This is a genomic window from Chryseobacterium artocarpi (assembly GCF_001684975.1).
Taxonomy (GTDB): Bacteria; Bacteroidota; Bacteroidia; order Flavobacteriales; family Weeksellaceae; genus Chryseobacterium; species Chryseobacterium artocarpi.
This window is the reverse complement of the sequence record NZ_MAYH01000001.1, coordinates 576,714-807,399: the sequence shown is the minus strand read 5'-3', so window position 1 is coordinate 807,399 and position 230,686 is coordinate 576,714. Positions and strand designations below refer to the sequence as shown.

The 230,686-nt window shown below is 34.4% G+C and carries 215 protein-coding genes, 8 tRNA genes and 1 CRISPR repeat array (1 of these 224 running past the window's edge); of the genes, 75 read left to right on the top strand and 148 right to left on the bottom strand.

From position 1 onward, the window contains the following. The first annotated feature begins 120 nt into the window (after nucleotides 1-120). Nucleotides 121-567 (top strand): KTSC domain-containing protein, encoded by a 447-nt coding sequence (locus BBI01_RS03555; protein WP_065393285.1) that lies wholly within the window; start codon nucleotides 121-123, stop codon nucleotides 565-567. 290 nt (nucleotides 568-857) lie between these two features. Here BBI01_RS03555 and BBI01_RS03550 read toward each other — a convergent pair whose 3' ends face one another. From BBI01_RS03550 to BBI01_RS03530, 5 genes are all read right to left on the bottom strand, one after another. Next, on the bottom strand, nucleotides 858-4,043 hold the full coding sequence (locus BBI01_RS03550) for an efflux RND transporter permease subunit (protein WP_065393284.1): 3,186 nt from the start codon (nucleotides 4,041-4,043) through the stop codon (nucleotides 858-860). Nucleotides 4,044-4,050: 7 nt separating this feature from the next. Then, nucleotides 4,051-5,112 (bottom strand): efflux RND transporter periplasmic adaptor subunit, encoded by a 1,062-nt coding sequence (locus BBI01_RS03545; RefSeq protein WP_065393283.1) that lies wholly within the window; start codon nucleotides 5,110-5,112, stop codon nucleotides 4,051-4,053. A gap of 6 nt (nucleotides 5,113-5,118) precedes the next feature. Further along, nucleotides 5,119-6,471, bottom strand: coding sequence for a TolC family protein (locus BBI01_RS03540; protein ID WP_065393282.1), 1,353 nt, complete (start codon nucleotides 6,469-6,471; stop codon nucleotides 5,119-5,121). Between the two features lie 89 nt (nucleotides 6,472-6,560). Then, a complete protein-coding gene (locus BBI01_RS03535; RefSeq protein ID WP_065393281.1) occupies nucleotides 6,561-7,154 on the bottom strand; it encodes a TetR/AcrR family transcriptional regulator in 594 nt (197 codons plus the stop codon). A 234-nt stretch (nucleotides 7,155-7,388) separates the two neighbouring features. Then, on the bottom strand, nucleotides 7,389-8,216 hold the full coding sequence (locus tag BBI01_RS03530; RefSeq protein WP_065393280.1) for a CvfB family protein: 828 nt from the start codon (nucleotides 8,214-8,216) through the stop codon (nucleotides 7,389-7,391). A gap of 130 nt (nucleotides 8,217-8,346) precedes the next feature. On the opposite strand from BBI01_RS03530, the gene BBI01_RS03525 reads away from it, so the two are divergent. Further along, entirely contained in the window at nucleotides 8,347-8,793 is a 447-nt protein-coding gene (locus BBI01_RS03525) for a hypothetical protein (protein ID WP_065393279.1), read from the top strand. A gap of 146 nt (nucleotides 8,794-8,939) precedes the next feature. Here BBI01_RS03525 and BBI01_RS03520 read toward each other — a convergent pair whose 3' ends face one another. The 5 genes from BBI01_RS03520 to recQ all read right to left on the bottom strand — a co-directional run bounded on the left by BBI01_RS03520 (nucleotide 8,940) and on the right by recQ (nucleotide 15,617). Beyond that, complete coding sequence (locus BBI01_RS03520; RefSeq protein WP_065393358.1) at nucleotides 8,940-9,779, bottom strand: proline and serine-rich protein 1 family protein; 840 nt, start codon at nucleotides 9,777-9,779, stop codon at nucleotides 8,940-8,942. Between the two features lie 204 nt (nucleotides 9,780-9,983). Continuing rightward, entirely contained in the window at nucleotides 9,984-11,387 is a 1,404-nt protein-coding gene (gene lpdA, locus BBI01_RS03515; RefSeq protein ID WP_065393278.1) for a dihydrolipoyl dehydrogenase, read from the bottom strand. Nucleotides 11,388-11,514: 127 nt separating this feature from the next. Next, entirely contained in the window at nucleotides 11,515-11,862 is a 348-nt protein-coding gene (locus BBI01_RS03510; RefSeq protein ID WP_065393277.1) for a hypothetical protein, read from the bottom strand. Between the two features lie 64 nt (nucleotides 11,863-11,926). Continuing rightward, nucleotides 11,927-13,006 carry a glycosyltransferase gene (locus BBI01_RS03505; protein ID WP_065393276.1) on the bottom strand — a complete coding sequence of 360 codons (1,080 nt, stop codon included), beginning with the start codon at nucleotides 13,004-13,006 and terminating at the stop codon, nucleotides 11,927-11,929. A gap of 406 nt (nucleotides 13,007-13,412) precedes the next feature. Further along, nucleotides 13,413-15,617, bottom strand: coding sequence for a DNA helicase RecQ (gene recQ, locus BBI01_RS03500; protein WP_065393275.1), 2,205 nt, complete (start codon nucleotides 15,615-15,617; stop codon nucleotides 13,413-13,415). Nucleotides 15,618-15,775: 158 nt separating this feature from the next. On the opposite strand from recQ, the gene BBI01_RS03495 reads away from it, so the two are divergent. From BBI01_RS03495 to BBI01_RS03465, 7 genes are all read left to right on the top strand, one after another. Further along, entirely contained in the window at nucleotides 15,776-16,735 is a 960-nt protein-coding gene (locus BBI01_RS03495) for a KpsF/GutQ family sugar-phosphate isomerase (RefSeq protein WP_065393274.1), read from the top strand. 11 nt (nucleotides 16,736-16,746) lie between these two features. Next, the gene (locus tag BBI01_RS03490) at nucleotides 16,747-17,310 is read left to right on the top strand and encodes a Crp/Fnr family transcriptional regulator (protein WP_065393273.1); all 564 of its coding nucleotides are present in this window, start codon (nucleotides 16,747-16,749) and stop codon (nucleotides 17,308-17,310) included. Between the two features lie 97 nt (nucleotides 17,311-17,407). Then, entirely contained in the window at nucleotides 17,408-18,094 is a 687-nt protein-coding gene (locus BBI01_RS03485) for a type 1 glutamine amidotransferase domain-containing protein (protein ID WP_065393272.1), read from the top strand. A 218-nt stretch (nucleotides 18,095-18,312) separates the two neighbouring features. Beyond that, nucleotides 18,313-19,140: a twin-arginine translocase subunit TatC gene (gene tatC, locus BBI01_RS03480; RefSeq protein ID WP_065393271.1), complete on the top strand. Its 828-nt coding sequence runs from the start codon at nucleotides 18,313-18,315 to the stop codon at nucleotides 19,138-19,140. 226 nt (nucleotides 19,141-19,366) lie between these two features. After that, on the top strand, nucleotides 19,367-22,318 hold the full coding sequence (locus BBI01_RS03475; protein ID WP_065393270.1) for a reprolysin-like metallopeptidase: 2,952 nt from the start codon (nucleotides 19,367-19,369) through the stop codon (nucleotides 22,316-22,318). A gap of 165 nt (nucleotides 22,319-22,483) precedes the next feature. After that, nucleotides 22,484-24,115, top strand: coding sequence for a M1 family metallopeptidase (locus BBI01_RS03470; RefSeq protein ID WP_065393269.1), 1,632 nt, complete (start codon nucleotides 22,484-22,486; stop codon nucleotides 24,113-24,115). A 133-nt stretch (nucleotides 24,116-24,248) separates the two neighbouring features. Continuing rightward, nucleotides 24,249-26,105 (top strand): M61 family metallopeptidase, encoded by a 1,857-nt coding sequence (locus BBI01_RS03465; RefSeq protein WP_065393268.1) that lies wholly within the window; start codon nucleotides 24,249-24,251, stop codon nucleotides 26,103-26,105. A 136-nt stretch (nucleotides 26,106-26,241) separates the two neighbouring features. Here BBI01_RS03465 and BBI01_RS03460 read toward each other — a convergent pair whose 3' ends face one another. The 4 genes from BBI01_RS03460 to pepE all read right to left on the bottom strand — a co-directional run bounded on the left by BBI01_RS03460 (nucleotide 26,242) and on the right by pepE (nucleotide 30,423). After that, nucleotides 26,242-27,414: a sensor histidine kinase gene (locus BBI01_RS03460; RefSeq protein ID WP_065393267.1), complete on the bottom strand. Its 1,173-nt coding sequence runs from the start codon at nucleotides 27,412-27,414 to the stop codon at nucleotides 26,242-26,244. A gap of 6 nt (nucleotides 27,415-27,420) precedes the next feature. Then, on the bottom strand, nucleotides 27,421-28,794 hold the full coding sequence (dacB, locus tag BBI01_RS03455) for a D-alanyl-D-alanine carboxypeptidase/D-alanyl-D-alanine endopeptidase (RefSeq protein ID WP_065393266.1): 1,374 nt from the start codon (nucleotides 28,792-28,794) through the stop codon (nucleotides 27,421-27,423). Nucleotides 28,795-28,879: 85 nt separating this feature from the next. Then, a complete protein-coding gene (locus BBI01_RS03450) occupies nucleotides 28,880-29,731 on the bottom strand; it encodes a hypothetical protein (RefSeq protein WP_065393265.1) in 852 nt (283 codons plus the stop codon). After that, complete coding sequence (pepE, locus tag BBI01_RS03445) at nucleotides 29,731-30,423, bottom strand: dipeptidase PepE (protein WP_065393264.1); 693 nt, start codon at nucleotides 30,421-30,423, stop codon at nucleotides 29,731-29,733. Before pepE ends, BBI01_RS03450 begins: the two co-directional genes overlap by 1 nt. Nucleotides 30,424-30,607: 184 nt before the next feature. Here pepE and BBI01_RS03440 point away from each other — a divergent pair, with 184 nt between their 5' ends. After that, the gene (locus BBI01_RS03440; protein WP_065393263.1) at nucleotides 30,608-31,165 is read left to right on the top strand and encodes a tetratricopeptide repeat protein; all 558 of its coding nucleotides are present in this window, start codon (nucleotides 30,608-30,610) and stop codon (nucleotides 31,163-31,165) included. Between the two features lie 37 nt (nucleotides 31,166-31,202). Here BBI01_RS03440 and BBI01_RS03435 read toward each other — a convergent pair whose 3' ends face one another. After that, the gene (locus BBI01_RS03435; protein WP_065393262.1) at nucleotides 31,203-31,706 is read right to left on the bottom strand and encodes a YdeI/OmpD-associated family protein; all 504 of its coding nucleotides are present in this window, start codon (nucleotides 31,704-31,706) and stop codon (nucleotides 31,203-31,205) included. A 256-nt stretch (nucleotides 31,707-31,962) separates the two neighbouring features. On the opposite strand from BBI01_RS03435, the gene fsa reads away from it, so the two are divergent. After that, complete coding sequence (gene fsa, locus BBI01_RS03430; protein WP_065393261.1) at nucleotides 31,963-32,616, top strand: fructose-6-phosphate aldolase; 654 nt, start codon at nucleotides 31,963-31,965, stop codon at nucleotides 32,614-32,616. A 72-nt stretch (nucleotides 32,617-32,688) separates the two neighbouring features. Here the strand turns inward: fsa and BBI01_RS03425 are convergent, their stop codons facing one another. From BBI01_RS03425 to BBI01_RS03405, 5 genes are all read right to left on the bottom strand, one after another. Further along, entirely contained in the window at nucleotides 32,689-33,549 is an 861-nt protein-coding gene (locus BBI01_RS03425) for a GLPGLI family protein (RefSeq protein WP_065393260.1), read from the bottom strand. Between the two features lie 19 nt (nucleotides 33,550-33,568). After that, the gene (locus BBI01_RS03420) at nucleotides 33,569-34,135 is read right to left on the bottom strand and encodes a sugar O-acetyltransferase (RefSeq protein WP_065393259.1); all 567 of its coding nucleotides are present in this window, start codon (nucleotides 34,133-34,135) and stop codon (nucleotides 33,569-33,571) included. 141 nt (nucleotides 34,136-34,276) lie between these two features. Continuing rightward, complete coding sequence (locus BBI01_RS03415) at nucleotides 34,277-35,182, bottom strand: GLPGLI family protein (protein ID WP_065393258.1); 906 nt, start codon at nucleotides 35,180-35,182, stop codon at nucleotides 34,277-34,279. Between the two features lie 54 nt (nucleotides 35,183-35,236). Further along, entirely contained in the window at nucleotides 35,237-36,985 is a 1,749-nt protein-coding gene (locus BBI01_RS03410; protein ID WP_065393257.1) for a M56 family metallopeptidase, read from the bottom strand. Nucleotides 36,986-36,990: 5 nt separating this feature from the next. Beyond that, a complete protein-coding gene (locus BBI01_RS03405; RefSeq protein WP_065393256.1) occupies nucleotides 36,991-37,356 on the bottom strand; it encodes a BlaI/MecI/CopY family transcriptional regulator in 366 nt (121 codons plus the stop codon). Between the two features lie 335 nt (nucleotides 37,357-37,691). On the opposite strand from BBI01_RS03405, the gene BBI01_RS03400 reads away from it, so the two are divergent. Then, nucleotides 37,692-38,273, top strand: coding sequence for a hypothetical protein (locus BBI01_RS03400; RefSeq protein ID WP_065393255.1), 582 nt, complete (start codon nucleotides 37,692-37,694; stop codon nucleotides 38,271-38,273). Between the two features lie 432 nt (nucleotides 38,274-38,705). Here the strand turns inward: BBI01_RS03400 and BBI01_RS03395 are convergent, their stop codons facing one another. Beyond that, entirely contained in the window at nucleotides 38,706-39,155 is a 450-nt protein-coding gene (locus tag BBI01_RS03395; protein ID WP_065393254.1) for a GNAT family N-acetyltransferase, read from the bottom strand. A 235-nt stretch (nucleotides 39,156-39,390) separates the two neighbouring features. Here BBI01_RS03395 and BBI01_RS03390 point away from each other — a divergent pair, with 235 nt between their 5' ends. From BBI01_RS03390 to BBI01_RS03355, 7 genes are all read left to right on the top strand, one after another. Continuing rightward, on the top strand, nucleotides 39,391-40,104 hold the full coding sequence (locus BBI01_RS03390; protein WP_065393253.1) for a 2OG-Fe(II) oxygenase: 714 nt from the start codon (nucleotides 39,391-39,393) through the stop codon (nucleotides 40,102-40,104). A gap of 12 nt (nucleotides 40,105-40,116) precedes the next feature. Next, complete coding sequence (locus BBI01_RS03385; RefSeq protein ID WP_065393252.1) at nucleotides 40,117-40,368, top strand: Ada metal-binding domain-containing protein; 252 nt, start codon at nucleotides 40,117-40,119, stop codon at nucleotides 40,366-40,368. Between the two features lie 98 nt (nucleotides 40,369-40,466). After that, on the top strand, nucleotides 40,467-41,273 hold the full coding sequence (locus BBI01_RS03380; protein ID WP_065393251.1) for a class I SAM-dependent methyltransferase: 807 nt from the start codon (nucleotides 40,467-40,469) through the stop codon (nucleotides 41,271-41,273). A 628-nt stretch (nucleotides 41,274-41,901) separates the two neighbouring features. Then, nucleotides 41,902-42,096, top strand: coding sequence for a bacteriocin-like protein (locus BBI01_RS03370; RefSeq protein ID WP_065393249.1), 195 nt, complete (start codon nucleotides 41,902-41,904; stop codon nucleotides 42,094-42,096). Between the two features lie 69 nt (nucleotides 42,097-42,165). After that, nucleotides 42,166-42,987: a GLPGLI family protein gene (locus BBI01_RS03365; protein ID WP_065393248.1), complete on the top strand. Its 822-nt coding sequence runs from the start codon at nucleotides 42,166-42,168 to the stop codon at nucleotides 42,985-42,987. 56 nt (nucleotides 42,988-43,043) lie between these two features. Continuing rightward, the gene (locus tag BBI01_RS03360; protein ID WP_065393247.1) at nucleotides 43,044-43,328 is read left to right on the top strand and encodes a hypothetical protein; all 285 of its coding nucleotides are present in this window, start codon (nucleotides 43,044-43,046) and stop codon (nucleotides 43,326-43,328) included. Then, entirely contained in the window at nucleotides 43,328-43,726 is a 399-nt protein-coding gene (locus BBI01_RS03355) for a hypothetical protein (RefSeq protein WP_065393246.1), read from the top strand. The genes BBI01_RS03360 and BBI01_RS03355 overlap by 1 nt, the downstream gene beginning before the upstream one ends. A 454-nt stretch (nucleotides 43,727-44,180) precedes the next feature. Here the strand turns inward: BBI01_RS03355 and BBI01_RS03350 are convergent. The 7 genes from BBI01_RS03350 to BBI01_RS03320 all read right to left on the bottom strand — a co-directional run bounded on the left by BBI01_RS03350 (nucleotide 44,181) and on the right by BBI01_RS03320 (nucleotide 44,919). Beyond that, nucleotides 44,181-44,253, bottom strand: a tRNA-Met gene (locus BBI01_RS03350). A gap of 38 nt (nucleotides 44,254-44,291) precedes the next feature. Next, a tRNA-Met gene (locus BBI01_RS03345) sits at nucleotides 44,292-44,364 on the bottom strand. A gap of 38 nt (nucleotides 44,365-44,402) precedes the next feature. After that, a tRNA-Met gene (locus tag BBI01_RS03340) sits at nucleotides 44,403-44,475 on the bottom strand. A gap of 38 nt (nucleotides 44,476-44,513) precedes the next feature. Continuing rightward, nucleotides 44,514-44,586: transfer RNA gene (locus tag BBI01_RS03335), tRNA-Met, on the bottom strand. A gap of 38 nt (nucleotides 44,587-44,624) precedes the next feature. Then, nucleotides 44,625-44,697 (bottom strand) — tRNA-Met (locus BBI01_RS03330). A 38-nt stretch (nucleotides 44,698-44,735) separates the two neighbouring features. Continuing rightward, a tRNA-Met gene (locus BBI01_RS03325) sits at nucleotides 44,736-44,808 on the bottom strand. A 38-nt stretch (nucleotides 44,809-44,846) separates the two neighbouring features. Continuing rightward, a tRNA-Met gene (locus tag BBI01_RS03320) sits at nucleotides 44,847-44,919 on the bottom strand. Nucleotides 44,920-45,020: 101 nt separating this feature from the next. Here BBI01_RS03320 and BBI01_RS03315 point away from each other — a divergent pair. Genes BBI01_RS03315 through BBI01_RS03290 form a run of 6 tightly spaced genes read left to right on the top strand, consistent with a single transcriptional unit; the run spans nucleotide 45,021 to nucleotide 50,215 of the window. Next, the gene (locus tag BBI01_RS03315) at nucleotides 45,021-45,632 is read left to right on the top strand and encodes an L-threonylcarbamoyladenylate synthase (RefSeq protein ID WP_065393245.1); all 612 of its coding nucleotides are present in this window, start codon (nucleotides 45,021-45,023) and stop codon (nucleotides 45,630-45,632) included. Nucleotides 45,633-45,648: 16 nt separating this feature from the next. Further along, nucleotides 45,649-46,359, top strand: coding sequence for a CPBP family intramembrane glutamic endopeptidase (locus BBI01_RS03310; RefSeq protein WP_123862071.1), 711 nt, complete (start codon nucleotides 45,649-45,651; stop codon nucleotides 46,357-46,359). Between the two features lie 4 nt (nucleotides 46,360-46,363). Beyond that, nucleotides 46,364-47,122, top strand: coding sequence for a peroxide stress protein YaaA (gene yaaA, locus BBI01_RS03305; RefSeq protein ID WP_065393357.1), 759 nt, complete (start codon nucleotides 46,364-46,366; stop codon nucleotides 47,120-47,122). After that, entirely contained in the window at nucleotides 47,123-48,964 is a 1,842-nt protein-coding gene (locus BBI01_RS03300; protein WP_065393243.1) for a hypothetical protein, read from the top strand. It abuts the gene before it with no gap. A gap of 5 nt (nucleotides 48,965-48,969) precedes the next feature. Beyond that, a complete protein-coding gene (prmC, locus tag BBI01_RS03295; protein ID WP_065393242.1) occupies nucleotides 48,970-49,827 on the top strand; it encodes a peptide chain release factor N(5)-glutamine methyltransferase in 858 nt (285 codons plus the stop codon). Nucleotides 49,828-49,858: 31 nt separating this feature from the next. Then, nucleotides 49,859-50,215: a DUF4180 domain-containing protein gene (locus BBI01_RS03290; RefSeq protein WP_065393241.1), complete on the top strand. Its 357-nt coding sequence runs from the start codon at nucleotides 49,859-49,861 to the stop codon at nucleotides 50,213-50,215. A 117-nt stretch (nucleotides 50,216-50,332) separates the two neighbouring features. Here BBI01_RS03290 and BBI01_RS03285 read toward each other — a convergent pair whose 3' ends face one another. The 8 genes from BBI01_RS03285 to BBI01_RS03250 form a co-directional block, all read right to left on the bottom strand. After that, nucleotides 50,333-51,304, bottom strand: coding sequence for an NAD-dependent epimerase/dehydratase family protein (locus BBI01_RS03285; RefSeq protein ID WP_065393240.1), 972 nt, complete (start codon nucleotides 51,302-51,304; stop codon nucleotides 50,333-50,335). Next, nucleotides 51,301-52,086, bottom strand: coding sequence for an SDR family NAD(P)-dependent oxidoreductase (locus BBI01_RS03280; protein WP_065393239.1), 786 nt, complete (start codon nucleotides 52,084-52,086; stop codon nucleotides 51,301-51,303). The genes BBI01_RS03285 and BBI01_RS03280 overlap by 4 nt, the downstream gene beginning before the upstream one ends. Before the next feature lie 148 nt (nucleotides 52,087-52,234). Continuing rightward, on the bottom strand, nucleotides 52,235-53,320 hold the full coding sequence (locus BBI01_RS03275; RefSeq protein WP_065393238.1) for a helix-turn-helix domain-containing protein: 1,086 nt from the start codon (nucleotides 53,318-53,320) through the stop codon (nucleotides 52,235-52,237). A 32-nt stretch (nucleotides 53,321-53,352) separates the two neighbouring features. Beyond that, nucleotides 53,353-53,994, bottom strand: a complete 642-nt coding sequence (locus BBI01_RS03270) for a rhomboid family intramembrane serine protease (RefSeq protein ID WP_065393237.1) — start codon at nucleotides 53,992-53,994, stop codon at nucleotides 53,353-53,355. A gap of 11 nt (nucleotides 53,995-54,005) precedes the next feature. Continuing rightward, nucleotides 54,006-54,560 carry a hypothetical protein gene (locus tag BBI01_RS03265; protein WP_065393236.1) on the bottom strand — a complete coding sequence of 185 codons (555 nt, stop codon included), beginning with the start codon at nucleotides 54,558-54,560 and terminating at the stop codon, nucleotides 54,006-54,008. A 10-nt stretch (nucleotides 54,561-54,570) separates the two neighbouring features. Beyond that, a complete protein-coding gene (locus BBI01_RS03260) occupies nucleotides 54,571-57,162 on the bottom strand; it encodes a DNA gyrase/topoisomerase IV subunit A (protein ID WP_065393235.1) in 2,592 nt (863 codons plus the stop codon). Between the two features lie 6 nt (nucleotides 57,163-57,168). Next, complete coding sequence (locus BBI01_RS03255; protein ID WP_065393234.1) at nucleotides 57,169-57,645, bottom strand: hypothetical protein; 477 nt, start codon at nucleotides 57,643-57,645, stop codon at nucleotides 57,169-57,171. 117 nt (nucleotides 57,646-57,762) lie between these two features. Further along, the gene (locus BBI01_RS03250; RefSeq protein WP_065393233.1) at nucleotides 57,763-59,649 is read right to left on the bottom strand and encodes a DNA topoisomerase IV subunit B; all 1,887 of its coding nucleotides are present in this window, start codon (nucleotides 59,647-59,649) and stop codon (nucleotides 57,763-57,765) included. Between the two features lie 420 nt (nucleotides 59,650-60,069). Here BBI01_RS03250 and BBI01_RS03240 point away from each other — a divergent pair, with 420 nt between their 5' ends. The 4 genes from BBI01_RS03240 to BBI01_RS03230 all read left to right on the top strand — a co-directional run bounded on the left by BBI01_RS03240 (nucleotide 60,070) and on the right by BBI01_RS03230 (nucleotide 62,022). Beyond that, nucleotides 60,070-61,221, top strand: coding sequence for a methionine aminotransferase (locus tag BBI01_RS03240; RefSeq protein ID WP_065393231.1), 1,152 nt, complete (start codon nucleotides 60,070-60,072; stop codon nucleotides 61,219-61,221). Nucleotides 61,222-61,384: 163 nt separating this feature from the next. Further along, complete coding sequence (locus BBI01_RS22460; protein WP_123862070.1) at nucleotides 61,385-61,555, top strand: bacteriocin; 171 nt, start codon at nucleotides 61,385-61,387, stop codon at nucleotides 61,553-61,555. A gap of 37 nt (nucleotides 61,556-61,592) precedes the next feature. Beyond that, the gene (locus BBI01_RS03235; protein ID WP_065393230.1) at nucleotides 61,593-61,787 is read left to right on the top strand and encodes a hypothetical protein; all 195 of its coding nucleotides are present in this window, start codon (nucleotides 61,593-61,595) and stop codon (nucleotides 61,785-61,787) included. A gap of 31 nt (nucleotides 61,788-61,818) precedes the next feature. Further along, nucleotides 61,819-62,022, top strand: coding sequence for a hypothetical protein (locus BBI01_RS03230; protein WP_065393229.1), 204 nt, complete (start codon nucleotides 61,819-61,821; stop codon nucleotides 62,020-62,022). A gap of 71 nt (nucleotides 62,023-62,093) precedes the next feature. Here the strand turns inward: BBI01_RS03230 and BBI01_RS03225 are convergent, their stop codons facing one another. Together BBI01_RS03225 and BBI01_RS03220 are read right to left on the bottom strand one after the other, a co-directional pair. Continuing rightward, nucleotides 62,094-62,858 (bottom strand): SDR family NAD(P)-dependent oxidoreductase, encoded by a 765-nt coding sequence (locus tag BBI01_RS03225; protein WP_065393228.1) that lies wholly within the window; start codon nucleotides 62,856-62,858, stop codon nucleotides 62,094-62,096. A gap of 86 nt (nucleotides 62,859-62,944) precedes the next feature. After that, entirely contained in the window at nucleotides 62,945-63,883 is a 939-nt protein-coding gene (locus tag BBI01_RS03220) for a helix-turn-helix domain-containing protein (protein WP_065393227.1), read from the bottom strand. A gap of 444 nt (nucleotides 63,884-64,327) precedes the next feature. On the opposite strand from BBI01_RS03220, the gene BBI01_RS03210 reads away from it, so the two are divergent. The 4 genes from BBI01_RS03210 (at nucleotide 64,328) to BBI01_RS22450 (ending at nucleotide 65,383) form a co-directional block, all read left to right on the top strand. Further along, the gene (locus BBI01_RS03210) at nucleotides 64,328-64,540 is read left to right on the top strand and encodes a hypothetical protein (protein WP_065393225.1); all 213 of its coding nucleotides are present in this window, start codon (nucleotides 64,328-64,330) and stop codon (nucleotides 64,538-64,540) included. A gap of 217 nt (nucleotides 64,541-64,757) precedes the next feature. Beyond that, nucleotides 64,758-64,949, top strand: a complete 192-nt coding sequence (locus tag BBI01_RS03205; RefSeq protein ID WP_065393224.1) for a hypothetical protein — start codon at nucleotides 64,758-64,760, stop codon at nucleotides 64,947-64,949. Nucleotides 64,950-64,982: 33 nt separating this feature from the next. Continuing rightward, nucleotides 64,983-65,156: a bacteriocin gene (locus tag BBI01_RS22455; protein WP_123862069.1), complete on the top strand. Its 174-nt coding sequence runs from the start codon at nucleotides 64,983-64,985 to the stop codon at nucleotides 65,154-65,156. A 50-nt stretch (nucleotides 65,157-65,206) separates the two neighbouring features. After that, the gene (locus tag BBI01_RS22450) at nucleotides 65,207-65,383 is read left to right on the top strand and encodes a ComC/BlpC family leader-containing pheromone/bacteriocin (protein WP_123862068.1); all 177 of its coding nucleotides are present in this window, start codon (nucleotides 65,207-65,209) and stop codon (nucleotides 65,381-65,383) included. Nucleotides 65,384-65,517: 134 nt separating this feature from the next. Here the strand turns inward: BBI01_RS22450 and ychF are convergent, their stop codons facing one another. The 5 genes from ychF to BBI01_RS03180 form a co-directional block, all read right to left on the bottom strand. Beyond that, nucleotides 65,518-66,609 carry a redox-regulated ATPase YchF gene (gene ychF, locus BBI01_RS03200; RefSeq protein WP_065393223.1) on the bottom strand — a complete coding sequence of 364 codons (1,092 nt, stop codon included), beginning with the start codon at nucleotides 66,607-66,609 and terminating at the stop codon, nucleotides 65,518-65,520. Nucleotides 66,610-66,791: 182 nt separating this feature from the next. Then, nucleotides 66,792-67,343 carry a ferritin gene (locus BBI01_RS03195; RefSeq protein ID WP_065393222.1) on the bottom strand — a complete coding sequence of 184 codons (552 nt, stop codon included), beginning with the start codon at nucleotides 67,341-67,343 and terminating at the stop codon, nucleotides 66,792-66,794. A gap of 409 nt (nucleotides 67,344-67,752) precedes the next feature. Continuing rightward, nucleotides 67,753-69,363: a glycoside hydrolase family 10-like protein gene (locus tag BBI01_RS03190; protein WP_065393221.1), complete on the bottom strand. Its 1,611-nt coding sequence runs from the start codon at nucleotides 69,361-69,363 to the stop codon at nucleotides 67,753-67,755. 140 nt (nucleotides 69,364-69,503) lie between these two features. Then, nucleotides 69,504-71,309, bottom strand: coding sequence for a translational GTPase TypA (gene typA / locus BBI01_RS03185; protein WP_065393220.1), 1,806 nt, complete (start codon nucleotides 71,307-71,309; stop codon nucleotides 69,504-69,506). Nucleotides 71,310-71,452: 143 nt separating this feature from the next. Then, nucleotides 71,453-71,725 carry a DUF1294 domain-containing protein gene (locus BBI01_RS03180; RefSeq protein WP_228393928.1) on the bottom strand — a complete coding sequence of 91 codons (273 nt, stop codon included), beginning with the start codon at nucleotides 71,723-71,725 and terminating at the stop codon, nucleotides 71,453-71,455. Between the two features lie 114 nt (nucleotides 71,726-71,839). Here BBI01_RS03180 and BBI01_RS03175 point away from each other — a divergent pair, with 114 nt between their 5' ends. Next, nucleotides 71,840-72,196 carry a hypothetical protein gene (locus BBI01_RS03175; protein WP_065393218.1) on the top strand — a complete coding sequence of 119 codons (357 nt, stop codon included), beginning with the start codon at nucleotides 71,840-71,842 and terminating at the stop codon, nucleotides 72,194-72,196. 287 nt (nucleotides 72,197-72,483) lie between these two features. Here BBI01_RS03175 and BBI01_RS03170 read toward each other — a convergent pair whose 3' ends face one another. The 12 genes from BBI01_RS03170 to BBI01_RS03110 form a co-directional block, all read right to left on the bottom strand. Next, a complete protein-coding gene (locus BBI01_RS03170) occupies nucleotides 72,484-73,038 on the bottom strand; it encodes an integrase core domain-containing protein (RefSeq protein ID WP_165602214.1) in 555 nt (184 codons plus the stop codon). 262 nt (nucleotides 73,039-73,300) lie between these two features. Continuing rightward, nucleotides 73,301-73,567: a transposase gene (locus BBI01_RS03165; RefSeq protein WP_065393217.1), complete on the bottom strand. Its 267-nt coding sequence runs from the start codon at nucleotides 73,565-73,567 to the stop codon at nucleotides 73,301-73,303. 177 nt (nucleotides 73,568-73,744) lie between these two features. Beyond that, the gene (locus BBI01_RS03160) at nucleotides 73,745-74,392 is read right to left on the bottom strand and encodes a hypothetical protein (RefSeq protein WP_123862066.1); all 648 of its coding nucleotides are present in this window, start codon (nucleotides 74,390-74,392) and stop codon (nucleotides 73,745-73,747) included. Between the two features lie 94 nt (nucleotides 74,393-74,486). Continuing rightward, nucleotides 74,487-75,485 carry a hypothetical protein gene (locus tag BBI01_RS03155; RefSeq protein ID WP_065393215.1) on the bottom strand — a complete coding sequence of 333 codons (999 nt, stop codon included), beginning with the start codon at nucleotides 75,483-75,485 and terminating at the stop codon, nucleotides 74,487-74,489. Between the two features lie 254 nt (nucleotides 75,486-75,739). Next, nucleotides 75,740-76,633 (bottom strand): hypothetical protein, encoded by an 894-nt coding sequence (locus tag BBI01_RS22305; RefSeq protein ID WP_123862065.1) that lies wholly within the window; start codon nucleotides 76,631-76,633, stop codon nucleotides 75,740-75,742. A 45-nt stretch (nucleotides 76,634-76,678) separates the two neighbouring features. After that, the gene (locus tag BBI01_RS03140) at nucleotides 76,679-77,581 is read right to left on the bottom strand and encodes a hypothetical protein (protein WP_123862064.1); all 903 of its coding nucleotides are present in this window, start codon (nucleotides 77,579-77,581) and stop codon (nucleotides 76,679-76,681) included. Further along, nucleotides 77,568-80,324: a peptidoglycan-binding domain-containing protein gene (locus BBI01_RS03135; protein ID WP_065393212.1), complete on the bottom strand. Its 2,757-nt coding sequence runs from the start codon at nucleotides 80,322-80,324 to the stop codon at nucleotides 77,568-77,570. Before BBI01_RS03135 ends, BBI01_RS03140 begins: the two co-directional genes overlap by 14 nt. 23 nt (nucleotides 80,325-80,347) lie before the next feature. Beyond that, entirely contained in the window at nucleotides 80,348-80,851 is a 504-nt protein-coding gene (locus BBI01_RS03130; RefSeq protein ID WP_065393211.1) for a DUF4280 domain-containing protein, read from the bottom strand. A 32-nt stretch (nucleotides 80,852-80,883) separates the two neighbouring features. Then, on the bottom strand, nucleotides 80,884-82,014 hold the full coding sequence (locus tag BBI01_RS03125; RefSeq protein ID WP_065393210.1) for a hypothetical protein: 1,131 nt from the start codon (nucleotides 82,012-82,014) through the stop codon (nucleotides 80,884-80,886). A 294-nt stretch (nucleotides 82,015-82,308) separates the two neighbouring features. Then, a complete protein-coding gene (locus BBI01_RS03120) occupies nucleotides 82,309-82,950 on the bottom strand; it encodes a DUF6266 family protein (RefSeq protein ID WP_065393209.1) in 642 nt (213 codons plus the stop codon). Nucleotides 82,951-83,208: 258 nt separating this feature from the next. Further along, on the bottom strand, nucleotides 83,209-83,472 hold the full coding sequence (locus tag BBI01_RS03115) for a helix-turn-helix domain-containing protein (protein WP_065393355.1): 264 nt from the start codon (nucleotides 83,470-83,472) through the stop codon (nucleotides 83,209-83,211). Nucleotides 83,473-84,167: 695 nt separating this feature from the next. Further along, the gene (locus BBI01_RS03110; protein WP_065393354.1) at nucleotides 84,168-84,842 is read right to left on the bottom strand and encodes a YceI family protein; all 675 of its coding nucleotides are present in this window, start codon (nucleotides 84,840-84,842) and stop codon (nucleotides 84,168-84,170) included. 236 nt (nucleotides 84,843-85,078) lie between these two features. Between BBI01_RS03110 and BBI01_RS03105 the strand changes: the two genes are divergently transcribed. Then, nucleotides 85,079-85,465 (top strand): hypothetical protein, encoded by a 387-nt coding sequence (locus BBI01_RS03105; RefSeq protein WP_065393208.1) that lies wholly within the window; start codon nucleotides 85,079-85,081, stop codon nucleotides 85,463-85,465. A gap of 42 nt (nucleotides 85,466-85,507) precedes the next feature. On the opposite strand, the gene BBI01_RS03100 is transcribed toward BBI01_RS03105, so the two are convergent. The 4 genes from BBI01_RS03100 to cas9 all read right to left on the bottom strand — a co-directional run bounded on the left by BBI01_RS03100 (nucleotide 85,508) and on the right by cas9 (nucleotide 95,532). Continuing rightward, nucleotides 85,508-86,539, bottom strand: a complete 1,032-nt coding sequence (locus tag BBI01_RS03100; RefSeq protein WP_065393207.1) for an alpha/beta fold hydrolase — start codon at nucleotides 86,537-86,539, stop codon at nucleotides 85,508-85,510. 360 nt (nucleotides 86,540-86,899) lie between these two features. Beyond that, nucleotides 86,900-89,177: a CRISPR direct-repeat array (repeat unit 47 nt; unit sequence GTTGTGAATTGCTTTCAAAAATTATTATCTTCGTGATTAGTCACAGC). A 57-nt stretch (nucleotides 89,178-89,234) separates the two neighbouring features. Beyond that, complete coding sequence (gene cas2 / locus BBI01_RS03095; RefSeq protein WP_065393206.1) at nucleotides 89,235-89,573, bottom strand: CRISPR-associated endonuclease Cas2; 339 nt, start codon at nucleotides 89,571-89,573, stop codon at nucleotides 89,235-89,237. Continuing rightward, the gene (cas1, locus tag BBI01_RS03090; RefSeq protein WP_065393205.1) at nucleotides 89,570-90,463 is read right to left on the bottom strand and encodes a type II CRISPR-associated endonuclease Cas1; all 894 of its coding nucleotides are present in this window, start codon (nucleotides 90,461-90,463) and stop codon (nucleotides 89,570-89,572) included. The genes cas2 and cas1 overlap by 4 nt, the downstream gene beginning before the upstream one ends. A gap of 2 nt (nucleotides 90,464-90,465) precedes the next feature. After that, nucleotides 90,466-95,532, bottom strand: a complete 5,067-nt coding sequence (cas9, locus tag BBI01_RS03085) for a type II CRISPR RNA-guided endonuclease Cas9 (RefSeq protein ID WP_165602213.1) — start codon at nucleotides 95,530-95,532, stop codon at nucleotides 90,466-90,468. Nucleotides 95,533-95,749: 217 nt separating this feature from the next. Between cas9 and BBI01_RS03080 the strand changes: the two genes are divergently transcribed. From BBI01_RS03080 to BBI01_RS03070, 3 genes are read left to right on the top strand one after another with little or no spacing between them, the layout of a single operon-like run. Then, a complete protein-coding gene (locus tag BBI01_RS03080; RefSeq protein WP_065393203.1) occupies nucleotides 95,750-97,873 on the top strand; it encodes a Tex family protein in 2,124 nt (707 codons plus the stop codon). Between the two features lie 3 nt (nucleotides 97,874-97,876). Then, nucleotides 97,877-99,142: a PDDEXK-like family protein gene (locus BBI01_RS03075; RefSeq protein WP_065393202.1), complete on the top strand. Its 1,266-nt coding sequence runs from the start codon at nucleotides 97,877-97,879 to the stop codon at nucleotides 99,140-99,142. A gap of 26 nt (nucleotides 99,143-99,168) precedes the next feature. Then, nucleotides 99,169-99,801: an HAD family hydrolase gene (locus BBI01_RS03070; RefSeq protein ID WP_065393201.1), complete on the top strand. Its 633-nt coding sequence runs from the start codon at nucleotides 99,169-99,171 to the stop codon at nucleotides 99,799-99,801. 68 nt (nucleotides 99,802-99,869) lie between these two features. On the opposite strand, the gene BBI01_RS03065 is transcribed toward BBI01_RS03070, so the two are convergent. From BBI01_RS03065 to BBI01_RS03015, 11 genes are all read right to left on the bottom strand, one after another. Next, nucleotides 99,870-100,439: a hypothetical protein gene (locus BBI01_RS03065; RefSeq protein ID WP_065393200.1), complete on the bottom strand. Its 570-nt coding sequence runs from the start codon at nucleotides 100,437-100,439 to the stop codon at nucleotides 99,870-99,872. After that, nucleotides 100,436-101,122, bottom strand: a complete 687-nt coding sequence (locus BBI01_RS03060; protein ID WP_065393199.1) for an XAC2610-related protein — start codon at nucleotides 101,120-101,122, stop codon at nucleotides 100,436-100,438. The genes BBI01_RS03065 and BBI01_RS03060 overlap by 4 nt, the downstream gene beginning before the upstream one ends. A gap of 99 nt (nucleotides 101,123-101,221) precedes the next feature. Next, entirely contained in the window at nucleotides 101,222-101,728 is a 507-nt protein-coding gene (locus BBI01_RS03055; RefSeq protein ID WP_065393198.1) for a hypothetical protein, read from the bottom strand. Continuing rightward, the gene (locus BBI01_RS03050) at nucleotides 101,725-102,507 is read right to left on the bottom strand and encodes a hypothetical protein (protein ID WP_065393197.1); all 783 of its coding nucleotides are present in this window, start codon (nucleotides 102,505-102,507) and stop codon (nucleotides 101,725-101,727) included. Before BBI01_RS03050 ends, BBI01_RS03055 begins: the two co-directional genes overlap by 4 nt. A 76-nt stretch (nucleotides 102,508-102,583) precedes the next feature. Further along, on the bottom strand, nucleotides 102,584-103,150 hold the full coding sequence (locus tag BBI01_RS03045; protein ID WP_065393196.1) for a hypothetical protein: 567 nt from the start codon (nucleotides 103,148-103,150) through the stop codon (nucleotides 102,584-102,586). Nucleotides 103,151-103,153: 3 nt separating this feature from the next. Next, complete coding sequence (locus BBI01_RS03040; RefSeq protein ID WP_065393195.1) at nucleotides 103,154-105,697, bottom strand: peptidoglycan DD-metalloendopeptidase family protein; 2,544 nt, start codon at nucleotides 105,695-105,697, stop codon at nucleotides 103,154-103,156. A gap of 21 nt (nucleotides 105,698-105,718) precedes the next feature. After that, on the bottom strand, nucleotides 105,719-106,222 hold the full coding sequence (locus tag BBI01_RS03035; protein ID WP_065393194.1) for a DUF4280 domain-containing protein: 504 nt from the start codon (nucleotides 106,220-106,222) through the stop codon (nucleotides 105,719-105,721). A 31-nt stretch (nucleotides 106,223-106,253) separates the two neighbouring features. Beyond that, nucleotides 106,254-107,378: a hypothetical protein gene (locus BBI01_RS03030; protein WP_065393193.1), complete on the bottom strand. Its 1,125-nt coding sequence runs from the start codon at nucleotides 107,376-107,378 to the stop codon at nucleotides 106,254-106,256. A 202-nt stretch (nucleotides 107,379-107,580) separates the two neighbouring features. Beyond that, the gene (locus BBI01_RS03025; protein ID WP_065393192.1) at nucleotides 107,581-109,152 is read right to left on the bottom strand and encodes a M20/M25/M40 family metallo-hydrolase; all 1,572 of its coding nucleotides are present in this window, start codon (nucleotides 109,150-109,152) and stop codon (nucleotides 107,581-107,583) included. Between the two features lie 132 nt (nucleotides 109,153-109,284). Continuing rightward, the gene (locus tag BBI01_RS03020; RefSeq protein ID WP_123862063.1) at nucleotides 109,285-110,487 is read right to left on the bottom strand and encodes a hypothetical protein; all 1,203 of its coding nucleotides are present in this window, start codon (nucleotides 110,485-110,487) and stop codon (nucleotides 109,285-109,287) included. Between the two features lie 312 nt (nucleotides 110,488-110,799). Continuing rightward, nucleotides 110,800-110,976, bottom strand: a complete 177-nt coding sequence (locus BBI01_RS03015; protein ID WP_027373301.1) for a BF3379 family histone-like protein — start codon at nucleotides 110,974-110,976, stop codon at nucleotides 110,800-110,802. Nucleotides 110,977-111,227: 251 nt separating this feature from the next. Here BBI01_RS03015 and BBI01_RS03010 point away from each other — a divergent pair, with 251 nt between their 5' ends. Then, nucleotides 111,228-112,709: a M1 family aminopeptidase gene (locus BBI01_RS03010; protein WP_065393190.1), complete on the top strand. Its 1,482-nt coding sequence runs from the start codon at nucleotides 111,228-111,230 to the stop codon at nucleotides 112,707-112,709. Between the two features lie 7 nt (nucleotides 112,710-112,716). On the opposite strand, the gene BBI01_RS03005 is transcribed toward BBI01_RS03010, so the two are convergent. Then, nucleotides 112,717-114,132 carry an aminotransferase-like domain-containing protein gene (locus BBI01_RS03005; protein WP_065393189.1) on the bottom strand — a complete coding sequence of 472 codons (1,416 nt, stop codon included), beginning with the start codon at nucleotides 114,130-114,132 and terminating at the stop codon, nucleotides 112,717-112,719. Between the two features lie 114 nt (nucleotides 114,133-114,246). Here BBI01_RS03005 and BBI01_RS03000 point away from each other — a divergent pair, with 114 nt between their 5' ends. The 3 genes from BBI01_RS03000 to BBI01_RS02990 all read left to right on the top strand — a co-directional run bounded on the left by BBI01_RS03000 (nucleotide 114,247) and on the right by BBI01_RS02990 (nucleotide 117,053). Next, nucleotides 114,247-114,759, top strand: a complete 513-nt coding sequence (locus tag BBI01_RS03000; protein ID WP_065393188.1) for a hypothetical protein — start codon at nucleotides 114,247-114,249, stop codon at nucleotides 114,757-114,759. 87 nt (nucleotides 114,760-114,846) lie between these two features. Next, complete coding sequence (locus BBI01_RS02995; protein WP_065393187.1) at nucleotides 114,847-115,758, top strand: helix-turn-helix domain-containing protein; 912 nt, start codon at nucleotides 114,847-114,849, stop codon at nucleotides 115,756-115,758. An 89-nt stretch (nucleotides 115,759-115,847) separates the two neighbouring features. Further along, nucleotides 115,848-117,053 carry an MFS transporter gene (locus tag BBI01_RS02990; protein ID WP_065393186.1) on the top strand — a complete coding sequence of 402 codons (1,206 nt, stop codon included), beginning with the start codon at nucleotides 115,848-115,850 and terminating at the stop codon, nucleotides 117,051-117,053. 201 nt (nucleotides 117,054-117,254) lie between these two features. On the opposite strand, the gene BBI01_RS02985 is transcribed toward BBI01_RS02990, so the two are convergent. After that, a complete protein-coding gene (locus tag BBI01_RS02985) occupies nucleotides 117,255-118,376 on the bottom strand; it encodes a lactonase family protein (protein ID WP_317040718.1) in 1,122 nt (373 codons plus the stop codon). Nucleotides 118,377-118,856: 480 nt separating this feature from the next. On the opposite strand from BBI01_RS02985, the gene BBI01_RS02980 reads away from it, so the two are divergent. Genes BBI01_RS02980 through BBI01_RS02965 form a run of 4 tightly spaced genes read left to right on the top strand, consistent with a single transcriptional unit; the run spans nucleotide 118,857 to nucleotide 124,388 of the window. After that, on the top strand, nucleotides 118,857-119,300 hold the full coding sequence (locus tag BBI01_RS02980; RefSeq protein WP_123862062.1) for a hypothetical protein: 444 nt from the start codon (nucleotides 118,857-118,859) through the stop codon (nucleotides 119,298-119,300). Continuing rightward, nucleotides 119,297-121,384, top strand: coding sequence for a GMC oxidoreductase (locus tag BBI01_RS02975; RefSeq protein WP_065393184.1), 2,088 nt, complete (start codon nucleotides 119,297-119,299; stop codon nucleotides 121,382-121,384). The genes BBI01_RS02980 and BBI01_RS02975 overlap by 4 nt, the downstream gene beginning before the upstream one ends. A gap of 4 nt (nucleotides 121,385-121,388) precedes the next feature. Beyond that, nucleotides 121,389-122,843: a ferritin-like domain-containing protein gene (locus tag BBI01_RS02970; RefSeq protein ID WP_123862061.1), complete on the top strand. Its 1,455-nt coding sequence runs from the start codon at nucleotides 121,389-121,391 to the stop codon at nucleotides 122,841-122,843. Nucleotides 122,844-122,861: 18 nt separating this feature from the next. Further along, entirely contained in the window at nucleotides 122,862-124,388 is a 1,527-nt protein-coding gene (locus BBI01_RS02965) for a peroxidase, FMP-type (RefSeq protein WP_065393182.1), read from the top strand. 81 nt (nucleotides 124,389-124,469) lie between these two features. On the opposite strand, the gene BBI01_RS02960 is transcribed toward BBI01_RS02965, so the two are convergent. Continuing rightward, nucleotides 124,470-125,108 carry a TetR/AcrR family transcriptional regulator gene (locus tag BBI01_RS02960; RefSeq protein ID WP_065393181.1) on the bottom strand — a complete coding sequence of 213 codons (639 nt, stop codon included), beginning with the start codon at nucleotides 125,106-125,108 and terminating at the stop codon, nucleotides 124,470-124,472. A 257-nt stretch (nucleotides 125,109-125,365) separates the two neighbouring features. Continuing rightward, a complete protein-coding gene (locus BBI01_RS02955) occupies nucleotides 125,366-126,031 on the bottom strand; it encodes a TetR/AcrR family transcriptional regulator (RefSeq protein WP_065393180.1) in 666 nt (221 codons plus the stop codon). A 488-nt stretch (nucleotides 126,032-126,519) separates the two neighbouring features. On the opposite strand from BBI01_RS02955, the gene BBI01_RS02950 reads away from it, so the two are divergent. Beyond that, nucleotides 126,520-126,783, top strand: a complete 264-nt coding sequence (locus BBI01_RS02950) for a hypothetical protein (RefSeq protein WP_065393179.1) — start codon at nucleotides 126,520-126,522, stop codon at nucleotides 126,781-126,783. 410 nt (nucleotides 126,784-127,193) lie between these two features. Further along, nucleotides 127,194-127,553: a prevent-host-death protein gene (locus tag BBI01_RS02945; protein ID WP_065393178.1), complete on the top strand. Its 360-nt coding sequence runs from the start codon at nucleotides 127,194-127,196 to the stop codon at nucleotides 127,551-127,553. A 217-nt stretch (nucleotides 127,554-127,770) separates the two neighbouring features. Here BBI01_RS02945 and BBI01_RS02940 read toward each other — a convergent pair whose 3' ends face one another. Both BBI01_RS02940 and BBI01_RS22690 read right to left on the bottom strand, forming a co-directional pair. Next, complete coding sequence (locus BBI01_RS02940) at nucleotides 127,771-128,598, bottom strand: heparin lyase I family protein (protein WP_165602212.1); 828 nt, start codon at nucleotides 128,596-128,598, stop codon at nucleotides 127,771-127,773. Nucleotides 128,599-128,835: 237 nt separating this feature from the next. After that, complete coding sequence (locus tag BBI01_RS22690) at nucleotides 128,836-128,988, bottom strand: hypothetical protein (RefSeq protein ID WP_165602211.1); 153 nt, start codon at nucleotides 128,986-128,988, stop codon at nucleotides 128,836-128,838. A gap of 1,066 nt (nucleotides 128,989-130,054) precedes the next feature. Between BBI01_RS22690 and BBI01_RS02925 the strand changes: the two genes are divergently transcribed. From BBI01_RS02925 to BBI01_RS02910, 5 genes are all read left to right on the top strand, one after another. Beyond that, nucleotides 130,055-130,438: a hypothetical protein gene (locus BBI01_RS02925; protein WP_065393174.1), complete on the top strand. Its 384-nt coding sequence runs from the start codon at nucleotides 130,055-130,057 to the stop codon at nucleotides 130,436-130,438. Nucleotides 130,439-130,868: 430 nt separating this feature from the next. Continuing rightward, nucleotides 130,869-131,084, top strand: coding sequence for a hypothetical protein (locus BBI01_RS02920; protein WP_065393173.1), 216 nt, complete (start codon nucleotides 130,869-130,871; stop codon nucleotides 131,082-131,084). Nucleotides 131,085-131,107: 23 nt separating this feature from the next. Further along, entirely contained in the window at nucleotides 131,108-131,512 is a 405-nt protein-coding gene (locus tag BBI01_RS02915; RefSeq protein WP_065393172.1) for a surface-adhesin E family protein, read from the top strand. A 105-nt stretch (nucleotides 131,513-131,617) separates the two neighbouring features. Continuing rightward, on the top strand, nucleotides 131,618-131,791 hold the full coding sequence (locus tag BBI01_RS22685) for a hypothetical protein (RefSeq protein ID WP_165602210.1): 174 nt from the start codon (nucleotides 131,618-131,620) through the stop codon (nucleotides 131,789-131,791). A 202-nt stretch (nucleotides 131,792-131,993) separates the two neighbouring features. After that, complete coding sequence (locus tag BBI01_RS02910) at nucleotides 131,994-132,527, top strand: hypothetical protein (RefSeq protein ID WP_123862059.1); 534 nt, start codon at nucleotides 131,994-131,996, stop codon at nucleotides 132,525-132,527. Nucleotides 132,528-132,719: 192 nt separating this feature from the next. On the opposite strand, the gene BBI01_RS02905 is transcribed toward BBI01_RS02910, so the two are convergent. From BBI01_RS02905 to BBI01_RS02890, 4 genes are all read right to left on the bottom strand, one after another. Then, nucleotides 132,720-132,791: transfer RNA gene (locus tag BBI01_RS02905), tRNA-Arg, on the bottom strand. 75 nt (nucleotides 132,792-132,866) lie between these two features. Then, nucleotides 132,867-134,633 carry a TonB-dependent receptor gene (locus tag BBI01_RS02900; RefSeq protein ID WP_065393170.1) on the bottom strand — a complete coding sequence of 589 codons (1,767 nt, stop codon included), beginning with the start codon at nucleotides 134,631-134,633 and terminating at the stop codon, nucleotides 132,867-132,869. A gap of 30 nt (nucleotides 134,634-134,663) precedes the next feature. Continuing rightward, complete coding sequence (locus BBI01_RS02895) at nucleotides 134,664-135,149, bottom strand: hypothetical protein (RefSeq protein ID WP_065393169.1); 486 nt, start codon at nucleotides 135,147-135,149, stop codon at nucleotides 134,664-134,666. Nucleotides 135,150-135,158: 9 nt separating this feature from the next. Continuing rightward, the gene (locus BBI01_RS02890) at nucleotides 135,159-138,122 is read right to left on the bottom strand and encodes a tetratricopeptide repeat protein (protein WP_065393168.1); all 2,964 of its coding nucleotides are present in this window, start codon (nucleotides 138,120-138,122) and stop codon (nucleotides 135,159-135,161) included. A 176-nt stretch (nucleotides 138,123-138,298) separates the two neighbouring features. On the opposite strand from BBI01_RS02890, the gene BBI01_RS02885 reads away from it, so the two are divergent. After that, entirely contained in the window at nucleotides 138,299-139,981 is a 1,683-nt protein-coding gene (locus BBI01_RS02885) for an APC family permease (protein WP_065393167.1), read from the top strand. Between the two features lie 150 nt (nucleotides 139,982-140,131). After that, the gene (locus tag BBI01_RS02880) at nucleotides 140,132-140,470 is read left to right on the top strand and encodes an Mpo1-like protein (protein ID WP_065393166.1); all 339 of its coding nucleotides are present in this window, start codon (nucleotides 140,132-140,134) and stop codon (nucleotides 140,468-140,470) included. 175 nt (nucleotides 140,471-140,645) lie between these two features. Here BBI01_RS02880 and BBI01_RS02875 read toward each other — a convergent pair whose 3' ends face one another. Both BBI01_RS02875 and BBI01_RS02870 read right to left on the bottom strand, forming a co-directional pair. Then, nucleotides 140,646-141,098, bottom strand: a complete 453-nt coding sequence (locus tag BBI01_RS02875; protein ID WP_228393927.1) for a lipocalin-like domain-containing protein — start codon at nucleotides 141,096-141,098, stop codon at nucleotides 140,646-140,648. Continuing rightward, the gene (locus tag BBI01_RS02870) at nucleotides 141,098-141,898 is read right to left on the bottom strand and encodes a hypothetical protein (RefSeq protein WP_065393164.1); all 801 of its coding nucleotides are present in this window, start codon (nucleotides 141,896-141,898) and stop codon (nucleotides 141,098-141,100) included. Before BBI01_RS02870 ends, BBI01_RS02875 begins: the two co-directional genes overlap by 1 nt. A gap of 295 nt (nucleotides 141,899-142,193) precedes the next feature. Here BBI01_RS02870 and BBI01_RS23035 point away from each other — a divergent pair, with 295 nt between their 5' ends. Further along, nucleotides 142,194-142,808 (top strand): DUF4377 domain-containing protein, encoded by a 615-nt coding sequence (locus tag BBI01_RS23035; protein WP_228393926.1) that lies wholly within the window; start codon nucleotides 142,194-142,196, stop codon nucleotides 142,806-142,808. A gap of 204 nt (nucleotides 142,809-143,012) precedes the next feature. On the opposite strand, the gene BBI01_RS02860 is transcribed toward BBI01_RS23035, so the two are convergent. The 4 genes from BBI01_RS02860 to BBI01_RS02840 all read right to left on the bottom strand — a co-directional run bounded on the left by BBI01_RS02860 (nucleotide 143,013) and on the right by BBI01_RS02840 (nucleotide 147,490). Next, nucleotides 143,013-143,951 carry an SPFH domain-containing protein gene (locus tag BBI01_RS02860; RefSeq protein ID WP_065393163.1) on the bottom strand — a complete coding sequence of 313 codons (939 nt, stop codon included), beginning with the start codon at nucleotides 143,949-143,951 and terminating at the stop codon, nucleotides 143,013-143,015. Between the two features lie 272 nt (nucleotides 143,952-144,223). Continuing rightward, entirely contained in the window at nucleotides 144,224-145,579 is a 1,356-nt protein-coding gene (locus BBI01_RS02850; protein ID WP_065393352.1) for a deoxyguanosinetriphosphate triphosphohydrolase, read from the bottom strand. A gap of 112 nt (nucleotides 145,580-145,691) precedes the next feature. Beyond that, on the bottom strand, nucleotides 145,692-146,414 hold the full coding sequence (locus BBI01_RS02845) for a LytR/AlgR family response regulator transcription factor (protein ID WP_065393161.1): 723 nt from the start codon (nucleotides 146,412-146,414) through the stop codon (nucleotides 145,692-145,694). After that, complete coding sequence (locus tag BBI01_RS02840) at nucleotides 146,414-147,490, bottom strand: sensor histidine kinase (protein ID WP_065393160.1); 1,077 nt, start codon at nucleotides 147,488-147,490, stop codon at nucleotides 146,414-146,416. Before BBI01_RS02840 ends, BBI01_RS02845 begins: the two co-directional genes overlap by 1 nt. A gap of 189 nt (nucleotides 147,491-147,679) precedes the next feature. Between BBI01_RS02840 and BBI01_RS02835 the strand changes: the two genes are divergently transcribed. Then, the gene (locus BBI01_RS02835; RefSeq protein ID WP_065393159.1) at nucleotides 147,680-148,108 is read left to right on the top strand and encodes a hypothetical protein; all 429 of its coding nucleotides are present in this window, start codon (nucleotides 147,680-147,682) and stop codon (nucleotides 148,106-148,108) included. Nucleotides 148,109-148,127: 19 nt separating this feature from the next. On the opposite strand, the gene BBI01_RS02830 is transcribed toward BBI01_RS02835, so the two are convergent. Then, nucleotides 148,128-148,463: a DMT family transporter gene (locus BBI01_RS02830; RefSeq protein ID WP_065393351.1), complete on the bottom strand. Its 336-nt coding sequence runs from the start codon at nucleotides 148,461-148,463 to the stop codon at nucleotides 148,128-148,130. 1,009 nt (nucleotides 148,464-149,472) lie between these two features. Between BBI01_RS02830 and BBI01_RS02825 the strand changes: the two genes are divergently transcribed. From BBI01_RS02825 to BBI01_RS02815, 3 genes are all read left to right on the top strand, one after another. Beyond that, nucleotides 149,473-150,189 (top strand): AAA family ATPase, encoded by a 717-nt coding sequence (locus tag BBI01_RS02825; RefSeq protein ID WP_065393158.1) that lies wholly within the window; start codon nucleotides 149,473-149,475, stop codon nucleotides 150,187-150,189. Beyond that, nucleotides 150,189-150,920, top strand: coding sequence for a YggS family pyridoxal phosphate-dependent enzyme (locus BBI01_RS02820; RefSeq protein ID WP_065393157.1), 732 nt, complete (start codon nucleotides 150,189-150,191; stop codon nucleotides 150,918-150,920). The genes BBI01_RS02825 and BBI01_RS02820 overlap by 1 nt, the downstream gene beginning before the upstream one ends. A 579-nt stretch (nucleotides 150,921-151,499) precedes the next feature. Beyond that, a complete protein-coding gene (locus tag BBI01_RS02815) occupies nucleotides 151,500-152,963 on the top strand; it encodes a S41 family peptidase (RefSeq protein ID WP_065393156.1) in 1,464 nt (487 codons plus the stop codon). A 91-nt stretch (nucleotides 152,964-153,054) separates the two neighbouring features. Here the strand turns inward: BBI01_RS02815 and gcvP are convergent, their stop codons facing one another. From gcvP to BBI01_RS02715, 20 genes are all read right to left on the bottom strand, one after another. Beyond that, a complete protein-coding gene (gcvP, locus tag BBI01_RS02810; RefSeq protein WP_065393155.1) occupies nucleotides 153,055-155,913 on the bottom strand; it encodes an aminomethyl-transferring glycine dehydrogenase in 2,859 nt (952 codons plus the stop codon). A 590-nt stretch (nucleotides 155,914-156,503) separates the two neighbouring features. Beyond that, a complete protein-coding gene (locus BBI01_RS02805) occupies nucleotides 156,504-157,151 on the bottom strand; it encodes a J domain-containing protein (RefSeq protein WP_065393154.1) in 648 nt (215 codons plus the stop codon). 284 nt (nucleotides 157,152-157,435) lie between these two features. Continuing rightward, the gene (locus BBI01_RS02800; protein ID WP_083189993.1) at nucleotides 157,436-158,083 is read right to left on the bottom strand and encodes an alpha/beta hydrolase family protein; all 648 of its coding nucleotides are present in this window, start codon (nucleotides 158,081-158,083) and stop codon (nucleotides 157,436-157,438) included. A 168-nt stretch (nucleotides 158,084-158,251) separates the two neighbouring features. Then, nucleotides 158,252-158,509 (bottom strand): hypothetical protein, encoded by a 258-nt coding sequence (locus tag BBI01_RS02795; RefSeq protein ID WP_065393152.1) that lies wholly within the window; start codon nucleotides 158,507-158,509, stop codon nucleotides 158,252-158,254. A 91-nt stretch (nucleotides 158,510-158,600) separates the two neighbouring features. Next, nucleotides 158,601-158,933 carry a hypothetical protein gene (locus BBI01_RS02790; RefSeq protein WP_065393151.1) on the bottom strand — a complete coding sequence of 111 codons (333 nt, stop codon included), beginning with the start codon at nucleotides 158,931-158,933 and terminating at the stop codon, nucleotides 158,601-158,603. An 11-nt stretch (nucleotides 158,934-158,944) separates the two neighbouring features. Next, complete coding sequence (locus tag BBI01_RS02785; protein WP_228393925.1) at nucleotides 158,945-159,499, bottom strand: RNA polymerase sigma factor; 555 nt, start codon at nucleotides 159,497-159,499, stop codon at nucleotides 158,945-158,947. A 531-nt stretch (nucleotides 159,500-160,030) separates the two neighbouring features. Next, entirely contained in the window at nucleotides 160,031-162,037 is a 2,007-nt protein-coding gene (locus BBI01_RS02780; protein WP_065393149.1) for a S9 family peptidase, read from the bottom strand. A 157-nt stretch (nucleotides 162,038-162,194) separates the two neighbouring features. Continuing rightward, the gene (locus BBI01_RS02775; protein ID WP_065393148.1) at nucleotides 162,195-162,653 is read right to left on the bottom strand and encodes a DoxX family protein; all 459 of its coding nucleotides are present in this window, start codon (nucleotides 162,651-162,653) and stop codon (nucleotides 162,195-162,197) included. A gap of 30 nt (nucleotides 162,654-162,683) precedes the next feature. Then, nucleotides 162,684-163,142, bottom strand: coding sequence for an SRPBCC family protein (locus BBI01_RS02770; RefSeq protein ID WP_065393147.1), 459 nt, complete (start codon nucleotides 163,140-163,142; stop codon nucleotides 162,684-162,686). A 45-nt stretch (nucleotides 163,143-163,187) separates the two neighbouring features. Continuing rightward, a complete protein-coding gene (locus tag BBI01_RS02765; protein WP_065393146.1) occupies nucleotides 163,188-163,616 on the bottom strand; it encodes an SRPBCC family protein in 429 nt (142 codons plus the stop codon). Between the two features lie 20 nt (nucleotides 163,617-163,636). Then, entirely contained in the window at nucleotides 163,637-164,503 is an 867-nt protein-coding gene (locus BBI01_RS02760; RefSeq protein WP_065393350.1) for a VOC family protein, read from the bottom strand. Nucleotides 164,504-164,719: 216 nt separating this feature from the next. Next, on the bottom strand, nucleotides 164,720-164,977 hold the full coding sequence (locus tag BBI01_RS02755; RefSeq protein ID WP_065393145.1) for a DNA-directed RNA polymerase subunit alpha C-terminal domain-containing protein: 258 nt from the start codon (nucleotides 164,975-164,977) through the stop codon (nucleotides 164,720-164,722). 17 nt (nucleotides 164,978-164,994) lie between these two features. After that, nucleotides 164,995-165,408, bottom strand: a complete 414-nt coding sequence (locus tag BBI01_RS02750; protein ID WP_065393144.1) for an SRPBCC family protein — start codon at nucleotides 165,406-165,408, stop codon at nucleotides 164,995-164,997. A 78-nt stretch (nucleotides 165,409-165,486) separates the two neighbouring features. Beyond that, entirely contained in the window at nucleotides 165,487-165,918 is a 432-nt protein-coding gene (locus BBI01_RS02745; RefSeq protein ID WP_065393349.1) for a VOC family protein, read from the bottom strand. Between the two features lie 99 nt (nucleotides 165,919-166,017). Further along, complete coding sequence (locus tag BBI01_RS02740) at nucleotides 166,018-166,800, bottom strand: alpha/beta fold hydrolase (RefSeq protein WP_065393143.1); 783 nt, start codon at nucleotides 166,798-166,800, stop codon at nucleotides 166,018-166,020. 2 nt (nucleotides 166,801-166,802) lie between these two features. Beyond that, complete coding sequence (locus BBI01_RS02735; protein ID WP_065393142.1) at nucleotides 166,803-167,327, bottom strand: DinB family protein; 525 nt, start codon at nucleotides 167,325-167,327, stop codon at nucleotides 166,803-166,805. Nucleotides 167,328-167,489: 162 nt separating this feature from the next. Beyond that, nucleotides 167,490-167,951: a hypothetical protein gene (locus BBI01_RS02730; RefSeq protein ID WP_065393141.1), complete on the bottom strand. Its 462-nt coding sequence runs from the start codon at nucleotides 167,949-167,951 to the stop codon at nucleotides 167,490-167,492. Between the two features lie 37 nt (nucleotides 167,952-167,988). Then, a complete protein-coding gene (locus BBI01_RS02725) occupies nucleotides 167,989-168,399 on the bottom strand; it encodes a VOC family protein (RefSeq protein WP_065393140.1) in 411 nt (136 codons plus the stop codon). Between the two features lie 78 nt (nucleotides 168,400-168,477). Next, the gene (locus BBI01_RS02720; RefSeq protein ID WP_065393139.1) at nucleotides 168,478-169,068 is read right to left on the bottom strand and encodes a Crp/Fnr family transcriptional regulator; all 591 of its coding nucleotides are present in this window, start codon (nucleotides 169,066-169,068) and stop codon (nucleotides 168,478-168,480) included. A gap of 250 nt (nucleotides 169,069-169,318) precedes the next feature. Further along, nucleotides 169,319-170,530, bottom strand: a complete 1,212-nt coding sequence (locus BBI01_RS02715) for a DUF763 domain-containing protein (protein ID WP_065393138.1) — start codon at nucleotides 170,528-170,530, stop codon at nucleotides 169,319-169,321. A gap of 209 nt (nucleotides 170,531-170,739) precedes the next feature. Between BBI01_RS02715 and BBI01_RS02710 the strand changes: the two genes are divergently transcribed. Then, nucleotides 170,740-171,252, top strand: coding sequence for a TlpA family protein disulfide reductase (locus BBI01_RS02710; RefSeq protein ID WP_123862058.1), 513 nt, complete (start codon nucleotides 170,740-170,742; stop codon nucleotides 171,250-171,252). Between the two features lie 13 nt (nucleotides 171,253-171,265). On the opposite strand, the gene BBI01_RS02705 is transcribed toward BBI01_RS02710, so the two are convergent. From BBI01_RS02705 to tpx (BBI01_RS02685), 5 genes are all read right to left on the bottom strand, one after another. Then, nucleotides 171,266-171,670 (bottom strand): glyoxalase superfamily protein, encoded by a 405-nt coding sequence (locus tag BBI01_RS02705; RefSeq protein ID WP_065393136.1) that lies wholly within the window; start codon nucleotides 171,668-171,670, stop codon nucleotides 171,266-171,268. A gap of 101 nt (nucleotides 171,671-171,771) precedes the next feature. Then, the gene (locus BBI01_RS02700; RefSeq protein ID WP_065393135.1) at nucleotides 171,772-172,119 is read right to left on the bottom strand and encodes a VOC family protein; all 348 of its coding nucleotides are present in this window, start codon (nucleotides 172,117-172,119) and stop codon (nucleotides 171,772-171,774) included. Nucleotides 172,120-172,203: 84 nt separating this feature from the next. After that, entirely contained in the window at nucleotides 172,204-172,893 is a 690-nt protein-coding gene (locus BBI01_RS02695; protein ID WP_065393134.1) for an alpha/beta hydrolase, read from the bottom strand. Nucleotides 172,894-172,964: 71 nt separating this feature from the next. Continuing rightward, on the bottom strand, nucleotides 172,965-173,540 hold the full coding sequence (locus BBI01_RS02690) for a Crp/Fnr family transcriptional regulator (protein WP_065393133.1): 576 nt from the start codon (nucleotides 173,538-173,540) through the stop codon (nucleotides 172,965-172,967). Nucleotides 173,541-173,615: 75 nt separating this feature from the next. Further along, nucleotides 173,616-174,119, bottom strand: a complete 504-nt coding sequence (tpx, locus tag BBI01_RS02685; protein ID WP_065393132.1) for a thiol peroxidase — start codon at nucleotides 174,117-174,119, stop codon at nucleotides 173,616-173,618. A gap of 291 nt (nucleotides 174,120-174,410) precedes the next feature. Between tpx (BBI01_RS02685) and BBI01_RS02680 the strand changes: the two genes are divergently transcribed. Together BBI01_RS02680 and BBI01_RS02675 are read left to right on the top strand one after the other, a co-directional pair. Further along, nucleotides 174,411-176,627, top strand: a complete 2,217-nt coding sequence (locus BBI01_RS02680) for an NADP-dependent isocitrate dehydrogenase (RefSeq protein WP_065393131.1) — start codon at nucleotides 174,411-174,413, stop codon at nucleotides 176,625-176,627. Between the two features lie 121 nt (nucleotides 176,628-176,748). Next, complete coding sequence (locus BBI01_RS02675) at nucleotides 176,749-177,243, top strand: DUF6265 family protein (RefSeq protein ID WP_065393130.1); 495 nt, start codon at nucleotides 176,749-176,751, stop codon at nucleotides 177,241-177,243. A gap of 458 nt (nucleotides 177,244-177,701) precedes the next feature. Here BBI01_RS02675 and BBI01_RS02670 read toward each other — a convergent pair whose 3' ends face one another. The 4 genes from BBI01_RS02670 to BBI01_RS02655 all read right to left on the bottom strand — a co-directional run bounded on the left by BBI01_RS02670 (nucleotide 177,702) and on the right by BBI01_RS02655 (nucleotide 181,439). Beyond that, a complete protein-coding gene (locus BBI01_RS02670; protein WP_065393129.1) occupies nucleotides 177,702-178,694 on the bottom strand; it encodes an MBL fold metallo-hydrolase in 993 nt (330 codons plus the stop codon). 79 nt (nucleotides 178,695-178,773) lie between these two features. Continuing rightward, nucleotides 178,774-179,775: an aldo/keto reductase gene (locus BBI01_RS02665; protein WP_065393128.1), complete on the bottom strand. Its 1,002-nt coding sequence runs from the start codon at nucleotides 179,773-179,775 to the stop codon at nucleotides 178,774-178,776. Nucleotides 179,776-179,863: 88 nt separating this feature from the next. Next, entirely contained in the window at nucleotides 179,864-180,769 is a 906-nt protein-coding gene (locus BBI01_RS02660) for a helix-turn-helix domain-containing protein (protein WP_065393127.1), read from the bottom strand. A 211-nt stretch (nucleotides 180,770-180,980) separates the two neighbouring features. Further along, nucleotides 180,981-181,439 (bottom strand): hypothetical protein, encoded by a 459-nt coding sequence (locus BBI01_RS02655; protein ID WP_065393126.1) that lies wholly within the window; start codon nucleotides 181,437-181,439, stop codon nucleotides 180,981-180,983. Nucleotides 181,440-181,871: 432 nt separating this feature from the next. On the opposite strand from BBI01_RS02655, the gene BBI01_RS02650 reads away from it, so the two are divergent. Next, complete coding sequence (locus tag BBI01_RS02650) at nucleotides 181,872-182,159, top strand: GNAT family N-acetyltransferase (protein WP_065393348.1); 288 nt, start codon at nucleotides 181,872-181,874, stop codon at nucleotides 182,157-182,159. Here the strand turns inward: BBI01_RS02650 and BBI01_RS02645 are convergent, their stop codons facing one another. Beyond that, nucleotides 182,160-183,254 (bottom strand): MBL fold metallo-hydrolase, encoded by a 1,095-nt coding sequence (locus BBI01_RS02645; RefSeq protein ID WP_228393924.1) that lies wholly within the window; start codon nucleotides 183,252-183,254, stop codon nucleotides 182,160-182,162. Between the two features lie 200 nt (nucleotides 183,255-183,454). Between BBI01_RS02645 and BBI01_RS02640 the strand changes: the two genes are divergently transcribed. Then, on the top strand, nucleotides 183,455-184,960 hold the full coding sequence (locus BBI01_RS02640) for a S41 family peptidase (protein ID WP_228393923.1): 1,506 nt from the start codon (nucleotides 183,455-183,457) through the stop codon (nucleotides 184,958-184,960). Nucleotides 184,961-185,016: 56 nt separating this feature from the next. Here BBI01_RS02640 and BBI01_RS02635 read toward each other — a convergent pair whose 3' ends face one another. The 5 genes from BBI01_RS02635 to BBI01_RS02615 all read right to left on the bottom strand — a co-directional run bounded on the left by BBI01_RS02635 (nucleotide 185,017) and on the right by BBI01_RS02615 (nucleotide 189,498). After that, the gene (locus BBI01_RS02635) at nucleotides 185,017-185,607 is read right to left on the bottom strand and encodes a hypothetical protein (protein WP_065393123.1); all 591 of its coding nucleotides are present in this window, start codon (nucleotides 185,605-185,607) and stop codon (nucleotides 185,017-185,019) included. A 21-nt stretch (nucleotides 185,608-185,628) separates the two neighbouring features. Next, nucleotides 185,629-186,126 (bottom strand): RNA polymerase sigma factor, encoded by a 498-nt coding sequence (locus BBI01_RS02630; RefSeq protein ID WP_065393122.1) that lies wholly within the window; start codon nucleotides 186,124-186,126, stop codon nucleotides 185,629-185,631. Nucleotides 186,127-186,373: 247 nt separating this feature from the next. Beyond that, nucleotides 186,374-187,189, bottom strand: a complete 816-nt coding sequence (locus BBI01_RS02625) for a hypothetical protein (RefSeq protein WP_065393347.1) — start codon at nucleotides 187,187-187,189, stop codon at nucleotides 186,374-186,376. A gap of 11 nt (nucleotides 187,190-187,200) precedes the next feature. Continuing rightward, nucleotides 187,201-187,710 carry an RNA polymerase sigma factor gene (locus BBI01_RS02620; RefSeq protein WP_065393121.1) on the bottom strand — a complete coding sequence of 170 codons (510 nt, stop codon included), beginning with the start codon at nucleotides 187,708-187,710 and terminating at the stop codon, nucleotides 187,201-187,203. A gap of 159 nt (nucleotides 187,711-187,869) precedes the next feature. Then, nucleotides 187,870-189,498, bottom strand: a complete 1,629-nt coding sequence (locus tag BBI01_RS02615) for an NADP-dependent glyceraldehyde-3-phosphate dehydrogenase (protein WP_065393346.1) — start codon at nucleotides 189,496-189,498, stop codon at nucleotides 187,870-187,872. 169 nt (nucleotides 189,499-189,667) lie between these two features. Between BBI01_RS02615 and tpx (BBI01_RS02610) the strand changes: the two genes are divergently transcribed. After that, on the top strand, nucleotides 189,668-190,240 hold the full coding sequence (gene tpx / locus BBI01_RS02610; RefSeq protein WP_083189992.1) for a thiol peroxidase: 573 nt from the start codon (nucleotides 189,668-189,670) through the stop codon (nucleotides 190,238-190,240). A 136-nt stretch (nucleotides 190,241-190,376) separates the two neighbouring features. Here the strand turns inward: tpx (BBI01_RS02610) and BBI01_RS02605 are convergent, their stop codons facing one another. The 7 genes from BBI01_RS02605 to BBI01_RS02575 form a co-directional block, all read right to left on the bottom strand. Beyond that, complete coding sequence (locus tag BBI01_RS02605; RefSeq protein ID WP_065393120.1) at nucleotides 190,377-190,928, bottom strand: hypothetical protein; 552 nt, start codon at nucleotides 190,926-190,928, stop codon at nucleotides 190,377-190,379. Between the two features lie 276 nt (nucleotides 190,929-191,204). Next, nucleotides 191,205-192,128 carry a tetratricopeptide repeat protein gene (locus BBI01_RS02600; protein ID WP_065393119.1) on the bottom strand — a complete coding sequence of 308 codons (924 nt, stop codon included), beginning with the start codon at nucleotides 192,126-192,128 and terminating at the stop codon, nucleotides 191,205-191,207. Nucleotides 192,129-192,680: 552 nt separating this feature from the next. Beyond that, complete coding sequence (gene hutU, locus BBI01_RS02595) at nucleotides 192,681-194,666, bottom strand: urocanate hydratase (protein ID WP_065393118.1); 1,986 nt, start codon at nucleotides 194,664-194,666, stop codon at nucleotides 192,681-192,683. A 296-nt stretch (nucleotides 194,667-194,962) separates the two neighbouring features. Then, on the bottom strand, nucleotides 194,963-195,256 hold the full coding sequence (locus BBI01_RS02590; protein ID WP_065393117.1) for a hypothetical protein: 294 nt from the start codon (nucleotides 195,254-195,256) through the stop codon (nucleotides 194,963-194,965). A 52-nt stretch (nucleotides 195,257-195,308) separates the two neighbouring features. Further along, nucleotides 195,309-196,292 (bottom strand): 2-hydroxyacid dehydrogenase, encoded by a 984-nt coding sequence (locus tag BBI01_RS02585; RefSeq protein WP_065393116.1) that lies wholly within the window; start codon nucleotides 196,290-196,292, stop codon nucleotides 195,309-195,311. A gap of 70 nt (nucleotides 196,293-196,362) precedes the next feature. Then, nucleotides 196,363-196,626: a prevent-host-death protein gene (locus tag BBI01_RS02580; protein ID WP_065393344.1), complete on the bottom strand. Its 264-nt coding sequence runs from the start codon at nucleotides 196,624-196,626 to the stop codon at nucleotides 196,363-196,365. A gap of 236 nt (nucleotides 196,627-196,862) precedes the next feature. Then, nucleotides 196,863-197,513, bottom strand: coding sequence for a protein-L-isoaspartate(D-aspartate) O-methyltransferase (locus BBI01_RS02575; RefSeq protein ID WP_065393115.1), 651 nt, complete (start codon nucleotides 197,511-197,513; stop codon nucleotides 196,863-196,865). Nucleotides 197,514-197,638: 125 nt separating this feature from the next. On the opposite strand from BBI01_RS02575, the gene BBI01_RS02570 reads away from it, so the two are divergent. From BBI01_RS02570 to BBI01_RS02540, 7 genes are all read left to right on the top strand, one after another. Next, a complete protein-coding gene (locus tag BBI01_RS02570) occupies nucleotides 197,639-198,601 on the top strand; it encodes a Gfo/Idh/MocA family protein (protein ID WP_065393114.1) in 963 nt (320 codons plus the stop codon). 169 nt (nucleotides 198,602-198,770) lie between these two features. Further along, complete coding sequence (locus BBI01_RS02565; RefSeq protein WP_065393113.1) at nucleotides 198,771-199,040, top strand: hypothetical protein; 270 nt, start codon at nucleotides 198,771-198,773, stop codon at nucleotides 199,038-199,040. 224 nt (nucleotides 199,041-199,264) lie between these two features. Next, on the top strand, nucleotides 199,265-200,995 hold the full coding sequence (locus BBI01_RS02560) for a cellulase family glycosylhydrolase (protein ID WP_065393112.1): 1,731 nt from the start codon (nucleotides 199,265-199,267) through the stop codon (nucleotides 200,993-200,995). A 240-nt stretch (nucleotides 200,996-201,235) separates the two neighbouring features. Further along, nucleotides 201,236-201,646: a hypothetical protein gene (locus BBI01_RS02555; RefSeq protein ID WP_065393111.1), complete on the top strand. Its 411-nt coding sequence runs from the start codon at nucleotides 201,236-201,238 to the stop codon at nucleotides 201,644-201,646. A gap of 10 nt (nucleotides 201,647-201,656) precedes the next feature. Then, complete coding sequence (locus BBI01_RS02550; RefSeq protein ID WP_185114339.1) at nucleotides 201,657-202,547, top strand: 3-hydroxybutyryl-CoA dehydrogenase; 891 nt, start codon at nucleotides 201,657-201,659, stop codon at nucleotides 202,545-202,547. Between the two features lie 81 nt (nucleotides 202,548-202,628). Beyond that, nucleotides 202,629-203,945 (top strand): hypothetical protein, encoded by a 1,317-nt coding sequence (locus BBI01_RS02545; RefSeq protein ID WP_065393109.1) that lies wholly within the window; start codon nucleotides 202,629-202,631, stop codon nucleotides 203,943-203,945. A gap of 38 nt (nucleotides 203,946-203,983) precedes the next feature. Continuing rightward, nucleotides 203,984-204,223 carry a DUF8828 family protein gene (locus tag BBI01_RS02540; RefSeq protein WP_002977986.1) on the top strand — a complete coding sequence of 80 codons (240 nt, stop codon included), beginning with the start codon at nucleotides 203,984-203,986 and terminating at the stop codon, nucleotides 204,221-204,223. 49 nt (nucleotides 204,224-204,272) lie between these two features. On the opposite strand, the gene BBI01_RS02535 is transcribed toward BBI01_RS02540, so the two are convergent. From BBI01_RS02535 to dnaN, 5 genes are all read right to left on the bottom strand, one after another. Beyond that, nucleotides 204,273-204,683: an META domain-containing protein gene (locus tag BBI01_RS02535; RefSeq protein ID WP_065393108.1), complete on the bottom strand. Its 411-nt coding sequence runs from the start codon at nucleotides 204,681-204,683 to the stop codon at nucleotides 204,273-204,275. Between the two features lie 954 nt (nucleotides 204,684-205,637). After that, on the bottom strand, nucleotides 205,638-208,040 hold the full coding sequence (gene pheT, locus BBI01_RS02530; RefSeq protein ID WP_065393107.1) for a phenylalanine--tRNA ligase subunit beta: 2,403 nt from the start codon (nucleotides 208,038-208,040) through the stop codon (nucleotides 205,638-205,640). A gap of 248 nt (nucleotides 208,041-208,288) precedes the next feature. Beyond that, nucleotides 208,289-208,912 (bottom strand): DUF417 family protein, encoded by a 624-nt coding sequence (locus BBI01_RS02525; RefSeq protein WP_065393106.1) that lies wholly within the window; start codon nucleotides 208,910-208,912, stop codon nucleotides 208,289-208,291. A gap of 64 nt (nucleotides 208,913-208,976) precedes the next feature. Then, nucleotides 208,977-209,807, bottom strand: a complete 831-nt coding sequence (locus BBI01_RS02520) for an AraC family transcriptional regulator (protein WP_065393105.1) — start codon at nucleotides 209,805-209,807, stop codon at nucleotides 208,977-208,979. Between the two features lie 228 nt (nucleotides 209,808-210,035). Beyond that, nucleotides 210,036-211,166 (bottom strand): DNA polymerase III subunit beta, encoded by a 1,131-nt coding sequence (gene dnaN, locus BBI01_RS02515; RefSeq protein ID WP_065393104.1) that lies wholly within the window; start codon nucleotides 211,164-211,166, stop codon nucleotides 210,036-210,038. Nucleotides 211,167-211,427: 261 nt separating this feature from the next. Here dnaN and BBI01_RS02510 point away from each other — a divergent pair, with 261 nt between their 5' ends. Together BBI01_RS02510 and BBI01_RS02505 are read left to right on the top strand one after the other, a co-directional pair. Beyond that, nucleotides 211,428-211,784, top strand: coding sequence for a diacylglycerol kinase family protein (locus BBI01_RS02510; protein WP_065393103.1), 357 nt, complete (start codon nucleotides 211,428-211,430; stop codon nucleotides 211,782-211,784). Between the two features lie 85 nt (nucleotides 211,785-211,869). Next, nucleotides 211,870-212,331 carry a lipocalin family protein gene (locus BBI01_RS02505; RefSeq protein ID WP_065393102.1) on the top strand — a complete coding sequence of 154 codons (462 nt, stop codon included), beginning with the start codon at nucleotides 211,870-211,872 and terminating at the stop codon, nucleotides 212,329-212,331. A gap of 76 nt (nucleotides 212,332-212,407) precedes the next feature. Here BBI01_RS02505 and BBI01_RS02500 read toward each other — a convergent pair whose 3' ends face one another. From BBI01_RS02500 to BBI01_RS02435, 14 genes are all read right to left on the bottom strand, one after another. Next, nucleotides 212,408-212,866, bottom strand: a complete 459-nt coding sequence (locus BBI01_RS02500) for a GyrI-like domain-containing protein (RefSeq protein WP_065393101.1) — start codon at nucleotides 212,864-212,866, stop codon at nucleotides 212,408-212,410. Between the two features lie 228 nt (nucleotides 212,867-213,094). Then, nucleotides 213,095-213,283 carry a bacteriocin-like protein gene (locus BBI01_RS02495; protein ID WP_065393100.1) on the bottom strand — a complete coding sequence of 63 codons (189 nt, stop codon included), beginning with the start codon at nucleotides 213,281-213,283 and terminating at the stop codon, nucleotides 213,095-213,097. Nucleotides 213,284-213,352: 69 nt separating this feature from the next. Further along, complete coding sequence (locus BBI01_RS02490; protein WP_065393099.1) at nucleotides 213,353-213,685, bottom strand: gamma-glutamylcyclotransferase family protein; 333 nt, start codon at nucleotides 213,683-213,685, stop codon at nucleotides 213,353-213,355. Continuing rightward, nucleotides 213,685-214,314 carry an SGNH/GDSL hydrolase family protein gene (locus BBI01_RS02485; protein WP_083189991.1) on the bottom strand — a complete coding sequence of 210 codons (630 nt, stop codon included), beginning with the start codon at nucleotides 214,312-214,314 and terminating at the stop codon, nucleotides 213,685-213,687. The genes BBI01_RS02490 and BBI01_RS02485 overlap by 1 nt, the downstream gene beginning before the upstream one ends. Nucleotides 214,315-214,733: 419 nt before the next feature. Next, nucleotides 214,734-215,147 carry a barstar family protein gene (locus tag BBI01_RS02480; RefSeq protein ID WP_083189990.1) on the bottom strand — a complete coding sequence of 138 codons (414 nt, stop codon included), beginning with the start codon at nucleotides 215,145-215,147 and terminating at the stop codon, nucleotides 214,734-214,736. Then, nucleotides 215,128-218,823 carry a phosphoribosylformylglycinamidine synthase gene (locus tag BBI01_RS02475; protein ID WP_065393098.1) on the bottom strand — a complete coding sequence of 1,232 codons (3,696 nt, stop codon included), beginning with the start codon at nucleotides 218,821-218,823 and terminating at the stop codon, nucleotides 215,128-215,130. The genes BBI01_RS02480 and BBI01_RS02475 overlap by 20 nt, the downstream gene beginning before the upstream one ends. A 288-nt stretch (nucleotides 218,824-219,111) precedes the next feature. Next, nucleotides 219,112-220,539, bottom strand: a complete 1,428-nt coding sequence (locus tag BBI01_RS02470; protein WP_065393097.1) for a serine hydrolase — start codon at nucleotides 220,537-220,539, stop codon at nucleotides 219,112-219,114. 5 nt (nucleotides 220,540-220,544) lie between these two features. Continuing rightward, nucleotides 220,545-221,531, bottom strand: a complete 987-nt coding sequence (locus BBI01_RS02465) for a WG repeat-containing protein (protein ID WP_065393096.1) — start codon at nucleotides 221,529-221,531, stop codon at nucleotides 220,545-220,547. Between the two features lie 46 nt (nucleotides 221,532-221,577). Further along, complete coding sequence (gene purB, locus BBI01_RS02460; RefSeq protein WP_065393095.1) at nucleotides 221,578-223,005, bottom strand: adenylosuccinate lyase; 1,428 nt, start codon at nucleotides 223,003-223,005, stop codon at nucleotides 221,578-221,580. Nucleotides 223,006-223,211: 206 nt separating this feature from the next. Next, the gene (locus BBI01_RS02455; protein ID WP_083189989.1) at nucleotides 223,212-225,161 is read right to left on the bottom strand and encodes a right-handed parallel beta-helix repeat-containing protein; all 1,950 of its coding nucleotides are present in this window, start codon (nucleotides 225,159-225,161) and stop codon (nucleotides 223,212-223,214) included. Between the two features lie 408 nt (nucleotides 225,162-225,569). Continuing rightward, a complete protein-coding gene (locus BBI01_RS02450; RefSeq protein WP_065393093.1) occupies nucleotides 225,570-225,959 on the bottom strand; it encodes a hypothetical protein in 390 nt (129 codons plus the stop codon). A gap of 93 nt (nucleotides 225,960-226,052) precedes the next feature. Further along, complete coding sequence (gene bglX, locus BBI01_RS02445) at nucleotides 226,053-228,380, bottom strand: beta-glucosidase BglX (RefSeq protein ID WP_065393092.1); 2,328 nt, start codon at nucleotides 228,378-228,380, stop codon at nucleotides 226,053-226,055. A gap of 230 nt (nucleotides 228,381-228,610) precedes the next feature. Further along, complete coding sequence (locus BBI01_RS02440) at nucleotides 228,611-229,312, bottom strand: carboxylesterase family protein (RefSeq protein ID WP_065393091.1); 702 nt, start codon at nucleotides 229,310-229,312, stop codon at nucleotides 228,611-228,613. Nucleotides 229,313-229,502: 190 nt separating this feature from the next. After that, a protein-coding gene (locus tag BBI01_RS02435) for a glucoamylase family protein (RefSeq protein ID WP_065393090.1) crosses the window boundary here: on the bottom strand, nucleotides 229,503-230,686 show its 3' portion. It continues 208 nt past the right edge of the window; the window shows 1,184 of its 1,392 coding nt (coding positions 209-1,392); its start codon lies beyond the right edge, outside the window; it ends in the stop codon at nucleotides 229,503-229,505.

Here is a 230,686-nt window from a genome sequence, read left to right as displayed (position 1 = left end):
ATTCAACTTTTTAACAAAAATCCAGTTCAAAAAGTGTATCAAATAAATTAATAATGAATAAGTTACATTTTTTCGGATTTATTTCCTTAATTTTGCACCCCGAAAATAAGAATTCAAGTTATGAAACGAATTGGTGAGCACAGAACCCTTCTTGGAGTAGATAAGAATGTGACTTTAAAAGAGTTAAAAACAATTTACAGGAATGTAATGAAGGATACACACCCTGATAAATTTATCAATGACGAAGCTGGGCAGTTGGCTGCAGAGGAAAAAAGTAAATCTGTTATTGAAGCTTACCACTTCTTAGTAAGCATCAACCCTGAAACTCAGGAAAAATATAAAGAAGAATATACTGAAACTATTACACAGTCTAATATTCAGGATTTTTATCTTGAGAAATCGATTTTAACGGTTCAGCATTTGAATGGAAAAAGCTATGAATACATGGGTGTTCCAAGAAATACTTATATCAAAATGGTGAATGCAGATTCTCCAAGCCGTTTTGCAAGAAGACACATCTACGGAAACTTTGTCTTCAGAAAGGCTGGCGAGGCTATGGCAGACTAATTTTTTTCAATTATAATATACTAAGGCTTTCAGTTTATTCTGGAAGCCTTTTTTATTGTTTTTTAGCCACTAATGCACGAATAATTATATTTACACTACAATCCGTTTTTATATATTTTGAACCACATAGAGAAACAGAAGGTAGTGTAGTGCTTTATGCAGAGATAAGTTCTAAGGAAGATCAAGAATCTCATATAGAAGCATCAAAAAAATTCGTGCATTAGTGGCAAAACAAAAAAGCGCCTCAGAAAATCTGAGGCGCTTTCGATTAATTAAAGGTATATTTTATTTTATTTGTCTAAATGCTTAGGAGTAAATCCGTCTTCATTTAATTCTCTGTGTACATAATCAGCCTTCATTTCAGCTTCGTAGTCTACTTTAGTATCTTTACCCATTCTTCTTAAGATAGAGTCAAATAGAGAGTATACTACTGGTACAATGATCAAGGTAAGGAATAGAGACGATGTCAAACCACCGATTACTACCCATGCAAGACCTTTGTTCATCTCTGCTCCGGCACCTGTTGCCAATGCGATTGGTAACATACCAAAGATCATCGCAATTGTTGTCATCAGGATCGGACGAAGACGAGCGTGGTTCGCCTGAATCAATGCATCGTGAGTTGTTGCTCCTGCTGCTTTTCTTGCATTGGTAAAGTCAACGATCATAATCGCGTTCTTCGCAACAAGACCAATCAACATGATCATACCAAGCATTGTGAAAATGTTCAATGAATTAGCTGTCAAGGCTAGGATTACCATTACCCCGATCATCGCTAACGGAATAGAGAACAATACCACGAAAGGATATACGAAACTGTCATATAGTGACACCATTACTAAGTATACCAATACGATAGCCGCTAATAATGCAATCCCTAAGGTACCAAAACCTTCCTGCTGGTTTTCCATATCACCGCTCCAGATGTAATCTACACCGATAGGCTTTTTCTCGTTCATGAATTTAGCAGCCCATTCGTTTGCAACGTCTCCAACTGGTCTACCTACTGCTTTAGCTCTTACTTTTACAGAAGGTGATTTGTCTCTACGTTCAAGCAAACTTGGTCCTGAACCCATTTTTACTTCAGCGAACTGGCTCAAACGAACCTGTTGTCCCTGAGGGTTTGTAAACATTAGGTTTTTAACATCATCAATGGATTGTCTGTTCAGGTCTCCAAAACGGATGTTGATATCATATTCGTACTCTCCTGCTCTGAATTTTCCATCGGTGTTACCGTTAAATGCTGTCTGCATCGTTTGTCCAACACTTGAAAGATTTAAGCCTAGAGCCGCCATTTTATCTCTGTCAATATTCACCTGTACTTCAGGATTCCCTGAATCTGTAGATAATTCTGCGTCTACTGCTCCCGGAACTTTTTTCAATAATTCAAGGATTCTTGTTGCTTCTTTTACTGCTGTTGCATTATCCGGAGCTGTGACTACCATTTCGATCGGAGCATTTTCCGCACCCATGATACCAATTGGAGCTGTTTTAAATTCTACTCCTGTAAATTTCTCTTCTAATGCTCTCTTTACTTTTGCAGCTTTGATGTTGGTACTTTCAGAACGTTCAGATTTATCTGTAAGGTTTACCTGAACTTCAGATTGGTATGTTGTTGCCTGAGCTCCACCAAAACCTGTTGACTGCTGTCCGACTGTTGTAATCAAGTCTACAACGTCTTTATCATTTCTTAAATACTTTTCAACTTCAAGCGTTAATTGGTTTGTTTTCTCAACAGTAGCATCTTTTGAAAGCTCCATTTGTACCAGGAACTGACCACGATCAATCGGTGGGAAGAATTCACCTCCAATGAATCCAAAGATTACTAATGAGAATGAACTGATCAAAATAATAAACGTGATGATCACTGTAGAAACTCTTCTTAACGTTGTTTTCAGACACCATTCAAGAATATCAGTTACCCAATGAGTGAACCCGTCAATTAATCCTTCAAACCAAAGAATGAATTTTTCAAACCAGTTTTTACCTGTTAAATGCTCTAGTTTACCAAATCTTGATGATAGCCAAGGGATGATGGTAAATGAAGCTAATAATGATAGCATTGTCGCAATAACTACCGTGACGCAGAACTGAGCCAGGATGTTTGCCACAAGACCTGAGCTCATCGCAATCGGTAAGAATACCACCACAATTACCAATGTAATCGCAGCAACGGTAAATCCGATCTCAGAAGCTCCGTCGTATGCTGCTCTGATTTTACTTTTACCCATCTCCATGTGACGGTAAATGTTCTCCAATACCACAATCGCGTCATCCACAAGGATACCTACCACAAGCGATAGTCCAAGTAAACTCATTAGGTTTAGAGTATATCCCATCAGGTTCATCCCAATGAACGCTGCCACCAATGAAGCTGGGATAGAAACCATTACAATAAATGCGTTTCTGATACTGTGAAGGAACAATAGCATTACAATTGCCACAAGAATAATCGCCAGGAATAAGTCGAAAATTACGTGGTTTGCAGATTCAAGGGTAAATTCTGTAGTATCGTTTACGATTTTTACTTTTACTCCCTGAACTTTATAGGCTGCTTCTACAGTTTTAATCGTTTCCTGAACACTTTCAGATACAGCCACCGCGTTGGCATCAGACTGCTTTTTCACCTGCATTAAGATCGTCGGAAACTGGTTGAATCTTGCTACTTTTTCAACATCTTTCTGAGAGTCAAAAACGGTTGCAATATCAGACAAACGTACCTGAGCTCCATTTTTATTGGAAACTACAAGGTTGTTCATTTCTTCTGTTGACTTATACTTTCCTGATAATCTGATCGTAGATTTCGTAGTTCTCGTTTTCAGGCTACCCGTAGGGAAATCTAAGTTTGAAGAAAGAATTGCCTGCTGAACATCTCCGATTGAAAGTCCATATCCCTGCAATTTCTTCTCATCAAGATTCACCTGAATTTCTCTCTCCTGTCCACCTACAAGATCAACCTGAGCTACTCCATTTACACGGGAGAAGATAGGTTCAATCTTTTTATCTAATAAGTCATAAAGATCCTTACTGTTCAGTTTATCCGATGAAATACTCATCGTGATAATTGGTAAATCATCTAGGGAGAATTTGTTCAGTGACGGTGCTTTTACGTCATCCGGAAGATCTGCTAAAATTGCGTTTACCTTTCTCTGAGCATCATTCAATGCAAAGTCTACATCGGCACCATCGTTCAGCTGAACCATGATTACGGATAAACTTTCATATGAAGAAGATTCTACTTTTTTTACGTTCTCCAAGGAACCTACGGCATCTTCAATCTTTCGGGTGACGGAGGTCTCCACCTCTGCAGGTGAAGCTCCCGGGTACACCGTGGAGATGGTTACCATGTTGGTTTCAAACTTCGGAATCAATTCGTATCCCATGAGCGTATAACTCAGGATACCTCCCAGCGTCAGAATTGTAAATAATACAATTACCAGCGAGGGTCTTTTAATCGATATTTCTGCTAACTTCATAAATCGTCTACTTTATAATGTTCACTTTAGATCCGTTGTCCAGGTTGATCTGTCCGCTGGTTACTACTTGCTCACCATCGTTCAGCCCGCTTAACACCTGTACTTTATCTCCGTAAACTTTTCCGATAGTTACTTTGATCAGTTTAGCAACTCCATTCTGAACAACGAATAGCTGTCCTGAACTTACACCGTTTACAAACGCTTCTGCAGGAACTGTAAGCATATTCTGAGTTTCTGCTCCGTTGTTGGTTTTAAAGGTAGCCGTTGCATACATACCAGCTTTTAAGTTTCCTCTGTTCTGAACTTCAATTTCAACCGGGAAATTCAATGAAGCATCACTCTTAGGAGCAATAAATGTAATTCTACCCACGAAAGAATCTTCAGGTAAAACGTTTACTTTAATTGGAACTTCCTGACCCAACTGGATTTTTCCGATCTGGCTTTCATCTACTAACACAGAAAGCTTTAAGCTATTGATATTAACGATTTCAAACATCGCTGTCCCAGGAGAAACTACTGTTCCTGGTTCAACCATTTTTTTGTTGATTGTACCACTGATTCCTGCACGAATGCTTGTATCGTTTACTTTTACACCTTGAGCTCTAACTGCTGCCTGCATGTTTTTCAGCTGTAATCTTGAATTATCAAGCTGTTGTTTTGTAACTCCACCTGTTTTGTATGCGTTTTCGTAACGTTGGTTATCAATAATCGCGTTTTGTAAGTTATTCTGAGCTTGTGTAACATCTACCTCGATAGCATCTCTTTTAATTGTTGCTAAAACCTGTCCTGCCCCTACTCTTGAACCTTCTTTTACCAAAACATTTACGATACGTCCTGAAATTTCAGAAGACTGATTCATTTCCTGCTTTGGAAGGAATGTTCCGTTTGCTGAATAATCAGTATCTATATTTTCTCTGGAAACGGTTACGACATTTACGTTGATTTTATCAACCTGCTTAGCAACCTCCTTTACTTCCTGAGTCTGTTTCTCTTTGTTACCGGCAATCTTATACGCTGCTAACCCTACAAGTACAGCGGCTACGATGATATATATTAAAGTTTTTTTCATTGTTTATTATGGGTTTTGTAATGTGTTTAACTCTCCTTTTGCTTTCATCAACTGAATTTCAGCCTGCTTATAATCTAATAAAGCATTAGCATAATTTTGTTTTGCTTCAGTTAAAGAATTATCTGTATCTAATAGATCTGTAAGGGTTGCTAATCCATATTGATAGTTAGATTGTGTATTTGCCTGTACTTTTTCTGCCAATGCCACATTATCCTTCATACTCTGAATATTGATTAAAGCATTTTCCATATTGGTCGTAGCATTCTTATAATCTAAATTCAAGGTTAGCTGTGTATTTTCAATATCCTGATTCAGATCCTGAATATCGATTTCAGCTTGTTGGATCTTAGATTTTGTAGCTCCACCCGTGAAGATTGGAATGTTTACATTTAATCCTACAGATGCCGCATCACTCCAGTTTACACCATTACTGATTCCGTTGAACCAAGGGAATTTTGTCCCCATTCCGTACCATCCGTAGTTTGCCTGAAGACTTACTGTAGGATAAAGGAATGCTTCTGTCGCCTTTTTATTAAACTGTAGAAGCTCCATTTGCTTTCTTAGAACTTTCACTTCAGATCTGTTATCTAAATTGATTTGTCCAGCGATAAGCTCCGGTTTTGGCTCTATAGTCTTTTCTTCCAATTCAATAGAAGAGTCCATTGGCACTCCCATATAGAATTTAAGAGAGTTTTTAGCAAGTTCTACCCCATTTACTAGCTTTTGCTTATTGGAAGCGATATTGGTAAGCTGAACATTTGTTCTGTCCAGATCAATAGGTTTTGCTAAACCATTATCTACAAGACTTTTGATAACATTTCTTACTTTTTCAGTATTCTTATAGCTTGTTTCCAGTGTTTTCAGGTTTTCTTCCTGTACAAATACATTGTAATAAGCAGTTGCTACGTTTACAATGATCTGCTCATTAGTCAGCTGAGAGTTTAATACATAAAATTCTCTTGTGGATTTTGCAGCTTTTAGACCGATGAAAACTCTCTGATCAAACAACGCCTGATTTAAAGTTGCAGAAATGTTTGAGTTCCATGGCTGTCCCATTTTGAAAATGTTTCGCTGTCCCATGATCTCTACTACCGTTTCCTGAATAATCGGGTTATAAGAAACACCTCCCGCTACACTGATCTGTGGAAGAGCTCCGGCTTTAGCCTCATCAATCTTATATTCGGCTTTTTTAACCTGTAAGGCTGCTTTTTTAGCTTCAGCCTTATTCTGGAGTGCCTGTTTAATGGCTTCCTGCAGAGTAACCTGCTGCTGGGCAGACACCGATGAAAAACCGAAAATCATAAATGCTGCAGCTATCCCAATCTTTAGCTTTTTAGCAGTTATACGTTTTCTATTCATAATTTTATACTTCGTTTATTTCTTATACTGTTTTTTGCTATTATTTCATTTTCAATGACGAATCATTTTCAGAAATACTTTAGATCTTTCTAGTTTTTAAATAACATATTGATAATGATTTCTTTTCTCTCTGAAATAATCTTATCATACTCTTCATCACTGATCATCAGATTTTCCATAAAAAGCGGTCGTATTGCACTTGGGAATACTAATAAGGAAACCATATTCAGAATAAACTGAACCGGGCTTGTTTTCTCGATATTTCCCAATTCCATTTCTTTTTCGATATCATTGTACATTTGCTGTAAGATATCTTCTTCAATTTCTCTTTGATGACAAGTTCCTTTATTGATCTGAGAAACGATATAAGTTTCCAAATACGGATATTGAAGGCTTGTAGAAAGGCTGCTTTCTATAAATTGACTGATCTTCTCCTTAAACGGAAGATCCGCATTCTGAATAATCTTTGATTTCTCCTGCTCTACTTTCTGAGCTTCATCAAAAATGATTTGGATCAGTTTGTCTCTTGATCGGAAATAATAATTAATAAGGGTTCTATTTACTCCAGCTTCATCTGCAATCTCCTGCGTAGTAGCATCAAATTTTCCTTTCACAAAGAATAATTTCTTCGCTGTCTCCTTGATCAATTCCTGTGTTTGGTCTTTTTTTGCTTGATTTGACATTTTTGTTAAACAAATTTGTGCAAATTTAAACCGAATTTTATTTTTGACAAAATTGTTAAACAAAAAAATTAAACAAAATTGTTATGATTTACATCATGTTTTGAAATAAAGTATAGAATTTTTACGCGTAAATCGTTAAAAGAAATTATATAAACTCCTTTATTTAGATATTCAAATAATAGGCAGCAAGTGTAGATAAAGCAAAAGAGCAGAAAAAATTCTGCTCTTTTATTTTTATAATAATTTGATTTTGTCGTCTGAAATATCGATGATTTTATCTTTATAAAGTCCACCAATGGCTTTTTTGAAGTTTTTCTTGCTCATTTGAAGTTCATCTTTGATCTCCTCAGGGGAAGACTTATCCGATACATAAAGAATACCATAATTTTCTTCAAGTTTATCAAGGATTTTTTGCTTGAATTCATCAATATTTTCAAATCCTTCCGGCTGAAGGGAAATATCAATTTTCCCATCTTCACGAATTGCTTTAATATATCCTTTCTCTTCTGACAATGGATATAATTTTTTGAAAACATCAGAAGCATACACCAAGCCGATATATTTTTTATTAATCACCACATTCCATCCCAGTTCACTTTCATTCATCATGATAAGATCTACTTTATCTCCTTTTTGGAACGGAAGATCTTCATATTGTGGATTTCTCTTGAATTTTGTAGTTCCTGTAATCAGCTCCATATCTTCATCTACATAGATATAAACAAGATATCTTTTCCCTTCAATGATTTTTGTTTTCTGCTGTTTATAAGGAATAAACAAATCTTTAATGATTCCCCAATCCATAAACGCCCCACTTGGAAGACTCTGTACACAGCTCATGACAGCAAATTCACCTACTTCTGCCAAAGGAATTTCAGTAGTTGCTTTTAATTTATCATCATCCTGATATACGAAAACTTCAACATACTCACCTACTTCCTGTTCATCACGAATGAAGATTTTAGGAAGAAAAGCTTTTTCACTGGATTCTTCATCTTTTAAGATCCATCCTGAGTTAATTTTTTCTGCGATTTGTAGTGCCTGAGTTTTTCCGAGTTGCATTAATGATAAAATTAGCTGACAAAGGTACGGAAATTTGAAGATTTTAACCTATTTAATACATCCAAGAATCATTTTATCTTTCATACAGCTTTTAAAACCAGTACATTTGAATAAAAAAATACCTAAAATCATGAAAAAATATTTAATCTTATTCTCTTTTCTATTCATTTTTACCTCAAATGCACAAATATTAGAAAGGACAGCTCTAAATGTTTCCTATCGTTATACCGGGAGAAATGTTCTTCAAGCCGGATTGCAATTCAAACTTGGGGATTCAAGTAATAAATCATTGATTTTGGGACCTTCAATACTTTACACACGCATCAATGAAACTAATAAATTTATTCCAGAAGCTAATGTTTATTTTATCAATAACGGACAGCTATATGGTGCTTCCTTCAATCAATATGCTATAGAGCCAAGAATTGGAATATCCATATTCAATATGTTCTTTCTGAACACTGGATATGCATTCCCAATACATAAGGACAAATATTTTAAAGGGATTACTTTCGGGATACAGTTTAATATCGCTCCTAAAAAAAGCAGTTTCTATGATAATCTGAAGATGATGTAACTTTATTCTAAAAGTATAATTTCAACCACATAGATTAATAAAACCACTTAGAAATTCATTACTGCATTCATAGCAATTATAAAAATTTTATATCATTAAATTTTCAACACAAAAAAAAAGAGAAGTTCATCACTTCTCTCTGTATATTATAATCTGGAAATATAATTCATCAGCTCACGTTTGCTGCTTTCAAAATCAAAAGCATCATATACTACAAAATATCTGTCTTTATCTAAACAATTTCGATACATAGATTTTGCCAGTGATAGTTTGTTTTTATCAAAACTTAACGATTTTACCAGATCGCGTATTTGTGTTGCAGTAAACATTGAGTTTTTCATCTGCTGATTAATTAAAGCAATCTTACCATCATCAAAGCTTTCATTTTTCTTCATCATATCAAAAAAACGACGGAATGTATTATTATCCATTACATTGCCTTGGCTTCCCCAATTTCCAGGGTTATTTCCGTAAGGATTATTCCATATATCATTCCAGTCATTAAACCCATATTGCCCTTGAACAGGATATGAATCTAAAAGATACAAGCCTTCATTGGTAAAAAAGTCTAATACCATTCTGCTATTATTACGCAGCATTAATGAGCTTCTATAAATTAAAAATCCGTTTTCATAGATTGAAACAGGTACCCTTCCTGATTGAAGATCAAAAAAACGAAATTTCCCGGAGCCGTTAGCAATCATCTGATCTCCAACTTCAACGGTAAAGAACCCTTGTTCAGGAACTCGTAGAAAGACTTCGGCATATCCATAATTTCTATTCCATTGATAGCTAGGATTTTTAATTCTGTTATTTTGATTTCCTGAATTTCGTTCAAAGGTTTTATTTCTAAAACCGGAAGAATTTTGCGACTGCATTTCAGAGGTTGACGCCTCATTTCTCAGCAACTCTCCTGCTTTTCCTGCTTCTTGTGCAAATGAACTGATACCTGCTAAAATCATCAAACCTATAAATATTTTTCTCATACTTATTTTTTCAGAATCAGTTTCCATTTTTATGCCAAAAAATCAGTATTGAAGAAATTTACTTTGTAAAAAACATTTTTCTTTTTTGCCACTAATGCACGAATGAAATTAGTTAATCTTCATATAACTTTATAAAACAAAAGAGGCTGACTCAAAAATGAGTCAGTCTCTTTATTATTTCAATGATTAAATTTTAATCAAATATTACATATGGATAGATCTTTTTGCCGTAGCATCTAATGCAGCTTCTTTAATAGCTTCTGCATATGTTGGGTGAGCGTGAGAACTTCTTGCAATATCTTCAGCGCTTGCACGGAATTCCATAGCAATTACTCCTTCAGCAATAAGGTCAGCAGCTCTTGCTCCAATGATGTGCATTCCTAAGATCTCGTCAGTTTTCTCGTCAGCAATAATCTTCACAAGTCCGTCTGTATCTCCACTTGCACGGCTTCTTCCTAATGCTCTCATTGGGAAAGAACCTACTTTGTAAGCTACTCCTTCTTCTTTCAATTGCTCTTCAGTTTTACCTACACCCGCAACTTCTGGCCAAGTATATACAACACCAGGAATTAAGTTGTAGTTGATGTGAGGTTTTTGACCTGCTAAGATTTCAGCAACAAGAACTCCTTCTTCTTCAGCTTTGTGAGCAAGCATAGCACCTTTAATAACATCACCGATTGCATAAATGTTTGCAACGTTAGTCTGTAAATGGTCATTTGTTTTTACTCTTCCTCTTTCGTCAAGCTCTACACCAGCTTTTTCAAGACCAAGACCATCTGTGTAAGGTTTTCTACCTACAGAAACTAAACAATAATCTCCTTCTACTACGACTTCTTCTCCTTTTTTATCTTTAGCTGTGATTTTTACAGTATCTCCATTTCTTTCCACTGCAGAAACTGCTGTAGAAAGCATAAACTTCATACCTTGTTTTTTAAGAACTTTAGTTAACTCTTTACTTAAAGCTCCATCCATTCCAGGGATGATTTTATCCATGAACTCAACTACCGTTACCTGAGCTCCTAATCTTAGGTATACAGAACCTAATTCAAGACCAATTACACCACCACCAATTACTACTAAGTGCTTAGGAACCTCTTTAAGGTTTAATGCTTCAGTAGAAGTGATTACTCTTTCTTTATCAAGAGTGATAAAAGGAAGTGAAGACGGTTTAGAACCCGTTGCAATAATGGTATATTTAGATTCGATCGTTTCAGAAGAACCGTCTTTTTTAGTGATTTTAATCTGAGTAGCAGATTCAAAGCTTCCTAATCCTTCAAAAACAGTGATTTTGTTTTTGTCCATTAAGAAATTGATTCCTTTAGTTGTTTGATCTACAACTTCATTTTTACGCTCAATGATTCTTGCAATATCTACTTGTGGCTCATTGATGATAATTCCGTGACCTGCAAAATTGTGTTTTGCATTTTCAAAATGCTCAGAGCTGTCAAGAAGTGCTTTTGACGGAATACATCCAACGTTAAGACAAGTTCCGCCTAAAGTTGAATATTTTTCAATAATTGCTGTTTTGAAACCTAACTGTGCTGCACGGATAGCAGCTACATAACCACCAGGACCAGAACCTATTACGGTAACATCGAATTGACTCATGTTATTTTATGAATTTGTTTATTATTATCTATCTTAAGTCTCACAAATTTACATATAAATTACCAAGCACCAAAGTGAGTTTTATCAATTTTGAGATCAAAAAATTTTAAATACCTTAAGGCGGTTATTAATCTACCTTTACCTTCCCGCTTCCTATTTCACCTGTACTTTCAAAAAACGAGCCTCCATACACATACCATTCAATACTTTCAAGATATTCAATAGCGTTTTCCGGAGTTATATTTGGGCGGTCTTTTTTTGAAACAATTCCCTTGAACCATCTTCCTGATTTGGAATAGTGCTCATATTCAACAAAATAATGAATCCATATTCTTTGGCATAATTTACATTGTTGAATGCTTACTTCTCCATGTCTTCCGTTAGTATGATCTATACCTAATTCTGAACTTCTGTATTCAGTATAATTCGAATCAGGTTTTTCACATGCGCATCCTATTTTGGGGATTTTATTCATTGATCTTTATTTTATCGGGTCCAAATCTAAGAAAATAAAGCCCCATAAGACAAATCTGACAATTCTACTTCACTAAATCCAGTAAAACTTTCTCGTATTTGTCTAATATAATATTCTTTGAAAATCTTGATTTAATAGAATTTCTTATAGCATCACGATTATAATTCTGCTGCATGACAGTGATTATTTTCTGTGCGAAATCCTCATAATTCTCAATATTACCAATTTCACCATTCACATTATTCTGAATGATCTCATTAATTCCGCCGGGGCAATTATTGGCTAAAGAATAAGTCCCACAGGCTCCTGCCTCCAGTAAAACATTAGGAAAGCCTTCGTATCTTGAAGAAAGAATAAAAAGATCAGCATATTTTAAAAACTGATAAGGGTTTTCCTGTCTTCCATGGAAAATGACATTTTTTAACCCCAAAAATTCCTTCATCTGAAGCAAAACTTCTTTGTCTTTCCCGTCACCCAGAATGTGAAGCATAATATTTTTGTTCTTAAGTCTTGAAAATACTTTCAACAGGTTATCGAATCCTTTTCTGGCAGAAAGATTCCCGATGGCTACTACATTTTTATAATTATATTTAAAACCCTCTGGCTTTACAGCTATACTCAGCTTTTCATCTATAAAATCAAAGTCAACCGGATTATTGATCTTGGTAATTTTTTTCTTTTTGATATTAAAATTACTTACCAGATCTTTCATCATATCATCACTCTGTGCAATGATTTTCTGATAGTTATTGTAAAAATTATAGAAAAACCTGATTTCCTTCCGGGTAACATGCTGGCTGACAACATTTGTTTCTCGGGCAATAAATTTCGTCCTTGGAAAAAGCTTGATAAATAATGATAAATAAGCATTCACTTCTCCAAAACCTGAAAATACAATATCAGGTCTTCTTCTATAGATTTCTCTTAAAATAGGTTTTAATGAATGTCTGATTCTTTCAGTATTGATGTCTATAATTTCTACATCTTTTTTCAGGAAATTAAGATATCCGCCCTGTTTACGCAACAACAAAATCTTAGGCTCAAAACGATCCCTGGAAAGATGATTTGCAATGGTGGTAACTATTCTTTCTGCACCTCCGGTTTCTAGGTCCGGCAGAATAAATATGACAGATATTTTTTTCATCAGTTAAAGTTACTAAAAAGTTTCATTATCTTTCAAATATTGGAGTATTGAAGATTTTCTATTTCTAAGTATCTTACAACAGATTTGTCATTGTGTAATCTTAAGGTAGAGACATAATTTTAAAAGGTTTGTGAACGCTAAGACACAAAAGCAAAAAGGCATAAGGATTTTATATCCGATAAAATTTCATACTGCTAAAACATGCTTTTAATAGCCACGAATTCACGAATAATTATATTATGCATAAATTTAAGTAACTTCTTTTTTCATAAAACCACTTAAAGCAAGGTGGCTCTTACAACATTAGTGGTAAAAAAAATGCTATATATTCATCTCAAATATTACATTAAAAAAAGAAGCTCTTCCGTGGAAAAACTTCTTTTTGTTTATTGTATAATATTGTTAATTAGTTCGCAACATCGCTGATAAATTTGATTCTCAGCATTCTCACTTCCTCATCAGACAATTCATCTCCGAATTCATCCAATAAAATCTTCATACTGTCACTCTCAGATTCGTTCATGAACTCCATGAAGCCGTCTACAATATCTTCATCAAAATTATCTTCAATATAATAATCTATGTTCAATTTTGTACCCTGATAAACGATTCTTTCCATTTCTTTCAGAAGTTCGTCCATAGAAAGGTTTTTAGCTCTTGCAATGTCTTCAAGATCAATCTTTTTATCAGTACTTTGGATAATGAAAACCTTATGGCTGGATTTATTTGCCACCTGTTTCAAGACCATATCTTGGGTACGTTCTATATTATTATCCTCAACATAAGTTTTGATGTAATCAGCGAACTCTTTACCATATTTCTTAGCTTTTCCTTCACCTACACCATAAATTTTGTTGATTTCATCTACTGTAATTGGATACTGAACCGTCATATCCTCTAAACTCGGATCCATAAACACTGTATATGGTGGAATCCCATGCTTTTTGGCTACTTTTTTCCTTAATTCCTTTAGAAGATTAAACAGTTTTTGGTCTAACCCTCCACCGGATTGCTGCTGCAGCTGATCACTATCTGCCTTAGCCTGTGTAAGATCAAATTCTCTGTCTTCAGCAATTAAGAAAGCTTCCTGAGTTTTACCGGCAAGTACTTCTTTTGCTTTTTCTGTTATTTTTAAAACTCCATAAGTTTCAATATCTTTTTGTAAGAAGTTCTGAACTGTTGCCTGTCTTAAAATCGTCTTCCAATAATTATCTTTTTCTTCTTTTCCAAAACCAAAATGAGGGTTCTGCTCCAGCTTGTAAGATTTTGTAACGGCGGTTTCTTTTCCAACAATCACAGAGATCAGATCTTTTGCTTTGAACTTTTCTCCTGTATCGTTGATTAAATCAAGAACTTTTCGTAAGTCTGCAGTGGCATCTTTTAATTTTGGAGGATTAGATGAGTTATCACACATTTTTGCTCCGTCTCCGTTTACAGGATCAAAGTTTTCTCCAAAATAATACAGAATATATTGTCTTCGGCTCATTGAAGTTTCGGCATACCCTACTACTTCGTTTAAAAGCTGTAATCCGATTTCTCTTTCAGATACCGGTTTTTGAGCAAGGAATTTTTCAAGCTTTTCAATGTCTTTAGGATCATAAAATGCAAGGCAATGACCTTCACCACCATCTCTTCCTGCTCTTCCTGTTTCCTGATAGTAACTTTCCAGTGATTTTGGGAAGTCATAGTGAATAACAAAACGTACGTCCGGTTTATCAATTCCCATTCCGAATGCAATAGTTGCTACAATAACATCTACTTCTTCCATCAGGAATTTATCCTGATTTGCCACTCTTACTTTTTGATCAAGACCGGCATGGTAAGGAAGTGCATTGATTCCGTTTACCTGCAGAAGTTGGGCAAATTCTTCCACCTTTCTTCTGCTCAGGCAATATACAATTCCTGATTTTCCTTTATGCTGATTGATAAATTTAACAATTTCCTTATCTATATTAATTTTAGGAGTTACCTCATAATATAGATTGGGACGGTTAAAACTTTCCTTAAAGACCAAAGCATTCGTCATTCCCAAAGTTTTCTGGATATCATCCTGTACTTTTGGCGTTGCAGTTGCCGTAAGTGCGATCACCGGTACATTGGCAATCTTATCGATAATCTGTTTAAGATTCCTGTATTCTGGTCTGAAATCATGTCCCCACTCTGAAATACAGTGTGCTTCATCAATCGCAAAGAAAGAGATCTTAACTTCTTTCAAAAAGTCCAGATAATCATCTTTAATCAATGATTCAGGAGCTACATACAAAAGCTTGGTCTTTCCGCTTTTAATATCGTCGAAAACCTGTTTTGTCTGTGTCTTGTTTAATGATGAATTTAATACATGCGCTACCCCATCCTCAGAAGACAGCCCGTTTACGGCATCTACCTGATTCTTCATTAACGCTATTAAAGGTGAAACAACTATTGCCGTACCTTCGGAAATAAGTGCCGGAAGCTGATAACATAATGATTTACCACCACCTGTAGGCATCAAAACAAATATATCCTTCCCATTCAGTAGGTTTTCTATAATCTGTTCCTGTTGTCCCTTAAATGTAGAAAACCCAAAATACTTTTTCAATTCGCCTGATAAATTGGCTTTTTTTGCGCTCATCTAATTTTCTATTGCTAAATTTGCATCTAACCCAAAGTTATAAAAATTCTGCTTAAAATAAAAGCGAACGAATTTATAAAAAATAAAACTTATATTAAATATTGTTTTTAAAATATAACGTTTTTTAGAAACTTTTTTGTATACCTTATTTTCATAAAATGGATAGAACCAACATAATATCAATTGCTAAAAGTACTTTAGAAATTGAAATTTCAGAATTAGAAAAATTAAAAAACAGAATTGATGACCAGTTTGCCCAGGCTGTAGAGATTATTCACTCAGCAAAAGGAAAACTCATTGTAGTAGGAATAGGAAAATCTGCCCATGTAGGTAATAAAATAGTTGCAACACTGAATTCTACGGGAACTCCGTCTCAATTTTTACATGCTTCGGAAGCCATTCATGGGGATCTTGGAGTGATTCAAAAGCAAGATGTGGTACTTTGTATCTCCAATTCCGGAAACTCTCCTGAAATAGCGAACCTTGTTCCTTATTTAAAGGATTATTCTTCTGCTTTGATCGGAATGACTGGAAATAAAAGCAGTAAACTTGCTGAATTTTCTGAAATTATCCTGGATACTCATGTAGATGTGGAAGCTTGCCCAAATAAACTGGCTCCTACAAGTTCTACAACCATTCAGATGGCATTGGGTGATGCTCTTGCTGTTTCTTTAATGGAACTTAATGATTTCAAGGCTAATGATTTTGCAAAATTCCATCCCGGAGGAAGCTTAGGAAAAAATCTTACTTCCAGAGTTGAGCAGTTTCTTTCTTCTCAAAAGCCACAGGTTTCTGAAGATGCTTCTATCAGAGATGTGATTATTTCTATCAGTGCATCAAGCCACGGAATTACTGTAGTAACGAATAATGAGCAGATTATCGGAGTGATTACAGACGGTGATTTGAGAAGGATGCTGATGAAAGGTGAAGATATCAGTAAGGTTATGGCGAAAGATATCATGTCTGCAAATCCAAGAACTATTGAAAAGGAGGCACTTGCCAAAGAGGCAATGAAAATTTTAAAGGAGAACAATATCGGACAGCTTGTAGTGACTGAGAGCGGAAAGTATTTCGGGATTATTGATCTGCATAAATTGCTGGATGAAGGAATAAATTAATACGCTTTAATATGAGCCATTTTCTAAAAGCACATATTCAGGAGATCATCAATCCTACAGATGAGGAGTTTGAAGTTATCCAAAATTTCTTTACCAAGAAAAGATTCAGGAAAAAACAATTTTTGGTGCAGGAACATCAACATGTGAGTGAGATTTTCCTTATAGAAAAAGGCATTCTTAAAAGCAGTATTATAGACAATACAGGAAAGGAACATATTCTTCAGTTTGCAGCATCCAATTGGTGGATTTCAGATTTTGCAGGTTTTTTCAAGCAGGAAACATCATCATTAGCTGTTGATTGCATTGAAGATTCTGAGGTTTATGCTATATCTTATGATGATTTAAATACACTTTGTGCAAAAATTCCAATGATGGAACATTTTTTCAGAGTAAAATCTAATTTTGGATATGTGGCTCTACAACAAAGGATTCTTTCACTCATGAGTAAGTCTGCGAAGGAACGGTATGAAGATTTTATAAAACAATATCCCGGCTTTATTGATCATATTCCCAAACAGCTTATTGCGAGTTATCTGGGTGTTTCAAGAGAAACATTAAGTCGATTATACAATTAAGATGTGACCTAGGTCACATCTTTTTTTTGCGGTATGTCCTTATAATAATTAGTTCAAAACACCAATCTTTGTACTATAATATTAAACAATAATCACAATGAAAAAGAAAGCATTAATTGTAGTAACAAGTGTGGAAAAATATCCTAATATGGAAAGAGCAACAGGTTTATGGCTGGGTGAGGCGGTTCACTTTTATGAAAAACTGGAGAAGAAAGGTTATGAAATTGACTTTGTGAGTCCAAAAGGTGGTTATACTCCGCTCGATCCGATTTCTTTACAGATGTTTGTACAGCCTGTTGACTGGAAATATTACGCTGATGAAACATTCCGAAATAAACTTGGTAATACGTTAAAACCTGAAGATATTAATCCTAAAGATTATGGTATAATCTATTATGCAGGTGGGCACGGTGTAGTCTGGGACTTCCCTGATAATACTGATTTACAGGAAATTGCACGCAACATCTATGAAGATGGAGGAATTGTATCATCTGTCTGCCATGGAGCGGTAGGACTTTTTAATATAAAACTTTCTGATGGAGAGCTTCTGATCAAAGGAAAAACGGTAACTGGGTTTTCAAATTCAGAGGAAATTGCTGCCGAACTGGCTGATCATATGCCTTATCTTACAGAAGATGTACTGAAAAGCCAAGGAGCTCATTATGTAAAAGCAGATCAGGACTTTGTCCCTTTTGCTGTTTCTGATGGCAATCTGGTAACAGGACAAAATCCACAATCCGGAGGTGCTGTAGCGGAAAAAGTACTGGAGATTCTGGAAAAATAATTCATCAATAATAAATTATTGAAAGCTGGCACCCTGAAAACATTAGGATTGTCAGCTTTTCTTTTTTTAGCACCTTAAGGATATATCAGTCACTAGCTACATAAACTTAAATAAAATCATGGCTAATAAATTCTAAATACTGATTATTATTTCATAATTTCGCAGACTTAAACTGTTTACCTCTCAAAGGTGACATTTTGATAGATTCTACTATTTATATGGACAATAACAAAGACATGTCCTTTCTTGGGCATATTGGAGAATTAAGAGGGCATTTGGTTCGTTCAATTATTGCTATTATAGTTGCCGCTTTTGTGGTTGGCTTCAATATCAATTGGATTATGGACCATATTTTTTTCGGACCTACAAGAAACGATTTTCCTACATTCAGAATTGTTAATCATTTTTCAAGAATGATTTTAGGTGAAGACAGTATTCATCTTCCCAAAGATTTCCCTGTACGTGTACAAAGGTTATATCAGCAGTTCAATGTAATGATGGCTGTTTCTGTTTTCGGAGGAATGGTAGCTGCATTTCCTTATATTGTATGGGAACTATGGCGTTTTATTGGTCCTGCGTTGCATCCTAGGGAGAAAAAGAATTCCATTTATATTATCAATGCGGTCTGGATTCTTTTCATGACAGGTGTTTTATGCGGATACTTTTTAATTCTTCCTTTTGCTGTAAATTTTGGAGTTATCTTTAAAATTTCAGACATTATTGTTCCTCTTTATGACCTGAGTGACTATACCACATTATTTTTACAGGTAGTTTTGGGTATGGGAGTTATTTTCCTTTTTCCTATCCTTATTTATTTCCTTACAACCATTGGAATTCTTACCCCTGTATTTATGAAAACTTATCGTCGTCATGCGATCGTACTGATTATGGTAGTTGCTGCAATCATTACTCCTGCTGATGTTTTAAGTATGCTGATGGCTGCTTTCCCCTTACTTATTTTATATGAATTCAGTATTATGATGTGTACTTTCACTTACAAAAAGGTACAAAAAAGAAGTGATAGCCTTCCTGCTGTACAGAAGTAATTAAAGCAATGAATTAAATTTCATACATAATAACTCAAAATAAGCGTCAATTTTCTGATAGAAAATTGACGCTTATTTTTTTCAATTGTAATTTCCTCATAATGCATTTAAATATTAAATTTAAATACAAACCCACAAAAACAGTTAATTATTTAAAACAAATATAAACAAAACGTAAAATATTTATTATATTTACACCCAATAACTATTTTTATTAAAAAGTAATATGAAAAAGAAAATTATACTTGTTTGCGCTTTAGCTTTAGGCTTAACTGGTCTACAAGCTCAACGTTGGGAACCGGTATCCGGTAAAATCAATCCTATAAGAAAGGAAGTTAAAGTGGAATATGCTTATAAAATGGACCTTTCTGTATTAAGAGATCTTTTGAAAAATGCACCTGAAGCTGGGACCGGCGGTTCTCCTGTTATTGTTTCTATACCTACGACTAATGGAAAAGTTGAAAGATTTTCAGTTTACAGTTCTCCTGTCGTAGTAAAATCTATGGCAGACAGATATCAACTAGGCGCCTATTCAGGTGTTGGAATTGATAATCCTAGTAAGCAAATCAGGTTCAGTACATCTCCGGATGATTTCCAATCTATTTTATTTGATGCTACTACGGGAAAATATGAATTTATAGAGGCTGTTAACAAGGAAAAAGATGTATTCGGAGTATTCTTTAAGTCTAATAAATCACACGAAGATCCTTTTGAATGTACAACTTCTGAGTCTGAGACATCAAAAAAGGAAATGAATAAATTATTAAACAGTAGAAATAACTCAAATAATATAGGAGGGGCTACCAATAGAAACAATGATCAAAAGTATAAAACCTACCGACTTGCAATCTCTGTAAATGGTGAATACACCCAGCTTGCAGGTGGTGTTCCACAGGCTGCTGCACGTATTCAGGCTACGATCAACAGAGTAAATGCTGTATTTGAAAAAGATTTTGGGATTCGTCTGATCGTTCAGGATGTACCACAGCTTATTTTTACAGATCCTGTTACTGACCCTTATTCAAACGTTATTGTTAACACTAATGGTTCTTTTAGTGCACCCAGCGCATGGAATCTACAGGTTCAGAGAGCAATCACTGCAGCTATCGGCAACAATGCTTATGACATAGGACATTTCTTCGGTCACCGTGGTGGCGGTGGTAGTGCAGGACGCGTAGGAAATGTTTGTATAAACCCAGCAAGTGATAATGACGCTACATCAAAAGGAGCTGGAATTACTTCCCCTGCTACACCAGATCAACCTTTCGGAGATAATTATGATATCGACTTTGTAGCACACGAGATTGGTCATCAGTTTGGTGGTGCTCACACAATGTCTCTTGCCCTTCACGGCGCTCATATGGAACCGGGATCAGGTTCTACGATCATGGGATATGCAGGGATTACAAATGCGAATGTTCAGATGCACTCTGATGCTTATTTCCATACTAAAAACATTGAAGAAGTACAGGCATATACTAATTCCAAGAGCTGTGGAATTAGTACACCTATCACTAATACGCCTCCAGTAATACAACCGTTTACGGATAAGGCTATTCCAAAGGGAACTGCCTTTGTATTAACAGCTTCTGCAAATGATCCTGAAAATGATCCGATGACGTATACATGGGAGCAATATGATCTTGCATCAATTACTTTCGGGCCTGTAAGTCCAAATAGTAATAATGGTGCGAATTTCAGATCTCTGCCTCCAACATCTTCTCCTACCCGTTACTTCCCTGCTCTTGCAAGTGTTCTGGGTGGAAATTTAACTAATGTTGCAGGTTGGGAAACAGTATCGAATGTTCCGAGAACAATGAAATTTAAAGTTACTGCAAGAGATAATCATCCGATTGTGACCGATCAGCAGACTCAGAGCTCATTGATTCGCTTGAAAGTAATGAACGATGGTCCTTTTAAAATAACGTCCACTACCGTTTACAACAATACTCCTGGTGCTATTACCTGGGATGTTGTCAATACAAACAGTGCCCCATATAACGTTCAAAATGTTAAAATAGACTATACAACAGACAATGGCGCAACATGGAATGTGATTAGCCCATCAACTCCAAATGACGGTTCTGAGCCATTCAACTTCTCTTCTCTTGCTACGGGAGCGAATGTAAAGATCAGAATAAGTGCTATTGATAATGTATTTTATGCTATAGGAAATGCTACAGTAGCAGCCTTAGCAAATGAATGTACTTCAACTGCTCCAACAGGAATAACTGTTTCAGGGGTTACAATGAATTCAGCTAACATAAACTGGCCTATAGTACAAGGAGCAACCTATTCTGTAATGTACAGAAAAGCAGGAGCTGCATGGGTAACAGTTCCTGTATCTACAAACGCCTATTATTTATCCGGATTAGAAGAAGGCACTCAATATGAGTTCCAAGTGGCTAACAGTTGTGGTTCTACAATAGGTAATTATACTCTCGGTAACTTTACAACGCTTGCATACTCAGTTTGCCCTGCAACGGGAACAAACTCTGATGATGAGTTTATCTCTAATGTTACTGTTACTCCTGCGGGAATGAATCCTATTTCAAATCCAAGTACAGGAACACCTTATTCAAACTACGTAAATGATCCTACCAAACTAATTACCTTAAAGTCAGGAAGTACTGGAAATTCACTGAGTGTTTCAAAACAGTGGACGGCTACCTCTTACAATGAAGGAGTTTCAGCTTGGATAGACTTTAACAGAGATGGAATTTTCTCTGAGTCTGAAATGATCTTTACCAGCATACCTAACAAAGTAACTCCTGTATCCGGAACTTTCTCTGTTCCTGCAGATGCATACACTGGAAAAAATGTGATTATGAGAGTTATTATGGCATATGGCGCTCAGCCAATAGACGGATGTAACAGTCAGGGATATGGCGAGATTGAAGATTATCCGGTAAGCATTGAACAACAGCTGAGCACTCATGATGTAACAAAGGATAAGAGTTCAATTCAGGTATACCCTAACCCTGCAAGTGATGTCTTAAACATTACTCAGGTATCTGCTAAAGCACAATATTCTATTACGAACATGGCTGGACAGATAGTAATGAGCGGACAAATCAATGACAACAAAGTTCAGGTATCTAAATTAAGTACAGGAGCTTACGTGATTTCTATTGAAGATAAAGGAACCACTTCAAATGTGAAATTTATTAAAAAATAAAAATTAGCAATAATATTTTATATACAGCCCGGCAGATGTCGGGCTTTTTCTATATAAATAACCGTATTTCACTTCTTTTTCTTCAATTCTTTATTTTTTACCTTCTTATCACTTCGCTGTTAATTTAATTTTATACTTTTGAAAAGATTATTAATTTAATTTCACATGAAAAAGCTGTCATACACACTGTTATTAATTTCCGGAATTGCTTTTGGGCAACTCTTCGAAAAAGATAAAGTTTACACAAAACAAGATACATTAAAAGGCTCCAATACTCCTTTCAGAGATTTCTGGGATGTCAAAAAATATGACTTTTCCGTAGAACCTGATTTTGAACAGAAAAGCCTCAGAGGAACTAATAAGATCAGCTTTGAAATTATAAAAAATGTAACGAATCCTGTATTTCAGATTGATCTTCAACAGCCAATGAAAGCTGGAAAAGTAGTAGCCAATTTTCCTATCGCCAGCTATAAACAGGACGGAGATTTTATCTTTGTGACAGCTAATAAAAAATTCAAGAAAGGAGAAAAATATACCATTGATGTGGATTATTCCGGAAACCCTCAGATTGCTAAAAATGCACCCTGGGACGGTGGATGGGTTTTTACAAAAGATGAAAATGGCAATCCATGGATGAGCCCTGCCGTACAAGGTATAGGCTCTTCTATCTGGCTTCCTACCAAAGATATCTGGAGCGATGAACCTGATAACGGAATCATCATGAAAATCATTACCCCAAATGATCTCGTAGGAGTCGGAAACGGAAGATTAATTGATAAAAAGACTAATGGCAATAAAACGACCTATACCTGGGAAGTGAAAAACCCTATCAATGACTACTCTATCATACCTAATATTGGAAAGTACGTCAATTTTAAAGATACTTTTGATGGGGAAAAAGGAAAGTTAGATCTTGATTACTGGGTTCTTGATTATAACCTTGAAAAAGCGAAGAAACAATTCCAACAGGTAAAACCTATGCTTTCCGCACTAGAATACTGGTTTGGTCCTTACCCTTTCTATGAAGACTCTTATAAATTGGTAGACTCTCCGTATTTAGGGATGGAACACCAAAGTAATGTCGCTTATGGAAATGGATATCAGAACGGATACCTTGGAAGAGATCTTTCAGGAACCGGAGTCGGATTAAAGTGGGATTATATCATTGTTCATGAAAGTGGTCATGAGTGGTTTGCCAATAATATTACAGCAAAGGATGAAGCAGATATGTGGATTCATGAGAGCTTTACCATGTACTCTGAAGTACTTTTCACAGAAAAATATCTGGATAAAAAATCTGCTGATATTTACATGATCGGTCTCAGAGGAAGAATAGCGAATGACATTCCTATTATCGGTAAATATGGAGTAAGAAACGAAGGTAGTGGTGATATGTATCCTAAAGGAGCCAATATGCTTCATACTATAAGACAGGTCATCAATAATGATGAAAAATTCCGCCAGATTTTAAGAGGTTTAAGTAAGGATTTCTATCATCAGACCGTTACCACAAAACAAATTGAAAATTATATATCCTCAAAAGCAGGAATTGATTTTTCAACTGTTTTCGATCAATATTTAAGAACCATTAAAATACCTACACTTGAATATTCTCAAAACGGAGATACCTTGAAATTCAGATATACAAACATTGTGAAAAACCTGAAACTTCCAATCATTATCAATGGAGATCAAACCATAAATCCTACGGAAGAATGGCAAACTGTAAAACTTAAAAAAAGTACTCCGGTTGATTTCAACAAGAATTATTATATTAATTACCTGAGTGTTCAATAAATATTAAAGGCAGATTCGCAGATCGTGAATCTGCCTTTCTTTTTTTTATTAAAAAATTTTAAGAAAAGTTTAATACTCTGTTTCGTAACAAAATGAAAAAAACAGCAACTACTTAACTATAAATTTAAACCTAATGAGAAAAACAGCAATTAGTTTAGGCTTATTTGCCGCTTTTTTAGCGAATGCACAGTCTATCAAAACCACTATTGACCTCGTTAATGTAAAGGATGATAAAGTAGCCGTTACGATGGAATTCCCGAAAATGAAATCGGGAGATATTAAGTTTCATTTTCCAAAAACAGTTCCCGGAACTTATTCTGTAGATGATTACGGAAGGTTTATTGAGGGAATTAAATTTTATGATAATAAAGGTAAAGAACTTGCCTTTACTCAAGTGAATGACAATAGTTATTCATTGAAAAATGCGCAAAACCTCAGCAAGATCTCTTATCTTGTGAACGACAGCTTTGATGAAGAAATGGATACTTCAAAGCATAAAGCCGTATTTTCTCCTTCTGGGACGGATATTGAGCAAGGAAAAGTTTATATGATCAATACCCATGGTTTCATAGGATATATTGAGAATATGCAGGATGTTCCTTATCAGTTGTTAATTCAAAAACCTACGGATTTCTACGGTACAACAGCCTTGGTTGATCAGGATAAATCTGAATCTACAGACACATTTACATTAGCAAACTATGCTAAAGTCACTGACTCCCCATTAATGTACACCAAACCAGATTATATTACCTTCAACGCAGGAGGGATGGAACTTGTATTAGGCGTTTATTCTCCAACAGGAAAGTATAAAGCGGCAGACTTCAAGGATAATCTTGAAAAAATGGTGATTGCCCAAAAGAAATTCCTTGGAGACATGAATACCAATAAAAAGTATGCGATCATGCTTTATTTATCTGGTGGCGACGGTCCTAAAATCAAAGGCTTCGGAGCTCTGGAACATCATGAATCTACAAGTGTTGTACTTCCTGAAGCAATGCCAAAAGATGCAATTGACCAAACCATTACCGATGTGGTTTCCCATGAATTCTTCCATACGGTAAATCCTTTAAAAACTCACTCTGAAGAAATTCACTACTTCGATTATGCAGACCCTAAAATGTCTCAGCATTTATGGATGTACGAAGGAGGAACTGAATATTTTGCCAATTTATTCCAGATCCAGGAAGGATTGATCACCAAAGATGAATTCCTTCACAGAATGGGAGAAAAGATTGCCAACTCTAAAAATTATAATGACACCATGCCGTTCACGGTAATGAGCAAAAATGTATTACAGGATCAGTATAAAGATCAGTACAGAAATGTATACGAAAAAGGAGCTCTTCTGGCAATGTGTATGGATATTGAACTGAGAAAGACTTCAAACGGTGAAATGGGATACCGTGATATGATCAGAAAGTTATCTCAAAGATTCGGGGAAAATAAGCCGTTCAAAGATGATAAACTTATTGACGAATTGGTAGCCGTTACAGGATATCCTCAGGTAAAAGAGTTTTATAATAAATATATTGCAGGAAGCCAGCCTACACCTTATGCAGAATACCTGAATATGGTGGGTGTAGAGATACACAAGCAAGAAAGCGCACCTATTTTCTGGTTTATTAAAGACCCGAACCAAACAGGATATGATGATAAGACCAAAGCTTTTGCATTTGACGAAAACTCTGCCTTATCTCCATTTGCTAAGAGCATCGGATTTAAAATAACAGACCAGGTTCTTGCTTTAGATGGAAAAACTGTTGACATCCAAAAAGTTCAGGATTTTATCGGGTATACTAAAACCATTAAAGACGGACAGGCTGTCACGGTAACTATTTTAAGAGACAATGGCGGTAAGAAAGAAAAAATGGAGCTTAAAGGAAAAGCTATCCTGGATAAAATGACCATGGAAACGCCTCAATTTAAAGCAAATCCAACTCCGGCAGAACTGAAGCTTCAGACTCAGTGGCTGACTGGTAAGAAATAAAAGAAAAGCGGTGAAATTTCACCGCTTTTTATTTTTAGATACTATTTCGTAAAAAATAGATTTATTCAAATATTGAAAGTTTATTTTATGGTATTCAACCTTATAGGTTTAAAAATTCAAATTCATTATTTCCAGATTAGGCATCTCCTTTTCTTATTGTAATTCTGAAAGTACTTCCCTTTCCTACTTCAGTCTGAGAGATTTTAATGTCTCCGTTATGATATTCATGAATTACCCTTCGAGCCAGTGACAATCCAAGTCCCCAACCTCTTTTCTTGGTAGAATATCCTGGTTTAAAAGCATTTCTTGCCTGCTGTTTAGTCATTCCGCTGCCGTTATCTTTTACCTCAACTAAAATATTTTTATTTCTTTCAAATACAGACATCACAATAGCTCCCTCTCCTTTCATAGCATCCACGGCATTTTTTACAAGGTTTTCAATTACCCAGCTCATCAGGATTTTATTGTGTGGCACTAAAACAGTGTAAGTCGGGAGATGAAGAGTGAAATCCACTTTTCTGGAGATTCTTGTTTTTAAATAATCATAATTTTCCTGAATCGTTTCATTGAAATTCATATCATTCAATTCAGGAACAGAGCCAATTTTTGAGAAACGCTCAGAAATGGTTCTGAGTCTTTCAATATCCTTTTCCATTTCATAGATCCCATCAGAATCTGGACTTTCCAGCTTCATGATTTCCATCCAACCGATCATTGAGGATAAAGGTGTTCCGATCTGGTGTGCAGTTTCTTTAGCAAGCCCAGCCCAGAGATATCCTTCATCGGTCTTTTTAATAGTCTTAAAAAACCAGAATGTAAATCCGAAATACATCAGAATAAACAATCCTAAAATATAAGGCGAATACCGAAGATTATTAAGCAAACGAGAGTTATCATAATACACAAACTGGTTATTCCCGTCCGGAACCTTGATTTCAATAGGAGCGTAATTTTTCTCCATATTCAAAATCAGATCATGTAATTTTTCAGGATTTTTGATGGTACTCTCCGGAATGTTTCGATAATATCCCAGATCTAGGATTGGTTTTTTATCTTTATCGGTTACAATAAAAGGAATCGTATTATTAATATTCAAAATCTCCGGCAACAAATCTAAAACATCAGTATCCGGAGTCTTTACTTCCTGTTGAATTCTGATGGCTTTTGAAAGCAGGTTGATCCTTTTAATCTCTTCTTTTCTGAGAAAATTAATAAGCGCTGTAGAAGATACCACAATGGCGATCACCAAAGTAGTCATTACAACAAAGATAATCCAGTTATTCAGTCTGGTCAGTATGGATTTTCTCAAGTGATTTTATTTTAAAACATTAAGAATTTTCTGCAACTCGGCACTTCCACTCCCCTGATAATTATTGATAATGATTGAGAACACATATTTTTTCCCATCTTTTGCTGTATGATACCCTGCAAAGGATTTAGTGTCTCTCATTGTTCCGCTTTTCATTTTCATCCCATTATCCTGAACCGGAAATCCATCATAATACGATTCAAACCATGATTGTTTTTTCGCATATAAAAGTGCCTGAACTTCTGCTTTAGCCGCCACATAGTTTTGAGGAGAAAGTCCGCTTCCATCCGCAAAATTGATCATATTCGGGTTTATTCCCTTTGATTTCCAAAACTCTTTCAAATAAGACACCCCGCTTTTAAAACTTGGATTTCCTTTCTTTTCTTTTCCTAAGGATTTAATTAAAGTTTCACCATAAAGGTTAACGCTTTTTCTCAAAAACCAATAGACAATTTTGTCCAGAGTCGGGGATTGATAAGTAAGAATAATATTATTTTTTGGAGCTTCCAATACTTGTTTTCCTTCAATTTCAAGTTGTGAATTGGTCACAGCTTTTCCTGAAAGCTCTACCCCGGATTCTTTCAACCATTGTTTTACTTCTGTCGCCAACTGTAATGGCGGATTAGGAGCAGCCCCCGAAACAGTTACTGTTTTTCCTGCCGGAAGCATCCCATTAATCAGAGCCACCTTGGAATGAGGAGCCGTAAAGATCAGACTTTGATCAGAACTTCCGCCTGCTTTTAAATCATTAAGCCATTGTACACCTTCTAAAGGATAAGAGAAGCTTTTAAAATCTGTTCCGTTAATATTGATATCAAACTGGTTTTCTCTCCAATTGATTCCCCAAACTCCTGCACCATAGTAATTCCCAAGATCATCCCAAGGCCATCCACCTGGAATCGTCTGGTGATCAAAATAAGAATCATCAATAACAAGATCCCCGGAAATTTTGGTAATTCCTGAGTTTTTAACAGCATCGATCAGTTTCTTTTTAAAACTTTCAGGCTTGTAGGCTTCATATCTCCAGCTTCCCAGCGTAGGATCTCCATTGGAGCTTATAAAAAGGCTTCCATTCAAAGTTCCGCCGGATATATTCCCTGAATAGCTGGAAGTTGTAGTATAAGTATAGTTTTTTCCTAATGTTTCAAGTGCGGCACCCGCTGTAAATATTTTTTGGGTAGATGCTGTGGAAAGCCCTTTATTTCCTTGATATTCATATATAAAATTACCGTTTTCGTCTGCTACATAGAAAGACAAGCCGGAAGCTACTGCTCCTGAAGAATCCATAAGATCCTTGGTTACCTTATCCAGTTTTTGGGCTATATTCTGAGCCGAAACCATCTGTACAGAAAGTGTGAGAACTGCAAGTGTTTTTTTCATTGCATTGTTGTTTTATGCTAAACTTTACCTGAAAAATCTCTGTTCAACATTCAGGTTTATTCATTCAAATTCTAATCAAATATAGTTAAAATAAAAGCTTTTCATATTCATTCAGGTCGTTGTAAGTGAAAAGAATCTGATGGTCAATAACTTTTTCAAAGGAACGGTCATTTTTAAAATATTTTTCAAAATCATCTTCATCTATAAAAATATCCATCTGACAATCTTTTATGTAGTCTGATTTTTCTCCATGCCCTTTACTATCTTCCCATTCCTCATTATAGCAACGCAGACAGGAGTTTTCATGAAGCGCTTTATAGCCACAGATCTCACAATCCTTCAGATTACGAAACAAATCGGAAATATTTTCTCTGACATCATCTGAAAATAAATGATCAGGAATTGTTTTTAAAAGAAGATAATAATTAGGGTTCTGCGAGGAAAAGGAAAAGCTTTCATCACTATCCAGAGAAGCTTTCGTATAGAGTTCTAAAGTCTGAAGATCAAATTCCACTTCCGCTTTAATAATATCCTGAATATTGAGCACTGTTTTCTTATTATGGCTAATATTAAGATCATTATCTATCTCTATCATCGGTTTTTGATCAAGAAAATGACTTAAGCATAATGTGGTTTGCCATGAACTAATGGTTCTTATTTTTCCTTCGCCTCCACAAATCTCACAGGTTTTTTGAGAAAGCTTTAAATATTTATCTGTAATAATTTTAAGGGTGACATTCAATTCTTCATTCTCAGAATAGAGAGAGCAGCGTAATTCCCCAAACTTTTCCTTTCCGAAAACGTCATTCTTCATATTCCACCCTCCTACAGCCAGCTCAAACAGCATTTGCCTGATCAGATCATTCCAGCCGGTACTGTTTACTGAAAAGTTTTTCAGATTGCGCTCTATAAAACTATTGATGTCATCCTGCTTCATTACAATGTACTTCCTGCTTCTATTTCGTAAGGTTCTTTACCCTTTTCAAAAATTCTTGTCAGCTCATTCCCTTCAACAGTAATGGTATCTTTGATTCTTCTGATCCAGTTACCTTCTCTAAGTCCTACTACTTTAAGATCATTCTGAGTAAGGAATTCCATGATACGGGTTTCTCTTGTTTCTCCGTTATGCTTCAAATCCGGATTAGGATCAAGGTAATGTGGATTAAGATTGAACGGAACCAGTCCCATACAATCAAAGCTTGGCGGATAAACGATAGGCATATCATTCGTTGTTTTCATATTCTGTCCTCCGATATTACTTCCTGCACTGCATCCAAGGTATGCCTTTCCACTGATCACATTGTCTTTTAAAACAGACATTAAACCTTCCTCGTGTAATGTTTTAACCAATAGAAATGTATTTCCACCTCCTGTAAAATAGCCTTTTGCCTGATTCAAAGCTTCAGCTTTATCTTCAAATTCATGAAGTCCTTTTACTTTTATATTGATTGTTTCAAAAAAAGAACGTGCTTTTGCAGTGTAATCATCGTGAGAAATTCCGCTGGGTCTTGCAAAAGGAACAAAAATAATTTCGTCAATTCCTGTATATAGTTTGATTAATTCTTCTCTTAAGTATTCAAGATATTCTCCACCGAAAAGTGTGGATGTAGAGGCTAATATGATGTTCATAGAATGAAATTATATTGATTTATAAAAAATAGTCGAGTTACAAAGATAAACACGAATCAAAAATTAACCTAAAAAAAACTTTGATCTCGTTAATATTTTCTAAAAAAACTTAAAGCCTCTAAAATTTGAGATTTTGTGGAATTATTCTTGAATTTTAGTTTTCGGAATTTTAAAATATAAGATTATGAAAATGTCGAAAGTAAATATTAAAAATCTATTTTTAGGTTTAATGCTTGTAGGAGGTGCAAGTTTCGCGAATGCACAAACAACTCAAACGGATACTGCTAACAGTACAACCACCACGGCTGCTACAGCTCAATCCAACCCTACTATTGAGGGACTAAAAAAACAAATTGAAGCCAATCCAAAGGATACGGAATCATTAGCAAAACTGGCAGCTGCTTATCAGGAAGCTTCTGACTGGACGAATGCTATTGATACATGGAAAAAAATATCTGCGTTACTACCGGATTGGGCTCCGTCTTATTACAGCCAGGCATATGCCTATCAGTCTGCTAAAGATGATGCCAATGCAAAACTTGCTTACGAAAAGTATATTGCTACTGTAAAACCGGAAGAAGTAGAACAGAATAAGAAAAACCTTGCGTATGCTTACTTCTATATCGCATTTGCAGAACAGCAAAGTGATCCTGCTAAAGCAAAAGAACATATTGCAAAATCTATACAGTACGACCCTAGCAATCAGGATGCTGTAAAGCTTAGCAAAACTTTAAATTCATAAATAAAATAAAATCCGGAATATTTCCGGATTTTGTTTTTTATTGCGATGAGTCATTATCTATCCATTTACCATAAAAGTCTGTTTCGCCATGAAGATGACTGATGATTTTTTCAATGTTTTTTTGAATACTGGCTTCTGTCTTCAGATTGTTGATATAACGGATGAGTTCGTTTCGTCTGGAAGGGATCAATTTTTCAAAATTATTGACTGCTAAAGCACTTTCTTTTATAGCCTTCTCCAATTGAGGATGAATAATAATATTTCTGACTGCGTGATCATACTCCACCAATACTTCTATGTTTTCCCCAATTCTTTTAGGTGAGTTTTTCAGCATTGTTAAATTCACATATAGCCTCCATTCCCCAAGATATTTCATTAGATTTTGCTGAAATTCTTTTCCGTTTACGGTTCCTTTTACAGGAATAGGACTTTTATTTTTTCCTGAACTCTTAAAAATATCCTCCAAAACTTCTTCCGGAATAAATACAAACGGATTAATTCCTATGATTTCCAGAGTGGCAGTGAAGGTATTATTTTTCATGGGTTTAAGATTTAAAGTCAAAATTAAATAATTGTTGTTATAATTAGATGAAGTTTTTTAAACTACCACTTTTATTTTTTTGAAAAATTGCCTCAGAATGCAAGTTATAATTACATCTATGTTTGATATTTCACATTCAAGGATTATATCAACTCTAAGCAGTAATAGGTGTAGCAACCTCGAATCTGTACAAAAAATCATATCCCAGAACTCAATTAAATCACTTATCTTTGCATCAATAAATCTATTTAACAAAATGAAATTTTTTATTGACACAGCTAATTTAGAGCAAATCAAGGAAGCTAAAGATCTTGGAATCTTAGATGGTGTAACTACCAACCCTTCATTAATGGCTAAAGAAGGTATTCAGGGAGCTGAAGCGATCAAAAACCATTACAAAGCGATCTGCGAAATTGTAGACGGACCTATTTCTGCTGAAGTACTTTCTACAACGTACGAGGAAATGATCAAAGAAGGAGACGAATTGGCTGCAATCCACGAAAATATCGTTGTGAAAATTCCAATGATTAAAGATGGTATCAAAGCGTTAAAGTACTTTTCTGATAAAGGAATCAAAACGAACTGTACTTTGATCTTCTCTCCAGGACAGGCACTTTTAGCTGCTAAAGCAGGAGCTACCTATGTTTCTCCATTCTTAGGAAGATTAGATGATATTTCTACAGACGGATTAAACCTTATTCAGGAAATCAGATTAATTTTCGATAACTATATGTTCGAAACTGAAATCCTTGCTGCTTCTATCCGTCACTCAATGCACATCATCGACTGTGCTAAAATCGGAGCTGATGTTATTACATCTCCCCTTCCTCCGATCTTGAGCTTATTAAAGCACCCATTAACTGATAGCGGACTGGCTCAGTTTATCGCTGATTCTCAGAAATTAGCATAATCACTGATCCTTATTCAATTATAAAAAATCCCGAAACAATGTTTCGGGATTTTATTTTTACAATGATTCTGTTTATTTCAGTAAATCCAGTTCAATAATATTATTTTGCTTTTTAATATTTGCTTTTGCAGCTGCTTCCTGCTTTCTTGATGCCTCTACTGGATCGAGCAATTTTCCGGTACTGTCCCTCATTTCAATAATGGTTCCCTCTGCCAACATCTGTTTTTGGCTTTTCATAGGATCCTGGCGATAATCATAATAAGCTTTTTTGAATTTTGCTTCATTGATTGTAATAAGTGTATGATAACGTTCTTTATCTTTAGTACTCTTCCATTCATATCCAGCCGGAAGCTTTTGGCTTCCTTTTAATTCGAATGAATGAGAATGGGTATTGTCTTCAATTTTTACAATCAGCCCCGGAAGTCCATAAAATTTGTACGGTCCATCCTGAATAGGGAGGTCTGTGGTGAACCAAGCCGTCCATTTTCTACCAGCAAAATCACAAACCGCTTTCTGCGTATTAAATTCTCCTATTTTTTCTTTTTCCGGAAGAATCTTCCAGTCTTGTTTTCTTTTTTCCTGAACAAGATATTCATCAGAACCTAATGTTGTAAAGAAATTGATAGAATATTCAGGATACATTTTTTCTATATTGTAACGTATTTTACCTTTAAATTTAAAATCTCCGAGATTAATACTTATGCTTTCAGTATCTTTCTCCGTAATAGCCCTCATGGTTGAATCAGACTGAAAGTAATCTTTACTGTAAAATTTGGACCCTTTTGAGGCAACTTCAAGGTACATAGTTTCGCTTAGTTGCTTATCCTTAGCTGTAGAGTCTGTAATAAATTTGTACTCGTAGATGAATCTTTGATTCTGGGCATTAGCCATTGCAGCCACTATGAGACTGAATAGAATGATCATTTGTTTCATGGTTAGTTTTATATGATTTTTAGTTTTCTTCTTTAATATTTTTAACAACTTTGCATGGATTACCCACCGCCACTACATTATCCGGAATATCTTTTGTAACAACACTTCCTGCTCCAATCACTGAATTGTTTCCGATAGAAACTCCAGGTAAAACGACTACATTTCCTCCCAACCAAACATTATTTCCAACTTTTATCGGGTGTGCATATTCCAAGCCTTCATTTCTCTGTTTTACATCAAGAGGATGACCCGCGGTATAAAAACTACAGTTGGGTCCGATAAACACATTATCACCAAACTCTACTTTGGCACAATCTAAAATAACAAGGTTATGATTAGCATAAAAATTTTCTCCTACTTTGATATTATATCCGTAATCACACCAGAAACTGGGTTCTATACATATGTTTTCTTTTATACTGCAAATAATTTGTTTTAGTAATCTGTATCTGTTTTCTGCATCAGAATTTCTCAATCCATTGTATTCCTGACACAAATCCTTACAGATAATTCTTTCCTGGATCAGTTCTTCATCATAATTAGCATTATATAAAAGCCCGGCTTTACATTTTTCCTTTTCTGTCATGATAGAGTTTATAATTTTCTAAAATTATGAATATTTATCAAATACAGTCTAATATCCTGTTTCTCTTTTACTATTTAACAAAAAAAACAGGACACATCTAAGTTATCCTGTTGAACGCATTTAACGTAAAAAATGAAATAATTAATTCACCAGATCCGGTTCGATCGGATTATTATCTTTTTGGAGCATTTCTTTTGTTCTCTTTTCCATTTCCCTGAATACCTGGCTTGGGTCTGAAATTTCTTTTCCGTCTGAAGTTCTTACTTTGAAAGCTACTTTAGTTCCTAATTCACCGCCACTTTTCATCATCAGTTCTCTCATATTTTTACTCGGATCATTCACGTAGGCTTTCCATGCTTTTTTAAACTGTTCTTTGGTTACTTCAAGCTCTTTTCCTCCCAGCCCTAATACTTTCACATTGTCAGGCAACTGAAGTTCCTGTTCAGAATCTTTAGGTTTTACGGTTTTATTACCTACCAGCATCATACTATGAGATCCGGTGCTATCTTCAAGCTTTACAATTAACCCCGGAAGTCCATAGAAAATGTAGGGACCGTCCTGAAAAGGGATTTCTGTTGAAAACCATGCGATCCAATCTCTTCCGCCTAAAGTTGTAATGGCTTTCTGAGTATTGTACTCTCCTATTTTTTGCTTTTCAGGTAGAATTTTCCACTCTGGTTTTTTATCTTCTTTGATCTTGTATTTATCCATGGAAATACTTCTGAAAAGGTATGTTTTGAAGTCAGGATACTGCTTGGTTACTTTATAAGAAACTTGCCCAGGTTTTTCCCTTCTATTTACACTTATATTTCCACCACCAGCTTTTATCTGATTTTCGAGCTCTGCTCTGCTGATGGAATCTGCTACAAATTTATCATGGCTGTAATAATTTGATCCGTTTTTATCAATGTCTAACAGCATCATTTCCTTCTTCACATCTTCCTTATTATTGGAATCCGGAATAAATTTATACTCATAAAAAAACCTGTTTATCTGTGCATGACCCAATATTCCCAGGATCATAAAAAATAGAATTTTAGTTTTCATAGCTGAATAATAAAAAAGCTTTGTCAATTAATCCTGACAAAGCTTAATGGAACTTTATTTCTTTGTCATGATTCTTATCTCATTTTCTCTACCTCTCACCGTATTTTGCTTAATGATATTAATACTTGCAATATCTTCCGGCTTTATCGCAGAAAATTCTTCTTTGGAAATCTTTCTTCCGTCTACAAAAATCTTTGCATCATCCATTCCGTCTATATTATATTTCTTAATACCATTCATGGTAATATCTCCATTTCTGTCTTTCTTAATGAAATCTGCTTCTAAAACCATTAGTTTTGAGTTTCCAAGACTAGCAAAATCAATATTCTTGAATTGTTTTTCTGTTTCCAGACGAACTTTCTCTCCTATTATTCGAGCCTGTTCACCTGCTTTTCTTGCAACCTCTCCATCAATCATCGCTTGTTCGGCAACTTTCCTTGCCTTAGTAGCTTCAATTTTTGCCTGCTTAGCGGCTTCCATGCCGATTCTTTCAGCATCTAATCCGATTTTTGCCGCATTTTTACCTATTTTTTTTGCTTCTTTGGCAGCTTTGGCGGCATCTCTCTTGATTCTTCGCATTTCCTTTTTATCAAGAGGATCCATATTTTCAAGCTCCTTCATTTGATTCTTCCATTCAGCAGAATTGAAATACTCATCTACCTTTCTGCTGGATTCGTCTGTAATATCTGTCATCGCAGCTACCAGATCATCCATTTCCTCCATCTTTGTTTCAAAAGCTTTACTTTCAGGATCAAGTTTGCTTAATTCTTCCTGTCTTTTCTCAAGCTCTTTCTGAAGTTTAGCTAATTCTTTCTGGGATTCTTCTGGATCAGGTGGGTTGGGTGGTCCTTGATATTCTTTCAGTTCTGTTTTTTCTCTTACAGTGTCTTTTTTAATCTCTGAAACTACCTTTTTAATAGAAAGATTAGTTTCTTCAATTTCTCTGTTCTTAGCATTTACCAGATAAGCAAATGCCATTGAAAATAAAACCGGTAATGCAAGAATTCTACGCGCATATCCGAATTTGGTTTTTGGTTTTTGTAACATCTTAAGTCTTTTTTTAAGGTTTGAACTTAGAAACGGACTGGCAGCAGGCAACTGTGTTCCGGAAAAGTGGCTTGCTAAAAGCATCTGCGCAAATGCTTTGGTGTCCGATTGTTTCACGGCTTTTTTATCAGCCAGATATTCATGGATTAAGTTAATTTCTCTTTTGATAATATGAAAAAACGGATTGAACCAGAAAACTGCAGTAGTGACTTCAATAAAGATTTTATCAAATGAATGTTTCTGTTCAATATGAACCATTTCGTGTTTTAAAATCTGTTTTCCTACATCAGAATCCAGGATAATGGTATTCTTCCAGAATAGATTTTTAAAGTATGAAAATGGGGCTTCATTCAGGTCTGTACGGTAAAAATTGATACCGTCAAAACTTTCTTTCTGAAACTGTGTTTTGAACTGCTGGATTTTAAAAATCCCGTAGATCAATTTCCCTAAAAAATAGAGAGAAACCAGTCCCAGAGCTGAAAAAATAATGTTAAAATAAAGGTAGCCATTGTTTAAGTTTTTTTCTGTGTTAAAATTTTGAATTTTATCAAGAATCAGATACAGATCATTACTCACTTCTATCGTAAAGTCTTCTACCTTGATAAGAGGTAACAGCAACGGTACCAAGATTGCCGACAGCAGATAAAATCTATTGTAATGATGAAATGTCTTGTCTTTTAAAGACAACTGATAGTATAAAAACATTACACCAGAACATAAAATTACTTTTCCAAAGTATAAAAGTAGAGCTTCCATGGTTACTAGTTTTTCTTTTTAAGTTCGTCCAACAGCATTTCAAGATCTTCTACCGTCATTTCGTTTTTTTCTACTAAAAATGAAACTGCACTTTTATAAGATCCTTTAAAATAGTTTTTCACAAGACTTTTCATAGTTTTCCCGGAATATTGCTCTTTTGAAACCAGTGGGAAATACTCATGTTGTCTTCCATATACTTCATAGTCTACAAATTCTTTGTCCTTTAATACTTTTAAGATCGTAGAGACAGTATTTGTATGCGGTTTAGGTTCCGGAAATAGATCAAGAATATCTTTAAGAAATCCTCTTTCCAGTTTCCATACATATTGCATTACCTGTTCTTCTGCCTTTGTTAAAGTCTGATTTTTCATATCCTGTTCATTTATTGTTATGGTGATACATTATCCATGAAATTTTGTATCACTAATAAATTAGTTATACAAATGTAGAAATAAAATCGAAGTTAACAACTATTTTTTTAGTGATAGAATATTTAAATCACATAACTATTTAATAATCAATACAATAAAAATAATTTAAATATATTAAATTTTTAACAGAGTAAATTTATTACCTGCTTAATTAATAGGAAAAAAGAAAATTCTGATATAAATCCTTAAAACTTGTTAAATTTTATTAAAGAAAATTAAAATGAATTTGTTAAAACCGAGAAATTATATTTATTTTAGTGCCTTAAAAATTTCTCATGAAAAGATATAATTTATTGATTGTACTATTACTGCTCATTTTTAACATTACTACAGCACAAAAGAAAAAATCTCCTGCCGCTGATCTTAGCATGTTAAAGGATACAAAATCAAAAATTGAAGCTACAGTTCCATTGGTAATCCAACACCTTCAAGCTATTGCCACAAAGGAAGGTGATAATAACATCGTGAACAACGGAAAAATTGCATTGGGAAAGGAATATGGCATCTTAGAATCTGAGTGGTATTTATACAGAAACAATATGAAGAACTGTATTATGAACAATTCTTCAAAAAAGGCTAAAAAATGTATGGAGTATCATACTCAATACCTTAGAAATACATTCATTAATTATAGCAATTATATCTCTAACCTAACCAGAAAGAACGGATATTTGGGAGTAGAAGGAGATACAAAGTTTGATTTTAAACCAGCAGATATTGCAACAAAGCTTAGTGAAGCTTACTTCAATGCAAATGATGCTACGGGAAGAATGAAAGCTGACCAGAAAAGAGAATTCCTGGGAGAAACAATGTCTGACGACAATAAACTAACTCCTTATAATCAGCTTATTCAATAATAGAACTGACTTTAAATAATATAAAAAGAGAACTGCATTGCAGTTCTCTTTTCATTTGGTGCAAAAAACCTCCGCCAAAAGCAGTTTTGTGGTACTAATCATAAAACTTGGGGAAAAAGTAGAAAATAAGGCGGAGATAGTTTGCGTTAGCTCTACAAAGTCATCTGTCCTACCCTTGACTCGTAGAGCTATACAAAAATAGGGCTCTGCACCCGACCTGTAAAAGAATCATTGTAGAATTAAATGAACGGATTTGTAGAAATAATACTACTTAAATTCAAGTAAAAAAGGAAGCCGAATCCTAGAAGTCGGAGCAACTTATAGTTAAGTAAAAAAGTAAATCTCTTTTTGTTGATATTTACCGTTGAATAGATTAAAAATGGCTTCTACAAACACAATCGGCAACATCTTTTTACTTTCAGCCTCCTTATTTTATGACTTCCACCAATGGTAATAATTGTGCAATCCATCATATTCAAATCCACAACGAGGATATAATGTATTTCCAATATCATTTGTTTTTTCTGTTTCAAGCATCAGCCCGCAGGCTCCGGTTTCTTCGCACCATTGTTTACTACGATCAATTAAGGCAACAGAAATCCCTTTCCCTCTATAATCAGGATCTACAAAAAGATCACTCAGCAACCATTGTTTTTGTAGTTTAGTATAATGAAACAACTTATAAAGCTGTACAAATCCAACCGCTTTTCCATCTGCCAACGCAAGAAAAATATCGGATTCACTGTTTAGAAACCTCTCTTTAAGAAAAGCTTTGCCTTTTTCCACGTCAGACTCCTGCCTGTAAAAAACACGATAAAGATTAAATAATTCTGCTGTTTCATCAAGATCCTCAAGACTTGCCTTTTTAATTGTGTAATTCATCGTTATATTTATTTTAATTAACAGGGCAAAAGTAGCTTTAAACAGGACTGGTGTTATAATCCAGATTCAACTTATAGAGATAGTCCAGAATTTCGATTAGTAAGGAAATTGGAAGTTACTATACACTCAACCTTACTTCTTGCCATTGCATATAGCCAAACTCAGATAAAATTCCGCATGTTTTGGATTTTATATAAGCATACAACTGAAGATCTTTGCAATATAAAACAGAACAATGATAAATATCGTCCAGAAAATTAATCGTATAGATTGGCAAGAAATCACAGAATCAATGCATCAAAATGGATATGCTACAATTCCAAAGTTATTATCCGATGAAGAGTGTAATTCATTAATAGCCAACTACAACCAACATCCTTTATACCGTAAAACTGTGGTTATGGCTAGGCACCGTTTCGGTCTGGGAGAATATAAATATTTTAATTATCCTTTACCAGAATTGATACAAACAATACGTACTCACATTTATCCTTACCTCGCTCCTATTGCCAATTCATGGTTTAGTGCTTTGCATATTGACACTCAATTTCCGCTGGAACATGCTAATTTTTTACATCAATGTCATTTAAATGATCAGCAAAAGGCAACGGTCTTAATTTTAAAGTATGGAAACGGTGGCTTTAATACTTTACATCAGGATTTATATGGTGATCTTTATTTTCCTATTCAGATTGTTCTTATGCTGAGTGATCCTGATGAGGATTTTACAGGTGGAGAATTTGTTCTTACCCAGCAAGTTCCCAGAGCGCAATCCAAAGCCATTGTACTAAAGCCTAAAAAAGGAGATGTTCTTATTTTTACCACTAATTTTAAGCCTGAAAAAGGTACAAAAGGCTATTACAGAGTCAATATGAAACACGGAATAAGTGAAGTAAAAACAGGACAACGGTATGCTTTAGGAATTATTTTTCATGATGCTGTTAACTAATGATTAAAAAAAATGATACAACATTCCCAAGTAACAGATATTGAATTAAGAAGTAAAATCCATCATCAAGAAATTCATATCGGAGGAAATAAAAGGCTGAAGATTTATGGATTACTTAGCTGTTTATCGGGTAAAAGAATGAAACGGGAAAACAGAGTTTTCTTTACCAGTGAAGAAGAAGCTATCCAAAATGAATATCGTCCGTGCGGGCATTGCATGAAGGAAAAATATAAAGCTTGGAAAGACCTACAAAACACTCAATAAATTAACAGTCAGAACAAAAATGACTATCTATAATCTACAGCCGTCTAAAAATTATTCATAATTTGTGTAAATTGCCTACACGAAAAATAAACAATACTATGAATACAGAGAATAATTATCTGGAAATCAATAAAAATTCCTGGAATAAAAAAACAGAATCTCATTTAACATCAGAATTTTATGATGTGGAAGGTTTCTTGAATGGCAAAAGCTCTTTGAATGAGATTGAATTAAATTTATTAGGAGATCTAAGGGGAAAATCTGTTTTACATTTACAATGTCATTTTGGGCAGGATACCATTTCACTAAGCAGACTTGGAGCGAAAGCTACAGGTATTGATCTTTCGGATAAAGCTATTGAAAGTGCTGAAAAACTTGCTCTTGAAGCAAATTCTGATGCTCAGTTTATATGTTCTGATGTGTATGATCTTCCTAATCATTTACAAGGAGAATTTGATATCGTTTATACCAGTTATGGAACTATTGGCTGGCTGCCCGATCTTGATAAATGGGCAAAAGTAATCTCGAAATTTTTAAAACCTGGCGGAAAATTCATTTTTGTAGAATTCCATCCTGTTGTATGGATGTTCGATGATAATTTTGAAAAAGTAGGTTACAGATATTTTAATTCAGGAGCTATTGTAGAAACATTAAGTGGAACTTATGCAGACAAAAATGCGGATATCACTCAATCTTATGTAATGTGGAACCATGATTTAAGTGAAGTTGTCAACAGCTTAATTAAAAATGGACTAGAGATCAATAGTCTTGATGAGTTTGATTATTCTCCTTATAACTGTTTCAACCACACGATAGAATTTGAACCCAATAAGTATAGGATTTCACATTTAGATAATAAAATTCCTATGGTTTATTCCATTGCAGCAACAAAGAAAGACCATTAGTATTTTCTAGTTTTTTGGATTCCCATATCTTATCCAAATTTGCAGACTAGAATCAGTATGATTTTTTGCCACGAATTCACGAATTATTTTTTAACAATTTATTCGTGAATTCGTGGTAATTATTTTTTTCAAGCATCTGGCTAATCTATAAAATCCACGAGAATAATTTAGGTTGGTAAGCGTAATAAAGCCTTTGAAAGCAATATTTAACGACATTCTTACAACCTATGATTTAGCAAAAATTCAAGAACTCGGAATTGATTTATTCGGAGGTTGCTTTAATTTCCGGCAAATGCGTGATGGAAGTAATTATTCTGTACACGTCTAGGGACTGGCAATTGATTTGGATCCCGAAAAAAATCAATTAAAAGAAACTTATAAAACAGCAAGATTTGCCCGTTCGGGATATAAATCAATGGTTGAAATTTTTTATAAACATGGTTTCATCTCTTTAGGAAAAGAAAAAAAAATTATGACTGGATGCATTTTCAATGGAATATTTTTTAGTAAAAATATGAATCACCACAATGCTTTAACCATAACACTAAAATATTAGTAAATGCAAATTCCCATAATAGTGATTAAAAAAATATATGTATAATTGTATTGTTAATTAATTAAAACAAATATGAAAACATTAAAAAAAATTTCGAGAGAGAATTTAAAAACAGTTAATGGCAGTGGTATCATTCCTATGGATCTAAGTTTAGATCCAGTTAAAGCTTGTGTAACTTGTGGAACAGGATCAGAATCTTGTTATACAGATCCAGGAGGAGATTATGATAAGGCTAAAAAAATGGCGAAATATTTATGCCCAGCTTAATTTTTACTTTAGCTAAGAATTTTTAGGATAAAGAAAATTCTTTATCCTTTTTTATTAAATTTTATTATTATGTTTAAAAACTTCTTAATATTATTCTTCTTTGTATTTTTATCTTTCATTAAATCTCAGACATATAGAGTGATATATGATTTTAAATATAAAAGAGATTCACTTTCTGAAATTACTAATACATCAAAAATGGTATTACAAATAGGAGAAAAAAATACAAAATTTTATTATCATTCTCTTTTAAAAGCTGATTCAATATATAAAAGAGGTTCCACCATTTCATTATCCTTTCCTTTAAATCAAATAATAAAAAGAGAAAAAAACTCCTATATAAATGAAAATTATTTTAGTTTAAAAAATAATTATTTCGTATATTCTTCTTCAGATAACATTCAATGGAAAATTACAAAACTAACTAAAGAACTTAATGGTTATAAAGTTCAACAAGCTGAAACTAATTGGGGAGGGAGAATTTGGATAGCATGGTTCTGTAAAGATATACCAATTAATGAAGGTCCCTATAAATTTAATGGCTTACCCGGTTTAATAATGGAAATTGAGGATACAAAAAAAAATTTTAAATATTCTTTAGAAACATTAGAGAAAATTGTTACTGAATATAATACTGAAAATATTGTAGAAAATAATTTTGGAAATAAACCTTTAAAAATAAATATAGAAAGGTATAATAAGCTTTTATTAGATAATTATAATAATCCGTTTGATGAGTATAAAAATATGAAAGATGGTACTTGGGGATTAGAAATTTTTGATAAGGAAATAAGAACTCAAGAAGGGTTAAAAGAAATAATAAAAGATTACCAAAAAAACATTAAGAAAAATTATAATCCAATAGAATTAGATAAAGTTGTCAAATATTAAATAATTCTTTTTATCCTAAAAATTCAGGATTAGAAAAAATAATAGGTCCTAGACAAATGGGTAACGATAGTGGACATCCCTATACTAATGCATGGAATATAGGAAATATCACTCCTGCACAACTTCAGGAAATTATTAAAACATCTACTGCTTTTGCAAACACTAATTATGATCTAAGATTTAATAATTGTGTTGATTTCGCGATAATTGTGCTGAATAATGTAGGTGTTCACATGAATCCCATGGGTATTGACACACCAACTTCGTTTTCAAATAGCATACAACCTGGTGCTACAAACACAAACGGAAATGCTCCTCAAACTAAAAGAGATTGTAAATAATGATTGTAAAGATTCTCAAAATTATCGCAATAATTGCCTTTTTACTTACACAAGGTATAGGTCAACATAGTACCTTAAATATAGGAATTATATTTATGGCAGTATATCAATTTATTTCTGATATTTTAAACCCAGAATATGGAATTTTATGGGAAGGCTTAGGAATGATATTTCTTATAGGAACTTTTATAGTATTTTTATCATGTCAGAAATATAAAGACAGATATCTTTTGACATTTTGTTTTATAGGTCTATTTATAGCTTTAATTTTTCTAACGGAAGTTTATGATCCAAGTAATTATAAAAGAATAGAGAGTTGGTTTATTATTCCTTCACTTCTGTTTATTGTCAGTTCAATACTATCAATAATATTAGTTTTTAGAAATGAGATCGAATAAAGATACATACAACTAATTTTTTGAAATGATGAAATCACCTCATATGAGGTGATTTTATTTTAAAATTCTGCTCCCAACTTTTCTATATTTCAATTTACCATTATTGTGGCAAATGAAAACATTGAGTGCATCCAATCTCCTCGTGTTTATTTTCTTCCAAAAATTTTGACTAGTCCTCTCCAAGTTTCAAAGCTTATTTTACTTCTTTAAATTTGGCAGAAAATTAATTCCTTCTATTTACTTCAGTAGTGTCAATTCCTTTATCATTTGTTTTAAGAATTTCAAAAAGTGAAAACAACACTACATTATATCATTATGTGTCTTTCCTGAATTTTTTAAAATAATTTCATTGAGATAATCCTGCCATATAAATACTGTATTCGTTCTTTAAAATTTCAAGTAATGTAGACATAAAAAAATCGGTATAACTGTCGTTATACCGATTTTAATTTAGTAGCGGGAACCGGACTCGAACCGATGACCTTCGGGTTATGAGCCCGACGAGCTACCTACTGCTCCATCCCGCGGTGTATTTTTAGAGTGCCTACCGAAAGCACTTACTTAGTAGCGGGAACCGGACTCGAACCGATGACCTTCGGGTTATGAGCCCGACGAGCTACCTACTGCTCCATCCCGCGGTGTATTTTTAGAGTGCTTACCGAAAGCACTTGCTTAGTAGCGGGAACCGGACTCGAACCGATGACCTTCGGGTTATGAGCCCGACGAGCTACCTACTGCTCCATCCCGCGGTGTATTTTTAGAGTGCTTACCGAAAGCACTTACTTAGTAGCGGGAACCGGACTCGAACCGATGACCTTCGGGTTATGAGCCCGACGAGCTACCTACTGCTCCATCCCGCGGTGTATTTTTAGAGTGCTTACCGAAAGCACTTACTTAGTAGCGGGAACCGGACTCGAACCGATGACCTTCGGGTTATGAGCCCGACGAGCTACCTACTGCTCCATCCCGCGGTGTATTTTTAGAGTGCTTACCGAAAGCACTTACTTAGTAGCGGGAACCGGACTCGAACCGATGACCTTCGGGTTATGAGCCCGACGAGCTACCTACTGCTCCATCCCGCGGTGTATTTTTAGAGTGCTTACCGAAAGCACTTACTTAGTAGCGGGAACCGGACTCGAACCGATGACCTTCGGGTTATGAGCCCGACGAGCTACCTACTGCTCCATCCCGCGATATTGGATTGCAAAGGTACGAATATTTTCTACAAATCCTAATTTTTCTTTTAAATAAAGGACTTTTATGAAAACTATTTTATTATTTGTATCTTTGTTTTATGGCAAAGATATTAAAAATTTATCCGGACAACCCTCAGGAAAATCTTGTGAATGAGGTCATTAAAACATTAAACAATGGTGGATTGATTATTTATCCTTCAGATACAATTTATGCTTTAGGCTGTAATATTTTTGATATAAAAGCCATGGAAAAACTGGCTCAGCTTAAAAAATTAAAGCTAGAAAAGTCAAAATTCTCAATAATCTGTAATGATTTGAGTCACCTTTCCGACTTTACAAGACCTATTGACACCTCGGTTTTCAGGTTTCTAAAAAGTCACCTTCCCGGACCGTTCACCTTTATTCTTGAAGCGAACAAAAGTTTACCTTTAGCTTATAAAGGACATAAAACAATTGGTATCCGTGTTCCTGACCACCCAATTCCACAGCTTATTGTTGAAAAACTGGGACACCCAATCGCTTCAACGTCCATCAGGGATGATGATGAAATTATTGAATATTCCACCGATCCAGAACTTATCGCTGAAAAGTATGATCATCTGGTAGATATTGTAATCGATTCAGGGTATGGAGATAATGTAGCTTCTACCATTGTAGATCTTACTTCAGGAGAACCGGAAATCATTCGTCAGGGAAAAGGAACGATTTAATTTAAGCGATTAAACTTTGAAGGATATTAGTCTTAATGGAAAATATTCCATAGGGATTCTGCTCACGTTTGTTATACTGATAGAGCTGATGCTTTATGCTTTTTCAGTCATTAATATAATTACAGGAATAAAAGCTATTACTTCTTATACATTCTTTCTAAGCAGGATTGCAATATGGAGTGCTTTACTCATTGTATTTCTGTACAGTCTCTTTATTGAAAAGAAACCGTTTTTATTGAAGGAAGATAAGAAGTATTCATTAAGTTTCTATATTAGAGCAATTCTGATTTTATATTTTATCTGCACCATCGGAGGAGTGATTCTCAATGCTGTATTTATGTATTTAATTCAGGAAAAGCCCAGTGAGAAGCTTTTTGAACTTACATCAATTTTTAAAAACAATTATTTTTTAATTATTTTTACATGCATAACGGCTGGTGCTGTAGAGGAACTTTTGATGCGCGGATACATTCAGCCCAGAGTTGAAAAAATATACAACAGCCCCGTGGCAGGCATATTGATTTCAGCTATTCTGTTTGGAATTCTGCACAGCACTTACGGAACTATAGGACAGGTTATCATTCCTTTCTTTATTGGGCTCGTTTTTGCCTTTTTTTATAAATTATATTCCAATATTAAAATTCTGATCATCTGTCATTTTATGATTGATTTTGTATCGATGATGATCATGAACTTTATTGATATTAAACACTTATCTGTATTTTAACACTATGAAAATTATAACATCACCTGCGAAATTAATGAATGTAGAAAATTCAACGGAACTATTGAAATCTACAACCCCAAAATTCATTGAAGAAGCAGCTTTTATACAATCTTATTTAAAAGAAAAATCTCCGAAATATCTTTCCGAACTGATGGAAATATCGCCTAAACTGGCTGATGAAAACTGGGAAAGAAACCAGAAATGGAAATCAAAACCTACCGCAAAAGAGTCTGCACCTGCTATGTTTGCTTTTACAGGAGAAGTATACAGAGGTTTGGATGCTAAAACTCTGGATAAAGATGCAGTAGATTATCTGCAAAAAAACTACAGAATGCTTTCCGGATTATACGGATTATTAAAACCATCAGATAAAGTAATGCTTTACAGACTGGAAATGGGACGTCCTTTTGCATTTGAGCAATACAAAAATCTTTATGAGTTCTGGAGAGAAAAAATTACAGAACAATTGAATTCTGAAATGAAAAAAGGAGAAATCCTACTTCACCTTGCCAGCAACGAATACGGAAAGGTAATTGACAGAAAAAAACTGAATCATACAGTGGTAGATTTTGATTTCTATGAATTAAAAGACGGAAAATTAAAAACCATTGTTGTTTATACAAAACATGCAAGAGGACTTGTGGTGAGATTCTGTGCGGAAACCAACGCTAAAACAATTAACGATGTAAAGGCTTTTAATTATGAAGGTTACAGAATCAATGAAGAAAAATCTACTGATACAAGATTAGTTTTTACAAGATAAATGAATAATTCAGAGATCCGAAATACTGTATTTCCAAAAGCACTTAAACTTGTGTTCACAATAAGTTTTGTGATCAGTTGTGCCCAAGAGAAAACAACTTCATTGAACGGATCTATTGACAATCACACTTTTAACAGCCAATATAACGATTCAATAAACTTTGTAGCAAAAAATATTTTTTCTGTTACAAAGTTTAAAAAAGCTGAACAAAAAGACCGTAATTCCATAAATAAAGACGGGCTTTCCTACCTTCAGGAATCTTATACAGAATATCTTCCGGATGGCAGAAAACTGTATCGAAAGTATCATTACGATGCGAAGTCTGTCATAGAAAAATTTCATTATAAAAATGATCTTCTCGTTCTTAAAGAATCTGGTGATCATGGTATAAACAGCTATAACTGGCTTTTCTACAATACGAAAAATCATCTTCAGGAAGAAATAAATTATAAAATAGATGATAAGAAATCCTTTATCTATGAAGGATATACAAAGTACAACTATTCTTCGGAGGCAAAAAAGACAATAGTAAAAATCATTGATTACAGCTACGATTCTTTAGCCAATCCTGAAGAGGAATATACTTTTGAATTTCCTTTTCTTACCAAAAAGACACCTTTATACCAATCAAAAATTCATCGTTACAAGTGGATGAATGGTTCATATAAACCTGTTGATATTAAAGACTATGTTATTAAAAACAGGGATGTGACTTTCAGCTATGATAAAAAGGGTTATCTTCTTTCGGAAATCTGGTTTGCCAATCATCATTCTTTGGAAAATAAAACAGAATATTATTATTCTAACGATTATCTGGAACGTACTGAGCAGCAATACCATATGCTTGGAACAGAAAAATCTACCAAGACGACCAGAAAGTATGATGATCACAATAATCTTATTTTTGAACAGAGCATAGAATATACAGGAAACCCTTTATCTATAGAATCTTTTGAATATGTTTATGATCCACAGGGAAACTGGATCTCCAAGAAGCATTACAGACAGGATTCTAACGAAGGAGCCTATGATAAAAAGAAACTTATTGATTATGAATATCGTGAGATAAAATATTATGATTCGAATTCTAAGCCAAGAAGTTTTACACTCCCTGAATTCCCAAAAAATGCAGACCACATCAGAACGAATATTCCTAAGGTATCCAACGAAAAGCAGAGTAAAATAGATGCTTTCCAGGAAGCCGTAGAAACCGGAAAATTTGATGCTGAAATTACAGTAAAGAAGGCGAAGACTCTTGAAGAGTTCACTCCAAAATTCTGGACTTTAAAAGACAAAGCGTTTGGAAATCTGGACAACAGCCCTGATGAGGAAGCCGTTTGTGTTTATGAAACACCAATGGAAGGTGAGCTGGGGTTTGCTCAGAGTTTAGCCATTTATAAAAAAGAGGGCGAAAACTGGGTATTGTGGCACCAATCCACGAATCCTATTCTTTCTACCGAACACGGCGGAATGATGGGAAATCCTTATGAAGGAATCAGTATAAAAAACAAAACCATTATCGTTGACCATTTTGGAGGAAGCCGTCAGAAATGGCATTATACTCACAGATACAGATTTCAAAACAACAATTGGCACCTGATTGGTGCATCTATCAATTTTGGTGCACCATGTGATTATTTTCAGTCATTGGATTATAATATTTCTACAGGGGATGCTATATTTGAATATTCATCTGAAGATTGTGATCAAAATAATACAGTGAAAGAAAGAAGCTGGAAAGAAAAAATTAATAAAAAAATAACTCCTCCTTTGATGGACAGATTTCAGGTAGGAGAAAATTCAATTGAATTAAAAAGTAAGAAAACAGAAATGTTTTATTAAATACAATGACGATAGCAGAGCTCAAAAAAAACTTCTCAACACATCTTTCGGACGTGTATACCGAATCAGAAAATGCATTTATCTTTCAGATGTTTGCGGAACATATCTTAGAGTTAAATAATATTCAGCAACGCCAGTCGGCAAATGAGGATGTTTCTTCAGAGAATGAGGAAAAGTTCAATCAGATTATTTCAGAATTAAAAACAGGAAAGCCTTATTTACAGATTTTGGGTGAAACAGAATTTTACGGGATGAAGTTCTTCGTTGATGAAAATGTTCTGATTCCTCGCCCTGAAACGGAAGAGCTCCTTGAAATAGCCATTCGTGAAATTAAGAAGTTACAAGATTTAAAAGCAACTAATGGCACTTTAAAAATTTTGGATATCGGAACAGGAAGCGGCGTGATTCCCTTAGTTTTAAAGAAGTTTTTTCCTAATGCTGATGTTTCTTCAATCGATTTTTCTGAAAAAGCATTGAAAACAGCCCAAAGAAATGCAGAATATCATCAGCTAGAAATAAAATTCATTCATGCTGATTATCTTAATTTTGAACTAACGGATCATTATGATGTTATCATTTCCAATCCGCCCTATATCGGAATTGAAGAAGAAATTGAAATTGCAGATTCCGTAAAGGAATTTGAACCTAAAATGGCACTCTTCTCTCCTACTTCTGATGCTTTGATCTTTTACAGAAAAATTGCAGAAGATTCCAGGGACCACTTACATGATAACGGACTTTTGTTTTTGGAAATCAATCAAAAATTAGGACCTGAAACGTTAGAATTATATCATTATTTCTCAGATTCACAGTTGTTAAAAGACTTATCTGAAAACGACAGGTTTATTTTTGGAAGGAAATAAGTAATTTTATCTCCTAACATATACTAAACTCATGACCATCAAATCACACAACATCAACGACATTAAAGTTGCAGAAGTCATTGCCGATGAAATATTAATTCAGTCTGCGCAGGACGGCTTGGATCTTATGGGAAATATTTATTATCAGGGGTTTGACAAAGTAATTCTATACGAGAAAAATATAACACCGGATTTCTTTGATCTAAAGACGAAGATTGCAGGAGAAATTCTGCAAAAGTTTTCCAATTATCGCATCGGATTAGCTGTTGTGGGAGATTTCAGTAAATATGAAAGTAAAAGCATGAAGGATTTTATCTTTGAAAGTAATAAAACCGGACATGTTTCCTTTGTAGAGACAGTAGAAAAAGCCGTGGAAAGTTTTCGTTAGCAAGAAAACATAGGGATACACTACCGTATTTTTTGCCACGAACTCACAAATAATTTTTTATTCTATGCTTCTATATGGTTTAAAGATATCTAAACCCAATAGGAACATATGCTTTTATCAATACATTTCTTTGCTTTTAAAATATTCTATGGCATCTTTTACAGCATTATCCACCGATTGATATTGAACATCCAGCTCTTCTAATGATTTATGGTTTGAATAGTAATTATGAATCTGAAGCGCTTTCAGATTTACAGTACTCAGATTTGTTCTGATTTTCATCTTTCTTAGCTTATCTCCTACTTTACCTAAAAAGCTCAAAAATATATTAGAAATAGGAATCATGATTGGTTTTTGATTGGTAACCCTGTTGATTATTCTAAAAAAATCAACGTAGCTCAGGTTTTCATTCGCTAAAAGATACTTTTCACCATTCTTTCCTTTTTCCAGAGCATTAACGACACCATTGGCAACATCTTCAACATGAACAAAATTTTTACCTCCCTTGGGATAAAAGATCAGTTTTTTCTTCCATGCCCAGAAAATTAATTTGCCGGAACTGGGTTTATGATCATGTGCTCCAATCATAAATGTCGGATTCAGAATAACCACTTCTGTATTGTTTGTTTTTTGCAAAAGATAGTTTTCAGCTTCCAGTTTGCTTTGAGCATACCATGATTGTGTAAAAGGATACTTTTGCTTTTTCACTTCACTTCCAGGGTCTGCTTTATTTCCATATCCTAATGTATTCGCAGAGCTGATAAACAGAAACTTTTTCACTACACATTTTTGTGCCTGATTAAATAAATCTACGGTCAAGTCATAATTTACTTTCCTGTATTCATCATAAGTGAGAAGATTCATGCGGGTTTCCGCAGCAATATGGATCACAAAATCTACATTTTTAAGGTATTGGGAAAGATCTGAAGAAAGATTGGCTTCCACCCATTTCAGGTTCTCATTTTCTTCACCCATATACTTGCTTTCCTTGCGCACCAAAGCAATAACAGAATAACCATCTTTTAATAATTTAATGATAACATTGGTTCCCAGAAGTCCTGTCGCTCCGGTTATAACTACTTTTTTCATGCTTTAATTTCTCTTTTTATTGCCTGGGTCATCAGTGGGAGCTTTATCCATATCGGAAGTATCTTCATCACCAGCCAGCTTATTGGATTCACCATAATTACGGAATCTTTCTTAAATAACTGTTGAATACAGCGAGATGCCACTTTATCAGGATTCAAAAGGGTTAATCTTCCTAAGAAACCTTGTTTTTCGATTCTTTTGCAGACATCTGTATTCGTTTTCATTGCTCCGGGATTCACAACACTTACAAAGACATTCGTATTTTTCAACTCTTCATGCAGCCCTCTTGAAAATGAATGAATAAAAGTTTTGGATGCGGGATACACTGTTTTAAAACCCACAGGAGAAAAAGCAGCCATACTTGAAACATTTAAAATATAAGCTTTGGGTTGCTTTAAAAGATTCGGTAAAAGCTGATGGGTAATCAATGAAGTAGCAGTTACATTCACCTGTAAAATAGTATTGATATAGTCTGAAGTAGCTTCGGTAAACTTTTTAGTTCCGCCAAGACCTGCATTGTTGATCAGAATATGAATATTAAAGTTGGCATTAAGCCACTCTGTAAGCTTCATTACATTGCCATGTACAGAAAGATCCACTTCGTAGTGATGAGACTTTATATGATAGTTTTCTTCAAGTTCACAGGAGAGTTCTTTAAGATTCTGATCGGGAAGACTTACTACAATCACATTAATATTTTTCCGTGCCAGATGTACAGCAAATGCTTTTCCTAAGCCCTGGCTGGCTCCAGTAACCACAGCGTATGATTCGTTGGTATCCATAAGATTAAATTTTACGGTACAAAGCTATCTTGGAAAGGTACTTTTAATGTTCCGTATTATCTGAACGAACTCATTTCCTTAAAAAACGTAACAACATAACATTCAGATACTTGAACACAGTGTAAAGTAAATATTTATAAATCAGAACTTATTTTTTGAATTCGGAAGGTGTTTGTCCGGTCAGTTTTTTGAAAGTTGTATTGAAAGATGTTTTAGAATTGAAACCAGATTCGTAAGCAATCCCAAGGATGGATAATTTGCTGTCTTTTCTTAAAAGTATTTTGGCATATTCTACCCTGAACTCATTGATGTATTGGAAAAAGTTTTTCCCAAAACCTGTATTGATAACATAAGATAAATGATGGGTAGAAACAGACAAAAGCTCTGCCAGCTTAATAAGATTCAGTTCGCTGTCCAGATAAGGTTTTTCCGTGGTCATGATCGTTTCCAGCTGTGATTTAATCCTTGCAAGTTCTTCATCAGGAATCAGTTTTTTCTTAACGTCTTCAGAATCCTGTTCTTCGTCGATAGAGATCAGTTCTTTTCGTTGTTTTTCTTCTAAGGGATAAATTTCTTTTTGCTTGAGTGAATAATATCCAACGCAATAAATAACCAATAAAAAAACAGCATTAATGAAAAAATTCAAAGATTTCGGATCGTAAAAAAGATTATAAATGACATAGATTATATTTACAGCAAGAAGCACAAGAATGATATATTCCAGCCAGTTCAGATCAATTCCTTCCGTATTGGAAGAGAACTGTTGGATTTTCTTCTGATGCTTTCTGATGGTAATGTAAGAAAGTCCTGTATAAAACAATGCCTGCACAAGAATCAGAATAATACTTAAAGATTCAAAAGGATCTTTGTAGCCTAATGCCATACCTATTAAGCATCCTGAAAATACAATAGGGAGAAATAAAAACTTAAGATCTTTTATTTTGAAGGTGAATGAAGGATTGGTATAGAATAAAACACTAAAATAAAAGAATATTGGAGTAAAGTATTGGATAAGCTTGACCAAAAACAGGGAATGAAATTCAACAACAGAACCTTTAATCAGAAAAAGAACTTCATCCATCCAGAAGCTGGACCACAGAAAAAGAAAGATTCCGAAGCAGAAATTGGCTTTTCTGTTTACTTTTAAGGGATTGGCAATCTTCAGTAAAGAAAGCAAGACCAATGAACCATAGATAAGTATCACGATGAAACTGTTTAACTCTGATGTGTTCATTGGTCTTGATATTTTAAATTAAAAAATAGTCTTTAGCCTATTCGTTTCCTGACAAAGATCTGGTAACCCAGATAAATCAATGGAAGTGACATTACTCCCAAATATACGATATTGCTCATTGCCAGCTGCGGATGCATTACAATAGAGTAAACAAGCCCGAAAAAGGCTCCTCCAAGGTGTGCAGCGTGTCCCAGGTTATCCCATTGCTTCGGATTCAGCATCATGTATACGGAATATCCGAAATATAATGTTCCAAATAACCATCCCGGCAGGAAGTTTACACTGATCTCGTTCGGTGCCATTGCTATGGAGGCAAAAATGATTCCTGAAACGGCTCCTGATGCTCCAATGGCAGAATACCAAGGTTGTTTTTGGTAAATCTGTAAGCTGAATACGTTTCCTAAGATCATTGACCCAAAATACACAATCAGAAACCCTATTTCTCCAAAGAAATGAATAACAACGCCCTGAAAGAAATACAAAGAAAGCATATTAAAGAACAGGTGCATGAAATCCGCATGTAAAAATGCTGAGCTGATCAGTCTTATATATTCTTTACGGTTGGCAATTGCACCGACGTTGAATTTATATTTTTCAAATAAAGCCGTATTGTTGAATCCCATGTAACTGAAGATACATGTGATGGCAATGATAATTAAAACTACAATACTCATCTGATGTCTTTTTATTTTACTTTTTTGATAAGAATTTTTTTATGTTCACCATATTCAGAAGGAATCATCCCTGATTTAATGTAAAATTTGTTGTCTTTTTCATAGAGAAAATAATCTTTTTCCATTCCTCTTCCATCGCCAGCTTCTACTTCAGGTAAGAACTTTATTTTGGTGTTAGCCTCATCTGCTTTACCAAAACTTCCGAAGATACTGATGGTATCACTATTCTTTTCGTTCGGGGCTTCCCACCAGATCCACAGATTATTGAACTCAGGTTCATTAAGCTGTAGTTTTACTTTAATAACGGCGTTTCCTTCTCCGGCATAGTCCTTATATTCAAGGAAATATTCTCCTTTCCATTTTTGAAAACTATTATTATCCAGAACTTCATACTCAAGGTCACTCTTTTTTACCTCTTCTTCATCATTTTCTTCCGGAATACTGTCCTGAACTGCCTTTATCTTAGATTCTGTTTTTACAACTTTGGTTTCTACAGTTTTCTTTTCTTTACATGAAAAGCTTAATAAACCGATCAGTAATAATGTGGGAAATAAACTTTTTTTCATGTAATCTATTTTATTCTGTTTCGTTGTCTACATCCCCCTGGAATAAGTCTCCGATCACTCCGCCATCTTCATCGGTATCTCCGGTTGGTTCTGGATCTTCATATACTTCCGGCTCTTCTTCTACAGGTTCAGGAATAGTAATATTAATAGCTTTTACCTTGAACTTTGTAAACTGGTTCCCGATTGCTTTTATTCCTTTTACAGCAATAAATTCGTCAATATTTACAGTTTCAGGATCACGGTCTTTACCTTTATCTTTAGCAAAAATAATTTCTGCCGTTGCATCATTAGCCACAATTACATTTTCAATGAATGACTTCGGATGTTCGGATGGCATGAAAGTTTGTACGTTCGCCGTATTTTCCAGTAAGAATCGCTTGATAAAGTAAATATCTTTCTCTCCATCATAATAGATACAGGTAATAGGCTGCTCCGGTCTCCATTTTTCCAATACCAGATATTCGTCATCAAAACGGTTTCCAAGATCAAAAGAAACTAACTTAACTTCCCCATTTGTATTGATGGTTAAAATTCTGTCATCTCCTTTGAAACTTCCCAATAAGGTACCTCTTGCGTCGGCATTTAGTCTTCTTACGGTATCATCAAACCAGATTCTTCTTGGTGCCAGCGTAGAAACCCCTTCTTCCTTCATATCCACTTTCTTCACCGCATACTTGGTCACCAGATTTCCTTTGGAATCACGTCCTTTGATAGCAAGTTCAGAGAAATTGATCTCCATTTTATTCTTCCTGATTCTCGGATTAGGTTTTAAAAGAACGGTAACTGTTTCTGCTTCTCCATTAGGATTTGCTGAAAAATATAACGTTTCTGATCCTTTTTTATCTGAAGCCAACGGATAATCTGTATTTCTGGTTACTCCGGTTACAGAAAAACGTTTCATATAGTATGGTCCTTCCCTACCTTCACGGTAGATCATATTATAGACCGTTCTCTTATCGTTTTTCTTCCATATGGCAACGTGAAGAATATCTTTTCCAATGAAGGTTTTTGCTTCTACTTTTACTACCTTCATGCTACCATCTTTTCTGAAAGTAATGATATCATCAATATCAGAACAATCAAATAAATACTGGTCTTTTTTCAGGGAAGTTCCGATAAAGCCTTCTTCGAAATTGGCATAGAACTTTTCATTAGCTACCGCAACTTTAGTGGCATCAATGGTATCAAATATTCTAAGCTCAGTTTTTCTCTGCTTATCTTTTCCGTACTTCTTCTGAATATTTAAATAATAATCAATAGCATACGCAATCAGATTGGCAAGGTGGTATTTTACCTGCTCTATTTTACCTTCAAGAGCAGCAATATTCTCTTTAAACTTATCTAAATCGAATCTTGAAATTCTCTTGATTCTGATTTCTGTTAATTTTAAAATGTCTTCTTCCGTAACGGCTCTTAAAAGATGTCCTGTATGAGGTTTTAATCCGGCATCAATGGTTTTCAAAACATCTTCCCAGGTTTTCACCTCTTCAATGTCGTGATAAATTCTGTTCTCGATGAAAATTCTTTCCAATGAAGAGAAATGCCAGCTTTCCTGAAGCTCATGAAGTTCTATTTCAAGCTCTTTTTTAAGCAATGAAACCGTATGATCCGTATTCATTTTCAGAATATCAGATACATTCATAAACATAGGTTTATCTCCTACGATCACACAAGCATTAGGGGAAATAGTTACCTGACAGTCTGTAAATGCATATAAAGCATCTATTGTTTTATCAGGTGAAACATCATTATGAATATGGATCAGAATCTCTACTTTATCTGAAGTATTATCCTCAATTTTTTTGATCTTGATCTTTCCTTTTTCATTGGCTTTCAGGATAGAATCAATCAGATCACTTGTGGTTTTGGAATATGGAAGCTCAGAGATCACCAACAAATGTTTATCTGTTTGGGTAATTTTAGCTCTGGCTCTTACTTTTCCGCCTCTGTGTCCGTCATTATATTCAGAAACATCCAGATAACCTGCTGTTAAAAAGTCAGGATATAATTCAAATTTCTTTCCTTTTAAATAGGCAACAGAAGCATTGATCAATTCATTAAAATTGTGTGGAAGTATCTTGGTGGAAAGTCCAACCCCAATTCCTTCCACTCCCTGTGCAAGAAGCAATGGAAATTTAACCGGAAGGTCGATAGGCTCGTTATTTCTTCCGTCATAGGATTTTGTCCATTCCGTAGTTTTAGGGTTAAATACTACTTCCAGGGCAAAAGGAGTCAGTCTTGCTTCAATATACCTAGCGGCAGCGGCAGAATCTCCTGTATAGATATTTCCCCAGTTTCCCTGAGTATCAATCAGTAATTCTTTCTGTCCGATCTGTACCATGGCATCTGTAATGGAAGCGTCACCATGAGGGTGGTATTTCATGGTATTTCCCACGATATTTGCCACCTTATTATAACGTCCGTCCTCCAGCTCGCGCATAGAGTGCATGATTCTCCTTTGTACAGGCTTCAATCCGTCATATACGGAAGGGATTGCCCTATCCAGAATTACATAGGAAGCATAATCCAGAAACCAGTCTTTATACAGACCAGAAACTTTCTTTAAGCTTTCACCCTCATGCGAATATTCTTCTGTCGTCATTCGTTTTTAATCTTTTTTCTCTTTATTAGCTTTCACTACTTTATTCAGAGATATTTTTAAATCGTTTACTTCTTTTCTCGTCAAATAAGAAATTTGATATTTAAGCATTGTAGCTCCATTATTCTTGCTTGAAACGGTAATATATAGTCTCTTTACAAAGAAAACACTGACTATATCATACTTTCTCAGTTTGTATTTTGGAAATTCATCATGTAGAGCTTTATTTAAAAAGGGAATAATATTCCTGTTTTTAAAATTCAGCGCTTCTCCATCGCTATCATATTCGAAGATCTGTCTTCCGTTAAGAAGAAAAATAGCCAGCAATAATACAGGAATAATGATCAGTAAATAGCTTTCATTTCCTAAGGCATTAAACCTATATTTGTTGGCAAGAAATCCTAAGATTCCAAACACGGTCATCATGATCAGCAGCGTGCTTATAAAATTATAAACCGATGCTTTATTACGATTACTTAGTCTCATTGTGATTTTGGGGTTACAAAGTGTCAAATTAATTACTTTTCATCCAAAATGTGTTTTTTTAATCAATAGCTGTATCGTTTTATACGAAAAGGTATTGAGTCTAAATGCTATAGTTTCTTAATTTTCTATTTCATCAAGAATTTTCTTTTTATCAATATCGGTATCATCTTCCACTACCAGATTTTCAAGAATAAACGTTTGTCTGTCCGGAGTGTTTTTCCCCATATAAAATTCTAACAATTGTTCTATGGTCAGATCCTTTCCTACTACTACAGGCTCCAACCTTATATCTTTTCCGATAAAATGCTTGAATTCATCAGGTGAAATTTCTCCAAGTCCCTTAAATCGGGTAATCTCAGGGTTTTTCCCTAAATCATTTAATGCTTTTACTCTTTCTGCCTCTGAATAGCAGTATCTGGTTTCTTTTTTATTTCTCACCCTGAATAAAGGGGTCTGAAGAATATAAAGGTGTCCGTTTTTAATAAGATCCGGAAAGAATTGCAGGAAAAAAGTAATCATCAACAGACGAATGTGCATTCCGTCAACATCGGCATCGGTTGCAATAATTACCTGATTATACCTAAGATCTTCCAGACTTTCTTCAATGTTCAGTGCAGCCTGAAGAAGGTTAAATTCTTCGTTTTCGTAAACTACTTTCTTAGTAAGCCCATAGCAGTTCAAAGGTTTACCCTTTAATGAAAATACTGCCTGAGTTTCCACATCTCTTGATTTAGTGATCGATCCGGATGCAGAGTCTCCCTCAGTAATGAAGATCTGTGTATCTCCTTTTCTTTCCGCCTTCTGATCATTATAATGCTGTCTGCAGTCACGAAGTTTTTTATTGTGAAGAGAAACTTTTTTCGCTCTTTCTCTAGCCAGCTTCTGAATTCCTGAAAGTTCTTTTCTTTCTCTTTCAGAGATTAAAATCTTTCTTTGAATCGCTTCTGCAATTTCAGGATTCTTGTGCAGGAAATTATCAAGCTTGCTCTTTAAGAAATCAATGATAAAGGTTCTTACCGTAGGTCCATTAGGTCCCATATCATTAGATCCCAGCTTGGTTTTAGTCTGAGATTCAAACACCGGCTCCTCAACATTGATGGAAATTGCGGCTATGATCGATTTTCTGATATCAGAAGCATCGAAACTCTTATTAAAGAATTCACGGATCGTTTTCACATAAGCTTCTCGGAAAGCATTAAGATGCGTTCCTCCCTGTGTGGTATTCTGTCCGTTAACGAATGAGAAATAGGTTTCTGTCTGAGATTTATCTGAATGGGTAATTGCTACTTCAATATCCTCATCCTTTAGGTGAACAATCGGATAAAGAATATCGCTTTCCAATTCCTCTTCCAACAAATCTTTAAGACCGTTTTCCGAGAAATAGGTTTCTCCATTGAAAAGAATTTTTAATCCCGGATTCAGATAAGCATAATTACGGAGCATTCTTTCGATATACTCTTTTCTGTACTTAAAATGCAGGAAAATGTCTCCATCAGGAATGAATGAAATTTCAGTTCCGTTTCTGTCTGACGTTTCTTTTTCATCAAAGCTCTCTTTGATAATACCTCGAGAAAACTCAGCAGCTTTCATCTTTCCGTCACGGAATGAACGTACACGGAAATAATCTGAAAGAGCATTTACCGCTTTGGTACCCACACCATTCAATCCGACAGATTTTTTAAATGCTTTACTGTCGTACTTACCACCGGTATTCATTTTGGAAACAGCATCTACCACTTTTCCCAACGGAATTCCACGACCAAAGTCACGGATGGTTACTTTTCCGTCATCCAGCTTTATTTCAATTCTTTTTCCTGCTCTCATCCTGAACTCATCAATGGAGTTATCAAGGATTTCTTTAAGCAAAATGTAAATACCATCATCAGCAGAAGAACCATCACCAAGCTTCCCGATGTACATGCCGGGACGCAAACGGATATGTTCCTGCCAATCGAGGGTTCTGATATTATCTTCTGAGTAGGTTGGATTTATTTCTTGTGACATATATGATTTCAGCAAACACACAAAAGTACGAAATTGTACAAAATTATCCGAATTTTAACGTTCATTTTTTTATCAACATTCATCGCTAAATCAGCAAGCCTACATCAAAAAAGTAGACTTAATTGAATGAAGCACAAGAAGTAATCGTCTATATGCTAATTGATTCTATTTTTATCAAAAAAAATAAAAGAAACAACAATCTTAAATTCCCCGCGCCTTTGCATTTTCAAACTATAAAATTAGCGCAGATTTTAAACCTAAAAGAGATTTCTAATCATCATAAATGTATAAACCAATGCATCTATATGGTTAAAAAAATCACATTTCACCAAATAGATCTCCCAGAAGGAATACAAAAAATATTTAAATAGGGTTCGTTTTAAATAATTCATTAAATTCGATATCAATAAAATCTTCTTTATGATACAACTTCCTTTATCGAAACTTTCCAATGTTGGGACTACTATTTTCAGTCAGATGACACAATTAGCCAATGAAAATGAAGCTATTAATTTATCACAGGGATTCCCTGATTTCATGCCGGATTCTGAATTGCTAAACCATGTAGATGAGTTTATTAAAAAAGGATTTAATCAATATGCTCCGCTTGGTGGGATGATTGGTTTAAAAGAAGAGATCGCAAGGAAAATTGAAAACAGCCATCAGGCTTCTTATCATCCTGATTCTGAAATAACCGTTACAGCAGGTGGTACGCAGGCTATCTTTACGGCTATTGCCACTTTCATCAAGAAAGACGATGAAGTCATCATTTTTGAACCCGCCTATGATTGCTACGAGCCTACAGTAGATCTTTTTGGAGGGATTGTAAAAAGATTCGAAATGAAAGCTCCGAATTATCAGATTGACTGGACAGCAGTAAAAAGTCTGATCAGTGATAAAACCAAAATGATCATCCTCAATAACCCGAACAATCCATCAGGAAAGATATTGAAAGAAGAAGACATTAAAGAGCTCATCGGAATCGTAAAAGGAACTTCTATTCTCATTCTGAGTGATGAAGTATATGAGAATATTGTTTTTGACGGAAAACAGCATTTAAGTATCTGCAAATATCCTGAACTTAAGGAAAGAAGTCTTCTTGTCGCTTCATTTGGAAAGCTCTTCCATGTCACCGGATGGAAAGTGGGATACTGTGCTGCTCCGAAGGCATTAACTGATGAATTCAGAAAAGTACATCAATTCAATGTTTTCTGTGTTAACACTCCTATTCAGCTTGCCTTGGCTGAGTATATGAAAAATGATGAGCATTATACTTATCTGAACCAGTTTTTCCAGGAAAAGAGAGACTTTTTAAGGAAGGGTCTTTCCGGTACTTCATTTGAATTACTGGATTGTGAAGGAACCTATTTCCAAGCTTTACAGTATAGTAAGATTTCCGACAAAAGTGATATTGACTTTGCAACAGAACTAACGATTAACCACAAGGTGGCAAGTGTTCCTTTTTCATCATTTTATAAAAACAAAGTGAATGAAAATGTAATCCGCTTGTGCTTTGCAAAAAAGCAGGAAACTCTAGAAAGAGCCCTTGAAAACCTTTCAAAAGTGAAATAAACACTTAGGCTTACTCAACGAGTTTTTAGTTTAATATCAGCAAACTTATTCATTTTCAAGGATAAGTAAAGAAACGCTATACTTATATTTTTTCTTCAATAAGTGATATATTGTTAAAACTTTTCATATATTCGTAATAACTAACTATTTAAAAATCAGAATCATGAAAAGTAAAACTTCCTCACAGGCAAAAAAACTGAACAAAAAAGAACTGCGAACAATCACCGGAGGTCTATTAATGTGCCTTGATGCTTCATTAAGATGCAGACAATATCATCCAAAGTGTGCAGAAGATCAATGTAAGCCAGGACAACCAGAGCAACCATGGGATTAATTCTGTCATAACTCTAACAATATTAAATAATGTTATTATGAAAAATCAAACTTTAACTAAAGGAAAAAAACTTAATAAAAAAGAATTAAGATCAATTGCAGGAGGTATGCTGGATTGTATGCCTGCACAGAAGATCTGCCTGCCACCTCTTGATCCATGTCCACCAAATGTTGATGAAAATGGCTGTGCAATGATCTCCCCTTCTTGCGGACAGAAAATCTGTAGACCTTAGTATATAATTTAAATTCCAAAACCATGAAAATATGAAACTAAACAAAGGAAAAAAATTAGCAAAGTCTGAATTGAAAGCTATCCACGGAGGTCTTGGTGATTATCCTTGCGCTCCAAACGGTTATTGTAAATTTATAGGACCTGGCTGCAGGGAACAGAAATGCCAACTGCCAGAGCCTTTGGAACCAATAGATCCTGAAGGACCTATTGTACTTCCGGAACCAGGAGGCTTATAATCATAAAAAGAACCAACTTTATCGAGTTGGTTCTTTTCTTTTTTTTAAAAAATAATATTTCTGAATTCAGATTAAAGGAACATTCCGCCGGAAACTTCAATTCTTTGCCCGTTGATCCATCCCGCATCTTCTGTACATAAAAACGCTACCACTCCACCAATATCATCCGGCAGACCGACTCTTCCCAGCGCTGTAGCACCGGCTACTACCGCATTGATATCTTTATTATCTCTTACTCTTCCGCCTCCAAAATCTGTTTCTATAGCCCCCGGAGCTACAGTATTGGCTTTAATTCTTCTTGGACCAAGCTCTTTTGCCATGTATTTTGTAAGCATCTCCACACCAGCTTTTACAGATCCATATACTGAAGAACCCGGTGTTGCAAATCTTGCCAATCCTGAAGAAATATTAACGATTCCACCACCATCATTGATAAACGGCAACAACTTCTGCGTCAGAAAGAAGACTCCTTTGAAGTGAATATCCACGATATCATCCATCTGTTCTTCTGTAACATCAGTAATCGGTGCATACAAAGCTGTTCCGGCATTATTGACCAGATAATCAATATTGGGACTTCCTGTAGCAGTTTGTAAATGATCCGTAACATTCTTTACAAAGGCATCAAAACTTTTTCTTTCTTTTGTATCCAGTTGAAACGCAACGGCATTTCTTCCCATACTTTTTATCTGATTCACTACTTCATCAGCTTCTTCCTTATTGCTTCTGTAAGTAATAATAATATCTAATCCTCTTTCAGCCGTTTTAAGTGCAGAATTCTTACCTAAACCACGGTTTCCACCTGTAATGAGTGCTATTTTTGTTCTTGTATCCATATTTTGTTGTTTTTAATGAGACAAAGTTGAGATATTTCAAGGGATAACAGTTTGAATGAATCAATCTGAAATTTGCAAAATTCAAATCATGAGCGAAATTCCAAAGGTGTAAATGATGTTTTTCTTTTAAAAAAGTTTGAGAAATGCGCTATTTCTTCGAAGCCTAGGGCATAGGAGATTTCAGAAACATTCCATTGGGTTTGCTTTAAAAGGATTTTAGCTTCCTGAATGACACGGTCTCCAATAAATTCCGTAGTTGTTTTTCCTGTACTTTCTTTCAATCTTTTATTAAGATAATTGACATGTACCGCCAATCTGTCGGCAAAATCTTTTGCGGTTTTAAGCTTGAGTCTTTGCTCTAAAGATTCTATGGGAAACTGTCTTTCCAATAATTCAATAAATAAAGAAACCACTCTCATTGAAGCGTCATTTGACATTGATATTTTTGTAGCCGGCTGAAGTTTTTGCCCGTAATGAATCAGTTCCAGTACATAGTTTCTGATCAGATCATACTTAAAAACATAGTCAGAATCTATCTCACGCTGTATTTTATTAAAAAGCAATCCTATTTCATCTGCAAGCTGATCATCAATTTCAAATACAGGAACACCTCCCGGCTGAAAAATAGGCAAGCCTTCCAGGCTGTTGTAAGATCGGTCTTTAAAAAGAAAATCCTCTGTAAATACACAAAAACTTCCGGACTGCTGTGCATCTTCGGGAATCCAGTGATAAGGCACTTTCGGAGTAGCAAATAATAAAGCGTTTTGTTTTATAGAGATTACTTTATCAGCATATTCTGCGCGGTTTTTTCCTCGGATCAGGCTGATCTTGTAATATTTACGCCTGTTATAAGGCATTTCTGCCGTAGTTTTTACTCTTTCTATAGTCTGTGCAATATCAAAAACATTGAAATGTCCGATATCTTTATGAAGTCCTTTCGGAAAAATATCTTCAAGGTTCTTCCCTAGTTTTGCTGTCATTTCTCTGTAAAAGTCTTCCAGTGAAGTATGAGCTATTTTTTCCATCACAGATTGTTTGTAAAATTCAAATATACAAAGTTGGTTTTTAATGAAAACAAAATATTTAGTTCAGTTGTAAAAGTTGGTGATCAGAACAAAATCTATCTTTTTTGTCGAAGAAACGGCATGTTTTTAATCTCAAAGTCAAAAGATTCAAATGCTTTATTTTAGGAATCTAAGAAGTGCGACTTTATCATTTGATAAACTTGATGGATATATATTTGCTTTGAAAAAATCAATGAAATAAGTTGATTTTCTCCTTTTTGCTTCCCTAAAAACACGAGATAAGATACCAAAAGCCTTTCATTAAATTTATTAATTAAAAACGAACAATACTACTTAATTCTTGAGACTAATTCAATATTTATTTCATTTTTTCCATAATAAGTGATATACATATTATTATTTTTACTACTTTAGTATTTAACTAACTTATTAAAAATCAAAAACATGAATCACAAATTTTTAACAAGCGGTAAAAGGTTAAACAAAAAACAACTGAAAACCATCCAGGGAGGAATGCTTAACTGCATGGAACCTATTCTTTGTACAGATCCACCATGTGAAATTTACCCGCCGGGAGATGTCAGAAACTGCAGCACCATTTCTATGGCTTGTGCTCAAAAAGTATGCAGACCGCAAGCTCCGATAGAGGAAATTTAATAGCCCATGAAAATTAAATGTCACGAAAAACGGTAAAAAACTGAATAAAAAGGAGCTAAAAATAATACAGGGTGGAAAGCTCGACTGCTACAAGCCGGTAATCTGTAACGATCCTCCTTGTGAACCTAACACAGGATGCTCTATTATTTCCATAGGCTGTGCACAGATAGAGTGCAGACCACAAATTACTCAAGACTAATTTTAATAAAACTATATTATGAAAAACGGAAAAAAATTAAATAAAAAAGAATTAAGATTCATTACCGGTGGATTATTAAACTGTATGGAACCGGTGCCTTGCCCAATTCCTTATGAGCCGTGTGAGTCTCCTTATCCAAACGGCTGCACTATTATTTCTCCTGTCTGCGGACAAAAGGAATGCAGACCGGCACCTATTATTATAGAATAATCACTCATATTCAAATCATTAAAATACAACACTATGAAAAACCAAAGATTAAACAATGGTAAAAAGCTCAATAAAAAGGAGTTAAAAACCATCAAAGGAGGATTACTGATGTGTATTGATCATGAAACGGGACTTTGCAGAGAAACAGGAATACGATGCGCGGAAAGACAGTGCAGATATGTACTTGAACCGCCATTTCCATTTTAATAGTTACTAAAACATATCTATTTATTTTAACATTTTAAAACTAGAAATCCATGAAAAATCAGAATTTAAACAAAGGAAAAAAGCTTGACAAAAGAGCATTAAGATCTATTACTGGAGGACTCATGAGATGCATGAATCCCTTGACAAAAGAATGTATGGCAACAGGACCGCAATGTGCAGAAACAGTATGCAGATTTGTTTTGGAACCTGTAGATCCATGGAATTAAAATAAAATCTAAAATTACAGCCTAAGCACTCCCGGCATCGGGAGTGTTTTTCTTTCAGCATACAAGTTTAATCGCAAAAAACGCCCCCAAATTCATGGAAGCGCTTTTTTATAAACTAACTTTAATATTTTTTCTTATACGTTGAATCTGAAGTGCATGATGTCACCATCCTGAACGATATATTCCTTACCTTCTACTGAAAGTTTTCCGGCTTCTTTTACTTTTACTTCAGATCCATACGTTACATAATCATTATACTTGATTACTTCTGCACGGATGAATCCTTTTTCAAAGTCTGTGTGGATCACCCCAGCAGCTTGAGGAGCTGTCCATCCCTGTCCGATTGTCCATGCTCTTACTTCTTTTACTCCAGCTGTGAAGTAAGTCTGAAGTTTTAAAAGATCATAAGCTTTTCTGATCAAACGGTTTACTCCCGGTTCTGTAAGCCCTAATTCGTCAAGGAAAATTTCTCTTTCTTCAAAAGTCTCAAGTTCATTGATATCAGCTTCAATCTGAGCAGCTAATACAACAACTTCAGCGCCTTCATTTTTAGCCATTTCCTCAATTTTAGCGATCCAGTCGTTTCCGTTTTTAATAGAGTTTTCATCTACATTACAAACGTAAAGTACTGGTTTATTTGTTAAAAGCTGAACTTCACCAATGATTGATTTTGTAAAATCATCTACTGCAAATTCTCTTGCATTCTTACCGTCTTCAAGAAACTTCTGTAAGTTTTGAAGTGTTTCGTAAGTAAGGATGTCTTCTTTTTTACCGGATTTGATGAATTTCTTCGCTTTTTCAACTGCTTTTCCTACTGTTTCAAGGTCTTTCAGCTGTAGCTCAATATCAATGATTTCTTTGTCTCTTAACGGGTCTACTGAACCTTCTACGTGAACGATATTTCCGTTATCAAAACATCTTAAAACGTGGATAATCGCCTCACACTCACGGATATTAGCAAGGAACTGATTTCCTAATCCTTCTCCTTTGCTGGCACCTTTTACAAGGCCTGCAATGTCAACGATTTCAACTACTGCCGGTAAAACTCTTTCCGGTTTTACGATTTTCTCCAATTCAAACAATCTCTGATCTGGTACAGAAACCGTTCCAAGGTTCGGTTCAATAGTACAGAAAGGATAGTTTGCTGACTGAGCTTTTGCATTACTCAAACAGTTAAAAAGAGTTGATTTACCTACATTCGGCAGGCCTACAATTCCACATTTCATATTGTAAAATTCAAAGTTTAAGGTTTAGATGTAAGTCAAAGGTTCTACAACTTAAATATTGAATACCGAACCTTGAATTACGAGTTTGCAAAGATAGTGATTTTTGAGGGAGTTTCATAATAAAAAAATCTGCCAGTTGTTCTGACAGATTTTCAAATAGTTTAAATTTTTCAATGTATATTTTACGGATTATCTCCTGTGGCGTCCTGTGCTAATGGCACATTGTTCGGAGCTTCCTGTAATGTTTTATCCAAAGTGAATAAAGATTCATCAGTAGCTCTGTCTCCCCCTGCAATTTTTAATTTATCTATAAGGTTCTGAGCAAGTGTTTCTTCTTCTATCTGTTCCTGTACAAACCATTGCATAAAATTCCAGGTTGCCCAGTCTTTTTCCTCCATAGAAAGATCTACGATTTTATAAATTGCTGTTGTGTTGTCTACTTCATGTTTGAAAACACCGTCAAAACAAGCTGTTAATGATTCCGGATCGGCTGGTGGAGCCGGTATTGCTTCTACTTTAGGTTTTCCGCCTCTGTTTAAAATATATTCCATAAACTTGATGGAATGGTTTCTTTCTTCCTGGGCATGTCGGTAAAGAAAATTGGCAATTCCCTGATAGCCTTTGTCGTCTGCCCAAATTCCATACGATAGAAAAACGTGTGATGCATGAATTTCCTTATTCATCTGGTCACTAAGTGCTTTTTCCACATTTGCGGAAAGTCTGTTAGTATTCATAATGTTATATTTTGGTGATTATGGGAGTAGTCATGCAAAAATGGTTCCGATAAGGGTATTATTGTGTATAAAAACAGATACCACAAAATCATATCACCCTGATTATCTTCATTTTAAATTCATAATTTATAGTTATTCTAAAAAGTAGGGATTGTTTTATGTGAGATGATTATGTATGTTTTTTAACACTTAAGTTATTTTTTTATTAATTCGTGCATTAGTGGCTAAAAAAGAAATCAATTTTAATAAGCTGGAGGAGATATTTAGATTTTGAACTCATATGAAATATATGTAGACAATATCTTCTATCTAGTGATATACTTGTTCATAAAAAAGGTTCAACGAAAGTTGAACCTTTTTGTATCTATAAAACGGCAGCATCTATAATTATGCTCTTGTTTTTAGCTTTTTATTTAATTTTCTTAGCCATATAATCGCTTTCATTTCCAAGTCTGTCAATTGCTTTGATGGCTACTCCACTTAGTTTCTTTCCATCTTTAAACTTAGGAATGTCTTTTGAAAGGGTATCCAGCGTTAGAATTTCGGTATCCCAAACTCCATTATACTGTGTGAAAAGTACCCATTGGAAAACATCTGCTGCATTCTTTGTACTCCAGCTTGTCTGTACAAAGCTTCCATTGTCCGTAGCAAACAAGGTAGGCGTTTGTAATGGTACAGCTTTTATCCATGGAGATTTTGGAGTCAACGCTTTTTCAGCGTATGGTCCGTTTTTCAATGTTGGAAGCATTCCGGGATTTTTTGTAAGCCCTGCTATACTCCAGTGAATTTCTCCTGCGTCATTTTTCAAAACTTTTCTGGAGATTTCAATTTGGTTTTTAATTTCTGTAGGACGGTCAGAGACTCTGATTTCCACTGTATTTAAACCAGGCCATAAGTGACGTTTCATCGTATTTTCAGACTGCCACCAGTTTAATAAAGATTCAAAAGCTTGTCCTTTAGAATCAATAGGCCAATATAATTGTGGTGAGAAATAATCTACCCAGCCTTTATTCAACCATAACTTTGCATCAGCGTAAAGCTCATCATATTGTGAAGATCCTACAACTCCTGCCGGATAACCGGGTTTCCAGATTCCAAATGGGCTGATTCCGAATTTCACATTATTTTTTTCTGCATGAATTTCTTTGTAGATACGTTCTACAAATTTGTTCACATTATCTCTTCTCCAGTCTGCTCTTGACAATGTTCCACCACTGCTTACATAAGCGTTCCACGTTGCATTATCTGGAAAGTCTGCTCCTTTGTTGTATGTCGCATACGGATAGAAGTAGTCATCGAAATGAATAGCATCGATATCATATCTTTTTACAATATCCTTTACTACATTGGAAACGTGCCCCTGCGTTTTAGGATTTGCCGGATCAAACCAATACATTCCGTTCTTTAGTCTTACAACAATGTCGGAAAGCTTATTAACCATCGACAGTTTATTTACGGCACCTCCATTACTATGATGAGCACGGTAAGGGTTTAGCCAGACATGAAGTTCCAAGCCTCTTTTATGTGCTTCTTCAATCCAAAACTGAAGCGGGTCATAGTTAGGGTAAGGTGCTGTTCCTGTCTCTCCTGTCAGGAAATAAGACCAAGGCTCAATATTACTTGTATATAAAGCATCTGCTGAGGGTCTGATCTGGAAAATAGCGGCATTGAAGTTATTATTTTTCAGTGTTTCCAGCATATTGATAGCTTCTGCTTTCTGCTGATCTACGGTAAGATCATTTCTCGAAGGCCAGTTGATATTCGCTACACTTGCGATCCATGCTCCACGGAATTCTCTTTTGATTTCTGGAAGAGTGGTTCTGAAATTGTCATCTGTAGAAGCCCCAGGCGTAGGTTTAGTACCTGTTACAGGTTGCTTTGGCGGATTGGTATTATTGTTGGGTTTAGGTGTATTTTTTACAGGTGGGGTCTTTGTAACATTGTTCTGAACGGAACATGAAGTACTGTATGATGCAAACACTCCCAATAAAACGATAAGTTTTAATTTATTCATTCTCATAGTCGCAAAACTACTTTAATTTATATTTTACTATTTCGGATTTCGTCTTGAAAAAATAAACAATTTTTCCTATTCCTTAGAAAAAAAGCCCCGAAAAATTCGAGGCTTTTCTATATGATATGATTTTTGATTCGAAACGATTACGCTTTCGCAGATCTTTCCAATCTTTTTCTTTCTTCTTCTGAAAGTACTTTCTTTCTCATTCTGATAAAGTTTGGAGTTACCTCGATTGCTTCATCAGCCTGGATATATTCCATACATTCTTCCAGTGAGAATAAGATTTTTGGTGCTACACCTGTATCTTTATCTTTTCCGGAAGCTCTCATGTTGTTCAGCTGTTTTGCTTCTACGATGTTTACTACCAAGTCTCCAGGTTTGTTTTGTTCACCAATGATCATCCCAGTGTAGATTTCCTCACCCGGATCTACGAAGAACTTACCTCTATCCTGTAGTTTAGCAATTGAATATTCTGTAGCAGGACCTGTAGTTTTGCTGATCAATACTCCATTGTTTCTTCCAGGAATAGCTCCTTTGAAAGGCTTGTATTCTGTGAAACGGTGTGCCATAATAGCTTCACCTGCAGTAGCTGTCAACATCTGAGAACGTAATCCGATCAATCCTCTTGAAGGAATTTCGAATTCCATATGCTGCATTTCTCCTTTAGTTTCCATTATGTGAAGGTCACCTTTTCTCTGAGTTGCCAAGTCGATAACTCTTGATGCATATTCTTCAGGAACGTCTACTACTAAAGATTCGTAAGGCTCACAGCTTACTCCGTCAATTTCTCTTAGGATAACCTGTGGCTGTCCGATAGTCATTTCGTACCCTTCTCTTCTCATTGTTTCGATCAAAACAGATAAGTGAAGAATACCTCTACCGAATACTAGGAAAGTGTTCGCATCATCAGTCTGTTGAACTCTTAATGCTAAGTTTTTCTCTAATTCTTTAGTTAATCTTTCTTTAAGGTGGTTTGAAGTAACATATTTACCGTCTTTACCGAAGAAAGGTGAATTGTTGATAGAGAACGTCATGTTCAATGTAGGCTCATCAATAGCAGTTCTTTCCAATGGTTCAGGGTTTTCAAGATCTACAAATGAATCACCGATCTGGAATGCATCGAAACCTACTACAGCACAGATATCACCTGCCTGTACTTCAGTTACTTTTTTCTTTCCTAGACCTTCGAAAACGTAAAGTTCTTTTACTTTACCTTTCAAAACTTTACCGTCTGCCTGTGCAAGACCAATCCACTGAGATTCTTTGATCTCTCCTCTTGTTACTTTTCCGATAGCAATTCTTCCTAAGAAAGAAGAGAAATCAAGAGAAGTAATCTGCATCTGAAGGTTACCTTCAGTTACTTTCGGAGCTGGTACGTGTTCCAGGATACCATCTAATAATGGTAAAATATCTTCAGTCTGCTCTAATGAAGTGTTGAACCAACCTTGCTTAGAAGAACCGTAGAATGTTGGGAAATCTAACTGCTCTTCAGTAGCTTCAAGGTTGAAGAATAAATCAAATACCTGGTCGTGAACTTCGTCCGGACGACAGTTTGGTTTATCTACTTTATTGATAACCACTAATGGTCTCAACCCTAATTCTAAAGCTTTCTGAAGTACGAATCTTGTCTGTGGCATTGGTCCTTCGAACGCATCCACTAACAAAATAACCCCATCAGCCATTTTTAATACTCTTTCTACTTCTCCACCGAAATCGGCGTGACCAGGAGTATCGATTACGTTAATTTTTGTGTCTTTATAGGTAACAGAAATATTCTTGGATAAGATGGTGATCCCTCTTTCTCTTTCAAGATCATTGTTATCCATAATTAATTCTCCACTCTCCTGATTTTCTCTGAAAATGTTAGTTGCGTGGATGATCTTGTCAACCAAAGTCGTCTTCCCGTGGTCAACGTGTGCGATAATCGCAATATTTCTAATGTTTTGCATATAGGATTTTTACGGGTGCAAAAATAGTGATTTTAAATGAATTAATTAAAAAGATTATGTAATATTTAACAATTTCATAATGAGAAATTTACATAAATCTCTATTGAAAAAGCTAATAATTAGGGAAATAAAATCAATCCAGACTAATGTCTTATCAGCCTGTAAAGCAATACAACATCTATTAAAGCGACAATGAAAAACTTCACCAGAAAAGACTTTTTGGAAGTTTTATGATTGAAAAGGATCATTCCGGAAGCCGCTCCCACAATACCGATAAGAGAAAGTCCCAGAAGGGCATTCTCTGAAATTCTCCATTGTTGTCTCTTGGCTTGCAGTTTATCGAATCCAAAGACTCCGAATGTAATCAGGTTGGCGATCAACAGAAAAGGAAGCATTCTTACATTAATTTGCTGCAAAAGTATAAAGTTTAATTGATATACAGGAAAGCAATGCTCTAAAGTCCTGGACAAAATATTTGTAATGCCATCAAAATAAGATTTTTTAAATTTGCCATTCAAAAAATTCAATCAATGACCGTACATGATCTGGCTGGAACTTATTCAATCAAAGGAAGCAACCAAGAGGAATCTGACCAATTTTCCTATCAGGGAATATTGACTTTATCCGTGGATGAAAACAACCGCATTATAGCACAATGGATGATTGGTGATCATATCCAGAACGGAACAGGTTTCTATAAAAACCAAATTCTGGTGCTCAACTTCCATTATGAAGGTGATGACCATAACATCTATAAAGGCGTTGTCGTATACCGCTGCCTAAGTAAAGATATCCTGGATGGTTTCTGGTCTGAAAAGCATGGGAACCCTTTATATCTGGGAAGTGAGTATTGTGTAAGAGTGAAGGGGGCGGAGTTTTTGAATTGATTAAATAGTAAGTTAATACTCAGATTTTAAAAATATTTTTACATAACTTTCATTTGTTTAATACTAAAATTTGAAAGTTAAAAAATAAAAGATTAATATCTACATTACTTTTGTTATATATCTCTTTTATAAGGTGAACACTATTGATTCAATTAATATCTTGCGGCTTTTTAAGTGATAATTTTTTCAGTCTATGAAATCTTTACATTGACTATTGTGGATTATTTTATTTTCTTCAATGTGAAGACTTACCTTTTTTCAAACAGTTAATAAATATAAAATCCATTCTAATTGACTAAAGATTCTTTAGCATATAGCCAAGGACTAAGTCCATTTAAAGATGTGTGCGGATGATTACTGTTGTAATCGATTTGCCACTCATAAGCAATTGCATTTACTTCCATTATAGATCCGAATAGATATGCATCCAAAACGTCTTCTCTAAATGTATGGTTTAAGTGTTCAATATATGCATTTTGGGCAGGTTTTCCAGGTTGGATATATTGAAGTTCAATATCATTAACCTTGCAGAAATCTACAAAAACTTTGGAAAGAAATTCTGGACCGTTATCAGTCCTTATATTCTTTGGCTTAGGTCTGTGTACGATTAATTCCTTTAGCTTTTGTACTAATCTGACTCCAGGAATTGAATAAAAAGCCTCGTTGATCAATGATTCCCTATTGTAACCATCAATGACATTCAGTAGTCTAAACCTCCGCCCATTAGACAAAGCATCACTCATAAAATCAATTGACCATGTCTCATTGATTCTACCTGGAACCATCAGCTTCTCCTTAATTCGTTTTGGAATACGACGTTTACGCTTAACCCTTAGTTTCAAGTTCATATTCCGATAAACGCGAAGTACTCTTTTTCTGTTCCAAAGCAAACCTTCCAAACGTATCTTGCCATAATAGGTTTCGAATCCCCTTGTTGGGTATCTTTCTGCTAAATCCAGTAATTTTGAACAACTGCCTGATCATCTTTTTTATTCCCATAATAATACATGCTACGGCTCATGCACACAATCTTACAGGCTCTGTGAACACTGATTCCTGTTTCACTAATTACCCCTTCAGCCAGCTCCTTTCGTTCACAGAGCTTTAAAGCTTTTTTTCTATGATATCTTTTAAGATACGATGGTCCAGACTCAGATCAGCAAACATCCGCTTTAGACGGGCATTTTCTGCCTGTAAAGCTTTAAGCTCCTTAAGGTGTTGCGCATCCATTCCTCCATACTTCTGCTTCCATTGGTAGAAAGTAGGAGCAGAAATACAATACTCACGACAAATGTCTTTTGTCGCTTTCCCAGATTCATATTCTTTCAGAATATGGATAATCTGATGTTCTGAAAATTTGCTCTTTTTCATAATGTTTAACAAACTAAATTTAATAATTTTAATTTGTCTGAAAAACAGGGAAGTTTACCAAAACAGGGAAGTTTACCAAAACAGGGAAGTTTACCGATTTGTCAGAAGTGTGTAATGTCTGCCCTGAAATAAATATTATCAAACTACAGAAAATTAATAAGTATTTTTTTTAGCATTTTATTTTAGATATTCCTTACAATTTATTGTTTTATTGGTAGTAGAAGTTACACCTTCTTCATCTATCTCAAAAGTTTTCATAAACAACATTCCTAATTCATCTAAATAACCAATTTTTTTTTCAACAATAGATGGATAATTCTTACTAGAATATACATTTAATCTTTTTATTAAATTATTTTGATCATATATTAAAACATCAATTTTTTTTTCAGAAGGAGAAAAATCATAATTTGAATCATTAATAGTTTTATAATATTTTAAATAAACAATCTGTTTATTTAAAATTGAATATGAGTCAATTAAAAATAAAGAATCTATCTTTTCTTTTTTATCATTATCTAAGAGTGCTTTTTTATATGTATTAGCTTTAATACTTTTTCCCTTTATATCATCAAAAAAATCCACTTGTTCCATATTTTTTTTATGAAGTGAATCTTCTCTTGTCATTGACTCTCCTTCATCAAATACTTGAACAGTCCAATGTTTGGGAAAATTAAATAATGATAAATTTTTATTTCCTAACGGTCGGAATTTTAATTGTCGTGTTGTTTCTTTTATCGTGTTACAAGTTTCATTTACTTTTATATTATTTTTTGTGCATGATAAAAAAACTAATATTGTTATAAGTGCAATATAATTTCGCATAAATTTATTTTTCTTTTATTATTTTTTACATGTATAATGTTTTAAATATTAGATTAAATAATTTCGGTACCTGCTTCTATGAATATATCCTTCTTTAATTTTCTGAGCAAGGAGCAAGGACCACTATATTCTTATTATTATCAAAAGGATTCTTAATATACTCTCTCTTATTAGTTTTTCTATTATAGAATCCTAACCATTGAAATTCGATAGAATCTTCACTTATTATTTTTACACGTGCAATTGGTATATCTAACGAACAATCATCAAAATTAATTCCCTTAGGGACATTATTATTTGAATATACTTCTCCATTAGGAGCGTAATCCGTTCCCGAATCTTTTAAATATATTTCTATTGTATTATTATTTATTTGCTTAGAAGTTGCTCCACAAATAAAATTTATTGAGGTTATGTTGAAACTTATTTCATCTGGTGAATAGAGCATTATATTGTCTTTTTCAGAAGCATTTTCGCAGTGATTACTCCATTGGACATTTCTTTTATAAATTGAAGAAATTAAAATATCTGTATTTTCTTTTTGAACTTGATTTATTTGATCATTAAATGTTTTTTTTATCGAAGGACTTCCATTTAATAAAGTTTGAATAATTACTTTATCTTTATCAATATTAATTTTGAACTCTTTTTTATAAGGTTTTTCATTTTCAACGTTAGGCTGATCTATTGTAAAATTACCTAAATAAAAAAGTTTATTATTAGTTAAGTGATAAGCATAAAAAACAGAACTATAATAATCATTACCTTCTAATAAAATTATTTTATCAATATTATTTTTATAATACCATATATTAAAATCTGGACTGTCCAAAGTTAATTTTATAAAAAACTCTTCATTGTTGATTAATAAATTAGATTCTCCTTCCTTTGATTTTAATTCAAATTTAAGATCTCTATATTGAAAAACTGTTTCATCATTTTTTATTGCTTTTTGTAGCTGAAAATATGAATTATTTGCCTTGATATTTTGTATTACAGAAATACTGTTTTTTTCCTCTTTTTGTCCTTTACAGCTGTAAAAGAATAATATTATTAATAATAGAATACTTCTATTTGTGTTTTTTATTCCCATTCCCTAAAAAAATATTAAATAATCACCTATATTTCTTTTACTAGAAACAACTTTATCTTTGAAACCATACTCATTGATATCAATATCTCTAGTAAAATAATCGCCATTTTTCTCAAAGTAAGAGAAGTCGTTTTTTTTATTTTGCCACTTACATGAATTTAGACTCAATATTAACAATGAAATACTTATTATTTTTATCATTAAATCTGTTTAAATTTTATACAATAAATTAGTTTATTTACTACATGTAAAATTTATTTCTCGGCTATCTCTCCATTGCTTGAAATTATATAATTTTTTATAATAACAGATGTATTAGTCTTAGTTTTAACTTGCAAATTATACTTACTATCTAATGAAAAAGTTGTAACCTCTTTACTAGAATCATCTTCGGGTTCTTGCCATTCACCCTCAACATATAGATTTCCAATTACAGAATTGTTTTTGATCGTTACTAAATAAAACCTATATGAAAAGTCTCCACAATCTTGTGGCATTAATATAATATTTATATCATTTTTAGTTGGTAGTGGGATATATCTTATGTTTTCTTTTTCGCATGCCAACTTTTGTAGACCTTTAATATCATTGCATTTTAAATAATTATATTTTACCGATTTATAATTAATTGATGTGCTGTACGGTAATTTTACGGAAGTTTCTTTAAAACAATTTTCATGAGGAATGATGGGAATTTTTTTTTTAACTAATTCTTTAGCAAAATCTGTAAAAGATTTTTGATTATCATCAGATTGGGTTTCTAAAAAACTTTCTTTTTCATCACCTACTTTAACTATTTTTTTGAGTCTATATGCATCGTCGTAGGAAAAAATATAGGTTTCATAATAAGTGTCAGACTCAGCCTCATCAATATACATATCTACTGTAAATGTGACTTTTATATTTAATCCAGTCTGTGTGATTTTTGTTGCATTATAAGTCATTGCACAGCCCGATCCACAACTTAAAACAAGGGATAATTTTAAGTTGTTTTGTTCTGGGATATTAATTGTGTCGCTATTACGATAGACATTTTCTTTTTCAATTTTATCATTAATATATTGTGACTTTGATATTATATTCTTTTTGCATCCAACCATAAAAAGCGGGATGATTAAAACTAAATTAAATATTCTATTTGTTTGCAATTTTTGAATTTATTTTCTATGTATACAAAATTCTGGACAGTGCCTTTATTCTTTGACTATTTTACCTGTTTCATTAACTTTGAATTTTTCAAAAGCTTTGAGGTTAGGACCATTCCCATTGTATTGTTCAATAATAAAATTTGATGATATTTTAAAAGTGGTAGGGTTTTCGTCACCTATTAAACCTATCTCTTTGTAATCAATAATTACATTATTTTTGATTGTTACTAAGACAAAATATTCTGAATCACCTCGAAGTATTGAAATAAGTAGGTATAAAAAATTTTCATCGGAACGTATCACAAGACCTTTATAAGTTTCAGCATCATAACTATTGTTCTTCAAAAATTCTATTAAAAAGGGTTTGAGTTCATAATTTGGATATTTGCTCTCAGAATAATCATCATTAAAATATTCATAAAAACTAAATGGTAAATTTACTTTTTGGGGATTCTTTTCCACAATAAATTTATTTTCTTCTGACTTATTTTGATTATCTGGTGAAATAGCTTTAATTAAATTTTGACTGAATTCTATAAACGATCTACGAGCTCCACTAGGTAGAGTTTCTAAAGCATTATTTTTTGTACCTTCTAATATAATCTTACTGATTTTACCTGACTGATCATAGAAAAATAAATAAGTTTCATTAAAAGTGTCTGATAACTGTTCATTAGTATACATTTCAACTTTAAACTTAACTTTAAAAAAAGAACTTTCTTTTTCGACATTATCTGCTATATAAGTCATTGCACACCCCCCTCCACAACTCACTACAAATGATTTATATTGAAGATTTTTTAAATAATTAGTTTTAGATTTAGACACCTCATTTTTTTTAGTTTTGGCTGTATCTAAGAAATTCCTATTTTGTGCATTTGCTTCTTTTTTACATCCTATCAATAGCACCATCAGGATGTTTAAGAAAATGATTTTATTTGTTCGCATTTTTTGAATTTATTATAGCTGTTTTTATTTGTTCTGGCGTGATATGTGATTTATTTAGGCCATCATCGGCGTAATATGATTCTCCTCCTTTTGCAATTCTTTTAGTTCTTGATATAACTTTGCCTTTCTTTTTTACCACTTTATCACTTATAGGTTTACCTTTTTCAACACCGATACTGGCCCATTCTTGTGCTAAAACATAGATCGCATCTTCAACAGAGCCATTTCCTTCAAGATAAGCTATGACTTTTGGCCTCTTAACTTTGATAAGATACTCATCAAAAATTTTATCCTGCATCTCCTTATCAAGCTTTTCGTTAACATTTAACCCCAGACTGGCAACAGCACCTTTTATAGTATCAGGAACCATTTGATACCTTCCTACAGCAAAAATATCTCTATCTTTCTGTTTTTTCTGAATTTCTTTTATGGTAAGCTCAGTTATTTTTACATTATATATGATTTTTAATTCTCCTTTGGTTTGGTTACATATATTGTAATTATCATTTGATTCTTCTTGTGCAATCAGGTTTGCAAATTCTGTATGAGACCATTTGCCTTTTTTCTCTTCTTTTTTAGTTTCTTTTTGTGACGACGATAAGCCTCCTCCCATGCAACTACAGAGATCTTTGTATCCTAACTCTTCTGCCATAGCTACAATTGATTTACCAACTACCAAATTTTGTTCTTTTGTAAAATAACTATTTTTTAGGTAATCCGCCTCAAATAAAGAAACATCCATGTGAATCCAACTGTATGATTCATCTTTTCCTGTTCCAATGGGCTCTAATCTGTAATTATTCTTTTTTGAAGGAATAGACCAACCCTCTTCTGCCTTCAAATATTTGATATAGAGTTTATCTCTAATACCTCTTAAAGGTTTTAGATTACGTTCTACTTTACCTGAAATTTCATAACTCCCTTCATTGAATTGTATATCTACTGCTTTACCCATGTGATTTGTAGAGGATCTTGGAATAGATTTGTTATGAGCCACACATCTATATCCCGCAGAAGTTCTTCTATACTTAAATGAATTTTGTAAAGACAAATAAAATTTTAATGAACTCACACCCCACAAAAGTGAGCGGTGAATTCCAGGATGTTCATTCTTTAATCCTTTTCCATAACCCGGACATCTGTCAACTTGTCTAACTCTTGAATCAGACGCGTGGCATAAACATTTATAATTAATAACTTTTTCAGCCCACTTATCACAATATTCATCAATAGCCTTTAGAACATTTCCACAAACTTTTCCTGTTTCAGGAACTTTCATATAGTCTCTCTGGAACTGTTTAATCATTCTTTCGGTTCTGTCTGTAAATTTATCCGTTGGCACATTTCCACCAAAACCTGCCAAACGAATATTAATTTCTCTAATAAGTTCGCTTGGAGGGGAATTTTTATCAATACAATATTTACCTCCACAATTTTTATTTTGTGAATTCGTTTCCTTAATAATCGCAGGCGAATCATTCGGATCTACTTTTACCGGTTCAGCATCTGAACTTATAGGGATAACCTGAGAAGTCACAGAAGTATTGAGATGTTCAACCTCTATAAAATACTCCCGTTCATTTCCATCTCCAAAATCATTACTTTTATTATACATCTCTTTTGTAAGAGTAACATAATTAATGAAATTAGAAGTGTCATGAGCCAATGTTGCAGATACTTCATAGATAAGATCATTGCTGTATCGTGATAAGTCTTCTTCCCAAATTCTTACGATTACATTTTTACCCCTCATCCCCTGAGAAGTTATTTTAATAGAGACTGTATCTCCGGTCTTGGCATTTTTTAGAGTTTTACCTCTACCATCTGTAAACTCTGCATTTACTATTTTCCCTTCAGGATCTGTCTGTTTCTTTGCCGCAGAAGTTTGAGGATATTTTGCTGTTTCCTCTTTGGGTTTCGGCTTATTAGGTTTTGGTTTATGAGGTTCAGGAGCAACCGGCGGTTTCCTGTGTGGCGGAGTATTATCCACTGGTTTAGTTTTCTTAGGCGGAGCTGGAATATGAGACGGGTTGGCAACATTTACATTAGGGCTAGCCTTTACAATATGCTTGGAAACTACTTCGGCAGTTACGTAATATTCATGGGTTTTGCCCTCGCTTTTGTCTCCTTTTGCGACTCCGGCATTGGCAATTTGAACAGCCATAGTATAAGCGGGCAGCCTGAAATAAACTTTGGCAACTCCTTCATGATTCACTTCTCCAATGAGAGGAATCTGATTGATCTTATTCATCATATTTACAATAGGATCATGCCCTTTTCCTATTGCATCATCTTCCCAAAGGGTAAATGCCACTTTATATCCAAACATTCCCACACAGTGAGCTTTAGCAATTATGGTATCAGTATAGTGTAATAGCTTACCTTTTGGTAATCGTTCAGAATTAATGTCTTGCAGTTCAACACTTATTATTTTAGGATCTTCTGCTTCCTGCGGTTTTATATAGAGCTCTCCTTTATCTTTTCCTCTTACAACCTCAATTTTTAAAGCTTTATATTTAAGACTTTTAGCCGTGAATTTATAGGTTATATTTTCTCCCTCCTTTATATTTCCCTTTGCAATTCGCCATCCGTTTCTGTCTTGCACATAGAGATCCCATTTTACCTTAGGAGGTGGGAATGAAAAAGGATTGGATGTCATTACATTCTCAAATACCGAAAGTGAATAAGCCTCCGTATTTCCAACAATAGGTTTTATATTACCTCTAATCGTTAATTTTGCCATAGCCGTTAGTATTGATAGACATTTTATTCATAAATCTGTTCAGGACCTTCCAGCTCACTTTGGGACTCCTCAAAATTCATAAATGGATTAATAATATTATAGGTTTTTGGATCAGCTGTTGTTATACTTTGCTTATTCATAGTGGATGTTTGTCCGTGTTCTTTTACGGTGATTTTTCCTCCAACACTGCACATCAACTCAGAAATTTCAGAAAGGCAGCTTTTATTCATGACCTTTGTTTTTTCATAAGTTTTCTGCCATTTACCAGCTGGAGCAAACGCACACGGTAAATAGCCCCCTGATGTGGGTTTCAGTTTACATTGTCCAAAACTAGGTCCGGGAGGATTGAATTGCAGATCGTCTTCCGTTACGGCTAGGTAGTCCGCTTGTCCTTCTTTATTATTCCAATAATGTTTCTGGTGTGACGTTACTTTAAATTGTGGGAACTGGTCACCTTGATTGCATTGAGCCTTGCCTTTTTGAATGACAAAGTGCTTGTCACTGTGTTCTGAATAATTTTCTGACATATCATTGTGTTTGATGGTTAAAAAAAGAATAATTAGCTGACTAGCTTTTCCAATTCAAAAGTCATTGTCTTTTCATAATCGGCAATCCGGATATCAAATCTGGCTTTTATTTTTTGAATAGAGAAGTCCTTGAAATCCAGTGTATAGGCAGCTGAATGATTAGCCTTTACTGATTTTGAATGAGGCATTATTTGCCTGTCATACTCAAAGTCTGTATAATACAGTTCTGAAACAGTGCGGTAATCTACAGATTTCCCTGTTTGTAAAATTTCTATTACATCAGAACTGTTTTGTGGTAAGATTTGATGAATCATTTCCAGCCTCACAGGAGTAGCCAGAGCCAGCCATGAAAATTTATCACGATATGGAGCCGCAGTATCTTTTGAATGATAATTTGCTTTATAAAATTGATTGAAAATGAATTGGAAGGGCAATGTTCCTTTGAGGCTATTATAGATCACCTGTGGATCATTCATTTTGTTTTTCATCCTATCAATATGAGAAATGGCATAAACACCAGCATAATATTGCTTTAATGCTTCAAGATCACCAATAATATCTTTACTATCTTTAATAGGCTGTGCTGCAACAAAATTTCCGGATTTGTCTATAATCAATGTTACAGGATAAACTATTTTTACAAAATCGGATGCCAGATTATTTATTTTCTCCTCTGGCTCCTCTTCATTTTTTTTGAAATTGTTCATGGTGAATTCTACATAATGTCCTTTTTCATCCTCCTTTATATATTTAAAGTGTAGCCCATATGAATATTCACTTTTTTGAATTCCTTCATCACTTTCAGTTTGCTTCACCTGATAATTCCCATCGATTAGCTTTATATTGAAAGAGGTTTTCCCCGTTGGAAGCAGACAACATAAACTTTCTCCGGATTTTCGTATTTGCTCATTGAGCTTTACTATTTCGTCTGAGTTAGGTACATGGAGTTTCTGCAAAAACCTTAAAGCTCCATCTTCAGGAATAAAATCTAAGTAACTACATCTTAAGTTATGATATTCACGAAGGTATTTAGGATTTTCAAGAGTCAAATCCCATGAAATGCTTTCCAGTGTTTCTCCTTGTTTTACATAATAGATGTCCTCTTTCACAGAGGAGATAATTCCCCGCAAAAGGTTCCCCGGATTAGGGTTATTTTTTTTCATCTTGTAGTATGTGTTTTTTGATAATAATCCCTGAAATTTAGAAATATTAATTTGCTTTAATTCTAATTTTTTGATAATTTTTTAAAAGTGTCGTACTTGTACGACAACTCATTAAAAACGTATTATCAGCTCTCTAATACGTAGTAAAATTTTTAAATCTCCACCCATATCTTTAGAAAATATTTATGATGAGAAGTATCTAAAAAATTTTCAAAAGATTATTATTGTCATATCTGAAGATGATTTAAATGGTATTTATTTAAAAATCTCCACCCTTTCAGGTGGAGATCAGGATTAAATCAGCTTCAATGTTCCGAGATAAGAACTGTTGCATACGATACTTTCATCCAGAGCATTCAGATATGCCCAGACCTGCATGTCTTTCGTTGCATAATAAGCAGGTAAAGTCACCTCGGTAGTTAAGGCACTTCTGTCAGCAACCGTTTCAAAAATTGCAAATGAGTCAAGTTCCTTGCTGTAACAGATTACCGTCACCTTATCTGTACCTTTTGCATTTCCCTGAACGCTATTGTCTTCCCAGGTCAGTTTTATTTTATTTCCAGCCTGGGGAACTGCGACTACATTCTGAAAGCCTGTAAGATCTCCTTTGGTAATCAAAACCTTGTTGTAGATCAGTTCCGGAGCATCTGCTACCATCTGGACAGCTTCACTAATGGTATAAGATACCGCCAGATTAATTCTGGATTTCGAACCGCTATTTACCCCGAAATACTTCTTCTGAATGAAACCCAGAGGACGTAAGAAACCTATGACAAGCTTAAATTTCGTCTGCTGAAGCATCTGCTTTTCACTGGGAGGTCTGTTGCTTGGTGTAGGCACACTTCGGATGATGTCTTTTCCGCGCCAGTTAGCTCCTACAATTGTTCCTACTTTCCCTGAAAATCCACCAAGGATTCCTTTTGTTATTCTAGCCATTTTACTGTGTTTTTTTTGGTTAACTGAACGAATGTATAAAGGAATATTCAATCAGCAATCACTCCTGAAAATAGTGATCGGTTTTGATATGTTTTGACATTTTTTGACAGCATAAAACCTTTTTTCTTCGATAGTCCTTCGAGAATTTTCCGAATCAGCTTCGGAAAAAGAATCATTGTTCCGAAGAATAGCCGAAGGAAATACGGAGTACGTCAAAGTATTTTATCTATCAACGCCTTTACAGCATAAAAAAAGCCTTCATGGTTTGAAGGCATTATTGAAAAATGATTTTGGGTAAAATATTTTATTTCCGATCTTGACATGCGGAATTTTCTGTGATTTCCTGATACGATGTAAAGTACTGTCGCTAATATTCATCAGACGTTTGACATCAGCACTGTCATAGTACGGAAAATGATCAGACTCTTTCTTTTGAAGAACATTTAAAATTTCAACTAAAAGAGCCAAAAGGTCATTGGAAGATGAATCAGTCTCCCTTTGAGGATATACATGCTTTTTCATCATTTTAGTTTTTTAGTGTTATACTCAGAAGCGTTTATTTTCATAAAATCTAACGATAATATTACAAAATTATTGCCAAACAAAACACACATAAACAACTGTATATCAATAAACAAAATACAATTTTAATGTAAAACATATTTCTCACTATGTTTTGAAAAAAACTATTAATATTGATAAAAAATTATTCGTTAAATGGTTTATTTTTATTAAAATATAAATTTTACCTTTTTAGTGATATTTTAACGATTACTGCATATTGATATGATTTTCTTAAAATATATTAAATAAGTTTTAAAAGCCAGGGATAACAGAATCATCGTAATCTGAAAATAATAATTAATCAACAGCACTAAAACCTATGTCTCTATGTGGTTAGATTTTTAAACCACATAGAGACATAGATTTCTGAGTTTTATCTGGAAGTATTCGTGAATTCGTGGCAAAAAAATAAACGCCACGAATTCACGAATATTTAATTTATACTTGATTTTATTAATTCTTTCTAAGCGGATGTATCCATGAAGTTTCTTTATCTAAAAAGTTGCACTTCTTAGCTTCCTGAAATGAAACATTTGAAATTTCAGACTTTGCTTTAAAAAAACATTTGCTTCTAATGATGACCTGCTTTATATCAAAATAAAAAAGCTGCTTCCCAAAGGAAGCAGCTCATAGATTATTGATTAATCTAAAAATTATTTTTTAGCTTTTACATCAATTGCGATCTCGATGTCTTTGCTGATCATCCATTCAGCAGGATCTGCTTCAGAAGTACCGAATTTGATTCCCCAGTCTGTTCTGTTTACAGTAAATTTAGCCTGGATAGCCGCTGTATTGTCTACTACGTCTACTTTCGCAGGGAAAGTAACGTTCATTGTTTTCCCTAGTAAAGTAAGGTTTCCGCTTACTGTTTTATTAGCTCCAGCTACTGCATCGGCAGGTGCTTCTTTAAGGTCTGCTACACTAGTGATTTTAAAATCTGAAGTAGGGTTTTTCTCTACATTAAAGAAATCAGGGTTCTTTAAGTGAGCTTCAAGATCTGCCGGTTTCTTATCTTTTTCAGTTACAGAAGCCGGATCTACTTTAATAGAGGTCATGTCGATATTGAAGTTTCCTGCTACTACTTGTCCTCCTTCGATGCTTAAGTCACCAGATTTTACGTTAAGAGTTCCCCAACGAGGTGCAAATCCTCCTTTGTGGAATGCTTTCCAGTTTACTACAGAAGTTGCAGCATCTACTGTCAACATTTCTCCTTTGCTTTCTGCAACAGCCTGCTCAGTAGCTACTGATGTATCTGTTTTTTCTTTACTATTACATGATGCTACAAGCAATCCTACTCCTACTAATGCAATTACGCTAATTTTTTTCATATTATTGAACTGTTTAAAAAGTTTATTGTTTTCGGGTACAAAAATAGATAAACCTGAATGCAGTTTCCTTAACATACATCAAGAAATCTCTTTTAGCTTCATTTTTATGAATTGATGCATTAAATATACTATTTTTATACTTATACAAAACTCCGGCTCCACTTGCCGGCATCAACTGCTATTTATGAATTGCCTTCATACATCACTATTTTTGTGATTATACACAAGTTTACTTTATGGAAACAAATGAATTACGCATAGGAAATTATATAATGGATAAAAAGGATGAAAACATAGAATATGTGTATCATCTTCATGATCTGGGAGATATGGTATATATTAATGATTTGCATCCGGATGCCTGCCTACCGATTCCATTAACAGAGAAATGGTTACTTATTTTTGGATTTGAAAGTAATAGCGGAGAGGAGTATAATCCTAATGATGAATCTGCTGACCAATTCGAATATAGCTTAGGAAGTGGTATTTCACATCTGACGTTTATTTGTAGACCTTCCAAAGGCTGGATTATCAAGTTGGGAAACGATAGTGAATTAGAAATAAGACACGTTCACGAATTCCAAAACCTTTACTTTGCCCTTAAAGGAAAAGAATTAACTTAAAAAAATAATAAAGCCCCAATTAAGGGGCTTAACTATGTAATATTACTTTTGTTTTTCAATATTTTCAGATAGTAAAAGAATCTCTTTGTTTATTACTTCTGCATTTTCTTTTTTTGTAATGATACTTCCATGACTAGCATTCATTATGATTTGTTTTCCTTGAGAAGAGAGTTCTTTTAGCTCTTTCTGCATCCCAAACCATAATTGAACTTGTTTTTCAGGATCAATTCCGGATCTTCTGTATTTTTCTTTTTGGGATTCTTTATACTGTTCTGTAGCAGTGAACACCAACACTGGTAATGAATCTAACTTTTTTGCCTCACCTGCACGCTTCAGCACAGCATTGGTAAGGTCATTCTCTCTTAAAAACATCGTATAAACATCTCCGGAGGTATTGGTGAGCGATTGTGATCTGCTGTATACTTCTTTAGGTAAGCCATCGCCTTGATAGGGTGCTTTACTAAATATCTTATTATAAAGTCCTAAAATACCTAAATCTGCAAGGATAGATCCTATCTTTAATATTCTTGCCTGCCCTTCGGGAACCAACTCTTTTTGTGCTAATCGGTTCCATTGTTCAGGATGACTTGAATCTATGAAAACCATTCCTTTCACTTCATTTGGATAAAGATCCCTGAATATTCTGGTATAGGGACCTCCCATAGAATGTCCCACCAAAATATAAGGTGGCTTTTCTCCTGTTTTCGCTAATAATTCATGAAGCTGATGTGCGTAAAACTCAGGGGATCTATTATCACTATTACTTGCTTCACTAAACCATTTTCCGTCTCTATCATAGCGTATAACTCTCGTTTTATCTTTTAAGCCCTCCGCAATCCAATGCAGCATATCAGTATTACTGTGTGCTCCTGCCTCAATAATCACTGTAGGTAAAGATTTCTTATCTCCTTCTGCTCTTACATGGATGTTGGTTCCGTTAACGTTAACGAGTTTACCGGGCGGAACAGGTTTTGGGCTAAATAATCGATAACAAAGCCCTAAGAACAATAATACGATGAGAATTCCCAGGATAAGCTTTCCTAAAAACTTAAATACTTTTAAAATTGATTTCATGGTTATTTTTAAATTTCAAATTGACAGGGGGAAGAATTGTCGAAACAGAATATTCACGAAAACCTAAATGGGATTTGAATAAATATAGTAATTGAATCTTTGAAGCAGACATGATTAGAAGTTTCGGGCAAATATAACAAAAAGCCCTATGAACAGAAACCTATATAATATCATGTGTGTGATAGTTAGATCTTTAAAATTGGAAAATAAGTTAAGGAATCCTTGGAATGAATTTGGATATATTTTTTGACTTGTATTATTTGATTTTTCTATTTTGTAAATGTTCATAAACCGCTTTTAAAATTTATTATCTTAGTGGTTAGTTACAACAGTCTCTGGTTATTATTCTCAAATGGATATGTTGTGAATTGCTTTCAAAAATTATTATCTTCGTGATTAGTCACAGCTAGCCCCCGATAATTCAACACGGGAACCATGTTGTGAATTGCTTTCAAAAATTATTATCTTCGTGATTAGTCACAGCAGGAATTTACCACGAAGCCAATAACAGATTGTTGTGAATTGCTTTCAAAAATTATTATCTTCGTGATTAGTCACAGCAGCCAATGGCAATACCATATTCATAGTTGTGTTGTGAATTGCTTTCAAAAATTATTATCTTCGTGATTAGTCACAGCTAGTGATGATGATTACGCAAAGGTTTGGAAGTTGTGAATTGCTTTCAAAAATTATTATCTTCGTGATTAGTCACAGCCACCAACGCCACCGGAAGTAGTTGCGTTGGGTTGTGAATTGCTTTCAAAAATTATTATCTTCGTGATTAGTCACAGCTAAACAGGAAATGTTTAAATTCAAATGTGGTTGTGAATTGCTTTCAAAAATTATTATCTTCGTGATTAGTCACAGCAGTATGGCAAAGTTAGCCGGGGAACTGAAAGTTGTGAATTGCTTTCAAAAATTATTATCTTCGTGATTAGTCACAGCCTCCCACACTGGTTTCTACTTCTTCAACACGTTGTGAATTGCTTTCAAAAATTATTATCTTCGTGATTAGTCACAGCTTTGAAGAAGAAAAAAGAAGACAAGAACAGGTTGTGAATTGCTTTCAAAAATTATTATCTTCGTGATTAGTCACAGCGAGCCGTTTGTCTTCATACATTAATCAGTTGTTGTGAATTGCTTTCAAAAATTATTATCTTCGTGATTAGTCACAGCATTAGATAGTCATGGTGATATGCATATTGCGTTGTGAATTGCTTTCAAAAATTATTATCTTCGTGATTAGTCACAGCATTTCTGCTATTGCAATAAATGAAATAGTAGTTGTGAATTGCTTTCAAAAATTATTATCTTCGTGATTAGTCACAGCAAGGCTTAATTTTGCACCTACATTAATTTTGTTGTGAATTGCTTTCAAAAATTATTATCTTCGTGATTAGTCACAGCTTAAGAGCGGTGTTATTAATTCAGGGGTAGGTTGTGAATTGCTTTCAAAAATTATTATCTTCGTGATTAGTCACAGCTTTTCCCCTTTCTTGGTTGGTATTGACGTCGTTGTGAATTGCTTTCAAAAATTATTATCTTCGTGATTAGTCACAGCCTTGGCGCATACATCGACGCCGACGAAACAGTTGTGAATTGCTTTCAAAAATTATTATCTTCGTGATTAGTCACAGCCAATCCGGGCAAAAGAAGATAAAGAAGCCGGTTGTGAATTGCTTTCAAAAATTATTATCTTCGTGATTAGTCACAGCTACTAGATCAAATGGTGAGTCTTGGCTATGTTGTGAATTGCTTTCAAAAATTATTATCTTCGTGATTAGTCACAGCGAACCATCCTTACAATGAAATTCACTTGTAGTTGTGAATTGCTTTCAAAAATTATTATCTTCGTGATTAGTCACAGCACTTTAAGACATCGTTAGATAGATTCAGTGGTTGTGAATTGCTTTCAAAAATTATTATCTTCGTGATTAGTCACAGCTGTAAAATGAACAATTGCCATTGGTTCAACGTTGTGAATTGCTTTCAAAAATTATTATCTTCGTGATTAGTCACAGCTGATTGTCTATAAATGTTTCAGTAGCTACAGTTGTGAATTGCTTTCAAAAATTATTATCTTCGTGATTAGTCACAGCCCCGAAAGGGGGTATTTTTAAAGCAATGTTGTTGTGAATTGCTTTCAAAAATTATTATCTTCGTGATTAGTCACAGCTTCGTTGATTAAGCCATTCTTTAAAGTAGCGTTGTGAATTGCTTTCAAAAATTATTATCTTCGTGATTAGTCACAGCGTAATTCAGGGAAATGATGCGCCTAGAGGTGTTGTGAATTGCTTTCAAAAATTATTATCTTCGTGATTAGTCACAGCAATTTTCAAATAAAACAATTGATGAGGTTGGTTGTGAATTGCTTTCAAAAATTATTATCTTCGTGATTAGTCACAGCATCTAAGAATATTTTTTGATAAGCTAAGTGGTTGTGAATTGCTTTCAAAAATTATTATCTTCGTGATTAGTCACAGCAGCCGTTCAAATATCAGGATAGATACGTTAGTTGTGAATTGCTTTCAAAAATTATTATCTTCGTGATTAGTCACAGCACCTTTATCAAGAGGGGATGTGCCCATTTTGTTGTGAATTGCTTTCAAAAATTATTATCTTCGTGATTAGTCACAGCCTCAAAAAACAATCTACTGATAATCAGTAGATTGTTTTTGTTTTTAGGATTCAAAATTTAAAATAATTCAAGCTGCTGGAAGGCTGGAGGTGGTTCTTCTTTATTTCTGGCAAAAAATATTTCAATATCTCCAAACTGTTTATCAGTAATGCACATAATTGCCACTTTTCCTGCTTTTGGGAGCATAAATTTTACTCTTTTAATATGAACCTCAGCATTTTCACGACTTGGACAATGCCTTACGTACATTGAAAACTGAAATAGTGTAAAACCATCATCAAGCAAAGATTTACGAAAGCGATTCGCATCTTTCATATTGGCTTTAGTCTCTGTTGGTAAATCATATAATACTAAAACCCACATAATTCGGTAAGCATTAAACCTTTCGGCATTCATATCAATTCAGGATAAGAGATCGTTCGTTTTTCTCCCGTATAACATTTATACAGTGACGTGGCGGTTGTTTTTACTGCAACCAATAAAGGTCTTGTTTTATCCCCTATTTTCACATCTTTAGTCGCTATCTGTAAAATGAAAGCTTTAAATTCTTTAGTTAATTCTTCAGTTTCAGGATTAGTTTCCAACCATTGCATTACTAATAAATCGATAAAAGGACGATAAGGCTCCATCAAATCATCAGCCAGGCAGTAAGGATTATATTTATTTTTATGGAAAATTCCAAGAACAGGAAGTAATCCGGTCTCTACAATTGCTCTTGCAACAATACTTCTGAGAACCGAATAGCCGAAATTGAAAAATTGATTGGGTGAATCCCCAAAACGTTGTCTCAGAAAATCAAGACTGATGAGATATTTCCAGTAATGCTGAGCTGCGATACCTTCCATATTGGTAATATCACCACTTTTCACATTATTCTGATAATCAATCATAGGTTCATAATAATTTCCTAAACGTTTTAAAACTTCTTTTTGGTTTTCAATTTTACATTCAACCGTTTGTTTCCAAAGTTGTTTTTTGAGAGGTTCACTAGCTTCCAACTGATCTTTGATACGGTCGGAATGTTCAGTGTGACCATATAACGGAAGCATGATCCCATGTGGCAAATGATGAGCATCGCAACTTATAACCACTACGTTGTTTCCCATCATTTTCTGAATCAATTGATGTGAGATGGTAATCTGAAAATGATCCAACATCAATAAACCCAAATCTTCCACAGATATACTCCCCTTTTCGACTTTTGTTTCCGGACAGAGTATTTTCATTTGCTCATCTTTTAGTTTGAGGTAAGCTGGATTGCCAATGTAGATGGAGCGGGTTATCATAATTATGCTTTTGAGATATTTCCTAATCTATCTACTTTCAATTTCAAGCAAATCGATTTAATTTGTTCTCTATTGGAAGTATTTTGGCTTTTTGTTTTATTTTCAGAACCTAATCCAACTTCATTAAATAATGGTTTTATTTTTTTAACAATTCCTTTTTTTGTTTCATTGATTTCTTCCCAAAATAATAAGTTATCTTTTATTTTTTTATGTTCTTCCGCTTTAATATCTATAATTGGATTAGAGATATTAGCAGACACAAAATTCATAGTAGTTCCACTTCCATCTGTAAATTTGTATATCCTATTCATCTGTTCTTTGCTCAAATTATTAAAATCAATCAAAATAGAACTCTCTCTCTCCTCTTCCGTTGGAACATACACAAAATCACTTGGATTTAATACAAACAATAATTTGAAATCTGAATCTTCAGGATGTATTGCAGGGCAAGGTTCAAATCCTTGTTTTAAACTTTCAACGGATTCTCGCAAAGTTGGAATATAGAATTTTCTTTCTGTACCTTTTTGATAAAATGCACAATAAAAATTACTATCTCCCGCTGTTTTTACAATTTTTGAGTTCTTGAAAACATTTTCGGAAATAGGAAATGCTTTTCCCATTTTCCCTGCAGTTCTTACTTTAAATATTTTTTGATGTGGCTTACCTTCGTTGAGAGCCAATATATTGTTATTCATTTCTAATATTCCATCTGAAGAAAATGCTTTTCCTGTATTGTAAAACTCATTTTTCTTCACATCTAATTCAATATAATTCTTAATATGATTCATTAAAATTTTCTGAATTGCCGTATCTGTTATAGTTTTTATTTTATCTTCAATCGCATTCGAATGAATACTCGCAAATTTTTCTAATTCACCATTGTATCTTGATGCAATAAATTTATTGTATACTTGAACATTCTGGTGTTTTGTAGATAAAACGGAAATAATTTTTGTAAGTGGTGAATGGTCTCTTTTTAAATTTTCTATTTCATTTCTGACATTATAGTCTACGATAACAAAATCTTCTTTTATCGCCTTTTCAATAGTCATTATTGATGTTTCGTAATATAGATTAGTTCTTCCGTAGAATGTTGCATCGTGTAGAGATTGTCTAACATTAAAATTTATAATTTCCTTTAAGTTTTCCTGTTTGATAATATTGAGCTTTCCATCCTCAGATTTCAAATATTTGTTCCAACGCTGTCGAATAACGCGATTCTTTTGTTTAAAACTGGCTATCGTATTTTCTAATGCATTTTGAGCAATATCTTTGAATACTTTGCTTTTAAAATCTTTAAACTGATACTCAAATTCATCAATCCCATCTTTTGTTTTTATCTGTGCAGGTGGCAGAAAATACCATTCTTTTTCATCATTAAAACCTCTTCTTGAATTAGTTAATTGAAACTTGATTGCTTTTCTAGTTTTTAATTTTTCTTCATTGCTTTCTTGTGATGAAATATTATTTAGATAATTTACATGATTTTCCGTAGTCAAAGCAACTATCAAAGCATCCAAAGCGTGATGGCGATGGTCTATTCTTTTAGAATCGAAGTTTTTGTTAGCTTCCTCAGGAACTGTATTGATAAAAATTTCATGTCCATTAATTTCTCTATAATGTCCAAATAAATTTGTGTTTGTTAATTCATTCAATCTTTTAAATCTTGGAGAAATAATTTCGTTCCAAGCATCATTCAGTTGCCAATGTCTTTTTAAGGTTGTAGTAATTGTTCCATTTGTAGCCAAAACATTTTTTGAACGGAATGTATCTTCGTCCTTTTCACGAACAATATTACTCAACAGTTTCATCGCCATTTTAGAAATATATTGACTGTTATTTAATTGACTATTTGTAAATTCTTCCGGTATATCTTTACTTAATAATATTTCTCTTTTTCTTCCGGAGAAATTATTATTAACTAAATCTTCGTAATCTTTTATATCAATTATCTCAATCTCTGAATCATATGCAGAACAAAAAACTTTTTTAGATTTTGCATTAGATACAAATCCATATCCTGTCAAAGCTTTCTTCTCCTTATTGATTTCCGTTTCACATATTACTTTATTGTAAAGTGCATTTAAAGTAATACGTTCTTGCGGAAAGATATGTTCAACTTCATATTTTTTTCGGTCAAACAAATCAGATAACTTAATGAACCTCCCCGAATAAGGAGATTGATATCGTTGGTCTAACCAGAGCTTATATCGTTCAAAATCACTCCTAGTAATTTTAGAAAATTCTTTCGAGGTTATATCCTTGATTTCTTTTTTAGTTATTTTTCCACTAGAAAGCTGATACTCGGTATTATCTTTATCAAATTCAATAGAAGACAGAAGGCTTTCTTCTAATATTCTCAATTTTTCTTGTTGAAATGGTGATTTTTCTTGTAGTGAAGAATTGTTCTGTTTTAACTCACGCAAAATCTCCACAATCCGTTCATTAGCTTTTCTATTTTCTTTATTTTGTTTATCGTCTCTCTCTTTTTGTTTGTTATTTTTCTTCATCTCCCGACCTAATTCAATATGAATTCTATCGAATAGCTTATCATAAATAATTTTCCCTTCTTCATCTGTTCCTATTTCCTTGCCGTAATATTTCCAAATATCTTTAACAACATGCAAGGTTTCAACTAAAACCTTTTCGACTGTTGGATTGTTTAATGAATGTTGTTTGAATTCATTTTTTAAGTAATTTTCAATATCATAAGGCGATTGCCAAAACTGCACTTCTCCAACCTCAGAATATCGACCATAAACCAGATAACACGCACTCGAAACCCAAAGACCATGAAAGTCTTTTAATTCTCCATTGATTTCCTCTTTATCTAAAACCTTTTGTTTTATCTCGTGGGAGATTTTTGAAAGAATATTATCAATATCATTTGAATTCCAATATTTTCCAAGTCTTAGAAATGGTAATAATTTTTTAATAGCTTTTTCAGAATAAGTTCCGTAATCATTGGTATATCCTCCGAAAGAACTGAAGTTCTTAACCAATTCAGATTGAAACTCTCTAGATAAGTCTGCTTTATCTAATAATCGTGAAATAACATTATTTAATCCTTTATTAAATTCATCTTTTTTCTTTACCGAATAAAAGAAATGCCAGAGGTTATATTCATTTTCGGGAGTCAAAAATGCTCTATAATCGAATCCCTTAATTCGTTTTGTTCGGAGAATGAAATTATATCTTGTCGGATTACAAGGTTCTTTTTCTGAGGTAAAATTCCATTTATAATTTTCTGCAGAAATTTTTAAATTTTTGTAGTTTTTATTTACAAACCCAAGAATATCTTTCTCTGTTACATTTTCCTTATCATTCAAAAAAGCATATAATTCTTCTTTTACTTCAGTTGTTAATAGCTGATCTGTAACATCTACATTAATTTTAATTTCTTCATTAATAATTTCTTCTTTCTTAATTATTTTCAGCCTTTTAATAAATTGCCACAATCTAAATTCCTGATAAAACGGATTAGCTTTATGAATAGCTTTTAAGGGCTTTTTATATTTTTTGCCAGTTTTTTCATCCGTCCTCTCAAAATTTTCCTTTTCATAAATACAATTAGCAATTAAAGATTTTTTCGATTTTAAATCTCTCTGATACAAAAGAATATCTTCTTTAATCAAATGATTAAAATCTAATTCTTTAATTGTATTTTGATGATTAAGATTATTTGGATATAAAAGTTGAATTGCTTGTTCATATAAACCTCGATTTCTTAATTCCGGATGAAATTTTTCTTGGTTTTTATATATTACATCCAATTCATCACGGTAATAATCTCTTTCTATTACTGAGATTAAATCAGCTTTAATTTTTTGCTTTGGATTTTGGAGAAGATTATAATAGACAAAGGAAGCAACACCTTTGGTATTGTTTTCTGTATTGAAAGAGGTGAGTGAAGTTTCTGTTTTCAGCTTCATCAAAGTCCAATCTTCTTCTTTTGGAATATTAATGTTTCTACCTTTATCTGCTCCTTTTTGTATTCTAATTCCATTTTCATCATATTTAGTTTTAATGATAAAATCTCGATTAGTATCTTTCCATTTTGGTGTAAATTTACTTTGCTGCTCTTTTATCCAACCTGTCTCTAGTTCTACTTCAAAAATGAAATTTTCTTTTATTTTTCGTCCTGTATTTCTAACATCTGTTATTAGAAACTCACGAATTTCATTAATAATATATTCTGTTTTCTTTGAATCAATTGTACCATCGTCATCATATTTTGAGACAATTTCAACCTCTTTCAAATCCCCAATCTTCGTAATTGCGATTTTTGATTCTTCTCTGTATTTGAAAATTTCTATTTCTTCGTTATTATTATCAACTAGAATGATTTGATAAGCATCTTCATTTTCAAGCTTATTAACTTCTTTTACTTTACCCACAAAAGAATCTGTTAACTCTCCTTCTTTTTGAACTTTCTCATCCTGCCCAATTACTTTTTCATAACCCCTTTTCTGATTAAAACTTAATGTAATCCAAGCCAATTGTTCTTTAGTAAGTTCAAAGTTTCTATCCGTAACTGCCTTATGTCTCAAATAATATAATGTCCAATCATATGGGATTTTAGTTTGATTGCCATTTTTTCTTTGATGAAACATTTGAGGATGCTTTATCCTAAAATCATTTTCCATCTGATGATAAACATCCGTAAAAAGGAATTGGAATTTTCCGTTATCATCTTTATAATATGCTAATTTCTCTTCAGTTCCTTTTTTAAATTTACCACTACGTCTGCCTTTTTCATTTTCAAATTCAATAGATAATTTATAATGTTCAGGAAGAGAATTCAGTAAATTTAAAACACAATGAAGTCTATCTCTTCTCAATAAAAATCTTTCATTTAGTTTTCTTGGAGAACGCAATTTAGTACGTTTAGCAGCACCACTTTCTGTTTTAGCACCACTTTCAAATTTTGCAATTTCAGCAGCATCCATTGCTAGAATTCTAGAACCCATCCCTAAAATTCTAACAATTTTATTATCGTGATCTATTTCTACCAATGCCCAGCCAATGGAGTTGGTTCCCAAATCTAATCCAAGTATATTTTTAATCATCATTATTAATTTTAGATACCTTATAAAAATAGAAATAAAAAAAATATTTAAAATGAGGATTCCCGTAATCACCTAAAAGATTTTTTCTTCTATATTTGTACTAATAATTTTGAAAGCAACTCACAATAAGGATTATTCCGTTGTGAAAACATTCAAGGCGGGGTAACTCGCCTTTTTTCGTTTTAAAACATTATTTTAGCTATCCGAAAACAGAACAATGACGACCGTAGAATTTATACAGAAGCAGCTCAATATTTCTGAGAAGAGCATCAACAATACATTACAATTATTAGCCGAAGACTGTACTATTCCTTTTATTTCCCGTTACCGAAAAGATAAAACAGGAAATCTTGATGAAACGCAGATTGAGCAAATCTCCAAAATCAGTAAACAATTTGAAGAGATTGTAAAGCGAAAAGAATCTATTTTAAAATCTATAGAAGAGCAAAATGCTTTAACACCGGAACTCCAGCAAAGAATTGAAGAAAGCTTTGATATTCAGGAGCTGGAAGATTTATATTTACCCTTCAAAAAGCGCAGAAAAACCAAGGCTGATACAGCTAAGGAAAAAGGATTGGAACCCCTTGCTAAGATCATCATGAGCCAGAAAAACAATGATGTTCATTTTCTTGCTTCAAAATACCTGAACAATGAGGTTCCATCGGAAGAGGAAGCACTTCAGGGAGCAAGGGATATCATGGCGGAATGGATCAATGAGAATATGTATGTCCGTAAAAATCTACGAAGACTGTACCAACGTAAAGCAGGGATCACTTCAAAAGTTGTTAAAGCTAAAAAAGATGAGGAAGATGCACAGAAGTTCTCCCAGTACTTTGAATGGGAAGAAAACCTCAGCAGAACTCCTTCTCACAGGCTTCTTGCGATGTTAAGAGCAGAGGCGGAAGGTTTTGTAAAGGTAAATGTGGGAATTGATAAAGAAGAGGCTATTGATTTTATTGAAAAAGCGATTATTAAATCCGATAATGAAAGTTCTGATCAGATCGCTTTAGCGATAAAGGACAGTTATAAAAGACTTTTAGAACCTGCCATTTCCAATGAGGCTTTACAGGAGGCAAAAGAAAAGGCTGATAAAAAAGCGATTGAGATCTTCTCTGAGAATCTGAGTCAACTGCTTTTGGCTCCTCCTTTGGGTGAAAAAAGGATTCTGGCAATTGATCCCGGTTACAGAAGTGGCTGCAAGGTAGTCTGCCTGGATGAAAAAGGTGATCTCCTTCATAATGAGACCCTCTACCCTCACGCTCCCCAGAATGAAAGCGGAATGGCAATGAAAAAAATCCGTTCCATGGTAAATGCTTATAATATTGAAGCGATCTCTATCGGAAACGGAACAGCAAGCCGTGAAACGGAATTTTTCATCAAGAAAATAGCTTTTGATAAACCATTACAGGTGTTTGTGGTTTCTGAAGCGGGTGCATCTGTTTACTCAGCCAGTAAAATTGCAAGGGACGAGTTTCCTACCTATGATGTAACAGTACGTGGTGCGGTTTCTATCGGAAGGAGACTTTCTGATCCGTTGGCTGAACTGGTAAAAATTGACCCTAAATCTATTGGTGTGGGACAATACCAGCATGATGTGGATCAGACTCAACTGAAAAATGAACTGGATTCTACAGTCATGAAATGTGTAAACTCTGTAGGAATCAATCTTAATACGGCAAGTAAATCTCTGCTAAGCTATGTTTCCGGAATCGGTGAGAAAATGGCTGAAAACATTGTGAATTACCGCGCTGAAAACGGAGCTTTTGAAGACAGAAAACAGCTTAAAAAGGTTCCAAGGCTTGGTGAAAAAGCATTTCAGCAGGCAGCGGCTTTTGTGAAAATTGCTAATTCAAAAAATCCATTGGATAATTCTGCTGTTCACCCTGAAGCATATGGAATTGTAGAGAAAATGGCTAAAGATTTAGGTATTAAAACCCATGAACTGATTGCCAATAAGGAGAAAATTGCTTTGGTAAAACCTGAAAGCTATATTACAGGAGAAATAGGAATTTTAGGAATCAAAGATATTTTAAAAGAACTTGAAAAACCAGGCTTAGACCCAAGAAAAGCAGCTAAAGTATTTGAGTTTGATCCTAATGTAAAAAGCATTAAGGATTTAAAAGCAGGTATGATCTTACCGGGAATTGTTAATAATATAACGGCTTTCGGATGTTTTGTAGACCTCGGAATCAAAGAAAGTGGCTTGGTTCATATTTCGCAGCTGAAGGACGGTTTTGTATCGGATGTGAATGAGGTGGTGAAACTTCATCAACATGTAAGAGTGAAGGTAACGGAAGTGGATGAGGCTAGAAAAAGAGTGCAGCTGAGTATGATTTTGTAAACCATGGAGAAAATTATTCAATTATCAAGTATAGATCATTTGTTAAAAAGTGTATCAGTACTATCAAAAAAACATGAAGATATTGCTAAAATAACAGGAGAGAATTTTAATCTTTTTTCAATTATGAATATGGAAACCAATGAAAGGTATACCCATTCTGCAATCATTGGAGAACTATTAAACCCTAAAGGATCACATGGACAAGGCAGTGTATTTCTCAAACTATTCTTCGATGAAGTAGAATCTTTAAAATCTATTCAAGAGTTTAATTTTGAGAATGCTAAAATTACTTCTGAAAAATATCTTGGAATTGTAGATATAGAAAGAAAAACCGGAGGATTTATTGATCTGATTCTTGAAGATGATAAGCATACCATTATTATTGAGAATAAAATTTATGCTCCTGATCAGGCAGCTCAGCTTGAAAGGTATAAAAATCACTATAAATCCTCAGTACTACTCTATCTAAATTTATTTGGTGATGAGCCTTCTAATGAAAGTAAAGGAATTCTGAAAATCGATGAAGATTTCCATTTGATTACTTACAAAAATCATATTAAGAATTGGCTTGAAAAATGTCACAAAGAAACCACCGATCAACCAGTCTTAAGAGAATCTATTAAGCAATATCTTCATTTGGTAAAAAAATTAACTAATCAAACCATCAATAATGATATGAGTAAAGAAATAAAGAATATTCTTCTAAAAGATTTAAAAAGTGCCAAAGAAATAGTTGATAATTTTAATGAGGCAAAGGCTATTATATTAAATACAATTAGGAAAGAATTAAAAAAGGAATTAGTAAAAATTTATGAGGAGAAATATTTTTTCTTTGAAAATACACCTAAGGCTGAAGAGAAAAATTCACATATCTGGTTTAGTTTAAAAGAATTTAAAGAAAACGATAAACAAATCACTTGTTTTGGCATAGAACCATTTAGCGGGTATGGAAATAATCAAAATGAGTTATTTATTGGAATTCTGGATTTCGAAAACATAAATCAAACATTATTTAAAGAGTATATCCCCGAATTAAAATTTCATGGATGGTGGAGAGGTGTAGAGACTATTGGAGATTTTAAATCCTATTCTATCAATTTTTCTGATATTGATTTTCTTCAGCTTCTACATGATAATCCGCCTATTCTACATGAGCTCATACAATTCATTGTAAATAAGACATATGAATATGTACAAATCCATGAACAATCTTTAAGTCTAATTCTTTCAAAAGGAAAGAAACCACAAAATATAATCTCAGAAGTATAATTTATTTACCTATTAAAAAATACACTTTGAAATATAAAAATTTAATATTCGATCTGGATGGCACTTTATGGGACCCCAGAGCAACGATTATCGGGATATGGAATGAAGTTTTAACCCGACGCCAACTGATCAACAGGGAATTAAAACCGGAGGATATGGATCAATATATGGGTCTGTTAGCAAAAGATATTGTAAAGGATATTATCCCGGGAACTTCAGACAGCGAGGTTCAGGATATTCTTTCAGAGATTGTTTCTCAGGAGAATAAAGTATTGCGTGTGCAGGGCGGTATTTTGTACGATGGTGTTGAAGATACTTTAAAAAGCTTAAGCAATACGCACAACCTCTTTATTGTCAGCAATTGCCAGGATGGATATATTGAATCGTTTTTAGAATATTACCAGTTCAATAGGCTCTTTACAGATTTTGAATCTCACGGACGAACGCAAAAGCCTAAAGCCGAGAATATAAAGCTTCTCATGGATAGAAATCATTTATCTATAGAAAACTCTGTCTACATCGGTGATACACAAACCGATTATGATTCTGCCACCTCCAACGGGCTGCCTTTTATTTTTTGTAAATATGGCTTTGGGGAACTCACCACAGAATATGATCCGTCAATCATAAAGTTCTCTGATTTGAAAACTTATGTTTAACCCATAAAAAGAGCTGTCATTGTGACAGCTCTTTTGTATTTTGAACAAATTAAAGCTTTAGAATTATCCTATTTTATTTTCTGTATTGGCATTTCCATGATTCCATTGTGAGGAGGTGAAGTAAGAAAACTATATATAAAATATTCATTCTTACGCTTAATCAAAGTTAATAGAGGAGAAAGACCTTCATTTCCACCTTCCACTATTCTTTTTGTAAAAAACTCTATAGAATCTTTATGAGTTGTGGCTAAAATTCCTCCAATGTATTCTTGATAATTATCATTCTTATTATACCTATTGCCATTGTTATCTGCTAACCAACTTTTAAATACACAACTATCGGGTTGTATTATATCCAGTTCTGCATAATGAATAGATTCTCTCCCCCAGCCATCAATTATATCACTATTTTCAATATAATACGAGCCTTTCCATTTTTGAAACAATTTTTCTGATATAAATTCATCTTCTCCTTCCAATTCATTTTCACTCAATGAATCATTATTTTCGATCTCAACATTACTAATATTTCGACCCATTAATGGTACAGAATCCTTTGAACTATCCTTTTTTATTGTTCTATCTTTTATACATGAAAGCATTCCCAAAGTGACCACTATCCATAGATATTTTATCATTTATTCTGTTTTATTTCTTTTTGTTCTGAAAGAGATTCCCAGCTTCCATTAGGCTTTAGTTTATAGGTATTGATATTTGCATGGCAACATCCTACAATACTTCGAGTAGTAATCGTTTTATGGGCTGCATCAAATTCTTCAGCAAGCATCCCATGTTGTAAAGGAAAAGACTCCACTGGTGAAAAAGCACCATTTTTATCCTGAAAATAATACTCATATATTTTTCCTGCATTTCCGCCCTCATCCCATACTATTGCAATATCTTCAAGTCCATCAAAATTAAAATCTTTCACAACCAATTCATTACAAGGCAAATCTTTATAAGATGTCCATGAATTAGGTTCAAAATAAATCTCCTGCTCTTTACCATTTTGCTTACTTTTTATAATGATCAATGCTGATGTAGGGTATTCCTGATCTTTTTCATTGGAATATGCTGTTGCTTTCCATATAAAACTATATTGAGCAGAAAGATTATCTAATGTACATGACTTTGATTTGGGTTCATCAGATCTTTTTTCAATACCCTCTAATCTTTTTTCACTAATAAATAGATTAGGCTCATCATTATTGGATTGATACGATATATTACTTTTATTTAATGGTTTCTGTTCTTTTGATTGACAGGAACCCATATAGATCAAGAAGATAATATATGATAGTCTCTTTACTTTATTTTTCATTTTAATTTTCAGTATAAATATTGGTGATAACAAAGGATGATGAGTGTTGAAATTAGGTCTTTTTCACTTTCAGATTCTGTAGTTCCTAAGATTTAACAATTACTTCATTTTATTAAGTACATATTTTTTGTTATTATTATTGTAATACATATCAAGATAAGGACATTGCCAATAGTAATTCTTCCCATCAAAGAACAATTTTCCAAAGTCGTTAGTCTTTTGTAATACATCAGCTGCATCCCCATCCAGTACCTTATCAAAAGTCAGTTTAATGCCGTTTTCTACTTCTGACGCCCGAAGCAGGTAATTATATTCTCCCCAATATCTGTCGACATGAAAAACTACAGAATCTTTTTTAATAATTAACTCCACAGTATCTGTATCTCTACTATCTGTACTTTTCTTATCATTAGTCAGGGTTGTATGATATTTTCCTAGCCATTTAACAGCCAAGTTTCCTGCTATTTTTGGATTTAGTGAAACATCTTTTTTCTTTATTTGATTTTCTTTTTGCTCTTTGCAGCCATAAAAGAATAATACTATCAGTAATAGAATAATTTTATTATTTTTCTTTATTTCCATTCTTTGTCTTTTAATTTGTTTCATTGCTGTGAATTTACTCGAAACTTTTGTACACTAATAAGAATATGCTGTTTAAAGTAGCTTTTCTCTGTTCCATTCATCTTTTGAATCAACTCTTTCCCAAAAATAGAATTAACATTTACAAAATCTTTATTAATTGTTTCAAAACCAGTATAGAATGATGGTCCGAGCTGCACTTTAACTTTAGGCATTCCCTCAATCTTTTTGATCAGAGGAAGATATTTTATTTCCTTTTGAGCTTCAAGCTTTAAAAGCAATACATCAGGCTCTTTATCTTTGATATACCCTAAATTCATATCCAAGAAATCCTGATCAACAAAATAAGTTTGAGATGTTGCAAGAATATAATCAATCAATGAAGAGTCATTATATTTTACACTTTGTTGAATAAAGAAATAAGGATCGTTCAAAAACATCTGAATGAAAAGATTCTCATATAACTCAATTCCATTATAAGAAACGCTTTCATTTTTTGAGATTTCAGATAATATATAAAAAGCATTGCTATCTGATAATTCTGCAATTCTCAATAATAACAGCTGACAAATGAATGAAGACTTTAGCTCATCATCTTCTGTCTTAATATCCGCTAAATGTTCGATAAAACTACTCCTGAAGCTCTTATCTAAAAGTTTTTTTATCTTAACATTTTCTATGTAATCTCCTTTATATTTAAACTTTTTAAGAGGAATGCTTTTCTCATTAAAAAGCAAATTATTTTCTAAATGTATGCCGTCAATTAATGTACTATTCCGTACAGATTGTATAGTTTTTTGAGCCATAAGATCATTGTTTTTTTTATTCTGACAGCCTATCACAAAGAGAAATGTGATCAATAAGACTATTCTCATAAACTTATCATTTTACTTTTTGTAACGGCATTTCAACAATCCCATTATGAGGAGGAGAGGTCAAAAAACTTTCAATATAAAACTGGTTCCTTTTATCGATCAATGTAAAAACCGGATCCAAATTAGGAGATTCACCGTTTAATATCGTATTTTCTAAAAAAATAATCTTAAGATTTTTATCATCTGAAACATATATATGCCCAAGCATTTTTAAGTACCCATTTCTATTATGCTGTTCATCATTTGGATCTTCAAACCAACTTTCAAAAACACAGCTATCTGATTTTATTAAGTTAATATTAGCTTTCAAATCTGATGATATCCCATTATGATCTATATATTGGAAAAAGTAATGATACTCTCCTTTCCATTTTGAAAATTGTTTATCTTCTATAATTTCATCATTAGCTTCCAGTTTCTCATCAGGACTATTTAAATTTTCAGTCTTACTAAGGTTTATTGTATCAACATTTATTTTCTTTTTTATTTCACTTTTTTCTTTACTGCTTCCATCACCAGAACATGAAATTAGTATTCCAATAAAATATGAAATAGCTACAATATTTTTTTTCATTGGTTATTTTTTATTATTCTCTTGTCTATTTCTATTTGGTGTTTTTAGCCTTACATAAAATGCGGGATTCTCTCTATTATTTAAACCATCACCAGCAGTCTTCGCATCAGTAATTTCGAAATGTAAATGCCTTGCCTTGATACTTTGTTTAGATGCATTTCCACTATTTCCACTCTTCCCTATTTCCATACCTGCTGTTACTTTTTGTTTATCTTCTACTTTTATTTCGCTAAGATGTCCATATCTTAAGAATCGTTTTTCAGAATCACCAAAACCAGGTCCTTTATCTTTCTCTCCTTTATATTCTAATTCATAATTGTTCCTAGACTTGTCCAAGTCTGTCTTGTTTACTTCTATTACAACAAATCTCCCAAATGCACCAGCATTTTCTGATATTAAAACGACTGTACCATCCAAACATGCTTTAACAGGCGTTCCTTTAGGTGCAAAAATATCTAGTCCCTGATGTTTTTTCTTACCCCCATTTCTCACAAGCCCAAAAGAGGATCCTGTTGGATTATAGTCTCCATTAAAATTGAATAGTGTTATTTCCGGATCATCTATTGGATCATGCCATTTGGAAGCTTTCTTTTCTTCCTTTACTTCTATATTTTTCTGACAGGAAAATATAGATTCCTTATTAGCTTCTCCTTTCTTATACCATATTTCTATTTCTCTAGCAATTTCCCATACATAGGTTTTGCCTTCTTCATCATTTCCTTCTTTGTGAAAAACCGGATTTTTTGAATAAGCATTCTTTCTCACCCATTTTGTATTTTTAATTACTTCTCCTCTAGAGTTATAATCTAATTTTAAATTTTTATCGAAAACCACATGATCTCTTATACTTCCCTTCCCACAATCAACAGGCATTAATATAGCTAAGTAAAAATCTGCTAAGGTATTTAGCTTTCCCTTATATGGTTCAAGATAATATTCCACATAAGTCAATTGTTCCATTTTGGACATTTTTTTAAGGTTTCCATTTCTTCCCGCAGTTATATTTGTCCCTTTTCGTCTATTAATATCCTTTGCAGCATCATAACCTATTTGAATTAACCCAGTATACTCCAAAGGATTTACTAATGCTGTATTAAATGTACCCATTGTTTCCAATGCTATCGCAGAAGTCAAATGATTAGGATCACATAACAACCGTTTTGAAATTTCTATGATTTTCTTGCGTTCCAGACATGTAAAATATTTACCCCAATACAATTTACTTTCTTCACAAATACAACCTTTCTTTTCTTCCCTCTTCTCTTTAATCACAGCAACAGAATCATTCCCATCCACTTCCACATGTTCACCATCTGCACTTACCGGAATCACCTGAGAGGTCACGGAGGTATTAAGGTGTTCAACTTCTATAAAATACTCTCGTTCGCTGCCTTCGCCCCATTCGTTGCTTTTCGTATACATTAGACGGGTCAGCTTTACATTATTGATTACATTACTGGTATGATATCGTAAAGTCACTGTTTTTTCATATAGAAGGTCATTGCTGTATCGGGAAAAATCTTCTTCCCAGATTCTCACTATTACATTCTTCCCTTTCATATTCTGAGTGACCATTTTAATTGATACAACATCACCTGTTTTAGCATTTTCCAGGGTCTTTCCGGTTCCGTCCGTAAACTCGGCGCTTAAGATTTTTCCTTCAGGATCTGCCTGTTTCTTAGCAGCCGGACTTTGGGGAAACTTAGCGGTTTCTTCTTTAGGTTTGGGCTTATTTATCTTTTCTTTATGGGGCGAATTAACCGGAGGTTTTGCAGAGGTAGATTTAACCTCATCTGGTTTCGGTTTTTTGATGGGATCAGGAAGATGGGTAGGATTCACGACGTTTACATTAGGGCTTGCTACCAGAATATGTTTGGAAACCAATTCTGCAGTCACATAATATTCATGAGTATTGCCTTCGCTCCGGTCACCTTTTGCCAGCCCGGCATTGGCAATCTGAACTGCCATTGTATAACTTGGAAGCCTGAAAACAACCCGGGCAATACCTTGATGATCCACTTCTCCGATCAAAGGCATAGGATTAATTCTATTCATCATATTGATCACCGGATCATGCCCCTTTCCTATTGCATCATCTTCCCAAAGGGTAAAAGAAACTTTCTGCCCGAACATTCCTACGCAATGCGCCTTGACGATTAAAGTTTCAGTGTAATGCAGCCGCTTTCCCTTCGGTAATCTTTGTCCATTAATATCCAGTATATCCACACGGGTTATTTTGGGCTCTTCTGCTTCCTGTGGCTTTATATAAAACTCTCCTTTGTCTTTCCCTCTGGTTACCACGATTTTTAAAGACTTATACTGAAGACTTTTATGGGTAAATTTATACGTGATATGCTCGCCTTCTTTTGTATTTCCTTTAGCTATCCGCCAGCCTTTTTTATCCTGTACGTGAAGATTCCATTGGATTTTGGGAGAAAGAGATAACAAAGCATTGGAAGTCATCAGATTATCGAATGCAGAAAGTAAATACATTTCTGTATTTCCAACAATAGGTTTTGTATTCCCTGTAATTATCAATTTTGCCATTTGTATCAGTTTTTAAACTCATTATTCATAAATCGGATCCGGTTCTTCCAACTCTTCCTGTGATTCTTTCAGATCAAGGAACGGATTAATCATATGATAGCTTTGGGTATCAGCCATGGTAATGCTTTGTCTGTTCATCGTAGAAGTCTGCCCATGTTCTTTTACCGTAATTTTCCCTCCTGTACTGCACATCAGTTCAGAGATCTCCGAAAGACAGCTTTTATCCATTACTTTTACCTTAGGATATGTTTTCTGCCATTTTCCGGCAGGAGCAAATGCACAAGGCAAATAACCGTTTGAAGTGGGCTTTAATTTACATTTCCCAAAGCTTGGTCCTGCAGGATTGAACTGTATATCATCTTCTGTTACGGCAAGATGATCTTCTGGTGTTTTCCTGCTATTCCAGTAATGTTTCTGATGGGAGTTTACTTTAAATTGTGGAAACTGATCGCCCTGATTACATTGAGCTTTGCCCTTCTGAATGACAAAATGTTTCCCGTCATGTTCTGATAAGTTTTCTGACATCTATTTGTGTTTTTGGTGATTCAATGATTTATTATCCCGTTATTCTCTCCAGCTCAAGGCTTATAGTCTTCTCATAATCTGCAATCTGGATTTTAAAGTCTGCCTTTATTTTCCGGATCGAAAAGTCAGCGGAATTCAAGCTGTAAATGGCGGAATGCTCTGCCGTTAATGATTTGGAATGAAGTTCTGCAAGCGGATCATATTCCTGATCAGTATAATACAGCTCCTGAACAGTACGATAATCTCTTGACTTACCGACCTGTAATATCTCTAAAAATCCAGATTCATACTGTGATAAGACCTGATTAACCATTTCCATTCTGACAGGAGAAGCCGGAGCCAGCCATGAAAATTCACTGTTGTAAGGAACCGAAATATTTCTAGTATAAACAGCCTGATAAAACTGCCCTAAGAGAAACTGTATAGCCAACATATTCTTCAGGCTTTCAAACATCACCTGTGGATCAGCTATCTTATGCTTCATTTGATTAATATGTAAGGCGGCATAGGAACCGGAGTGATATTTCTTTAACTCTTCAATTTCATCAATCATTTGAGCAATATCTTTATGAGTTTGAACATCGGTAAGGCTTCCTGCATGATCCACCACGAATGTAATCGGATAAATAACTCTCACAAAAGCAGAAGCCAGCATATTAATTTTTTCTTCCGGCTCCTGTCCATCTTTTTTAAAATCACTCATTGAAAAATCGATATAATACCTCTCTTCTTTTTCTTTGATAAAGCTAAAGTTCAGGGTATAGGCATAGTCGCTTTTTTTAATTTCATCATCACTTTCGGACTGCTTTACCTGATAATTGCCTTGAAGTTTCTCTACATCGAAAGGTATTTTACCTTCGGAAAACTGGTGATAAAGACTTTCGCCCCGTTGCTTTATCAATTCATTGATCTGTATAATCTCGTCCGGATCAGGAATACAGATTTTCTGTAAGAGCCTTAATGTTCCTTCTTCAGGAATGATATCAAAAGGCTGACATCGTTCGTTATGATAATCCCGAAGATATGTTGGATTTTCAAGGTTTAAACTCTCTGAAATACTTTCCAGTGTTTCTCCTGATTTGACAAAATAAATGTTCTGCTTCTTAGAATTAATTTCATGAACAGGACCTTCCCGATTCGGGATATTTCTTTCCATAAAGTGTGTTTTTTAATTTCAAAAGTTTTTAAAATTAAAAATCCCGTACCTACATCTTTTTGCATCCGTTTGTTTTTTCATTGTATTTTTAATGCAGGAATATGTACACAAAAATTGGCGTTAACGTATTCATACACATTATAAAAAAATAAGGCTGCCTCATAGAGACAACCTTATATATTAATAAGCGGTTAAGCTGTTTTTATTTATAATCTTTAGAGCTTCTTCTTGGCTCTTTTGCTTCAGGCCATTGAATCGTTTCCCCTTTATCATCTTTAGGCATTGTTCTTTTCTCTCTGTTGGTAAATTCAGGGTCTTCGGATGCCATGTAAGCTAATGCAGCCGTTAAGACCACGTTATTTTTCACCTCATCAAAGACAATTTTATCATACGTATCCTTTGTGGTATGCCATGTATATCCAAAATACCCCCAGTTAAGAGATCCCAAAGAAAACCCTGGTACTCCGGCTGCTACGAACGATGCATGATCAGAACCACCACCGCCAGGCATTCCCGGAAAGTCGGTTTTGATGTGACTTCTTACTGCTTTCGGAACTCCATCCAGCCATTTCCCGATATAATCATAAGCTTTCACAAATCCTTGTCCGCTGATATTTACCACACGCCCTGTACCGTTATCCTGATTGAATACAGCCTGTACTCCTTTTATAATCTCAGGATTATCCGCTACAAACCCTCTTGAACCGTTCAATCCCTGTTCTTCACTTCCCCAAAGTCCTAAAACAATTGTTCTTTTGTTGTTTGGATAGTATTTTTTAAGGATTCTCATTGCCTCAAGCATTGTAAGTGTTCCCGTTCCGTTATCTGTTGCTCCCTGAGCGCCATCCCAAGAATCAAGGTGAGCAGAAAGAATTACATATTCTTCAGGCTTTTCTTTCCCTTTGATCATTCCGATGGTGTTAAAGCTCTTCGCTTCCGGTAATACTTTAGATTGAGCATCGATCTTTATTTTAGGCTGAGCTCCCTTTTCTGCCATTCTGTAAAGCATTCCATAATCCTCCACATCAATGTCAATCATTGGAATTTTGGATGTTTTTGCTCCAAAAATTCTGTTGGCTCCCATTATTCCGGTCCAGTTTGAAATAGCAATCCCTGCTGCTCCTGCATTTTCTAACGCCTGAGGAAGGGTATTGTTATCATAACCGATATTCTTTACATAAGCTGTAAAATCTTTGGCAGCCTGAGCTTTTTCTTCTTTAAGCTTTTCATAAAGTTCAGGAGTAGCAAATTCTTTGATCTGCTCATCGGAACGTCCTATCTTTTGATACTGTGCCATCAGCACTATTTTTCCTTTTACAGATGGAAGCCATTTATCAAATTCTGCCTTATTTGAAACTTTGGGAAGAACAACTACTTCAGCTTCAATTGCTTTTTTAGTGGCAGGGCTCCATGCCAATTGCGTTGCAGCCAGTGATTTCACACGTGGAAATACCATATCTACATGGGTAGTTCCTCTCTGCCATCCTTTCCATGTTCCAAACTGCTGAAGATTGGCGTCTATTCCCCATGAACGAAGCTTTCCTGCACTCCATTCATTAGCAGCAAGCATCTCTGGAGTTCCCACTAAACGGGGTCCTATCCCATCCAGAAGCTCGTATGCCATTCCTTCAAGCTGGGAATTGTTATTTACTTCATCTACAAAACTTTTTACGATAGGATTCAGGTTCTCCTTTGGATCTACCTTTACCTGAGCCCATGAAAACTGGGTAGCCAGCATGACAGCCGGTACTGCAAAAAATCTATTTATCCTCATAATGTATATTGATTGGTTTAAAGATAGCAGAAATTACGGAGATAGTGAAGGAATGTGCATAAAATCTACATTTCTTTCAATATTCCACACACTTTTCAAGTTGAAAAACATGAATAATATAGTAATGTCATTTTACTTCCCGTTCACAAATGTCTGCTCTTCTTCAGAAAGCAAAATGGTATTATTCTTACTTTCTTCCACCGGAACGTTTTCCCAGATATTTTTACTGAAGTCCACTCTTGGAGTAAGTCCTTTATCATCAGACTTTTTAAAGGTATTGTAAATCAGTTCTCTGCTCATACTTTTCACATGCTTTACTCCTTTGTAAACGGCTATATAATTATAGCCTTCAAGTTTGTTCAATGCAGGCACGTATACCCCGTTATTCTTATAAAAATCAAAAACAAGTAATGCATTTCCAAGCTGGTAATCATATTCTGTTCCGTCAGCCGTTTTCCTTTTGACCATCGGATAGTTTTCCTGTAGATAATGGATTTCAAAGTAGGTAATAACTTTATCTGCTTTATTGTATTTAAACTCACCTTTCATATCAATTCCTGATCCGGATTTGATTTTAAAAACTACTTGTTGCTCATCTCCTTCTTCAAACACCATCCACCCTGTAGATTTTGTTCCTTTGGTCTTTAAATGAAATAATACCCTGTTTAATTCAAAGTTGAAGAAATAGTTGCCCATATATTCATGAGAGAATTCCGTAGTTCCTGTAGTGAAAATATTATCTGATTTTATTTTCTTCAGGTACTTCACATTATTGAGCTGCATCTGAAGAATATTATCATACTCTTTTTGGAATCCATCCTTATAATTATAATAATTTCCCTTACTCCAAAGCTTAGTTTCTGCAATGGTCAGGAAATAAAGTTTATCATTATCACTCATTTTCTCCTTATACACCACATCATAAAGCGATGGCTCCCTATAATATCTTTTCTTGTAATTTTTACTTACATCTTCAAAAATCTTTCTGAGGTCTATACTAGCCATTTTAACTTCCTCAATATCTTTGTACGCTCTTTTCAGCTTTATTACTGAATTGAATTGAGCCGCTTTTACGTTTTGAAAACCGGAAGCTGAGATCTCAAATCCTGAAGCACCCTGATCCACAGGAGCAAACCCGTCTTCATTGGTATAAACTATCTGATTGGAAAGAATAATTCTGGCATTCGGAACGGGAGTCTCTGTTTCTGCATCTACAACTCTAAGTTTCTGAGCAGAGAAAATTCCAAAAAAGAAAATAAATAAGAAATAATAGTTTTTCATAATAGCCTGTAGCATTGGTGCCCCTAAAATACAAATAATCAGGACTATTTTCACTGATGAGTGTAAAATTCAATATCATTACAGAAAAAGCAGTTTCCAGAGCATATAAAGGCAACTGGAATCAGTAACAGAACTATTTAATGTTCTATTTTCGGATTGGTTATAAAAGATAGGAGCTAGAGATGATCTCAAAAATCTATGTCTCTATGTGGTTAGAGATTTTAAACCAAATAGATACATTGAGAAGTGACAGTTTGCTAACTGATTTTCACATTGAGGTTTTTCTACCTTTTTTCGGAATGACACATCATAATTGTCAAAATAAAGGCATAAAAAAACCGGCTCCAAAAGCCGGCTAAAGGTGAATTACTTCTTAGCTTCTTCTACAGAAACCTTTCTGAATTCTTTGAACAATTTACTTAATTCTAAAGCTGATTTACGAGCTCTAGTTCCAGCTGCTTTGTTTCCTTTTTCCGCTTGTTGGTTTGCCTCAGTAGTGAACGCTTCAAATTCCGCGTTGATTTTTTCAATTAGTTCTTTCATTATATTTAAAAATTTAGGCTGCAAATATAGGTTTTATGGTGATTCCAGCCTAGCTGGAGTGAAAAAAGTTTAGCCAAAATCATTAAAATTTTAACATATTTCTAGTCTGAAACCGATTTTTATCGACTTCACGCCCATAAAAGCTCTTAGAAAACCTGATTTCATCGTCAATCCGCCAAGTTGAAATACAAAAAAATCCACGTTATTCTCTTTCTTATTTTTATATTAAATTTGGAAAAACGACTTAACCCATGTTCAAAAAACTATTTTTCCTGATTTTCACCTTACCTCTGCTTACTTATTCCCAGGATAAGGTCAGTTATAAGATTTACTATGATGAAGATCTTGCTAAGAATGGTTTGAAAGTACAGGTGGATTATAAACTCAAAAAAAGCTCTGATACTTTATCCTTTTATTATGCTAATGAAAATTGGGGCGAGAATGATCTTTTTAAAAACTTAACCCTATTAAAGGAAGAAAACCCTGATATTACTTTTGAAATCAAACCGGAAAGTAATGCAATAAAGGTTTACAAAAAAAGGGGATCTGTATTTTCTCTTACTTACCATATCAAGCAGGATTTTAAAGATCCGAATTATAAGATTTTCAACCGTCCAAGAATCAACAATACCTTTTTTCATCTTTTAGGTAAAAGTCTCTTCGTGGTTCCTCAGTTATTCACCAAAGCACCCGATGACAAAGAGTTTGATTTCTCAATTGAATGGATTGGTTTCCCTGAGCAATTTAAGCTTCATAATAATTTTGCGTCCCAGGTACAGAAACAAAAGATCAGAACAACACTTTGGGAAGGTTTTTATAATTCTGTTTTTATAGGTGGAGATTATCGTTTTTATTCTTTTACAATCAAAGATAAGCCTGTATATTTTGCTTTAAGGGAATCGTGGAACAATGGTCTTTCTGATGATTTTCTGTTTTCCAATCTTAAAAAAGCGATACAGTCTCAAAGGGATTTCTGGCAAGATTATGATCAGGATTATTTTACCGTAACCATGACTCCTACGGTTTCTCAAAAAGACAGCCTATATAAAGGATACAGTACTACGGGCTCTGCAATTAAAAATGCTTTTATGATCCAGGGAACTAATAATCCTTTTAATAATAAGAATTCTTTCCTGTATCTTTTTCATCATGAGCTGATGCATGAATGGATCGGCAATAAAATAAAAAATAAGAATGAGGAACTTAACTATTGGTTCAGTGAAGGTTTTACTGATTATTATACTTATAAAAACAGGCTTAGAATAAAGGATATTTCTCTTGATGAATGGCAAAAGCTGTTCAATAGTGAAGTGATCAGAAATCATTGGAAAAATCCACAGAAAAACATTCCGAATTATAAAATAAGGGATGACTTCTGGAAAAGCAGAGAGGTAGAAAAGGTTCCCTACAGGCGAGGAGCTATTTTTGCATTCTGGCTGGATAATCAGATTATGCTGAAAACCAATGGACAAAAATCTTTGGATGATCTGATGCGTGAAATGCTAAAAATATGTACTGAAAAGAAAGTAAAATTCACTGATGAATTATTTCTGAATCTTGCTGAAAAATACCTGGAAAAAGACATCACTTATTTCTTTCAAAAACACATCATCAACGGGGAAGATATTGATCTTGTCAAAGAAAAATGGATGGATGGCATAGATTTTCAAATAACAGACCATATTCCACAGATACAGATTGATAGGAATAAAGAGGTAAAGTATGGGAAATAATAAAGCTTTAAAGGAGAAAATCATTCGCTTTTCCCCCTGTCTTTTCTAATAAAAGGATACTTTCTGAAGTGATTCTTTCTGCAAAAACGACACGAAAATGGTGATCATATTTATCTGTAAAGGAAAAGGTATCTCCGGGGGTAAACAAAATCCTGTTGTCTTCACAATACTGATAGAATTTTTTCATATCCATATTCTCCGGCATCTGAGCCCAGATACTATACCCTCCGTGTGGTCTGTGGAAGTAAGAACCTTCAGGAAATGATTTTCTTAACACATCAAGCAACTGAGCCGCCTGCTGACTGAGTTTTTTACGAAACTGCCGTAAATGTCTTTCATAACTGTTTCCCTTCAACAGTTTAAGGATAAGCTCTTGATAAATAGGAGAAACTGATCTTCCTAAAGCAAATTTTATCCTTTCCGCTTTTGAATAAGAACGACCTGCATGTAACCATCCCAAACGAATACCCGGAGCAAGGGTTTTTGAGAAGGAAGAATAGCTCATCACCCAGCCTTTTTGGTCAAAGTTTTTGATACAGCACGGTCTTTTTTCTTCAAAATAAAGATCAGAATAGATGTCGTTTTCAATTACATATAACTGGTTAAGCTCTGCAACTTCTGCAATTTTCTTTTTAACCTCATCAGCCATTGTGATCCCTGTGGGATTATGGAAATTGGGGGTAACAATTAATGCCCGGATATTACTTTCAGCAGCTATTTCCTGAAAATATTCTATATCAAAACCATTCCGATAATGCACCGGAATTTCAATAACCTTCAATCCAAGATTGGCAATAACCTCCAACACTGAAAATACACATGGACTGTCTACCGCAACAAGATCACCGGCTTTCGTTACAGCGCTCAATGCAATAGTTAAAGCCTGCAAAGCACCGTCCGTAATAATGATTTCATCAGGATTAAACTTGCAGTCAAATCCCCTCATCCGTTTGGCAATCTGAATTCTAAGCTCTTCCAGTCCGTTAGGTGGATAATACCTCAGTAATGAAGCTCCTTTCTCCCGAATCACTTCCTGCATGGTTCTGAGGATCAGTTTTTGCGGAATCAGAAGGTCACCGGGAACAGCAGTATTAAAGGAACTTGATTCTGAAACTCTTTTGGAGGTTAACATCATATTTTTCATAAATACTTCATCCCGAACGACAACCGGAAGCTTTGTTTTCATTTCAGGAATGGTTTCATCTCTTTTATCTGCAACAAAATAACCTGAACGGGGATTGCTTTCGATTAAACCTTTGATCATCAGGTATTCAAAACCGCTTTGTACGGAACTCATACTCAGCTGATATTTTTCTTTTATCACCCTTACAGAAGGCAGGCGATCCCTACTCTTTAAGATACCACAACGGATTTGCTCTTCAATAACTGCTGTAAAAACTTCATATTTATAGGACTTCACCATATTCTTTCAATCTGTACTGAACAAATTTACAAAATACCTGTCTGTATCGATTGTAATTTAACAAACTGTATCCATTCCGAATGATTTAATCTTATAATTTTGAATAAAAAAAGAATGGAAGTTATTTCAAAATTTACCATAGGTTCTGATGAAGGTGTTAATGATCTGTTTGCTATTATTAAATCTTCCGTCAACAATGCATATAAAGAACGTATTCCACAAGAGGATATCCAAAAGTATATTGAAAATTGGGATCCCAGAAAGATGATCAACGAGCTAAATAATCTTTCAAATCAGTTAATCATTACTTATGCTGATGATCAGCCTGTAGGATATGGCATTATAAAAAGTGGTTCTGCCTATCCTGGTTTTTCAGAAGAGAAAAGGATTACAGAGCTTGAATTTGTACTTCTTCAGGAATATGATACTCCGGAAATCCGCCAGTCTCTTTGGAAGAAATGCAGATCTGCGGTATCATTTACGGATATTATATGGACCAACGTTTTCACTGAAGATCCTTTACTTGAATTTTTGAAAGAAACAGGTTTCACTATTAAAGAAAATGCACAAACCAATCCTTTCCAGCTTCCTTCTTATATCGTAGAAATGCAGATCAGCAAGAACTAAGAAAATATATAAGCTCATATCAATCAGGATAGGTGAATCTAAAAGACAAAAGATTTACCTATCTTTGATTTTTATAATTCTGAAATAATGAGCGCTCAACTTGAAACTATAGAAGACTATTATAAACGTACCAGCAGAAGTCTGGTGAAAATGTCAGATGCAGATTTTGAATCCGGAAAGTCTCATTTCAACATTATTCCGCGAAAGTATTGCAGTTTTAAAAGCCCTTATAACCGACGGGATTATTATAAAATATGCTTCATTATAGGAAAAGGAACCGCCCATTACGGAACCCATACCCTTCATGTTGACCGCCCTGTACTCTTCTTCCCATCTCCCAATATTCCTTATACCTGGCAGTGTGATGATGATTTTCAGGAAGGCTACTCGTGTCTGTTTAATCAGGAGTTTTTCAATGTAAATTCAGAATTTAATCTGTTTAAAAAGACTTCATTGTTTAAAGAGTGGAGTAAACCTTTTGTATTTTTGAATGAGGAACAGATAGAATTGACCACCATGTATTTTGAGCAGATGTACAAGCTGAATCATTCCTCGTATCCGTTTCGTTGTAGTGGGATTAAAAGCAATCTTGCCTCTCTCCTTCACCTTGCTCTGGAAAATCGTGTGGAAGATGTAAGTCTCAATGAGCTTCCTGCTAATGTACGTTTGTATAAGCTATTCGATGAGCTGCTCAATAAACAGTTTCCTTTGGATTCTCCTGCCTATCCATTAGCCTTAAAAACAGCTTCTGATTTTGCCGATCACCTGAATGTACACGTGAATCACCTGAATTCATCAGTAAAATCTGTCACCAATCTCACCACAACCCAGATCATTAAAGAAAAAATGTTTGAAGAGTCTAAAAATCTGTTGAAATATACGAACTGGGATATTGCTCAGGTGGGCTATACTCTTGGTTTTGAACAACCCGCTCATTTTAATAATTTCTTTAAAAAACATGCACAGACTTCACCTCTGAAATTTAAGAACTCTTTTTAAATATTTGAATTTTGTAATTTTTACTTTGTCTTTTAAAATCCAACTCTGTATTTCCTGATGTATTTTTGCATTGTAAAAAATGAATGAATATGTTGAGAGAAGCATCTGAAAAACGCATCAGATTAATAACCATTATGGCATTTGTGTCTATCCCTCTTTCGGGGTTTGTCACTGATATTTACCTGCCTTCTTTTCCTTCTATGGCAAAGGAAATGATGGTTTCGGAAAAGGATATACAGATTACTTTAACTTCTTACCTATTAAGTTATGGAGTGTCCCAGCTATTCGTGGGCGGAATTCTGGACAGTATTGGTCGTTATCGTCCCAAGTTAGTTGCCTTGCTTGTTTTAATGCTGAGCAGTATTTTAATCACTACTACAAACAGTATTTTTTTAATATGTATGCTTCGTATCCTTCAGGGAATTGCAGTTTCTGTACTTGTTGTGGCTACCCGTGCTATATTTGTAGATATTTATGATTCGGAAAGGGTAAAACATTACTTAAGTTATTTTACAATTACCTGGTCGCTGGGTCCTATTCTGGCTCCTTTTCTTGGCGGGTATCTGGAAAAGCTTTTTAACTGGCACGCTAACTTCTATTTTCTGGCTTTCTATGCAGGATTTATATTCCTGTTTGAATGGTTCTTCAGCGGCGAAAGTCTTCCACAGAAAAAGAAGCTGGATCTTTCTGAAAACATAAGCCTTTATAAAATGATGCTCAAAAACAAGATCTTTATGTTAGGAATCATCATCTTAGGATTAAGCTACTCCATTGTGATGCTATTCAACATTACCGGACCGTTTATTATTGAAAATACATTTCATTTTACACCTGTAGTAATCGGATATTGTACATTGATTTTAGGCTTTTCATGGATGATAGGTGGTTTCCTGGGCAAACGAAGATTAACATTAGATTTTAAACCCAGAATATTACAACCGATTATCCTTCAATTGATTTTGATTGCAGGATTGATCGCTACAAGTTTTTTTGCAGAAAGTCTTTTCATCATGATTCCTTTTGCATTCTTTATCCATATTTGTTCTGGAATTCTGTTTACCTCATTTTTCACGACAAGTATGTTATATTTTCCTAAAAATGCAGGAACTGCTGGTGGTCTGATGGGTGGCTTGGTATATGTAATCACTTCCATTACCAGTTTTATTATTTCTGTAAGCGGAACTGTGGCAGATCAGAAGGATCTTTCATGGCGATATCTGATCATAGCCTGTCTACTGTTTGGAGTTATCTTATTTATGAATCAAGCCGTTAAAAAAGAAAAAGCAGTGAATTAATCACTGCTTTTATATTTTTTAAGCACAAATCTTTAAATACAGCAATAATTTATCTTAACGCTAACGAGCAACAGCTTATATAATTAGATCGCAAAGGCGTTTCACTCAGCAATATAGACACCTCCCCATTTGCAGAACGAAGTATCATAGCGAGAGAAAAAGAACACCATCTTTTGCTTTGGGGGCTTAGCATTAAAATTCTTAATATTTCCTGATCTGCACAGAAGATACACTCTTCATTTTCCCACTTTTTCCTGTCTTCTTTAATAATCCTGTTTCGGGATCTCTTTTAAACACGGTAGCATTTCCGCTTCCTGCATTGGTAGTAATTAGAAATTTTCCGTCATTGTCAATAGCAAAAACCCTTGGATGTTTTCCTCCCGTAGGCTGATACCCTACTGTTTTCAGTGTCCCATCGTTTTGAATTGAAAATATGGCAATATTATTTTCACCTCCACGATTCGAGGCATATAGAAACCTCCCATCCGGAGAAATATGAATATCTGAGCTTTCAAAATTATCCTTGATCTCATCTGAATGTGTATTCATCCTCTGAATACTTTTTAAAGTACCATTTTCGTAGGCATAAGCGCTCACCGCTCCTGCCATTTCTTCAATACAATAAGCAAACTTACCATTCGGATGAAAGGTAAAATGCCTTGGTCCGCTTCCCGGAGTAGTGGGTGTAAAAGGAACTTCAGCAGCTTGTAAAGGTTCTGGTTTATTGCTATCAAACTTATAAGCCCTGATTTTATCAGCACCTAAATCGGGCAAAAAAACATAATTATAATCCGTAGAAAAAACGGTAGAATGAATATGGGAACGGTCTTGCCTGTTCGGATCTATACTCCCTTCCGAAAACTGAAAATTCTGAACACCCGGCTCTATCTTTCCGTTTTCAGCAAGAGGATAAACAGAGGTGCTTCCTTCAGTATAATTCCCCACCATCAGCCACTTTCCATTTTTATGAACCGAGACATAAACCGGATTTTCACCACCACTTTTTTGGCTATTAATGAATGTCAATGACTTTTTTTCGGGATTAAATTCAAAACTGCTTACACTGCCACCGTTCTGCGTTTTACTTTCCGTACAGGCAAAAATATATTTTCCATTGGGAGATAAGGTTAAAAATGAAGGATTAACTATTCCTTTAAGAGAGGTTACTTTCGAGAGTTTACCTTTGTCTGTATTAAGTTTATAAACATAGATTCCTTCTTTCTCTTTATCACGGTTAAATGATCCGAAAAACACATACGTATCCTGTGCTGATAATTTTATACCTGATAAAATCACAAGCATCACGCTTATTACTCTTTTCAATTTTATTAGTTTTTTAAATGTTGGGGGGAGTACAATAGTTGAAACGCAAATATATGGAGTCATTGGTATTTAATGTGTTAAATATTTGATAATTTATATAAAAACAGAGGTTAATTTAAATAAATCACATTTCAAATCTATTACCAATTACCAGCATTTCTGTTCATGCTTATTTAAAATAATTCTAAACTAAGTGAAAACACAAGCCCTACAAACCCTCTTATATAAAGACTTTAGAAAGAACACAAGATCTACTTAAATAAAAATTACGTAGAAATACTGAATCTTTTGCAATCATATCTAATTATTTTTGAATAAACAAAATTGATAACAATGGATAGCTTAAAAAACAAACAATTATTTCTAAAAAAAGAGATGAGTTTTGCAATGGTATCCCGAAAAGTGTGACAGACTTAGTGAATCAACAGGTTGCTCCTCCCAGTGGGAGCTGAAGATACTTTAACATCAAATTTTAACGAAATGATTATTAACAAAATCCTCAACGTCGATGATTATTATTTCGACGTGTTTATGTCGATCTCAGAAGCGCTCACCGGATTCTCTGCTAACGAACTACAGTCTACCGGTCTGGCTACTGATTATTACACCTACATTTTAAAGAGCTTAGAAGGAGCCACCTTCGTAGAATTCCTTACGATTTCTAAGGATATTCTTGATAAGGCGACCACAGAAGATGAACTAAAGAACGCTATTAAATTAACAATTATAGCTAATTCCGGAATGAATGACATGGCTGGAAAACTGATGACGCTTTGGTATCTGGGAACCTGGGAAGGTGCCTATATTAACGATCGTTCTTACAAAGAAGGTCTTGTCTGGAACGTTATGCACGCTCATCCGCCTGGTGCTAAACAACCTGGTTATAAATCATGGAATATTCAACCTGTAAACAGTAACTCATGAGACAGAACGAAACAAAAAAAGATGTGATCATCGTAGGAACGGGGATCGCAGGATCATTGATCGCAAAACTTCTTACCGATCATGTATTTGACAGCACAAAGGGAAAAATGGTTCATCGTGCGGATGCTCAGAAGTCTGATAACACTCAAGAATTATCTGTCCTGATGTTTGAAGCAGGGCTGGAAGCAGGAACGGAACTGGATTCCGTATCATCTATGACCAATTATAATGAATATATCCGTACTTATTATATGGAGGCGGCAAAAGTTCCCAATTCTCCGTATCCCAATCTGAAACAGGCACCTTCACCCAACGTGCTGGATATGGAACAAATTACCCCTCCGTTTCCTGACAAAACTGGATATCTGGTACAGTTCGGACCTATGCCGTTTGCCAGTGATGCCATCAGAGTTGGTGGAGGAACAACTCTTCACTGGCTGGGAACAACTCCAAGGATGCTCCCTAACGACTTTAAGCTGACGGACAAATACGGGATTAAGGTAGATCATCCTAATAGTAAGGAAAAAACTCCCATCAACTGGCCTATAGAGTATGAGGAATTAAAGCCTTATTATGAAATGGCAGAGTTTGAAATCGGGGTTTCCGGTAATGTTTCGAGACAGGAATATCCTATTTCTGAAAGTATGGAACAATATTATGGTGATTATGTTTTCCCAATGAAAGAAATTCCTCAGAGCTATATGGATCAAAAGATCATTGACGGGCTTGCAGGAACAAGCGTTCAGCTAAATTCTGAAAATATCCCGCTATTATTGGTACCATCACCGCAGGGAAGAAATTCTATTCCAAATCCTAAATACGGAAATACAAGGATCATTAAAGCTGAAACACAGGATACAGGCTACAAACTTGTTCTGGACAGTTCTGAAAAAGAGGAATATAAAGCTTTAGGCTCTGTATGGAACCCTTACATGGGAGAACGTTGTGAAGGAAATGCTTCATGTGTACCGATCTGCCCTGTTCAGGCTAAATACAATGCATTAAAGACTTTGAAAAAAGCTCTATACAAAATCAATGAAAACAATAACCTCAGCAGAAATCATAATCTTGAAATAAAAGCTCAAAGTGTTGTCTACAAGCTAAGTGTGGATCAGAATGATAAGGATAAGATTTCAAAAGTTCATGTTAGAAGATACACTTCAAAGGATAAAACGGATTTTATAGAAGAATCATTCGACACTTCGAACACGATAGTCATTCTGGCAGCCAATGCTTTTGAGAATCCAAAGATCTTATTGAATTCTAAATACATGGTAATGGAAAACGGTAAAAAAGTTGAAAAAACAGCGGCTAACCGTAGTGATCAGGTAGGAAGAAATCTGATGGATCATATGGTGATGCTTACGTGGGGGCTTTTCCCTGAAGCTGTTTACCCGTACAGAGGTCCTGGTTCTACAACCAATATATCGTCTTTCCGTGATGGAAATTTCAGAGGAGATTTTTCTGCATGGATTTCTCCGCTTGACAATTGGGGCTGGGGCTGGCCAGCATTTTCTCCGGGATCTGATGTGGGAGAGTTTATCGGAAAAGGATTTTTTGGGGCAGAGTTACGAAATGCTTTAACAGATAGGCTTTCCCGCCAGGTTTTATTTCATTTTGAAATTGAGCAGCTTCCACACCCCAACAACAGAGTAACGATTAATGATCAGTATATGGATGCTTTAGGAATTCCGCGCCCTGTGATTCATTATGCTTTGACAGATTATGAAATGAAGGCTATGGAACAGGCAAAATCAGCTTCAGACCAGATGTTTGAAAGACTGGGTATTAAAGATTTCACGTCCTACACCGAGGCTGACAAAAACTCTGTCATTTACAATGGAGTAAGATATTCTTACAACGGAGCGGGTCATATCGTTGGTACTCACAGAATGGGTTCTTCACCAGATGATTCTGTAACAAACAGCTATTGTAAATCCTGGGATCACCCGAATTTATATATCGTGGGAGCCGGAAACATGACCACTCTGGGAACTTCAAATCCTACTTTAACTTTATCTGCATTCACTATTCGCTCGGTGGAATCTATATTAACTGACCTTGAAACTCAACTTAAAAATTAAAATCATGAGACAAAGACTTATCAATAAAACAGAACCACAGGAAACTTCATTACCATCTTCCAGAATGGCTGGCAGAAGCGCCGTTGTTGCTGAAGCTACATCATTACAATCTTTATTATTTGATTCAAATATTAGCAGAGAAGAATGGATTGAAGGATTAAAGCATCACAGTAAAATTTTAACTAATCTTTTGCTTAACGACCAGGTTAAAGAATTCGATCAGTATTTAAGATCTGAATTTAGCTCTGAACTTCATGTAGGAAAAAAAGGATTAAAAGACATTGATTACCGTCCGGTTTTACAGGACCTTCTGCAAACAGCTATTCTTATTGAACACTCTACAATTCCACCTTATCTTACTGCTTTATATTCAATTCAGGATGGAACCAATGCACTAGCTTCTCAAATCATCAGAAGTGTTGCCGTGGAAGAGATGCTGCACCTGATCATGGTTTGTAATGTTTTGAATGCTATTAATATTCAACCTTCTGTCAATAAGCAGCAAAACTACCCTACCTACCCTATGAAACTGCCTATGAATGTTGATTTCTACATAGGTTTAGAAACATTTTCAACAAATAGTATTGCGACATTTATTGCTATTGAAAGCCCAAGCAATTCTTTGGTAAAGGCTCCGAAATCAGCTCCTGAAGTTGAATCAGAAAGGGTATTTGCTTCAAGATCTGTAGCACAGCAGGAAAGTAATTTCTGGACTCTGGAAAACATGAAGGGCTTCATTATGGAAAACGTACATACGATTGGTGAATATTATGATGTTTTATTTTTCTATATCACTATTTTCCAGATTATTGCTTATTACAACGAGCATGGTACTCTTCCACAAAGCTTCAATGATATTAATACGGGAGGTATTTTCACCGGAGATCCTGCAAAACAAATTCGTCCTGAACAATATTATGGAAGTGGAGGAAAATTACATTCTGTAGAAGCTTTGGAAGGTGTAATCGCAGTTTTCCAGGAAATCAAAGGACAGGGAGAAGGCGCTGATGATTCTATTTTTGATGTTGATCCGTCTCAGTTTGAAGAAGGTGCAGAACTGGCTCATTATTTTAGATTTAAAGAGATTTTCCATGAACATTTTTATGTGGGCGGAAACTACGAACCTTTTATGGACGAAAATGGAATGATGCCTGTAACAACCCCTCCAACAGGAAAAGCACTGGAAGTTAACTGGAATGCAGCCTATCCTATGAAAGAAAACCCTAAACTGAGCGATTATTCCGACAATGCAGAATTACACGCTCAGGGAGTTGAATTCAATAAGACTTACAGAAAATTGCTAGATGCTATTCAAAGTGCAGTGGAAGGAAATCAAAGGGAACTTGAAAAATCAATTATGTATATGTATGCGCTGAAGGAACAGGCTGTTAATCTACTGAAACAACCTTTGAATTCCCAGTATAATGCGGGACCGACTTTTGAATACACTGATCTATAATCATAAAACTAATATACCATGCTTAAACGTAAAAAAGAAAATCTCGGGGCGGACGGACAGCTTCTCCGTAAAAGAGCAAGTGAAAGCCTAAGTTATTTAGCTCAATTGATGGACGGCTACACAAAACTTGCCATTGATGATCCTGTGACTCCTTTTAAAGAAGAAAATCTTGACGAAATAGGAAGAAATGTAGATTATGGTATTCTGGAAGCCCTGAACGGCACTTGGGTGAGTTATAATGCGAATTACAACGAAAATATTACCAAGCCTTCATTAGCAAGCGGAATTCATACCACCATTATGCCTTCTCCAGGTACAAACCCGGGAACAATTCCCGGAAAGTTCAGCTTCGACTGTGAGGAATATATTGAAAAATTAACCTTTTCTCTGGTTCCGGGCGGTGTCCGTAACCGTGGTGGCGCAAGTGAATTGTTTTGTGGAGCTGTTAAATATGAACAAACCATAAAAAGTGTCAATAAAATAGAAGGACAGGAAGCTTTAAAATATACTCCTATTCATGAAGAGAACGGAATGTACCTATGGCTGAGTGATGTTTATAATCACGCTGCCACCAAAGAATCTATTGAGCGAGATCGTGGAATTCATGCTGAATCGACATCGGATGAGAAAAATTACGGTTATAAAGGAAGATATAGAGACGAGCCTCTTTTAAGAATTTCTCCGGACGGACAAGAAAAGAAATATATTCTGCAAAGTGAATTACAGCCGGACCAACCTTATTATGAAATCATTCCCGCACAGGAATTAAAGCCGGGCGCAGGGCTTGACGGTCCTTATTTCATCCCCGACTACTCTATTTCACGAAGCGGTGTGATTCCTCACGGTAGTACCATTACATTGTTGGGTGATATTGCTCCTCAAGGAAATAGTTATCTGATCACAGGTTCTCCCGTATTCCCTTATGGCAAAGAAGCATGGCAGCCTAAGCATCTTTCTATTTCACGTACAATGGGAGGCGCAGGAGTAAAGCCTGATGATCTTATCGATCTTGATAAGCCGGCTCCAGCCTGGGTACACGAAACTCTGGATGATGTAAACGACAATGGTTCTAATAAAATCTACACTCAGCGAATTCTTGCCGATGATCTGTATCCTTATTCCGTAAGACCGGATTTAAGGCTTCGTGATACATTAAAAGGTCAGGAAGTGAGTAATTATGTTCACGTTAAAATGACTTCAAAAATGAAAACCGGTGCACAGGGAGGAATTTTAAATGTTCCGTTTGTAAACCGCTTTGTTCCCACTGTGAATGTGGATATGCATATGTGGATAGAAACTGTTGTTGAAAACGGGAAAGATATCCTTCAGCTGCAATATGAGCAAATCGTATTCTTTGAATTTGATTTTGGAAATGATGGAGGTACTACAAGATGGCCTCATATTCAGACCAATACACTGCGTAAACTTGAAGACATCCCTGAGGATCAGAGAAAGGTAATTGAAGAGCAATTCTTTGTACAACCGGACATTATCACAGGCAATACTGCTAATCCACCTGCCGGATGCCCTTATCACAAAGAGTAAATCATCTATCGACTATAGAAAATAAAGAGGTAAGCAATTGCCTCTTTTTTATTTTGAATATATAGGGTCGCAGAACATATGCTAAAGATTGTCATAGCTTTGTTTCAACAGGAAAGATACTGCTCCTTTAATTTTATCCCGACCTTTAAGAGTGTTAACGTCTATTCCGCAAAAAACACTTCCATTTATTTCAGCATACATATTCAGATAGTAAAGCCCTGAAACCATAATAGCCAATATTGCCCGAAAATCTTCACAACGATCTTCAAAGTAAGAATCGATCATCAGATTGAAAATATATTCTCCATTTTCTTCCTGAGTGTCAGTAAGCTTCCTTAGTGCCTTTCTGGGTTCGGATAAACGCCAGAGTAATAGCTTCTGAGCTTCTTTATTTTTATACACATAATCATACTGGGTAAGCAGCATTTCTTCCATAAAAGCTTTCCCGCCGTCATCTAATCTTGGTTTAATTTTCCTAACCTCATCTATAGTCATTTTGCTCCAGTAATCCTGTGACCGAATATATTCATCGATCAAATCATTTATACCACCAAAATAGGTATAAATCATTTTCTTATCTACTCCTGCGGTGGCAGCAATATCGTTTATTTTTAAAGCTGTATATCCTTTTGTTCTTAGGATTTTCCCTACTGCATCAAGAAATTTCTCTTTGCTCCGCTCCCTATTCCGGATAGTACCTGCTACTGATTTTCGTTCCATGATTAGTCATTCAATTTTACAAGTTTATGAATTTTTTTAAAATTTTAGACACTAATTAGTGTCTTATTTTATTTTTTTATATATTTGCACAAACTAACAACCATTCTATATATTTTAAAACACTGTCTAGGATGAGAAAAAAGTAAACCTATTTCGAACACTAAGGGTAAAAGCACTAAATGTAAACAGCACTACTAGATTTCTAATAGTGCTGTTTTTTTATTTCAAAATGTAGCTTAAATCAACTGTAAGAAGTTCTATGACTTAGACTTTTCATCTATTTTATGCAAATTATCATAGCTTTGTTCTACTAAAAAAGATATTGCCCTTTTAATTCTTTCACGTCCTTCAGTAGAATTCATGTCAAGCCCACAAAAGATACTCCCGTTTACAGAAGCAAAAATATTCAGATAATACAGCCCTGAAACCATGATAGCCATTACCGCACGAAAATCTTCTGATTTCTCAAGAAAATGAGGTTCAAAGATGTTTTCAAAAATATGTTCTCCATTTTCTTCCTGAGTATCTATAAGTTTCCTTAAAGATTTTCGGGGTTCAGAGATACTCCAAAGTAATAATTTTTGAGCTTCTTTATTTTTATAGACATACTCAAATTGGGACAAAAGCATTTCTTCGATAAACTCTTTTCCTCCATCATTGATATTGGGTATTATTTTATCAATTTTATCATCTGTCACTTTAATCCAGTAGTCCTGTGAACGAATATATTCATCGATCAAACCATCCATTCCACCAAAATAGGTATAGATCATTTTCTTGTCTACTCCTGCTGTAGAAGCAATATCATTCACTTTTAATCCTGCATAACCCTTAGTTTTCAGAATTTTTCCAACAGCATCCAAAAACTTCTTTTTACTACGTTCTTTATTACGGATACTGCCTGCTGCTGATTTTCTTTCCATGATGCGTGATTCAATTCTACAAGTTTATGAATTTTTTTTGTCATTTTAGACACTACTAAGTGTCTTATTTTGTATATTTGCGCAAACTAAACCATTCTATATATAGAAAAGCACCATTTAGGATGAAAAAAATTTTGATTATGTTAATAGTTAATTAATGAATTAAAGTTCAAAAACCACGCGTAAGATTAAACAAAAAGCCTCTGAACCGGCATAAGCTGGCAAAAAGAGATGAATTGAATGATCTTCCGCAGACAGAATTCCCTCAGGAAACATAGTGTGAAGAAATGTTGATTAATACAATTAATGATTAGGTATTTGAAGCAGCAATGATGATTGCTGTAATAAAACAAATTATTTTTTCGGATACCAATCACAAGGTAAAAACACTAGATGCAAACAGCACTATTAGATCTCTAATGATGCTGTTTTTATTTTAATTATTTTAACCATTATTGTAAAAACGAATAACAAAAAAACTTAATATCATGAAAAAAATTCTTATTCTATGCAGTTTTGTAGCTTTAGCTTCCTGCTCAAATCCTACTGATAAAAAATATAATGAAGCTACGATGGCTGAAGACTTACAAGCTATTGTCCAAAGCAAAAAATGGAATGAACAAGATGCGGGGCTATTTGCAGCCTGGCTGATAAGGTCGAAATTGAAAGGAGAATCACTGGAAAACAAGACTTACCAAGGCATTTTGGAGGAAGCAAAAAAATATAAAACTGAAGAAGCTGCAAAACAGTAAAATTAGTCAACAGTATAAATGGAAAAGAGATAAACTTATGCGGTCTGTCTCTTTCTACCTTTTTCTAAATTCATTTTTTGAATTTCTCTTCATCAATTCTCTTATTTTAAAATTTCTCAAATCATATTTTGAAAAATTTAACTTTATTTTAACATTTCAAATATTGTTGAATTATTATTCTTAAAGATCAATTCTTCAAATTTTACAATATTTTTCTATTTTCCTTATTATCAATATATTTCATCCATTAATTCTTTAGTTTTTAAATTTTTCATTCATTAAAAACACCTTTTCACAGCTTACATTTAAGATAATTTAGGCAAAAATCGATCATTATGATGGGAAGGTTCTATCAAATAAAGCTATTTTTTGGCATAATTAAGCCTATATTTACCAAAATTTAATTTATAATGAATTATAAGCTTGAGCTCAATACGCAGGAGCCTAACTCTAAAATTGTTTTTCACAACATCATATTTGATGCATTCAAAATTAATCTGGTTGAAAGATATATAGGATCAATGAAGGCTCGTCCTACATTATGTGAGGTTTTATTTAAGGTAAGAACTATAGATAATGAGATGATCAGCAGAAAAGATGGCAATACAAGAGTTAAGATTAAGGGGGATGATTTTGAAACTTATCAAAGATTAGCAAGAGTACTGAGTTCTTACGAATACAAAAACAAGTTGTTGAACAGAAAAGAAGCAGAGCAAAACTATGTTCATTTCATTCTAAGTCTTGTTATTGCTAATTATAATCTGAATTAATATTTTTCTTATCGGCACAAATTACATTTTTGTGACCTTTTATAATTTGCATCTATTTTCATATATAACATCTTATCTCTTAATTTTACATTTTGGGCTGGATGATATTACTTTCCAAAACTTAAATTTGTTACGAAAATAGTTTAAAACTATACAATAATATAGCCTAGCAGTATTCCAGGAGACTGCTAGGCTATAAAGCTATTGGTATTATTTGCTATTTAAGCAAATGAGAATGGTTTGCATATATGATATCATTGGATTTACGTTCAAAATGCTGAACGGCAGGACCGCCAAGATATATTACTTTTATATCGTCATGGTAAGCTACACGGGTAATATCCGGAGGGGTTACATATATTCCCCATTTGATATATCCATGCTGTCCTCCAAATCCATCACCAGAATAAGTTCTGTAATTTGTCTTTTCATCCACTAATGTATACTCATTTTGACCGGGCAGCTTCATATAGGTTTTCATATATCCTGTGTTTGTCGTGGTCCATTTCACATCGATTCTGAAATGCATCCACTGATTTACGTAAGGTCTGACATCGGAAAGAATATCGATTGAAGGAACGTTATTTTCAGTTGCAAATCTTAATCGTAATGCATTTCGTTGTGTTCTGACCTGAAGCGGAACTCCTGCTCCACCGGAAACTTTTAACTGAAAAATATTAGTCTCATTGATAGGATCTCCTGCTTTCCAAGGTGTCCAATCTTTCAAAAGTACACTAAATTCATATCGCCTCTCGTCACCAGGCAAAAAATTCGCTACTTTAAGAAGGTTTGCGCTACTCTCGCTTCTCCAATTATCATTAGAATAGTATCCTGTATTTCCATACATAACTTTATGTGCGATAGCATAATTTCCTGTCGCACCAGGCTGTACAATATAAGCTGCATCTGACGCTGTAGCATTTGTTATAATTACTCCTGTAATTCCAGAATCCAAGAGCCCGTTTTCGTAATTCATATTCAGCAATACATCACCAGGTATCTGAGCATGAGCGTGATTAACTCCTAAAACAGTTAAAAAAAACAAGATGTTTCTTTTTGTATAGACACTGGATAGGATATCTTTAATTTGACTAACCATATTGATTGATAGTTTTCTATTTTTTGGGTATTACTATTTACTTTTTCAGATCAAATTTAATTCATTTATCTTAGAATTATGTAGTATTATTCAGACTTACCAGAAAAACAGAAGAGAAAAGACTTTTCATCCTTACAAAAAGAGAACATTAAAACCCAAAAATTAAAATGATACCAAATAAGCTTATAAAAGATCTTTAAGAAAAAACCTCCAAACAAGCACTCCGACAATAATTACTAAAGTTATTTCAATCAACCAAGGAAAAAATTGAGATTCAGCACTTCTTAATACTTGACTTGTAGTATTTAAATCAGCAGGATCAACAGTTAAAAGCATAGGAATTAATTTTGTTTAGGATACAAAAAAAAACATCTCCTTGACATCAGGAAAACAATAAGCACTGACACTAGAAAAGAAATCGAAGAATTACTAACCAAACTAAAAAAAGAATCATAAGAGAAAAAAAGAATATTTGATCAGGTAGATGACATTCATGTTGGTAACTTGTAAAAAATGGAAAGAGCTGAGTTAATATCGCTCTTTATTCCAAAATAACAAGGCAATTAATGCCAAAATAATAAGCACTCCAATAATGCCATAGTAAACAAGATCGCCGATTTGAGTGAGTAATTTAATAAGACCTTCCATAACAATTAATTTAAATGAAAAACTTTGAATATAAAAGTCCCAATAGAGCAATTATTAATACACCTATTGGGTAACGGTAATATCTAGACGGAATTAAATTTGTGTTTTCGGTGGAAATAGCTTGAATAATCAGATTTCCAATCCAAATAGTAACAACTCCGATCACACCCGCGTACAAAATATATCTACATATCATATTGAATATATCCTTGAAAGCGTCAACTATTCCTAAACCATCTAAAAACATACTGTTTATTTTCGACTAAAATAATAAAAATAATCACACAAAAGTGATTACAATTACAAAAAAACAAAACAATGGCAAAGGAAAAGTAATAAAAAAGCCCTATGTTTTAGGGCTTAATATATTTTTTGGCAGTTCTGTCTTTCCAACAACTAAAAATTCTAAATATTCGCACATAGGACATGACATACTTTTTAAATAAAGTGAATCGCTTAGAACAGCTGTTAAAGGCAGTTCCGATGCTGTATAATACTTGTCATTAATTAACTGTTGGTTTATATGGGTCTCGCATACTGAAATACCGTTTTTGTCTTTAGGCATACTATAAGTTTTATGGTTAAAGTACATAGTTACAAAAAATACTAAAAAAAGAATATTAATTAAATTCAACAAAAATGAAAACACTTGAACTAAAATTAAATAAAAGACTCCTTATTGTGGAGTTTGACGATATGGATCATTTAGAAAACGTAATATCATGCGACAAACAAGCTATCAGATTTTGCACCGATGATGATCAGCCGACAAAACCTCATATGCAAAGGCTCCGATCTTACTGAGGATGTTGCAAAGGGGCTAGTTGAAGGCGAATTACAGACAGCTCATATGTTTGGTCAAGTTGTTTTTAAATTATACAATTATAATGGAATAAATTTAAAAACATTTGCTTGGACTAATAATACTTTAGAGTCCTTCAATTCTGCCATTGAGTCTAATGGTTACCATTGGGGAGAGAATCCAGAAGGTGATCAACCTCACAACACTGGATTAGTGAATTCATATCCTACAGGTCATGCGTTAATGGATGTATCTTTAGAAGAATCTAAAAAATGGATCGATGCCGAGTCCAGAACCTTCAAACCTGAGAAATGTTTAATATTTGAAATACTGTAAAGGTTCATGACTTTACATTAAGTATTAATGATATTAAGACCATATGATAAGTTAAAAGCCTCTAAAAATGAAGTCATTGAGCAAACAATAAAAGAATAACAAGTAAATGTTATTTAATTCTAAAAATCCCTCTAATTGAGGGATTAAATCTAAAAATCTGGACATTCTAATGTATTGGTATCCCAATAACATTGAGGATTATCAGAACCTGGACAATGCATTGGTTTAGAACCAGGGGGACATAATTTTTGACCGCCATTAATTTTTCTTAATTTCTCCTTAGAGATTCTCTTTAAGTTTTTCACTGTATTAGTTTTAATTGTTAACACTCAAATATATAAATTATTCTCTATTTAGAGATTTAACATAATAAAATAAATATTACGGAAACCCATAATATAAACCCACACAACAAAAGTAAATTAGTAAGATGAAGATCAAACACCAAAATTCACTTATTCTTGCAACTATATCTGCTTTAAATAGCACAGTATTGGGAAAAGGAATAAAAGCAACTCATAACATAAAACTAAAAAGAGGTGTTTATGACTCGCAATTAGAATTCAGCCGAAAAGACACCGAAACTATAAATCCAATTGACTTTTTCATGCTTGGATATTACATTGAAAGAGATTACGATAAATAGTATCTTTGTCAAAACTTTTAATTATGAAAATTATTATTTCTTTTCTATCAATTTTCACATGCGCTTTTTGCTTTGGACAGTCCGATTGGAGTTATATTGGTTCATCAGTCAATAAAATGGACTACTATATTAAAGATATAAGAAAAACGTATAAAGATGATGTCTATTCAATATGGTTAAAGATTGAATATCCTGAAAAAAAGGTTAAGAATAAGAAAGGACAATGGACTACAGTAGCTGGAAACCATACAATAAGCAGTTCGAATATTAATTGTACAGAAAAAGAGACAAAGCTAGATAGGGTAATTAAATATAGTAATAAAGGGATTGTTTTAAAAGATCAAACCATGTATTCTGAATGGGAGAGAATTATACCTGAATCTATGGCTGAAGCTGTCTTTAATTTCGTCTGCGGAGAACCGGAATAGAATTAAAATCGAAAGTATAATAGCTCAGATATTGCTTTGATATAAAGTGGCAATATAGCCTGCCTGTTTATTTGCTTTTGTCAAAAAAAATCACTATCTTGAAGTATGAAAAAAAATGATATTCAGGACAATATAACACACGCGGGCAAAGTTAACGAACGAACTAAAGCCATAGAAATACTTGAAAAAGCAAAGAAAGTACAAGGAAAAATAACATTCCTTAAACAAGGAGTAGGTAGAAATTTTAAACCGAAAAATGAAGAAGAGTTAAAGGATTAAATTTTATTTCTCTATATCTTTAAGCCATGGACAACATGGAAGAAAATTTCCCACTGTTAATTCAGGTGAATTAGTCAATACTTAATCTAACAGTTATAATTAAATAACTTTAAAACAGATCAAGTATTGACTAATTCATATTATGGGAAACCGTAACATTGGTTTACTAGGAATTACATATCTTAAAATAAAAAATAATTTTATGAAGAAAATAATATTGTTTTCAGTTATTTCCCTGACCTTTATTATGCTTTTAAACTCTTGCTCAGACTTTAACAAAAAAGGCAAACCGCTATTCAAGGATTTATTAGAATTATATGATCTTTCCCTTACAAAATGTAAAACCATCCAGCTAGTATGGTCAAGTGCAATATTTGAAAAAAAATATGCTCTTGCTACTACGAAAAATTTTGATGATTATTATGTTCCTGATTTTAATTTCGCAATGTTTAGAATGGAGAAAGACACAACTATTAGCAGTATAAATACAAATATTGACTCATTAACTTCTAAAGTTTCTAAAAACGTAAAAACGATTTCAGATAAGAAAAATCCATCCTACGACAAATTACTTTCTCTGTATACCAACGTAATTGAATTAAGTAAAAACGCAAGAACTCCAAACGGAAGTCTGCAATCTTTTACCAAAGATATCAATCAAAAAGAAAGTCAGATAAACATGTTAATTACAGAAATAAAAGCAAGAAATCCGGAGTTTGAAGACTCTAAGGAATAATTTTAACCTTTACCGAAAGGATGAAAAGGGAAATGAGATTATAATAGGATATCTTAAAAAGTAGTTTCGGTTAGGAATAAGAAAGAAATAAAAATGCCCCGACTTTCCGGGGCTATATTTTTGTCTTTATCCGTTTTCGGGGGTATTATCGGGGTGTATAAATAAAAATGCCCCTAAAATAGGGGCGATTAGTGACCGCAGAAGGATTCGAACCCTCACTGTCGGAGCCGAAATCCGAAGTTCTATCCATTAAACTATGCAGCCGTATTCATGAGGAATGAATGATAAGTAATGAGGAATTTCAAAATTACCTATCATTCATTGCTTATTACATATATTTTAGAAAGTAATCTTTACTCCTCCCAGAATCTGAGCACCCAGAACCTTATATCCTTTGTACGTCTGGTACTTTGAGCTTAGAAGATTATTTCCGAGTGCGAAAATACTGAAATTTTTGTGAATTTTATACTCCGCAGAAAGATTTAAATCCGCATAACCACCAACTTTATCGTTAGTATTTTCCGTAGACTGGAAAATCATGTTTGGACCTCCTACTCCTTCAATAGCATAAGAATTTGTTGTTCTGTCACTTGCAAAGATTCCTTTGAAGCCTAACAATAATTTCTTGTCCAGCATTGTATATTTTGCTCCGATGCTTGCATTCAGTAAAGGAACGTTATAAATGTTCTCAAAATTCTTTAAATTATACTTTGTAAACCTTACTTCTCCATCAATCATTAAGTTTTCCAGTGGGAAATACTGTACACTTCCTTTGATATCACTTACATTACCATCATCATATACCGCAGTAAATGTATTGGCAAAATCATAAGCAGAACGGTTAAGAGTATAAACATTGTCAAAAAGAGTATTTGCCTTAAAGAACATAATGTCTTTCATCTTTCCGAAGCCTGCAGAGAAGTCATATTTTAAAGTTTCATCGATATCTCCTCTCAGACCTACATAGAAGTGATATTTTGTCTCTGTTGGCTTTAAATACTGATCTGATATAATATAAGGATTCGCCTGTAAAAGATCTCCGTAAGTATTTAGTTTAAGACCTCCGTCTACCCCACCATAGAATTTAAATTCTTTAGCAGCTGCAACCTGAAATTCTGCTTGTGGGAACCAGTAAGTCTTATTGTTTTTTATTTGTTCCATCTGGATATTGGAATTCTTAGCATTCAGGAAAGAGAATGAAGATCCCAATGTTAAATAAGACTCTCCTTTTCTGAAGGTCACTTTTGGAACTAAGCTGGTATTAAAGAAGTTGGAAGAGTTCTTGTTTCCTATCTCAAAATCTGTTTTTACCGCTTCTAAACCTACTCCTAAATCAGCATTCAGATTGATTCCTGATTTCCCTAATTCTACAGCATGCTTAGAAAGGTTGGCAAGAATGGAAACCTGGTTTTCCTGAGCATCAAAATGATCCTTTAAGAACGAAGACTTCACTCTTACATCATTTAAAATCTCATTAGAATAAAAATCGTAGTATCCATTAACCTTAAACTGATTAACTTTTTGCTTCAAATCAACATCTCCTGACGGTTGTAAAGCGTAAATACCATAGTAATTATAATTATTTAACCCATATTCAGCATTGATATTGAATTTCCCTTTTTCTCCATAAGAATTAAGGAAAGCTCCAATAGTCGCAGAAGTTTGTTTTGATTTCCAGTCGTAATCTTTTTTAAGACCACTTGTAGATAGTAAATGAACATCTGCTCCTACTTCAAATTTATTTTCAAGGGTTTTGGAAACATTTCCGTCCAAAAGGATTTTTCCGTAATTCCCCATTCCAAACTGAACATAGTTATTCTGAGCTGTTCCGTCAAATTTTGGAGCCACATCTTCTCCCTGGATCGTTGACGTTTTGAAATCAGAAACCGCAGGAACGTCTGTGATGCTATATTTCACAGGGTTCTGAGATTTTTCTTCCGGTGGATAGTTTTTAATGGTTTCCACAGAAGTCTTCTTCTTTTCGATCTTCTTCACCTCCGGCTCTCGCTTTTTATTAAGAACCAGTTTTTCCTCCTTGATCTGGGAAAACGCCACTGACGAAACTCCTAGAAATAATATAGATAATAATTGAATTTTCTTGTTCATATTTTCTTAATTTGAAAAATATAACGGGATCTATTTATTGGAAGCAATATAACTTCCTAACAATGCTTTCCCTGACTGTTTTGAAAAAGTTTTGCCTATTCTGAATATATTAAACAGCCAAAAGCTTTGATAAACTTGTAAATTGTATTGATTATTTTTCGTTGTATTATTCTCAGCAATATCATAGCTGTAAGAAACATCATAAGGAAATACAGACGGTAGCAAACCTACTGTAAGCATACTTCCAATAATAGGATTTCCACACGCAGGAGTATAAATTTTCATTGGATGTAATGTTAATTTCGCTGCATTTGTGCTGTCCTCTACAACTTCATAAATATCGGAATGTTTTAAAATCTTATATTCTTTCGTAAGTTCTTTATTCGCAACAAAAACCTTTTGTTTGGGAAAGTCTGCCTTTGCTTTTCTGTACTCTTTAGAAGTAACACTATAAGCAGGAATACAACTCCATAAGGAAGCCGAAACCAAAAAAGAATATGTTACAATTTTAAACATCTCCCTGATTTATTTTTTAATCTGTTTCTTAACCTCTTTTGCTTCTGCAACAATTTCAGGGAAATCCTTATAGTTCGCAATAATCTGGTCACATGTATAACTTGCCTGATAATTATCCTTCAGCCCGATATAGTTCTTAGCCATCAATACCAATGCCTTAGCTCCCCAAAACTCTTCAGAGGCATAATTATTGGCAAGTTTAAAGATCGTCTCATTGGAAGATTTGAATGCTTTTCCTTTATTCTGATAATAAGCTTTTGCATATAGTGCTTCCGCTGCTACAGAAGTATTGGATGATTTTTCAAGAGATGTATAAGCTGTCTGAGCATCTTTATCTTTTCCTGAATTCATCAAGCTTCTCGCCTTAATCACTTTTGCTGTTTCAATCACAGCTGCTGAGTTTTTAGAGTTTGCGATCACGGCATTAGCAAGCTTTTCAGCTTCAGAGAAATTCTTTTCTTCCGCGTACAGTTTCATCAGCTCAACGTTTGCATAGTTTTTAATGCTGATATTAGAAGAGTTTCTGATCCCTTCAAGATATTTTTTAGCTTCAGCAGTATTTCCCTGTGCAATAAAGATTTGAGCCAGACGAGTCTGAGCATCATCCTGATAATCGTTTTGTACTCCTGCTACTTCCTGTAACACAAGAAGTGCTTTTGTTGAATTATTGGTTTGATAATAACTTTCCCCAAGCTCGTATTTAGCCTGATAAAGCCCCTCTCCTGTCGGATTTTGAGTCAGATACTTTTCATAGTAAGAAATTGCATTCTTGTAGTCTTTCTTCGCAAAATATTGTTTTCCGGTAGAAAGGTTGATTTCATCTATTTCAGAAGCATCTACATTTACACCAATATTTCTTGCAAAGTTTTCATATCCTGAAACGTCTCCGTTTTTCGTGAAAATAGGTTTTGCAGCCTGAACTATTTTTGAAGCGTATGCTGTATTTTTATACTGCTCGCCTAAAGATTTCAGTTCAGAAAGAGCCTTGTCATTCTGGTTCTGATCAATATAATTCTGTGCTCTGTAAATAGAGGCATTAGCAATCAGATCTTTGTCTGAAGAACCTTTAATTACTTTTCCGAAGTAATCATTGGAGTTCGTAAAATCATCCTGAGCAGCATACGCTGTTCCTATTTCATATTGAGCATCATCATAATATTCCGAGCTTGGATACTTTGATAACAGATTTTTAAGGTTATTGATTTTTGCCTGAGTATCCCCTTTAAATCCTAAAGCCATTGCCTTTTGATATAAAGTATAATCCGTGGCATCTTCATTTTTATCATAGATAGCAATTGCTTCGTTCAGATCATTATTGGCGTAATGAGTATCTGCTAAACGAAGTTCTGCATCATTTTTAAACTCTGGTTTTGGATTTGTAAGATACTGTTTGAAGTAAGTTGCTGCCTGATCGAACTTTTTAGCTTTGAAATAAGCATATCCTAAATCATAAGGCAACTGCTGCTTTTCAGGGAAAGTTTCATTAAGAAGTTTTTCATAACGAGCAATTGCAGACGGATAATTACCTTTTTGGTAATATACCTGAGCCAGCCAATACAAAGCTCTGCTGTTGAATTCTTTATTAATATTAAAGCCTAAACTTCTTAAGAAATATTTTTCAGCTTCATCATAATTTCCTTTGTTGAACTCTTCTGTTCCCAAAAGGTAAGAAACTTCCTGATCTACTTTATTGATATCAGGAGTTGAACTTTGCAATTTGTCGATTGCATTCAATGTTTCCTTATAATTCCCGGAATACAAGTATGATTTTACTAATAATGACCTCATTTCCGAAGCATTGGCTGCATTCTGATCATTATTAATATAGCTTTGAATAACAGATGACGGATTTTCAAACGGGTTACCGATATCATATCCTAATTTTGCATACTGTTCATGGGCAAGTCTTTTCACTTTTGCATCATAATCCATCTGATAAGAAGAACGGAATGCTGAAAGTGCTTCCTGCTTTTTATCAACAGCCAGATATGCATTTCCTAATTGATAATAAGCATTCTGCGCCAATGCAGAATTACTGTTAAGAAGCTGATTATAGTAAGAAACGGCTTCATCATATTTTTTAAGCTGAGCCGCTACAAATCCCATTTCATAAAGATCGTTTTCAGAAGGGTTCTGCTGTACATTCAGATAATCCTTTAAGTGTGGATAAGCCGAAGTATAATCATTCTTCATGAAATAACTTTCACCGATGATCTTGTGAACCTCTGCTTTATAGGATTCTGAAATATTTTCATTCAGTAAAGCATTTCCTTCAGAGATCGCCTTATCATAATTCTTATCATTATAATACATCTGTACATAGTAAGGACGTACTAGTCTTGAGAATTTGTCCTGATCTTTAATGGAATCAAAATATTGGAAAGCCTTATCATTCTGCCTGTTGCTATAGTACAAATGCCCAAGCATATAAGCAATATCTCCTTTTTGAGACTGATCAGCTGTTTTATAAGCCTCTTCAAGAGCATCAATAGCTCCTTTAGAGTCACCCGTCATAAACTTGGCGTATCCCAATTTCAGAATATACTGTGTATTCTCTTCTTTTGAAAGCTGGTATTGATTCACTTTCTTCAGAGTTTCCAAAGCCTTGTCAAAGTCTTTTTTTGCTAAATAGTAATCCGCCAAAGGAAGATTAGCCTGCGCAAAATAAGCAGAATTCGGGTACTCTTTCATGAAAGCTGTCAATCCTTCCTCAGCGTGATTTTTTTGGAGAATAACTCCTATCACATTGTCAAAAAACTGAGCCGCTTCCTTTTTCGAACGAGACAGATTCTGATTGTAGAAATATTGTCTTGCGTATTCGTATTGGGAAGCGTTGTATATTTTTGTCTGGTAAAGATTTTCAGCTAGATTGAATCTATAATTTTCTTTCTGTGTAAAATATTGGGACTGTTGGGCATCGGTAATTCCGAAATAAATAACAGCCGCCGCTAAAAGTATTTTTTTTGATTTCATTCTTCTTGATATAAGAAAATTAGTCTAAATATATCAACGAAAGTATTGAAAACTTATTGCTTAAACAAGTCTGTGAAGGGAGTTTAAGGAAAAATATAGAAAATTTAGCTATTTTTTAACATACTTTTGTAATTATCATTACATTTGTTTTTTTTCAAATCAAATATAGTTATTGAATGAGTCAACTTTTTAGAAGAAAAATCTATTCGGATACAGATACGTCAACAGGACTTTTAAGAGTTTTAGGTGTATGGGACATTGTATTTTTTGGTATTGCGGCGATAATAGGAGCAGGAAGTTTTAGTAGTTTGGGAGAAGCTGTTTTCAGAGGCGGTCCCGGTGTTATCCTTCTATATTTGATTTGTGGTTTTGCCTGTGGATTCACGGCTTTATGCTATGCTGAATTTGCCAGCAGAATTCCTACAGCAGGCTCTGCGTATACGTATGCTTATGCCAGTTTCGGGGAACTTATTGCCTGGATCATCGGCTGGGCACTGATTATGGAATATTCCTTTGGAAACATCTATGTTGCCTTTTCCTGGTCAGATTACTTCACAAGTTTTCTGGGACGTTTGGGAATGCATATTCCGGATTACCTAACCTGCAGTTATACAGAAGCGAAGAAAGCCTTTTTAAATGGTTCCGAAAATAAAGAACTTTTAAATGCATGGAAAAATGCCCCATTAATCGGGAACTTAAAATTTATTGTAGATGTTCCAGCCTTGGTTATTAATGGTTTAATTACATGGCTTTGTTATGTAGGTGTAAAGGAAAGTAAAAATTTCAACAACTCACTGGTAATCTTAAAATTGGGAGTGATTTTATTGGTTATTTTAGTAGGTTTTGCTTATATCAACACTGATAACTGGACACCAATAAGCCCGGTAACGGGAACTCCTTCATTCATGCCTAATGGCTTTACGGGAGTCATGAGTGCCGTATCAGGAGTTTTCTTTGCTTATATAGGTTTTGATGCCTTAAGTGTACTTTCAGAAGAAACAAAAGACCCACAAAAGACTTTACCTAAAGGGATGATCATCTCCCTTGTATTATGTACTGTGATCTATATTGCTCTTACATTGGTATTAACAGGTATGGTAGATTACAGAAAATTTGATGGCGTGGGAGATCCGCTTTCTTTCATCTTTGAAAAAACCAATGCGAATGTTGCATGGATGGAACTTGTAGTTTCATTTGTGGCAATTGTGGCAATTACTACTGTATTATTAGTGTTCCAAATGGGACAGCCAAGAATTTGGTACGCAATGAGCCGTGATGGATTAATGCCTCAGAAATTCCTTAAAATTCATCCAAAATATAAAACGCCTTCTTTTGCTACTATCGTTACAGGGATTGTAGTAGGAATTCCGATTTTATTCACAGACAAAACATTCATTCTTGATTTTACAAGTATCGGAACTATTTTCGCTTTTGTATTGGTATGTGCGGGAGTTCTTGTACTTCCTGCAAAAGAAAAGATCAAAGGAAGATTTCACCTGCCTTATATCAATGGTAAGTTTATCTTCCCTGTTGTTTTCATCGGTGGATTGATTGCTTTCTATTTCTGGCAGCCGGAGTTTTTCCAAACATTAATGAACTGGGGAGATCCTAAAGAAGGTGAATTCAGAGCTTCTATTTTCTTTTTCATTATCCTTAACCTGATTATGTGTGGGGTGGCTTTTGTGAAGAACCTTTCTCTTATTCCACTGGTAGGTCTAAGCTCATGTTTATACCTTCTTACAGGGATGAGCCATGAAAACTGGTTCTGGTTTGGAATGTGGTTCCTGATCGGAATGGTCATCTACTTCTTCTATGGTTATAAGAACAGTAAGCTTGGAAAAGAGTTAAAAAATAATTAAAGCATAATTGCTAACCTTAAAAGGACAAAACTGCAAAAAGTGAATGTTAATTTATCTTTTTACAGTTTTGCCCTTTTTGCTTTTTACACATTTAGAAAATCGGCAAAGTTATTGCTGTAACTCACAGATAAACACCAAACTAACATCACCATGTCTGAAAGAATCAAAACTTACAGTGAATTTTATCAGTTCTACCTTACAGAACACAGTAAAACCGGAACCCGAATTTTCCACTTTATCGGTACACTTCTCGTATTTGTAGTCATCGGATATGTTATCAGCTCAGGAAAAGAAAGATTTCTATGGTATATCCCAATTGTAGGCTATGGATTCGCATGGTTTAGTCATGCCGTTATTGAACGAAATAAACCTGCCACATTCAGGTATCCGCTATGGTCTTTATTCTCTGATTTCAGGTTGTTTTTTGAACTTTTAATTGGTAAGCAGAAGTTTAAAGATACCAATAAGCAACCTCAAGAGCTGCATTAATGTATTCTCTTGAGATTGCTTAAACTTATTCACAATAACTGTTATTGAAAGGAATTTGTAATATTTATGTTTAAATCAAACCATTAAGAATAAGCTTCCTTACCAAAGCAAGAGATCATTTAATCTTAATCCTTAATGGTTTAAAATATGTCTTATTAAGAAGTTAGAATAGTTTCTAATAAGCTTCTAGCACATCATAATAAATTGTATTTAACATCTTTTCCAAATTCGGATCTTTATCTTTAATCGGTTGAGGAATATAACTGGTAAAAGTAATCGTTTTATCACTATTCAAAGTAACCTCCACCTCATCAATAATTGTATCTTTATTTATATAGAACTGAATTCTGTTATCTACAATTTTCCAGAATGATAGAGAAGGTTCAGTAGGAATACAGTTTCCCACACTTCCTTCTATACGGTTATATATTGCAAAACCATCTTCTCTTATTGTATAATTTCTCATTAAAAGGCAGTTGTCAAAATCTTTCTTCTCTTTCTTTTTACCTTCATAAAAGCCCGATTCTTTTAATTTCCAAAATCCTACAACATCTTCTTTTTTAAGCTTCTGTGCAAACCCAAACGAAGCACACATTAAAACCAAGACTGAGGAAAATACAATTCTCATCATTTCTTCTTTTTATTGTTATTATTGTTTTTTTTAACCTCTTTGTCCATTTCCTCCCCAAAATCAATCAATCCTTTGGATAAAGTTGAGGCTGCATCTCCATGTTTCTCTCCTTCACTCCAGACTGCAAAAGCTTTTTCTCGAAGTCCTAAAAGATAATAATAACTTCCTAAAACATTATATCCTTCGGTATCTCCTAAACTTATTATTCTCTTGGAAAGCTGTATCAGTTCCGGATGTGGTTTTAGTTTCTTCTCTTTAACCTTTTCCGGACCGCTTAAAACCCCGGGAGTATATTTCATCATTTTTAATCCGAACGTACTCAGGCATGCCTTAGCCAACCCTTGATTACAAAAGCTTTCACTTGCAATAAGAAGGTCATCGGAAAGTAAAGCATCAAAACCTGTCATATTCTTGGTTTTATCGTAATACCCAGCAAGCAGAGCCGCATTTTTTTGAGCTGCTACAGGATTCTTCCTGTTATTAACCTCATTATCATCCTTTTTACGAATCCAGACACCATCTTTCACCCAATTGGAAATACCAATCAGTTTGTTTTTCTTGATTTTAAAAATAAACACATCCTTATCCGGAAATACAATCAAACTATCATTTCTGGTAAAATAATGTCCATTAGACATTCCTCCTACCATTCTTCCGTTTCCATCAAAATTAAACGAGTGATAAAGTGTTTTGTCTCCTTGTTCCTCAAAATATCCCTGCAAAGCATTGTCTGTTTTTTGAGCAAACATGCTACCGGTTACAAAAACAACAGAAATTAATACGATTAATCTTTTCATTAATTCAAATTCATTTTTCTTTCCTTTAAAATATAAAGTCCGGAAGCCTCAATCATACTCTTTAATTTTACTATAAAACTGAATATAATTTGGACTTTTTTCTATCTCTATAATTTACTGACCTCCAATATTTCTGAGCCAAATATCATTATATAGAATATATTATCCCCAGTGACATCGTTTATTGGAAACTCCAAATTAAATGATTAAAAAACTAAAAAACAATACCGGAAATCCGCTAATTCGGAAAAACTTCGGCATGGTAATTGCGAGGTATGGTTTTAAAATCAAGTTTATGAAAAGTATAGCAACAATTCTAAAAGGGGCAGCACCTGCATTAGCATTATTTGCAATGACACAATGTACAACTACTGCCGGGGTATCCGCAGCTGATGAAAAAACATTCATCGTAGGACCACAAACAGCAGACTGTACAGGAGTAGCTCCGATGAAATGTCTGCAGGTAAAAGAAAAGGCATCGGAAGACTGGACCAACTTCTACACAAACATTGAAGGATTTACTTACGAACCGGGATACGAATATGTATTAAAGGTAAAAACAGAAAAAATCGCCAATCCTCCGGCTGATGGTTCGTCTATCAAATACACATTGGTAAAGCAGGTTTCCAAAACTAAAAAAGAGGGAATCGCAGCGAATGAAAAAACGCTTATCATAGGTGCTGAAACCTTAGATTGCTCAGCAGGAGCTGGACGTATGAAATGTATGCAGGTGAAGGAAAATGCTTCTGATAACTGGACAAATTTCTACAGCAATATCGAAGGATTTACTTATGAGCCAGGATACGAATATGTTCTGAAAGTGAAAACAGAAAAAATCGCTAATCCACCGGCAGATGCTTCATCTATTAAGTACACGTTGGTAGAACAGGTTTCTAAAACAAAGAAATAAAAATAAAAAAGCTACAGAAATTTCTGTAGCTTTTTTATTTTATGGTTAGGAAGCCTGAAGCTGGATGCTGGAAGTAATGACAGACAGTAAACTTATCTTTATCAATTTGCATAGATGTTAGCCAAAAAAGCTTATAAAAAGAGTTTCATCACTACTTTCGACAACCATAACTTCCGGCATCCAGCTTCCCTGCTTCCTTTCTCTCTAATATCCCGATTCTTTTTGTGGTGGCTCAGGATACTTTCCTTTGGTTGCCTCTCCTACTGTATTTGCTGTAGTCATTGCTACAACAAGATCGTTCAGCATTCCGCTCGCAGCAGTAGGTGAATTGGGAAGAAGTACCAGATTACTTCGGTTACTTGCTCCTACAGAATGTAAAGTATCATAATGCTGTGTTACCACGATAAGTGCAGAAGCTTCATGGGAATTGATGTCTACGTTATTTAGCATTCTTACTGATTCTTCAAGTCCTTTTGCAATTTCTCTTCTTTGATCTGCAATCCCCTGCCCTTGTAATTTTTTCGATTCAGCTTCGGCTTTTGCAACTGCCACAATTCTGATCCTTTGAGCTTCAGATTCATATTCTGCTGCTGTTTTTTCTCGTTCTGCAGCATTGATTCGGTTCATAGCATGTTTTACCTGCTCATCCGGATCAATATCTGTGACCAAGGCTTTAATAATATCATATCCGTAACTATTCATCGCTTCCTGTAATTCACTTTTTACGGCAACGGCAATATCATCTTTTCTTACGAAAACATCATCTAATTTCAGTTTTGGAACTTCTGCACGCACTACGTCAAAAACGAATGAAGTTATTTGATTTTCAGGGTTTTCTAAACGATAAAAAGCATCTCCAACCTGATTCCTTATTACCTGATACTGAACAGAAATCTTCATTTTTATGAAAACGTTGTCCAGTGTTTTAGTATCAATCATTACATCTAATTGCTGGATTCTAAGATTAAGTCTTTTAGCAATCTGATCTATGATTGGAAGTTTAAGATGAAGCCCGGAGTGTTTTACCGCCTGGAATTTTCCAAAACGTTCAATAATGGCTGCCGTCTCCTGCTTAACTACAAAAAACGAAGCGAATAAAATGATTAACCCGAGGATAATGACGGGTGCCAGAAAAATACCCATAGTTTAGTTTTTATATTGATTAGCATAAAGATAATACTTTAGTTTTAAATCAAGTATATTTACGACATAAACTAATACCCGTTATTAATGTTTGCTTTGGCAGCCTGTAACTTAAAAAAAAGAGGAACCAACAGCCGTATCATCAAAAATATTATTTTTGAATTCACAAACGATGAAGTTATTGTGAAAGCCGTTGATTCTACATTTTATGATATCACCACAGAGTATCCGCGATACAATTTTCATTTCAAAAAGTCCTTTAAACTTTAAAATTATACCGTCATCCCGATCTCTATTCCTTTTATTTTTCTATAAAGGTCTGTTGCATAATTATCTGTCATTCCGGAAACGAAATCAATGATTCCCAATACTTTCTGATAATCTGTTCCGTTATCATATACAAACTGTCTTGGAAGTAATTTCAGAGCTTTTTTATCGTAAGATTTTCTTTCTTCTTCCGGCTTTAAAATGGATGGAATAAAGTGATCCAGCAATTCATACATTACGTTGTAACCTGCGTTTTCAATTTCCACTACAGCTTTGTGATTGTAAATCTTTTCAATGGAGAAAGATTCTATATCCTGTAAAGCACTGTTCTCAGATTTATAAATATCCAGTAAACCTTTATCAAGATTGCCTGTTAAAATCGTTTCGAAATTCTGCTTATAGCTCTCAAGCGATTTATTGATCAATGCATTGATTGCTTTTGCTCTCAGGTAAGAAATTTTTTCATTTTCGTTGGAAATAGATGCCAGCTTGGTTTTAACCCTGTCGATATCATTACTTTCGGATTTAACCAATTCAAAGAAAAGGTTTTCACAGTCGAAAGTAGAGACTATTCCAAGTCTGTGAGCATCTTCCATGTCAATAATATTATAGCAAATATCATCAGCAGCTTCTACCAGCCATACGAATGGATGTCTTTTGAAAATATGGGGTTCTTCACATTCGGAGATGAGCTGTGTACCTTTTGCAATTTCGAGAAATATATCTTTTTCATTCTGGAAAAACCCGAATTTCTTTCTATGGATGATTCCTTTTTTCTTGGCTACAGCCTCACAAGGATATTTTGCAATACTTGCCAATGTAGAAAAAGTAAGTTGAATTCCTCCTGCATCTTTTCCATTTTGTTGTTGAGCCAATACTCTGATAGCATTCGCATTTCCTTCAAAGTTTACCAGATCCGCCCATTCTTTTTCATTGAATTTTGATTTCAGATCTTTTTCATTTCTCTCGAAATAACTTGCAATCGCATCTTCTCCTGAGTGTCCGAAAGCGGGATTTCCTACGTCATGACAAAGACATGCAGCAGCGATTACATTTCCTAAATTATATAGATAAAAATTCTTTGAATCTTCTGTAAGTTCATTTTTGTAGTCCTCCGCAATAAATTCACCAATAATACTTCCTAAACTTCTTCCCACAGACGACACTTCCAGAGAGTGTGTCAGCCTGTTGTGTACAAATACACTTCCCGGCAAAGGAAAAACCTGAGTTTTGTTCTGGAGTCTTCTGAAAGCAGAAGAGAAGATAATCCTGTCGAAATCTCTTTGAAAATCAGTTCTTGAAGCTTTAGTAGCTGGATTGTTTCCTGTACGTTGATTGGTGAAAATCTGGTTTAAATTCATCATTTTTCAAAATTACTCCAAATTTTAATTTTACGGAATAATATTTATCTATTTATTGAATGCAATATTTTAAGTTTTGGCTAAAGCCGGATGAATTTAGTATGTATTAAAATCAATCTGTTCCTAAAAATCCACCTGCATATTTCGCGAAAAAGTCGGCTTTGTAAACCTCCCCGATCGGAATTTCTGACTCATCAATATATATACTATGATTATCAAATGAATCAATATAATCTGCATTCACTACATATGATTTACTTACCCGGATAAAGGTTGCTTCAGACACTTTCTGATGGATCGTTTTCAGATTCATAGCTGTGATCAGCTTTTGTTGTATTGTATGAATCACAACATAATCTTTGAGCCCTTCTATAAATTTAATATCAGAAAAACTTACTTTGTAAAATCTTCGGTCTGCTTTAATGAATAAAAAGTCAGCAGTGTTGGATTCTATTGTATTTTTTATGGTATCCTTAGATAAAAGTTCAGTGTACAGGATTGCTTTATTAATCGCTTTTTCTAATCTTTGAGAGTCAATTGGTTTTAAAAGGTAATCTACAGCTTCCAGTTCATAACTTTTCAATGCATATTGAGAGTAAGCCGTGGTAAAAATGATCAGTGATCTTTTGGGAAGCATTTCGGCAAATTCCAAGCCTGTTACCATCGGCATTTCAATATCAAGGAAAATAAGATCAACATCATTCTCTTTCAGAAACTCCAGAGCAGACGGCGCATTAGAAAACTCTGCAAGGATATCCATCTTTGAAGTTTCATTGATCAGTGAGCACATTTCTGCTCTCGCTAAGGGCTCATCATCTACTATAATACAGTTCATTACACAGAAATTTTTAAAATTACGGTATACTCTTTATCTTCGGAAATGGTGTTCAACTCGAATTTATCGCTATAAAGAAGTTCCAGTCTTCGTTTAATATTTACCAGCCCTAATCCGCTGCTTTTTTTATCTTTCAAAGAATATCCGGGATCTTTGGAATTTATACAGATAAAACTAAGTTCTTTGTCTTCTACTTTTATATTTATTTTCACATAGGATTCTCCGTCACTGATATTTACACTGTGTTTTACAGCATTTTCTACAAAGGTGGTAAATAAATTCGGAGGAATGAATGTAGTATTTAAAGTTCGCTTATCTGCATCTATATGAATGTCAAAAGAAAAATTTTCACGTCTTATTTTTTCAAGGTTTAAAAAGTTGGACAGAAATTCAATTTCAGATATGAGCAATGTTTTTTCTTCACTGTTTTCGTAAAGCTGATATCGAAGAAATTCTGAAAGCTTCACAATGACAACGGAGGCTTTTTCCGGATCTGTTCTTATAAGCGCTTTTACGTTATTAAGCATATTGAAAAGAAAATGAGGATTGATCTGATTCCTCAGAACATTCAATTCCATATTCAATGTAAGGCTACTCAGCTCATTGATTTTCTTATTATCATTGATCCATTTTTGTAAAAGCTTAACTGTCGTTGTTGTCAGAATAATGGGAATACACATCAAAATCCCTTCATAAATCCCTCCTTTTTCGGTTTCTTTTGGAAAGCTTATCGTTCTAAATTCAGCGAAAACTGAGCGAAAACCATATCCGATGATATTCAATCCCACCACTCCCATGAGAACCAGCAATACCAGGTATGTTATATATCTTGTTCTAAAGAAAAACCTGGGAACCAGCACATAAATATTGATGTAAACCATTGCAATCAATATGGAATACACAAACAACAGGACATAATACTGATACATCCCGGAATACCAATGCCAGAATCTGGAACTGTACAGCAGGAAGAAAAAGAAAATAAGAAATAAAAGGTGTCTGGTATACTTATACCGTTCTTCCACCAGGAAATCCATTGCCAGAGTTTCTTTAAATTTCCATGTGTTGTATTTCATATTATAACAGGATATATCATTCGCAAAAATAGGTAATACAAAAAGTTATACCTATAATATTATACAAAACCTGCATATTATTATACCAACTGATCTTTCCGGATTTCGTATAAAATACAAGCCGTTTTGTATAAAAATAATCTCCGGCTTCTCTATTGTGTATTTCTTTGTATTGTTTAATTAATGTATATGGAATTAGCCGTTTTTGAAGAATTAACTCAGGAAATAACAACGAAATATTTTTTCATGACAGAGTCTCAACAGGAAGAAAAGGTAATACAACTGATCGATCTTCATCATTTCGTTCAATGCCTGGATCATGATATTAAGGTTATCGATTACCTTCATCATTCAATTAATATTATCGAGCAGGATGGGCTTTCGAAAGGAATTCTTTTTTATGATATGAAAAATTCATCATTTCCTGACTGCAACACTTCTGAGGAATTTAAGAAAAGACATGGGCTTTCTGAATTGTGGTTCGTATTTGTGGAAGAAGATTTTTCGGGCGACAGAAACCGTCATTCCGACTTCATCATTGAAAATAGTTTAGAGATTTTTTATGATAAAATATTTCTATTTCATTTTTTCCAGACCAGCATTCATAGGGTAAAGTAAAATGAATGTTTGAAAAAAATCAATGTGTACCCATTTTTGAAAATACATTGATCACAATCACTCCAATTACGATTAAAGCAATTCCTATAATGGCTGGCAAATCAGGAACCTGCTTGAATGCTATAATTCCGATCATTGTTATAAACACAATTCCTACTCCCGACCAAATAGCATAAGTAATTCCTACAGGAATCTGACGAAGGGTTAAACTTAAAAAATAAAAAGCACAAGCGTATCCTACCACAGTAATAATAGAGGGCAATAGTTTTGAAAATTCTTCTGATTTTTTCAGAAATGTAGTTGCTATGATCTCAAATATAATTGCCAAGGCTAGAAAAATATAACTGCGTCCCATGTGATGTATTCTTTCTGCAAAAATAATAAAACCAATTTCTTTATCCTTTATATGATCAAGAATCCGTGTATTGTACATGATATACAAACGGTATAAGGTTTCAATAATTCATTATGGCTAAAGAAGTTTCTTTTTTAATTACATAAAATCTATAGAAAACTGTCATTATTTTCTACTTCTGACACAAAAAATATGTCATACAATCTGACACCTAACAAAAATATTTGTTCAAAAATCATCGTTAGAAATAAATTTTCTTAACATAGAAATCTATTTTACGATAAAAGTTTACATCCAAAAAAAGCACTTTGCCTCAATCCTATGCTTTGCATTATTTATTATTTGTTTTATCAACTCCAATATATAAGCCAGTAAATGATTATCGTTTTCATATTTTTTTAAAGACAGAATAACAAATATATTAATAAATTCACAATAACACATTAACACATTGTAAACAAAAAATCACTTTAAAATTAACCAACACACCCCTAACATACTGATATACATCATGGTGATTTGCTTTGGCACACAATTTGAAAGTTGTAATATTGCAATTGAAAGATTGATAAAAAAAAGTCAAATAATTAAAAATAATACAAAATGGTAACTTATATCGGTATCGCAACATGTTTAGTAGTATTCTCATCATATTTCATGACAGTAAGAAGAGAAAGAAACTAATCATTAAATAATAAAAGCCTATAGCAAAACTATACTAATTATATTGTTTTATGTTTTTACTCTGAGAAATCAGATCGCTCTTTTACCAATGGGGTAAAAGGGCCCAAAAACATAGCAAAAAGATCTTAGTTTCATAACAAATTTTAATATCCAATTAGAGAAGCCAAACTTACGTTTAGCTTCTCTTTTTTTATATTGTCACAAGAGTCTTTTCTTCCCTAGCCAAAACTATATAGTCCTCTATTTTCTGGACCAGCTGTTTATTCCCATTCAGGATTTATATTACATTTAATAAAGCTTTATCTTTGTTTATTTAATTATCATCATGAATCTTTACAATCTCATTATTCAAGATAAAGAACAGGTAAATCTAAACGAAGTATTCCTCAGTAAAAGTAACAGGGATTCCCTTATTCAACTTATCAAAGAAAATACTTACAGCAAAGAACTTCTGGAATACGGTCTTCCTGTAAACAACAAAATCCTCCTTGAAGGAAGTTCAGGCTGCGGTAAAACAATGACAGCAAAAGCCATTGCCACTGCTCTTGGGAAGAATATTATCATTTTAAATTTAAGCAATATCGTTTCATCCCGAATTGGAGAAACATCCCAGAATATAAAAATGATTTTTGATAAAGCCGGAAGAGAGAGGTGCGTTCTTTTTCTTGATGAACTGGATCAGATTGGGAAAGCAAGAGGCAGTGATGATAAGGATGTAGGAGAAATGAGAAGACTGGTAAACACTTTGATCCAGCTTATTGATTACTATCCTGAAAATGCTCTTCTTATCTGTGCAACGAATCATGCCGAAATTATTGATACAGCCATACTGAGACGTTTTCAGCTTAAAATCAATTATGAAATGCCTTCTGTGGAATTTTTGGATGAATTCTATGACACACTACTCGCTCAGTTCCCTGAAGACATGAGAATTATTGAAAGAAAATATTCTATTTCTTTTGCTGAAGCTAAAGATCATGCTTTAACCTCTGTAAAAGCTGCTTTAATACAAAAACTGGAAGCCAAAGAAACCTCACGATAATGAAAGAAGATATCCTTCACAATCTTGAAATCATCAATACCCGGATCAAAAATGCATGCGAAAAAGCAGGAAGAAAACCTGATGAAGTAAAGCTTTTATTGGCAACTAAAACCGTTTCTGCTGAACGTATTAAAGTGGCTATTGAAAACGAACAGGTTTTAATTGCAGAAAACAAAGTACAGGAACTGAAGGAGAAGTATGAAGAATTAAAAGATATTCCACATATCAATCATTTTATAGGACACCTCCAGACCAATAAGATCAAAGATATTCTGAAATACGATGTAACATGTGTTCAGTCTCTTGACCGTCTGGATCTGGCTGAGAAACTGCATCAAAGGCTTTTAGCGGAAAACAAAACCATCGAAGTATTAATCCAGGTGAATACTTCTAATGAAGAAAGTAAATTTGGTGTAGATCCGAAAAATGCTATTGAACTGACCAAGAGAGTTGCCGAATTCTCTACATTAAAAATCAAAGGCTTGATGACCATTGGATTATTCAGTGCGGAAACAGAAAAGGTAAGAAAGTGCTTTAAAATCCTTAAAAATCTTCAGCAGGAAATCATTCTCGAAAATATTCCTAATGTAGAAATGAAAGAACTTTCCATGGGAATGAGTGGTGATCTGGAAACAGCCATTGAAGAAGGAGCAACGATTGTACGGGTAGGAACTGCTGTTTTTGGAGCAAGAATATATCCGGACAGCTATTATTGGAATGAAAAAAATTGACAGAAAAGATAAAAAGCATTCTTATCTCGTTAAAAACATATAAAATTATACTAAATCAATTTCAGTAAACAGCTTAAAAACAGCTTAAAACAGCACTTTTTTTAGTCTACAAATTCGGTATACTTTTTGATCATAAAAAATTAAGAACCAAACAAATACATTTATGATTAAAAAATTACTATCGGGCTGTTTATTAATGACAGTATTATTCTTTTTTTCATGTGAAAAAGAAAACACACAGATGAAAAGTGGAATCTCAATTGAAACGATTTCAATGATAACCGTACTTACTATGGGCGTAGCAATTTTGGTTGCTTACAGCTACAAAAGAAGATAACAAAATAAATATAACGCATAAAGAGTCTCTCAAAGTTTGGGGGACTTTTTATATTTAGATCACAAGGAGAATATATTTAACCAAAAGCATATTGTAGCAATTATTTCTAATATAATTTGTTTATTTTTAGCTAACATTAATTCCCACTTGATTTATTACATAAAAATAGAATGAAAGAGTAAAAAAACTCTTCAAAATGTAATATTTAAGGGATATCAGATGTCCTATTATAAATTAACTCCATGAAAAATTTAAAAGCTGTACTACTTTCATCTTTATTTACATTAACAACAACTTCTTTATACGCTCAGTCATGTGATTGCTCTAAAAATTTCGAATGGGTAAAAAAAACGTTTGAAGTAAATGACGCCGGCTTTGAATACGCGTTAAAACAAAAAGGAAACCAGGCGTACGAAGATCATAACAAAAGAACAGCAGAGAAGGTAAAGACCGCTAAAACATTTACAGAATGTAGCTCTCTTCTTTATGATTGGCTTACCTTTTTCCGTTCGGGGCACATCTCAATAAGACCAATCAACAAACAGGAAACTCAACAAGCTTCTTCTAATCAAAAGTCCGAAAATAAATATTCCGACTGGGAAACATTTCCTATCAATGACAAAGATTTCAAAAATTACCTGGAAAAGGGCAAAATTTCTAACTATGAAGGAATCTGGGAAACGGAACCCTATAAAATTGGAATTAAGAAAAAAGGGAATCAATATATTGGATTTATAATAGAATCCGGCGCAGAAACCTGGACCAAGGGACAGGTAAAGCTTAAGATGAGTGTATCTGACAACAAGATTAATTCTATTTTTTACAAGCGAGATCATTCCGCAGATGAATCTACAGACATAAAATTTATCGGAAAAAACCATTTACAGATTGGTGATTTTACACTTTCAAGGGTTTATCCAAAATTTGAGGACGAACCTCAATACATACAGTATTTTAAATCTATCAGCGCTGATAAGCCTTATATTGAAAAACTTAATGAAACTACACTTTATTTTAGAATTCCATCTTTTCGCGCTTCTGAGAAACAAAAAATAGACAGCGTAATTACAGCAAACAAGGAAAGAATTCTTTCCACTGAAAATCTCATTATCGATATCAGAAACGGAACTGGAGGAAGTGATGCAAGCTACAACCAAATCCTGCCATTAATTTACACCAACCCAATCAGAACAGTAGGCGTAGAATACCTGTCTACTCAGCTGAACAATCAAAGGATGCTGGATTTCATCAATAAGCCTGAATATGGGTTTGATGAAGAAAGTAAAAAGTGGGCAAAAACTTCGTTCGACAGACTGGAGCAGGAACACGGAAAATTTGTAAATCTGAATAAAAGTGTTGTCACCACTACAAAGTATGATACTATTCATCCTTATCCAAAAAATGTAGGAATTATTATCAACCAAGGTAACGGAAGTACTGATGAGCAATTTTTACTGGCAGCGAAACAAAGCAGAAAAGTAAAGCTGTTTGGGACAACTACGTTTGGAGTGCTGGATGTTTCTAATATGTATTATGTTCCTTCGCCTTGCAATGAATTTCAACTAGGATATTCTCTATCAAGAAGTATGCGTATTCCTGACTTTACGATTGACAGCAAAGGTTTACAACCGGATTTCTATTTAGACAGAAGCATACCGTTATATGAATGGACTGAGTATGTAAGCAATGTATTGAATGGCAAGTAATCCTGAAAGAATAGATATAAAAACTAATTGATTTTATAAAAAAAATCCCTCTCAACACTGAGAGGGATTATATATTTAGAAATGTTTCTAATTACATATAAGCTTCGATTGGCTCACAAGTACATACTAAGTTTCTGTCTCCGTAAGCTTCGTCTACTCTTGAAACAGAAGCAAAGAATTTGTGGTCTCTCACCCACTCCAGCGGATAAGCTGCCTTTTCTCTGCTGTATGGTTTATCCCAAGAATCTGAGATTACCAATTGCTCTGTGTGAGGAGCATTTTTTAATACGTTATTTGCCTGATCAGCCTGTCCGTTTGCAATCTCATCAATTTCGTGTTTGATAGAGATTAAAGCTTCTGCAAAACGATCAATTTCTGCTTTGCTTTCAGATTCTGTAGGCTCAATCATTAATGTTCCTGCAACCGGGAAAGAAACTGTAGGAGCATGGAAACCATAATCCATTAATCTCTTCGCTACATCAGCTACTTCAATTCCTAGAGATTTGAACTGACGGAAATCTACGATACATTCGTGAGCTACTCTTCCGTTTTCGTTTGAATATAAGATTGGGAAATGCTCAGCTAAAATTTCTTTAAGATAGTTAGCATTCATGATCGCATGCCCTGTAGCCTTTTTAAGACCATCTGTTCCTAACATTTTAATGTAAGCATAAGAAATGTTAAGAATCAATCCTGAACCGTAAGGTGCAGCAGAAATACCATCAATAGCTTCTTTAGCTCCGATTCTGATATTTGCATTGGAAGGAAGGAATGGTACTAAGTGCTTAGCTACACAGATAGGACCTACTCCAGGACCTCCACCTCCGTGAGGAATTGCGAAAGTTTTGTGAAGGTTTAAGTGACAAACGTCTGCTCCGATGTTTCCTGGACTTGTAAATCCAACCTGAGCGTTCATGTTTGCTCCATCCATATATACCTGTCCTCCGTGTTCGTGGATTAAGTTTGTAATTTCTTTAATGTTAGCATCAAAGAATCCGTAAGTAGATGGATATGTAATCATTACAGCTGATAAATTCGCTGAATGCTGTTCTGTTTTAGCTTTAAGATCTTCGAAATCGATTTCTCCGTTCTCAAGGTTTTTAACAACAACGATCTTCATTCCTGCCATTGCTGCAGAAGCCGGGTTTGTTCCGTGTGCAGACTGAGGAATCAATACTACATTTCTGTGGTGGTCTCCTCTTGAGATATGGTATTCTCTGATCACCATTAATCCTGCATATTCTCCCTGAGCTCCAGAGTTTGGCTGTAATGAAGTTCCTGCAAAACCTGTGATTGTTGCAAGGTCTTTTTCAAGCTCTGCAATCATTTGCTGATATCCTCCTGCCTGATCTACTGGTACAAACGGGTGAACACTTCCCCAATCTGCCCATGATAGTGGCAACATTTCAGTAGCAGCGTTCAGTTTCATAGTACAAGATCCTAGAGAAATCATTGAATGAGTCAATGATAAATCTTTTCTCTCAAGACGCTTGATGTAACGCATCAATTCCGTTTCAGTGTGATATTTGTTGAATACTTCTTCTGTAAGAATTTCATCCTTTCTAAGGTTTTCTTCCGGAATACTGTATCCTTCTTTGATTTCTAGCTTGAAAGTCTGCTTGTCTTTAAACTGAGCGAAAGAAGCCATCAGATAGTTTAATTTCTCTAATGTAGTACTTTCGTTGATCGCAATACTTACAACACCTTCTGTGAAATAGTTAAGGTTAAGTCTGTGATCCAGCATCAATCTTACTAATCTAGCTTTCTCATCTTCACTCATTGTGATTTTCACAGTATCGAAGATTGGCTCTTCTACCACCTGATATCCTAATGCTTTAAGACCGTTTTTCAAAGCATTTGCTTTAAAGTGGATCTGATCAGCGATATAATTTAATCCTTTTGGACCGTGATAAACAGCATACATACCAGCCATTACAGCTAAAAGAACCTGAGCAGTACAGATATTAGAAGTTGCCTTCTCTCTCTTAATATGTTGCTCTCTTGTTTGTAACGCCATTCTTAATGCACGTTTTCCGTACATATCCTGAGAAACACCGATGATTCTTCCAGGAATATCTCTTTTATATTCTTCTCTACAAGCAAAGAATGCGGCGTGAGGACCTCCGTAACCTAATGGAATACCAAATCTCTGTGAAGTTCCTACTGCACAGTCAGCACCCATTTCAGCAGGTGATTTCAATTTCACCAATGCCATCGGATCACAAGCAACAGCTACCTGAAGATCTAATTTTTTGTATTCTACAATGTTCTCTGTGTAGTCCAGAACGATACCGTTTTTACCTGGATATTGTAATAAAACACCATAATAAGATGCATCAAATGCATGAGTTTTGTGATCACCTATAACCACTTCAATTCCTAACCCTTCTGCTTTAGTTTTCAATACAGAGATTGTTTGAGGCAATACAAGATCTGAGATAAAGAACTTGTTTGCTTCTCCTTTCTTCTGATCCTTCGTTCTGTTGTTGAAGAACATATGCATCGCTTCAGCTGCAGCTGTAGACTCATCTAATAGAGAGGCATTAGCAAGACCAAAACCAGTAAGGTCACATACAACAGTCTGGAAATTAAGAAGAGCTTCCAATCTTCCCTGTGCAATTTCAGCCTGATAAGGCGTATATGCAGTATACCAGCTTGGATTTTCAAAAATATTTCTCTGAATTGCTGATGGTAAAAGTGTATTGTGGTATCCGAAACCGATATAGCTTGTATAATCAGTGTTTTTTGATGCCAACTCTTTTGAGTGGTTCAACATTTCGTACTCCGAAAGTGGTTCTGAGATCTCAAGATCTTTTTCTAAACGGATGGAAGAAGGAATGGTCTGAGAAATTAACTCTTCAATACTAGAAACGCCAAGTTTTTCCAACATCGCCTGTTTATCGGCTTCATTAAGAGAAATGTGACGGCTCACAAACTGTTCTGTATTCATTTTTATTTATTAGATTTTGTTTGTAAAAAGATGGGTAAAATTACAATTTTTTACACGATTGTACAACAGTATAAAATTGATGATAATTCACTAAGTCGTCCAGTTGTTTTAAATAGCATCTCTTTTAATAGCCATTGAATAAGGTTTAATATTCTTTAAACAGCAATTGTATTGATTTTATAAATATTATTCAACAATATCATCAATACATTGACAATAAAATAGTGAAATATTCTTCATAAGGATTATAAAGTTTACTAATATTAAAAAGAGAAAAATAAAACCTGAACCAACATTTTAGTAAATAAATTAATCAATATAATGGTAAAATTCAAAGATAAATTCGAGCTGAAAAACCAGTTGACACTGCTATACATCAGGTTTTAAGAATTTTATGAAATTTTATTAATTATATTTATTCTAAATTAATATATTTGCAGCATGAATATGATTGTCCCATTTAAAGTTGCGCCTTTGGCTCCTGTATACTCATTCAAAAACGAAGAGATGTTCTGTGAAAAGAAATCTTGTTGTAAGAAATTCAAGAAAGGGAAAAGATGTAAAAAGTGCCCGGGAAGAAAAAAAATGGCTTAAATAAATTCCTTAATCAGGAAATATAAGGCAATTGCCAAGATAATAACGCCCCAAAAAAGCATAACAATTTTAGGCTGCCCACTTTTGTTAACTACAGTTCTAGGCTGTGGCTTGAACATTTCCTCCACCGAGTTTTTGAATTTGTCAGAATCATTCTCAAAAACTTCTGTAATGGTAATTCCTTGAACTACTGTTTTATGTAACATTGAATTCGTTGCGTGAAGCAAAAGCTGGAATTTTCCATCCTTAAATTCTGTGACCTTAAAGATCCTTTCTCCATAAGGCTTTTCTAATCCGAAAGGCAATACTTTTACCACGTCAGCATTACTTGTCTGCCAACTGATAATAATCTCCTCTCCTTTTTTAGCGTGAATTTTATTTGCCGTAAATGTTTTAATGACTGGTGGAATATTATATCGGAAACTTTTCTGGTGACTTTCCAGATTCTGATCGTAGGAACGCCTTCTCACAGAATCACTCAATGTTTCATATGCTTCCTGAATTTCGCGAAACCGGTCTGCAAAGAAATCGTCATTTTCGTTTTTGTCAGGATGATATTTTAAGGATAACTTTCGATAAGCTTTTTTGATGTCTTCTTCTGAAGCATCCTGGGATATACCGAGAAAATAGTAGTAATCTTTCATTGAACAATACAAAAATAAGGATTTATTTTTCTTTGTGTTTGATCTTTATTCTAAAAATTTAACTGAGGAAAGGTATTGAAACACATTTCCTACAAAGCAATCTTATATGTAATATGTTGGAAAACGCAATGACGCAAAATAATTGATAAACACTATGCTTTAAGACGCAGGGATTTTATCTTCGATAAAATTGAGTATGGCTAAAATATACTTTTAAATTGCCACGGATGCACGAATAAAATAATTCTGCTACTAATAAAACTCATTAGTCAGGTTCTATCAAGTTACTTTCCATAAATCCATTCCTTTGTTGGAATAATCCATGCATCAAGAGCTTTAAATAAAAAGCCATGATTTAACCCTGTATTAAGTTCTATTTCTTTAAAACTCTTTATATCAGATCTTATAAACCGTTCTTCCTTTGACAATGGAACGTGCCCATCATCAGATTTCTCTGTGATAGACAGAATCTTTCCATACAGTCTGAAGTTTTCATCCTTTTCTAAGGAATCATCTTTAAAACTGGCTCCAATAAAAACAAATTTCAGTTCAGGATTTTTCGCATAATAAGAAATATATTGAGCAATATACCCTCCTTGAGAGGTACCTACTACTGCAATATTTTCAGCTTTAATTCCTTTTTTTATCAGTTGATCAATCTGTTTTTTTATTTTTAGAGCATATACAGCAGGATCAGTATTGGGTTTCCTTTTTTCAAAAAGAACAATATTACTACTATCCTTCAACTCATGAAGCATTTTTTCATACTCTACAATACCATATTTTGGGTGCGCCTCATCCCCCGAATGTCCTTCCAAGAATTTATTATGCAGGAAGAAAATATATTGTTTCTGCTTTAATTCAGATTTCTGCCCGTACGTGATGAAAGAAAAAACAGTAAGTATGATAATATAAATATTTTTGAAAGCCATTATAATATTCATTTTAAACAGAAAAACAAATTTAGTATTTAATACTCATATTTTCTATAAACCCGGAGTATCATTCTTCTGCTGAAGGATTTAAATAAAAAAATTCAGGCTCGGGAAGCAAAGCTTCCCGAGCCTGAATTAAACAATTTCAATTTAGTTATTTACTTTCTATGCTTCGCAGATATTCTCTTTTCTGCAACACTTTGATGCAAATTCTTTTTTAAATTTTCCTTTCAGATCCTGATACTCTTCATCATTCATTTCTCTGATCTTATCTGCTAACCCAAAAGGTGATTTTTCTTTAATTCCATATTCATCAAAAATACCTTTGATAAATCTTTTTCTTTGTATTGCTTTTTTAGCAATTAATGCTACACCCACAACGGCTAATGCCCCAAGAGCACCTTTTAATGCTGAATTTTTCATTTTTTCAAAATTTTAAATTTTACTACTTCTTGTTTTTTATATAGACGAATGAATTTTAATTTTACTTTACTACTTCTTTAAAATTTTTAAATTATTCGTTGTTTCTGTTGAAGAATCCGCCGGAACATTTATTTCTCCAGACTTCCTTGAATTTTTCTCTTTCTTCAGGGGACCAGCTTTCCATTTTCTCTCTCATTTTTCTTTCCTTGAAATCTTTCATTCCTTTACCAAAATGAAATCCTCCAAAAAGAATTTTACTTAAAATCAGTATCCCCATCGCCTGCCAGAATGTAATGGATTTAACTCCTAAAATTTCCGGAAGCAGACAATTCCAAAGCAACATGACAATCCATGTAACCGCTAAGAGAATTAATGGTGGACATAACAATAAAAAAATCCAGCCTTTTTTGTGTTTATGATTCATAATTTCTTTTTCTAACTTTTTAAATCTTCGTATAATCTTCTCAATCTGTTTCTCAAATGCTTCACAGCATAATTTTTTCTACTGATGATGGTTTTGATGTTCTCTCCCTGTTCATCGGCGATCTCCTGGAGGGTTTTGTCGTTCAGTTCGTTTTCTACGTAGACCAGCCTTTGTTTTTCGGGAAGTTCATCAAGTGCTTCAAACAGTTTTTTCCAGATCTCATCCTGAAACATCTTTACTTCAGGACCTGCGCTTTCATCCATCAATAAAATATCTTTGATGGAAAAACTTCCGTCTTCATCCTCATAGACAAAATCTTCAAGATTTTCTGTTTTCTTTTTACGGTAACGGTCCGTGATTTTATTCGCCGTTACTCTATACAGCCAGCCTCCTACATTCACAATCTCAGAAAGATTGGTAAGGCTACTGAACTGATACCACACTTCCTGCAGAATATCTTCCGCATCCTCCGTGTTTTTCACTTTAGGACGAATATAAGACATCAGCTTCCCTCCGTAGTTGGAAACGGTCTGCGAGATGATGCTTTCTTTCTCTTTCTGTGGCATTGTTATTTTTTCGACAACCTCCATATTGCTATGACGACTGTACTTTTGGTTTTACTTTAATAAATTTAAAATATTTTTCTGGAATTTTGCATTTTCTTTTATTCATCGGGGTTTTATTCTAGTTGTGATGTCTCAGCAACCCATATTGATTACTCATTCTTTTCAGGAGCTATTTCCTGCTATACGCTCATACTCCTCGCACCTTGCTTTTGCCAATATATGCTGTGGGGTAACCGCTGCTATCAGGGCTAGGAAGAGTTCATTGTTTTATCTGTAGAAGAACTTAATTTATAAAGCGTAGAAGAAGAGACTAAACATATGTGCTATCTGCGAGAAATTTTGGGTTGGAAAACGCAAAAGCGCAAAGAATGATCATACTAGCTGTTTTCAAAGCGCAAGTGAATCAAAGATTCTCAGCAAGGAATACTTTTTAAAATAATATCTCAATTATAACATTCCATCACTCGCAATGACAAAAAGAGAAACGGAAGACATTATATCTTCCGTTTCATAATTATAAAAATGGTCGGTTTATTTTTTATTAAAATTCTCTGCAAAGAATCCTAACATAGATTTGTAAAGTTCAATTCTATTTGGTTCTTTTCCAAATCCGTGTCCTTCATCATATTTTACCATATAAGGTACTTCGAACCCTTTTGCACGCATTGCCTTCACAATCTGATCAGATTCATTGATATTTACTCTAGGATCATTGGCTCCCTGAACTACAAATAATGGCTTCTTAATCTTATCAATCTGGAAAACCGGAGAAACTTCCTTGGCGATTTTAGCTTCTTCAGGATTGTCTAAATCATACCAGATCTGTTTTACCATTTCTTTATAAGGCTTCCAATATTCCGGGAAAGACTCAAAGAAAGTAAAGATGTTAGAAACTCCTACATAATCTACTCCACAAGCATATAGATCCGGAGTTTTGATTAAGCCCATCAAAGTAGCATATCCACCATGGCTTCCTCCATAAATAGCAATTTTATCTTTATCAATCCAACCTTGGCTGATGGCATATTTTACTCCGTCTTCCACGTCATCCATTGCTTTTCTTCCGATCTGCTTATATCCGGACTTCTGGAACTCTTTTCCATACCCTCCGGAAATCCTGAAATTCACCTGAAGCGTTGCATATCCTCTGCTGGCAAACAATTGTGCTTCCGGATTAAAGCCCCACTGATCTCTGATTCCCTGCGGACCTCCGTGAGGATTTACGATTAAAGGTACTTTTTTCCCCTCCAAAGCTGCTTTTGGCAACGTAATATATCCACGAATTGTTAATCCGTCTCTGCTTTTAAATTCGATAGGTCTCATTTCAGCCATATCTTCTTCTTTAAGCTGAGGCATCAGATTATACAAAAGTTTGGTCTGTTTTGTCTTTGTATCGTACTCGTAATAAGTTCCATATAATTTATCACTTCCCACAACTACAAGAAGTTTATCATTATTGTCATCTGAGGAAACGATTCCAAATTCCTTATCTCCAAACTGAGCCTTCAGTTTATCATCTATTTCTTTGTAAAATTTACTTACGGGAACGGTTTCATCTTTTATGCCATTATAACTGATATAATCCAATTCATAATTTCTGCTTTTGCCAGCCGTACGGATAGAACTTACATCATATACAGGATTAGAATAAATTTCTTTAATTACCGCATTTTTCTTTAAATCATATAAAACGATTTTCTCTTTATCGCTATCCAGGTTTGTTACTACATAAGCTTCATCTTTATTTCCTGAATTATAATTAAAATCTATAATGCTGAAAGTATCTGACCAATCTGCTGATTTAAGAAGATTGAATTTTCCGGTTTGCAGGTCTTTATAATAAGTTTTGGTTGTCAATCCGTTTTCAAGAACGTTGTACCCTCTTAAATTACCATCCTTATCAAAAATATATCCATCGATAGGGCTTTTCGTGTCTTTGTTTTCGTACAGCTGAGTTATTTCACCTGTTACGAAATTGATTTTATAAGGTTCAAAGATCTGCTTGTTGTTCTTATTCATTGTAACAACTACAAAATCGGTGTATTTTATAGGAATAATGGTTCCTAAAGTAATTCCGTCAAATGGCGTAAGGTCTTTTTGATTGCCTCCATCTACATCTGCTGCATACAAGTGGATATTTTCATTTCCACCTTTATCCTGGGTATAGAATAAACGATTTTTATTTAACCAACCATAACCTTTAATCAAATCGTCTTTTTCAACAATTGCTTTTGTTATTTTTCCTGTGCTTAGCTCTTTTACATAGACATGATTTTTACTGTCTTTGTCTTTTTCTTTATAGGAAAGATATTTTCCGTCCGGAGAAATTTTAAATGCTGAGGCTTTTGGTCTTGCAAAATAGTCTTCAACTTTATACTTATAATTTCCTTTATCATAGGAAATAAGCTTCTCTAGATTGGCTTTGGAAGAGGGTAATGTTGGATCTCCCGGCAGTTTGGCTGTAGAACTCTGTGCATTAATCATAATTGTGGAAAGTACAATATAAGCTGTACCGAAAATTTTGGAATTTAGATTCATAACTCATGTTTTAGGGTTAAAACTATAGCTTTTTTAATCAAAAAATTACTGATCTTACATAATTAGACACTTTATCTTTACAAAATGTTACATTATTGATCTTTTCTTTTTCAAAAACAATAAAAAAGACAGCCTTGTGACTGTCTATTATTTATATTTAATGTAAAAAAATCCCAAAATACCAGGTCCATCCTATTAAAATAACCTGCATTGGAACTCTCTCAACGTACAAATACCGCATTCCGGGTCCTGTATAATCTGCCTTAAAAATATTAATATTCTTTTTAGAGGAATTGATATTGGCTACAAAGACCAATACATAGAAGATAATCAGTAAAATAGCTGTCAACTCCCGAATAGCAGGGATCATCAAACCTATTCCAGCTGCAATTTCCAAAAGACCTGTAAAATAAACCCAAAACATTTTAGCAGGGATGAAATCCGGAATCATCATTTCCATTCCTTTCTGAAATTTAAAATGTGAAATTCCTGTAAAGATGATAAAAACTGCCATTCCCAGGTTTCCTGAAAATACATAATCCGGTTTTCCGTGAAACACTATTGTGCCCAGCAAAGCCAGAATAAATGTAGCGAATAGGATGATTAATAATTTCATATTAATATGTGGGGGAATACGTAAACACTTTTATACAGAGCTTAGATTAACTCCTTCTGCCAGGCTTTTCACAACTATAAGTCCTTTTGTAAATCCTGTATCCAGATGATCCTGCCACTGTTTATCAACCTGAACTTCTGTATGGAGTTTTGTTTTTCCGTCAAAATCAATCAGGAAATATTTTTCGAAGCAGCCACTCCATTCCATAACTTCCTTGCTGTGAGTATCTTCGTTGCCATCTTTGTCTACCATTCCTAAATGTTTAAAAACAACCTGTCGGGGCTCATCCAGACTATCGATGGTAGAAACCATTCCTTCTCCTTCGGTATTCACGAAGTAAGTTTTCCCACCCACTTTCCAATCCGATTTCATAGTAGATCCGGGGCTGAAAAATTTTGTCCATTCACTATAGGTTTCAGGACTCCAAAGGATGTCCCATACTTTCTGCATAGGTGCATCAATTACTGTTTCGTACGATAAGGTTTCCATATTCTATATTTTTTAAGGTTGATTTGGCTAAAATTGTATTTCCTTTTAAAGCTGATTTTCTGAAAGATGCTTCACGATCGCCATTGCTTTGGGAAATTTTTCTTCAAAAAACTCTTTAAATTCTGCAGGTGTCTGAATTTTCGTTGTCAGTAAAGTTCCGTTATCATTTTCTTCAAGGAAATAGGCTTCTGTAGCTTCTCCCCAATCCTGCGGAACTTCAACTCCTTCATAGATTTCTCCAAGGTGTAAAAATGTTATTTCCTCGTTAGGTATAATCTTTTCAACCCGACTGTACATTCCGTTATTTTTAGGATCAAGAAACTTAATGATATTATTCTCTTCCAATGTTCCTTCGTAAAATGATCCGTCTGTAAAAGCTGTTGTCCATTGTCTGTAGGTAATATCTCCCCACAGAACACTCCAAACTTTTTCAGGTTCTGCATTTATTTCAATTTCATATGATAATTTTTCCATACTGTTTATATTTTCTATTCTTATGAATTATAGGCATTTTCTAAGTCCTGAATAATAATTTTCTGCATTTTCATCATAGCCTGCACTACTTTATAGGCTTTTTCCTGATTAGGATCGTTCATCAGCTGAATCAGTCTTTTAGGTACAATCTGCCAGCTTAAGCCGTATTTATCTTTTAACCAGCCACACATACTTTCTCTTCCTCCATCTGTTGTAAATGTATTCCAGTAACGGTCTGTCTGCTCCTGATCATCGGTCATTATCACCAATGAGATTCCTTCATTAAAATCAAACTGATGATCGTAAGAATTATCCATACAGAACAGTGTATAGTTATCAATCACAAAACTAGCATGCTGAACATTTTCAGCGGGCTCCGGTATAGGGTGACCTTCACTTCCATCTCCATACTTTAAAATATTTCCAATGCTTGAATTGGGGAAAGTCCTGGTATAAAGTTCCATTGCTTCTTTAGCTTTTCCGTTGTTTCCATGAATAAACATCAAAGTAGGAACTATTTTCTGATCACCTGATTTTTCTCCTAAGAATAGCTGCCATGTAACACCATATTGGTCCTGAACCCAACCGTATTTTTTGCTCCAGGAATAAGATCCAAGCTCCATTAATGCTATTCCTCCCTGCAATAACTGATCCCAGTATTTCTGGACTTCTTCTTCCGTATCACAAATAACCATGAAAGAAATTGAAGCATTCTTCTTAAACTGTGGGCCTCCATTTAACAACATTAATCTTTGTCCAAACAAATCTATATTCATCACAACAGGTGTATCTGCTGTAATTTCGCCTCCGAAGACTTTACAGTAAAATTCTGCCGACTGCTTGGCATCTCCGTCATACCAGAGACATGGAAAAATATCGTTATTCATAGATTTAGGTTTAAATTTTAATTGATTGATATCGTTTGACTGATTTTTTCTTATTGACACGTAGTTTTTAAGATGTTGAAAGTTTAAAAGCTTTACTCTCGCGGATTCATATTTCTTATTTCATTTTAAAAGCAAAAGGTATCTTATGTCTTTGCTCTTAAAGATATACATTCCTTATTTGCAATGACATAGTAAAAACTCTTAGTTGATAACTTTTTATGCTTCTTTAAAAAACACCTGATTCTCCTTCATATAATCTTTTAACTTCATCACTGTATTTTTTCCGAAACCATGAAGCTGCAGAATTTCCTTTTCGGAATAGTCTGACAATTTTTCCAAAGAATCTATCTTTTCTCTTTTCAGGGCTTTTCTTGCGGGAACTGCAATTATACCATAAAGAAAGTCTTCATTGGCGTCATAGTTAACAGCATAAATGGAATTCAAACTCTTTGACATGATAACTAAATTGATCATGGCTACAAAAAATATTTTTAATGATTTTCTACATACTTATGGAAATTGTTGAGAATACCATACCAGCCTTCTCTTTGCATTTCCACGGAATTTTGTTTCTCCGGATCGAAAATTTCGGTAACCTTTGTTGTGTTTTCATCTATTTTGTCAAAGATTACTTCTACTTTACGCCCATCTTCCATATGATATTTTATATTTTCATGGGGAATTACTTCATCATATACTCCTTCAAAATCAAATGCAAAGCTTTTATCTTTTGCTTCCATTTTGTTCTTAAATTTCCCGCCTACTTTCAGGTCATTTTCAGAACTAGGGCAATGCCAACTTTCATGGGCAAAATTCCACTTTGTAATATGTTTTGGTTCATTGAAGTAGTTCCAAACTTTCTCTACCGGAGCTAAAATTGTAATGTCTATTTTAATTGGATCCATAGTTCTATTTTTTAAGGATTGAATAAAAGAGCTGCCCACAAGTGAGCACCCCTTTTAAATAATTAGTTAAATATAAGATTATTTTGCATATTCTTCATTATAGTTCACCATCCAATGAACACCATATTTATCCTGAAAACATCCGAAGTAGTCTCCCCAAAACTGATCTTCAATTGGCATTTCTACGTTTCCGCCTTCTGAAAGCCCTTTAAAAAGTCTATCTGCATCTTCTCTTGAATCTGGGAAAATAGAAACATAATTATTATTTCCTACGGTAAGAGTCTGTCCGAAGCCAGGAACAATGTCTGATGCCATTAAAAGGTCGTTCCCAATAGGCAATGCAATGTGCATTACTCTGTTTTTTTCTTCTTCTGAAAGGTTTTCTGTACCTGGAGCATTCCCCATTTTGTGTACTTCACCTACGAATTCACCTCCAAAAATTGATTTGTAAAAGTTGAATGCTTCTTCAGCTGTACCATCAAAGTTTAGGTACGGATTTAATTTTGCCATGATTTTTAATTTTAAAATGTTATTATTTTGTTTAAACACAAATGACACAAATAGTTTCACAAATGACACGAATATGTTAATGTGAAAAAGTAAGTGTAATTAGTGATGCTGATTTAAAAATGTTTCTACTTTTTTAATGGTAAAGTTGATCAGATCTTCATTGAGGCTGCCGTCAAAATCAGCCATCATATAGGTTCCGTGAGTTGCGGGTACTATCATCAATTCCGATCCTTTTACCAACCGCCACATTTCTACGGTATGTTCCGGTTTCATTACATCTTTATCTCCACTGATAAATAATGCAGGGACTTCTATGGAACTCAGCACCTCATCACCCGAATCTTCGAAAGTCTGCATTCTCTTACTGTCTTTATCAAAAAGATTTTCCAGTTTTGAAAAGTCCGGATTAAGATTTAAAAAATTGATCTTAAAAGGTTCCGGCATGGATTCAAAGGTAGCATCCTGCATCATTTCGAAAAAGCCATCTATCATTCCGTTTCTTTTGAAAAATGCTGATGCAATTACTATTTTTTCTACAATTCCGGGGTGACGGTGGGCGATCTGCATCACTGTATTTCCACCATTGCTGAAGCCCCAAAATGCAGCTTTATGAATATTAAGTTCAGCTAATAATGTGGCTACATCATCGGCATCCTGTTCAAATGTTTCAGGAATATCGCGGTGTTCACTTCGTCCATGGTTCTGGAGATCTACTCCAATCAGCTGAAACTTATCCTGCAATCTTTCTATCACTTCCTTAAAGTCATATAGAATAGATGAACCTCCACCATGAATCAATACCAATGGTTTTCCCGATCCATATATTTCATAATAGAGCTGGATTCCGTTTACATGCTTATATCCTTTTTCTATCGGATTCATGATTAATACTTGATATTTTCGTCAACATCATACTTCATTCCCGGATAATCTAAAACTCTGCGCATCAGCCCTATCTGCCCGCAGAGATAATCTTCCCGACCAATGCACATTCCAATGAAATTGAGTTTTGTTTCTTTAATAAAGGGAACATTCATCCCGATTTCAAAGATTTCGTCTAGTTCCTCATCAGTTACTTCCAATAGTTTCTGATATGCTTTTGAAGAAACATCATGAAAGTTTTTCTTGAGATCTGCCAGCGTTGGATATTTGAAGTTTTCATCTAAGGTTTTTCCTTGAAAGAAAAGATCATTATTAGGATCCTGATCCTGTAATCCAAGCACCATCCCCAAGCCATAGCGCATATTCACAAAGTTTCCTGCCATCCAGACGATATGATTGGTTTTATTTTCAATTCTTTTCAGAGCATCTTCTTCCGAAATGCCATCCAAAACGTTGATAAAGCTTTGGGTATGCATTCTGTAAGCCGGAATGATGAGTTCTACTTTTTTTGATTTTGGTGTGTCCATGTTGTTATTTTTTATGGAATTAGAATGTAAGCGTTGGGAAAAGCAAGGTTCTATCTCTATATTCTCTGATTATTGCATGCTTTTTTGCCACGAATGCACGAATTTCATTAATGATTGCTGATAAGACGATGATATTCTTGTTTTTTCCAATCCTTTTCTGGTTTATTTTATTCCTCCAGATTTTCCCAGAAATCTACGGATATACCCTAGCTGACCACAATGGTAATTTTCGTGGAAACAGAGTGTGGCAATATCATTAATCATCTCATGATTAAAGCTTTCGATAGTATTCAACTTTGCTTCTAGTTTATCCTGAGTTTGTTTTAAATAAGACTTAAGATCTTCAAAATCTACCAACTCGTTTTTTCTTTCCAAAGGAGTGACACCTCTGTTATATACAGAAAATATTTCTCCGTCCCATACGGCTTCTTCGCCAAGAATATTCAATAAGCCATTTCTAACATAAATCAGGTGTCCTAGTACCCAATTCATACAATTGGCGTCCTCATTTGGAAAAATTATCGACTCTTCATTGGTGATTTCTTCTGTATTGATAGAGATTACTTTGTAAGTAACGTTTACCTGATGTTTCACAAATTCTATTGTATCTGATATTGTTTCCATAATATTTATATTAAAGAGTATCTTATATCATTGATAATTATTCTGTTGGTAACTTAGACATATCAGCATGCATTACTTCCCACTGATGCCCGTCTATATCAGCAAAAGCGCTTTGATACATCCATCCGTGATCCATAGACTCACTGTATTTTGAGCCTCCGTTTCCAAGGGCGGTGTTTACAATCCAGTCTACTTCTTCACGGCTGTCTACTCCAATGGCAAGAAGCACCTGAGTAGTATCTCCTTTAGCATAAGGTCTGTTGGTAAAGGTTTGGAAAAACTCTTCTTTCAGAAACATGGTGTAGATATGATCTTCTTTCATGACTACACATACGGCTTTATCGTCTGAGAACTGTTCGTTGATCGGAAAACCTAATGTTGTCCAGAACGCTCTTGTATTTTGTATGTCTTTTACAGGTAAATTGACATAGATTTGATTGATTTTCATATTCAGTAATTTTTGGTGTTAAACTCTTACCCAAAATTACCAAGGTGTAATGAAAATCAACTTGCCATAGGGCAAGATTTAATTTTTATTAGGATGGGAAACTAATTCTTTCCGAATTCTGCTCAGTGAAGTATCGGTTACTCCAAGATAGGACGCGATTTGTTTCAAAGGTGCAAATTGTATCACTTTTGATTTTTGTTCCAGCAGATTAAGGTAGCGCTTAGTAGCAGAAAGCGTGAACATTTCTACAGATCGTTGTTTATAATCGAAAAGCTCTTTAGACATCCATGATCTTCCCCATTCTCTGAGATTCGGGATTTTATGGAATAATTCCTGAAAGGTATCATAATCAAGCTTCCAGCATTCGCAATCTGTAATGCAGACAATATTTTCCTGAGACGGTATTCTTTGAAACATTGATAAAACTTCAATAATCACTTCATTTTCAACAAAAAAGTGAGTAGTTACCTCATTTCCGTTGAAATCATTCACGAAGGATCTTGCAAGCCCGCTATCCAGAATATAGTATTCATTAGCTGTTTTTCCTTCTTCAAGAATGAATTCTCCTTTTTGAAAGGATGTTTTTTCGTGTGCCTGAAATATTTCTTCCAGTTCTTCCTGAAGAAAAAATGGAAAATCATAGCATATTTCTAAAGATTTGGTCGTCATCAGGTCATTTTTTTAAGACTTTAAAATTAAAATTTTTAATCGAAACAAACGCAATAAATATTAAACAATATAATTCATTCATCAATTAAAAACTTATATCCTATTGAATTTAAGATAATTTTAAAAACAAAAACAGTTAAACAAAAGTTTAAATATAGAAAAACAACCAGCCCATTAAATCAATGTTTAGATACTTCTAATATTGATAGAAATATGAGCTTTATCTGATTGTAGCTTTACAATTTCAATATTAAAATAAAGACAACTGAATTGGCTTTGGTGGAGAAGGTTTCTGAGCATCCCCGAAGACTGTTTTTCCTCCGAAGCGCCATGAGTTTTGTCTTTCTTCTTCAATTACTTCCTGAATATCAAAATCCGGAGTGAAATCTTTTTCAGCTGTAGTAACGATTTGATGAAGTTTATTTAATGTATTCAGCTTATCTGAATTTCCCAATTTTGATTTTTCTATTCCTCTTCGAAGAATACTGATACTTTCGTCATAAGTATTGATAGGAACCGGGAAAGGATGACCGTCTTTACCACCATGAGCAAAGGAAAACCTCGCAGGATCAGAAAATCTTGACGGTGCACCATGAATAACTTCACTCACCAACGCCAAAGACTGCATCGTTCTGGGACCTACTCCTTCCAACATCAACAAATCCTCAAAATTCTGCGGTTGTTGCTCTCTGGTTACATATAACAATGCTCCCAAGCGCTTAAGATCAACATCGGATGCCTGAACGTCATGATGTGCAGGAAGAATCAGCCTTGAAAAGTCCTTCATTACATCAATGGAATCGGTATGAGAAATATCGAGAATTCCTTTTCGGTTTCCTGAAGCTTCCGCATCGGTTAAGTTTAAAATTTTCCCTCTGGAAATTCCATTAATACCTGTGTGAGGTTCTTCTATGAATGATTTTATATTTCCTGAATGCCAATGATAACGTCTTGCAGTACCATCAGATTCGTGCATTCCCTGCTGAATAACGCTCCAATTTCCATTATCTGACAGAATAAAATTATGCAAATACAACTGATAACCATCCTGAATGGCAGTATTATCAACTTTAGCAGAAAGTTTACTGGCTCTTACTAATTCTGTTCCGTTCAACCCGGTTTTTTCAGCAATCTGAATTAATTCTGACGGAGTTTCCCTTGAAAACTTCCCCTTTCCACCACAAATGTAAAGCCCCAATGACTGGGAATTGGGATTAATGGAACGCTTTAATGCTCCCATTACGGAAGTGGTAATTCCAGAAGAATGCCAGTCCATTCCCATTACAGCCCCAAAGCTTTGAAACCAAAACGGATCTGCCAACCGGCGAAGCACCTCATCTTTACCATAATCCATCAGGATAACCTCAACGATGGAAAGTCCAAGAACAGACATACGTTCATACAGCCATGGCGGTACTTTGCCATAGTGAAGAGGTAAATCTGCGGTTCCTGAACGTTTCATTTTTCAATTTTAGAGAAACAAAGTTAGGCTTAATATTCCAAATGAATACTGATTCGAATCAATAAAAACATTCCTTAAAAATTGGTAATCAATTCTTTTTTTATGACTTTTGTGTGATAACACCAATACATGATCATTCATATGAAAAAGCTTTTACTATTGTTCACCATACTCTCACTTTCTGCCTGCAAAAAAAAAAAGAGGCAACAATGGCTGAGAAGATTGATAAAATAAGGGAAGAATGGAAGAAAAACAGGATAGATTTCTTTGTGGGTTCTACCCCACAGCCTTTTTCAGCCAAAACAATGAATAGTCACCAGTTCAATTCAAAGGATTACAATGGGAAGAATCTTCTCATCTTTATTTACGGCAAAAAATCTTTGGAAAGAGATCATAATCTAAGTTATAATATGACGGATGATCTTAACAGACTTTTTACTGAATATAAAGATCAGACTGGTTTCATCGGAATACTGGAAGGACTGGAAGATGACAAAACAGTTTATGAAAAGGCTTTAAAAGATGCCGGAAATATTCAGTTTGAACAGATTGATAATACGAAATCTCCACAAAGACAGGAACAAATCAAATACAATATTTTCTGTACTCCCGCCAGAATTTTGATAAACAGTAATGGTAAAGTTATTCATTCCAGCTGCGGTGGAGCAACAGATCAGGAACTCATTCGTAAACTAGATAGTATAAAAACTCAACAAAAATAGGTTTACCGATAATCTATTCATGTGAATAGAACTCTAAAGCTCCATGCTTTTCCTGATCAAATTTTTCATTGAAAATAATTTTATTTCCAAAAGGATCATTTACCTTAAAAGAAATGGCATCATAAAAAGTCTTTTCAAGTCCGGGACGGTTGTACTTGTAGTTTTTATCAATAAGCTCTTTATGATATTCTGCAACTCCTTCTCCCCATATGAAAACACTGCTTCCGGGACTTGCGTCTCCATGATGTTCACTTAAATGAAGAACAATGTTTTCTTTCCTGACTTCAATATAAACCGGAAAGTTTTCTTCAAAACGATGCTCCCAGACAATTTCAAAACCTAGCCAATCGACATAAAACTCAAGCGTTTTCTGATAATCGAAAATTCTAAGAATAGGAATAACTTGTTCAGCTTTCATAGAGATTATTTTTAAGTTTTGGCTAAAGCCAGATGATGATTTATTATTTCATGATAGCGGGCTAAAGCCCACTCTTATTGAATGAAACTCTATATTTTCATTTATTGATGAGATAAAATATTAATTACTTTCCCGAACGGATCTTTTACAAAAAATCTTCGAACGCCCCAATCTTCGTTGGTAATGTCATAAACGATCTTAAAACCTTCTTTTTTCATTTTGTCATAAATTTTCTCGATGTTATCAACTTCTATAGACAAATCCGGAACTTCGGTCTCATTTCCTCCTTGTTGAGCAAAACTGATCTGGACATTCGCTTCCTCATCAGTACCTAACGTTTTAATCCAACCATGATCCATCAACACATCAAGTTCTAAAATATCCTGATAAAAGAGGTTTCCTTTTGCAAGATTATCTGTTTTTATATTCGCTACAATTCTTTTTACCATTTTGATTTTTATTCATAAAAAAGCCCTGTGAAAATACTTAAAATTTTCCAGAGCTTTAAAGATTATTTATTCTTAATTGAAGTTTTATAGTGAAGAAGCGGCTTCTAAAATCAACTGGGTAACTTCTTCAGGGTGTGAAGCTAATGAAGCGTGTCCTGCATCCAGTGTAATTATTTTCTTCGGTTCAAGTCGTTCTGCCATTTCTTTTTCTGTTTCAGCAGGAATCATGCGGTCATTGGATGAAATCTGATACCAACTTGGGCGTATTTTCCATGCCGGTTCCCCTGCTACATCACCAAAACATTGCCCGTGAATAGGTTTTTGAGACAATGCCATTACCAACGCTTTTTCATCATCTAAATCCTGACAGAAAGCAGATTTAAATTCGTCATACTTAATCCATAAAAAGCCCTTATTATCAGGATAAATACTTGCTCCACCCGTAGATTCTCTTCTGCCTAAAAGAGATCCTAAGCTATCTCCTGCGTCTGGGGCAAAAGCTGCAATGTAAACCAATCCAACAACTTTATCATGGTTTCCGGCTCCTGAAATGACTGCTCCTCCATAAGAATGTCCTACCAGAAGTACTTTTCCTTCCTGTGCATCGATAAGATCTTTTGTTTTATCAATATCGTCCTGCAGTGAAGTCAAAGGATTTTGAACGCTTCTTACCTTATATCCTGCTTTTACAAGTGAAGGAATAACGTATTGCCAGTGAGATCCGTCTCCCCAGGCTCCGTGTACTAAAATAATGGTTAAATCTTTATGTTCCATGATGATAAGTATTAAAGTTTAATTAATAATGTAAAGCTACAATCTAAAATATCACAGGACGTTAACTTAAGTTAATTTACGATTCTGCTTCGTATACGACTAAGGGATTGTTCGGTAATTCCAAGATAACTTGCAATATGTTTCTGTGCTATTTTCTGGAAAAGCAGAGGCTGTTTTTTTAAAAGATTAAGGTATCTGTTTTCAGGAGACAAACATATTAAATCATCGATTCTTTTTTTGGCATCCAGGTAAATTTTTTCACTCATTACCCTCCCAAATTTCTGCCAATAGGCTTCTTTCTGATATAAATTCTGTAGATGTTCTTTGCTGAGCAGCAGAATCTCACAGTTTTCCAACGCCTGAATATTCATATTGGATACCGTATCACAAAGTATGCTTTCATAATCGGTGAAGAATTCATTTTCAAAGTAGAATCCGAAATTGATCTCCCGCCCCTGATCGTTGATATAGAAGCATCTGATTGTTCCTTTTTTAATAAAGCCAAGGTATTTGCATTTATCACCTTGTTTCAAAAAGAAGTTTGATTTTAAAAGTGTTGTATCTTTCAGTAAAGCGTAAAATTCCTCAAAATGCTCCTGATCTACCTGAAACAGCTCTCCGTATTTTGTGTAATGGTTTAACATCATTTCTTGTGTATTTTGAATTCAAAAAAAGCCTTGCAAAAATTACTTTCACAAGGCTTTTTATAAAGATTATTTTGACTATTGGTTCAATGCTGCCAATGCCGCATCATAGTTTGGTTCGTTTGCAATCTCAGAAACCTGTTCTGTGTAAACCACTTTATTGTTTTCGTCTGTAACGATTACTGCACGGCTTAACAGACCTTTTAAAGGAGAATCCGTAATAACTACCTCATAGTCATCACCAAAGCTGCTTCTGAAATCTGAAAGTGTTTCAACGCTGTTCAATCCTTCTGCTGCACAGAATCTTCCTAATGCGAAAGGAAGGTCTTTAGAAACGTTAATTACTACTGTATTTTCTAATTTTGAAGCTTCTTCATTGAATTTTCTGCTTGACGCTGCACAAGTAGGAGTATCAATGCTTGGGAAGATATTGAATACTTTTTTCTTTCCTTCAAAAGTTTGCAATGTCTTTACATTCAATCCTGAATCTACCAAAGCAAAATCTTTTACTTTACTTCCTACCGCCGGTAAAGATCCTATTGTGTGTACTTCGTTTCCTTTTAAAGTGATTGTCGTTGACATAATATTTATTTTTTTTAGTTTTTCAAATTTAATCAAAAAAGATTTTTTCCACTACCTGCCTAAGGTTAAATTAATCATAAAGTAACAATTAATATTGCATAATCAGTTTTAAATTCATGAAACCGTTATGCCACTTCCCAAAACTCATGTATGAGTTTTTAATGCAATCCATTCCTTCAATATAAATTTAAAGGAATTATAGTCTGTTTTTTTATGTAAAAACCTCAAATAAAACAATCATATTTAGTAAATTTGTGGGACTTAAAATTTCAAATAAAAAATAACAGTATAATGTCAGAAAAATCAAAAATCTATTACACACTTACTGATGAAGCTCCAATGCTGGCTACACACTCGTTTTTACCAATTGTAAAAGCTTTCACTAAATCAGCAAATATTGAAATCGCTGTTCCGGATATTTCTTTGGCAGGCAGAATTTTAGCAAACTTTCCTGAATTCTTAAAAGACGACCAAAAAATTGGTGATGCTTTAGCTGAACTAGGAGAATTGGCTACTCAACCTGATGCGAATATCATCAAGTTACCAAATATTTCTGCATCTGTTCCTCAGTTGGATGCTGCTATTGCTGAATTACAAGCTAAAGGTTTTGCAGTTCCAAATTATCCTGCTGAGCCTAAGAATGATGATGAAAAGGCAATCAAAGCTAAATATGCAAAAGTTTTAGGAAGTGCTGTAAACCCTGTATTAAGAGAAGGAAATTCTGACAGACGTGCTCCGAAAGCTGTTAAAAACTATGCTAAAGCAAACCCTCACAGAATGGGTAACTGGGCATCTGATAGCAAAACTGACGTGGCTCACATGAACAATGGTGATTTCTACGGTACAGAAACTTCTACAACGTTAGAAAATGCTACAAAATACAGAATCGTATTCAAAGGAAATGAAGGTGAAACAGTATTGAAAGACTTCGCAGGTCTTCAGGCTGGTGAAGTAATCGATTCTTCTGTAATGAACCTTAATGCATTGAAAGCATTCGTTCAGGAAGCTATTGAAGAAGCTAAAAACAGAAACGTACTTCTTTCTGCTCACCTTAAAGCTACGATGATGAAAATCTCTGACCCAATTATTTTCGGGGCTATTGTAGAGACTTTCTTCAAAGAGGTATTCACTAAATATGCTGAAACTTTCAAATCTTTAGATATTAACCCAAATAACGGTCTTGCTGATCTTTTCGAAAAAATCAAAGGAAATGCTCAGGAAGCTGATATTAAAGCTGATATTGAAAAAACACTTGCTGACGGACCAAGAGTAGCAATGGTAAATTCTGACAAAGGAATTACTAACTTCCACGTACCTTCTGACATCATTGTAGACGCATCTATGGCTGCTTTAGTAAGAGGCGGAGGTAAAATGTGGAACAAAGACGGAAATGAAGAAGATACAGTTTGTATCATTCCTGACCGTTCTTACGCTGGTTTCTATCAGTCTGTAATTGATGATATGAAAGCACACGGAAAATTGGACCCTACAACAATGGGATCTGTTCCAAACGTTGGATTAATGGCTCAAAAAGCTGAAGAATATGGTTCTCACGATAAAACTTTCCAATTATCTGCTGACGGAATTGTAGAAGTTCAGGATGAAGCTGGAAACGTCCTTCTTTCTCAGAAAGTAGAAAAAGGTGATATCTTCAGAATGTGTCAGACTAAAGATGCTCCTATCCAGGACTGGGTAAAATTGGCTGTAAACAGATCAAGATTATCTGATACTCCTGCTATCTTCTGGTTAGACAAAGGAAGAGCTCACGACAGAGAAATCATCAAAAAGGTAGAAAAATATCTTGCTGACCACGATACAACAGGTCTTGACATCAGAATCCTTGATGTAAAAGATGCAATGACTGAAACATTAAAGAGAGCAAGAGAAGGAAAAGATACTATTTCTGTTTCAGGAAACGTATTAAGAGATTACTTAACTGACCTTTTCCCAATCCTTGAACTTGGTACTTCTGCTAAAATGCTTTCTATTGTTCCATTAATGAACGGTGGTGGTTTATTTGAAACAGGTGCCGGAGGTTCTGCTCCAAAACACGTAGAGCAATTCCTTGAAGAAGGATACTTAAGATGGGATTCTCTAGGTGAATTCTTAGCATTACAGGCTTCTTTAGAGCATTTAGCACAAACTCAGGGGAATACAAAATCTCAGGTGTTAGCTGATGCATTGGATGAAGCAAACGCCAAATTCTTAGCTACTGATAAATCTCCTGCAAGAAAAGTAGGACAAATCGATAACAGAGGTTCTCACTTCTATTTAGCAATGTATTGGGCTGAAGCTTTAGCAAACCAGACTTCTGATGCTGAATTAGCAGCACAATTCGCTCCTGTGGCAGCTGCAATGCAGGAAAACGAAGAGGTAATCAATGCTGAATTAATTGGTGCTCAAGGTAAGCCTCAAAACATTGAAGGTTACTACAAAACTGATACTTACAAAACGTATGCGGCAATGAGACCAAGTACTGTTTTAAATGAAATCATTGACGGAATCTAATCTTTAGAGACTCTATTCATCATACAAAAACCTCGCAATCTGCGAGGTTTTTTGATTTTAGCAGTATTCCGTTCTATTTTTTGTGATTTTTTATATATTTACAAGAATAAAACTCATTATTATGAAAAACTCACTCCTTCTTTTACTAACTGCCTTATTAATCTTATCCTGCAAACAAAATCCTAAAAGGGATCAACCTGGAACAGCAGAAACTACCTCAGAAAAAGAAATTCCTGTAGATTTTGATTGGTTAACCGGAAAGTGGAAAAGAGCAAACGAAAAAGCAGGAAAAGAAACTTTTGAAAACTGGAACAAAATAAGTGCTACAGAATATTCGGGAATTGGATTTACCCTACAAAAAAAGGATACCATCAGCAAGGAAACGATGAAGCTTGTTAGTACCGATGGAAAATGGAGTCTATTGGTGAAAACGCCAAAAGAAAAACAATTCATTGAATTCAAAATGACTGAACAAAAAAACAATGAATTTGTGTGCATTAATGATTCTTTAGATTTTCCAAAACGAATTCAGTATTCATCAGAAGGCAAAAAATTAAAAGCTGTTATTTCTAATGAAAAAATGAATATTCCTTTTGAGTTTGACCCAATTAAATAATATCAAAAAAGCTCCTTTTTAAGGGGCTTTTTTTGTTTTGTATTGCCACGAATACACAGATGAAATATTATAACTCTAAAAGCCTAGGAAACTATGTGGTTAAATATTTTTATCACAGAGAGGTTATTTGAAAACAGCATATTCCTTACTGAGAATCTTTGATTCCCTTGCGCCTTAAAAACAGCTAACATAATAATTCTTTGTGCCTTTACATTTTCCAACTTAAAATTTTTCAAACACAAATATCACTAATTTTTTCACAAATATTACAACCCTATTATTGCGAACAAATCAACTTTGAAAGGTAGTTTTAATAGGTTTGGAAACGCTAAGGCGCAAGATGTTTTTTAATGATTTCCCAAAAGGCGTAAAGATTTTATCGCTGATAAAATTGTATGTTGCTTACCTATTTTCATAATAGCTTTTGAGTAAATAATCTCCAGTATTGAATGTATTATTTAATTCATAAAGCTTTCCGGAATCCATTCAAATGCAACTCCTTGTTTCTTTGTAAATCCTAAGCCGGGCCATGGTAAATGACAGGCAAACGCTCTGGTTTTACTATCAGCTAACTGCTGTAAAAGCTTTTTCCTTGAAGTGGTTGCAATATCAAGATCTGTATCTCCGGAAAATCCCCATTCGGGATGTGGAAAAAGAAGAACGTCAGAATGGATGAGATCTGCAATATACATCAGTTTCTCATTCCCGGAGGATATTGTGGTAACCGTTAACCCCGGAGTATGCCCCGGTGCGAGCTGAAACTTGAAATTATCATAAAATACATTGTCGAGATCATAGAATTTTAACCTCGGTTTAATTGTCTTTAATATATTTTGTAACGCAGGAATTATCTGACCCAGCATTTCTGGTTTCGCTTTTAAAGCACTATTATTAAAATCTTTAATAGACGCATTCATCCAGAAATCGTATTCAATTTTTGAAATGAAAATAGCAGCATTGGGAAAAACAAAATTATTCTGCTTATCCACCACTCCACCAATATGATCCGGATGGGCATGGGAAATAAATACATCAGTAATATCTTTTGCTGAAAAACCTGCTTTTTGGAGACTTTTCAATAAAAATCCGGATTTTTCATCTGAAAAAACACCTAAACCAGTATCAAATAATATCAATTTGCTTTTTGTTTTAACGAGCAAAATATTCATCGCCATATCAATATAATCTTCTGATCTAAAATGATCTTTAAGAATAGCTTTTAACTCGAAAACATTCGCTCGTGGAGAAAATGAACCCACATCTGTTTCATGGATATATCCGTCCGTAAGAACGAATAGGTCCAGTTCTCCCAATTTAATCTTTTTATATCCGGACAGATCCTCTTCAATTTTTTTCAGAACGGACTTGGATTCTGCAAAAACATTGGAAAAAGGAACCATGCTTAATCCACCTGCTAATAAGCTCTTTTTTAATAAGTCTCTTCTATTCATGATATATTGCTTTTCAATTTTCTTCAATAACAAAAAAACTGAGCTTCCGTTATTCAGAAACCCAGCTTAAGTGTAATTTTTAGTTATTTACTAATTTCATTGACCCTTCAGTATACCTTTCTCCTACATTCGGATACTTTTTAAGGATAGCATCAATGGTATTCAGATCAGACTGGGAAAGATCGATATTAACGGCTGCAATATTTTCTTCAAGATATTTGATTCTTTTAGTTCCCGGAATTGGAATAATATCATCTCCTTGATTCAATACCCATGCCAGCGCCAACTGAGTTCCTTTCACTCCTTTGGAAGCTGCAAATTCATTGATTTCATTTGCCAATTTGGTATTATTTTCAAGATATTCCTGTTGGTAACGGGGTAATGATTTTCTAAAATCATCATCATCAAGGCTTTGCACTTCATTGATATTGGCAAAAAGCCCTCTCGCCAATGGTGAATAAGGAACCAAGGAAATTCCTAAATCTCTGATCGTTGGTAAGATTTCGCTTTCAACATCTTTCGTAAGGATAGAATACTCGGATTGTAATGCGGCAATTGGATGGATTTTATTTGCTTTTTTAATAGATTCTGCTGATGCTTCAGATAATCCAAGATATTTCACCTTTCCTGCTTTTACCAATTCTGCCATTGCTCCTACTGTTTCTTCTACCGGAACATTGGGATCCACTCGATGGGCGTAATACAAATCAATAGTATCTATTTTCAATCGTTGAAGGCTTAAATCTACTGCCTTTCTGATCCATTCCGGGGAACCGTCAAAATAAGTCCCGGGAGCACCACTGTGACTTGCCGTTCCATCTTTAAAGCGGAATCCGAATTTTGTAGCAATAAAAATCTTGTCTCTATTCGGTACTAAAACCTTAGAAATCAGTTTTTCATTTTCTCCGTTAGCATACATATCCGCTGTATCCCAGAAGTTGACACCCAAATCCAGTGCTCTATGCAAGGTATTGATACTTTCCTGCTCGTCTGCGGGACCGTAAGCAAAGCTCATCCCCATACATCCTAAACCAATAGCAGAAAGCTGCTCGCCTGTGTTTCCTAATTCTTTAAATTTCATGATGGTATTTTTTAAAATTTGATTAGGACAAAATTAGAACATGAAGCTGTGACCCACGGTATAGAATTCAAACCAAGAATTATAAATTTCAAACAAGGCTAGATCTCAATGCATTTGGCGTTATTCCCGTTTGTTTTTTAAAGTAATTGGTAAAATAAGCCGGTTCTTCAAAACCCAATCCATATGCAATCTCGGCAATATTCCAGTCTGTATGAGTAAGTAAAGCATTGGCTTCCTGAATGATTCGCCCGGTAATCTGCTGACTGGTCGTTTTCCCCGTAATTTCTTTTACTGAACGGTTTAAAGAATTGACATGAATGGAAAGACTTTGTGCATAATCATTCGGACTCTTTAATTTCAAGAATGCATCAGGGCTATCAATGGGAAATTGTCTTTCCAACAGTTCCATAAATAAAGAAGCAACTCTTTGCGAAGCATTTTGATAGGGTTCAAAAGTTTCTGCCGGACGCATTTTCATCGTTTCGTGAATCATAAGATGAAGATACGCTCTCAGCATATCATATTTATGAACATAATCTGATTGTATTTCTGTTGTCATTTTGGTAAACAGATCAGAAAGAACCTCCTGCTGTTCATCATCCACAAAGAAAACGGGAGTTCCTCCAATCTTAAAAAGCGGGGAATCCTGAAGATTTCCCAAACGGTTTCCATTCTGCAGAAAAGTCTCTGTAAAAAGGCAAAACCAACCTTTCTGATCTTCATCATCTGCTTCCCATGAATAAGGAACGATAGGATTCGAAAATAACAAAGCAGGACGTTCCACACGGATCCATTTGTCTGCATAATGAAGCTTTCCCTTTCCTATAATTAATGATATTTTATAATAATCTCTTCTACTATAGGGTGATAACAGAGCACAATGCTCTCTTGAAAACACATTAAAATGTCCCATACCAACAGCACCAATACATTGTAAATTATGATTGGGAGCATTTCTTTCGTAAAAACCTTCTAAAGATTCACTTGATTCCATATTTCAAAGTTATAAAATTCAAACATACCAAAATATAAAATGATTGTGTTAATTTTTAAATATTGGAAAGACGAGCAAAGAAAACCTATTCCTTGATTGATCGGATCTTTGTTAGTATGCTTAAACTTAAAAAACTTATTATTATATAAAAAATGACCGACACGAATGCCAGTCATTTAAATAGTGAATATATATAATAGTTGATAATGGTCTAGTCCCAATGATCGTGACCGTGGTGCTTATGTTCCTTTTTGTATTGTTTAGCTCTTTCTTTATAATATTTATCCTGTTCCTTACGGTATTTTTTATAATTTTTATAGTCATTTTTACTTCTACCGTATACAATTACCGGATTTTGTCCTCTGTAATATTTCTTTTTAAAAACCAGGTATTTTTCTCTTCCAAGAATTCTTTCCAGTTCAGAATATCTGTCACCTCTCCATCTTCCCGGATCTACTACATATACTCTGTTCCATGTATCATAATCACGATATCTGTCATTTAATACGTAGATCTGCTTCGCCTGCACACTTGAAAGCACTAAATCTGTGATTACATTTTGCCAGTTAACATCCGAAATACTTCGTCTGTAATCATTATAATAATCTGACTGGGCATAGCTCAGACTGAACGTCCCAATCAAAAATGCTGTTAGCAAAAACTTTTTCATTTCATTCCTCTTTTAAATTAAACATGTTGACATAGTCAATTAAAGTGCCAATTATCATTCTGAATTGCCAATATTTGTTAATAAAAACTTTAAACAACTGATTATCTTCAAAATAATTTATATTATCATATCACTTTTACAGTTAATAATTAAAAAAAATTAAGATTATTATTTTTCGAAAGATGATTAAACAGATTGAATTTGCTGAAAGTTTCAGTCTAGAAACTATGAATTAAGACGATCATGATTGATAATTATATTTTTAATCATCCTAAATTCCCTACTATTTTAACTTTTCATCATATCCTTATAAAATTCGTTAAGATTATCAAAAAGCTTTACATCGTATCAATTAATTTTGTAATTTTAATGGAGAGATTACTTTTGAAAGTTTTCAAAAGTGTTTTTTTAATCAACCAAATCTTTATCATTATGGAAAACATAAAATTTACGGTATCTCCATATCAGGATGAATTGCAGCTACTTATTGACGGAAAAAAAGCAGGATATATGTCCATAGAGGTTGATGGAAGACTTCTTATTGTATATTATACCAAGCTTGACGAAGAACGTGAAGGGAAAGGATATGCCAAATTATTGCTGGATGAGCTGGTACGTTATGCGGAAGAAAAAGATTTGCTTGTAGACCCTGAATGTGATTTCGTTCGTCAACAATTTGAAAACCATCCAAGGAGATATAAAGACATCTGGCATGCCTGATCAGTCTTCCCACCAGGTAGAAAACTGCTGATCAGATCCGTTTAAAACAACCACCTCCCCGATCATCGGAGTAAGGATATGTAATTCTTTTTCTTTCCCAAGGCTTGTAATCTTTTGTAAAGGTTCATTCCAAGGATGAAGAGCAAGCGCAAATTTTGCAGCATGCACTGGAATAATATGTTCTGCCTTTACATCTATTGCAGCCTGAATTACGTCTTCAGGAAGTGTATGAATATATCTCCATGCTTCACCATACTGTCCGTTTTCGAGAATCGCATAATTGAAAGGACCATATTTTTCTCCGATCATTTTAAAATGGGTATCATAGCCACTATCACCACCCAAAAATATTTTCTTTGTAGGAGTATCAAGTACGTAAGAAGTCCAAAGTGTGTCATTCTGTTTTACTCTTCGACCGGAAAAATGTCTGGCTGGTGTAAATATCAGTTTTATATTATTCTTGAGTTCGATTTCTGTTCCCCATTCTTCTTCAATGAGTTTATTTTCAGGATATCCCCATCTTTCAAAATGCGCTCCTACTCCCAGTGGAACAACAACCTTTCCTGTTCGTGATCTGATCGATTTCACTGTAGGATAATCCAAATGGTCAAAATGATCGTGAGTAATCACCAGATAGTCAAGATCCGGAATATCTTCTGATTTGAAAACATCAGAACCTTTAAATGCTTTATTGAAATATTTAAAAGGGGAACCATACAGGCTCAATACCGGATCTATGAGGAAGGATACTCCGTCAGTCTGTATATAATATGATGAATGCCCCAACCAAATAAAAACATCCTGATTTTTATCTAATTTCCTTAAATCTGTATAAACTGAGGGAATTTCTTTAAGAGGCTTCAACAAAGGATCTTTCTTTCCAAATAGGAAATCTAAGGTCACCTTTGTCATATTATATCCCTCTGCAATGGATGGAGTATGGCTGATATTTTGAAATTTATTTTTTCCATAGAGCTTCGATTGTCTGATTCTTTCGAGTCGTTTTCCTTTTGGCACTCCTCCAAAGGCTTTCCCATTTATTACGATAAAATAAGATATGATCAATACAACCACAATCGTGACAATCCAATACATCATTCAAAAATAAACATCAAATTTATAGACTTTTATCTATAAATGAAAATATGTACTCATTGAGTCTCTTTTTTTAACTAAATTTATCACGTATTTCAGAAAGTTTATTATTCATTTAAGGGATGATTAACTATAAACTTTCTAATTTAGCAGCTTAAAAACTCAAAGATATATTGAAAAATTATTCGATAATATTTATTTTGGCTACACTTTCGTCATGTGCATCTATTAAAAGGCATAACGAACAGCGTGCTTCATACATTCCCCCTGATCGGCTTAAAGAGGATGTAGATTATGCTTATGCAAAACTACAGAAAATGCATCCTCAGCTGTACTGGTATATTCCTAAGCAACAATTAGAACATAAACTTGACAGCCTGAAACAAACCCTTACGGAGCCCCTTACTCCACTTCAGTTTTATTTTAGGTTTCAACCTGTAATTGCGGATATTCGTGAAGGGCATCTTTCATTAAGGATACCCAGAAAAAAGTTTACAAAGAGTGAAATTAAAAAATTAGAACATCAAAAAGGATTGTTCAGCCGTTTTGAATACTACATTTCCGATGATCAGATGTATATTATTCAAAATAATGATTCTATTGAAAATATTCAACCCGGAACAGAAATTTTGTCTATCAACAATGTCCCGGTTTCAACTTATATAAAAAAATACAGAAGCCTTATCAGTAGTGATGGTTACAATACTACTTTTCAACCCTATTTTTTAAAAGATCTGTTCTTTAATTACTATACCGCAGAAAATGGATTGGAAAATAAAGTAACCTTAGAGACTATTTATAAAGGTGAAAAACATTCATATACCTTAACTAGAGAAACTAAATCTGACACTGATCTAGAGAAAGATAAGGAAATGAAGAAACGTACTCAGGAAAGAAAACTGAATGATTATGTAGCTTCCAGCAATTCTTACAACCGAAGTTTTAAATTTCTGGATAAAGACAGCTCTATTGCTTATATAAAAGTGAAAAGTTTTTCAAGGGAGTATTCAGAAGAGTTTTATAAAAAAACATTTTCAAAGATTAAAAATGCAAAGTCGGATTACCTCATCATAGATGTTCGTAATAATTACGGAGGTTCTCTATATGAGATCAATAATCTGTATTCTTATCTTGCAGACAAACCTTTTACTCTGATAAAACCATCACAGGTGACATCAAGAGATGTTCCTTTGAGAACCAATTATTTCAGGAAAAGCACTCCTCTGGAATTTGCCTTCAAAAGTATTGCTTATCCTAGCTATTTCTTTGCCCAGGCATTCAGTACTTATAAAAAAGAGGGAAAAGTTTTCTATAAAATGAAAGCTGATAAACCTATGAAACCTAATAAAGAAGCTTTCAACGGAAAGGTATTTGTTTTGATCAACGGTGGTAGCTTTTCTGCATCCTCTATCATTACAGCAAAATTGAAAAATGATAAAAGAGCAATTTTAGTGGGTGAAGAAACCGGTGGTGCCAATGATGGAACGGTTGCCGGATTCTATTCTTATCAGAAACTGCCCAACTCAGAAATAAGATTTCCTATCGGATTGCTACTTGTACAGCCTAATATAGAGTTTTCCGATTCTAAAAAAGGAGTTGTTCCTGATGTTTCAATTAAAGAAAATATGCAGGATATCATAGATAAAAAAGATCCACAACTGGATTGGATCAAAAATGAAATCGCCAAGGAAAAGGCAAAAATTTAATCATTTATTTACATCATAATCAGTTTCGGCGGGCTTTCAGCCCGCCGAAACTATTTTCATTCTTTTAATTCTTTAAGAAGTGATTCAATATGCCTGATATATTTGCCATAGTAATGGTGAAACCAATATTTGCCACAAAAGAAAAGTAGAAACAACCCTATAATCACAGAAACGATCAATATAAGAGCTACGTTCATTTCCCCTAAGGGTTCTCTCCACGGTATGAATTCCAAAACGATAAGCATTTCACAAACTATAAATGGGGCAAAACTGATATAATAGGATAGATAATACTGTTTATTCAGATTAAGCTGATTTATGAGATCTTTCAGAGAATCGTAGGTTTTAAGCTCTGTATTACTAATATCATTGTACAGTTTAAAAAATTTACTGAAAAAGAAAATGGTAACAATCAGCATGGAAGCAATTAAAACAGTGATATATAACTGTAATTTAAAAGGTCTGCAAATTGAACAAACCAAAAAGGCAAAGACAAAGATTCCGATGATCCACCAGAATTCATTACGCATATTTTTACGTACCTTTTCAAGAGGAAGATGTATTTTATTTTGTTGTTCTATACTAATTTCCGGAGTTTTATCCGTAATATCTTCATTCCATGTATTTTTCAATTCATCTATATTCATTGGATTGTTGATTTAATGTGGTTAATTATGTTGGCTTAAGATATCTTTAAGTTTATTTTTTGCCCTGTTCATTTTCACTCTTACATTTCCTTCGGAAATGCCCATCTGATCGGCAATCTGTTTTCCCGAGAAATCTTCCAGATAATAAAAAATAAAGGCTTTGTCAATAGGATTAAGCTGCTGGATGGCATTATACATTTTGGCTAATCTTTCCTCCTTACTATAATCATAGTCTTCCTGAGTGATAACATAATTGGAAACATCTTCATTTGCTATAAAACTTCTCCGCTTATTGGTTTTAAGGAAAATAATAGCTGTATTTAAAGCAATTCTGTACAACCATGTTGAAAATTCACTTTCTCCCCTGAAGCTGGAATATGCTTTCCAAAGCTGATAAGTAATTTCCTGAAAAAGGTCATCCTGATCATCTTTTTCAGACATGTACATCTTAGAAATCTTAAAAATGATTCCTTTATGCTTTTCTATTGTACGGATAAACTTTTGCTCTGGTGAGGTCATAGCTTGTTACTCTATAGAGTTAGTTTTCGTTTAAAAAAATTGTTACAGAATATTTGAAAAAAATAAAAAAACCTAACAGAAAATACTGTCAGGTCCTCATTGTGTTTTGAGTTTTTACTATTTTTTAGGATAGTACAAGTCGAAATAATTTTTGTAGTTAGTAGAGAAAATTTGAAAATGTTACACTATTTCAAAACAAAGCCGGACATTTTTTTTGTCCGGCTTTGTTTCTATTTAGAATATATTTTTAATTCACCCTGTTTAAAGCTCTTTGTAAGCTTACAAGATCAATAAAGTCCAATTTTGCACCAATGATGATAATGATTAAAAGAACAAATGTCAAAAATAAAATAATGAATATATACACCGAAACAAACCAAATAATTGTATTCAATATATTCCCTTTTACACCCATTTTATTCATGAAAAACTTCTGTGACCTCTCAAACCAAGTTCTTTTCTTTTCAGCTTTATGCTTTATTTCCAAACCATTTAACTCATCTACGAGGCTTATTACATCATCTATATACCTGCCATACATATAATAGATCCAGTATTTAATGATAAAACAAACCAACAGTAAAGTAATCAAAAAGCTAATCCCGAAAATAGCTAAGTTATACTCTATATCAAAATGGAAATTGATCTTAATAAGAGATAGTAGAAAAGCAAGCGGAATATAGGAAATGTAGTATGAGATATAGATTTCTTTCGATATAAGAAGCTGGGTTTTAAGATTAAACAAATCGTAATTTGTATTAATGCTATTCTTTTGAAGCAATTTGTAAAGCTTAAGAAAACGAGAATAAAAATACGTTATAAAAGCCACTGTAAGCACCGTGACAAATGCAGAGATAGTTCTGATATTAGAGTCTGCCGAAGCAAAAGGGACACTGGTAAACAACAAAGGTAAAGTAATGACCATAAGCCAAAACTCAGTCTTCATATTTATTTTCAGCATCTGAATAGGAGAATGTATCTCTCGTTGTTTCTCCAGGGAAATTTCAGGTTGATCCTTACCTGTATCTTTATTCCAAAGTTCTTTAAAATTTTCTAACTCCATGTTCATATGTGTTAATTTGAACCCGCAGTCTGCTTGGATATAATTTCTTTCAATCGTTCTTTTGCTCTTTTAAGCTTCACTCTTGCATTTACTTCTGTTATTCCCAGCTGTCGGGCAATTTCCTTTCCCGGGAAATCCTCAAGAAAGAAAAAAATCAAAGCCTTATCAATAGGGCTTAGTTGATGAATTGCATCATACATCATCTTCATATTCTTATCATCCGTATCATTATAAGGTTCCTGCTTAGCATTCAATCCATCAATATTCTGATTCTGTATAAAACTACGCTTTTTTTCACTTCGCAGGAAAACAATTGCAGTGTTCAGCGCAGTTCTATAGAGCCAGGTTGAGAAATCACTCCTCCTCTGAAAATCACCATACGATTTCCAGGCTTGGTAAATAATCTCCTGATAGAGATCATTCTGATCGTCCTTATTATCCATATACATTTTAGAGATCTTGAAAATAACACCTTTGTGCTTCTCAATTTTCGCTAAAAATTCTTTTTCCGATCCAGACATGATTTACACACTAATCCTTAGGGCAATACTTTATACAAGTTTCACCTTTATTTATAACACAAAAATTCTAATTCCAGCCATTAAATTAAAAAATCCTTAAAGAACAGCGAAGTTAATTAAGGATTTTTATTTTATGTTAAATACAGCTTGAGATTTATACTAGAAAATATAATCTGTGCTTAAAAAGTTAGAATCATGATCTCTTACAATAGTATTTAATAATTCTTTATTGGATTCCGTAAGTTTTGCAGCCACCAAAGAACGAATTGAAAATGAGCGCAATGCATCAAAAACAGAAAGAGTACCTTCCGCACTATCTTTTCTTCCCGTAAATGGAAAGACATCCGGACCACGCTGTGCCTGACAGTTGATATTCACACGACTCACGAGATTCACAAACGGATCTATCAGCTTTGCCACTTCTTCTGGATCTTCACTGAAAATACTTACCTGCATCCCGTGTGAAGCATTCACCTGATATTCTATAGGTTCTTCAATATCTTCGAAAGGCACCACAGGAATTACCGGACCAAACTGCTCCTCATGATACAGTTTCATATCACTGTTTACGGGATAAACCACAGCCGGAAACACGAAAGACTCCTCTGTATACCCACCATCTTTATTCAAAACCGAAGCTCCTTTTGATAATGCATCTTCAATACATTCATGAAGATAAGGCGGCTTGTTTATTTCCGGAAGCGGCGTTACTTTTACATCTTTTTCCCATGGTAACCCTGCTTTTAAAGCGGAAACAGCTTCACTTAATTTTTTTGTAAATTCTTCTGCAATTTCTTTCTGAACAAAGATTAGTTTTAAAGCTGTACAACGTTGTCCATTAAAGGAAAGCGCTCCTAAAATACATTCAGATACAGCAACATCAAGGTTTGCATTTTTAGTAACAATCGCTGCATTTTTTGCATCAAGACTTAAAATAGCTCTTAAACGATTTACTTTTGGATGTAGTTTCTTCAACCCATTAGCCACTTTACTTGAACCGATAAATGCGAGTACATTTATCTTTCCGCTTTCCATAATTGGAGTAATTATTTCTGAACCTTTACCATATAAAGTATTCACAGTTCCTTTCGGAAAAGCTTCTTTGAAAGCGTTTAACAGCGGATAATGTGCTAGCACACCATGTTTGGGAAGTTTAAATAAAATTGTATTCCCCATGATCAATGCTGGGATCAAAGTAGTAAAAATCTCGTTTAAAGGATAATTGAAAGGTCCCATACTCAGCACCACTCCAAGCGGAGCTCTTCTGATCTGGGCAATGGTTCCTTCCGCCTGCTGGAAACGCGAAGATTCTCGGTCTAAATCCTTGAGTGCATCTATAGTCTGATTGATATAATCTACCGTACGATCAAACTCCTTTGTAGAATCGGCAAGTGTTTTTCCAATTTCCCACATCAATAGTTTAATGACAAGATCCCGCTGCTGGATCATCAGATAAACAAATTTCTGCATACACTTGATTCTGCCTTCTACAGACATCGTTGGCCATTCTCCAAGTCCATTATTATAAGCCTTTACACAAGCTTCCAATACCTCCATTGCATCATCAGGACCAATATTGGGTATGCTGCCCAATAGTTTCCTTTCCAGTCCGTTTTCTGTAGGAATGCAAACCGGGGAATAAATATTTTGAGTTTCTCCCTTCCACTCTATCAATTCTCCATTAAGAAGATAAACTTTCTGATGTATTTCTGGAACTTTGTATTCCTCGGGAATTTCACTTTCACTTTTAAAAATGTTTTGAAACAATGCTTTGTTTTCTGAATTCATAAGTGTTTTCATTTAATAATTTAACTCTACTTTCTGAATAATAAAGGTAGAGGGAAAAATTCAGTTTCAGGACAATGATTCAATAGATTTGTTCTATTTACAAGCTATTTGAACTAAAATTAATGTGGCTAACCGAAAAAAGAATAATTTTGTTAAAAATAAATTTTCAATGTTTTCAAAAATAGTTTTCGGTACGTTTTTCTTTTGTTCAGTATTGGTATTTGCTCAAAAATCTAAGTCTATCAATACTGTTATGCTAAAAGGAACGCCTGTACGTACTTATGCCAAGTTACCGGAGGTAAACAAGCCGGCTCCTAAATTCACTCTTACGGATGTTAATATGAATGATCAAAGCTTAGATGCTTATAAAGGGAGATATGTTATTCTCAATATCTTTCCAAGTGTAGATACAGGTGTTTGCTCTGCATCTGTTCATCATTTTAATGAAGAGGCAGGAAATCTGCCCAATACGGTTGTTCTTTGTATTTCCAAAGATTTACCTTTTGCTCAAAAGAGATTTTGTGGAGCTGAAGGTATAGATAATGTGGTCATGCTTTCAGATTTCCGTTCAGATTTTGGGTGGAATTACGGAGTTGAAATGATAGAATCTTCCATGAAAGGTCTACTAAGCAGAGCTGTTGTAGTGATTGATCCTTCCGGAAATATAATCTATGAAGAGCAGGTACCGGATATTTCTCAGGAGCCAAACTATGCTGCAGCTATTCAGGCTGTGAAAAGCTAAGCTTCTAATATAAAATAATAAAATAATCGCCACCAATGCACGAATAATTAACAGTGTATGGGTGGCAATTATATATTTATAGATAGATAATGTATAAACATTCGTGTATTAGTGGCAAAAATAAATGCTTATATGTTTACTTCTGTCTTTTTTTCTTTTTAGTAGTGATAATGAGTACTCCATTTTTTGCATCTTCACCATACTCTTTTACTGCATCTTTATATTGAAGTATACGAACGCTCTCAATATTCTTAGTATCCAATTTATTAACCTCTTCTTGTGATATTTTTTTATTGTTTACTAAAACCATTGGTCTTTCCTTTGTGGAAACAGGTGCTCCAATTCTTAAAGGAACCACTTTATGGGATGGTTGACAGATCGCAATTTTGCCAACATTCATTTGTTCGACACTTTTACTCTCCTGAGCATTCATTAAAGTTCCGCTCATCATTAATAATCCTAACGTTATTTTACCTACTATTGAAGGACTTAAGTCCCTTTCTAGTTGATCTTCGCGGAATCTTCCACAAATATCACTTCCAGAACTAAAGGTATTAATAAGCTCTTCATCAGAACATTCTGTAAAATCAAAAACGTTTCTGGAACAAACAGCACAGAATTTTCCTTTCTCATCCTCGCTCATGTTATCCCAGTTTTCATGACATGGTTTAGGTATTGTAATTTTCATAGTATATCTTTTACTATAAAAAAGATGTAATAATGATGAAAAAGGTTGGAAAAGTTGTGAAAAATTCCCTAAAGCTAATATGCACGAATCCCATTTAACTAACTGTAAATCATACTAATAAAAGTATAAATATTGTGGATTCGCAGTAATAAAAAAGCTTGCTGGAAATTTTGGATTTTCTTGCGCCTTCAAGCATCATAAAAACTTAAAAAACTTTGCGTCATTGCGATTTTCCAGCCAAACAATCTACAGACATCAGTGAAAGCACAAATTGTTTTACTTAAGCATTAAAGCAACTTTCTTCCGGAAAATAAAGATGATCAGCCCGGATAGCAAAAGTGCAGCTAAAGAAACACCAATTACTATCCCTCGAAATTCTTTGGTATCTGCTGCATGAATCGCGTCTTTTTCATCTACCTTTAAAAGATCTGAAGGATATAGATGCAGTCTTTTGTTTAAAATAGGATCATAAAAGCCATACTTTTTTGCCATCTGATATTCCTCCATCGCATCTTTTTTCTTCCCCTCTAAAAAAGTAACATTTCCCAGATCAAACAAAAGCTGTGCTATGATTTTGTCTTTGGGCTTTACTAAAGCCATTCTTTCTTTCACTTGGTCATAAAGCTGCATTTTGAGAGTCTTAAGCTCATTCGGCGTAAGGCTGGACTTTGGGGATTCTTCATTTCCAAAATCTTGTCCAATAAGATTCATCGAGGAGATATAACGATCTCCCTTTATATGAGTTTTCAGAATATTTATATGAATCCATTCTGAAGATAAACGTCCCTTAGGGTCTGCTTTTAAAGCTTTTTCAATCCATTGAATTGCTTCCGTATTATTGCCTGCCATTTCAAAGGCTGTTCCCATATTGGAATAGGTAGAGTATCTGCCAGGTTGTATAGATTCAATTTCTTTAAGCTGCTTTATTGCTTCGTTGTATTTTCCTAAAACGATCAGGATATATCCTCTATTAGACAGAAAGTCCAAATCTTTTGTTCGATGGTACTCATACCTCTGCCTATGCTGATATATTTCCAGTTTCTCCTTGTCTAAAAATTGACGCTCATATGGAACTTCACTTGTAATATCCTCATAAGCTAAATCTTTGCTACTTGGGGGTGGACCGTCTTTAACACCACAGATAAAACGAACCTGTAGGATTGACAGTAAAGTAAACATAAAAACAAGTTTATTCATCATACATATTGTGCTTTGGTGGTTGTTATAAGCTTCAAAAATAATAAACTTTAGAATAACAGGTAAAAAAATACTGTTTTTAGATTAGCCACGAATATACAAATGATTTATTAGTGTATCCGTGGCTTAAAAAATCAGCGTAATACTTTCTGAAAATCTCAGATTTTCTTGCGCCTTAAAATATCATAAAATTCAAAAATTTTTGTGCCTTTGTGAATTTTCAACAAAGAAACAGTTTCTTAATTATGACAAACTTTTCATTGTGAACAAGGCGAAGAAATCCCTACTTTGAAAATGTAAGTGGATCTCGTTGGAAATCGCTAAGACGCAATTGATATTAAAAACTGGATGCTGTAAGGCGCAAGGATTTTATCGATGATAAAATTGTACACCGTTTTTAGATTAGCCATTAATGCACGGATTCTTTTTTATTCGTGCATTAGTGGCATAAAAACACTATAAAGATTAACTGCTTTTTATTTCTACAGAGTTTAAACATTTATTAAAAATAAAAAAACCTGCTTCACAGCAGGCTTTCTTTATATATAGAAGTATTTATAGTAAGTTTTCATCTACCAGATTAGGAAGGGTTACCTTTAGATTTGGTTCTACTTCCATTGCTCTTTTAATAGCGAAAATAGCCCCTTCATTTCTTGCCCAGCTTCTTCTTGAGATTCCGTTATTTACATCCCAGAAAAGCATAGATTTTAATCTTCTGTCGGCGTCTTCGCTTCCATCTAGTAGCATTCCGAAACCTCCGTTGATTACTTCTCCCCAGCCTACTCCACCACCATTGTGAATAGAAACCCAGGTTGCACCACGGAAACTATCCCCAATAACGTTATGAATAGCCATATCTGCCGTGAATCTTGAACCATCGTAGATATTGGAAGTCTCTCTATAAGGAGAATCTGTGCCGGAAACATCATGGTGATCTCTACCTAATACTACAGGACCTATTTCACCGTTTTTAATAGCTTTATTGAATGCTTCGGCAATCTTCATTCTTCCTTCTGCATCGGCATAAAGGATTCTTGCCTGTGAACCTACAACTAATTTATTTTCCTGTGCTCCTTTAATCCATTGAATATTATCCTTCATCTGCTGCTGGATCTCTTCAGGAGAGTTTTTGATCATTTCCTCTAATACCGCACATGCAATATCATCGGTTTTCTGTAGATCTTCCGGTTTTCCGCTTGTACATACCCAACGGAACGGACCGAATCCGTAATCAAAACACATAGGTCCCATGATATCCTGAACGTAGCTAGGATACTTGAACTCTCTTCCCAATGTAGGATTATCTGCCATTACATCTGCTCCGGCTCTTGAAGCCTCCAGTAAGAAAGCATTTCCGTAATCGAAGAAATAGGTTCCTTTTTCTGTATGTTTGTTGATCGCTGCAGCGTGTCTTCTCAATGTTTCCTGAACTTTTTCTTTGAATAACTCAGGGTCTTCAGCCATCATTTTGTTAGATTCCTCAAAACTTTGTCCCACTGGATAGTATCCACCAGCCCAAGGATTGTGTAGAGAAGTCTGATCTGAACCGATATCGATTCTTAAATCTTCCTGATCAAATTTTTCCCAAACGTCAACAATATTTCCAAGGTAAGCTAAAGAAACAGTTTCTTTATTCTCCTGCGCTTCTCTTACTCTCTTTACCAGCGCATCAAGATCTTCATAGATTTCATTTACCCACTTCTGATCATGACGGATTTTTGTAATCTTTGGATTTACTTCCGCACATACCGTAACACAGCCGGCAATATTTCCTGCTTTAGGCTGAGCTCCACTCATTCCTCCTAAACCTGAAGTCACGAAAAGTCCTCCTTTTGGCTCTTTATTGATTTTTCTGAAAGCATTTAAAGCTGTAATCGTTGTTCCATGAACGATTCCCTGCGGTCCGATATACATATAACTTCCTGCCGTCATCTGTCCATATTGAGTCACTCCAAGTGCATTGAATTTCTCCCAATCATCCGGTTTGGAATAGTTTGGAATCATCATTCCGTTTGTTACTACAACTCTTGGCGCATCTTTATGGGAAGGAAATAATCCCATCGGGTGTCCGGAATACATTACCAAAGTTTGCTCATTGGTCATTTCGGACAGATATTTCATTGTCAACAGATACTGTGCCCAGTTAGAGAAAACTGCTCCGTTTCCACCATAAGTAATCAGTTCATGAGGGTGCTGAGCTACGGCATAATCCAGATTGTTCTGAATCATCAACATAATAGCTTTTGCCTGCTCAGATTTTCCCGGATAATCTTCAATAGATCTCGCTTTCATCTCATAATCCGGACGGAAACGATACATATAAATTCTTCCGTAATCCTCTAATTCCTGCTTAAATTCAGGGATTAACTCTGCATGAAACTTCGGATCGAAATAACGTAAGGCATTCTTTAATGCCAGTTTTTTCTCTTCTTCACCTAAAATTTCTTTACGCTTCGGAGCATGATTGATATTTGTTTCGTATGGTTTTGGTTGTGGCAGCTGATTAGGAATCCCCTGCTGTATCTGTTCTTGAAATGTCATATTGCTATTTAAAGTTCTATGTTTTAAACAATGTTTGAAGTCTTAAAGATATTCAAAATATGAAAAATAGACAACAAAAGAGGGGAAAAGCAAAAATACAAAGCAGGAAAAGATAAGAAAACTGATTATCAATCCTATGAAAATATAATCGACAGTATTTTTTTAATACTATATTTGAATAAACGCACTTATATTCCCCTTCCTTGGAGTGGAATTTCTTCTTACATGATAAGGAAAATAGAAAACCTCACTGAAAATCAGTAAGGCATTCTATTATTCTATAGGACATTCAAATTTTAGGTTAAAACATCATCATTCTCTTCTTCATGATCGTCCGCATTATCACTTAGACTCCAATAGTTATTTTCTTCATCCTCCTCTCCTATTTCCTCCATATCATCATCTTCATCCGCACCAGGAATATCTAATCCCTTATCTAATTTATCTTCATCAATATCCTCGTCAAAGATGGGATTTCCGTCTCCATCAAGCGAGATATGTTTTTCTCTTTTAAATATATCTTCGTTAGGGTCATAATCCATGCGTTGCAATCTTTTGTTTTGTTCATTAATATTGTTTTCCGGTACCATGATATTTGGGTTTTAAGGTTTATATATTGAGAACAAAAATAATTCCAACTTATTATGAATGCTCAGCATAAACTTCAGGATTGGCACAATATGGCATTTTGTCGCCATTTGAAAAGGCAACAATATTTTCTGCAGCAAGCCTAGCCATACCCTCTCTTGCCTCAATGGTAGCAGAACCTATATGAGGTAACACGCAGACATCAGACAGCTCCAAAAGAGGACTATCTGCTGACATAGGTTCCGGATTGGTAACATCCAGACCTGCACCCCAAATTTTTCGTTCAGTCAAGGCTCTATATAAATCCTGTTCGTTTTGAAAACCTCCTCTCGCTGTATTAATAAAGATTGCATTAGGGTTCATTTTTTCAAATACAGAATAATTGAAAAGATCTTTATGTTCGGGAGTGAAATTAGCATGAATACTTAATACATCTGAATTTCTGATCAGCTCATCAAAAGAAACATACTTCGCACCAAGCTCTGTTTCTGCTTCCTCATTATGACTACGGTTATGATAAATGATCTCCATATCAAACGCTTTTCTACATTTTTCAGCCATTTGATACCCAATTCTTCCCAAACCGAAAATACCAAGTGTCTTTCCATACAGTTCCTGTCCTAAAGCATGCAATGGATCAAATGCTCCCCAATTTCCTTCTTTTACTTTTTGAAAGTTATAACTTGCTCGTCTTGCCACCGATTGCATTAATAAAAAAGCGACATCGGAAGTAGCTCTACTCAACACCTCCGGTGTATTTCCTATAGGAATATTCCTTTGATTGGCTTCTTGAATATCTACATGATCAAAACCTACGGAATATAATGCTATTGCTTTAATATTCGGGCACACATCAAAGAATGCTTTGTCATATTTAAAATCACCACCAATACTTAAAATTGTATCTGTATTTTGGCAGTATTTTATCCATTCTTCATAAGATAAATTCTCATTTTCAGGAAGTATGATCTGTAATCCTGCTTGCTTTAGTATTTCAACTCCTACTTCAGGAATTCTTTTATTGATAAAAACCTTCATATTATATATTGAGTTTAAAATAAAAACCTCACTTGCCAGAAGTAAGGTTCTTTAACTTTAATATTAAAAACTATTTCTTTTCATCCCAATGTTTCTCATTGTTCTCCCAAGCCTCAGAAGCCATATCCTGAATTTCTTCCCAAACATCTTTTGCTGACTTCTGAGCTTGTGTCATAAATCCCTGTTTGGTAGCTTCCTGATTCTTACTTTTCATATCATTCATGTAATCTTTCACCTGTTGAGAATAGCTTTCTACGCTGTATCCCGGATTATTGTGCAGGTTTTTCTGAACATTACTAAAATCATGTGAAGCTTTGAATCTGTTTGTGTCCATAATCATAAGATTTTAAGTGGTTTGTCTTTGAAAGAGTCCAATTTCTATTCCGAAGCAGAACTAAAATTTATTAAAAAATATTAAATTATGTGAACATATTTTTTGCAATAAATACACAAATTATTCAAGAATTATTTTAATTATAAATTATACTTTGGCGGTTATAAAAAGAGAACAGATCTAAAGTATCAACTCCTTATCTGGGTATTATTTTTTATAATCCAGAGTTTTGTTTTCTATTGATTTGTATTCCCCAGCATCGGAACAAATTTATAAGCTCCGAACTCTTCTTTTTCAAATTCTGTAGGACCTACTTTTGTAAATCTGTAAAGAACCTGTTCATCTGTAGGACCTAATGGAATCACCATTTTTCCGCCTACTCTTAATTGTTTTAAAAGTTCTGTAGGTAAGGTTCCGGCACCACAGGTAACAATGATTTTATCAAAAGGAGCAAAAGTCGGAAGCCCGGCAAACCCGTCTCCAAAACTTTGGAATTTCGGATATAACCCAAGTTCTCTTAATTTATTTTTGGAAAAGTCAAACAAATCCTTCTGTCTTTCTACTGTGAATACATGAGCTTTCATTGCCAATAAAACAGCGGTTTGATATCCACATCCTGTTCCGATTTCCAATACTCTTTCTCCAGCTTTCACCTGCAACAATTCAGACTGCTCCGCCACCGTTGAAGGGTGTGAAATTGTTTGATGCGCCATAATAGGAAATGCCCTGTCTTCATAGGCAAAATCCTCAAAAATACTTTCAATGAAAAGGTGTCTCGGAATTTCATTCATTGCCGAAAGTACATTTTCATCCGAAATCCCGATTCTATATCGGAGATATTCTACTAAATTCTTTCTCTTTCCTTTATGTACAAACGAATCCTGCATGTGACAAAAGTAAGAAATTAGATTTGAGATTTCATGGATTACAGAAAAGAATTATCCACAAAAAGCCAATTTCTGCCTTCAGGAATCTAACTTCTTTCTTATCTTTACAAAAATTTAATACAGCTATGTTAAAAGCAGGTTTGGTAGGTGCCGGACACTTGGGAAAGATACACTTAAAACTTCTTAATCAGTCAGATAGATATGAGTTTGTAGGTTTCCATGATAAAGATGTTGAAAACGGAAAGAAATTAGAAGCCGAATTCGGTTATAAATATTTTGAAAATTTTGATGAATTATTGGAGCAGATCGATATGCTTGATATTGTTACTCCTACCGTTTATCATTATGATTATGCCTTAAAAGCAATTGAAAAAGGGTTGCATTTCTTTATTGAAAAACCGGTTACCCAAACACTGGAACAAGCAGAGGAAATCCTTCGTCTGTGCCAGGAAAATGGTATTAAAGCACAGGTAGGACACGTTGAAAGATACAATCCTGCCTTTATTGCGACAAAAGAATACATCAACAATCCTATGTTCATCGAGATTCACAGGCTGGCAGAGTTTAATCCTCGTGGTACAGATGTTTCTGTGGTATTGGATCTTATGATTCACGATCTTGATATTTTATTGAGTATTGCTAAATCTAAAGTGAAAAACATTCATGCAAGCGGGGTTTGTGTAGTAAGTAAGACACCGGATATTGCCAATGCAAGAATTGAATTTGAGAACGGATGTGTTGCTAATCTTACAACTTCCAGAATATCTATGAAGGCAATGAGAAAAAGCAGATTCTTCCAGAAAGACGCTTATATCTCTGTAGATTTTCTTGAAAAGAAAGCAGAAGTAATCAAAATGAAGGATGCCCCTGAAAATCCGACTCCATTTGATATGATCATTGAAAATGCTGAGGGAGAGAAGAACCAGATTCTGTTTGAATATCCGAATATTCAGCCTAATAACGCCATTCTTGATGAATTGAATTCATTCGCGGATGCCATTACAGGTGATAAAAATGTAGAGGTTTCTCTTGAGGACGGAACTGAAGCATTGAAAGTTGCATTAGAAATTATGAAGCTTATCAGCTAAATGAAAATAAAGACTGCAATACTATCATTCGCAGTCCTCACAATGCTATCTTGTAATCAGAAAAAAATGGTTACGAGATAGATTGTGAGTTTAATAAAAAACAAGATGCTTCCTAATAGTTTGTGTCAGATTTCCAAATGATCAATATGAAAATTGTGAGGAGATTGAGATGAACAGGCTTATTGAAAAAAAGTTTGGCAAAAAATTTATTGATTCTTTACGATACATCGCAAAACAGACTTTCATTAAAAGTCATCCGGAAGAAGTTTTTTCTTTTGAATACTGTGATGAATTTTCCAAATATCCCAATTCAACAATAAATAATCAGTTTGATAAGATGCAGGACGATTATTTATCAAAATATCCTACTCCTCAAAGAATATATCAGGAAAAACGAAAAGTATTATTCTTTCACTTCAGCGAATTTCATTCTTACTAAAGACGGAAAAATTAAAGATTTATCAATAGAAAGCGAATTTCAAAACAAAAAAAACAATATATTTGAAAAACAATTCAATAAACAATTGAAAGAATTTGTTTTACATACGCAATGGATTCCCGGCAAAATAAGCAGTCTGAATGTAGACTCTTATTATGACGTTACTATCCATTATAATTAAACTCTAAAAAAATTCCCCTTTACTATTTAAAATCAAAATAATTATGAAAAGAGTCATTCTATTATCCGCTTTATTATTGTCTCAATTTGGGACATCACAATTATTAAAGACTTCTGGAAAGAAAATCGTTAATGATAGAGGTGAAAATGTTCAGTTAAGAGGTCTTGGCTTAGGAGGATGGATGCTTCAGGAAGGATATATGCTGAAAACAGCTGATTTTGCCGGACCACAATACAAAATCAAGGAAAAGATTGCTGAACTGATTGGAGAAGACGGAATGAATAACTTTTATAAAGCTTATCTGAAAAATGGTATTACTAAACAGGATATTGACTTTCTGGCAAAAGCAGGCTTCAATTCTATAAGGCTTCCGATGCATTATAACCTGTATACACTTCCCATTGAAAAAGAGCCAACAAAGGGTAAAAATACATGGCTGGAAGAAGGCTTTAAAATGACAGATGACCTTCTTCAATGGTGTGCTGATAATAAAATATATCTGATTCTTGATCTGCATGCGGCTCCTGGAGGTCAGGGAAATGATGTCAATATTTCTGATAATGATAAATCCAAACCATCACTTTGGGAAAACGAAGAAAATCAGAAAAAAACGATTGCTCTATGGAAAAAACTAGCGGAACGTTATAAAGACAGCCCTTGGATCGGTGGTTATGACCTCATCAATGAACCGAATATCAATTTTACAGGGAAGAATCCAAACGGAACAGATGAAATGTCTAATGCTCCTCTTTGGAAATTGCAGAAGGATATCACAGCAGCAATCCGTGAAGTGGATCAAAAACATATTATTTTCATTGAAGGAAACGGATGGGGAAATAATTATAATGGATTAATTCCTATCTGGGACAACAATATGGCGTTCAGCTTTCATAAATACTGGAACTATAATGATGAACCAACGATAAAGGCAGCACTGGACCTTAGGGAAAAGTATAATATGCCCATCTGGCTTGGTGAAACCGGAGAAAACTCCAACGTCTGGTTTACAGAACTGATACAACTTTTGGATCAACATAATATTGGCTACGCATTCTGGCCGATGAAAAAGATCGATAATATAGCTGGAATCACCAATGTAAAAACCACACCAGAATATGAAAAACTTCTGGAATATTGGAAAAACGGAGGTGAAAAACCGTCGAAAGAATATGCCACTAAAGCTTTGATGCAAATTGCTGATCATTATAAATTCAATAATGTAGAAATTAAAAATGATGTTATTGATGCCATGTTCAGACAGGTGACGGATGGTTCTACAAAACCATTTAAAAATCATCAGATCCCCGGGAAAATATTTGCAACAGAGTATGATCTTGGAAGAATAGGTTCTGCATATCAGGATAAGGATTTCATTAATCTTTGGGTAAGTGACCCTGCAAAAAGGTCTGAATGGAATTCCGGACAACAGATGAGAAACGATGGTGTAGATATTTATCAATGTAATGATAAGGTAACCAATCAATATTATGTTGGAAAAACTGAATCTGGCGAATGGCTTCAGTATACTTTTACCACAAAATCAGCTAAGAATTATAGTTTTGATATCAGATATTCTTCATCTAAAGATTCAAAAATAAGAATTGAAACAGCTTCAGGGAAAAACTTAGCGACAGTTTCTCTACCTTCTACAGGAGGAAATGAAAATTGGAAAACCGTTTCTGCAAAGAATATTAATCTTCAGAAAGGAGAAAATAAAATCAGAATTATTTTTGAAAATGACGGAGTGAACCTGAATTATTTTGAGATAAAGTAGTTTTGGGAATACACTTAACAATATTCTTACGATTACAAAAAATGGTACAGGAATCATCACTTTGCCCAATAGCAAGCATCGCACAAATACCTAATTTACAAATAATTACATAACATCTAAAACCATAAACTGCAAAATATTTTCAGATATTTCGAAGACAGTCTGGGATTATTTTAATAAATAAAATATTAAGCTTAATTTTAGCGCGGAGAATTGTATCGGTTCTTTGTATTTGTCAATATGAAAAAAGTACTATCAGCTGGGGCTTTATTTTGCTTCGCACTCTTCTTTTCACAGAAGAATCAAAACTATTTAAAGATCAGCTATGCAAGTGTATGTTGTGGTCCTGCCTCTGAAAAACCTGTCATCAGTTATCTTAAAGAGTTTAAAAGGAAAAATCAGATCAGAAGTCTGGAAATTTTAATGCAAAAAGGGCTGGGAAAAGAAGGTGAATTCAATATATATGTAGGAACAGATTTTCTTTCGATCAATCAAAGAAGTCGTTTGATACGAGGACTGAATGCTGCTGTTTCCAACCAAAACAATGGCAGGAAACAGGAAAGCAACGGTATGTTACATTTTGATTCTGCGGATATTGCTCATCAACAGGATCTTGTCAACGCAAAAAATTTAACTATCTATAAAAAATAAAGGAAAAATGATCAAAAACATTGTAGTTATCGGAGCTGGAACCATGGGAAATGGTATTGCGCACACTTTCGCACAAAGCGGTTTCAAAGTAAATCTTGTAGATGTGTCTCAGGAAGCTTTGGACAGAGGATTGAAAACCATTACTACGAACCTTGACAGAATCATTGCAAAAGGAAATCTTACAGAGGAACAAAAAGCGGAAACATTAGGAAATATTACGACTTTCACAGCTCTTAATGATGCTGTAGGAGCTGCTGACCTGATTGTAGAAGCTGCGACTGAGAATCTTGATCTTAAATTAAAGATCTTCGGTCAGATGGACGAGTTGGCACCTGCCGGATGTATTCTTGCAACCAATACTTCTTCTATTTCCATTACTAAAATTGCTGCAGCTACAAAAAGAGCTGATAAAGTAATCGGAATGCATTTTATGAACCCGGTTCCCATCATGAAGCTTGTAGAAATCATCAAAGGATATTCTACTTCTAAGGAAACTTTTGATTCTATTTACGAAATGAGTAAGACTTTAGGTAAAGTTCCTGTGGAAGTGAACGATTACCCAGGTTTCGTTGCAAACAGAATCTTAATGCCGATGATCAATGAATCTATCGAAACGCTTTACAATGGAGTTGCTGGTGTAGAGGAAATTGATACGGTAATGAAATTAGGTATGGCTCATCCAATGGGACCACTTCAATTGGCTGACTTCATTGGTCTTGATGTATGTCTTGCTATTCTTAATGTAATGTACGACGGTTTCAAAAATCCTAAGTATGCTCCAAACCCGCTATTGGTAAATATGGTAACTGCAGGAAAACTGGGAGTAAAATCAGGAGAAGGTTTCTACGACTATTCTGAAAGCAAAAAAGCTGAAAAAGTATCAAAAATGTTTTTGAAATAATTCGTCAGATTATGAGTTGTGGGTTATAAGTCCTAAATTTGGGTTCTCAACCTTTATTGATACTTAATAACTATAACTTTGATGAAAATTAAAGAAAAAAACATTCAAATATTATTGGTCATCATTACTTTAGTGATGACCATTTTTCGTTTTTTACTCAATGAAAAAGGAAGGGTAAATCCGGATTCTATCCGATATATGAGATTTGCTCACGGATTACCTGTCATTGACAATACGACAACTCCCTTAGGCTATCCTGCTGCTATAAAATTCTTCACCTATTTTGGTTTTGATGAGTTCTGGAGCAGTAAAGTTATTGGTATTCTTGCCTGCCTTTTTATTGTTTTATTTGCCTGGAAAAAGAAATTCTATTTCAGGGAATCTATTGTTTTATGCAGTTTATTCAGCTTCTTATCTGTTTTTGCTTTTACGATGAGTGAGGCATTGATCCTACCTTTTGTTTTTCTCTTTTTATACGCTGCATCATTGGTTATCAATGGAAAGCTATCAGGCTGGAAAGCTGTTTTTTACCTTTCTCTGTCTTTGATTTTGCTTTATAATATAAGATACAGCGCTCTTTTTATCATCGGAGGAACGGGCTTGTACGGACTTATTTTCTGGAAGAGAAAGTATGGACTTTCCTTTATCATTTCGGCAGCTATTGGAATGGTTTTCATTGTTTTGTACAAATTCTTATTCATTGATTATTTTAATAAAGAATATGTGCAACATTTCCTGGAGATGGGACTTCATACGACTCCCGAGCTATTGGTAGAATTATTTCAAGGATTATGTACCACTTTTAATCCTTTTATTCATATGGCGAATCCTGCGGGAGGAATTATCAACTATGGAATCTACGGAATTGGGCTTATGAATATTCTTTTCATGACTTTCCTTTTTATAAAACAGAAACTTTCAGATAGTGACTATTTTAACATTTTCATAGGTGTTTCCGGGATTGTATGCTCTTATTTCATACAATATTTCTACTCTATAACGCCGATGGATTATAGATTATTGGCTCCTTTTAGCTTTCCTATATGGTTGGTTTATTTTAAGAAGCTATTTGAACTGTTTAATACCAAAGCTTATGTAATCGGTATTTTAAGTTTAATGTCCGGTATGCTTTTCACCTGGTTATCAAAAGGTAATTATTTGGAAAACAGAAAAATGATTACAAAATATTTAAAAGAAGAAGGTCTTGATAAAGTTCCATTGAAGTTTTATATTGTAGAGGAAGAAGATCTGGATAAAATACAGATGGCTGAGTTGATAAGTACGGTAAATCCTCAGATAAGTCTCACATTCAAGCCACAGGATACTTTACATAAAACAACACTTACAAGCTATAAAGTTTTACAAAAAGTTAAGATCGACAAGAACAAATATCAATAATTTTATTATCTTTGATTTAAAGTTAAAACATTAAAAAAATGAAATTACCAAAGTTTTTATTAGCAGATAATTCGGAGTTTCCAGAGGATCTATTCGTAGTACACACTGAATATCCAAGATTCATCTTAAACGTTGAAGAAGAGGAAGTTGAGTGGCTAGACGATTTAGAAGGAGATGACGAGGAAACTATGGCAGACGAAGCTACAAAGGTGGTAGAAGCAGCATTCAAATGGTGCGATGAAGAGTTGGCTAAGTACGACGAAGAAGAGGAAGATTAATAACACTCTAAACATAAAAAAGGAACTCAAATTGAGTTCCTTTTGTTTTTTATTCTGATTTATTGAATTTCAATAGTAAAAGATTGTCTTTATAAAGCTCTAAAGTGGTTCCGGAAATCACATATTTATTTGCTTTTCCCATCATATCCATAAAGTTCTGCTCTACCCCAATGTTATTACACATCATTTTTGTAGATCCCATTTGTCCAGCTGTAAAGCCACCTGTAGAAGGGTCTATTTGAGCTGTTCCGAAATAGTTATTACATCCTGCATTTCCAGTAATTTTTTCTCCTTCAATATTCAATGTCGGAACTTTTCCTTTAACATTGTCAGCCAATGTCCATTTAGTATTGGCAAGAGCCGGCTGAGCCTTTCCTACTTTCGAGGCAGATGGGCTGGTCATGGATCCACATGAAGCCAATACCGCTGCTGTACATATACTTAAAAAAAGATTTTTCATTTTTTTCTTTTTGAATTAATCCAAATTTACGGATTTTATATTATTTAAACGGGTTGCGGTGAATTTTATTATTCTTTAACAGTTCTTTTTAAACACAAATAACACTAATATTTTCATAAATATCACAATCCTTTCATTACGAATGAAACGCAGCAATCTCAACTTTGAAATATAATTTTAATAAGTTGGGAAACGCGAAGACGCAAGATTTTTTCAATAATTGGGCAAAAAGACGCAAGGATTTTATCTCCGATAAAATGGAATGATGCAAATATATTCTATAATTGCCGCGAATACACAGATGAAATATTATAACTCAAAAGCCTATGAAACTATGTGGTTAAATATTTTTATTACATCAACCTTGTAATGGAAAGGTTATTTGAAAACTGCATATTTCTTGCCGTAAATCTTTGATTTACTTGCGCCTTAATAAACAGTTAGCATGATAATTCTTTGTGCCTTTGCGTAATCCAACTATAGAACTTTTTAAACACAAATGACACTAATACTTGCACAAATATCACAATCCTTTCATTACGAATAAAGCGCGCAATCTCAACTTTGAAATATAATTTTAATAAGTTGGGAAACGCTAAGATGCAAATTCATTTTTAATGATTGAAAAAAAGACGCAAGGATTTTATCTCCGATAAAATGGTATGATGCAAATTTATTCTATAATTGCCACGAACACAGATGAAATATTATAACTCTAAAAGCCTATGAAACTATGTGGTTAAATATTTTTATCACATAAATTTTGTAACGGAGAGGTTATTTGAAAGTGTATTCTTTGCTTTGAATCTTTGATTCACTTGCGTTTAAAAAATAACTAACATGATAATTCTTTGCGCCTTTGTGTAATTCCAAATTAAAATACCTCGTAAGGTTTTCTAAACAAAAAAACGGACTTAAAAAAGTCCGTTTCTATATATTTTTCAATCTTTTATATTAAGATCTTAATTCTGCGTTGAATTCTTTCTGGAAAGATTTGATTAAAGAATCCATTACTTCTGTAATTTCCTTTTCTTCCAGTGTTTTCTCTTCGTTTAACAGTTCGAAGCTCATCGCGTAAGACTTCTTGCCTTCAGGTAAATTTTTCCCTTCATAAACGTCGAATAAATTAATACTCTTAATGAATGGAGATTTATTTTTCTTCGCAGTCTGATATAAATCCTGATAATTTACACTCTTATCAATCAATAAAGCTAAGTCCCTTCTGATCTTGTTGAATTTAGGAATATCCTTAAACTTCAATTCGTTTTTAGAACGTAATTCCTGAGCAAATTCAAGTTCGATTTCTGCATAGAAACAATCCTGATCAATATCAAAATCCTTTAAAAGAGCCGGAGCTACTTTACCGATTCTTACTAGTGTTTTTCCTTCTGCTTCATAAGCTAATGCATCGGAGAATCTGTCGTCAGATAAAGCTACTTCTTTGTAATCAACAGCTAATCTCTCCAATAATACCTTAACATATGCTTTCAGATTATAAAAACTTACAGCGGATTTAGGTTGTAACCAGTTTTCAGCAACATCTCTTCCTGAAACGATGATAGCCAATTGTTTTCTTTCTTCGTACTTATCTTTTTTATGGTAGATTTTTCCGAATTCAAAGAATTTAATATCTTGATTTTTTCTGTTGATGTTATATACCGTATTCTGAAGAAGTCCTTCCAATAAAGACTTTCTCATAAATGCAAGGTCACCACTTAAAGGATTTAAAAGTTTTACAGCATCTGTTTCATCTTTTACAGAAGTTAATGAATTGTTCATTACCTCATTGAATCCAAGACTTTGTAAACCTCTTGCCCAGCTGTTTTCCAATTCATCCTGGTCGTTTGCACTTAGCTTAACCGGAGTGAAAGAAATCTTCTGCGGAGCATCAATTTTATTGTAACCATAGATTCTTAAAATCTCTTCGATAACATCGATTTCTCTTGTCACATCAGCTCTGTAAGCGGGTACAGAGATTTCAAACCCGTTAGGAATTTCATTTAAAACCTGAATTTCCAAAGCTTTTAAGATCTCTTTTACTTTTTCTCTGTGAATTTTTGTTCCTAAAATCTGCTCGATCTTAGAGAATCTTAAAATCACATAGCTATCCTCAATTTTCTTAGGATATTCTTCCAACAACTCTCCCACTAACTTTCCTTCTGCTATTTCCTGGATCATTTTAATGGCGTGAGTAATTGCTGTTCTTGTAATATTTGGATCAACACCTCTTTCAAATCTGAAAGATGCATCGGTATTTAAGTTGTGAAGTTTCGCCCCTTTTCTTACCGCAATAGGGTTAAAGTAAGCACTTTCTAAAAATACAGTCTTTGTAGTTTCAGAAACTCCTGAATCTGCACCTCCGAAAACTCCGGCAATACACATTGGATTGTCCTGACCATCTTTAATCATGATTTCAGTACCGTTCAATGTTCTTTCAACACCGTCTAAAGTGGTGAATTTCGTTCCCGGCTTTACAACGCCTACTTTCACTTTTTTATCTGCGATTTTATCTGCATCAAATGCGTGAAGCGGCTGTCCGTATCCATGAAGAATATAGTTTGTAATGTCTACTACATTATTGATTGGGCTTAATCCGATAGCTTTCAATCTGTCTTTTAACCAAGATGGAGATTCTGCTACCTTTACATCTTCAATAACGGCTCCAATATATCTTGGGCATAGTTCAGCATCCTCAATTTCAAGTTTGAAATCATGAGAACCTTCATTATTTAGAGCTTCAGAAGCTACTTTATTGAATTTTGACTTGAGTTGATTTGTAGAAAGGTAAGCATGCAGATCTCTTGCAACACCATAGTGAGACATTGCATCGGTTCTGTTTGGCGTTAAACCAATTTCGAAAACCTCATCGTTTGTTAATTCAAAATAATCAGCAAAGTTTTTTCCTACTTCATATTTCGTTTCATCCAAAACCATGATTCCGCCATGATCTTCACTAAGACCAAGCTCATCTTCTGCACAAATCATTCCTTGAGAAACCTCACCTCTGATTTTTGCTTCTTTAATTTCAAAAAAGTTTCCTGTTTTATCATAGATTTTTGTTCCAACAACCGCTACAGGTACAGTTTGCCCTGCATCTACGTTAGGAGCTCCGCAAACAATGTTCAACACTTTTCCGTTTCCTACGTCTACTGTTGTCTTCTTCAGTTTATCGGCATTAGGATGTTTTTCGCAGGTTAAAACTTTACCTACAACAATTCCTTCCAGGCTGCCTCTTACACTTTCAAATTTATCTATCCCTTCAACTTCAAGACCTATATCTGTAAGGAATTCACCGATTCTTTCAGTTTTCAATTCCGTTGTCACAAAGTCCTTCAGCCAGTTGTTTGATATTTTCATTTGCTTATCTATCTACTTGTTTAATTCGTCAAACGAAACTTTGGGTCTCACTTGCACTATTTTGAAATTTTTGTTTGAATTCCCTGCTAGTTATTTAGCCGGTTTTTCGCGGTACAAATGTCGTGTTTTTTTGAGAAATACAGAAATTTCAAAGCGATTTTAAGATAAATAATTTTGTTTTTTTTCTCTTATATGGATTGAATAAATCACTTTACAGCATGCTTCTCTAATAATTTTAATATATGATTTTAAGCTAAATTCGAAGAGGGCTTCATCAATTTTTTTAAACTATCTGAAAATAAGACCAATCCACCCGCCATCATAATAATATCTTTCAATACAAGTCTCCCTGCTCCGGAAAGATAAGGAAAGCCATATTGTGGTGTAGGAAAGTCACCTCCAAGGTTCGGAACATATACTTCAGGTGTGGTCACCAGAAATGATAAAGTAACTAACGACATAAAAAATGTCAAAGCTCCTCCTATTGCTCCAATTTTTGGAAACCAAATGCCTAATAGTACTAATATTCCAATCCCCACAATCATTGTTCCCAATCCGTACGAAAATATATATGTTCCGTTGGCTGTATGCCAATCAATATTCTTCTTCACTATTTTTCCTTCCAGGTTTTTATACAATGTATATTCTGAAACAAATTTTTGGTTTTCATTCAATACTTTATTTCCTGCATTTTTATAGAAAAAGCTCATGAAAGGACTATTGGCAACAAATGGCACAATTCCGTCAGCCTCATATTGAAAGGCTTTAAGTACCCCAATCCATGCCATAACGATAAATATTGATATTCTTAGAAAATTGAAGAAATAAGCATCTAATTTTAATAAACTATTGTATAATCTACTGTTTTGCATATGATTTACTTTTTAAACAAAGGTATTCACATGCTTAGTGCTTTACCATAGATATTTCAGGACATTACATGGACATTTTTGCCACTACAGAAATTCCAACTTTTTCTCTGTATTGTTTTGGTGAACATCCTACAGATTTTTTAAAATATCTGCTGAAATAAAATTCATCACCAAACCCTAGTTCTGAAGCTATTTCCTTTACTGAACGGTAAGTGAGATGAAGTAATTTTTTAGACTCAAGAATGATTCTTTCATTGATCAACTGAGTAGGTGTTTTTGCAAATTCTTTTTTTACAGTTTTGCTTAAAGTACTGTTTGTGACATTCAGTTTATTGCTGTAAAATGAAAGTTCTTTCTCTTGCTTAAAGTTAATTTCAAGTAGTTTCTGAAATTCTACTGCATTTTTATTGGGTAGTTTTTCACTAACAGTAACGCCACTTTCAGCACCACTTTTTTGTTTGCTGCAGATAGCAAGAATTAGCTGTATATACGTTTTAATAATAGATTGCGAGAACTGATGATTCTCTCTTCCTTCTTTCTGAATATGATTAAAAAGTTCCAGAATATATTCATAATTCTCCTTAGAAAGTTCTATTCCCGGATTTAAATAAATATTATTGAAAAGAAGTCCGTTGCATGCCACCTCATCTTTATGATATTCAATACAGTAATAATCCCCATGAAAAAGAAGAACGTTCATATTCTCTCCTGAATCAGCAAAAAACTTTAGCTTTTGATAAGGTGAAAGAAACAGAATATTATAACCATTATAAGAATAATTGATTCCATCCACGGAAAATACACCTGTCCCCTTCCATACAATAACACTATAGTTTTCAGTAGTGAATTCTGAAAGAAAATGTGATGATAGGTAAGATTGTATTTTTACTTCCATAATGAGAGTTCTTATCTAATACAAATAACGTGATTATTTCACTTACATTCTGAATTACTCTTTTAACGCAACGAATGCTAAGATTTTATAATGATAATATGATTTTTAAGATCACAAAGGCGTTTCACTCAGCAAGAAATTGAAATTTTACTTTTTTAATGGTTTAAAATTCAGATTGAAAACAAAAAAAGCCGGATTACTCCAGCTTTTTAATATTCATTTTTAATATTACAATCCGATTACTGGCATTGATAACATTAAGATATTTTCGTTTTCTTCAAGACCGTCAAGTGGTTCAATGATACCAGGTCTGTTTGGTTGAGACATTTTCATGGTAATATCATCAGATCCTAAAATAGTTAACATTTCAGTTAAGAATTTAGAGCTGAATCCGATATTGATATCTTCTCCGTTATAGTCACAAGGAATCTGCATGTCTGCTTTGTTTGCATATTCAGTATCTTCAGCATGTAAGTGAAGAATGTTTCCTGAAAGCTTGAATCTTACCTGATTGGTAGATTTATTAGACATGATAGATGCTCTCTTGATAGCTCCTAATAAAAGGTTTCTGTTGATTGTCAATACATTTGGATTTTCCTTAGGAATTACCGCTGTATAGTTTGGATATTTACCATCAATCAGTCTACAGATCCAGATATGCTTATCAAAAGTAAACTTCGCCATGTTCTCATTGAAATCGATTCTTACCTCGTCATTTGAGCTTGCCAGAATATTTTTGAAGATATTCAAAGGCTTTTTAGGCATAATGAATTCCATTGGCTCGGCATTCATCAGGTCTGTTCTTTTATAAACAACCAATCTGTGAGAATCTGTAGAAACAAAGTTGGTTTCATTTTCTCCAAATTGGAAAAGAACTCCTGTCATTACCGGACGAAGAGAGTCATTACTTGTAGCAAATAATGTATTAGTTAAAGCTTCAGATAAAACACCTGCTGGCATTATTACACTTTGTGAAGCGTCAAATTCTGGTAGTTCAGGGTAGTCATCAGCGTTATCTAATGCTACTGCGAAATTATCTTTTTCATCTAAAATCTCAAGCTGGCTTCCAGTTCCTTCCGCATTGTCCTTTACTACAAATGTTAAAGGCTGTTCTCCATATGTCTTGATAAAATCCTGAAAAATCTTAGCAGGAACAGCAAATTTACCTGAGTCATCAGACTTTACTTCCAATGAAGTAACAAGAGTCGTCTCACCGTCAGATGCTGTAATGGTAACATTATTTCCGTCTAATTCAAAAAGATAGTTTTCTAAAATAGGTCTCGATTGAGAGCTTGATATTACGCCACTTACAGTTTGCAACGCCTTCTGCAGTTCACCACTTGAAATAATAAATTTCATAGATTTATATAATAAGTTTCTACAAATATAATAAATACATACAACAAAGAAAAAAATAATCTTGCGGAGTTTTGAACAATCATCGTCAACCTGTTTTAAGCCTTGACATTACGTTCAAATTTTCTGAATCATTTATTTTTGTTCAAAAAAGATTCGATTGGGAATCCTCAAGCTGATTTTTAATCTTGTATTTCAAATATAGCAGATTCGGTGGAACAATCAAAATACAAAACCTATCTTTGTTAAAAATAATTTAAAAAAATGCAAAAACCTCCTCTTCATAAAAGTTTTCTCAATGCTTTTCGGGGTGTTTTTGTGATGATAAAGACTGAAAGAAATTTTCAGATTGAACTTTTTGCTTTTTTCGTCAATATATTTCTTATTTCCTATTTAAAGCTTTCCAATACTGATGCTGCTATTATTCTTATTGTTTCCACAGCCGTCTTGAGTGCTGAAATTTTCAACACTGCCATTGAAAAGATTTGTGATTTCATACAACCAGACTATGATAAAAGAATTGGCTTCATCAAAGATATTTCAGCCGGAGCAGTTGTAATAATCGCTGTTTCGTCTGTTATAATTGGAATTCTTATTTATTGGAAGTATCTTTTCATTTGATCAACATTTCATAAAATTTCTATAAAATAGAAAAGATATTCATTTAATTTGATATTTTTTATTAAGTTCGCCAAAAATTAATCTTATGAAAAAGTTATTAGTCGGAATCTTTGCTGCAGGGGCTATTTCATCTTGTAGCGTGGGTGATGATACTTTACCGATGCCTGATAATTCTGGAAATAATAACAATACTAATATTGTTGGAGTTTGGAAAATACAAACTCAATATCAGATTTCGGGAACTAATAAAGAAACTGTTATTGCAGAAAAAGTTCCTGATGATTGTAAGAAACAGGGAACTTATGAGTTCAAAAATGACGGGAAATATTATATGGCAGATTATAACAATGTAGATTCTGTTTGTAAAAAAACGGAGGCTACTACTCCTTATGAATATAATCCTGCTCACATGAAGCTTACAATTGGAAGCAATGTAGCTGATGTACTTGAACTTTCTTCCAGCAAGCTTGTTATTCTAGTAGCTACAAATGAAGACTACAATGGGGATGGTATCAAAGACTATGATAAAACTGTTTTTTACAAATAAAAAGCACTTACAAATAAAAAGCCTGCTATCTTAGAATAGCAGGCTTTTCTTGTATTTCGAAAAGTAGTTGCTAAACTTATTTCACCGCAATCAAAATATCTACTTCTGCATCTGAAGGATTCTGAGCTTTTTCACCATACATTTCAAAGTCAGCGGTAAATATTCTTTGTAAATCCATATTCCATATTTTAATCCATTCATTGATCACCAGATCTTCTGCAAGGTTTCCTTTTGGAGTAAATTTCACATAGTTTCCGCCTTCAAAAGATTTCCCAATCATTCCTTCAGGAATTATATCAAGATTTTCTACTTTACATCCAAGTAATGTTGTGTAAGGTTTTGTATGGTCTTTTTCATAATCGGTATAAATGGAATAGATAGTATTATTTATTTTATTTGGAATGTTCTCCACAATATTTTCTTTCATCAATTTCTCCCATAATACCGGAATATCCTGTGCTGCCTGATTGTTTTCATTAGTTGTTCTTACTGCAATTCCGATCACCTTAAAAGGTTCAATTTTCACGTTGTTCATTTCTTGATATTTTGTTGTATGACAAAGATAGAATGAAGTTGTGACAACTGTTTGTCAGGAGTGTTTTTGAGATGAATAATTGTTTTTCTTTCTCAGGTTTTTATGATTTGGCTAAAGCCAATGGATAGATATTTAAATGTAAAAACGGGCTAAAGCCCGTTTATATTGATAATATTTTTTTAATCAAAAACGTTTCTAAAACGTTATGTTCATTAGATTATTTAAATTTTACAGTGGACAATAAGCATCCCATGCTTCCCCCGTCATACATCCATCATATTTTGGGCAATAGTAATAATAGGGTGAAGTGCTGCAGTTTCCATTTTCATCTTTAGGATAAATAATTCTAGGTGGGTTTGCCCCTCCTCCTTTTACCGTTTTTAATTCTTTTCTTTTAATTCTTTTTAAATTTTTCATGGTAATTTTATTTTTGTAGCTTAAAACTACTAAATAAAATTCACTCTGCTTAGATAAATTTAAGCAGGTTTATTTTCCTACATAAATAAATCCTTTGTTTCCGGATTTAAAAACGGTTTCTATTCTTTTATAATCATCTACTTCATATTCATCTGCTTGTAAAATTTCTGTTTCTGTCACTTCAAAAAGCACTCCTTCTACTTCGTCATCACTTTTTCCTGAAAACTCAAGAACAGGATGGTACTTTTGTCCGCTTTTGCGTAGAACTTCCGGATCTGTAATTTCAAGCATATTCAGCTTATATCCTGATAAAATATCTTTTTCTCCCTGTAAGATACGTCCGAATGTTTCAATCTGAACCTGTTCTTTCTGTAAGGTTCCGTAAGAAAATAAATTAGGCATTATAAATATTTTTCAATGATTGGTATTGCTATTTCAGCCATGATTCCATAGCCTTTTTCGTTTGGGTGAACTCCGTCTGCAGAAAGTAGAATTTCTTTATCATCTAATACTGCATTATAAAAATCAATATAACTTAAGGAATTTTCTACTGCAATATCTTTGAGAATCTGGTTGTAAACGATAACTTCTTCGTTGGTTCTTAATTTTCCGGATCCCACCACTATTCCATCTATTTTTTGAGCAATGGGAAGGATACTTACCAAATAAATGTCTTTAGAAAACTGCTTTGCATGCTGAACAGCAATCTTGATATTTTCTTTAAATTTATCCGGTTCTACACTATAAACTCCGTCTTTTATTGCAAGATCATTGGCTCCATAGCTGATAAAAACAAGGTTACCATCAGCGGAATTTCTTGCCGCCAATTCAACAGGCATTCTCTTTAATAATCCTTCTGTTGTTTCGCCACCTATTCCTAAATTGAATAAAATCAGTTCATCACCATTTCCTTCGTGGAATTTTTGCAGGGCATATCTCTTTAAAATGTCTACCCAACCTCCAAAAACGCCGTCATATTCTCCATATGTTATACTGTCTCCAAAGAACAATCCGTACACTATTTTCTTCATTCAATTAATTCTTTTGTTTATTGATTTCTGCTCCTTATTTTAAAGCTTTTCAAATATTTTTCAAAGTAAGATAAAAATCTGCTGAATCTGTTTAATCTGCGAGAAATTTTCAACATAAAATTATATTGAAAATATTATTTTAAACCATTAAAATAATTTAAGAAGCTAAGAAAAGTTAAGAATATAGCTGAAACTATTATTAAGCGGCTTCCTAAATTCATCTTTGATAAAGCTTAATTTACCTTAAAGTTTCATTTTTCTTAATGGTTGAAATATATTTTCTTGACGCAAAGTTTTTATTATGATTCTGTAGATTTCAGAGAACTAAGATAGAATCAACAAGTTGATTGGATGAAACTGGCTGGAAAGCTTTGAAAACAAATAAGTAGTATTATTGTAAACTTCCCACTCATTATTCATCAATCTAGTTTCAGGGTAATATTCTTGTGTGATTCAATAATTTCTACCAGAATATCAAACAGTGTTTGACCTTTTCCTTCATTCAGATCATCCAATTTTTGTTGTATCAATTCTGTATTGAAAGGTTTTCCCTGTTTTATTTTGTTTTCGTAGAATTCACGAGTTGCTTTAAACCCTAAATCTTCTTTTGATTTTTGAGCTCCTTTCCAAATGATTTCAATTTCTTCTTTATTTTCAAAGACTCCGAAACCACCGTACAGAATATCATCAAAACCATCTAAAGTTCCTACTTCCCAATCTGTGTCTTTCATTAAGACTTTGGAAACTTCTTCGTAGAAACCGTCTAAAGACGAAAAATGACCGCCATGGATGACGATCATTTTTCTTGTATTGTTATTTGAAGTATTCAACACCGTTTTTGAATATATTGTGATAATTCGCGGTTGGTATATTCTTCATAAGTCCGTCTGCAAATCTTTCAGGGTGTCCCATTCTTCCGTAGATCTTTCCACATGGGCTGGTAACTCCTTCAATTCCGAATAATGAGTTATTTGGGTTGAATGGCATTCCGTGAGCAATGTTTCCATCGAAATCGATGTATTGCGTTGCGATCTGTCCGTTTTCATATAACTTCTTGATTTCTTCTTCTGAAGCCATGAAACGTCCTTCACCGTGAGAGATTGGAATAGTGAAAGTCTGACCTTTCATTCCTTTTAACCACGGGCTTTCATCGTTCACTACTTTTACGGTAACCATCTGAGAGATGTGTCTTCTGATAGCGTTATGAGCCAATGTAGGAGAATTTTCATCCAGATCCTTAATTCTTCCGTAAGGTAATAGCCCTGATTTAACTAAAGCCTGGAAACCATTACAGATTCCGATGATCATACCGTCTCTGTCTAATAATTCGTGAACTGCATTTCTCATTTTTTCGTTCTTTAAAACGTTTACGATGAATTTTGCAGAACCATCCGGCTCATCTCCTGCTGAGAAACCTCCTGAGAAAGCTAAGATCTGAGAAGTTCTGATCTCTTCTACCCATGCATCAATACTTTCATCCAGCAATTGGTGGCTGATATTGATTAAAGGTAAACTGCTTACTACAGCTCCTTCTTTCTGGAATGCATTTAAGGTATCATATTCACAGTTTGTTCCCGGGAACACTGGAGCAAATACTTTAGGTTGTGCAATTCCGTGTTTCTTGATGATGATATTTCTTGGATTTATTGAGTTTGATTTTTCATCAATTTCAACCGTAATCTTTCCTTTTTCTATTGTTGGGAAAAGGTTTTCAAATGTCCCAGTATAAGCTGCTTCGAGATTTGTGATGCGGGTTTCAAGATTGTTGATCTTTAAAACTCCTGAATCTTTTACTTCTCCGATAAGTTGAAGAGATGCATTGCCTAGTTCTTCTTTAGCTTCGATGATTAAGCTACCGATATTTTTAGCTAATAAAGTATTTTCATCAGCATTGATTTCAGCTCCCAATCTGTTTCCGAAACTCATTTTTGCTAATGCTACTGCTACTCCTCCGTCTTTTACTGTTTTCACAGAAACAATTTTTCCTGCTTTGATGTTTTCAAAGATAAATTCATAAATACCTTTTAAAGCATCATAATTTGGAAGACCATTTTCCTCAGCGATGTGGTTGAAGAAATATACTTTGTTTCCAGCAGCCTTAAGTTCTGGAGAAATGATATTTTCTTTATTTCCGTTTGCACATGCAAAAGAAATCAATGTTGGTGGCACATTAAGATCCTGATAAGTTCCACTCATCGAGTCTTTACCTCCGATAGCAGCTAATCCAAGATTGATCTGTGCATCATAAGCCCCTAGAAGAGAAGCTAATGGCTTACCCCATTTTTCAGGTGCCTGTCCTAATTTCTCAAAATATTCCTGGAAGCTTAATCTGATGTTTTTATAGTCACCACCCATTGCAACAATCTTCGCCACACTTTCTACTACAGCATAAGATGCTCCTAATAATGAGTTTTGTTTTGAGATTTCAGCATCGAATCCCCAGCTTGCTAAGGAAACGGTTCTGATATCTTTTGCTCCTAAGATCGGTAATGTCTGCACACTCCCTTCCATTAGGGTCTGCTGGTACTTTCCACCTAAAGGCATTGCCACTGTTGTTCCTCCTACAGAAGAATCAAACATTTCCAATAGTCCTTTTTGGGAAGCTACATTTTTATCTTTTAAAGTATTCAGGAAGTTTTCTTCGTTGAATGCCTTAGTTTCTGTTTTTACTTCTTCAAGATGGTTAATTTTTACCTCCTGAGATTTTGAACATCCGTTTGTATCAAGGAAAGCTCTTGAAAGGTCAACAATTTTATCTCCTTTCCAGAACATCTGCATTCTTCCTGAGTCCGTTACTTTTGCTACCTCTACCGCAACAATGTTTTCAGCTTCACAGAATTTGATGAACTTTTCTTTGTCTTTCGGATCTACTACAACTGCCATTCTTTCCTGAGATTCGGAAATAGCCAGTTCTGTTCCGTTTAGACCTTCATATTTTAATGGTAATACATCAAGATTTACTTCTAAAGAGTCAGCAATTTCCCCGATAGCAACAGAAACTCCTCCTGCACCAAAGTCGTTTGACTTCTTGATTAGTTTTGTTAATTCAGGGTTTCTGAATAGTCTCTGGATCTTACGTTCTTCAACAGCATTTCCTTTCTGAACTTCAGAACTCATGGTGTGAATAGAAGTTTCGTCCTGTTCTTTTGAACTTCCGCTTGCTCCTCCTACTCCATCACGACCTGTTGCTCCTCCTAAGATGATGATAGAATCACCGTTTGCAGGTTTTTCACGTCTTACCCAATCTACAGGAACAGCTCCGGTTACAAAACCAACTTCCATTCTTTTTGCCTTGTAACCTTCGTCGTAGATTTCAGAAACCATAGTGGTTGCAAGACCGATCTGGTTACCATAAGATGAATATCCGTTCGCAGCCTGTTTAGTGATTGTTTTTTGAGGTAATTTCCCTGGTAATGTTTTGTCTACTGATTCCAAAACGTCTGCAGCACCTGTTAACCTCATCGCCTGGAAAACAAAAGATCTACCAGATAAAGGGTCTCTGATTGCACCTCCTAAACAGGTAGAGGCTCCTCCAAAAGGCTCAATTTCCGTTGGGTGATTGTGCGTTTCATTTTTGAATAATAAATACCAAGGCTCTTTTTTACCGTCGTATTCTGCTTCAATCTGGATGGTACAAGCATTGATCTCGTCAGAGATTACAAGGTTATCAAGGTTACCGGTTTTATGGAAATATTTACCGCATACTGTTGCCAGATCCATTAAGGAAATAGGTTTCAATTCGCGACCTAAGAATTTTCTTTTTTCGATATAGTCATTGAAAATAGTATCCAATGTCTGTTTGAATTTTCCTTCAAACTGAATGTCTGACAATTCTGTTTCGAAAGTCGTGTGACGACAGTGATCACTCCAATAAGTGTCTAATACTTTCAGTTCAGTTTCTGTAGGGTTTCTTTCTTCAGTTTTAAAGTATTCCTGAATAAATTTCAGGTCATCTAATCCTAATGCAAAACCGTGATTATTGTAGAAATTTTCAAGTTCTGCATCATTAAAATTAATAAAATTTTCGTGGATCAAAACCTTTGATGGTGTTTCATCAGCAGGAATATCCAATATAGACAAATCTTTTTCCTGAGATTCTACTTTATTGATCAAAAGATCTTTGATTTTCACCAGGTCAGTTTCTGAAACTCCTTCAAATTCGATCAGCTTTCCACTTCTTACTTTTGATTTTTCATTTTCTGTCAAAAGAGCGATACATTGCTGTGCAGAGTCTGCTCTCTGATCGTACTGACCAGGCAGGAACTCCATTCCGAAATGGATGCTTTTTGCAGGGTTTTCTGTATGTAAAATATCAGTTACCGGATCTACGAAAGTATTGTTAACTACTTTTTCGAATTCTCCGTCATTCAAATTGAAGATGTCATACACATTGTATACTTTTACACTTTGAATTGCCGGAACAACTGCTTTTACTTCATCAAAAATTTTTGGACTTTCAACATCGAAAATTCCTCTTTTTTCTACGAAAATTCTTTTGTTATTAGACATTAGATGTCAGATTTTATTTAATATTAGATTTATTTTTCCTTTCAATTTTTTATATCTATTGAATGATAACCATTTTCAGATACAGAATGTAGCATCAAAAACTTTCTCTATAATTGTCACATCGCTGATGCGACAATTTCAAATTAACAAAGACAGAATCAGATTACCTCATTCATCAGATATTTTTCAGAGAACCTATGTCAGATTGTTACTTTCTGTTGATCCACATTGGTCTCATTCCGGAGTACAAATTTACTCTTTTTACTTTCTTTTTCCTCAATCTTTTTTTTATAATACCAATGCCAGATTATTATCTTTGGTACCGTCATTATTGGATGCATTTTTAGAAGCTCCAATCCACTCTTCTTTATTCAATACAAATTTAAAAGAATAGGGCTTTCCTTTTTCAAATTGGGAGACAGGAACCTCCAATTCATAAAGGTTTTTATCCTTTTTTACCATCTGATATTCTTTATTTTCAGAATTCCAATTATTGAAACTTCCCGCTACAGATACGGTATTGATAAGGCTTCCATCAAGATTTTTCGGATGTGTGTAAGAGAAAACGATTTTATCTCCCTTTACGGAATATCCGTATACTTGTTTTTTATTTGAGGTTGAAGTAAGATCGGCGATTAAACTGTCCGTTCCATTATAAAGTGCGGTAAATGTTTCTGGTCCATTGATGTTCACTATTATACAGATTCCGATATTCAGCTCAGGAAATACAGTAAACAAGGTATTTATTCCATAGGATCCACCATGTTTAAATCCTCTTTTACCATGTTCAGAAATACAGTATCTATCCCAAAAATATCCATACCAGCTTTCTTTGCTGTTGTTTATGTTTCTTTGGGACTCTTGTACTATTTTATCTTGCGGGTTCAGTTCTTCTTTTAAAAATTTCATCATATCCCCCATCGTAGATTCGGTTTTTGATCCACCAGAGCCCCATAAAAGGCTTTGTCCAACAGGCATCAGACGATAATTTTCATGATATCCATTGGCTTGAGTTTCATTTTTCCCAAGTTCCAGTTTGGTATGATTCATTCCAGCTTTTGAGAAGATATTTTCTTTTAAAAGCGTTTCATAACTTTTCCCGTAAATATTTTCCAGCATGAGACCGGCTAACTCAAGGCTTAAATTACTGTATTTATATTCTTTACCAGGCTCCATATTTAATGTAACGGTAGCCAGATCTTTTTTAAAGTCTTCTTTGGTATATCCTTTATTGAGCTTCTCGTAAAGAAATGCCGTTTCATCGTTCATATTTTTCCTTAATTCATCATCAATAGGAAGATTTCTTGGAAGCGCTGTTTCGTAAGAAATTAAGTTTCTTATTTTTATGGGAATCCCGTTATATTCTAAGTTAGGATAAGATTCTTTAAGGTATTTACGTACATCATCATCAAGATTTATTTTCCCTTCCAGAACTGCCTGAGCCAATAACTGCCCAGTGAAAAGCTTGGTAACGGAAGCGATGGAGAAATAAGTATTATTATCTGCTTTATTTCCTTTTCCTTTGTCTATTTCACCAAAGTGCTTGGTATAGATTTTTCCATCTTTGATTATTCCGACAGAAACAGAATATGCTTTGGATTCTGCGGCAACTTTCTGAGCTGCGGCACCTATCATTGAGTACACTTTTTTATCGCTTTGCGCATGATTGTTCACAAATGCCAAGGCAAAAATAAATACAAGTATGTTTTTTCTCATTAAGTTTAATTCGGGGTATTTTTGAATTTATTCGGGTTATTAGAATGTTTTTTTTGGTATTCTTCTGCTTGTCTGATTTCCTCTTTCAACCATCTTTCAAAAGGAATCATTTTATCTTCATAATTTATAGTAAAAACGTTTTTTCCATCTTCTGACACAAAAAATTTCAGATCATCAAATGCAGCTAAGTTTGTTTTCTTATTATCATAGGTATTAATCTGATAATATGGAAAGTTTTCCTGTGGTCTTTCTACAATTTCAAAAAAAAGTTTTTTTTCATCTTCGGACATTTCATTATAAACGTTGACATAATGAATTGCTGAAATGATTTTATTGTATTTTTCAAAGAAGTTAAGAATATTTTTTTCTTTTTCGTTGTATTGAAATGAATAGGGATAATATTTCCCATCAATATCAACATCTTTCTCTGAATGTTTTGTAAGGGGTTGAACAGTTTCTCCTTTGATATTCATCACTCCCCAAGTACCACCTACCATTGCAGGATGTTCATCGTCTGTTTTTTCCCAGTCACAACCATCACAGAATACAGCATAACCATAATTGAAAGAAGAAGCAAAGTCGTGATTGGGTTGAATAATGATATTTCCGTTACGGTCTGCAAATCCTATTTTTCCGTTTTTCACAAACCTTCTGAGCCCTTCTGAAAAATAATCGGCTCCGTTATCATATAAATAAGGTTTGTATAAAAAATTACCTTTTCTGTCATAAACATATCCAGAGGTATTTTTTTCATACTTGTCATTTCTTTTCCCACCAACAAAGAGAATGGTTTCATTGCCAATTCCTTCTTTTAGTAATTCTCCGTCTTTGATGCCGGTATAATCTTTAAATTCTGCTGGAATGATGATTTTTCCAGCCTGATTTTTAACTCCAATTAAAGAATCTTTGGAAATAAAATACTTCAATACTTCTTTCTTCTGAGAGAAAGTCAGTACGGGAATCATTGCAATCAATAAAAGGGCTTTGTTCATGGCAGGTCTAAAATAAAATATGCAGCCCAAAAGGCTGCATATTGTTTTATACTTTAAGATCAGCTTCTAATCCTATCAAATCTTTGTTTTGGTCTATAATCGGCTGCACTTCATTCTTGACAAATTCTTCTGTCTGAATTGGCGCGAACCCGATAAAGTTCTTCGGATCTAAAACTTCTTTTAATTTTGATTTATCTAGTTTTAAAGAATCATCGTTTAAGATTCTTTCAATCAGGTCGTTTTCTTTACCTTCTTCCTTCACTTTCTTGGAAGCTTCCATAGAATGAACTCTGATTACTTCGTGAATTTCCTGACGGTCACCACCCGCTTTCACTTCTTCCATGATAATGTATTCTGTTGCCATGAAAGGAAGTTCTTCTTCGATATGTTTGTTGATTCTGTTCGGATATACTACGATTCCGTTCAGGATATTGTTCCAGATCAATAGGATTGCATCAACGGCTAAGAATGCCTGAGGAATTGTTAATCTCTTGTTTGCAGAATCATCCAATGTTCTTTCGAACCATTGTGTAGATGCCACCATTGCAGAACTTGTCGTTAAAGACATTACATATTTTGCCAATGCTCCGATTCTTTCACTTCTCATTGGGTTACGCTTGTATGCCATTGCGGATGAACCGATCTGGTTTTTCTCGAATGGTTCTTCAATTTCTTTAAGGTTTTGAAGTAAACGTAAATCGTTGGTGAATTTATGAGCAGATTGAGCGATATTTCCTAATAAAGCAACAACTTTAGCGTCGATTTTTCTATCGTAAGTCTGTCCTGAAACTCCGAACACTTTTTCGAAACCAAATCTTTTTGAAAGTTCTTTATCTAAGTGTTTTACTTTTGAATAATCTCCGTTGAATAACTCAAGGAAACTTGCAGCTGTTCCTGTAGTTCCTTTTACTCCTCTGAAACGTAGTGTTTCAAGGAAGAAATCTAATTCTTCGATATCAAGAACTAAACTCTGTAACCAAAGGGTTGCTCTTTTTCCAACTGTTGTTAACTGAGCTGGCTGAAAGTGTGTAAATCCTAATGTCGGAAGGTCTTTGTACTGAATCGCAAAGTCTGCTAAGTTCTTCATTACGTTCACCAACTTCTTCTTCAGGATTAAAAGTCCGTCACGGATCTGAATTAAGTCTGTATTATCTCCTACAAAAGCTGAAGTAGCTCCCAAGTGAATAATTCCTTTAGCTGAAGGTGCCACATCACCATAGGTGTGAACGTGAGCCATTACATCATGACGGAATTTTTTTTCGTATTCTGCTGCTTTATCGAAATCGATATTTTCAGCATTAGCTTTTAATTCAGCGATTTGCTCGTCTGTAATTTCCAGCCCTAAGTCTTTTTCGATCTCTGCTAAAGCGATCCAAAGCTTTCTCCAGGTACGGAATTTGTTATTATGTGAGAAATTAAACAACATTTCTTCACTGGAATAGCGCTCTTCCAATGGATTTTTGTAGGAATTCATTCGTTCTTTTACTTTTTAGATGTACAAAAATACGGTTTTTCGGTGAGAGATAAAAATCTTGGTTTTATGATTTTTGTGTTGTTTTTTTGGATAAATTTTAAACATTTTTTATTGGCTAAAATTCAAGGCTTATTTAATATGTGAAGGAGGATATAAAAGCAGAAAAACCTTGCTATTGCAAGGTTTAATTATTTAGAAACACATTTTTATGTCGTTAATATTTTTGCTGTTCTAAGTTTAGATTTCAAATCTCGGAGTTCAGCTAAAATTGCCTGAACTTCGGTCTTAGAATAGTTATCACCTACATCTACTGCTGTATCTCCCGATGCTTCTGAGCTTTTGACCGCTCCACTGTACTCATTAGTTGCTTTATTTAAAACAACGATATTCTGACTGTCAGATGGAGTTCCACTAGCATGAAAGTTTAACAGGTCTAATGGAACATTCCCTTTAAAGATCATATTCTCAATAGCTGAATTGATAAAAAAAGCATTCGTGTATGGACTAACAGCTCCTGTATAATAAGATTTTTTGGAGATAATGTTATCTGTAATCACTAAATTATCTGACTTCCCAACAGCAATAAAAGAACTTCCCTGATCCTCTGCAAGACCTCCGCTCACAATATTTCCACTGATTACTGAATGATCTGAATCTTCTTTAATATTCAGAGAATGATATTTTGCATCATACAGCTTATTAGATTCAAAAACATTATGTTTTCCTTTCAAATCAATAAGTGTGTAGTTGGAAATCAGATTATTTTGAATAATACTCTTTGTCACATTAAAGAATAAAAGGAGCTTGATTCCTGTATTTTCATTAAGTATCGTATTATAGGATATTTCCTGGTTAATATTATTATCAGGCAACCTGTCTGAATTATAATAGTAAATATCTCCAGCTCCTTGAAAATCTTTAAAGAAACGGACATTGTTGCCACGAATAACAAGGTTTTCCGACCCTATCACTCCTTGGTTATTGAACATACAGTTTTTGAAAGTATTACCTATTATTTGTGAATTGGGAGAGTTAAAGAGTGAGACTCCATATAAGCTTTCTGCGCTACCTTCAAGAAATGAATTTTTAATAATAATATCATTATTTTCCCTATATGAACTGATCTGTCCCCCACTTTCTGATGGAATTTTATTACCATACGCTCTTGAATTTTGGATCGTTACATGTGACACATTTGCACTACCTCCTGCCAGTAATCCGGCATGGTTGTTATTTAGAAATTCACAATTATCGAATAAAACATTTCTCACGATAGATCCAGAATCCAAAGGTTCTATATCTACTCCGCATTCAGGTGCAGTTCCATTACTATTATTAAATGCACAATTTGTAAAATAAAGGTTTTCTCCAGCTTCAATAGACATCCCCTGTCTTCTGTTATTGGATGAAATAATTTTGTCTGCGGTCAAACCATTTAATAAATGGAGTACGTTTTTTTCATCATAATAATGCTGAATATTTAATCCATCACCCCAGCAGTCCTTAATTTTAATGTTCTTTAAAGAGATGTTACTTCCTCCGGAAACAGCTATTCCATACCCCCATTCACCACCGACTCCTGTATGAGTATCTCTATCTCCTGTGATATTACCACCTGTTATAGAAACATTCTTTTTATTATACGCACGAATGACGTTATATTGTTGCTTATTTGTAGGTCTTTGAATTAAATAACAATTATCAGACATAACCAACATTTTATTATCCTGCATCTCAATTCCTCCGGCATCACGTAAAAAATCTGTTACTGAGGTACTAGGATCATCACCAACAATTCTATAATCACCATCACCAATAAAGATCTTGGGACAAGACCCTTTAATCGCTTTATTAATTCTAACTGTTGTATCGTTAGCATCCAAATCAGGGAAAGCACCGTAATATTTCACATCTATAGAGTTCGTAAAAGTGTGTACCAACTTTATTGTACCAACATGAATGATACTTCCTCCATCATCCGGTCTGGTTTCCATTGGAGATACATAATAAACAATCGGAGCTGGTGTATCTCCTTTGCGGTAATATCCTAATAACTTTACTCCCGCATAAACTCCAGTTTGTAAATCATGTAAGTCACATGGACACATGTTATACATAGCATTCATTGTGTCCTTAATTAAAAATTGATTTTTCATATTGCTTTGGTTTAAATGTAGTCCCTTAGTTTATTTTTGAAAGGGATTTTTTTATTTTTTTAATTCACAAAAATCATATCTGATTTAATGTAATTTTTTTCTAAACGTGAGAAAGTTTTTTTCAACAATCATCACCCTTATCTCTTGTACAAAGCTACTTCAGCACAACGACAGAACTCGACGTATTTTAAACCATTAAAAATATTTTTAAATTGATCTGAAAATCTAAAAAAGAGATAATAACCTAGCCCCGATAGAAACGGTTACCCCACAGCACAGATTGGAAGGACTGAAGGTTTGGAAGTGGGAAAGTTTGGCGCGAGGAGTATGAGTGGATAGCGGGATGAAGCTCCTGAAAATAAGAAAAGTCACCCTTTCGAGTGACTTTATTTTTTTGTAAACCGGATTTTATTGATAGATCACAACATTGTCCTTTTTAAGCTGAAAACCGCTCTTTTTGTAAGGGGTCAACACATAACCGTCTTTTTTCCAAGCTTTTGCTTTTCCTGGTCTGGTAAGAATTACGCTTCCTCCTTCGGCATCTTTCACGAAAACCTCAGCTTTTTTCTTGTCTTTACTGAAAATAACAGCTGCAATATAGTCGCCATTTGTGGCTACTTCTTTTAACTTAATTTTCTCTTCAAAAGTTCTTACACAGTTTTTCTTGATCTGTGAATAAGTATATCCTGCTGAACCGATACATCCGTGAGCATCTTTATCGCCACCTAATACTGGTGTTTGCTGTGCGAATGCTAAAGTACCAAGGAACATTGCGCTCAATAAAATTGTTTTTTTCATGCTTTTTTGTATAATATTAACTAAGCTGGGTATTATTAAAAATCATGCCAAAAAAGAAAAATACACATTCCTGTGAAAAACTTTCTTACGTTCCTACTTTGTCCATGTAATTTTTGAATGTTTCACATTATCTGAGCTGGTTCCGATCATGATATCAAACTCTCCTGATTCCCAGTCGTATTTAAGATCTCCGTTATAGAATTTCAGGCTTTCCGGGGTGATATTGAAGCTTACTTTTTTCGATTCTCCTTTTTTCAAAAATATTTTCTGGAAACCTTTTAATTCTTTTACAGGTCTTGTGATACTTCCTACCATATCACGAATGTATAACTGAGCAACTTCTGCTCCATCATAGTTTCCGGTATTAGTAATAGTAACTGATGCCTGAATGGTTTGATCTCCTTTTGGGTTTGCATTGGAAATACTGATATCGGAGTAATTAAATTGGGTATAGCTCAATCCGTATCCAAAAGCGTATAAAGGTGTATTACATTCATCCATATAATTGGATCGGAATCTTTGGTATTCACATTTATCCGTCAATTTCTGATCTAAAGGACGACCTGTATTTTTAGCGTTATAATAGATTGGAATCTGTCCTAAGCTTCTAGGAAAGGTCATTGGAAGCTTTCCTGATGGGTTTACTTTTCCAAAAAGAACGTCTGCCATTGCATTTCCTGCTTCAGATCCCGGGAACCATGCATTAAGGATTGCGTCCGGAGTATCTTTTACATTCGTTAAAGCTAACGGACGTCCTGTGAATAGGATCATGGCGATTGGTTTTCCTGTTTTCTTCAATTCGTTCAAAAGGTCTACCTGAGATTGAGGAATGGTAATTTCTGATCTTGATGAAGATTCGCCACTCATTTCTGCTGATTCTCCGATGGCAAGAACGATCACATCTGCTTTATTAGCAACGTCAACAGCTTCTTTTAATAATTCTTCTTTTGAACGGCTGTCTCTGTCTGTTTTCTTTCCGTGAGCTGCGTAGATTTCTTCCAATTTCGCATCATAATCGATGTTAGCGCCCTTTGCAGAAAGGAATTTTACTTCTTTTCCGTAGTTTGCCTGAAGTCCCTGCATTAAATTAACAGAAACGGCATGTTTTGTTGCAACACTCCAGGTTCCTGCCATATTCATAGAGTTATTAACCAATGGACCGATCACTGCAACTGTTCCTGATTTTTTCAAAGGTAAAACCTGGTTTTCATTTTTCATTAAAACCATCGACTGTGCAGCTACGTTTCTTGCAATATTTCTGTTTTCTAAGTTGTAAACTTCTTTTGCTGCCAGCTTTGCATCTCCATGTTTGTAAGGATTGTCGAATAATCCAAGGTCATATTTTGCTTCAAGGATTCTTTTTGCAGCCATATCAATTTCTGCCTGCGTAACTTTTCCTTCGGATAGAGATTTTTTTAATGTGGTTAAGAACCCTTCTCCTACCATATCCATATCAACTCCTGCTTTTAAAGCTAAAGCTGACACCTGCTGAAGATCTCCCATACCGTGATCAACCATTTCATTGATTCCGGTATAGTCTGTTACCACAAAACCTTTAAATTTCCATTGGTTTCTCAACACTTCTGTCTGAAGCCATCTGTTTCCGGTAGCTGGAACTCCGTCTACTTCATTGAAGGAAGCCATTACTGAAGCAACTCCGGCATCTACAGCTGCTTTATAAGGTGGAAAATATTCGTTGAACATTCTCACATGACTCATATCAACTGTGTTATAATCTCTTCCGGATTCACCTGCTCCGTATAAAGCAAAGTGCTTTACACAAGCTAAAATATTGGTTCCGTTAGCCAGATCTTTCCCTTGATAACCGTATACCATGTTTTTGGAGATTTCGCTTCCCAGAAACGGATCTTCACCTGATCCTTCGGAAACTCTACCCCATCTTGGTTCGCGGGAAATGTCTACCATTGGCGAAAATGTCCAGTTGATTCCGTCTGAAGCGGCTTCTCTTGCAGCAACTTTTGCGGATTGCTGTACGAGATTCATATCCCATGAAGCGGCTAATCCTAATGGAATAGGGAAAGTGGTTTCGTATCCGTGGATCACATCCATTCCGAAGATCATTGGGATTTTAAGGCGGCTTTTTTCAACGGCTACTTTCTGAACCGCTTTGATTTTATCTGCTCCTTTGATATTAAACAGTCCTCCTACTAATCCCTGCTCTACTTTCTTTCCGATATCTGAACTCTGAGCCATCCCGGTTGTAAAGTCTCCGGAAGTAGGAAGGTTCAACTGACCGATTTTCTCATCCAAGGTCATTTTAGATAAAAGATTGTCTACAAAGGCTTTCTTTTTTGCCTGATACTGAGCTGTCTGATAGGACTGCACGGGCTTGTCTACCATTTCCTGTGCCGAAAATACAGGTGAAAGTGCTAAAGTAGCAAGGACGATTAGTTTTTTCATAAATCTAACTTCTTATTGTTCTGTTTTATTTAACGCAAGAACGTTACTTTTTTATTTTAATCTTTAATACTGAAGGCATTGATATTCAGTAAAGATCTATTTTTAATTTTAATCTGACTGAACAGATTTATTATTGTCTCTAAAAAAGACAATATTCAAAAATATGAAATTTCTTCTATATTATTGAGTATTAATCTTAAGGTTTTAAAAGTTTTCTTTTTAAATACGGATTAATTATTCTTTTTCTTTGAAAGCATCCATTCATACAATTGTGGATTTGAATATGCAGAGTCCCATGAATTGTGGTTATCATTTGGGAAAATGATCAATTCTGCGGATGGGTTTACCGGATGAAGTTTTTGATAGAACTTAAAAGCGTTCTCTGGTAATACAATATCATCCATTCCGCCATGGTATATTTTCATATTCAAATTTTTATACTGTTGAATATTGGCTGTCATTACGTGATCTGTAGGGGCACAGACAGAAGCTACGGCTGCAAACATTTCAGGATGTTCCATTGCAAGCTTCAAGGTTCCCCAGCCTCCCATTGAAAGTCCGGTAAGGTAAATTCTGGAGGCATCTATTTTATATTTTTTCTGAATTTCTTTAATCAGATTATAGACGGTTACGGTATCCCACCAGGTATCTGCCGGACATTGTGGAGCAAGAATCGCAACCGGTTCTTTAATTTGATCTTTATAAGTAAACGGGCTGTGTGCTTTTACCATTTCCAGATTATTTCCTCTTTCTCCTGAACCATGAAGAAATACAATTAACGGTACATTTCCTTTTACCTTTTGGGGGTAATCAAGGATGTAAGATATTTTCTCTGTTCGTTTGATTTCTTTATTTAGTTCTGCTTTTATTTCCTGTGCGTTGAGCTGTAAGGAAAAGGGTAAGAGCAAAAGGGTAAGATATTTTAATTTCATAATGCTGTTAGGTTTTGACCAAAGCCTTTGAATTTTGTGCTTTGTTTATTTTAAATGGGCTAAAGCCCATTTCTATTGAATATTATGTGAGAGGATTGTATTTTTTTTCTCTCGCAGATTTTTCAGATCGGGCAGATGATCGTATTTAAAAATATGCAGATCTTTATAAATTCAAAAGCAATATGTGCCTTTATTTTATTCCATATTTTGAAGATTGAAAGCTTAGTTTTTTCAATCCTTGCTGAATTTCCGGGGCATTCATAAATAGTTTCCATAGGAATCCTGTTCTGTAGTTTTCAATCATCGGTGCAATGGTTCCCTGATCTATAGCAAGATACCTTGGGGTAAACCAATTGTTATAATTGACAGATGTTGCATCATAAGGACCTGCTGATCCTATAAATTCAGGTTTTTGGGTGTAGATAAACCTTAAAAAATCCATTGATTCTTTTGGAGTATATGGAAAACTGCTTAAAGCTGCTGTAGGAGTAATGACTCCGTTATCATTGGTTGGCATGTGAGCAGTGTATCCTGTACTTCCGTCCTGATTTCTTGTATAGCCGGCTGTCAATCCCCAATAGTTTGATCCGTAGCCTTTCCATTGTTTTGGATTTTCAACACAGTATTTGTAATCAATAAGGGTTTGGTTTTTATTTACGTCAAAGTAATTCTTTACCAATTTATCGGATAATCCTGTCGGATCAAGCCCGATATAGGAATATTGAGCCCAGAATAATGGACCGCCATATTCTTCGGCATAGTTGTGTTTTACATACAGAGGTAATCCGTATTTTGTTTTGTCTGTAAGGTAGGTGCCGTTTCTGGTCCAGCCTTTATAATAAGTTTCTGCATCTATGGAATATGTGGGTGAAGATGCCGCCAGAATGTAAGTAATAAGACATTCGTTATAGCCTTCGAGTGGGAAGTTCATTTCCCATTGATATTCTGGAGACCAATGCCAGTACAATACTTTTTCACCGCCTTTTGTGTACCAGTTCCATTGAATTCCTTTCCATAATTCATCACATTTTGCAGCTAACGCTTTTTCTTCAGCATTTCCGTTTTTGAAGTATTCACGAACCATCAGTATTCCTGAAGTAAGAAATGCGGTTTCTACAAGATCTCCACCGTTATCTTTTTTACCAAAAGGGACTGTTTTTCCTGTTTCTCCATTGATCCAATGTGACCATGCTCCTTTATGGCGATCTGCTTTTGCAAGAAAATCCATCATTTTCGTCAGTCTTTTCACTGCTTCTTTTCTTGGAACAAAGCCTCTTTCAACACCTACCAGAATAGTTGCCAGCCCAAAACCTGAACCACCTGTAGTAATTACATGCTTATCATTATCGGGATAGATATCATCTTCGTGGTAAC

What these genes read in the sequence shown, in the direction of transcription:
- BBI01_RS03555 (WP_065393285.1), top strand. Translation starts at nt 121, where the DNA reads ATGAAACGAATTGGTGAGCACAGAACCCTTCTTGGAGTAGATAAGAAT.
- BBI01_RS03550 (WP_065393284.1), bottom strand. Translation starts at nt 4,043, where the DNA reads ATGAAGTTAGCAGAAATATCGATTAAAAGACCCTCGCTGGTAATTGTA.
- BBI01_RS03545 (WP_065393283.1), bottom strand. Translation starts at nt 5,112, where the DNA reads ATGAAAAAAACTTTAATATATATCATCGTAGCCGCTGTACTTGTAGGG.
- BBI01_RS03540 (WP_065393282.1), bottom strand. Translation starts at nt 6,471, where the DNA reads ATGAATAGAAAACGTATAACTGCTAAAAAGCTAAAGATTGGGATAGCT.
- BBI01_RS03535 (WP_065393281.1), bottom strand. Translation starts at nt 7,154, where the DNA reads ATGTCAAATCAAGCAAAAAAAGACCAAACACAGGAATTGATCAAGGAG.
- BBI01_RS03530 (WP_065393280.1), bottom strand. Translation starts at nt 8,216, where the DNA reads ATGCAACTCGGAAAAACTCAGGCACTACAAATCGCAGAAAAAATTAAC.
- BBI01_RS03525 (WP_065393279.1), top strand. Translation starts at nt 8,347, where the DNA reads ATGAAAAAATATTTAATCTTATTCTCTTTTCTATTCATTTTTACCTCA.
- BBI01_RS03520 (WP_065393358.1), bottom strand. Translation starts at nt 9,779, where the DNA reads ATGAGAAAAATATTTATAGGTTTGATGATTTTAGCAGGTATCAGTTCA.
- lpdA (WP_065393278.1), bottom strand. Translation starts at nt 11,387, where the DNA reads ATGAGTCAATTCGATGTTACCGTAATAGGTTCTGGTCCTGGTGGTTAT.
- BBI01_RS03510 (WP_065393277.1), bottom strand. Translation starts at nt 11,862, where the DNA reads ATGAATAAAATCCCCAAAATAGGATGCGCATGTGAAAAACCTGATTCG.
- BBI01_RS03505 (WP_065393276.1), bottom strand. Translation starts at nt 13,006, where the DNA reads ATGAAAAAAATATCTGTCATATTTATTCTGCCGGACCTAGAAACCGGA.
- recQ (WP_065393275.1), bottom strand. Translation starts at nt 15,617, where the DNA reads ATGAGCGCAAAAAAAGCCAATTTATCAGGCGAATTGAAAAAGTATTTT.
- BBI01_RS03495 (WP_065393274.1), top strand. Translation starts at nt 15,776, where the DNA reads ATGGATAGAACCAACATAATATCAATTGCTAAAAGTACTTTAGAAATT.
- BBI01_RS03490 (WP_065393273.1), top strand. Translation starts at nt 16,747, where the DNA reads ATGAGCCATTTTCTAAAAGCACATATTCAGGAGATCATCAATCCTACA.
- BBI01_RS03485 (WP_065393272.1), top strand. Translation starts at nt 17,408, where the DNA reads ATGAAAAAGAAAGCATTAATTGTAGTAACAAGTGTGGAAAAATATCCT.
- tatC (WP_065393271.1), top strand. Translation starts at nt 18,313, where the DNA reads ATGGACAATAACAAAGACATGTCCTTTCTTGGGCATATTGGAGAATTA.
- BBI01_RS03475 (WP_065393270.1), top strand. Translation starts at nt 19,367, where the DNA reads ATGAAAAAGAAAATTATACTTGTTTGCGCTTTAGCTTTAGGCTTAACT.
- BBI01_RS03470 (WP_065393269.1), top strand. Translation starts at nt 22,484, where the DNA reads ATGAAAAAGCTGTCATACACACTGTTATTAATTTCCGGAATTGCTTTT.
- BBI01_RS03465 (WP_065393268.1), top strand. Translation starts at nt 24,249, where the DNA reads ATGAGAAAAACAGCAATTAGTTTAGGCTTATTTGCCGCTTTTTTAGCG.
- dacB (WP_065393266.1), bottom strand. Translation starts at nt 28,794, where the DNA reads ATGAAAAAAACACTTGCAGTTCTCACACTTTCTGTACAGATGGTTTCG.
- BBI01_RS03450 (WP_065393265.1), bottom strand. Translation starts at nt 29,731, where the DNA reads ATGAAGCAGGATGACATCAATAGTTTTATAGAGCGCAATCTGAAAAAC.
- pepE (WP_065393264.1), bottom strand. Translation starts at nt 30,423, where the DNA reads ATGAACATCATATTAGCCTCTACATCCACACTTTTCGGTGGAGAATAT.
- BBI01_RS03440 (WP_065393263.1), top strand. Translation starts at nt 30,608, where the DNA reads ATGAAAATGTCGAAAGTAAATATTAAAAATCTATTTTTAGGTTTAATG.
- BBI01_RS03435 (WP_065393262.1), bottom strand. Translation starts at nt 31,706, where the DNA reads ATGAAAAATAATACCTTCACTGCCACTCTGGAAATCATAGGAATTAAT.
- fsa (WP_065393261.1), top strand. Translation starts at nt 31,963, where the DNA reads ATGAAATTTTTTATTGACACAGCTAATTTAGAGCAAATCAAGGAAGCT.
- BBI01_RS03425 (WP_065393260.1), bottom strand. Translation starts at nt 33,549, where the DNA reads ATGAAACAAATGATCATTCTATTCAGTCTCATAGTGGCTGCAATGGCT.
- BBI01_RS03420 (WP_065393259.1), bottom strand. Translation starts at nt 34,135, where the DNA reads ATGACAGAAAAGGAAAAATGTAAAGCCGGGCTTTTATATAATGCTAAT.
- BBI01_RS03415 (WP_065393258.1), bottom strand. Translation starts at nt 35,182, where the DNA reads ATGAAAACTAAAATTCTATTTTTTATGATCCTGGGAATATTGGGTCAT.
- BBI01_RS03410 (WP_065393257.1), bottom strand. Translation starts at nt 36,985, where the DNA reads ATGGAAGCTCTACTTTTATACTTTGGAAAAGTAATTTTATGTTCTGGT.
- BBI01_RS03405 (WP_065393256.1), bottom strand. Translation starts at nt 37,356, where the DNA reads ATGAAAAATCAGACTTTAACAAAGGCAGAAGAACAGGTAATGCAATAT.
- BBI01_RS03400 (WP_065393255.1), top strand. Translation starts at nt 37,692, where the DNA reads ATGAAAAGATATAATTTATTGATTGTACTATTACTGCTCATTTTTAAC.
- BBI01_RS03395 (WP_065393254.1), bottom strand. Translation starts at nt 39,155, where the DNA reads ATGAATTACACAATTAAAAAGGCAAGTCTTGAGGATCTTGATGAAACA.
- BBI01_RS03390 (WP_065393253.1), top strand. Translation starts at nt 39,391, where the DNA reads ATGATAAATATCGTCCAGAAAATTAATCGTATAGATTGGCAAGAAATC.
- BBI01_RS03385 (WP_065393252.1), top strand. Translation starts at nt 40,117, where the DNA reads ATGATACAACATTCCCAAGTAACAGATATTGAATTAAGAAGTAAAATC.
- BBI01_RS03380 (WP_065393251.1), top strand. Translation starts at nt 40,467, where the DNA reads ATGAATACAGAGAATAATTATCTGGAAATCAATAAAAATTCCTGGAAT.
- BBI01_RS03370 (WP_065393249.1), top strand. Translation starts at nt 41,902, where the DNA reads ATGAAAACATTAAAAAAAATTTCGAGAGAGAATTTAAAAACAGTTAAT.
- BBI01_RS03365 (WP_065393248.1), top strand. Translation starts at nt 42,166, where the DNA reads ATGTTTAAAAACTTCTTAATATTATTCTTCTTTGTATTTTTATCTTTC.
- BBI01_RS03360 (WP_065393247.1), top strand. Translation starts at nt 43,044, where the DNA reads ATGGGTAACGATAGTGGACATCCCTATACTAATGCATGGAATATAGGA.
- BBI01_RS03355 (WP_065393246.1), top strand. Translation starts at nt 43,328, where the DNA reads ATGATTGTAAAGATTCTCAAAATTATCGCAATAATTGCCTTTTTACTT.
- BBI01_RS03315 (WP_065393245.1), top strand. Translation starts at nt 45,021, where the DNA reads ATGGCAAAGATATTAAAAATTTATCCGGACAACCCTCAGGAAAATCTT.
- yaaA (WP_065393357.1), top strand. Translation starts at nt 46,364, where the DNA reads ATGAAAATTATAACATCACCTGCGAAATTAATGAATGTAGAAAATTCA.
- BBI01_RS03300 (WP_065393243.1), top strand. Translation starts at nt 47,123, where the DNA reads ATGAATAATTCAGAGATCCGAAATACTGTATTTCCAAAAGCACTTAAA.
- prmC (WP_065393242.1), top strand. Translation starts at nt 48,970, where the DNA reads ATGACGATAGCAGAGCTCAAAAAAAACTTCTCAACACATCTTTCGGAC.
- BBI01_RS03290 (WP_065393241.1), top strand. Translation starts at nt 49,859, where the DNA reads ATGACCATCAAATCACACAACATCAACGACATTAAAGTTGCAGAAGTC.
- BBI01_RS03285 (WP_065393240.1), bottom strand. Translation starts at nt 51,304, where the DNA reads ATGAAAAAAGTAGTTATAACCGGAGCGACAGGACTTCTGGGAACCAAT.
- BBI01_RS03280 (WP_065393239.1), bottom strand. Translation starts at nt 52,086, where the DNA reads ATGGATACCAACGAATCATACGCTGTGGTTACTGGAGCCAGCCAGGGC.
- BBI01_RS03275 (WP_065393238.1), bottom strand. Translation starts at nt 53,320, where the DNA reads ATGAACACATCAGAGTTAAACAGTTTCATCGTGATACTTATCTATGGT.
- BBI01_RS03270 (WP_065393237.1), bottom strand. Translation starts at nt 53,994, where the DNA reads ATGAGTATTGTAGTTTTAATTATCATTGCCATCACATGTATCTTCAGT.
- BBI01_RS03265 (WP_065393236.1), bottom strand. Translation starts at nt 54,560, where the DNA reads ATGAAAAAAAGTTTATTTCCCACATTATTACTGATCGGTTTATTAAGC.
- BBI01_RS03260 (WP_065393235.1), bottom strand. Translation starts at nt 57,162, where the DNA reads ATGACGACAGAAGAATATTCGCATGAGGGTGAAAGCTTAAAGAAAGTT.
- BBI01_RS03255 (WP_065393234.1), bottom strand. Translation starts at nt 57,645, where the DNA reads ATGAGACTAAGTAATCGTAATAAAGCATCGGTTTATAATTTTATAAGC.
- BBI01_RS03250 (WP_065393233.1), bottom strand. Translation starts at nt 59,649, where the DNA reads ATGTCACAAGAAATAAATCCAACCTACTCAGAAGATAATATCAGAACC.
- BBI01_RS03240 (WP_065393231.1), top strand. Translation starts at nt 60,070, where the DNA reads ATGATACAACTTCCTTTATCGAAACTTTCCAATGTTGGGACTACTATT.
- BBI01_RS22460 (WP_123862070.1), top strand. Translation starts at nt 61,385, where the DNA reads ATGAAAAGTAAAACTTCCTCACAGGCAAAAAAACTGAACAAAAAAGAA.
- BBI01_RS03235 (WP_065393230.1), top strand. Translation starts at nt 61,593, where the DNA reads ATGAAAAATCAAACTTTAACTAAAGGAAAAAAACTTAATAAAAAAGAA.
- BBI01_RS03230 (WP_065393229.1), top strand. Translation starts at nt 61,819, where the DNA reads ATGAAACTAAACAAAGGAAAAAAATTAGCAAAGTCTGAATTGAAAGCT.
- BBI01_RS03225 (WP_065393228.1), bottom strand. Translation starts at nt 62,858, where the DNA reads ATGGATACAAGAACAAAAATAGCACTCATTACAGGTGGAAACCGTGGT.
- BBI01_RS03220 (WP_065393227.1), bottom strand. Translation starts at nt 63,883, where the DNA reads ATGGAAAAAATAGCTCATACTTCACTGGAAGACTTTTACAGAGAAATG.
- BBI01_RS03210 (WP_065393225.1), top strand. Translation starts at nt 64,328, where the DNA reads ATGAATCACAAATTTTTAACAAGCGGTAAAAGGTTAAACAAAAAACAA.
- BBI01_RS03205 (WP_065393224.1), top strand. Translation starts at nt 64,758, where the DNA reads ATGAAAAACGGAAAAAAATTAAATAAAAAAGAATTAAGATTCATTACC.
- BBI01_RS22455 (WP_123862069.1), top strand. Translation starts at nt 64,983, where the DNA reads ATGAAAAACCAAAGATTAAACAATGGTAAAAAGCTCAATAAAAAGGAG.
- BBI01_RS22450 (WP_123862068.1), top strand. Translation starts at nt 65,207, where the DNA reads ATGAAAAATCAGAATTTAAACAAAGGAAAAAAGCTTGACAAAAGAGCA.
- ychF (WP_065393223.1), bottom strand. Translation starts at nt 66,609, where the DNA reads ATGAAATGTGGAATTGTAGGCCTGCCGAATGTAGGTAAATCAACTCTT.
- BBI01_RS03195 (WP_065393222.1), bottom strand. Translation starts at nt 67,343, where the DNA reads ATGAATACTAACAGACTTTCCGCAAATGTGGAAAAAGCACTTAGTGAC.
- BBI01_RS03190 (WP_065393221.1), bottom strand. Translation starts at nt 69,363, where the DNA reads ATGAGAATGAATAAATTAAAACTTATCGTTTTATTGGGAGTGTTTGCA.
- typA (WP_065393220.1), bottom strand. Translation starts at nt 71,309, where the DNA reads ATGCAAAACATTAGAAATATTGCGATTATCGCACACGTTGACCACGGG.
- BBI01_RS03175 (WP_065393218.1), top strand. Translation starts at nt 71,840, where the DNA reads ATGACCGTACATGATCTGGCTGGAACTTATTCAATCAAAGGAAGCAAC.
- BBI01_RS03165 (WP_065393217.1), bottom strand. Translation starts at nt 73,567, where the DNA reads ATGAAAAAGAGCAAATTTTCAGAACATCAGATTATCCATATTCTGAAA.
- BBI01_RS03160 (WP_123862066.1), bottom strand. Translation starts at nt 74,392, where the DNA reads ATGCGAAATTATATTGCACTTATAACAATATTAGTTTTTTTATCATGC.
- BBI01_RS03155 (WP_065393215.1), bottom strand. Translation starts at nt 75,485, where the DNA reads ATGGGAATAAAAAACACAAATAGAAGTATTCTATTATTAATAATATTA.
- BBI01_RS03140 (WP_123862064.1), bottom strand. Translation starts at nt 77,581, where the DNA reads ATGCGAACAAATAAAATCATTTTCTTAAACATCCTGATGGTGCTATTG.
- BBI01_RS03135 (WP_065393212.1), bottom strand. Translation starts at nt 80,324, where the DNA reads ATGGCAAAATTAACGATTAGAGGTAATATAAAACCTATTGTTGGAAAT.
- BBI01_RS03130 (WP_065393211.1), bottom strand. Translation starts at nt 80,851, where the DNA reads ATGTCAGAAAATTATTCAGAACACAGTGACAAGCACTTTGTCATTCAA.
- BBI01_RS03125 (WP_065393210.1), bottom strand. Translation starts at nt 82,014, where the DNA reads ATGAAAAAAAATAACCCTAATCCGGGGAACCTTTTGCGGGGAATTATC.
- BBI01_RS03120 (WP_065393209.1), bottom strand. Translation starts at nt 82,950, where the DNA reads ATGGCTAGAATAACAAAAGGAATCCTTGGTGGATTTTCAGGGAAAGTA.
- BBI01_RS03115 (WP_065393355.1), bottom strand. Translation starts at nt 83,472, where the DNA reads ATGAAAAAGCATGTATATCCTCAAAGGGAGACTGATTCATCTTCCAAT.
- BBI01_RS03110 (WP_065393354.1), bottom strand. Translation starts at nt 84,842, where the DNA reads ATGAAAAAAATTAGCGTAATTGCATTAGTAGGAGTAGGATTGCTTGTA.
- BBI01_RS03105 (WP_065393208.1), top strand. Translation starts at nt 85,079, where the DNA reads ATGGAAACAAATGAATTACGCATAGGAAATTATATAATGGATAAAAAG.
- BBI01_RS03100 (WP_065393207.1), bottom strand. Translation starts at nt 86,539, where the DNA reads ATGAAATCAATTTTAAAAGTATTTAAGTTTTTAGGAAAGCTTATCCTG.
- cas2 (WP_065393206.1), bottom strand. Translation starts at nt 89,573, where the DNA reads ATGAATGCCGAAAGGTTTAATGCTTACCGAATTATGTGGGTTTTAGTA.
- cas1 (WP_065393205.1), bottom strand. Translation starts at nt 90,463, where the DNA reads ATGATAACCCGCTCCATCTACATTGGCAATCCAGCTTACCTCAAACTA.
- cas9 (WP_165602213.1), bottom strand. Translation starts at nt 95,532, where the DNA reads ATGATTAAAAATATACTTGGATTAGATTTGGGAACCAACTCCATTGGC.
- BBI01_RS03080 (WP_065393203.1), top strand. Translation starts at nt 95,750, where the DNA reads ATGACGACCGTAGAATTTATACAGAAGCAGCTCAATATTTCTGAGAAG.
- BBI01_RS03075 (WP_065393202.1), top strand. Translation starts at nt 97,877, where the DNA reads ATGGAGAAAATTATTCAATTATCAAGTATAGATCATTTGTTAAAAAGT.
- BBI01_RS03065 (WP_065393200.1), bottom strand. Translation starts at nt 100,439, where the DNA reads ATGATAAAATATCTATGGATAGTGGTCACTTTGGGAATGCTTTCATGT.
- BBI01_RS03060 (WP_065393199.1), bottom strand. Translation starts at nt 101,122, where the DNA reads ATGAAAAATAAAGTAAAGAGACTATCATATATTATCTTCTTGATCTAT.
- BBI01_RS03055 (WP_065393198.1), bottom strand. Translation starts at nt 101,728, where the DNA reads ATGAAACAAATTAAAAGACAAAGAATGGAAATAAAGAAAAATAATAAA.
- BBI01_RS03050 (WP_065393197.1), bottom strand. Translation starts at nt 102,507, where the DNA reads ATGGCTCAAAAAACTATACAATCTGTACGGAATAGTACATTAATTGAC.
- BBI01_RS03045 (WP_065393196.1), bottom strand. Translation starts at nt 103,150, where the DNA reads ATGAAAAAAAATATTGTAGCTATTTCATATTTTATTGGAATACTAATT.
- BBI01_RS03040 (WP_065393195.1), bottom strand. Translation starts at nt 105,697, where the DNA reads ATGGCAAAATTGATAATTACAGGGAATACAAAACCTATTGTTGGAAAT.
- BBI01_RS03035 (WP_065393194.1), bottom strand. Translation starts at nt 106,222, where the DNA reads ATGTCAGAAAACTTATCAGAACATGACGGGAAACATTTTGTCATTCAG.
- BBI01_RS03030 (WP_065393193.1), bottom strand. Translation starts at nt 107,378, where the DNA reads ATGGAAAGAAATATCCCGAATCGGGAAGGTCCTGTTCATGAAATTAAT.
- BBI01_RS03025 (WP_065393192.1), bottom strand. Translation starts at nt 109,152, where the DNA reads ATGAGGATAAATAGATTTTTTGCAGTACCGGCTGTCATGCTGGCTACC.
- BBI01_RS03015 (WP_027373301.1), bottom strand. Translation starts at nt 110,976, where the DNA reads ATGAAAGAACTAATTGAAAAAATCAACGCGGAATTTGAAGCGTTCACT.
- BBI01_RS03010 (WP_065393190.1), top strand. Translation starts at nt 111,228, where the DNA reads ATGTTCAAAAAACTATTTTTCCTGATTTTCACCTTACCTCTGCTTACT.
- BBI01_RS03005 (WP_065393189.1), bottom strand. Translation starts at nt 114,132, where the DNA reads ATGGTGAAGTCCTATAAATATGAAGTTTTTACAGCAGTTATTGAAGAG.
- BBI01_RS03000 (WP_065393188.1), top strand. Translation starts at nt 114,247, where the DNA reads ATGGAAGTTATTTCAAAATTTACCATAGGTTCTGATGAAGGTGTTAAT.
- BBI01_RS02995 (WP_065393187.1), top strand. Translation starts at nt 114,847, where the DNA reads ATGAGCGCTCAACTTGAAACTATAGAAGACTATTATAAACGTACCAGC.
- BBI01_RS02990 (WP_065393186.1), top strand. Translation starts at nt 115,848, where the DNA reads ATGTTGAGAGAAGCATCTGAAAAACGCATCAGATTAATAACCATTATG.
- BBI01_RS02980 (WP_123862062.1), top strand. Translation starts at nt 118,857, where the DNA reads ATGATTATTAACAAAATCCTCAACGTCGATGATTATTATTTCGACGTG.
- BBI01_RS02975 (WP_065393184.1), top strand. Translation starts at nt 119,297, where the DNA reads ATGAGACAGAACGAAACAAAAAAAGATGTGATCATCGTAGGAACGGGG.
- BBI01_RS02970 (WP_123862061.1), top strand. Translation starts at nt 121,389, where the DNA reads ATGAGACAAAGACTTATCAATAAAACAGAACCACAGGAAACTTCATTA.
- BBI01_RS02965 (WP_065393182.1), top strand. Translation starts at nt 122,862, where the DNA reads ATGCTTAAACGTAAAAAAGAAAATCTCGGGGCGGACGGACAGCTTCTC.
- BBI01_RS02960 (WP_065393181.1), bottom strand. Translation starts at nt 125,108, where the DNA reads ATGGAACGAAAATCAGTAGCAGGTACTATCCGGAATAGGGAGCGGAGC.
- BBI01_RS02955 (WP_065393180.1), bottom strand. Translation starts at nt 126,031, where the DNA reads ATGGAAAGAAAATCAGCAGCAGGCAGTATCCGTAATAAAGAACGTAGT.
- BBI01_RS02950 (WP_065393179.1), top strand. Translation starts at nt 126,520, where the DNA reads ATGAAAAAAATTCTTATTCTATGCAGTTTTGTAGCTTTAGCTTCCTGC.
- BBI01_RS02945 (WP_065393178.1), top strand. Translation starts at nt 127,194, where the DNA reads ATGAATTATAAGCTTGAGCTCAATACGCAGGAGCCTAACTCTAAAATT.
- BBI01_RS22690 (WP_165602211.1), bottom strand. Translation starts at nt 128,988, where the DNA reads ATGCTTTTAACTGTTGATCCTGCTGATTTAAATACTACAAGTCAAGTA.
- BBI01_RS02925 (WP_065393174.1), top strand. Translation starts at nt 130,055, where the DNA reads ATGATGATCAGCCGACAAAACCTCATATGCAAAGGCTCCGATCTTACT.
- BBI01_RS02920 (WP_065393173.1), top strand. Translation starts at nt 130,869, where the DNA reads ATGAAGATCAAACACCAAAATTCACTTATTCTTGCAACTATATCTGCT.
- BBI01_RS02915 (WP_065393172.1), top strand. Translation starts at nt 131,108, where the DNA reads ATGAAAATTATTATTTCTTTTCTATCAATTTTCACATGCGCTTTTTGC.
- BBI01_RS22685 (WP_165602210.1), top strand. Translation starts at nt 131,618, where the DNA reads ATGAAAAAAAATGATATTCAGGACAATATAACACACGCGGGCAAAGTT.
- BBI01_RS02910 (WP_123862059.1), top strand. Translation starts at nt 131,994, where the DNA reads ATGAAGAAAATAATATTGTTTTCAGTTATTTCCCTGACCTTTATTATG.
- BBI01_RS02900 (WP_065393170.1), bottom strand. Translation starts at nt 134,633, where the DNA reads ATGAACAAGAAAATTCAATTATTATCTATATTATTTCTAGGAGTTTCG.
- BBI01_RS02895 (WP_065393169.1), bottom strand. Translation starts at nt 135,149, where the DNA reads ATGTTTAAAATTGTAACATATTCTTTTTTGGTTTCGGCTTCCTTATGG.
- BBI01_RS02890 (WP_065393168.1), bottom strand. Translation starts at nt 138,122, where the DNA reads ATGAAATCAAAAAAAATACTTTTAGCGGCGGCTGTTATTTATTTCGGA.
- BBI01_RS02885 (WP_065393167.1), top strand. Translation starts at nt 138,299, where the DNA reads ATGAGTCAACTTTTTAGAAGAAAAATCTATTCGGATACAGATACGTCA.
- BBI01_RS02880 (WP_065393166.1), top strand. Translation starts at nt 140,132, where the DNA reads ATGTCTGAAAGAATCAAAACTTACAGTGAATTTTATCAGTTCTACCTT.
- BBI01_RS02875 (WP_228393927.1), bottom strand. Translation starts at nt 141,098, where the DNA reads ATGAGAATTGTATTTTCCTCAGTCTTGGTTTTAATGTGTGCTTCGTTT.
- BBI01_RS02870 (WP_065393164.1), bottom strand. Translation starts at nt 141,898, where the DNA reads ATGAAAAGATTAATCGTATTAATTTCTGTTGTTTTTGTAACCGGTAGC.
- BBI01_RS23035 (WP_228393926.1), top strand. Translation starts at nt 142,194, where the DNA reads ATGAAAAGTATAGCAACAATTCTAAAAGGGGCAGCACCTGCATTAGCA.
- BBI01_RS02860 (WP_065393163.1), bottom strand. Translation starts at nt 143,951, where the DNA reads ATGGGTATTTTTCTGGCACCCGTCATTATCCTCGGGTTAATCATTTTA.
- BBI01_RS02850 (WP_065393352.1), bottom strand. Translation starts at nt 145,579, where the DNA reads ATGAATTTAAACCAGATTTTCACCAATCAACGTACAGGAAACAATCCA.
- BBI01_RS02845 (WP_065393161.1), bottom strand. Translation starts at nt 146,414, where the DNA reads ATGAACTGTATTATAGTAGATGATGAGCCCTTAGCGAGAGCAGAAATG.
- BBI01_RS02840 (WP_065393160.1), bottom strand. Translation starts at nt 147,490, where the DNA reads ATGAAATACAACACATGGAAATTTAAAGAAACTCTGGCAATGGATTTC.
- BBI01_RS02835 (WP_065393159.1), top strand. Translation starts at nt 147,680, where the DNA reads ATGGAATTAGCCGTTTTTGAAGAATTAACTCAGGAAATAACAACGAAA.
- BBI01_RS02830 (WP_065393351.1), bottom strand. Translation starts at nt 148,463, where the DNA reads ATGGGACGCAGTTATATTTTTCTAGCCTTGGCAATTATATTTGAGATC.
- BBI01_RS02825 (WP_065393158.1), top strand. Translation starts at nt 149,473, where the DNA reads ATGAATCTTTACAATCTCATTATTCAAGATAAAGAACAGGTAAATCTA.
- BBI01_RS02820 (WP_065393157.1), top strand. Translation starts at nt 150,189, where the DNA reads ATGAAAGAAGATATCCTTCACAATCTTGAAATCATCAATACCCGGATC.
- BBI01_RS02815 (WP_065393156.1), top strand. Translation starts at nt 151,500, where the DNA reads ATGAAAAATTTAAAAGCTGTACTACTTTCATCTTTATTTACATTAACA.
- gcvP (WP_065393155.1), bottom strand. Translation starts at nt 155,913, where the DNA reads ATGAATACAGAACAGTTTGTGAGCCGTCACATTTCTCTTAATGAAGCC.
- BBI01_RS02805 (WP_065393154.1), bottom strand. Translation starts at nt 157,151, where the DNA reads ATGAAAGATTACTACTATTTTCTCGGTATATCCCAGGATGCTTCAGAA.
- BBI01_RS02800 (WP_083189993.1), bottom strand. Translation starts at nt 158,083, where the DNA reads ATGGCTTTCAAAAATATTTATATTATCATACTTACTGTTTTTTCTTTC.
- BBI01_RS02795 (WP_065393152.1), bottom strand. Translation starts at nt 158,509, where the DNA reads ATGAAAAATTCAGCATTAAAAGGTGCTCTTGGGGCATTAGCCGTTGTG.
- BBI01_RS02790 (WP_065393151.1), bottom strand. Translation starts at nt 158,933, where the DNA reads ATGAATCATAAACACAAAAAAGGCTGGATTTTTTTATTGTTATGTCCA.
- BBI01_RS02785 (WP_228393925.1), bottom strand. Translation starts at nt 159,499, where the DNA reads ATGCCACAGAAAGAGAAAGAAAGCATCATCTCGCAGACCGTTTCCAAC.
- BBI01_RS02780 (WP_065393149.1), bottom strand. Translation starts at nt 162,037, where the DNA reads ATGAATCTAAATTCCAAAATTTTCGGTACAGCTTATATTGTACTTTCC.
- BBI01_RS02775 (WP_065393148.1), bottom strand. Translation starts at nt 162,653, where the DNA reads ATGAAATTATTAATCATCCTATTCGCTACATTTATTCTGGCTTTGCTG.
- BBI01_RS02770 (WP_065393147.1), bottom strand. Translation starts at nt 163,142, where the DNA reads ATGGAAACCTTATCGTACGAAACAGTAATTGATGCACCTATGCAGAAA.
- BBI01_RS02765 (WP_065393146.1), bottom strand. Translation starts at nt 163,616, where the DNA reads ATGGAAAAATTATCATATGAAATTGAAATAAATGCAGAACCTGAAAAA.
- BBI01_RS02760 (WP_065393350.1), bottom strand. Translation starts at nt 164,503, where the DNA reads ATGAATAACGATATTTTTCCATGTCTCTGGTATGACGGAGATGCCAAG.
- BBI01_RS02755 (WP_065393145.1), bottom strand. Translation starts at nt 164,977, where the DNA reads ATGATCAATTTAGTTATCATGTCAAAGAGTTTGAATTCCATTTATGCT.
- BBI01_RS02750 (WP_065393144.1), bottom strand. Translation starts at nt 165,408, where the DNA reads ATGGATCCAATTAAAATAGACATTACAATTTTAGCTCCGGTAGAGAAA.
- BBI01_RS02745 (WP_065393349.1), bottom strand. Translation starts at nt 165,918, where the DNA reads ATGGCAAAATTAAATCCGTACCTAAACTTTGATGGTACAGCTGAAGAA.
- BBI01_RS02740 (WP_065393143.1), bottom strand. Translation starts at nt 166,800, where the DNA reads ATGAATCCGATAGAAAAAGGATATAAGCATGTAAACGGAATCCAGCTC.
- BBI01_RS02735 (WP_065393142.1), bottom strand. Translation starts at nt 167,327, where the DNA reads ATGGACACACCAAAATCAAAAAAAGTAGAACTCATCATTCCGGCTTAC.
- BBI01_RS02730 (WP_065393141.1), bottom strand. Translation starts at nt 167,951, where the DNA reads ATGGAAACAATATCAGATACAATAGAATTTGTGAAACATCAGGTAAAC.
- BBI01_RS02725 (WP_065393140.1), bottom strand. Translation starts at nt 168,399, where the DNA reads ATGAAAATCAATCAAATCTATGTCAATTTACCTGTAAAAGACATACAA.
- BBI01_RS02720 (WP_065393139.1), bottom strand. Translation starts at nt 169,068, where the DNA reads ATGACGACCAAATCTTTAGAAATATGCTATGATTTTCCATTTTTTCTT.
- BBI01_RS02715 (WP_065393138.1), bottom strand. Translation starts at nt 170,530, where the DNA reads ATGAAACGTTCAGGAACCGCAGATTTACCTCTTCACTATGGCAAAGTA.
- BBI01_RS02710 (WP_123862058.1), top strand. Translation starts at nt 170,740, where the DNA reads ATGGCTGAGAAGATTGATAAAATAAGGGAAGAATGGAAGAAAAACAGG.
- BBI01_RS02705 (WP_065393136.1), bottom strand. Translation starts at nt 171,670, where the DNA reads ATGAAAGCTGAACAAGTTATTCCTATTCTTAGAATTTTCGATTATCAG.
- BBI01_RS02700 (WP_065393135.1), bottom strand. Translation starts at nt 172,119, where the DNA reads ATGGTAAAAAGAATTGTAGCGAATATAAAAACAGATAATCTTGCAAAA.
- BBI01_RS02695 (WP_065393134.1), bottom strand. Translation starts at nt 172,893, where the DNA reads ATGGAACATAAAGATTTAACCATTATTTTAGTACACGGAGCCTGGGGA.
- BBI01_RS02690 (WP_065393133.1), bottom strand. Translation starts at nt 173,540, where the DNA reads ATGATGTTAAACCATTACACAAAATACGGAGAGCTGTTTCAGGTAGAT.
- tpx (WP_065393132.1), bottom strand. Translation starts at nt 174,119, where the DNA reads ATGTCAACGACAATCACTTTAAAAGGAAACGAAGTACACACAATAGGA.
- BBI01_RS02680 (WP_065393131.1), top strand. Translation starts at nt 174,411, where the DNA reads ATGTCAGAAAAATCAAAAATCTATTACACACTTACTGATGAAGCTCCA.
- BBI01_RS02675 (WP_065393130.1), top strand. Translation starts at nt 176,749, where the DNA reads ATGAAAAACTCACTCCTTCTTTTACTAACTGCCTTATTAATCTTATCC.
- BBI01_RS02670 (WP_065393129.1), bottom strand. Translation starts at nt 178,694, where the DNA reads ATGAATAGAAGAGACTTATTAAAAAAGAGCTTATTAGCAGGTGGATTA.
- BBI01_RS02665 (WP_065393128.1), bottom strand. Translation starts at nt 179,775, where the DNA reads ATGAAATTTAAAGAATTAGGAAACACAGGCGAGCAGCTTTCTGCTATT.
- BBI01_RS02660 (WP_065393127.1), bottom strand. Translation starts at nt 180,769, where the DNA reads ATGGAATCAAGTGAATCTTTAGAAGGTTTTTACGAAAGAAATGCTCCC.
- BBI01_RS02655 (WP_065393126.1), bottom strand. Translation starts at nt 181,439, where the DNA reads ATGAAAAAGTTTTTGCTAACAGCATTTTTGATTGGGACGTTCAGTCTG.
- BBI01_RS02650 (WP_065393348.1), top strand. Translation starts at nt 181,872, where the DNA reads ATGGAAAACATAAAATTTACGGTATCTCCATATCAGGATGAATTGCAG.
- BBI01_RS02645 (WP_228393924.1), bottom strand. Translation starts at nt 183,254, where the DNA reads ATGTATTGGATTGTCACGATTGTGGTTGTATTGATCATATCTTATTTT.
- BBI01_RS02635 (WP_065393123.1), bottom strand. Translation starts at nt 185,607, where the DNA reads ATGAATATAGATGAATTGAAAAATACATGGAATGAAGATATTACGGAT.
- BBI01_RS02630 (WP_065393122.1), bottom strand. Translation starts at nt 186,126, where the DNA reads ATGACCTCACCAGAGCAAAAGTTTATCCGTACAATAGAAAAGCATAAA.
- BBI01_RS02625 (WP_065393347.1), bottom strand. Translation starts at nt 187,189, where the DNA reads ATGGAGTTAGAAAATTTTAAAGAACTTTGGAATAAAGATACAGGTAAG.
- BBI01_RS02620 (WP_065393121.1), bottom strand. Translation starts at nt 187,710, where the DNA reads ATGTCTGGATCGGAAAAAGAATTTTTAGCGAAAATTGAGAAGCACAAA.
- BBI01_RS02615 (WP_065393346.1), bottom strand. Translation starts at nt 189,498, where the DNA reads ATGAATTCAGAAAACAAAGCATTGTTTCAAAACATTTTTAAAAGTGAA.
- tpx (WP_083189992.1), top strand. Translation starts at nt 189,668, where the DNA reads ATGTTTTCAAAAATAGTTTTCGGTACGTTTTTCTTTTGTTCAGTATTG.
- BBI01_RS02605 (WP_065393120.1), bottom strand. Translation starts at nt 190,928, where the DNA reads ATGAAAATTACAATACCTAAACCATGTCATGAAAACTGGGATAACATG.
- BBI01_RS02600 (WP_065393119.1), bottom strand. Translation starts at nt 192,128, where the DNA reads ATGATGAATAAACTTGTTTTTATGTTTACTTTACTGTCAATCCTACAG.
- hutU (WP_065393118.1), bottom strand. Translation starts at nt 194,666, where the DNA reads ATGACATTTCAAGAACAGATACAGCAGGGGATTCCTAATCAGCTGCCA.
- BBI01_RS02590 (WP_065393117.1), bottom strand. Translation starts at nt 195,256, where the DNA reads ATGGTACCGGAAAACAATATTAATGAACAAAACAAAAGATTGCAACGC.
- BBI01_RS02585 (WP_065393116.1), bottom strand. Translation starts at nt 196,292, where the DNA reads ATGAAGGTTTTTATCAATAAAAGAATTCCTGAAGTAGGAGTTGAAATA.
- BBI01_RS02580 (WP_065393344.1), bottom strand. Translation starts at nt 196,626, where the DNA reads ATGGACACAAACAGATTCAAAGCTTCACATGATTTTAGTAATGTTCAG.
- BBI01_RS02575 (WP_065393115.1), bottom strand. Translation starts at nt 197,513, where the DNA reads ATGCAGGATTCGTTTGTACATAAAGGAAAGAGAAAGAATTTAGTAGAA.
- BBI01_RS02570 (WP_065393114.1), top strand. Translation starts at nt 197,639, where the DNA reads ATGTTAAAAGCAGGTTTGGTAGGTGCCGGACACTTGGGAAAGATACAC.
- BBI01_RS02565 (WP_065393113.1), top strand. Translation starts at nt 198,771, where the DNA reads ATGAACAGGCTTATTGAAAAAAAGTTTGGCAAAAAATTTATTGATTCT.
- BBI01_RS02560 (WP_065393112.1), top strand. Translation starts at nt 199,265, where the DNA reads ATGAAAAGAGTCATTCTATTATCCGCTTTATTATTGTCTCAATTTGGG.
- BBI01_RS02555 (WP_065393111.1), top strand. Translation starts at nt 201,236, where the DNA reads ATGAAAAAAGTACTATCAGCTGGGGCTTTATTTTGCTTCGCACTCTTC.
- BBI01_RS02545 (WP_065393109.1), top strand. Translation starts at nt 202,629, where the DNA reads ATGAAAATTAAAGAAAAAAACATTCAAATATTATTGGTCATCATTACT.
- BBI01_RS02540 (WP_002977986.1), top strand. Translation starts at nt 203,984, where the DNA reads ATGAAATTACCAAAGTTTTTATTAGCAGATAATTCGGAGTTTCCAGAG.
- BBI01_RS02535 (WP_065393108.1), bottom strand. Translation starts at nt 204,683, where the DNA reads ATGAAAAATCTTTTTTTAAGTATATGTACAGCAGCGGTATTGGCTTCA.
- pheT (WP_065393107.1), bottom strand. Translation starts at nt 208,040, where the DNA reads ATGAAAATATCAAACAACTGGCTGAAGGACTTTGTGACAACGGAATTG.
- BBI01_RS02525 (WP_065393106.1), bottom strand. Translation starts at nt 208,912, where the DNA reads ATGCAAAACAGTAGATTATACAATAGTTTATTAAAATTAGATGCTTAT.
- BBI01_RS02520 (WP_065393105.1), bottom strand. Translation starts at nt 209,807, where the DNA reads ATGGAAGTAAAAATACAATCTTACCTATCATCACATTTTCTTTCAGAA.
- dnaN (WP_065393104.1), bottom strand. Translation starts at nt 211,166, where the DNA reads ATGAAATTTATTATTTCAAGTGGTGAACTGCAGAAGGCGTTGCAAACT.
- BBI01_RS02510 (WP_065393103.1), top strand. Translation starts at nt 211,428, where the DNA reads ATGCAAAAACCTCCTCTTCATAAAAGTTTTCTCAATGCTTTTCGGGGT.
- BBI01_RS02505 (WP_065393102.1), top strand. Translation starts at nt 211,870, where the DNA reads ATGAAAAAGTTATTAGTCGGAATCTTTGCTGCAGGGGCTATTTCATCT.
- BBI01_RS02500 (WP_065393101.1), bottom strand. Translation starts at nt 212,866, where the DNA reads ATGAACAACGTGAAAATTGAACCTTTTAAGGTGATCGGAATTGCAGTA.
- BBI01_RS02495 (WP_065393100.1), bottom strand. Translation starts at nt 213,283, where the DNA reads ATGAAAAATTTAAAAAGAATTAAAAGAAAAGAATTAAAAACGGTAAAA.
- BBI01_RS02490 (WP_065393099.1), bottom strand. Translation starts at nt 213,685, where the DNA reads ATGCCTAATTTATTTTCTTACGGAACCTTACAGAAAGAACAGGTTCAG.
- BBI01_RS02485 (WP_083189991.1), bottom strand. Translation starts at nt 214,314, where the DNA reads ATGAAGAAAATAGTGTACGGATTGTTCTTTGGAGACAGTATAACATAT.
- BBI01_RS02475 (WP_065393098.1), bottom strand. Translation starts at nt 218,823, where the DNA reads ATGTCTAATAACAAAAGAATTTTCGTAGAAAAAAGAGGAATTTTCGAT.
- BBI01_RS02470 (WP_065393097.1), bottom strand. Translation starts at nt 220,539, where the DNA reads ATGAGAAAAAACATACTTGTATTTATTTTTGCCTTGGCATTTGTGAAC.
- BBI01_RS02465 (WP_065393096.1), bottom strand. Translation starts at nt 221,531, where the DNA reads ATGAACAAAGCCCTTTTATTGATTGCAATGATTCCCGTACTGACTTTC.
- purB (WP_065393095.1), bottom strand. Translation starts at nt 223,005, where the DNA reads ATGAATTCCTACAAAAATCCATTGGAAGAGCGCTATTCCAGTGAAGAA.
- BBI01_RS02455 (WP_083189989.1), bottom strand. Translation starts at nt 225,161, where the DNA reads ATGAAAAATCAATTTTTAATTAAGGACACAATGAATGCTATGTATAAC.
- BBI01_RS02450 (WP_065393093.1), bottom strand. Translation starts at nt 225,959, where the DNA reads ATGAAAAAAACAATTTTATTGAGCGCAATGTTCCTTGGTACTTTAGCA.
- bglX (WP_065393092.1), bottom strand. Translation starts at nt 228,380, where the DNA reads ATGAAAAAACTAATCGTCCTTGCTACTTTAGCACTTTCACCTGTATTT.
- BBI01_RS02440 (WP_065393091.1), bottom strand. Translation starts at nt 229,312, where the DNA reads ATGAAATTAAAATATCTTACCCTTTTGCTCTTACCCTTTTCCTTACAG.